A 210,597-nucleotide genomic window follows, 5' to 3' on the forward strand; every position below is an offset into this window, starting at 1 on the left:
CTTCCTTGGAACGAAGATTGGTAAACTCATTGCCAGCAGACACCTCACAGCAGAAATTAAAACAGCTCGAGAAGATGCCATTAAACGGTCGCGAGCCGTACTAAACGGACAACTCTCCGAACAATTTGCGGCGTTCTTCCCCGGCTTTCCTGCCGATCCGACTGAAATTCGGTTTGTTGGAAAACCGGTCGACTTTGTCGCATTTCCGGGGATGTCGACTGGAACAATTAATGAAGTGCTGTTCGTCGAAGTAAAAACCGGCAATGCGGTGCTCTCAAATATTGAGCGTTCATTGCGCGATGCCGTCGAAAAGAAGAATGTCCGCTACACCGAGTACCGTATACCCAGTGTAGCAGAATAACCTCCAAACTTTCGCGGTCTTATGCAACGAAGCTTTCAAGTTCGTGCTGATGACCTATCGACTGCAGCCGTTCAAGCGCCTTTTTTTCGATTTGGCGAATACGCTCTTTGGTTAAATTAAACCGTACACCTACTTCTTTTAACGAAAGCTGCTCATACCCGTTTAAGCCGAAGCGGTAGCGGAGAATCTCTGCCTCCCGTTCTGTCAAGGATGCGAGCAACGCATCGACATTCTCACGGAGATCGATATCAAGTGCATAGCTTTCAGGCTGCATATAGCGGGTATCTTCAACAAAATCGCCGGTACTGGCACCGTTGTTATCATTAAATATCGGTGCATCCAAAGAAACGGGGTCACGGGCAGCATTCATAATTGTCCGTACCATTTCAGGTTCAATGCGAAGATCTTGAGCGATGGCTGTAAGTTCTTTATCTTCCGGTTCACTTCCGCTCTTTCCCATAATCTTGCGGGCTTTTTCAATCTGTACCAACTCGTTTGCTCTGTTTAACGGAAGTCGAATCATGCGAGATTTTTCGCAGATAGCTTTTAAAATTGCTTGGCGAATCCACCATACCGCATACGAAATAAACTTGTACCCCTTATCGGGATCAAAACGGTCGGCAGCATTCATCAGCCCGATATTACCTTCGCTGATTAAATCCATAATCGGGATATTCTTATTTTGATATTTTTTTGCGACATTGACCACGAATCGTAAATTCGATTCAATCAGTATTTTTTTTGCCTTTTCATCTCCGGCGGCAGCTGCTTTTGCGTATTTTACCTCGTCTTCTACCGACAACAGCGGTATCTTGTTTATCTCTCTCAAATAAGTTGCAAAGATATTATTATCCGTACGCGTATTCTGTATTCTTTCCATAAGTCAAAACTCCTTGCAAATGAAGTATACGGTTTTCCGGTGCAATGCAGCGGGAACTCGCCGATCAATAAGGTGCTTTATCAATCACCTTGATTAAACCCTGTATATCAATTATTAAAGCAAACAAGATGCCAAGTTTTTCTCTATACAAATATGGCATAATTAAGGCAAAAACAGCTACAAAGTCGCCTTATTACGGACATTTTAGACATGGAATCATAAAAATAGGAAAAAAACTTGCCTTTTTACATCTTTGTTTGTATATTTAACTCAACCTTATACGGCTCAAATGACACACTCAGTATGAATAAAAGTAAAACTGGGTTAAATTGACACAGTCGTATCCGGTTAAAATGCCCCCGGATGCCAAGCGGGGCATATTTTTTTGCTACCGAAAAGTACATTATGATAGGAGGTTCTTACATGAAAGTACGGCCATTAGCAGACCGTGTTTTAGTAAAAGTCGATAAGGTAGAAACTAAAACCGCAAGCGGAATTATCATTCCCGATACCGCACAGGAAAAAACACAGACGGCAGTTGTCGTTGCCGTCGGCGATGATAAAGAAAAGATTAAGGTATCGGTCGGTCAAAAAGTGATGCATGATAAATATGCAGGGACACAAATTAAGATCGATGGCGAAGAATACTTGATATTAAAGGCTGGCGATATTGTTGCTGTAATTGAATAATTACGCCTACGCTGTTACAGCGCAGAGCCCAGCCGAAAAACGGCAGATATTAACTGCTCCGCGCGAATGAACCGGTATAGCCTAGAGGTATACCGGTTATTTTTTATACGCTGAAACTTAACGACCTTGCTCCAAATAACGCGGAGTAAAAATCTTATCGGGTATATTCATATTATATTGCATTTTTATAATGTTAATGGTTGTCGATGTATTTGTTGCAAGAGTGGTCATTTTAGTAACCCGCGGGGTATCCACACCTTGGGTTGTCTCGTAATTGCTCATTTCCATGATTTTTACCAATACGTTTTTTCGATCATAAAAGGCAATTTTTACCAGATGTTTGGTATTTTTTTCTACCCACACATTGGTTTTAGAATATTCCGATTTTGTATCCTTAGGGATACCTTCAATAACATAACAGAGAGTTCCGCCATACTCTTCTTCGCGCAGCAGTTTATACATATCCAAACTGCTGTCCCGCTGCAAATACGACATGTCATTATATGAAAAATCGGTACCGAGAAAACTTTCGGTTCCTTCCGACTCACCGGTAATACGGCGTACTTTTCCAAGCGAGGGTAGATAAATCCGCTGATCGGTAACTCCGTCTTTTGCAATCATCAAAAAACGTGTCCCCTTTACATTTGCAGGCGCTTTGATTTCCAAAAAGGTGCGGTGATCATTTTCTTTTTGCACGGAATATTGATCGACTAATAGTTCCGCCATCGTCGTGCCGTTTCGTTGGATTTCCATCTTTGCCCGCGTCCCGATTGTTTCAATCGTTATTTTTGACGGAGCTCCCTTCATAATGGATTCAGCGGTTTCTTCGGCAAAAAGCACTGTGATGCTGCAGAGCAATAAAAAACAAAGCATTAGTAATTTTTTCATCGTTATATACCTCCATAAAAATCTTTTAAAAAGATATCAAAGCCTACGGTTCTGTACTATCCCCCGGCAGCGGCTTCGTAATAAACCGCGGCTTTACAATCGAAAGAATGGTCGGTAGTACCGTTAAGCTTGCGAAAGAGCTCGTCGCCATTACCAAGGCAATCAGCAAGCCGAGTTCTGACAGCATATTAAACTTTGAAAGCATTAAAACGGCAAAGCCTGCTCCGACGGATACCGCATTAAACAGGATTGCTTTGCCCGAACCGTAGAATGTATGGATAAGAAAATTCCGGTCGTCGCGCCGTTTGGTATATTCATGATGATAAGCCGCCAAATAGTGGATGGTATAATCGATACCGATACCGATTGCAAAACTCGCGACCATCGCCGTCCCGATATTGAGTTTTATACCGACAATTCCCATAAACCCGAAGTTCAGCGCAACGGATATCATCAGCGGGATAATTCCGATAATACCGGCGATAATAGACCGGTAATAAATCGCTAAAATGAGAAATACGATACCGAACGATACCGCCACGGAAATCAGCTGAGACTGTACCACAAGGGTATTTAACGACTGTTCGATGAACATTGAGCCGTTTGCTTCTACGGATATGTCCTTGGGAAAATTGGCCTTAACATACGCCATTATCGCTTGCAAGGCTTGTTCGCTATCGTGTTGACCGACCGTTCTGAGCTGAATATTTACTTTAAGCGTAGCAGGGGTATGTATGTCATCGATAAAATCCTGTACGTTACCACCCATAAGCAAGAGGTAATTTTGGATAAGCATTGAAAGTTCTTCCTGCGTCTCTTTGCCGTATTTTTGAGGATCCGTAGGAATTTCGTAGTAGGCAGCGCCTTTATAATTGATATCTTTCTTTAACGCATCGACCAATTCGGTCGCGGAAACATATCTGCCGTGGCGGGCTGCTTGAGCAGCTGCAAGTTTTTCGATGACTTCGGGAAAAGTATATACCGGTTCTTTTTGTGTTTCCATAGTAGCATGCCCTGTTTCACTGGATGTCGAAACGGGCGGTTCCGAATCACTCCATGAGCCAATATTATCAAAGCCCCATGAGGTGTCAGCATCTCCGAAGTCGCCAAAATCTCCAAACGTATCTTTTTCTCCCTTTTCGGTAGAGTTTGCACCGGTAGGCGTAAGTCCTGCCGCAGGCGCATCCGCGTTATACACTTGATTGAACCGTTTAATAACATCCGCCAGTGAGGTAACTTTTCCAACTTCGGGAATATTTTCTTCCGCATATACGGCAAGAGAATCGATTGCCTGCAATACGTCAGGGCGGATAACATCCCCTTGTTTCTCTCCCTTTATAATTAAATTCAGCAATTTAGAACCGCCGAAATTTTCGCGGATAAAGGTATCGGATCGAACGACCTGTACATCCGGTTCAAAGTATTCCATTAATACGTTATCGATAACGAGTTTTGAAATTCCCAACCCCGCAAAGATGATACAACCAAGGCTGATCAGCAGCACGCTCCGTTTATGTGCATGGACAATCATCAGTGTATCGGCAATAATCCGATCGATAATACCGGTATGGCTCGGTTGAACGCCGAAACGCCCTCCGATGGTCGGATTACGGGGGCCACGCAAAATAAGAATTGCCGGGATAAGCGTTACCGCAACGATAAAGGCAGAAAGTACACCGAAGCTCGAAAATATACCAAACTCAAAAATGGGGACGACGCTTGTAAAGCAGAACGAGACAAAGCCTGCAAAGGTCGTAAGCGCCGCTAAAAAAACCGGCGGAATAACCCGTGACATAGCTTCAACAATCTGCGCTGAGTGAGTTTCTCGAGAGATTTCCTTACTCTGTGTTACTTCATCAAAATAGTGATTGATAACATGGATGCCATACGCACTGCCGACGGCAATCAGAATAACGGGCAGTACCGTCGAAAGGATGGTCAACGGAATTTGCAGCAACGCCATCGCACCGATTGCCCAAATACATGAAATAATAACGGTGAGCAGCGGCAAGAACACGCCGGTAAATCTTCTAAACGAAAAAAACAAGACCCCCGCCACTACGATGACGACGATAGGCACAAGGAACATTAAATCATGACTTGTTGCTTCGTTGACAATTTCGCTGAATACCGGCGCTCCGGTTACGTAGGCAACGGAATCCGGAAAGTCCCATTCCTCCGCGATACTCATCACTTTACGACACACGGCAATCGTTTCCGGTGAGCCGCTTTCTTCTTGTTTTACATTAAGGAAGATAATAGTCTGTGTTGCTTTTAAATCGTCGGAAACCAAACTGCGGTTATAGGTATCCAACGAGCGAAGTCGTTCGGTAATTGTGTTCAATTCTTCCGGCGAACCGGTTAAATGTTCCGGCACAAGTTTTCCACTTACAATTGAATCGCCTGCAGCTTCGATATGGGTTGTCGTCGTAAGCGAAACGACACTTTTTACAAGTGGCAACGCAAGCAATTGCTTATCCAACTCCTGCATCTTTTCTAAAAATTTATAATCAATTATCGTTGAATAACGCCGTTGAATACCGATGAGGAGCGGTACCGAATCCCCGAATATCTTTGCCATCTCGGCATCTGCTATTCGTGCAGGATCGCTTTCCGGTATAAAACGAAAATTATTATTATCAAATCGGATACGCGGAAGCTGCAACGCAAAAAAAAGCGTAATGCCGAGTATAATACCTAAAATAACACGAGGATGTTTGTATAGTTTTTTAACCAGTGCGTTTTTCAAATTCATAAGCACCTACTTTGACAAGCGAGATACTCTAAAGCTAAGATATTTAAAGAATCCCGAAAATTAATTAAGAGTCCCTATACTATACTCCCATCCGAGTAAAGTCAAGGTTGCGCCTTACCTTGACGGATGGACGAACCAGTTCCGGTTTTTATCACTTCAATTTTTTGTGGAATACGGCTTTGCAGTTCGCCGACATGAGAGATGATGCCGACCATCCGGTTCCCGCGTATTTCGTCTAAGATGCTGACGGCGTTTTCCAGGGCTTTTTCGTCGAGCGATCCGAAGCCTTCGTCGATGAACATCGAATCTATTCTGATGCCGCCTGCCCGTGCCTGAATGGAATCGGCAAGGCCGAGTGCAAGGCTGATGGAGGCCATAAAGGTTTCCCCGCCGGAGAGGGTCGCAGAGGGGCGGCATTTACCGGTGTAGGCGTCGGCGATTTCCAAATCGAGGCCTCGGTATGCGTTCCCTGTGCCGTGCTCTTCGCTGACTGCAAGCCGGTACCGTCCCTCGCTCATCCGCTCAAGCCGTTTATTTGCAAACACGGTTACTTCGTGCAAAAAGGCGGAAAGAATCCACGTGTCGAACTGGAGTTTCCGCGGATTGCTGCCGCAGAGGTCTTTCGCAAGGGTTACCCAATTTTGCGCCTCCGCCGTTTTGACTGTGAGGGCTTTTGTCAGTTCCGTATGCTGGGCGTGCAGTTCCTCCAGCTTTGCTTTCTCCGTATTGAGGACTTCGAGCCGCGCCTGTATTTCATCATACCGTTGGCGCAGGGCTTCGACGGCGGTTTCCAGCTCATCGAGGTCGCGCGGCTCCGTCGCGGTAACGTCTTTTTCCAATCCGGCCGCCGCCTGCTTGTACGCCGCGTACTGCTCATAAAAGGTGTCGATTTCGGTTTTCCACTGCGCAACTTCCGGTTCGCTGCACACGGCTTGCTGTAGATCTTCCAAATCGGCAAAACCTTCCTTTATATACGCGGCTTCGAGTTGTGTTGTTTTTTCGCTGCGCTGCTGTGCGCGTTCCTTTCCGTGCGTTTCCGCTGTGGAAAGTTCTCCGCGGATCCGTTCAAGGTTTTGCGTTGCTTCGGCAACATCGGTATGGTAGGCGTTGATAGTCAGTTTGAGTTCCTGCAGCAGCGCTTCGCATTGCTCCAACGCGGTTTCCGCATCGGGGACTTCGTATTGCTCCGGTGCAGTATTGCCGATAGGGGCATCGGGGGCTTTGGCTTTGCCGCCGGTTCCCTGGTTATCCAAAATTTCCGTATCCGCGCTCAGCTGAACGCTGCGCAGGTTTTCGGGCAGCTGAGAAAAAGCTTGGTCAAACTGGCGGCGTTTTTCTTGCAGCGCGGCAGAAACTCCGCTTAAGCGCTGTTCCGCGCTATGGTGCTGCTGTGTACATTCCTGCCGCTCCCGCTGCAAACGGCGGGTTTCTTCTTCCAGCGTTTTGTGTTCGGCAAAGGCTTTGCGGGATGCGTTGTACGCTTGCACCGCCTCGTTGATCTGCTGAGCGGTTTCCTTAATGCGGCTCTCTGCCGCATCCTTTCCTTCCGGAAAGGGCGCCGCGCTGCATTCTTTATACCGCAGCTGTAAATCAGCCGCCGCTGCCGCCCGTTCATCTATTTGTTTTTGATAATTTGTATACGAAGCCTCCGCACCGGCGAGCGCCGTCTGTGCTTTTTCTTTTTCATGTTGCAGTTTTGCTGCGCTCCGTTTTGCCGCTTCTATCCGCTCGTCAAAGCTGAACGCACTTTGTGCAGCTTCTTGAGCCGGTGCGGGGTGATGTACCGAACCACAGACGGGGCAGGGAGAGATGTTCTGCAAGCGCCGCCGCTGCACGCTGCCGTTCCGCCGCTTTTTTTTCTTCTTCTATTTTATTGATCTGTTCCGTTTGAATATCACAGTCGCGGGCGAGCTCCGCAAGCTGTGTCCGCGCATTATCCGCGGCCTGCGCATAGCTGTGCAAAAAGGTATTGAGCTGTTCCTGTTTGCATAACATATCGTGCAGCTGTTTTTCTATGTCGAGCCGAGTTTGCAGGCTGCGGTAGGCGTGTTCCCGCTCGTCAAGCGCATCGACGGCAGGAGCAAGGGCTGCGGTTTTTTCCGTAACGGCGGCGAGCTGCGCTTCGATGCGTTGCAGTTGCGCTTGGGCGGCGGCGGCGGCGCGTTTCAGGTTATCTTCTTCGGCTTGTTCCGCTCCGATTTCCTGTTCCAACACGGCGGCTTTCCGCAGCGAGTCGATGACGGCATAGAGGTTGTCCCGCTGCTGTTCTTTTGCGGTGATCTCGTTGTGCCGTTCCTGCAAAGCGTTCATACGGGCGGTCAGTTCTTCCATGCGTTCCCGTTTTTCCCGTATCTGTCGTTCGTCCGCCGCACATGCCGCTTCCAACTCAAGGAGCTGATTTACGTGGACGGCGAGCGGGGCCGCCCGCTGCGCTTTTTCGATCTTCGCTTTTAAATTTCGGATATCCTCTTCGCGGATGCGGCATGCTTTCAGCTCTTCGGTAACCCGCTCCAGCTCTTTTCGCTTCTCTGCGAGTATTTTTTCCTGCTCAAGCTCGGTATTCTTTGTCTGTAAGGCGGTCAGGATACCGCCGTGTTCATCCCTGATACGGTCAATTTCGTTCAGCAGCTCTGCGCGGTCGCTCTCGTAACGATGGTAGACAAAGCGGGTATGCAGGGTTTCAAGGTTTGCTTCTATTGTATGCGCTTCCTGCTGCAGTATATCTGCGCGGAGCTTCGCTTCCTGCATCAAATCCGAGTACCGTTTGATAGGAAACAAGTGCATCAACGTCTCTTTTTTATCGCTCGACTGCGCCCGCAAAAACTGCGCAAATTCTCCCTGCGGCAAAAGGACGATGCGGCTGAACTCTTTGTCGGAAAGTTTAATCAGGTTTTGGATTGAAGCATCGGTTTCCCGCTTGTTAGTCGATGAGCGGTTTTCCCAGCTGCCGTTTTCGTAGCATTCGAGGGAGACTTCTTCCGGAGTTTCCAGCTTTCGGCCTTCTTTGGTATACGGCAGCTGCCGTTTGATTCGATACAGCTGCGCTCCGATAAAAAAGGTGAGTATGACATCGGAGATGGCGTAGTCGTCTGCAAAGTGGCTCCGCAAATTCCGCATAACGCCCGATCTTCCGCCGAGCGGTTTTCCGTAGAAAGCGTAGGAAATGGCATCGAAGAGCGTGGTCTTTCCGGCGCCGGTTTGTCCGTAAATTAAAAAGAGGGAGCCGAGGCTGTCAAAGTTGACGGTATGCTCGCCGGTAAAAGGGCCGATGTTGTGCAGTATCAGTTCTTTAGGTCTCATACGTAGTTTCTTTGCAGAGCTGTTCAAAAAGCTCCTGCTTCATTTGGTTTGGTTCACCGTTAATGACGATTTCAAAGCGGCTAAAATTTTCGGCTAACGTGAGCGGGTCTTCCGCCGTCCGTTCGCGGAGTGTCAGCTGTTCTTCCCCGTCCTGCTGTTCCCGATTCATAAAACTCTTTTGCCGGATACTCAGCAAAAACGGAAATTTCTGCCGAAGCAGCTGCATCGGGTGCGCAATAACCTCGGCATCGTTCAGGGTGATTTCCAGATAGCAGCCGCTCCATTCGTCGTAGCGGTTTCCGGTAAAAAACTCTTCAAAATTGCCTTCCAGCCGTTTGAGCGGGCGTTCGGAAATAATGGGTATCCGTTCAATGTTGAGCGGAGCCTTTGTGCCGTCTATAGCAGGCTGTAGGTTCTCCGCATCAAACAGTTCCCCACCGGAGTACGTTATCTCCTTGTCGATGGCGGTATTTTGTTTCGGTGTACAGTCGATATCTATCGAAATAACGCACTTTGCATCCTCCGATTCATCAAAGGAGTAGGGAAGGGGAGAACCCGAATAATACATTCTGTCGGTTATCCGTTGGCAGCGGTGCAAGTGTCCGAGCGCAACATAATCGAAAAGAAAAAGGTCGGGATCGACATATTCAGCCGTACCGATAAAGGTTCGCTCGCTGGAGGAACTCTGCCCGCCGACGGTAAAGAGGTGCGCCGCTAACAGTGCGGGTATATCCGGCCGTACCGCTTGTTTCAGTATGTGCGACGCAACCGCCGCCATTTCCGCTTGCGAATCATCCGCGGCGTGGCACGCTTCTTTTGTTTCTTCCGAAAAGGCACCGAAGTTTAAAAACGGGAGCAGGTATACCGTAAGTTTTTCTTCACCCTTGGTAAGAATCACCGGATCGGTAAGCCTGTTCGTATCCTGCGCAATATAGATACGCTGATTTTGCAATATCTCGCGGGCAAAGGCGAGCCGCTGCGCAGAATCGTGGTTGCCGGGAATGATAAACACCGCCGTATCGGGACAATCCTCCCGTATCCGTGCAAGGAACCGGCTGAAAAGCGAAACCGCTTCCGCCGAAGGAATGGCGCGGTCATACACATCGCCTGCGATAATCAACGCTGCATAGTCGTCCCGTGTAAGGATATCATGAATATCGTTCAACATTTTTTCCTGCAGGCCGAGCAACGGCGTTTCATGCAGCGTCTTTCCCAAATGCAGGTCGGCGGTATGGAGCAGTTTCATCCTTGCTACTGTATGACTAATATCCGGTTCTGTAAAGGGGCGGAAAAATTCCCAAGTATAAAAGGTGTGATATATGGGAACCTCTAAAAACTTTCGTTTTTTTAAAGTGTTTCCTTAGATTTAATTAATTTTTATTCTTATTTGCTACTTGCAAACTTTTTGCATTTATGTATACTTGCAACCGATTTGCAACTAGCATTGCAAGAGGAGTTTTTAATGAAGAAATTGTTTTTTACAGCAGTTTGTATGATGTTTTTCAGCATCGTCACGGTAAGTCTGTTTGCCGGCGGAAAAACCGAGAAAAACATGGAAGGAAAAGTTGCCGTTGCAGCAACCTTTGATGCGATGAAGGAACTCACGGAAATCGTGGGTAAAGATAAGGTGTATGTCCATACGATTATCCCGCCGGGAGTTGAAGCTCATGATTTTGAACCCAAGGCAGGAGATTTAAAGTTCTTAATGCAGGCAAAAGCCGTTGTTTACAACGGTTTGGGTATGGAACCGTGGCTTATGGATGCTCTCCATGCGGTGAAGCAGGATACGATAAAGACTATCTGCGCAAGTAACGGTATTAAACCGATCGAACTCGCAGAAGGGCACCATCATCACCACCACCACCACGAAGATGAGCACGATCATGATCACGACGAGCATGACCATGATCATGACGACGACCATGATGCAGTTGATCCTCATGCGTGGTTGAGCCTTGAGTCTGCTAAAGTGATGGTTAAGAATATCGCCGACGGTTTAAGCGAGGTAGATCCTGCAAATGCAGCTTTCTATAAGGGGAATGCCGCAGCTTTTATTGCGAATGCTGATGCGCTTTTAGCAAAATACCGCGATAACTTTGCAAAGGTAAGTCATCGCCGTTTTGTTACCGGACACGCGGCGTTCGGCTATCTTTGCCGTGACTTCGGGCTTGAACAGAATAGCGTGGAAGATGTATTTTCTGACGGAGAACCGAGTGCACAACAATTAGCAAAATTAGCAGATTATTGTAACCAATATGGAATTAAAGTTGTTTTCTCCGAAAATGCGGCCAGCCCGCAAGTTTCGGCAACCTTAGCAAAAGAAGTCGGGGCTTCGGTGCAAACAATTTATACGATTGAGTCGGCTGAAGACGGTTTATCCTATATGGAACGGATGACCTCTAATATAGAAAAAATTTACAAAAGCCTTGCACAGTAAGCTCAAACCTTATATGTTGGCTTAAGACAAACGACAGCAAGTCCCGGTGATAGTCATTGTATGGCCTTTATATCTCTCCTTTAGCCATACCGTGATTATCACCTTTTTTTTGCCTCGATACAATCACAATCCACCATTATTCTGCGGGGCTGCTAGAAAAATGACCTGATGCGTTTGCACGGCGCCTCATTGACAGATAGATAACTCTGCATAATAATGATGGAAAGGAACGTAGAGGGTTTATGCTCGAATTCTGTATTCTGTTGCTGTTTTCCGTCAGTTTAATTATCTGCGTTATTCTTCACTATTCGATTCTCTATGCGCTAATATTTGGCTATATACTTTTCTTTGCATTCGGCCTTATCAAGGGAGAAACGTGGAAGAAGATGTTCCGTTATTCCTTCCACGGGATCCTAACCGTAAAAAATATCCTGATAATTTTCATACTGATAGGTAGCATCACTGCAATATGGCGTGCGTGCGGCACCATTGCTTTTATCGTATATTATGCGTCTATGTTTGCGGCTCCGCAGATTATGGTATTGATCTGCTTTTTACTATGCTGCTTTGTATCATTTCTGATGGGCACGGCCTTCGGAAGTGCTGCAACTATCGGCATTATCTGTATGACATTGGCAAACAGTATGAATATCCCGGCCGTATACGCAGGCGGAGCCATCCTCTCAGGAATATTTTCGGAGATCGCTGCTCGCCGATGTCGTCGGGGGCGCATTTAATCAGTGAATTAACAGACACCGATATCTTTAATAATATTAAAACGATGGTGAGGACAGCGTTTATCCCCTTTATCGTAACAGCTGTTCTGTATGGCATCATCGGGATTATCATCAATTTCAGTGCAGAAAACAGTGTGCTCAGTAACTCAGGCATGGGAAATGGTATGACCTTTCATATTTTTGCCGATTACTATAACCTTTCGCTTTTTACGACTATCCCCGCCGTCATTATCATCTTTTTTTCGTTACTTAAAATCGATGTAAAAATAACGATGACGATAAGCTGTCTTGCCGGTTTGGTTTGTGCCATATTTTTTCAGCATATACATACGTCGGAGCTGGTGAAAATAATCTTTTTAGGCTTTCATCCTCAAGATACGGAGTTGGCAAAGCTTATGTCCGGCGGCGGTATTATTTCAATGATACGGGCGTCCATAATTATCTGTATTTCGTCCTGCTATTCAGGAATGTTTAAGGGAACTCATTTTTTTGAGGGAATGCAGCGGATTATGCGACGACTGAGTAACCGGATTACCGCATTCGGTAGTGTCCTTACCGCTTCCGTCTTTGCTTCGGCGATTGCCTGCAATCAAACATTGGCAATTATGTTGACTCATCAAGTTTGTGATGATCTTATAGAAGATAAAAACACCTTTGCCTCTTACTTGGAGGATACCGCCGTCGTCGTTGCACCGCTGATGCCGTGGTCGATAGCGGTAAGTATTCCGTTGGCTTCTATTGGCGCTCCAGCCACGGCTCTCTTATCGGCCTTTTTCCTTTATTTAATTCCATTGTGGGATCTTTTGGTGAATATCGTGCGACACCGCACACGTAAATAAGCAATATTTCAGACTCTGGTCTTATCTTGACAGTTATGTCAATAGATAAGATAATACATAAAGTATGTCTGTTGTAATTATCTCTCTTTTTATCATTATCGCAGTTGTTGCAGTTGTAACGGTCGCTATGACAGGCCTCAAAGGCCGCGGATCGTTATCAGTTGGCAAAAAAAATAAGGCCGCAGTGATACGCGAAGCAACAAAGCGGCTCGCACAAAATCCAAATGACAGCACCGCTCTTTTAATGGTCGGAGATATATACTTCCAGGATCAAGATTGGGAAAAGCATGCTTCTTATGCCCCCCTTTTAGATCAGATGAGCGAGCGCATCCCCTCGGAGCAATTTGAAATCAGTTTGCGGTACGGCATCAGCGCAATGAAAACAGACCGGTTTGTAGAAGCAAAAAAGGGGCTGTTACTAGCAAAAAATATCAATCCAAACCATTTTGAAATAAACTATAACCTTGGGTATATTTATTATATCCAGAAAGAATATGAAAAAGCAGTTCCATTTTTACGGAAAGCGCTGCTCACACAACCGGATAACGTGATGGCGTTAAAATATCTTGGCTACACGCTCCAAAGTTTACGGAAATATCAAGAGGCGCTCCCCAGTTTAAAAAAAGTATTGGATGTACAGCCGGATAATAAGGAAGCCCTCTTTGCGATGGGAGAGTGCTTTTATGAAGTCGGCTCAAACGATCAGGCATTAAAGATATTTACGCATTTACGAGTATCGCCGGAAGTAGAGCGCGCGCCTCTATACAGGTTTAATACGAATGCGTGCGGGTCAATTGGAGAAGTCGATCGAAGATTTTGAAATCGGCCTAAAACATGACGGCATTCCGTTGGATATCATGAATGAACTGCGTTATAATTTAGCTGCAGCACGGATCAAAACGCAGGACTTACAAAAGGCACTAATACAGTTAAAGGAAATCCAGACCGTCAGTCCGGGCTATAAAGATGTTGCATCCCTCATTATGCGGTATCAGGAGTTAAATCAGAATAAGAATCTTCATACCTATTTGATGGCGGGGCAGAGCGAGTTTGTCGGATTGTGCCGCAGGATTGTTTCGCGCTTTTTTCCAAACGCTAAAGTAAAGATCCTTGATATCAGCGTCCTCGCGACCTATACCGATATTGTTGCCGAAATCGACACGCCAAAATGGGCAGATCTCGTAATATTCCGATTCTTCCGTTCCCAAGGTTCGGTCGGTGAGCTTGTACTGCGTGATTTCCATGGCAGGATTAAAGAGATGAAGGCCGGTAAGGGGATTTGTATGACTGCCGGTACCTTTACAGAAGAGGCACGCCGCTTTACGGAAGGCCGCCCGCTGGATCTCTTTGATAAGAATCGCTTGAACAAAGTCTTAAACGCAATCGGGTAGTTTTCAAGACAAAAACTGCCGCGCCCCCAGCAACTGCATCAGAAATATTTTAAGTGGGTGTTTTCCTTCTATGCGAAATTTCATAGGTATAAGGTGAGCGTCTACAATGGCGCCGCTCACCTTAACCGTCAAGTTTTCTTTCGAAAACTTGCGCATTGATGTGTGCGCTTTTCGCGCACGAATGCAACAGTTTCCAAAATTCATATTTTGTTCAACCGTTGCATTTTACGGAAATAAAATTTCGCATATTTTTTCTAACAGGTGGTAAACGCATTAGGCCGAGTAGACAAAAATCGCAGAAAAATTGAGGCTAATGGTTAAAAATAAGTTTTGCGTTAGCCTTTTGAAAAGAGGTGAGGCAGATACGAGGCATGAACAAAAATTACCCACAGGCGTGCTTTTTGCACGTCGAGGACTAATTTTTGTGAAATAACGAAGTAGATGCCCGCCTGTTTTCAAAAGGAAAGGTTGAACAGCCCCAATCATTCTGCGGGGAACACGAACATTGTACTTCCTTGTACAATGTTCGTGTCAAGTTTTTCTAGCAAAAAACTTGCTGCTGATTAGTATCACCGCCATCCGTGGCGGATATGAAAAAGAATAAGGCCTAATGCGTTTACCGCTGCCGTATTTTTTGTACGGCAGTCTTTAATAAGGAATCTCCCGTTATCAAAAGCAGCGTCAAAATAATCAGTGCGAAAAGCGCGGCGCTGATAAAGAGCGGAAGTCCTTGTGCGATAATACGGGGGTATGCCGCTAACGGGTCGTAGAGCCGTGCTCCGAAAAAATACAGCGGAGCGGCGGCAATCAGCGAAAAAAGCAGTATCTTAACGGTAAAGCCGGTCGCCGATACAAGCAATGTACGTACATCGATCATCGAATCGCTTTTGGTAAGAAAATACAGCAGAAGGCCGGTGTTGACGGCGCTCGCAGCGGTCAGTGCCAACGCGATACCGCCGCCTTGCATAATGCTCGCCAAAGCCGCCGCAAGCACAATATTGATTCCGAAACACGCAATGCCTGCAATCGTGGGACGTTTGGTATCGCTTTGCGCATAAAAAGCCGAGGTTAAAATCCTGTTTAATGCAATAAAACAACCCTGCGATATGCCACTGAAAGGCCTGCAAGGTGAGCCGGACAGACTCGTCGGTAAAGCGGCGGCTCTTATACACCAAAATGATGACATGTTCACCCGAACAGAGCAGGAAAATCGTTGCAGGGACGGTTACCAGCGCAATAATCTTTGTGGCATTCAGCAAAAGTTTTTGAAATACTTCCCATTGCTTATTAACCGCATGGGCGGAAAGGTCGGGCAAGATAACCGTGCCGACGGAAACGGCGAAGATGCCGAGAATAAGTTCTTGTAACCGGATTGAATACTGCAAACTTGCCGCAACCCCAACTCCGGAATATGTCGCAAGCGCCGTGGAAACGAGGTCGTTGATTTGATACACCGCCGTACCTATCAAGGTCGGCACAATCAGCCGCAGTATTTTCCGCGCTCCGGCATTCTGTACACAGCGCCGGAACGGTATCAGCTTAAACGAAAAGCCTGCGCGCAGCACAAAGGGGAGCTGAAACAGCATTTGGCAGGAGCCACCGATTACCACACCGATTGCCATTGCAAGCGCCGGATTACCGCAGGGCTTTGCGAGTACAAAGGTACATCCGATAACGGACAGGTTAAACAAAATCGGCGTAATTCCCGTCGGTAAGAAGCTGCGGACGCCGTTCAATATCCCCTGAAAGAATGCCGCAATGGAGATAAGCAGCAGGTACGGAAACATGATGCGTGTCAAAAGCACCGTTGCGGAAAAGTCGCCGATTTTCGGAAAGAATACTGCAATAATCAGACCGCTGCACAAAATCCCGATGATGACGGTTCCCGTTACGGCAAAAGACAGCATGGTGAATGTTGCGGAAAGAAACTCCTTCATCGACGCCTTTGCATCCGGCGTATTGCGTTTTTCTTCCTCCAGATAGGTCTGGAAAGTAGGAATAAACGCAACGGTCATGCTGTTTTCGGCAAAGATACGCCTGAGCAGGTTGGGAATCATAAAGGCAACGGTAAAGGCGTCCGCAAGGGGGCCGGTGCCGAGGAAAGCTGATTTGGTCATTTCCCGTATCAACCCCAAAACCCGCGACACAAGGGTGAGTACGGACAGGCTGATACCGCTTTTGAGTAAAGAAGATTTCCGGTTCATAGATTATCGTTTTTGTTTTACGCGCACTTTTTTACCGCATTGCTTCATACCGCTGCTTCGTGCTATCTGCGGAGCCGGACACCTTCGATATCGGTACTGAACAGCTCGCGTAAATCGTTGAGTCCCAATGCCATCAGCGCCATACGGTCAATGCCGATACCCCATGCCAGGACGGGAACGTCGATGCCCATTGCCTTGGTAACTTCGGGGCGGAAGATGCCGGAGCCGCCCAGCTCAAACCAGCCGAGTATCGGATGCTTGATATGCACTTCTATAGAAGGTTCCGTGAAGGGGAAGTACCCGCCGACATATTTCACTTCGGTAGCGCCGGCAATTTCGACGGCAAACATCTTGAGGATACCGAGCAGCGTTCGCAGGTTGACCTGTTCACCGAGGACGATACCTTCCGTCTGGTAAAAGTCGGAGAGGTGCGTTGCGTCTACCTTATCGTAGCGGAAGCAGCGCGCAATACCGAAGTATTTGCCCGGGATTTTTGCCTTTGCCAACTGATGAGCGGACAATACCGTGCCTTGGCTGCGGAGCAAAAGCTGCCGGGTAAAATCGCGGTCAAAGTGATAGTTCCAGCCGCGGCTGCCGCTGTCCCCGCCTGTTTCATGAATTTCCGCAACACGGGAAGAAATGGTTCCTCGATAGCTTTTGCGTGTGTGGGATTTTTTAGGTAATACACATCATGAATGTCGCGGGCTGCGTGGAATTGCGGCATAAAGAGCGCATCGGAGTTCCAGAAATCCGTTTCGACAAGCGGCCCGTCAAATTCCTCGAAGCCGAGCGACGTGAGTTTATCTTTGACACTCTCTAAAAAATCAACGTAGGGGTTTGTCCTGCCGGGGATAACGCGGGCAGGAGGCAGCTGGATATTATAGCTGCGGAATGTTTGTGTTTTCCATGCGCCTGTTTTAAGGCTTTCGGAAGTCAGCTGTCCCGTTTCATCGCCGGTAATGCCCGCCGCATTCAACGCCTTCTGCACTGCGGCAACCATATCCGTGAAGGCGTAAACAATCTCGTCCCGTTCAATAATCTTGAATGCGGCATCCGCAGCGCCGCGTTTTTTCGCAATATCGGCGATGCAGGTCTTTTCGTCCTCCGTTAAAGAGTCCTCAGGCAGACGACATTCGGCAGCCTCCGCGGCACGTTTCAGCAGCGCTTTTTTCAGTAAGAAGTTTTTATCGTCAGGGTCCTTTATATATGCCGCTTTTTTCTCATCATTCATCGCGGCACAGCCCGCTTTGGAAAGCTCCCCGAAGGAAGAGCCGACATCCTTATTCTGCAAACCGAGTTTCTGCGCGATTTCGGGCAGCTTGAGCGGCCCTGCTTCCTTTAACAACAAGATAATCCGCTCGGCAGGCAATCCGTTTTTTGCATAGTCTTTGCCAAGCTCCGTCAATTCGTAGACAACGGTTGTCTTTCTCGTTTTTTCTTTTACTAATTCTTTGAGCTTGAGCCATGAAAAGGCCTGATTTGCATGACCTTCTTTATACTGCAAAACCTCTTGCAGTTTTTTCGCATATAATCCTTCGCCTATCTTAAAGTTCTTTAATACCTTGATTTCAAGCGGGTGTAGATTTTTTAATACCGATTGAATATCCATAACGGATTCCCCCTTTTTTTCATAAAACGGCTAAAATGATACCTCATTTAACGGTTTTAGTGAATAGGATAATCGGCTTTGCTCAGGGTTTTCACATCTGAAATATTTTAAACGATCGTTCTGTGCAAAAGTTGCATTTATTTGTAAAAAGGGTTATTATCCGGTTATGAATAAAGCTTTGCAGACGTTAATAGACCGCGGATTTTTTCAGCAATGCACTGATGCAGAAGCACTATCCGCGTTAATGGATAAGGGGTCGATCACGTTTTACACCGGTACCGACCCAACCGGCGGTAGTTTGCATATCGGGCACCTTGTTCCTCAATTTGCAGTTCGGCATTTACGCGATGCAGGTCATATCGGTATTGCACTGCTTGGTGGCGGCACGGGGCGCATCGGCGACCCTTCGGGGAAATGCGTAAAATGCTGGACTATCAACAACTTGATGAAAATGTTGAAAAGATAAAAGCGCAGCTCGACCGATTTATCGGATTTGACGGAAAGACAGCCTTTGCAGAAAACAACAAAAATTGGCTGGCCGATTTAAACTATATCGATTTCCTTAGAGACATCGGCTCCTGTTTTTCGGTTAACAAAATGCTTTCCTTTGAGGCGTACAAGATACGGATGGAAACAGGGTTGTCCTTCCTTGAGTTCAACTATCAACTGCTGCAAAGCTACGACTTTTTAATGCTGCATCAAAAACATCATTGTTGCCTGCAAATAGGTGGCGACGATCAATGGGGCAATATTGTCGCAGGCGTTGATTTAGTCCGCCGTAAGACCGGCGATGAGGTATTCGGCCTGACCTTCCCGCTCATTACCCGTAGCGACGGTAAAAAAATGGGAAAAAGCGAAAAAGGAGCGCTCTTCTTAAACAAAGAGATGACTCCTGTGTTCGACTTTTTTCAATATTGGCGGAATGTTGACGACGCCGATGTTCGCCGCTTTATGCTGCTGTTCACCTTTTTGCCGATCGAAGAGGTTGACCGTATTTGTGCCGGCAATATTAACGAGGCAAAAGAGCGACTCGCATGGGAAGTTACTAAAGAAATACATGGAAAAGACGAAGCGGACACGGCGCTTGCAGGCGCTAAAGCCGCATTCGGTGGTGGTGGCGATAAAACCGCTATGCCGACGGTGAAAATAAACCGCAGCGTTTTTGAGCAAGGAATTTCGATTGTCGATTTATTTGTTCAAAGCGGTTTATGTGCCACCAAGAGTGATGCCCGTCGTTTAATAGAGCAAGGCGGTGCCCTTGTCACAGGCAAATCGGTTACCGACTTTAAAACCGTCATTACCGCCGCCACCTTGGACGAAGCGGGAGAGCTTATTCTACGCGCCGGTAAAAAACGATTTAGCCGTATCGTTACCCGCTAAGTTTGGTAATATGCAAAAGGCATCCGTAAAAGTTTCCAGCTTTTACAGATGCCTTTTACCGTTTTATTTTTTAAGTGAAAAGTAATAACGTGCCCATGCTTTATCGTCGATTAAGATATGATTAAACAGCCAATCACGTAAAAAGCGGACAAATGAATTTGGAACAAGTTGTTTGCCGTTTGTGTAGGCATTGACGGATTTTAAAATTTCTTTAACAAACAGTTCGTGCTTTGCCGATGTTCTTTCAGCCCTGGATAATTTATTTGTTCCATGATGGCTTCTTCATCTTTAAAGTGGATCATTACATAATCTACCAACTCTTTCATCACATCTCTAAATGTTGCTTCAAGTTCAGCCCTTTCCCCTAAACAAGCATTATATAAGCTATTGATCAAATCTACTAAGTGGCGGTGTTGTTTATCGACACTCGGCACTCCCACATCATAGCTTACATCCCATGAAACGAATTTCTCCATCATTAACTCCTCACATCCGCAACTATTACATATTTCACCGGCGGTGTAAAGCCCGCCTTCTACGGCTATCGTGTCAGGTTGATAAGCCAGATACCGATCGCCTATATCAGTTTTGCAATTTTGCTGTAGAGACTGTTGACCGCTGCGGTTTGCGCTTCATCCAGTTCTGAACCTGCACTGTCGATGAGCTGTTGCAGGAGGCAAGGTTTTCGTGCAGAGCCGTATGGAAACCGCGCGAAGTTTTCAGCCAGAACGTACCGTTATCGTCGTTGAACAGGGTGATAAAGCCAAGCTGTTTGCTCTTCTGCTTTGCCGCAACCGTGCGGAAGATGAGCGGCAGCTGCTCCAGCAGGGCGGTTGTGTCATCAGGCAGCGTGAAGTTTTTAGTCCGCGGGAACGGTGTTTCCGAATCAAGGGGCTGGAGCGGAAAGGCTTCAGCGATGCTTAACACCAAGCCGAACTTTTCTCCGGCTAACAGCTCATAGCTGCCGAAGGTGATTTTTGCCCGCAAGTTTTTCAGCTGCTCCAGCCGTCCGTCATAGACAATACTGCCGTTTTCAAGAGGGGAGACCTCCTGACTGCTGCCGACCGTTTCGGCAGCAGTACCTTTTTGTGTATCCCAATCGGCATCCGTTTTACCGGTTTGTTGCCGCTCCGCCCGCAGCTGCTCTATCGTACGGCTGAACTGCTCCCACGGCAGCAACAGTTGTTTTTTACCTTTCATTTTTTGTACGATATACGGTGTTCCACAAATGGAGACCGTCTGCGGATGTTTTTCACCGATCGCACCTGTGCTGCTGATGCGGCTCCCCTGCCCTACAGCCTTTCCGCTGCTGCCGGAGAGCTTACCGGACACACCGGCGCCCTGTGCATTTTTACCGTTGCCTTTTCCGGTTCCGCTTGCAGCCCTATCAACCTTGCCTTCAGCAGTACCGGCCTTTGCCCGCACTTGCTGCGCCGCTTTTTTGTCGAGGAGCGCAGGGGCGACCAGTGCTACAATGTCTTTGGAAAGAGGCGACACCGACATAGCATACATCCGCGACGTTCGTACAATCTCCCCCGCAACGATAAAGGCTTGATGCTCCTTATACATACAGGAACCCGGATGGATGGAAATCTTTTCGGTGGTAAGGCTGCGGTACACATCCCGCCCCTGCGCAGCGCACACAAATTGGATCATACCGCGGGCAACCGCCGTCAAGTAATCCGCGGGTTTTCCGCCGGAGAGGATCGGCACGCCCATATCGGAGACAATCAGCTCCAGTTGCTCTTTGATGTTGGCAATTTCCGCCATAATCCGCTCGTCGAGGTAAAAGCGGTCGCAAAACTTCTTTTGGTTTTCCGCTTGCATATACTGTCGGTAGACCTTGAGGAAGGACACAAAGTCTCCGAGCGGATCGCGGAATGCTGCGTGGGCTTTTCTCGCTTCAAGCTCATGCCCGTCGGGGAAGAGGAAGGGGCTGCGCGCCGATAAAAAGCCCGCGGCAATCAATACATCCTCAATCGATTCAGGATAATAGAGCACCGCTTCTACGATCATACGGGATTGACGCGGGCTAAGCGGGAAGAGGCACATCATCTGCCCGATTTTACTCAGGCTATTATCGCTCTCCAACGCGCCGAGCATATTGAGCGTATCCACTGCACCGATAATGCCCTTCTTGCCGGGCGGGGAAATAAAATCGAAGTTCGCAAAGTCGTAGATACCCAGCTCCGCCATCCGCATCACCACCTCCGAGAGGTCGGTGCGGTAGATTTCTTCCGTGGTGTACATAACGCGGGTTTCAAAATCCTTGCGGGTGTAGAGGCGGTAGCATACCCCTTCCTGCGTCCGCCCGGCGCGTCCCCGCCGTTGATTACACGATGCCTTCGACACTGGCGCTTCGTCCAAGCTCGATGTGTAGGTAAAGGGGTTGTAAAAATTCAGCTTTGATAAGCCGGAGTCGATGACTGCCGCAATATCGTTGATGGTGATAGAGGTTTCGGCAATATTTGTTGCGATAACAATCTTTTTTTTCCCGAATGGCGGGGACTTAAACACCCGCTCCTGCTCTTCCTTGCTCAAGCGCCCGTACAGCGGCAGCGGATAGAGCTTGCGGAACCACGACTCATGCGAGAGCCGCTCGATACAGTTCTTAATCGCTCGTTCACCGGGGAGGAACACAAGGACTGCTCCGGGGCGACCCTCGCTTAAAATCCGCCCGACAATCACCGCGATTTTATCGAGCAGTGCGGTTTCGGCGGCAAGCGTTTCCGTAGAGGCGGTGATGGCAGGAGGATCAAAGATGAGCGTAACCGGATAGGTCATCGCATCGATTTTAATAACCGGACACTCGTTAAAATACATCGAAAACATATCGGTGTTGATAGTTGCCGACGAGATAATCACCTTAAAATCATGCCGCTCCTGCAAAATCCGCTTGAGCAGCCCAAGGATAAAATCGATATTCAAACTGCGCTCATGCGCCTCATCTACCATAATAACGGAATACTTGCTAAGCCATGGGTCGAGCTTAAGCTCCTGCAAGAGAATCCCGTCGGTCATAATCTTTATCTTAGTGCTCGGCGAGGTATGATCTTCAAACCGCATCTTGTAGCCAACCGTATCGCCGAGCGGAACCTTCAGCTGATGTGCAATAAATTCGCTGACGGAAAGAGCTGCAATCCGCCGCGGCTGGGTAACGCCGATCATACCGGTTTGCGTATAGCCCGCCTCGTGTAAAATCACCGGCAGCTGGGTCGTTTTCCCCGATCCGGTAGGGCTTTCAACGACAATAACCTGATGGCGTTCCAAGCTCTCTAAAATACGTGCCTTTTGTTCATAAACAGGCAGCTGTGTATACTTCATAATCGGGGAAAGTATAGCAAAGGTACCATTTGTATGCAATTGTTATACGCAGACCGGCTTTCGCTCGATGTGTACGCCGAGCGCCCTGAACCGGTCAACGAGGTGTTCATAGCCGCGTTCGATTTGGTACACATTCCGGATGAGGCTTTCGCCGCGGGCACAACAGGCAGCAATGACGAGTGCCATTCCCGCACGCACATCGGGAGAAACCAGCTCCGAACCGTGCAAAGTGCTTGGGCCGGTAACAACAGCACGGTGCGGGTCGCAAAGCGTAATGCGGGCACCCATGCCGATAAGTTTGTCGACGAAAAACATACGAGATTCAAACATCTTTTCGTGGATAAGCACCGTGCCATCCACCTGCGTAGCGATAACAGCCATTATGCTGGTAAGATCTGCAGGAAACCCCGGCCACGGTGCGTCATCGATTTTTGGAATCATGCCGCCGAGGTCACAGTTTACTTTTAAGCTCTGTTGTGCAGGAACGGTAAGACTTGTTCCGTCGATTTCCCAACGGATACCCAGCTTGTTAAATGCAAGCTTTATCGGCCGCATATCAGGCGGGTTGATATCGGTGATGGTAAGCGAGCCGTGTGTTACCGCCGCAAGCCCGATAAACGAGCCAACTTCCATGTAATCGGCACCAATGCGATATTCAGCGCCGTGCAGCTGCCGCACACCATGTATGGTCAGAATATTTGAGCCGATACCGCTAATCTTTGCCCCCATCGCGTTCAACAGCTTGCAGAGGTCTTGAATATGCGGCTCGCTTGCCGCGTTGGTGATAACGGTTTCGCCCTCGGCGGTTACTGCAGCCATCACCGCGTTTTCGGTCGCGGTTACGGATGCTTCATCCAAAAAGATATCCTGCCCGATAAGCTTATTTGCCGTAAATAAAAAGTGCCCATTTATTTTTACCTGCGCGCCTAGTTCAGTTAGCGCTAAAAAGTGTGTATCCAACCGCCGCCGCCCGATAACGTCGCCGCCGGGCGGAGTCATCATAACTTTTCCATAGCGAGCCAGCAGCGGTGGCAAACAAAATGGAAGCTCGTATTTTTTGAGCCAGAGGCACCGGGACTTCATAATCGGTTACGGTTTTTAATTGCAGCGTATATTCATTTTGAGTAAGTTTAACAATTGTCCCACCGAACGATTTAAAGATTTCGAACATCACGGAAACATCCTCAATTTCGGGGATATTCTTTAACGTAACAGGCTGATCAGTAAGAACGGCGGCAGCGATACAGGGGAGCGCGGCATTTTTATTTCCGCTTGCTTTAACGGTACCCTTTACGGGAAAACCGCCTTCGATATAATATTCATCCATGGTCTGCTCCAAACCTAACAAGGCTTTACTAAAAAAAGTCTTTTAGAAATACCCCGATATTACTCACATTCATCGTCCGACAGCAATACCGCTTCCAACAGTAGATCTTAGAAATATGTTGCACTTTCAGCGTTTCTTATCTTTCTAAAGCGGCAGAGCGGCAGAATCAATCAAATGCTGTATTTTTTCTTTTAATGCAAGACGAATAGGCAACACAGGGTAATCCGGTTTATCGATAAGCTGTACGAAGAGTTGTTTTTGACCGATAGGATTAACTTCAATTAAAAAGTCTATTTTCCCTTTTTGTTCTCTTTCCAGAATATTGTAAACAGCGGTAGCCTCAAATTCTTCCCGATAATAGATGAGAGAATTCTTTTTTTCAATATCGATAATATCTTCTACAAGCACTACTTTCCTCTCCATCTAATTTAGGGTTAATGATACCCCATTTATCAAAGTTTTGACAAGAGGAGCCAATTCATATTCTGCTAAATCACCAACTTGAATAATATCTTTTTCTTCAATACTCGATACGATATCGCGCAATAGCGCTGTTATTTCTTTCTGATACTCATGGACTGATTTCCCTTCAATTTGTATATCGAAAGGGAGTTCCGTTACATCAGATAAAAGTAATGACCGGTACAGTTCATTCAATTTTTCTGAAAACACTCCAAGCAATTTAAGTGCCTGCATATCTTTCCCTGTTTGCATATATACAGGAATCTGCTCAAAGTCATCTGCACATTTTGACAACTCTTGCGTCAAGCCTTTCATGTAATTACGAATTTCCACTCCGGAGAATGTTGAAAGTTCAATAGTGATATCTGCATCGACGGGCTGTTTAAATAGCAAATCAAGCTCATGGGAACTCAACTCTTTCCCATCAACCGCTACTTGTACGATTGTCTCATGTTCACGACAACAGGCCTCCTCAATACTGCCTAATACCTCGCCAACGGTCTTTTCGTTCTCCAGTGTGTATGAAAGTTCTTCGCCATTAATTTTTATTATCATTTATAGCCATACTCCTCGAATATCATCTTCCCGGCAACCATATGAATAATTCACTGTATCCTAGTTGTCAGAACTGCCTTTATTTTGTCTACTGAAATTATTGATCATATCCGACTGTTTTTGCAAGTTCCGTAAAGCCCCATCCATATTCCCATATTTTTGCCGTAACTCCAGCTCTTTTTTTTCAAGCGCCTTGTCGTACCGTGCAATTTTATCCTTACTCGTTTTAATTTGAGCTGCCAGTCCATTTGTCCGGGTAGAAAAATTCCACCCGCTGAACGTATGGATCTATCTGTTTAAACACCTGAAACGCAACACCATCATCAATTAGCACATCATTATCGGTATCATATCCGAAAGGGTAACGGACATCTTCCATCGAATCTTTTAGGCTTCATCAAGTTTCTTTTCATCGATTTCCAAATATCCGCGAAGCCGCGCTTCGTTCAGGCCTGAGCTTGCGTCAGACTTTGTCGATATGCCGATCTGAGATAACGTCCTTATCGGGGTATCGGCGTTCTTTCGATAGACATTTGCAACAATCTGGCGTAGATTATTCTTTAAAGAGACAGCGTCGTATCTCCGAAAAGAGCACCAAGGTTTTCTTTCGCCGTTTTGCGTTCGTCATCAGTAAAATATTCGATCTCGTCGATAACGTTCTGCTGATTACTCGTTACGATATTGATTTCCGCCAAAAGCCGATTGTACTTTGCAACAAATTCAATGATGGCGTTCTTTGCTGCTTCCGTGTCGGGTTTAATACTGATACTTTCTTTTTTATCCGTTTTATCCTCAAGCTTTAATGTTACGCCCGGAATAAGATCGTCAATCTTATTTGTACTCCGTTTTACAGGAATACCTTCAAACGTAAGCACTGCTTCTTGCGCCTGTGAAACAGGATTAACCGGTATGTATTCACCGGTCGCTTTAGGGTCATATACTTTGATCTGAGCTATCGATACGGTCTTATCGGTGTTGTTATTGTGCACGGCGATGCCGGTAATATCGCCGTATTCGCTCAGTGGGATACTGAAGGTTTGAAGTTCGGTCGTATCAGCCAATGCAGGTAACGGAATAAGCGTTCCACGCGGTGAAACTAAAGACAGCACACCGTAGTCTTCCACAGGTGCAGTAGGTTTTGTATTAAGTCCGAGCGTTTCAGACGCAATACCTGAATCACTCGGCGCATTGGTTACAGTTACCCCCTTATACGACACGGAACCAACTTGCCCGTAAATAGCTTCTTCGCTTGAGAGAGGAGTGGCCCCGGATGCGGAAAGCGGAGCGGCCGCCTCAGCGTCGCTTTGCAAAGATACAGTGTATTCCAACACATAGTGTTGCGAACTGCGTACCGGGTTTGAAAACGCAATACGTTCCGTTGTTTGGGTGGGGATTACCGCCTCCGTTTTTTCGGCGTCAACGGCAGGACGGTCATTTTTTTTTATCAGCCCGGTTTCAAGCGCAAAGGATAGTGCGTCATCGGAAAATTCCAGTTTATTAGCTTCCCCTGTCAGCTGTGATTCAAAAAGTAGCGAAATGGCACTGGGCGAAGTCTTTATTTCCGAAATCCTGATAATATCTTTCCCTTTTTTATTAACAGCATCGATAAAACTCCGGTATTTTCCACCTTGCCAATTTAGTGAAAATTTTTTTTCACCGACGGTAAAGGTGTATACACCTTTTGGAACTTGAAAGTCTTTCGATACCTCTTGTGATAAAAGAATCCGCTTGTGCAATTTGATTGATGGATATTTTAAAGGTTTGTTCGCGGGCATCTCGCGATGCGGTTGCCGTTATTGCCCGTTCATTAGAAGAAGTAACAGTCTTTTCTATAAAAGGATTATTAAATGAATAGAGCTCCCGCGTTTTTTCACGAATTTCGGTAGAAAACTGGTTTATCTTTCGCCAAATAGCATTTTGCTGTTCGTATTTTTAAATCTTCAGCAGCTGAATCGCGCGGGGCACGCTCTTTTCATCAACGTTTCAATGAGATTATCATATTTACCGGCTCCTATGCCGGGAATATTCATATCGGAAGATGCTGATTCGTTACACTTATAAAACCGATAAAAATATTTGATACAAGACAAAGTGTTCGTAAAACTTACTACCTGCTTGGCTGCAGGGCAGCGGAAAATGCAAACCTCAATTTTTCACAGGGCTGCAAAACGCATTAAAACAAAGGCTGCAAATAGCATTGTAATTTTATTCGTGCGGTTAAACACCCGCCATTTCCTCCACCACGGACGGCGGTGATTCCACGCAGTAGCGATGTTTCGGTAATTTGTAACGTCCATATTACCAATATGCTGAAAAAGGTTTAAAACATCGTTTCTATCCGCCCGCCATCCATGTCGGTACTGGGGGGTAGCGGAGGATCGCCTGCTTGAACACAGAAACAGCGAAGCCGGTTTTGACCGTGAGGGAAAAACACCGGCTCAAGATAGAGCTGCCGAAATGTTTCCGGCAGGTTCAAACAGGAAGCCGGATCGGTGCCCATCATTTTACGTCCGTGTAAAATGATGGGCGCAATTTGCGTTTCGCAAAACATCGCTAATCATTTCTCCTGCGTCCATGGCGCAAGTTTTAATCAGGGAGACTTCCCCACCAAATACCAACTAAAAAGCCCCACTTCTTCCATATCTTTTTCCAACCTTTTATGCTATACTCCTCTCTTATGAATACGGAACAAATCCTGAGCAGGCGAAGGCGGTCAATACGATTAACGGTAGAGTTACTGATTATTGCGGGGGCGGGGTCGAAGACGCGCGTGATTACGTTTAGGATTGCGCACATGCTGGAAAGCGGGATTTCCTCAGTCGCAGATTTTGGCGTTGACTTTGAACAAGGCGGCGCGGAGATGGAGCAGCGGATTAAAGAGCTGACGGGTAAAGAAGTTTAACGATTAGTACTTTTCACGCGCTGGGGGAAAATCCTGCGGGAATATATTGACCGGCTGGGCTGGCGGCAGAACTTTAGCATTTACGACGGGTAGACCGCAATCAGCTGATTAAGTCAGCAAAGGAACTGAAAATACGGAAACGCTCGATATTGTACGGTGTGGGGACGCTGTTTTCTCAGATAAGACGGGGCAGAAAAACTTTACGGCGCAGACGGCGGTCTGCTACAACGAATCGCAGGACTCAAGCTGTTTAATGCGGTGGATTTTGACGATTTGATTATGCTGCCGATTAAACTTTTTTGCAGACATCGATATTGCTTGCGGTGTACAAGAACCGCTACCGGTATGTGATGGTGGATGAGTTCAGGACACGAGTATTCTGCATTTGATTGCGGATGATAATGTCTGCGTGGTAGGCGATGATCAGTCTATTTATTCGTGGCGGGGGCGAATTATAGAAAATATCCGCCTGTTTGAAAGTTTCCCGCATCTGGTGGAGATTAAGCGAGCAGATTACCGTTCCACCGGTACGATTTTGGCGGCTGCGAACGGGGTGATTTCACAATACCAACCGGAAGGAAAAAGCGCTGTGGTCGGGGAACGGCTCCGGTAAGCCGATTGAAATTTTATTCCGGAGAATGAGGCGGCAGGCTGTTTTATTGCGGACACCATCCTTACGGAAGCTGCGCGAGAACCGGATATGCGGACTTCGGTGTTTTGATCCGCACCAACGGCTTAGGGCGCGCGATTGAAAATTCCTCGATGCCAATATTCCGTACCGGATGTCCGGCGGCACGAGCTTTTCAGCGCGAAATTAAAGACATTATCAGCTATCTGCGGGTGATTGCGAATCCCGACGATGATATTAACCTCTTGCGTATTATCAACACCGCGGCGCGGTATTGGAAAAACACTGGTGCTCTCCGCAATCGCAACGGAAAGAATGCTCTATCCGCATGGCGATTCATGCGCTGCTTGAGCGTCCGCCGGATGACTTCCGCGAAAGAGCCTTGCCGATTTGGAGGAATTTGTCGAGCTGATAAGTTCCGAACGGAAACAGCTGCTTTCGGGAAGGGCTTGGCAAACAGGTACGGAAACTCGTAGAGCGCATTCAGTATTTTGATTATTTGACGCAGGAATTTCAGAAAAACGAAAAGCGGCGCGCTTTAAGTTTTGAATATCGAAAGCCTCTTGCAGTCCATCGACACGTGGGAGACAAACTTTGACCCTTCGCTGTATACTTATCTCAATCGCATCACACTGTTGAGCCGCGATGACCAAATGAGGAAGATACCGGCGAGGTGAATATCATGACCATCCACGCAGCGAAGGTTGGAGTTCCCGGTGGTGTTTATCGCTGGCGCCGAGGCATTATTCCCCATGCCCGTAGTATGGAAAATGCGGGAGATGTGGAAGAGCGCCGCCTGTTCTATGTCGCCATTACCCGCGCCCGCGACAAACTCATTATTACAAGCTGCCGGACTCGGCGTAGGCAACAGCGGGCTTGCTGGGTGCAGCCCCTCACCGTTCTTGGAAGAATTCCTGCGGAGCTGGTGCAGTACCATGAGCCGGACACCGAAGCTGAGGAAAGACATCATGTTTTGCCCAGATGAAGAAAGTTTTCTATGTAAGATGTTTATACGTAAAAACCTGTGAACTGATATATAGTAAAGTCCATGTTAGTGGATGATAGAATTATCGCTGAAATAATCGTAAGAATTGGGCGGCATTACAATGAAAATATCGCAACGCGTTTCTTACGTCCTTTGTTTTGCACAAATTCTTTCTAATATTGATTTATCACGACACATAGTTGATTTGACCGAACATTCCGATGATTTTTGTCTTACAAGGGTTTCATCTTGATGACCTCTATTATGACATTATGCGCTTGCCCGTTTTATCTATTTAGTCCGGCGCGATGTCTCCAATATTAATTCGATTGCCGAAGCAAATACTAAAATGGCGACTGCCGATAAAGTGTACCGCAATATGGCATTCAGTAATCTTTGAACCTTAACTATTGTCTTCAATGGTTGCTTGAACTTTACCGCGCAACACTCAATATGATACAAAATGGCTGGACGCAGCAAGACTGTGGCGAGTCGTATTACAAGCTTGCCGACATAGAACGCCTGTTGACGGGTACCGGTATAGATGATTAAAGGAAACTATATGACTGCTGAAGAAAATTGATACAATGTTTTAAAAATATCAAAGATCATTCCGTACCCCCTAAGATCGCACTAGTGCTTGGCTCCGGACTGGGTGATCTGGCGAACGAATTGGAGATTGACGCGGCTATTCCGTATGCTTCCATTCGTAATTTCCCGCTTTCTACAGCACCGGGACACCGCGGCGCATTTGTATTTGCAAAAATAGGAGAAATTCCTATCGTTATGCAGGGAGAATCCACTATTACGAAGGATATCCGATGACCGATGTGGTGCTTCCTATCAGGATTATGAAAATGATGGGGGCGGAAATCCTCTTTTTAACCAATGCGGCAGGCGGGGCGAACAAAAACTTCAGCGCAGGTAATTTTATGCTGATTACCGATCATATCACCTGCCTTGTGCCTTCTCCACTCATCGGGAAAAACTTCGAAACACTCGGTGTGCGCTTCCCCGATATGACTCAAGTTTATGATAGAGATCTCCGAATACATATCAAAGCGGCAGCAGATGCCCATATTCCCCTGAAGAGGGTATATTGTCAATTCACCGGATAGAAGCATGAAACGCCGCAAAGTTCGCCTGGCAGGGATGCTCGGCGCCGATACCGTTGGTATGGTACTGCTGTAGAAGCGGTCGCTGCCCGCCATGCCGGTATGCGTGTTTGCGGCGTCTCGTTCATTTCGAATCTTGCGGCAGGTATGAGCAGTTCCTTATTGAGCGAACGAAGTGCTGGACGCAGGGGAAAAGCAGCTCCGCTATTTAAACAACTGGTATCAGCCGCGGGAAAAGGAATTTATTCTTTCGGAAAACGATGCCGGCAGGCAGCGACCGTGTAATCAGAAAATTTCTGGCGGACCTCCGCTTTCGACGTTGTATGCAGCAATCCGTAAAGTCCATCCGCATCAACGGCAAGCGAACAATTGCTTAACTACCGGACAGCAGTAGGCGATACATTATCGATTTCCGAAACACTCCTCTGCTGAAAAACGACCGGTATGGAAGCAATCAGCACCCAACCATATCTCCGGCAAACGGTGCCGTGTCTCAAACAGGCAAACTCGCATTCATACCGATATCCCGATCTTGTTAAAAACAACCGACTTGCTCATTGTCAATAAGCCGGCGGGATTCCCGCATGGGGAACACTGGCATTGACACGCTACTTTCCGATGCTACGGCACAATTATCCGCCGATATACCGCCTTCTACCAGCTCCGCTAGTCATCCTCTGCGAAGCCTTTCTTTTAAATCAGGGCCGTTGCACCGGCTGGATAAAGATACTACCGGTGTGCTCTGTTTTCGCAGACCTTGCCGGGCGCAATGGTTTTCAATGTCTGCGGAAAAACGGTAGGCAAATTACTATTTAGGCGTTGTACGCGGTAATCTGCAAACACAGCTTATTACCGTCGAGACGAAAGCGCTAAAACTATCCGCAATGTTATTCGCTGAGCTACAATAGGGATTGATGCGTCGCTGATACTGTTTAAAGCTTATTACCGGTAAAAACATCAGATACGAAAGCATAAGCGCGAACGCAGACCATCCGTTGGTTGGGGATCGTAAATACCGCGGTGGGAATCCGCTGCCTACCTGCAAGCACTATTTACTCCATGCGTGGCGGTTGTATTTTCCGCCTCAAGACCGGCGGATATGCCCGCTCTTATTGAAGCTCCGTTTTTCCCGAAATGCAAACTTCTCTCAAACAATATTTTCAGGTTGGAGAAAGCAGCATCCGCCATTCTTACAAATCAAACTCGAGCAGCTGGCAATTTTAATTTCCAATCGCAATGAATTCCTCTGCTGAAAGGCTTAAAATACGTATAAATAGCCGCTGCCATCGCCATGGCAGACAAAGAATATTACCGGCTCCTGTATGTTTATCCTTTACGTCTTCTATAATACTGTATGCACGGTGCGCCACCTGTGCAAAGGATTCACCCGCAGGAAATTTTAAAAAAGGATTTTTATGAATATATAAAAACTCGGGACTATTCCACGGTTTTCCTTCGAAATCACCGAAATTTATCTCTTGTAAGTGGGTATTAGAATAGTAAGCTGTAATGCCTGTTCAATATATACTGCCGTATCCCTCGCTCTTTTGAGCGGAGATACATAAATTGTCGTGATATTATTTTTTTCTTTATCTTCTTTTAACCGAGTGGCTACGGATTGCGCTTGTAGCCGCCCCTTTTCCGTTAGCATAGATTCCGAAACGCCGCATGCCAATTCTTTTACATTCCAGTCTGTTTCGCCGTGCCGCACAACAAAAAGCTTCATACTGTAAAGTATAAGCTGATTCGGCCTTCACGGCAAGGGGATAAAAAGCCTTACAGGCCTTACAGACTGTAGTTGAATGTTTCGGCAATCCCTTCACCCAAATCCAGCACGAGCAAGCGAAATTGCTTGAGTTTTTGTTTTAGCTTTTGCAGTATGGGTAAAGGTAAATCGGTTTATTTTCCGCGCCTGTTTAAAATCCCAAATAGATACATCAAGCCCGTATGGGTACAGGTAAACATGATATTATCTTCTGTATTTACCGTAATATATGTTCTTCCGAAAATAAAACGATCGACAGCAGCGCCGATCTTCGCCTGCGCAACTGGATAACAAGTGTCATCCGCATTAGCAAGTTCACGATATTCATCAAGCCCAACCCTAGTAAAACCGCGTTTCCGCCATTATAAAGTCGTGTCGAGGTTGTATTACTGGAAAAATAGGCGCATTATTTTCATCATAATCAAGAATAGCAATAATAGACGGTATCCGTTTCTCCGTTGTTGCAACTTTATAAGGAAAAACGGATGAATTATCGTCTGCGCCATTAATTAAAGCGGTATCCGCTCTTACCGGGTAAAGACAAAATAAAAGTTTCCCATCACATGCTCGATTGGGGTGGGTGGTGTAAAGTATAAAACCATCGGAATCCGTCCGTACAAACTCTCTTTTAAACTGCTGCCTGTACCGGCGGATGGGTGAGAACGGTGATAGGATAATTATCAAGCGGAACTGTTTTCCGGGTATGGTAATGACAATACGTGCTGTAAATGGCTGTGAACGGAGATCCGGCATTCACAGGTGCGGGTTTATTGATCACCTCTATGGAAATAGACTCAATAACGGTTTTATTCGATTGCGAGGCATCGATAGGGCTCGCATCAACTTCTTGCCCATTGCACGATTCATAAATGAGTACTAAACAATGCAAACCCTTTATGTACATCGTGATTTTCAACAGCCTGTGTAAGCCCTGAAGCAGCCGTACAGCTGTTTGCGTCTCTGACGATGTCTCGGTAATTTTATTACCCAATCCCTCTGTTTGAGAAGATCGTTTCGAGTATTCTTGTTCAGAACCTCCACTTAGATTGGATTACCGGTGATACAGTAATACCTTGCGGCACTGGACGCACAAGAAATGGATAACAATAAAATAGCAGCAACACGGTACAGATACTATACGATACATACACTAACGCCTCAATTTCGTAGAAAAATCAACTCTTATATCGGATATTTTATAGAATCCTTTAGGAATACAACGGACAACCGATACTCACAATAACACGATATATTACGTCGGTAAAGAAATTCTTTGGGGGGAGTCATGCTTGATACGTTAGAGTAAAGTTCTTGCTTATTATTTTAGTAACTACGGAATTCTATTCATTATTGTTTTCTTCCTTGGAACGAAGATTGGTAAACTCATTGCCAGCAGACACCTCACAGCAGAAATTAAAACAGCTCGAGATGCCATTAAACGGTCGCGAGCCGTACTAAACGGACAACTCTCGAACAATTTGCGGCGTTCTTCCCCGGCTTTCCTGCCGATCCGACTGAAATTCGGTTTGTTGGAAAACCGGTCGACTTTATCGCATTTCCGGGGATGTCGGCTGGAACAATTAATGAAGTGCTGTTCGTCAGTAAAACCGGCAATGCGGTGCTCTCAAATATTGAGCGTTCATTGCGCGATGCCGTCGAAAGAAGATATACACCGGAGTACCGTATACCCAGTGTAGCAGAATAACCTCAAACTTTCGCGGTCTTATGCAGCAGAAGCTTTCAAGTTCGTGCTGATGACCTATCGACTGCAAGCCGTTCAAGCGCCTTTTTCGATTTGGCGAATACGCTCTTTGGTTAAATTAAACCGTACACCTACTTCTTTTAACGAAGCTGCTCATACCCGTTTAAGCCGAAGCGGTAGCGGAGAATCTCTGCCTCCCGTTCTGTCAAGGGATGCGAGCAACGCATCGACATTCTCACGGAGATCGATATCAAGTGCATAGCTTTCGGCTGCATATAGCGGGTATCTTCAACAAAATCGCCGGTACTGGCACCGTTGTTATCATTAAATATCAGTGCATCCAAAACAGGGTCACGGGCAGCATTCATAATTGTCCGTACCATTTCAGGTTCAATGCGAAGATCTTGAGCGATGGCTGTAAGTTCTTTATCTTCCGGTTCACTTCCTCTTTCATAATCTTGCGGGCTTTTCAATCTGTACCAACTCGTTTGCTCTGTTTAACGGAAGTCGATCATGCGAGATTTTTCGCAGATAGCTTTTAATGCTTGGCAGATCCACCATACCGCATACAAAATAAACTTGTACCTTATCGGGATCAAAACGGTCGGCAGCATTCATCAACCCGATATTACCTTCGCTGATTAAATCCATAATCGGGATATTCTTATTTTGATATTTTTGCGACATTGACCACGAATCGTAAATTCGATTCAATCAATTTTTGCCTTTTCATCTCCGGCGGCAGCTGCTTTTGCGTATTTTACCTCGTCTTCTACCGACAACAGCGGTATCTTGTTTATCTCTCAAATAAGTTGCAAAGATATTATTATCCGTACGCGTATTCTGTATTCTTTCCATAGTCAAAACTCCTTGCAAATGAAATTATACGGTTTTCCGGTGCAATGCAGCGGGAACTCGCCGATCAGGTGCTTTATCAATCACCTTGATTAAACCCTGTATATCAATTATTAAAGCAAACAAGATGCCAAGTTTTTCTCTATACAAATATGGCATAATTAAGGCAAAAACAGCTACAAAGTCGCCTTATTACGGACATTTTAGACATGGAATCATAAAATGGAAAAAACTTGCCTTTTACATCTTTGTTTGTATATTTAACTCAACCTTATACGGCTCAAATGACACACTCAGTATGAATAAAAGTAAAACTGGGTTAAATTGACACAGTCGTATCCGGTTAAAATGCCCCCGGATGCCAAGCGGGGCATATTTTTTTGCTACCGAAAAGTACATTATGATAGGAGGTTCTTACATGAAAGTACGGCCATTAGCAGACCGTGTTTTAGTAAAGTCGATAAGGTAGAAACTAAAACCGCAAGCGGAATTATCATTCCCGATACCGCACAGGAAAAAACACAGACGGCAGTTGTCGTTGCCGTCGGCGATGATAAAGAAAAGATTAAGGTATCGGTCGGTCAAAAGTGATGCATGATAAATATGCAGGGACACAAATTAAGATCGATGGCGAAAGATACTTGATATTAAAGGCTGGCGATATTGTTGCTGTAATTGAATAATTACGCCTACGCTGTTAGCGCAGGCCCAACCGAAAAACGGCAGATAACTGCTCGCGCGAATGAACCGGTATAGCCTAGAGGTTATACCGGTTATTTTTACGCTGAAACTTAACGACCTTGCTCCAAATAACGCGGAGTAAAATCTTATCGGGTATATTCATATTATATTGCATTTTATAATGTTAATGGTTGTCGATGTATTTGTTGCAAAGGTGGTCATTTTAACCCGCGGGGTATCCACACCTTAGGTTGTCTCGTAATTGCTCATTTCCATGATTTTTACCAATACGTTTTTCGATCATAAAGGCAATTTTACCAGATGTTTGGTATTTTTTCTACCCATTGGTTTTAGAATATTCCGATTTTGTATCCTTAGGGATACCTTCAATAACATAACAGAGTTCCGCCATACTCTTCTTCGCGCAGCAGTTTATACATATCAAACTGCTGTCCCGCTGCAAATACGACATGTCATTATATGAAAAATCGGTACCGAAAAACTTTCGGTTCCTTCCGACTCACCGGTAATACGGCGTACTTTTCCAAGCGAGGGTAGATAAATCCGCTGATCGGTAACTCCGTCTTTTGCAATCATCAAAAAACGTGTCCCCTTTACATTTGCAGGCGCTTTGATTTCCAAAAAGGTGCGGTGATCATTTTCTTTTTGCGGAATATTGATCGACTAATAGTTCCGCCATCGTCGTGCCGTTTCGTTGGATTTCCATCTTTGCCCGCGTCCCGATTGTTTCAATCGTTATTTTTGACGGAGCTCCCTTCATAATGGATTCAGCGGTTTCTTCGGCAAAAAGCACTGTGATGCTGCAGAGCAATAAAAAACAAAGCATTAGTAATTTTTTCATCGTTATATACCTCCATAAAATCTTTTAAAGATATCAAAGCCTACGGTTCTGTACTATCCCCGGCAGCGGCTTCGTAATAAACCGCGGCACAATCGAAAGAATGGTCGGTAGTACCGTTAAGCTTGCGAAAGAGCTCGTCGCCATTACCAAGGCAATCAGCAAGCCGAGTTCTGACAGCATATTAAACTTTGAAAGCATTAAAACGGCAAAGCCTGCTCCGACGGATACCGCATTAAACGGATTGCTTGCCCGAACCGTAGAATGTATGGATAAGAAAATTCCGGTCGTCGCGCCGTTTGGTATATTCATGATGATAAGCCGCCAAATAGTGGATGGTATAATCGATACCGATACCGATTGCAAAACTCGCGACCATCGCCGTCCCGATATTGAGTTTTATACCGACAATTCCCATAAACCCGAAGTTCAGCGCAACGGATATCATCAACGGGATAATTCCGATAATACCGGCGATAATAGACCGGTAATAAATCGCTAAAATGAAATACGATACCGAACGATACCGCCACGGAAATCAGCTGAGACTGTACCACGGGTATTTAACGACTGTTCGATGAACAATGAGCCGTTTGCTTCTACGGATATGTCCTTGGGAAAATTGGCCTTAACATACGCCATTATCGCTTGCAAGGCTTGTTCGCTATCGTGTTGACCGACCGTTCTGAGCTGAATATTTACTTTAAGCGTAGCAGGGGTATGTATGTCATCGATAAAATCCTGTACGTTACCACCCATAAGCAGAAGGTAATTTTGGATAAGCATTGAAAGTTCTTCCTGCGTCTCTTTGCCGTATTTTTGAGGATCCGTAGGAATTTCGTAGTAGGCAGCGCCTTTATAATTGATATCTTTCTTTAACGCATCGACCGGTCGCGGAAACATATCTGCCGTGGCGGGCTGCTTGAGCAGCTGCAAGTTTTCGATGACTTCGGGAAAGTATATACCGGTTCTTTTGTGTTTCCATAGTAGCATGCCCTGTTTCACTGGATGTCAGAAACGGGCGGTTCCGAATATCCTCCATGAGCCAATATTATCAAAGCCCCATGAGGGTGTCAGCATCTCCGAAGTCGCCAAAATCTCCAAACGTATCTTTTCTCCCTTTTCGGTAGAGTTTGCACCGGTAGGCGTAAGTCCTGCCGCAGGCGCATCCGCGTTATACACTGATTGAACCGTTTAATAACATCCGCCAGTGAGGTAACTTTTCCAACTTCAGGGAATATTCTTCCGCATATACGGCAAGAGAATCGATTGCCTGCAATACGTCAGGGCGGATAACATCCCCTTGTTTCTCTCCTTTATAATTAAATTCAGCAATTTAGAACCGCCGAAATTTTCGCGGATAAAGGGGATCGAACGACCTGTACATCCGGTTCAAAGTATTCCATTAATACGTTATCGATAACGAGTTTTGAAATTCCCAACCCCGCAAAGATGATACAACCAAGGCTGATCAGCAGCACGCTCCGTTTATGTGCATGGACAATCATCAGTGTATCGGCAATAATCCGATCGATAATACCGGTATGGCTCGGTTGAACGCCGAAACGCCCTCCGATGGTCGGATTACGGGGGCCACGCAAAATAAGAATTGCCGGGATAAGCGTTACCGCAACGATAAAGGCAGAAAGTACACCGAAGCTCGAAAATATACCAAACTCAAAATGGGGACGACGCTTGTAAAATAAGAACGAGACAAAGCCTGCAAAGGTCGTAAGCGCCGCTAAAAAAACCGGCGGAATAACCCGTGACATAGCTTCAACAATCTGCGCTGAGTGAGTTTCTCGAGAGATTTCCTTACTCTGTGTTACTTCATCAAAATAGTGATTGATAACATGGATGCCATACGCACTGCCGACGGCAATCAGAATAACGGGCAGTACCGTCGAAAGGATGGTCAACGGAATTTGCAGCAACGCCATCGCACCGATTGCCCAAATACATGAAATAATAACGGTGAGCAGCGGCAAGAACGCCGGTAAATCTTCTAAACGAAAAACAAGACCCCCGCCACTACGATGACGACGATAGGCACAAGGAACATTAAATCATGACTTGTTGCTTCGTTGACAATTTCGCTGAATACCGGCGCTCCGGTTACGTAGGCAACGGAATCCGGAAAGTCCCATTCCTCCGCGATACTCATCACTTTACGACACGGCAATCGTTTCCGGTGAGCCGCTTTCTTCTTGTTTTACATTAAGGAAGATAATAGTCTGTGTTGCTTTTAAATCGTCGGAAACCAAACTGCGGTTATAGGTATCCAACGAGCGAAGTCGTTCGGTAATTGTGTTCAATTCTTCCGGCGAACCGGTTAAATGTTCCGGCACAAGTTTTCCACTTACAATTGAATCGCCTGCAGCTTCGATATGGGTTGTCGTCGTAAGCGAAACGACACTTTTTACAAGTGGCAACGCAAGCAATTGCTTATCCAACTCCTGCATCTTTTCTAAAAATTTATAATCAATTATCGTTGAATAACGCCGTTGAATACCGATGAGGAGCGGTACCGAATCCCCGAATATCTTTGCCATCTCGGCATCTGCTATTCGTGCAGGATCGCTTTCCGGTATAAAACGAAAATTATTATTATCAAATCGGATACGCGGAAGCTGCAACGCAAAAAAAAGCGTAATGCCGAGTATAATACCTAAAATAACACGAGGATGTTTGTATAGTTTTTAACCAGTGCGTTTTCAAATTCATAAGCACCTACTTTGACAAGCGAGATACTCTAAAGCTAAGATATTTAAAGAATCCCGAAAATTAATTAAGAGTCCCTATACTATACTCCCATCCGAGTAAAGTCAAGGTTGCGCCTTACCTTGACGGATGGACGAACCAGTTCCGGTTTTTATCACTTCAATTTTTTGTGGAATACGGCTTTGCAGTTCGCCGACATGAGAGATGATGCCGACCATCCGGTTCCCGCGTATTTCGTCTAAGATGCTGACGGCGTTTTCCAGGGCTTTTTCGTCGAGCGATCCGAAGCCTTCGTCGATGAACATCGAATCTATTCTGATGCCGCCTGCCCGTGCCTGAATGGAATCGGCAAGGCCGAGTGCAAGGCTGATGGAGGCCATAAAGGTTTCCCCGCCGGAGAGGGTCGCAGAGGGCGGCATTTACCGGTGTAGGCGTCGGCGATTTCAAATCGAGGCCTCGGTATGCGTTCCTGTGCCGTGCTCTTCGCTGACTGCAAGCCGGTACCGTCCCTCGCTCATCCGCTCAAGCCGTTTATTTGCAAACACGGTTACTTCGTGCAAAAAGGCGGAAAGAATCCACGTGTCGAACTGGAGTTTCCGCGGATTGCTGCCGCAGAGGTCTTTCGCAAGGGTTACCCAATTTTGCGCCTCCGCCGTTTTGACTGTGAGGGCTTTTGTCAGTTCCGTATGCTGGGCGTGCAGTTCCTCCAGCTTTGCTTTCTCCGTATTGAGGACTTCGAGCCGCGCCTGTATTTCATCATACCGTTGGCGCAGGGCTTCGACGGCGGTTTCCAGCTCATCGAGGTCGCGCGGCTCCGTCGCGGTAACGTCTTTTTCCAATCCGGCCGCCGCCTGCTTGTACGCCGCGTACTGCTCATAAAAGGTGTCGATTTCGGTTTTCCACTGCGCAACTTCCGGTTCGCTGCACACGGCTTGCTGTAGATCTTCCAAATCGGCAAAACCTTCCTTTATATACGCGGCTTCGAGTTGTGTTGTTTTTTCGCTGCGCTGCTGTGCGCGTTCCTTTCCGTGCGTTTCCGCTGTGGAAAGTTCTCCGCGGATCCGTTCAAGGTTTTGCGTTGCTTCGGCAACATCGGTATGGTAGGCGTTGATAGTCAGTTTGAGTTCCTGCAGCAGCGCTTCGCATTGCTCCAACGCGGTTTCCGCATCAGGGGACTTCGTATTGCTCCGGTGCAGTATTGCCGATAGGGGCATCGGGGCTTTGGCTTTGCCGCCGGTTCCCTGGTTATCAAAATTTCCGTATCCGCGCTCAGCTGAACGCTGCGCAGGTTTTCGGGCAGCTGAGAAAAGCTTGGTCAAACTGGCGGCGTTTTCTTGCAGCGCGGCAGAAACTCCGCTTAAGCGCTGTTCCGCGCTATGGTGCTGCTGTGTACATTCCTGCCGCTCCGCTGCAAACGGCGGGTTTCTTCTTCCAGCGTTTTGTGTTCGGCAAAGGCTTTGCGGGATGCGTTGTACGCTTGCACCGCCTCGTTGATCTGCTGAGCGGTTTCCTTAATGCGGCTCTCTGCCGCATCCTTTCCTTCCGGAAAGGGCGCCGCGCTGCATTCTTTATACCGCAGCTGTAAATCAGCCGCCGCTGCCGCCCGTTCATCTATTTGTTTTTGATAATTTGTATACGAAGCCTCCGCACCGGCGAGCGCCGTCTGTGCTTTTTCTTTTTCATGTTGCAGTTTTGCTGCGCTCCGTTTTGCCGCTTCTATCCGCTCGTCAAAGCTGAACGCACTTTGTGCAGCTTCTTGAGCCGGTGCGGGGTGATGTACCGAACCACAGACGGGGCAGGGACTTCCTTCTTCGAGATGTTCTGCAAGCGCCGCCGCTGCACGCTGCCGTTCCGCCGCTTTTTTTTCTTCTTCTATTTTATTGATCTGTTCCGTTTGAATATCACAGTCGCGGGCGAGCTCCGCAAGCTGTGTCCGCGCATTATCCGCGGCCTGCGCATAGCTGTGCAAAAAGGTATTGAGCTGTTCCTGTTTGCATAACATATCGTGCAGCTGTTTTTCTATGTCGAGCCGAGTTTGCAGGCTGCGGTAGGCGTGTTCCCGCTCGTCAAGCGCATCGACGGCAGGAGCAAGGGCTGCGGTTTTTTCCGTAACGGCGGCGAGCTGCGCTTCGATGCGTTGCAGTTGCGCTTGGGCGGCGGCGGCGGCGCGTTTCAGGTTATCTTCTTCGGCTTGTTCCGCTCCGATTTCCTGTTCCAACACGGCGGCTTTCCGCAGCGAGTCGATGACGGCATAGAGGTTGTCCCGCTGCTGTTCTTTTGCGGTGATCTCGTTGTGCCGTTCCTGCAAAGCGTTCATACGGGCGGTCAGTTCTTCCATGCGTTCCCGTTTTTCCCGTATCTGTCGTTCGTCCGCCGCACATGCCGCTTCCAACTCAAGGAGCTGATTTACGTGGACGGCGAGCAGTATGCGCTTTTCGATCTTCGCTTTTAAATTTCGGATATCCTCTTCGCGGATGCGGCATGCTTTCAGCTCTTCGGTAACCCGCTCCAGCTCTTTTCGCTTCTCTGCGAGTATTTTTTCCTGCTCAAGCTCGGTATTCTTTGTCTGTAAGGCGGTCAGGATACCGCCGTGTTCATCCCTGATACGGTCAATTTCGTTCAGCAGCTCTGCGCGGTCGCTCTCGTAACGATGGTAGACAAAGCGGGTATGCAGGGTTTCAAGGTTTGCTTCTATTGTATGCGCTTCCTGCTGCAGTATATCTGCGCGGAGCTTCGCTTCCTGCATCAAATCCGAGTACCGTTTGATAGGAAACAAGTGCATCAACGTCTCTTTTTTATCGCTCGACTGCGCCCGCAAAAACTGCGCAAATTCTCCCTGCGGCAAAAGGACGATGCGGCTGAACTCTTTGTCGGAAAGTTTAATCAGGTTTTGGATTGAAGCATCGGTTTCCCGCTTGTTAGTCGATGAGCGGTTTTCCCAGCTGCCGTTTTCGTAGCATTCGGGGAGACTTCTTCCGGGTTTCCAGCTTTCGGCCTTCTTTGGTATACGGCAGCTGCCGTTTGATTCGATACAGCTGCGCTCCGATAAAAAAGGTGAGTATGACATCGGAGATGGCGTAGTCGTCTGCAAAGTGGCTCCGCAAATTCCGCATAACGCCCGATCTTCCGCCGAGCGGTTTTCCGTAGAAAGCGTAGGAAATGGCATCGAAGAGCGTGGTCTTTCCGGCGCCGGTTTGTCCGTAAATTAAAGGGGAGCCGAGGCTGTCAAAGTTGACGGTATGCTCGCCGGTAAAGAGTAGATGTTGTGCAGTATCAGTTCTTTAGGTCTCATACGTAGTTTCTTTGCAGAGCTGTTCAAAAAGCTCCTGCTTCATTTGGTTTGGTTCACCGTTAATGACGATTTCAAAGCGGCTAAAATTTTCGGCTAACGTGAGCGGGTCTTCCGCCGTCCGTTCGCGGAGTGTCAGCTGTTCTTCCCCGTCCTGCTGTTCCCGATTCATAAAACTCTTTGCCGGATACTCAGCAAAACGGAAATTTCTGCCGAAGCAGCTGCATCGGGTGCGCAATAACCTCGGCATCGTTCAGGGTGATTTCCAGATAGCAGCCGCTCCATTCGTCGTAGCGGTTTCCGGTAAAAAACTCTTCAAAATTGCCTTCCAGCCGTTTGAGCGGGCGTTCGGAAATAATGGGTATCCGTTCAATGTTGAGCGGAGCCTTTGTGCCGTCTATAGCAGGCTGTAGGTTCTCCGCATCAAACAGTTCCCCACCGGAGTACGTTATCTCCTTGTCGATGGCGGTATTTTGTTTCGGTGTACAGTCGATATCTATCGAAATAACGCACTTTGCATCCTCCGATTCATCAAAGGAGTAGGGAAGGGGAGAACCCGAATAATACATTCTGTCGGTTATCCGTTGGCAGCGGTGCAAGTGTCCGAGCGCAACATAATCGAAAAAAGAAAAAAGGTCGGGATCGACATATTCAGCCGTACCGATAAAGGTTCGCTCGCTGGAGGAACTCTGCCCGCCGACGGTAAAGAGGTGCGCCGCTAACAGTGCGGGTATATCCGGCCGTACCGCTTGTTTCAGTATGTGCGACGCAACCGCCGCCATTTCCGCTTGCGAATCATCCGCGGCGTGGCACGCTTCTTTTGTTTCTTCCGAAAAGGCACCGAAGTTTAAAAACGGGAGCAGGTATACCGTAAGTTTTTCTTCACCCTTGGTAAGAATCACCGGATCGGTAAGCCTGTTCGTATCCTGCGCAATATAGATACGCTGATTTTGCAATATCTCGCGGGCAAAGGCGAGCCGCTGCGCAGAATCGTGGTTGCCGGAATGATAAACACCGCCGTATCGGGACAATCCTCCCGTATCCGTGCAAGGAACCGGCTGAAAAGCGAAACCGCTTCCGCCGAAGGAATGGCGCGGTCATACACATCGCCTGCGATAATCAACGCTGCATAGTCGTCCCGTGTAAGGATATCATGAATATCGTTCAACATTTTTTCCTGCAGGCCGAGCAACGGCGTTTCATGCAGCGTCTTTCCCAAATGCAGGTCGGCGGTATGGAGCAGTTTCATCCTTGCTACTGTATGACTAATATCCGGTTCTGTAAAGGGGCGGAAAAATTCCCAAGTATAAAAGGTGTGATATATGGGAACCTCTAAAAACTTTCGTTTTTTTAAAGTGTTTCCTTAGATTTAATTAATTTTTATTCTTATTTGCTACTTGCAAACTTTTTGCATTTATGTATACTTGCAACCGATTTGCAACTAGCATTGCAAGAGGAGTTTTAATGAAGAATTGTTTTTACAGCAGTTTGTATGATGTTTTTCAGCATCGTCACGGTAAGTCTGTTTGCCGGCGGAAAAACCGAGAAAAACATGGAAGGAAAAGTTGCCGTTGCAGCAACCTTTGATGCGATGAAGGAACTCACGGAAATCGTGGGTAAAGATAAGGTGTATGTCCATACGATTATCCCGCCGGGAGTTGAAGCTCATGATTTTGAACCCAAGGCAGGAGATTTAAAGTTCTTAATGCAGGCAAAAGCCGTTGTTTACAACGGTTTGGGTATGGAACCGTGGCTTATGGATGCTCTCCATGCGGTGAAGCAGGATACGATAAAGACTATCTGCGCAAGTAACGGTATTAAACCGATCGAACTCGCAGAAGGGCACCATCATCACCACCACCACCACGAAGATGAGCACGATCATGATCACGACGAGCATGACCATGATCATGACGACGACCATGATGCAGTTGATCCTCATGCGTGGTTGAGCCTTGAGTCTGCTAAAGTGATGGTTAAGAATATCGCCGACGGTTTAAGCGAGGTAGATCCTGCAAATGCAGCTTTCTATAAGGGAATGCCGCAGCTTTTATTGCGAATGCTGATGCGCTTTTAGCAAAATACCGCGATAACTTTGCAAAGGTAAGTCATCGCCGTTTTGTTACCGGACACGCGGCGTTCGGCTATCTTTGCCGTGACTTCGGGCTTGAACAGAATAGCGTGGAAGATGTATTTTCTGACGGAGAACCGAGTGCACAACAATTAGCAAAATTAGCAGATTATTGTAACCAATATGGAATTAAAGTTGTTTTCTCCGAAAATGCGGCCAGCCCGCAAGTTTCGGCAACCTTAGCAAAAGAAGTCGGGGCTTCGGTGCAAACAATTTATACGATTGAGTCGGCTGAAGACGGTTTATCCTATATGGAACGGATGACCTCTAATATAGAAAAAATTTACAAAAGCCTTGCACAGTAAGCTCAAACCTTATATGTTGGCTTAAGACAAACGACAGCAAGTCCCGGTGATAGTCATTGTATGGCCTTTATATCTCTCCTTTAGCCATACCGTGATTATCACCTTTTTCCTCGATACAATCACAATCCACCATTATTCTGCGGGGCTGCTAGAAAATGACCTGATGCGTTTGCACGGCGCCTCATTGACAGATAGATAACTCTGCATAATAATGATGGAAAGGAACGTAGAGGGTTTATGCTCGAATTCTGTATTCTGTTGCTGTTTTCCGTCAGTTTAATTATCTGCGTTATTCTTCACTATTCGATTCTCTATGCGCTAATATTTGGCTATATACTTTTCTTTGCATTCGGCCTTATCAAGGGAGAAACGTGGAAGAAGATGTTCCGTTATTCCTTCCACGGGATCCTAACCGTAAAAAATATCCTGATAATTTTCATACTGATAGGTAGCATCACTGCAATATGGCGTGCGTGCGGCACCATTGCTTTTATCGTATATTATGCGTCTATGTTTGCGGCTCCGCAGATTATGGTATTGATCTGCTTTTTACTATGCTGCTTTGTATCATTTCTGATGGGCACGGCCTTCGGAAGTGCTGCAACTATCGGCATTATCTGTATGACATTGGCAAACAGTATGAATATCCCGGCCGTATACGCAGGCGGAGCCATCCTCTCGGGAATATTTTTCGGAGATCGCTGCTCGCCGATGTCGTCGGGGGCGCATTTAATCAGTGAATTAACAGACACCGATATCTTTAATAATATTAAAACGATGGTGAGGACAGCGTTTATCCCCTTTATCGTAACAGCTGTTCTGTATGGCATCATCGGGATTATCATCAATTTCAGTGCAGAAAACAGTGTGCTCAGTAACTCAGGCATGGGAAATGGTATGACCTTTCATATTTTTGCCGATTACTATAACCTTTCGCTTTTTACGACTATCCCCGCCGTCATTATCATCTTTTTTTCGTTACTTAAAATCGATGTAAAAATAACGATGACGATAAGCTGTCTTGCCGGTTTGGTTTGTGCCATATTTTTTCAGCATATACATACGTCGGAGCTGGTGAAAATAATCTTTTTAGGCTTTCATCCTCAAGATACGGAGTTGGCAAAGCTTATGTCCGGCGGCGGTATTATTTCAATGATACGGGCGTCCATAATTATCTGTATTTCGTCCTGCTATTCAGGAATGTTTAAGGGAACTCATTTTTTTTTGAGGGAATGCAGCGGATTATGCGACGACTGAGTAACCGGATTACCGCATTCGGTAGTGTCCTTACCGCTTCCGTCTTTGCTTCGGCGATTGCCTGCAATCAAACATTGGCAATTATGTTGACTCATCAAGTTTGTGATGATCTTATAGAAGATAAAAACACCTTTGCCTCTTACTTGGAGGATACCGCCGTCGTCGTTGCACCGCTGATGCCGTGGTCGATAGCGGTAAGTATTCCGTTGGCTTCTATTGGCGCTCCAGCCACGGCTCTCTTATCGGCCTTTTTCCTTTATTTAATTCCATTGTGGGATCTTTTGGTGAATATCGTGCGACACCGCACGTAAATAAGCAATATTTCAGACTCTGGTCTTATCTTGACAGTTATGTCAATAGATAAGATAATACATAAAGTATGTCTGTTGTAATTATCTCTCTTTTTATCATTATCGCAGTTGTTGCAGTTGTAACGGTCGCTATGACAGGCCTCAAAGGCCGCGGATCGTTATCAGTTGGCAAAAAAAATAAGGCCGCAGTGATACGCGAAGCAACAAAGCGGCTCGCACAAAATCCAAATGACAGCACCGCTCTTTTAATGGTCGGAGATATATACTTCCAGGATCAAGATTGGGAAAAAGCTTATGCTTCTTATGCCCCCCTTTTAGATCAGATGAGCGAGCGCATCCCCTCGGAGCAATTTGAAATCAGTTTGCGGTACGGCATCAGCGCAATGAAAACAGACCGGTTTGTAGAAGCAAAAAAGGGGCTGTTACTAGCAAAAAATATCAATCCAAACCATTTTGAAATAAACTATAACCTTGGGTATATTTATTATATCCAGAAAGAATATGAAAAAGCAGTTCCATTTTTACGGAAAGCGCTGCTCACACAACCGGATAACGTGATGGCGTTAAAATATCTTGGCTACACGCTCCAAAGTTTACGGAAATATCAAGAGGCGCTCCCCAGTTTAAAAAAAGTATTGGATGTACAGCCGGATAATAAGGAAGCCCTCTTTGCGATGGGAGAGTGCTTTTATGAAGTCGGCTCAAACGATCAGGCATTAAAGATATTTACGCATTTACGAGTATCGCCGGAAGTAGGGCCGCGCGCAGCGCTCTATGCAGGTTTAATACGAATGCGTGCGGGTCAATTGGAGAAGTCGATCGAAGATTTTGAAATCGGCCTAAAACATGACGGCATTCCGTTGGATATCATGAATGAACTGCGTTATAATTTAGCTGCAGCACGGATCAAAACGCAGGACTTACAAAAGGCACTAATACAGTTAAAGGAAATCCAGACCGTCAGTCCGGGCTATAAAGATGTTGCATCCCTCATTATGCGGTATCAGGAGTTAAATCAGAATAAGAATCTTCATACCTATTTGATGGCGGGGCAGAGCGAGTTTGTCGGATTGTGCCGCAGGATTGTTCGCGCTTTTCCAAACGCTAAAGTAAAGATCCTTGATATCAGCGTCCTCGCGACCTATACCGATATTGTTGCCGAAATCGACACGCCAAAATGGGCAGATCTCGTAATATTCCGATTCTTCCGTTCCCAAGGTTCGGTCGGTGAGCTTGTACTGCGTGATTTCCATGGCAGGATTAAAGAGATGAAGGCCGGTAAGGGGATTTGTATGACTGCCGGTACCTTTACAGAAGAGGCACGCCGCTTTACGGAAGGCCGCCCGCTGGATCTCTTTGATAAGAATCGCTTGAACAAAGTCTTAAACGCAATCGGGTAGTTTTCAAGACAAAACTGCCGCGCCCAGCAACTGCATCAGAAATATTTTAAGTGGGTGTTTTCCTTCTATGCGAAATTTCATAGGTATAAGGTGAGCGTCTACAATGGCGCCGCTCACCTTAACCGTCAAGTTTTCTTTCGAAAACTTGCGCATTGATGTGCGCTTTTCGCGCACGAATGCAACAGTTTCAAAATTCATATTTTGTTCAACCGTTGCATTTTACGGAAATAAAATTTCGCATATTTTTCTAACAGGTGGTAAACGCATTAGGCCGAGTAGACAAAATCGCAGAAAAATTGAGGCTAATGGTTAAAAATAAGTTTTGCGTTAGCCTTTGAAAGAGGTGAGGCAGATACGAGGCATGAACAAAAATTACCCACAGGCGTGCTTTTTGCACGTCGAGGACTAATTTTTGTGAAATAACGAAGTAGATGCCCGCCTGTTTTCAAAAGGAAAGGTTGAACAGCCCCAATCATTCTGCGGGAACACGAACATTGTACTTCCTTGTACAATGTTCGTGTCAATTTTCTAGCAAAAACTTGCTGCTGATTAGTATCACCGCCATCCGTGGCGGATATGAAAAAGAATAAGGCCTAATGCGTTTACCGCTGCCGTATTTTTTGTACGGCAGTCTTTAATAAGGAATCTCCGTTATCAAAGCAGCGTCAAAATAATCAGTGCGAAAAGCGCGGCGCTGATAAAGAGCGGAAGTCCTTGTGCGATAATACGGGGGTATGCCGCTAACGGGTCGTAGAGCCGTGCTCCGAAAAATACAGCGGGCGGCGGCAATCAGCGAAAAAGCAGTATCTTAACGGTAAAGCCGGTCGCCGATACAAGCAATGTACGTACATCGATCATCGAATCGCTTTTGGTAAGAAAATACAGCAGAAGGCCGGTGTTGACGGCGCTCGCAGCGGTCAGTGCCAACGCGATACCGCCGCCTTGCATAATGCTCGCCAAAGCCGCCGCAAGCACAATATTGATTCCGAAACACGCAATGCCTGCAATCGTGGGACGTTTGGTATCGCTTTGCGCATAAAAAGCCGAGGTTAAAATCCTGTTTAATGCAATAAAAAACAACCCTGCGATATGCCACTGAAAGGCCTGCAAGGTGAGCCGGACAGACTCGTCGGTAAAGCGGCGGCTCTTATACACCAAAATGATGACATGTTCACCCGAACAGAGCAGGAAAATCGTTGCAGGGACGGTTACCAGCGCAATAATCTTTGTGGCATTCAGCAAAAGTTTTTGAAATACTTCCCATTGCTTATTAACCGCATGGGCGGAAAGGTCGGGCAAGATAACCGTGCCGACGGAAACGGCGAAGATGCCGAGAATAAGTTCTTGTAACCGGATTGAATACTGCAAACTTGCCGCAACCCCAACTCCGGAATATGTCGCAAGCGCCGTGGAAACGAGGTCGTTGATTTGATACACCGCCGTACCTATCAAGGTCGGCACAATCAGCCGCAGTATTTTCCGCGCTCCGGCATTCTGTACACAGCGCCGGAACGGTATCAGCAAACGAAAAGCCTGCGCGCAGCACAAAGGGGAGCTGAAACAGCATTTGGCAGGAGCCACCGATTACCACACCGATTGCCATTGCAAGCGCCGGATTACCGCAGGGCTTTGCGAGTACAAAGGTACATCCGATAACGGACAGGTTAAACAAAATCGGCGTAATTCCCGTCGGTAAGAAGCTGCGGACGCCGTTCAATATCCCCTGAAAGAATGCCGCAATGGAGATAAGCAGCAGGTACGGAAACATGATGCGTGTCAAAAGCACCGTTGCGGAAAAGTCGCCGATTTTCGGAAAGAATACTGCAATAATCAGACCGCTGCACAAAATCCCGATGATGACGGTTCCCGTTACGGCAAAAGACAGCATGGTGAATGTTGCGGAAAGAAACTCCTTCATCGACGCCTTTGCATCCGGCGTATTGCGTTTTTCTTCCTCCAGATAGGTCTGGAAAGTAGGAATAAACGCAACGGTCATGCTGTTTTCGGCAAAGATACGCCTGAGCAGGTTGGGAATCATAAAGGCAACGGTAAAGGCGTCCGCAAAGTAGGTGCCGAGGAAAGCTGATTTGGTCATTTCCCGTATCAACCCCAAAACCCGCGACACAAGGGTGAGTACGGACAGGCTGATACCGCTTTTGAGTAAAGAAGATTTCCGGTTCATAGATTATCGTTTTTGTTTTACGCGCACTTTTTTACCGCATTGCTTCATACCGCTGCTTCGTGCTATCTGCGGAGCCGGACACCTTCGATATCGGTACTGAACAGCTCGCGTAAATCGTTGAGTCCCAATGCCATCAGCGCCATACGGTCAATGCCGATACCCCATGCCAGGACGGGAACGTCGATGCCCATTGCCTTGGTAACTTCGGGGCGGAAGATGCCGGAGCCGCCCAGCTCAAACCAGCCGAGTATCGGATGCTTGATATGCACTTCTATAGAAGGTTCCGTGAAGGGGAAGTACCCGCCGACATATTTCACTTCGGTAGCGCCGGCAATTTCGACGGCAAACATCTTGAGGATACCGAGCAGCGTTCGCAGGTTGACCTGTTCACCGAGGACGATACCTTCCGTCTGGTAAAAGTCGGAGAGGTGCGTTGCGTCTACCTTATCGTAGCGGAAGCAGCGCGCAATACCGAAGTATTTGCCCGGGATTTTTGCCTTTGCCAACTGATGAGCGGACAATACCGTGCCTTGGCTGCGGAGCAAAAGCTGCCGGGTAAAATCGCGGTCAAAGTGATAGTTCCAGCCGCGGCTGCCGCTGTCCCCGCCTGTTTCATGAATTTCCGCAACACGGGAAAGAAATGGTTCCTCGATAGCTTTTGCGTGTGTGGGATTTTTTAGGTAATACACATCATGAATGTCGCGGGCTGCGTGGAATTGCGGCATAAAGAGCGCATCGGAGTTCCAGAAATCCGTTTCGACAAGCGGCCCGTCAAATTCCTCGAAGCCGAGCGACGTGAGTTTATCTTTGACACTCTCTAAAAAATCAACGTAGGGGTTTGTCCTGCCGGGGATAACGCGGGCAGGAGGCAGCTGGATATTATAGCTGCGGAATGTTTGTGTTTTCCATGCGCCTGTTTTAAGGCTTTCGGAAGTCAGCTGTCCCGTTTCATCGCCGGTAATGCCCGCCGCATTCAACGCCTTCTGCACTGCGGCAACCATATCCGTGAAGGCGTAAACAATCTCGTCCCGTTCAATAATCTTGAATGCGGCATCCGCAGCGCCGCGTTTTTTCGCAATATCGGCGATGCAGGTCTTTTCGTCCTCCGTTAAAGAGTCCTCAGGCAGACGACATTCGGCAGCCTCCGCGGCACGTTTCAGCAGCGCTTTTTTCAGTAAGAAGTTTTTATCGTCAGGGTCCTTTATATATGCCGCTTTTTTCTCATCATTCATCGCGGCACAGCCCGCTTTGGAAAGCTCCCCGAAGGAAGAGCCGACATCCTTATTCTGCAAACCGAGTTTCTGCGCGATTTCGGGCAGCTTGCGGCTATACTTCCTTTAACAACAAGATAATCCGCTCGGCAGGCAATCCGTTTTTTGCATAGTCTTTGCCAAGCTCCGTCAATTCGTAGACAACGGTTGTCTTTCTCGTTTTTTCTTTTACTAATTCTTTGAGCTTGAGCCATGAAAGGCCTGATTTGCATGACCTTCTTTATACTGCAAAACCTCTTGCAGTTTTTTCGCATATAATCCTTCGCCTATCTTAAAGTTCTTTAATACCTTGATTTCAAGCGGGTGTAGATTTTTTAATACCGATTGAATATCCATAACGGATTCCCCCTTTTTTTCATAAAACGGCTAAAATGATACCTCATTTAACGGTTTTAGTGAATAGGATAATCGGCTTTGCTCAGGGTTTTCACATCTGAAATATTTTAAACGATCGTTCTGTGCAAAAGTTGCATTTATTTGTAAAAAGGGTTATTATCCGGTTATGAATAAAGCTTTGCAGACGTTAATAGACCGCGGATTTTTTCAGCAATGCACTGATGCAGAAGCACTATCCGCGTTAATGGATAAGGGGTCGATCACGTTTTACACCGGTACCGACCCAACCGGCGGTAGTTTGCATATCGGGCACCTTGTTCCTCAATTTGCAGTTCGGCATTTACGCGATGCAGGTCATATCGGTATTGCACTGCTTGGTGGCGGCACGGGGCGCATCGGCGACCCTTCGGGGAAAACGGAAATGCGTAAAATGCTGGACTATCAACAACTTGATGAAAATGTTGAAAAGATAAAAGCGCAGCTCGACCGATTTATCGGATTTGACGGAAAGACAGCCTTTGCAGAAAACAACAAAAATTGGCTGGCCGATTTAAACTATATCGATTTCCTTAGAGACATCGGCTCCTGTTTTTCGGTTAACAAAATGCTTTCCTTTGAGGCGTACAAGATACGGATGGAAACAGGGTTGTCCTTCCTTGAGTTCAACTATCAACTGCTGCAAAGCTACGACTTTTTAATGCTGCATCAAAAACATCATTGTTGCCTGCAAATAGGTGGCGACGATCAATGGGGCAATATTGTCGCAGGCGTTGATTTAGTCCGCCGTAAGACCGGCGATGAGGTATTCGGCCTGACCTTCCCGCTCATTACCCGTAGCGACGGTAAAAAAATGGGAAAAAGCGAAAAAGGAGCGCTCTTCTTAAACAAAGAGATGACTCCTGTGTTCGACTTTTTTCAATATTGGCGGAATGTTGACGACGCCGATGTTCGCCGCTTTATGCTGCTGTTCACCTTTTTGCCGATCGAAGAGGTTGACCGTATTTGTGCCGGCAATATTAACGAGGCAAAGAGCGACTCGCATGGGAAGTTACTAAAGAAATACATGGAAAAGACGAAGCGGACACGGCGCTTGCAGGCGCTAAAGCCGCATTCGGTGGTGGTGGCGATAAAACCGCTATGCCGACGGTGAAAATAAACCGCAGCGTTTTTGAGCAAAGGAATTTCGATTGTCGATTTATTTGTTCAAAGCGGTTTATGTGCCACCAAGAGTGATGCCCGTCGTTTAATAGAGCAAGGCGGTGCCCTTGTCACAGGCAAATCGGTTACCGACTTTAAAACCGTCATTACCGCCGCCACCTTGGACGAAGCGGGAGCTTATTCTACGCGCCGGTAAAAAACGATTTAGCCGTATCGTTACCCGCTAAGTTTGGTAATATGCAAAAGGCATCCGTAAAAGTTTCCAGCTTTTACAGATGCCTTTTACCGTTTTATTTTTTAAGTGAAAAGTAATAACGTGCCCATGCTTTATCGTCGATTAAGATATGATTAAACAGCCAATCACGTAAAAAGCGGACAAATGAATTTGGAACAAGTTGTTTGCCGTTTGTGTAGGCATTGACGGATTTTAAAATTTCTTTAACAAACAGTTCGTGCTTTTGCCGATGTTCTTTCAGCCCTGGATAATTTATTTGTTCCATGATGGCTTCTTCATCTTTAAAGTGGATCATTACATAATCTACCAACTCTTTCATCACATCTCTAAATGTTGCTTCAAGTTCAGCCCTTTCCCCTAAACAAGCATTATATAAGCTATTGATCAAATCTACTAAGTGGCGGTGTTGTTTATCGACACTCGGCACTCCCACATCATAGCTTACATCCCATGAAACGAATTTCTCCATCATTAACTCCTCACATCCGCAACTATTACATATTTCACCGGCGGTGTAAAGCCCGCCTTCTACGGCTATCGTGTCAGGTTGATAAGCCAGATACCGATCGCCTATATCAGTTTTGCAATTTTGCTGTAGAGACTGTTGACCGCTGCGGTTTGCGCTTCATCCAGTTCTGAACCTGCACTGTCGATGAGCTGTTGCAGGGAGGCAAGGTTTTCGTGCAGAGCCGTATGGAAACCGCGCGAAGTTTTCAGCCAGAACGTACCGTTATCGTCGTTGAACAGGGTGATAAAGCCAAGCTGTTTGCTCTTCTGCTTTGCCGCAACCGTGCGGAAGATGAGCGGCAGCTGCTCCAGCAGGGCGGTTGTGTCATCAGGCAGCGTGAAGTTTTTAGTCCGCGGGAACGGTGTTTCCGAATCAAGGGGCTGGAGCGGAAAGGCTTCAGCGATGCTTAACACCAAGCCGAACTTTTCTCCGGCTAACAGCTCATAGCTGCCGAAGGTGATTTTTGCCCGCAAGTTTTTCAGCTGCTCCAGCCGTCCGTCATAGACAATACTGCCGTTTTCAAGAGGGGAGACCTCCTGACTGCTGCCGACCGTTTCGGCAGCAGTACCTTTTTGTGTATCCCAATCGGCATCCGTTTTACCGGTTTGTTGCCGCTCCGCCCGCAGCTGCTCTATCGTACGGCTGAACTGCTCCCACGGCAGCAACAGTTGTTTTTTACCTTTCATTTTTTGTACGATATACGGTGTTCCACAAATGGAGACCGTCTGCGGATGTTTTTCACCGATCGCACCTGTGCTGCTGATGCGGCTCCCCCCTACAGCCTTTCCGCTGCTGCCGGAGAGCTTACCGGACACACCGGCGCCCTGTGCATTTTTACCGTTGCCTTTTCCGGTTCCGCTTGCAGCCCTATCAACCTTGCCTTCAGCAGTACCGGCCTTTGCCCGCACTTGCTGCGCCGCTTTTTTGTCGAGGAGCGCAGGGGCGACCAGTGCTACAATGTCTTTGGAAAGAGGCGACACCGACATAGCATACATCCGCGACGTTCGTACAATCTCCCCCGCAACGATAAAGGCTTGATGCTCCTTATACATACAGGAACCCGGATGGATGGAAATCTTTTCGGTGGTAAGGCTGCGGTACATCCCGCCCTGCGCAGCGCACACAAATTGGATCATACCGCGGGCAACCGCCGTCAAGTAATCCGCGGGTTTTCCGCCGGAGAGGATCGGCACGCCCATATCGGAGACAATCAGCTCCAGTTGCTCTTTGATGTTGGCAATTTCCGCCATAATCCGCTCGTCGAGGTAAAAGCGGTCGCAAAACTTCTTTTGGTTTTCCGCTTGCATATACTGTCGGTAGACCTTGAGGAAGGACACAAAGTCTCCGAGCGGATCGCGGAATGCTGCGTGGGCTTTTCTCGCTTCAAGCTCATGCCCGTCGGGGAAGAGGAAGGGGCTGCGCGCCGATAAAAAGCCCGCGGCAATCAATACATCCTCAATCGATTCAGGATAATAGAGCACCGCTTCTACGATCATACGGGATTGACGCGGGCTAAGCGGGAAGAGGCACATCATCTGCCCGATTTTACTCAGGCTATTATCGCTCTCCAACGCGCCGAGCATATTGAGCGTATCCACTGCACCGATAATGCCCTTCTTGCCGGGCGGGGAATAAAATCGAAGTTCGCAAAGTCGTAGATACCCAGCTCCGCCATCCGCATCACCACCTCCGAGAGGTCGGTGCGGTAGATTTCTTCCGTGGTGTACATAACGCGGGTTTCAAAATCCTTGCGGGTGTAGAGGCGGTAGCATACCCCTTCCTGCGTCCGCCCGGCGCGTCCCCGCCGTTGATTACACGATGCCTTCGACACTGGCGCTTCGTCCAAGCTCGATGTGTAGGTAAAGGGGTTGTAAAAATTCAGCTTTGATAAGCCGGAGTCGATGACTGCCGCAATATCGTTGATGGTGATAGAGGTTTCGGCAATATTTGTTGCGATAACAATCTTTTTTTTCCCGAATGGCGGGGACTTAAACACCCGCTCCTGCTCTTCCTTGCTCAAGCGCCCGTACAGCGGCAGCGGATAGAGCTTGCGGAACCACGACTCATGCGAGAGCCGCTCGATACAGTTCTTAATCGCTCGTTCACCGGGGAGGAACACAAGGACTGCTCCGGGGCGACCCTCGCTTAAAATCCGCCCGACAATCACCGCGATTTTATCGAGCAGTGCGGTTTCGGCGGCAAGCGTTTCCGTAGAGGCGGTGATGGCAGGAGGATCAAAGATGAGCGTAACCGGATAGGTCATCGCATCGATTTTAATAACCGGACACTCGTTAAAATACATCGAAAACATATCGGTGTTGATAGTTGCCGACGAGATAATCACCTTAAAATCATGCCGCTCCTGCAAAATCCGCTTGAGCAGCCCAAGGATAAAATCGATATTCAAACTGCGCTCATGCGCCTCATCTACCATAATAACGGAATACTTGCTAAGCCATGGGTCGAGCTTAAGCTCCTGCAAGAGAATCCCGTCGGTCATAATCTTTATCTTAGTGCTCGGCGAGGTATGATCTTCAAACCGCATCTTGTAGCCAACCGTATCGCCGAGCGGAACCTTCAGCTGATGTGCAATAAATTCGCTGACGGAAAGAGCTGCAATCCGCCGCGGCTGGGTAACGCCGATCATACCGGTTTGCGTATAGCCCGCCTCGTGTAAAATCACCGGCAGCTGGGTCGTTTTCCCCGATCCGGTAGGGCTTTCAACGACAATAACCTGATGGCGTTCCAAGCTCTCTAAAATACGTGCCTTTTGTTCATAAACAGGCAGCTGTGTATACTTCATAATCGGGGAAAGTATAGCAAAGGTACCATTTGTATGCAATTGTTATACGCAGACCGGCTTTCGCTCGATGTGTACGCCGAGCGCCCTGAACCGGTCAACGAGGTGTTCATAGCCGCGTTCGATTTGGTACACATTCCGGATGAGGCTTTCGCCGCGGGCACAACAGGCAGCAATGACGAGTGCCATTCCCGCACGCACATCGGGAGAAACCAGCTCCGAACCGTGCAAAGTGCTTGGGCCGGTAACAACAGCACGGTGCGGGTCGCAAAGCGTAATGCGGGCACCCATGCCGATAAGTTTGTCGACGAAAAACATACGAGATTCAAACATCTTTTCGTGGATAAGCACCGTGCCATCCACCTGCGTAGCGATAACAGCCATTATGCTGGTAAGATCTGCAGGAAACCCCGGCCACGGTGCGTCATCGATTTTTGGAATCATGCCGCCGAGGTCACAGTTTACTTTTAAGCTCTGTTGTGCAGGAACGGTAAGACTTGTTCCGTCGATTTCCCAACGGATACCCAGCTTGTTAAATGCAAGCTTTATCGGCCGCATATCAGGCGGGTTGATATCGGTGATGGTAAGCGAGCCGTGTGTTACCGCCGCAAGCCCGATAAACGAGCCAACTTCCATGTAATCGGCACCAATGCGATATTCAGCGCCGTGCAGCTGCCGCACACCATATGGTCAGAATATTTGAGCCGATACCGCTAATCTTTGCCCCCATCGCGTTCAACAGCTTGCAGAGGTCTTGAATATGCGGCTCGCTTGCCGCGTTGGTGATAACGGTTTCGCCCTCGGCGGTTACTGCAGCCATCACCGCGTTTTCGGTCGCGGTTACGGATGCTTCATCCAAAAAGATATCCTGCCCGATAAGCTTATTTGCCGTAAATAAAAAGTGCCCATTTATTTTTACCTGCGCGCCTAGTTCAGTTAGCGCTAAAAAGTGTGTATCCAACCGCCGCCGCCCGATAACGTCGCCGCCGGGCGGAGTCATCATAACTTTTCCATAGCGAGCCAGCAGCGGGCCGGCAAACAAAATGGAAGCTCGTATTTTTTGAGCCAGAGGCACCGGGACTTCATAATCGGTTACGGTTTTTAATTGCAGCGTATATTCATTTTGAGTAAGTTTAACAATTGTCCCACCGAACGATTTAAAGATTTCGAACATCACGGAAACATCCTCAATTTCGGGGATATTCTTTAACGTAACAGGCTGATCAGTAAGAACGGCGGCAGCGATACAGGGGAGCGCGGCATTTTTATTTCCGCTTGCTTTAACGGTACCCTTTACGGGAAAACCGCCTTCGATATAATATTCATCCATGGTCTGCTCCAAACCTAACAAGGCTTTACTAAAAAAAGTCTTTTAGAAATACCCCGATATTACTCACATTCATCGTCCGACAGCAATACCGCTTCCAACAGTAGATCTTAGAAATATGTTGCACTTTCAGCGTTTCTTATCTTTCTAAAGCGGCAGAGCGGCAGAATCAATCAAATGCTGTATTTTTCTTTAATGCAAGACGAATAGGCAACACAGGGTAATCCGGTTTATCGATAAGCTGTACGAAGAGTTGTTTTTGACCGATAGGATTAACTTCAATTAAAAAGTCTATTTTCCCTTTTTGTTCTCTTTCCAGAATATTGTAAACAGCGGTAGCCTCAAATTCTTCCCGATAATAGATGAGAGAATTCTTTTTTTCAATATCGATAATATCTTCTACAAGCACTACTTTCCTCTCCATCTAATTTAGGGTTAATGATACCCCATTTATCAAAGTTTTGACAAGAGGAGCCAATTCATATTCTGCTAAATCACCAACTTGAATAATATCTTTTTCTTCAATACTCGATACGATATCGCGCAATAGCGCTGTTATTTCTTTCTGATACTCATGGACTGATTTCCCTTCAATTTGTATATCGAAAGGGAGTTCCGTTACATCAGATAAAAGTAATGACCGGTACAGTTCATTCAATTTTTCTGAAAACACTCCAAGCAATTTAAGTGCCTGCATATCTTTCCCTGTTTGCATATATACAGGAATCTGCTCAAAGTCATCTGCACATTTTGACAACTCTTGCGTCAAGCCTTTCATGTAATTACGAATTTCCACTCGGAGAATGTTGAAAGTTCAATAGTGATATCTGCATCGACGGGCTGTTTAAATAGCAAATCAAGCTCATGGGAACTCAACTCTTTCCCATCAACCGCTACTTGTACGATTGTCTCATGTTCACGACAACAGGCCTCCTCAATACTGCCTAATACCTCGCCAACGGTCTTTTCGTTCTCCAGTGTGTATGAAAGTTCTTCGCCATTAATTTTTATTATCATTTATAGCCATACTCCTCGAATATCATCTTCCCGGCAACCATATGAATAATTCACTGTATCCTAGTTGTCAGAACTGCCTTTATTTTGTCTACTGAAATTATTGATCATATCCGACTGTTTTTGCAAGTTCCGTAAAGCCCCATCCATATTCCCATATTTTTGCCGTAACTCCAGCTCTTTTTTTTCAAGCGCCTTGTCGTACCGTGCAATTTTATCCTTACTCGTTTTAATTTGAGCTGCCAGTCCATTTGTCCGGGTAGAAAAAATTCCACCCCGCTGAACGTATGGATCTATCTGTTTAAACACCTGAAACGCAACACCATCATCAATTAGCACATCATTATCGGTATCATATCCGAAAAGGTAACGGACATCTTCCATCGAATCTTTTAAGGCTTCATCAAGTTTCTTTTCATCGATTTCCAAATATCCGCGAAGCCGCGCTTCGTTCAGGCCTGAGCTTGCGTCAGACTTTGTCGATATGCCGATCTGAGATAACGTCCTTATCGGGGTATCGGCGTTCTTTCGATAGACATTTGCAACAATCTGGCGTAGATTATTCTTTAAAGAAGACAGCGTCGTATCTCCGAAAAGAGCACCAAGGTTTTCTTTCGCCGTTTTGCGTTCGTCATCAGTAAAATATTCGATCTCGTCGATAACGTTCTGCTGATTACTCGTTACGATATTGATTTCCGCCAAAAGCCGATTGTACTTTGCAACAAATTCAATGATGGCGTTCTTTGCTGCTTCCGTGTCGGGTTTAATACTGATACTTTCTTTTTTATCCGTTTTATCCTCAAGCTTTAATGTTACGCCCGGAATAAGATCGTCAATCTTATTTGTACTCCGTTTTACAGGAATACCTTCAAACGTAAGCACTGCTTCTTGCGCCTGTGAAACAGGATTAACCGGTATGTATTCACCGGTCGCTTTAGGGTCATATACTTTGATCTGAGCTATCGATACGGTCTTATCGGTGTTGTTATTGTGCACGGCGATGCCGGTAATATCGCCGTATTCGCTCAGTGGGATACTGAAGGTTTGAAGTTCGGTCGTATCAGCCAATGCAGGTAACGGAATAAGCGTTCCACGCGGTGAAACTAAAGACAGCACACCGTAGTCTTCCACAGGTGCAGTAGGTTTTGTATTAAGTCCGAGCGTTTCAGACGCAATACCTGAATCACTCGGCGCATTGGTTACAGTTACCCCCTTATACGACACGGAACCAACTTGCCCGTAAATAGCTTCTTCGCTTGAGAGAGTGGCTGGATGCGGAAAGCGGGCGGCCGCCTCAGCGTCGCTTTGCAAAGATACAGTGTATTCCAACACATAGTGTTGCGAACTGCGTACCGGGTTTGAAAACGCAATACGTTCCGTTGTTTGGGTGGGGATTACCGCCTCCGTTTTTTCGGCGTCAACGGCAGGACGGTCATTTTTTTTTATCAGCCCGGTTTCAAGCGCAAAGGATAGTGCGTCATCGGAAAATTCCAGTTTATTAGCTTCCCCTGTCAGCTGTGATTCAAAAAGTAGCGAAATGGCACTGGGCGAAGTCTTTATTTCCGAAATCCTGATAATATCTTTCCCTTTTTTATTAACAGCATCGATAAAACTCCGGTATTTTCCACCTTGCCAATTTAGTGAAAATTTTTTTTCACCGACGGTAAAGGTGTATACACCTTTTGGAACTTGAAAGTCTTTCGATACCTCTTGTGATAAAAAAGAATCCGCTTGTGCAATTTGATTGATGGATATTTTAAAAGTTTGTTCGCGGGCATCTCGCGATGCGGTTGCCGTTATTGCCCGTTCATTAGAAGAAGTAACAGTCTTTTCTATAAAAGGATTATTAAATGAATAGAGCTCCCGCGTTTTTTCACGAATTTCGGTAGAAAACTGGTTTATCTTTCGCCAAATAGCATTTTGCTGTTCGTATTTTTTTAAATCTTCAGCAGCTGAATCGCGCGGGGCACGCTCTTTTTTCATCAGCGTTTCAATGAGATTATCATATTTACCGGCTCCTATGCCGGGAATATTCATATCGGACACTTCAACCCCTTTACCGTTAAGCCGGATAAACCTTTTCCATTACATTTTCGGCTGTAATAGCTATAATCTTTACGAAGTCAAATTAGTTACGTGATCTGCAAAATAAATTTACGGATTCCAACCGTTTGAAGATTTTTAGATAAAAAAAAGGAAGAAGAAGGGCGCGGCTTCTTCTTCCTTTTAAATCATGGGAAAAAGAGATAACATCCAGAAATCTCTTTTACTCAAACCTTCACTGTTGATTTAGGTTTGCGTATTCTCTCCCAATTCTCCTGAGCGCTATTGAAGGAGGCGGATAACCGATTGGGGTTGTGTGTTCGCCTGTGCAAGCATTGCCGTACCTGACTGCATCAAGATCTGATTCTTGGTGTACTCAACGATCTGCTTTGCCATATCAGCATCGCGGATACGTGATTCAGCAGCCTGCAGGTTTTCAGCAGCAATTGCAACACCATTGTATGCAAGTTCAAAACGGTTCTGGTATGCACCGAGGTCTGCTCTCTGCTTGTTAATCTGCTTCAATGCATTGTCGATAGTACCGATTGCCATATTAGCACCTTCTACAGAGGAGATGGTGATCATATCGCCTTCGCCGCCCTGCATACCGCCGGTAAGACCGAGAGCCAAAGCTGTCATCGTACCAACAAAGAGCTTTTCAGACTGATCCATGTTTGCACCGACATGCAACTGCAACTGATTGTCAGCAGCCTCTCTTGCAAAGCGTCCGGTAAGCAGGTTCATACCATTAAACTGAGCATGGCTTGCAATGCGGTCTACTTCATCCACAAGTTGAGAAACTTCAACCTGAATTTGCATGCGGTCTTCTGCGGAGTAAATACCGTTAGCAGCCTGAACTGCTAACTCGCGTAAGCGCTGCATGATATCGGTGGTTTCAGCTAAATACCCTTCTGTTGCTTGGATAAAGGAAACACCGTTCTGTATGTTCTGGCCTGCTTGATTTAAACCGCGGATCTGGCTTCTCATTTTTTCGGAAACTGCAAGACCGGAAGCATCATCACCTGCGCGGTTAATGCGCATACCGCTGGAAAGCTTTTCTATGTCTTTTACGATTCTGGTTTCGACGATGCCTGTGTTGCGCTGTGAATACATAGCGCTCATGTTGTGGTTAATAATCATATAACCCTCCTTGAAGTCTACATCCGGCATCCATGCCGGGAATGGTCACTGTATAAAAACGTCACGGAAATTGGTTGCGCCTTTCCTCTCTGTTTTTTACACAGTATTATTGGCTTTCGATGTACCAACCGAAGACCAATAATACTGCTATACAGGGCTTCTTAAGGGTGTTTTTCAAAGATCATGTTAACGGGACACCGGAAGTATCCCGCCGGTTCTCGTTATTACGTTAGCTAGTATACTCCCTTGTCGAAAAAAAGACAAGAGAGTTACAGCCAAAATTAACGCAATAATGAGAGTACAAGCTGGGTATTGGAATTCGCCTGCGCCAACATTGCCGTACCGGACTGGTTGAGTATTTGATTTCTCGTATACTCGACCATCTGCTTTGCCATATCGGCATCGCGGATGCGTGATTCGGATGCTTGCAAATTCTCTGCAGCAATGTCTATTCCGACAACGGCCATTTCCAGTCTGTTCTGGTATGCGCCGAGGTCTGCCCGCTGCTTGTTGATTTTCTTTAACGCCTCATCGATTGTACCGATGCTGTGGTTCGCATCCTCCGCAGTTTCGATAGTCATCGTACGGTTATCGCTCAAATCGCGTACGCCAAGGGCATGCGCAGTCATGGTACCGATGTACACGCGGATACGCTGATCCATGTTAGCCCCGATATGGAACCACATCGAGCCTGTTACGGCATTTTCTCCGCCCTCACGCGCAAAGCGTCCGGTCAGCATATTCATGCCGTTAAATTGAGCGGAACTCGCAATGCGATCGACTTCGGCAACAAGCTGAGAAACTTCGACCTGAATTTGCATACGGTCTTCCGCAGAATAGATACCGTTTGATGCCTGTACCGCGAGTTCGCGGATACGCTGCATAATGTCGGTCGTTTCCTGTAGATACGCTTCGGCAACTTGAATAAAGCTGATTCCGTTCGATGCGTTTGCCGAAGCTTGGTTTAAACCTCGGATTTGAGCGCGCATTTTTTCGGAAACCGCAAGTCCGGAAGCATCATCGCCTGCGCGATTGATGCGCATACCGCTGGACAGCTTTTCGATGTCCTTACCGATACGTACATCGGTAACACCCAATGTACGCTGTGCAAACATTGCACTCATGTTGTGGTTGATAACCATAGCATTTCCTCCATGAAATGTGGTGTTGAAAAGCATCCGTGCTTTTCAGGAAAAATAGAGAATCTCTAAAAACCTTACCCGGTTTTTAGGGATTCCGAATAGAATATCTCCATATCTTTTATCGGCGGTATAAGCTGAAAACTTTAGTCTTTGTACAAATTTTTTTTAATTTAGTGAAATCAACAACCCCGACGCAGAGCGTTCGTGGGACAACCGCCATCCGCGGCAGAAAAGATACGTTGATCATTTATTCCAGCGTAGCGACAAGGCAAAGGCATCGCATATTTTCAAAAGTCCTTGTTTATCACCCTATTAGCATATATACTACTATCAAATATATTAAAGAAACGAAGCTTCTGTAGTTTTCTGCACGAGGCTTTAATGTTGGGAGGTTTTATGATTCACAAACGTTTTATGCATCTATCAATTGCATTATTGTTCAGCCTTTCCGTGCTGATGTCATGCGCTACTACGGGCGGCGCACGTGCGCAAGAACCGGTCTATGAGCCGCTGCAAGGAACCGTTTCGTCGGTTGACAAGTACGGCAATCTTACAACGGACATTACCGAAGCTGCATTAAAAGAAAAAGGCTACGAGCTCGGCGATGTATTGCTTGCAAAACTTGGTGACAAGACCGTAACGGCTCCCTTTGTTGCAACTTACAGCGACGTTAACAGAGGAGATTACCTGATTAGGATTTCACATGGATTCACTGCTATCGCAATGAGCTACGATAACTGCAGCGGCAAAACCGGCGCAGTCGAGGGAACTCCGGTAACGCTGGCACTTTCCCAAAAAGGTGCATATTTACAGGAATATGAGATGCGCCACTTGGTTAAATCCGAGAAACGTGAAGATTATGCTTCCGACGCAATATTCGCAAACTTCCGTGCCGTTCAAGCGGGTTCCATTGCAGCCAATCGGCTGTACAGAGGATGCAATCCGGTACTCGGCGATGCCCGCGCTCCGTATGCCGCTAAGCTCGTCGAAGAGGCAAAAATCGTAACCGTTATCAATCTTGCAGACAGTGCCGAAAGTATGGCGCCCCATCTTGCTGCAGCGCCTTACTATGAGCGGTTGGTAAAAAACGGACAGGTTATCACTCTTAATATGGGAATTGACTTTAGCGACCCTGCATTTATCGCGAAGCTAAAGGATGGACTGATCTTTATGGGACAGCACAAGGGGCCGTTCTATGTCCATTGCAATGAAGGAAAAGACCGCGCAGGTATGGTTGCCGCTGTTCTGGAAGCCTTGATGGGCGCCACAGTGCAGCAGGTCGCCGACGACTATATGCTGTCATACATGAATTACTTTAACGTCAAGAAAACCGATGCGCGGTATCCGGTTATTGCGAAGATTATCACCGATATGTTCGTAAAGATGAACGGCGGCAAAGCTGTTACCGATGCTAATTTAAAAGCCGTTGCGGAAACCTATCTGACTAAGACCGTTGGGCTGACTGCCCAGCAAATCAGCGCACTCAAACAAAAACTACAATAATGAATTAAAGAATAAGGAATTCCTATGGATACCGGCGATTTAAATACCAATGAACACATTCACCCAGCAGAAGGACACGATATGCCGCCCGCTCCGGACATCGATATGGAAACAAGTCCGGACGCTACGGTAAGCGGTACTGTCGAAATACCGCCTGATACGCAGACCATTGAAAACGCTGATACGGCAGAGCGGCAGACGGCGGCACAGGACACCGATACGATACATGCCCCTCCGCATCCGCCCACGAAAAAAAAGCGGAAGAAAAGCGGATTTTTCAAAAAAGCCGGTATCTTCCTCCTTGTCCTTATTTTGATTATTCTCATTCCGCTTGCAGGGTTAATCGGATATTCATTGATAAACCGGACGAATCCTGCGCGGCATATTGCCGACGGATATTATGCTGCGGTTACTATTCGCTCTGCAAGCGATACGCTGCAAAAAGGACTGTACCTCAGCGCCGTCGATTCGCTTCTTTCTTCTCCCGAAACGGCAGCTTTACAGGGGAATCTCCGTGCATTGCGGTCTAACACAACGCTCCAATCCGACTGGTTTAAGCGGCTGTTGAACGTTCCTATTAATATCGCTGTTTATGAGGGCGATAATGCAGCACTTATTGCGGATATCGGCGTCCGTTCCGCTGCGGTTCAGCTGCTGCCTCTTATTACCGCCGTAAAACCGGAACTGCTTGACTCAGTGCCAAACCTTTCGAAAACTGAATTTAACATAAACGGCGATACGCAAAAAGGCTTTCTTTTTGAGCTAACTAAAGATCAGACACTATACGTCTGTCTTTATAAAAATCTTATTGTCGCCGCAACCTCGAAAGACTTGCTCTATTCCTGTTTAGCCGAAAACTCCGAAGCAAGCGGTAAACGACTGACTGCACTGCTGCGTGCCCCAAACCGCGGAGCAGTCAGCGTATATGCGGAACCGTCGTATTTTCTTTCCGGTATTGCTGCAAAGCGAGATATCGTCGGGAATATGGTACGCGAACTTGCATTCCCCGAACCGGCGGCACTCGACGTCAACTTTGATGAAAACACAGTTTCTTTTCATAGTATCATCAATTGGATTTCGGAACAAAGCGAAGTAAGTACGATACTGCAACGTCGCTCGACACTACCGGCTATTCTATCCCGCCTGCCGGAGGGAACAGCCTATTTAACACTACTCAATCTCGGCGATCCTCAATTCCTCTACGAAAATACCAAAGCTTTTTTTCCTCCGGAGCTTACAAAGACATTCAATTCAACGAATAAAAATAGTAAGTTCTTTTTTAACAAAGATTTGAACCAGCTTGTTTTTGAATGGGTGGGCAGTGAAATCGGCGTATTCGGTCATCGGGATTCTCAAACACCTGTTTTCTTCCTTTCATTAAAAGATGAGGCAAAGTGCCGCCATCTGCTGGAAGATCTGTTTAATACGATATTCATCGATCGCAGTACCGCTGCAGTGGTTGATGACAACCGTATCCCGCGTATTGTATTCCCCTCGTGGCTGTTGGGACTGCTGCGTGCTTTCCACATCGACTTGCCGGAACCATTTTATATGATACAAGATGGTTATTTATATCTCTCTAATAGTGCAGAAGCACTCGGTATGTGCAAAAAGGAAACCGACACGAGTAAACTCTTGGTAAAAACCGATGAATGGAAGAAAATTGCAAAGGCCGTTTCCGCCGAAACGTCTTTTTTAGTATACTATTCTCTGGATCGGAGTATCCCGTTCTTCTTGGAACAAAATACACTGCTTAAAACCGCCTTTAAGAATTACGGTAAAGGCGTATTATCGCTTCGTTTTGCGGCCGGACGTCAAGTCCATTTGGATTTCTATACGCAAAAAACCGATGCGCGTAAATTGGAAGAAATTCCTTCCTTCCCGCGTTCTCTTTCACAGCGACCGGAAACCGATATTATTTGTGCAAAGACTGCGGACAATATTCCCTACGTCTTTTGGACAAACAGCTCAAATGTGCAGAGTATGAATCTTTTAAATGGCAGCGAATCAACACTTTCACTTGATGGAAAGGCGGGAATTGCCGCCGAAATAAAACACTCAAAGCTTCAATCGCTGTGGGCGGTTTCGGCTCGCGGTTCTATCTATCGGACAAACGAAAACTTGGAACCCTTTGCAGGCTATCCCGTATTGACGGCAGAAAAACTCCTTCCTAACCCGGTTGCTTTTAACGGCGGCATAGCGGTACCGCTTTCTTCCGACTCGGCACTACTCCTTGCCGGTACAACCGATAATTGGTCTACTTCCGACACAATGAATGCAAAACTGCGGGCTGCCCCTGTTATATTTAAAGACGGTATTGCAGCGCTTCCGCGCTCGTTTGAAAGCAGTTTGTACCTGTTCAATAAAGAAGGAAAAATCGTTGAAGGGTATCCCATTGAACTTGAAGGGATCTTTGCTGCAGCGCCGGTATTCTTTGAAGAAACAAAAGGAAACTATGCCGCTGCTTTTGTAAGTGAAGACGGTCGGTTTTCTATCCGCAGTTTGTCGAAGGATTATGCGGAGACCGCTTCGTGTGATCTTAATACCGTGTGTAAGGCGGATTTGGCGTATTCTGCATCGTTGCGAGCGTTCTTTGTCGTTTCGCAAGACGGACATCTGTTTAAATTCAACACTGAAGGCGCGATAACGGACTCGTTACCGTTAAAGACAGGTACTGCGGATGATTACCGTATCACATTGCTTGATGTAACCGGTGACGGAAAAGATGAGATATTTATTTCGGGAGGAGGAAACGCTCTTTACGGATATACCTCCGGATTGGCTCCGCTGGACGGCTTTCCGCTCGCCGGTACGGGAACCCCATATTTACTCGACATTGATGGAGATTCGATTCCTGAACTGATTACGCATGGTATCGATTCAAAAGTCCATGCATATCGAGGCGCGGCACTCAGGTAAAGCCAATTTGCATATAACAAGGCATTCTTAAAATTCAGCGGGCAGCTCTAAAAACTCGGGTAGATTTTTAGAACTGTCCGTTTATTTTATAACTGGTTTCTTAAATCACTTGCCGGTTTATCTTTTTTTTTGTATTTTACTATCATATCTTTTTGAACGTTTACGAGTTTTTTGACACAGTGAGCGTTCTATCGTTAAAAACTACAGTACGTAGCATAATTTCAGTTATAATGATGAAGGAGTTCATAAGATGGCAAAACAACTGCTGTTTAATGAAGAAGCACGGAAAAAGCTGCTTTCCGGTGTTGAACAAATTTCAAGTGCGGTAAAAGTTACATTAGGCCCCAAAGGTCGCAATGTCTTACTCGATAAGAGTTTCGGCGCTCCGACCGTTACCAAAGACGGTGTTTCGGTTGCCCGTGAAGTTGAATTGGAAGATCCGTTTGAGAATATGGGAGCGCAGCTCTTAAAAGAAGTTGCCACAAAAACCAACGATGTTGCCGGTGACGGAACCACAACCGCGACTGTTTTGGCTTATTCTATGGTACGCGAAGGCTTAAAAGCCGTTGCCGCCGGTATGACCCCGCTTGAATTAAAGCGCGGTATGGATAAGGCTGTCGCAATCGCCGTAGACGACATTCAGAAAAACGCAAAAGAAATTAAGGGTTCCGAAGAAGTTGCTCATGTTGCTTCCGTTTCCGCGAACAACGATCAGGAAATCGGTAAAATCCTTGCCGATGCCATTGCCCGCGTAGGAAAAGACGGCGTTATCGATGTTGGTGAAGCGCAGACGATGGAAACCGTTACCGAATATGTTGAAGGTATGCAGTTTGACCGCGGTTATATTTCTTCCTATTTTGTAACCGACCGCGACCGCATGGAAACGGTATACGACAATCCGTATATCTTAATTCACGACAAGACCGTTTCTACGATGAAAGACCTGCTGCCTCTGTTGGAAAAAGTTGCACAGTCCGGCCGCCCGCTTTTGATTATCGCAGAAGATGTTGAAGGCGAAGCATTGGCAACCTTAGTTGTAAACAGCCTCCGCGGCGCCTTAAAGACCTGCGCGGTAAAGGCTCCCGGTTTCGGCGACCGCCGCAAGGAAATGCTCGAAGATATCGCTATTTTGACCGGCGGACAGGTTATCTCCGAAGAATTGGGCTTAAAGCTGGAGACAGCAGATCTCAGCCAGCTCGGTCAGGCCAAGAGCGTCAAAATCGATAAAGAGAACACCACCATTATCGACGGCGCAGGTGAGAAAAAGCACATCAACGATCGCGTTGCCCAGATTAAGAAGCAAATTGAAAATTCTTCTTCCGAATACGACACCGAAAAACTCAAGGAACGCCTTGCAAAACTCGCAGGCGGTGTTGCGGTTATTAAGATCGGCGCCGTTACCGAAGTGGAGATGAAGGAAAAGAAGCACCGCGTAGAGGATGCCTTGAATGCGACCCGTGCCGCTATCGAAGAAGGTATTGTCCCGGGCGGCGGTCTTGCACTCATTCAAGCTGCGGACGCACTCAACAAGGCTGATCTTTCCAAACTGACCGAAGATGAAAAAATCGGCTTTAAGATTGTAAAGCGCGCGCTTGAAGAACCGATCCGCCAGATTGCGGAGAATGCCGGTATTGACGGTGCTGTTGTTGCGGAAAAAGCAAAAGAGAAGCGCGGTATCGGCTTTGACGCTGCAAAAATGGAATGGGTAGATATGATGAAGGTCGGAATTATCGACCCTGCCAAGGTAACCCGCTCTGCATTGCAAAACGCAGCTTCCATTGCGAGCCTCCTGCTGACCACCGAGTGTGCTATCACTAACCTCCCTGAAAAGCACGCTCCGGCGGCTCCCGCTCCCGACATGGGCGGTATGGGCGGAATGTATTAATCAACAACCTCGACGCAGCGTGTAGACGAAGAGCGTAGACGAACATCGTCGGGGGATTAAAATCTCCGCACACATCAATTCTGTGCATAACACAAAGGCTTACGTACGAAAGTGCGTAAGCCTTTTTTTTTATTTCTATAAATTAAAATATCGGCCATCCGTAACCAATGTTACCGATCGGCATGACGCCTTACGATACAATGACTTCAGAGTATGGGATTAAAGTCGAGATTGTTGTAGACGGTCTGTAAAAAGCCGAAATTACAGAAGCTTACCTTTAATCCGTGTCATTCAGAATTTCACACAAGGAGTTATGTATGGATTCGATGTTTTGTTTTCAATGTCAGGAGACGTTTAAGAATACCGGCTGTATAAAAGTCGGTGTTTGCGGAAAGAATCCCGTTGTCGCAGGACTACAGGATTTCCTTATCTGGGCAACAAAGAAACTCTCCATTGTTACCACCTCTATGCGCGAGCATGGGATGAAGGTGACAAAAGAGGTGAACCACCTTGTAACTACTAATCTCTTTGTTACAATTACCAATGCTAACTTTGATCCCGATGCGATTGAGAAAAAGAATACGCTTACCCTCGAAACAATTGCAGCTTTGCGAAAAGAAGCAAAACTTGAAGCGGACGCCGAAATCGATGCTCTTATCGGTGCCGATACCTCTGCACGGCTTGCAAAGGCGTTGACAATCGGCATTTTACAAACCAAGGATGAAGATAAGCGGGCTCTTAAAGAGTTGATTATCTACGGGCTTAAAGGACTTTGTGCGTATATGAAGCACGCCAATATCCTAAAGCATGAGAATGAAGAAGTCGATGTGTTTATCCAAAAAACGCTTTCCGTATTAATCGACGAAGTGCTTTCCGTTGATGAGTTGGTCGCACTCACACTGAAAACGGGAGAATTCGGCGTAAAGGGAATGGCTTTACTGGACGGCGCCAATAGCGGAACCTACGGCAACCCCGAAATGACGGAGGTTTCTATCGGGGTACGGAAGAATCCCGGTATATTGGTTTCCGGTCATGATCTGCGCGATATTGAAATGCTCCTTGAGCAAACCGAAGGCCAGGGCGTAGACGTTTATACACATTCCGAAATGCTTCCCGCGCATTATTATCCCAAGCTCAAAAAGTACAAGCATCTGGCAGGAAACTACGGCGGTTCATGGGCACGCCAAACTTCCGACTTTGCGAGTTTTAACGGCCCCATCCTAATGACAACCAACTGTATCATTCCGACGAAAGCCTCCTACGTAACAAGAATGTACACGACAAATGCGGCAGGACATCCCGGCTGTGTACATATCGAAGCTGATAAAGACGGACACAAGGATTTCTCCGCTATTATTGCACAAGCGAAAACGTGTCCGCCGCCTCAAGAAATAGAAACAGGAAAAATTATCGGCGGTTTTGCTCATGCACAAGTGTTTGCTCTTGCGGATAAAGTGGTCGAAGCGGTAAAGAGCGGCGCTATTAAAAAGTTTGTCGTTATGGGCGGCTGTGACGGGCGGCAGGGTGCGCGGTCATACTATACCGACTTTGCGCAAGCCCTTCCGAAAGATACGGTTATTCTAACGGCAGGCTGTGCCAAGTACCGCTATAACAAGCTTAATCTCGGCGATATAAACGGTATACCGCGCGTATTGGATGCAGGACAGTGTAACGACAGCTACTCACTCGCGCTCATTGCCTTAAAGCTTAAGGAGATTTTCGGATTGAGCGATATCAACGATTTACCGATTATCTTCAATATCGCATGGTATGAACAAAAGGCCGTTATTGTTCTTTTAGCGCTTTTATCCCTCGGGGTAAAAAATATCCACCTCGGTCCGACGCTCCCGGGCTTCCTATCAAAAAATGTAGCGGGAGTCTTGGTTAGCAAGTTTGGCCTTGCGGGAATTACTTCTGTGGACGAAGACCTCAAACGCTTTTTTGCATAATATTAATATTTCCAATAAACGGGCAAACGTATCAAGTAGAGTAGGCCGGAAGCGCAGAATAAAGAGGTTATGAGACTATTTGAACCGCGAAGAGGTTCAACTCTGGTCGAATAATCTCTCTTATTCTGCGGAGATGTTAAAAAAACGGCCTGATGCGTTTGCCCTGCGTTTGGTTAGTTGACCGTTTATCGTAACTGTGTTACAGTAGTTTATCTACGTGATCGTTGTTTCTGTTAATGATAGAGCCGAAAGTTCAGCTTACATAATCAAATAAAGGTCTCATAGAGATTGTTTCCGTATGGATTCAATATTTAGTACCGCAAAAGGTAAAAGGATTTGAGTATGGCTCAAAAAATCTATGTAGGAAATTTAAACTACGCAACCACGGAAGAAGGTTTGACCAACTTATTTGGAACTTACGGTGAAGTCGTTTCAGCAGTTGTAATTAAAGACAAGTTCAGCAACCGCTCAAAAGGTTTCGGATTTGTTGAAATGGCCGACGAAGGTGCCGCACAAAATGCTATTGCAGAATTAAACGAAAAAGAGTTCGAAGGACGCCGCCTTCGCGTTAATGTCGCGCAGGAAAAACCCCGCCGAACTTATCCCTAATTACTTCTATAAAGGATAAGAATCCTCTAATCTTTAATATCCCGCTTATACCGTGACTACGGTGTAGAACACAGCAATACGTTCTATATCGTTACCATTTATGATTTGAGCATCTCTAAAAATCTCAGCTTTTAGAGATGCTCATTTATCACAAAAATATTTTATCGTTCCATACTTAAATAATACAATCTGCCCCCCTGTGTGAAAGTTCATCATTGAATAATTTGACTTTCCTCTGTAAGATAAAGATCAATCAATATTCTCCCGGTACAGCGTCCAGGGATAAAATCTGCTATAAATTGATAGGAGCCGAGCTATGATTAACCATAACGTTCAATTTTTCCGATACAAGATTGTTAAGCATACAGCTGATACACAGCCTTGGATACAATCGATATCGGTCATACCGCTGATTATGGCTGTGATAACCCTTTTCTGCGCCCTATGTAGCATTTCTTGCGCTTCGGTACAAACGGATATCCGCTATTCAGGTGGGGCGGGATCTGCCCGTGAAAAGGTGCTTGAAACACTTGAGGCCACTATTGTTTCGCAGCGTATCCAGTATAATCCCGAACAACTTAAACGGACGCAGGCTGATATCGAAGCCACTCTGCGGGAACCGTCTACCGATTCGTCATATTTGGCGAGGTTGCATGCACTCTCTGCAGACGTATACTTATTACAACGGCAACCTAACGAAGCGCGTAAGCAGTTAGCTGCGGCCAAGCAACAAAATGAATATGATGAATATGTGCAATTGGTTTCAGCTCGTCTTATTTCCGATCCGGAAAAACGGAGAGCATATTTGGAAGAGCGACTCGTACAAAATCCTACCTATTATCGGCTGAAGGCGGAGCTCGGAGGACTTTATTTCGCAGCACAGGATTATCGGAATGCACTCGCAGCCTTTGACGCTTCTCTTTCATTTTTACCCGAAGGGTACCGACAGCTTTACGGCAAACAGCGAGAGCAGAGTTTACAGCTCTATACAATAGACGGAGCTTCCATTCGGAAATCTTCTGAAAAGATATTACAAACTCCTCAACTTTCATTAGTAGAAATGGCAACGCTTACGCAAGATTCTACGAATGCACTGGATTTTATAACCGGTACGGCGGAATGGAAACCACCGCTGCTCGCCGAATATCTGCAAAAAGATGGGTGGTACCATCCGGAGCGTAATGTTTTGAAGGATCTTGCGTCGAAAAAAGATGCCGCACTGTTTTTATGGCATTTGATTGTCGGTAATGATGAAAGTCGGTTGAAGAGATACACGCGCTATTATACCAGTAAACGGCGGCTCCCCATCCCCGATGTGATGATGGACGGGGTTTATTTTGACGCGATAGTCGGTACGGTAGAAGAAGACGTCGTGCCGCTTACAGACGGCAAAAACTTTGAACCCAACAAACCGGTTAGCGGCATGGAGTTTTATCGCTGGCTTTTAAAAGCTGATGCCCTCCGCTGAATACCAGGGCGGTCGAATCAGAAACTTCTTATATCTTTTCTCTTAGAACCATCGCTTTCTGTGACAGTTCTAACTCGACTGCCCGTCTTTCCTAAAAAAGTACAAAATTTCATTTAAAAAAATTGTACACAAAAAGAAGATAGACTGGTTTTTTATTATTTTTTCGGTTATACTGAAAACCATGGAAGCCATGGATATTTTAAAGCCGCTTTTAGAAAAAGGACTGTTAAAGGAAAGCCTTACTTTGGCAGAAAGCGAAGGTAAAGAACTAAGCAAAATTAGCCATGAAGGGCTTAATTTTGTAACAGCCTCTATATTAGCTGATGTCCCATCTGTTGAAAAGACCGAACTGATTAGAAAAACCGGCGCTTTTTTCTCTGCCGAGGATTATTGCAATTTATTAAATGAAAAGGTATTTACCATTCACCCCGTAACTCGCGACCGGTTAAAAGATCAGGGGGTATTATTAACTGATGAAAATATGAAGCAATACTATGCATGGTATAATATTTTTGATATTGCCTTCCCGTGGCTTCCATTATCGGTATTTGAAGACCTGGTAGTTTATCTACGGGATGAAAAGAGGCTTGTTTTAGATAAAGAAACGCGAGAGCTAGTAAAAGAAAATTTTCTAAATTCCAAACGCTACTCCGAACGGGAGCTAGATCGTTTATTCGAATCACCTATCTTTGATAATGAATTTTAATCCGGGTAGCGGTATAAACACATCAGATGCTATTCTACGGTATTGATGTAGTAGCCATCTGATGTGGAAATCCTTCTCCTAAAATCGATATTTCCCGACTCAGAGCGTTGGGGGAGTAAACCATCTGCACGAACGGGCAGCTCAGATTTATTTTTTACCAGCCTGTACGAGTGTTACCACTGCCGTTACAATAATATCTTCGGTTGAACAGCCACGGGATAGATCCGATAAGGGTTTTGCGAATCCCTGCATGAAGGGGCCATAAGCATCGGCTTTTGCAAAGCGCTGAACCAACTTATATCCGATATTTCCGGAATTAAGCTCGGGGAATATCAACGTATTTACCTTATCGCGGATAGGGCTACCGGGCGCTTTTCTATCAGTGACTTCCGGTATGAGTGCGGCATCAAGTTGCAACTCACCGTCATAGCAGAAATTTACCTTTCGCTCATCCAACAACTTAACAGCTTCACGTACTTTAATGAGGCTCTCATCTTTATCGCCGCCTGAACCCTTCGTCGAATATGAAAGAAGCGCAACAACAGGCTCATGCCCGACAAAAGCACGATAACTTTCAGCAGCCGCAGTTGCGATATCCGCTAACTGTTCGGCGGTGGGGTTAGGAATAACTGCGGAATCCGAGAAAATCAATACCCCGTTCGTTCCCCATTCGGTACTTTTGGTATCCACGATAAAGCAAGAGGAGGCGGTCTTAACTCCTTTCTTTACTCCGACAATGGTAAGTCCTGCACGCAGTACATTTGCCGTTGTATTCTCCGCACCGGCAACCATTGCATCGGCTTTATCCTGTGCCAGCATCATTGCCGCAAACCGTAAGGGATCGTGCATCTCCTTTTTTGCTTCTTCAGGGGTCATTCCCTTAGCCTTCCGCTTTTCGTATAACGCTGCAGCAAAATCTTCCGTCCATTCGGAATGCTCCGGATCGATAATAGTAAACCCATTGGTTAACACACCTAACTTTTTACAAGCCCCCTCGACCTCAGCCTTCTTTCCAACTAAAAATAATTCCGCGGGAATTTGCATATCAACCAGCGCACGAGCCGCACGTAGGGTACGAGATTCCGTCGCTTCAGGCAAAACCAAGCGATTGTGATATTCTTTCGCTTTGTCTTTCATTATTTGAACAAACCGCATAATAAACCTCCAAGTCACAAATGTAGGCTCGAGTGTACTATTTTACCGCCTTTTCTGCAAGGCGCGCGTTCAATTGACCAAGAGTTTCTTTTTTCGTACATTATAACAGTGAATACAAATTATGACATTATCGTTATCGGTGCCGGCGCGGCGGGTATGGCTGCGGCGCAATATGCGTGCCGATCAAACTTAAAAGTATTGGTGCTGGAAGAAAAAGCGCCGGGCGGACAGGCTGTTTTAATCGATTCGCTCGAAAATTATCCCGGATACGCGGAACCGGTTAACGGCTTCGACTTTGCTGAAAATATGCGTAAACAAGCGATAGGCTTCGGTGCAGAGTTTGCGTCCGATAAGGCGGAAGCCGTTACAAAAAATGGAGATAAAACTTTTACCGTGCGAACCGCCGGGACAACCTACACGGCGCTTGCCGTCATCCTTGCGACGGGGGCGGAGCATCGCAGCCTCGGTGTAAAGGGAGAAAAAGAACTGCAAGGCAAAGGTGTTTCGTACTGCGCTACCTGCGACGGCCCCTTCTTTCGGAACAAACATATCGTTGTAGTCGGCGGAGGGGATGCCGCTTGCGATGAAGCGCTCTTTCTTGCCAATCTGACGGATACCGTTACGATGGTGCACCGCCGTGACACCTTCCGTGCGCAAAAAGCGCTCGTTACCCGAACATTGAACAATCCTCATATAACCGCGGTATTTGATACGACCGTCACGGAGATTAAAGGAACCGATAAGGTAACGGACGTTGTACTGCGGAACGTAAAAACGCAGGAGGAGCGGGAACTTGCCTGTGATGCAGTCTTCTTTTTTGTCGGCATGAATCCCAGAACGGAATTATTCCCTGACGCAACAAAGGATGCAACAGGATATATCGTTACCGATGAGGATATGCGTACCTCTATCGAAGGGCTTTATACGGCGGGCGATGTGCGCGCAAAGTCTTTCCGGCAGGTAGTTACCGCAGTTGCGGACGGCGCGATTGCCGCTCATACGGCTGCAGCTTACATCGACACCCTGCGCAGTTAACCGCTTTGCACCGTAAACATCTTTTTGCCGCCGCCTTGTTCGGCGTCGCGCTGCCGGTTTTACTACAGCTCAATACTCAACTGAATGCTCAGGCCCAAACTACTGCACTTAAAACCCTGCCCGATTTTTACGACCCCGTCCCCGCCGCGGAACTGGCCGACCGGATTACGGAGGCGATGACCGACGAAGAGCTGCTGTCCCAAACGTTCATGTTCGGATGGGCGGGGCAGGCGCCGACCGACCTTTTAATGAGCTGGATTACCGAGCGGAGTCTCGGCAGTATCAAAATATTCGGCTGGAATACTGAGGACAGCGTTGAACTTGCGAAGGCGATCAGCCTTTTACAAAAAAGAGCCAACAGTACCCGCTTCCGTATCCCGCTCTTTGTTGCAACCGATCAGGAAGGCGGCTGGATACGGCACGTTAAAGGACGCACGTCGGAAACTCCCGGCAATCTCGCCATCGGCGCCTCCGGTTATCCGATAGACGCCTACTACGAAGGTTTTTATATTGCCCGAGAGCTTTCAGCGCTTGGCATCAATCTCAATTTTGCACCGACGGTAGACCTCTATACCAACCATGAATCTTCCATTATAGGGCCGCGCTCCTTCGGACAATCGCCGGAGGCGGCGGGAATTTTAGCACGCGCCTTTGTCCAGGGGAGTAAAAAAGCAGGCGTACTGACAACCGCCAAGCATTTTCCCGGACATGGAGACACCGCGCTTGACAGCCACGGCAAGCTACCGAGTATTGCCATCTCCAAAGAGACCTTTTACAACCGCGAACTGGTTCCGTTTCAGTACCTTATCGAAGCAGAGGTACCGGCAATTATGACCGGACATTTACACTTTCCCGCCGTATCCGAACACGGAGAGCCTGCCTCATTCTCTCAGTATTTACTGCAAACCGTGCTGCGTGGCCAGCTCGGGTTTAAAGGTTTGGTTATCACCGACGATATGATGATGCACGGTGCCATCCGCTATGCCGGTACGGTTGCCAAAGCGGTACAACTTGCGCTTGAGGCCGGAAACGATATTATCGAATCTTCTACCACGCCGCGCCTTTACGATGCATTTTGGACGGAAAATTTACAGCGAATGCAAACCAACGAAGCATTCAGGCTGCGAGTTAAAGATGCGGCGCGCAGAATTATCGAAACCAAACTCCGGTATTTTAAAAACGGCAATGCGGTACCGCTGTACCCCGATGTGTATGCTATTCCCGAAAAACTGCCCGATGCCGAAGGACAGGCATTCTTTCTTTCTCTTGCCGCACGGGCGATTACCGTTGTTCGCGGCAAATACATTCCGTATACAATAAAACCGGGCGAAAAGATATTGCTTGCCGGTTCGTATTCCGCTTTTTTACAGGCAGGCTTAAAACGCTTTCCCGCCGCCAAAACGAGTAATCTGTCGGACGGCATTTTTACCAAGGCGGCTGCAAGTGATACTGTCATCTTCTGCCTTGCAAACGATTCATCGCTCCAAGTATTACAGCAGCTCTATAAAGCCTATCCTAACAAACGATATATTATTTTCTCCTGCCTTTCGCCGGTGTTTCTATCCGGTATCCCGGAGATACCCACGGCGATTGCTCTTTACAGCTACGCGCCGGTCTCGTTTACCGCGGGTTTCGGAGCATTGCTCGGCGATTTTAAACCGCAAGGGCATCTCCCGCTTGACGGTATCAATTAAGTACGCAACAGAAAAATACCGATATATGAGATATGGCTCATTGTATTGTTCCCACAGCGGAAGAAATTCTTGATAAAGAATATAAGGTGTTGGACAAAGGCTTTGTCCGGTTGGTTGATTATCTCGGCGGAGATGCGCGTATTGTACAAGCGGCACGGGTGTCGTATGGAGATGGCACGAAAAGCGTTCGCGAAGATGCGGGGCTGATTGATTACCTGTTACGGCATCAGCATACGTCTCCATTTGAGCAGGTTGTGCTGACCTTCCATATCAAAATGCCGATTTTTGTTGCGCGGCAATGGGTGCGACACCGTACGGCACGGCTCAACGAAATTTCCGGGCGGTATTCGATTATGCGGGATGAATGTTATCTGCCTGCGCCCGAGGATATCGCGTTCCAAAGTACGGATAACCGGCAGGGACGTATGAGCGAACCCGCTCCGCTTGAGGTGAGAACCCAGATACGGGATACCCTGCAGGCACAGCAGGAGACCGCCTATCGTGAATACAGTGCCCTTATCGATACAAAACTGGCGCGGGAACTTGCCCGTATCAATTTACCCCTTTCAGCATACACGGAAATGTATTGGCAAATCGATTTACACAACCTCTTTCACTTCTTAAAGCTCCGTTGTGATAGCCATGCTCAAAAGGAAATCCGTGATTACGCCTTTGTGCTGCTGGAGATTTGCCGAAGCGTGGCTCCACTTGCAACAAAATCTTTTGAAAAGCATATCTTAACCGGTGTGCATCTTTCCGGCTTCGAATTGGAAGCCGTGCGCAATCTGCTGCAAGGCAAAGAAAGTGGGCTTAAAGGCAAAGAGCTCGAGCGCTTTGAAGAGAAAATCCGTTCTGGCGAACAGTTATAAGAGAAACAGGATAATCGCATTAGACTATTTTTTTAATCTTGTAGGATAAACGCCCCCTGCGCAGAGCGCTAGGGTATTAACTCCTCCACACATGAATAAAGAGGCGCTTTTGATATAAAAAGAAAAAGGGAGCCGGTTTTACTTACAAACGCGGCTCCCTTTCCTCACTTACCCTATAGTTGTATTTAATTATTCTTCTTTACCTTCTCTTCCGTAACATAGCTTTTTTCGAAACCTTCAATTTTCTTGATACTATTCAGCCAATAATTTGCTTCGGTGTTATTGGTAAATGGGCCGACTCTTACACGGTGTGTTAATCCGGAAGGTGTCTCTTTAGTAAAGATTTCGACCTTCATGTGCTGCGCAGCAAGTTTATCCCGTGCACGTTCAGCGTTAATCCTGCTTGCAAGTGAAGCGGTCTGAACCCAGTAGAGAGTCTGAACCTGCGGTGCAGCTGGCTTAACTGATGTTTTCGCCTTAGGCTTAATGGTAACTGAAGCACCTGATTTTGTAGATTTTTTTTCTTCTACAGGTTTCGGCTGATTTTGCACTGCTGCTGCTATCTGCGGCTGCGCGGAGGCATCTTCTTTTTTTGCAGGGGCAGGTCGCTCCTCCGACTGTTCCGGAGCGGTATCAATACCGATCTGTTCCGCTAATTCTTTCGGCAAGCCGGAGACATCGGCATCACCCGCCTGTACGGTTAAATCGGAAACGTCAATCCCGTTTGTTTGGGCGCTCTGCCCATCAGTCGAAATGATATTTAGATTATTCAGATTGATAATATTCCCGGCAGCAGCGGGTGCATTTCTATCCAATCCCGCGACCCTATCAGGCTCTCGCGCCCATGCATCAGGATCTACATTAAGAGCATTCCCAGATGCTTCATACGGAATAGTTTCACCTCCGCCCTGCGCCGATGCGCTATTTCGAGACGGTGAATATAAAAACAGTGCAATACCGAAAATAATCAATACGAATAAGCTTACCGAAAGGATAACCCATAAGATTTTCTTTTGTTCCATAGCTGTCCTCAAAAACCCTTTTCGCGCAGCACACGCTCGATTTTTTTCCGTAGAGACTGCACGGAACGAGCGTTTACCACGCTTACAATATCGGCATTTTGCGAAAGGTATTGAGCAAAGAAATCTCTTTGCTGCAAAAAACGGGTAATTAACCGGCAAAGTGGAATAGTATCACGTCTTTTACCCCTTATAAGCCTGATAAAGAACGGTGCTTTAATGTAAAGGATAAACGAACATTCCGGCGTTAGGGAGGTCTTATGCAGCGTCGGTGCGTTAAGGACAATCGGCCTATTCGGCTGCTCGGTTAAAGCAGTATTAATAATATTTCGGATACGTGCTTCAATTTTGGGAAGAATAAAAGCCTCGTGTTCCGCCAGCAAAGGCGGTTCCGAAAAAAGTAGAATACTCAAGGCCTTTCTATCCAATGAACCGTTCTGCCCCCGCAGCTGCAAATCTCGTTTTTCGGCATAAGGAGCAAAACGGGCTATCACAGCCTCGCTTTGTTCCTGCAAAACCTCATGAGTAACTTTATCGGCATCGATAACGATACATCCTTTTTCTTTAAGGAAATCTGCAACAAGGTTTTTCCCCGCGCAGGACTGCCCTGCGAGTCCGATAAGGTTAGCTATCTTTTGTGGCATTCATTCTTACTTAATCAAGATAAATTCGACGCGACGGTTTTTCCACCAATTATCCCGATCCGAAAGCGATGCAATCGGCTTTGTACCACCGATACCGACTGACGACAGTCGACCGCGCGCAACGCCTTTTTCAATTAAGAACCTACGGACAGCATCGGCACGCGCTCCCGAAAGCGGAATAAGATCTTCTCTTTCTTCGCGTTCCGTTCCGCTTGTATTATTTGCATGTCCTTCAACCTGTACCTTATATTCAGGGAATTTGTTCAAAATCTCTGCGATACGGGTTAACACCTTGATATTCCGATCAACAACGTTTTGTTCAAGTTCATTAAAGTCGGCAGCGTTTTTTCTAAAGATAATAGAAGGAACTGCAATCTTCAATTTATCGCCATCACGGATAACCAACACATCAATCGGGATATAGCCTTTCACAACGGAGATCTGCCCGACTTCATCGGTTACGGTAAAGGTATACGGGTAGTCGGTAGCTGATTGTACGGTTTCGCCTTTTAACGAGCGGCCATCCCAAATAATTTGCTCGGTTATCTTATCTTTTCCACCGGTACTCCAGAACAGCTTATTGCCAGTATCTTCCGGTTCACGGATTTCAAATGACCATTGTTTTAATGGTGTATCCGACTTTGCAGACAGGTTAATAAAGAGTTCGTCTTCGTTGCCGTCGTTATCGGGACTAAAATATTTGGGTGCCATTGTAACACCAAGTACAGGAGCTTTTGTCGAAGAAACAAACGGAGCGGTACTGACAACCAGTTCATCGCCTTTCGTATACAAGAGAGAAAGCTCTGCAATAAAAGTACCAGCCGCAACCCTACCTGTATCAGATTTACCGTCCCATTGAAGGGAAGAAGCAAAGGCATTACCTTTTTCCGACGACCATGTCTTTACCGGGGTAGCAATGCTGTTATCTGCCGATTTTATTGCAATCGACCATGCAGCAAGGCCATCTTTAAGCGTCGTATGAACAGTCAAAGTTTGCGTATCTTTTATTCCGTCTCCGTTAGGCGAAAATGCCGGTAATTCCGCAGTGATATATGCCTTAGGCACACGCGAATCAATCACAATATTATCAAGAAACTTGATTGTCCTGTTACCGGCAAGGTCTTGCGCAAAAATAGTATAGCGGTAAGTTCCGTCGGGTACTTTATTTCCGGAAGTATCGGTTCCGTCCCACACAAAATCGGTAGCCTGTCCTTCCCATGCGAAGTTCCGCATCTCCCTATTACCGGATCCGGTAATACTACCCGTCCACAAGTTTTCTACAGAAGCCCTTTGTGTTACGGGTAAATTCGGACGTTTTGCCGTACTATCCGTCGAGAATACCAAATAAGGCGCAGAAATTTCTACTTCGGGATACTTTGTATCAAGCATAATTTCGGGAAGAGTCGATTTTGCCGTCTGCCCGTTGGTGAGTGTTACGTCGATAGCGGCAGAGTATGAACCGTCTGCACAGAGTCGACCTTTTGTATCCCCCGTATCTGCAATACCATCCCAACTGATTGATGCTGGAGGCACGCCATTCCCTGCAAGCGTTTTTACGGCGGCGCCTGTTGTATCGTAGATTCTGAAAGTATAGGATGCGGCAGCGGTATTCGACTTCAGTTTTGGTGAAAATACAATGGTATCCTGCACACCGTCTTTATTCGGTGAGAATGCCAACATATTTGCGGATAAGATAACATTCGCCTTTTCGGTATTCAGCTCGACTGAAACGGGCTCCGAATATCCGGTATTACCGGCATCATTTTTACCTACTAAGCGATAGGCGTACTTTCCATCCGCAAGCAGGGCGCCGGAATTGTCCCGTCCATCCCAAGCAAAATTCGCAGCATTATCTTTTGTAATTGCGAAACTGCGTACCGGCTTACCACTCATATTTCCGGCGGCGTCAAGCGCATAAATTTCTGCTGCCCAAGTATCGCCGGCGCTCATTTGCTGTGTAAAGGTAACCGTATCAAGCTTTCCGTCTCCGTCCGGTGAGAAAATAGCGGTCGAAGCCGTTACCGTTGCCTTAGGAGCGGTAACATTGAGGGCAAAAACAGGCGAGGTTTCGCTCGGTGCATATCCGTTTATATACTGGGCGGAAAGCACTGCTTTATAATTGCCTTCCGGCAACACCTTTCCGCTTTTATTTTTCCCGTCAAAGGTGATGGGAGCGATGCGGGCATCGGTGATCGTATGCACCGTTGTTCCTTTTGCATTTTGAATATCGATTTTCCATTCCTGTAAGCCTGTTTGAACAGGGATTGTCGGTGAGAAGGTGATAGTATCCTTCACACCGTCCCCATTCGGGGAAAAGGCATTAGCGCTGATGGAAATACCGACTGAAGGTTTAATAGTGTCTACGATGATATTGGGGACAGACTGTGATGCGCTGTTTCCTGCGCGGTCGGTAGCGGCAATTTTATAGGTGTAAATACCGTCAGGCACGAACTCACCTGCATTGTTTTTTCCGTCCCAAAGGAAGTCGGAAGGCGCCGCCTTTACGATATCAGCAGTGCGTACAACCTTATTTCCGGCATCGGTAACGGTTACCGTCCACTTATCTTCAACGGAACCACTTTGCTTGATAAGGAACGTATCCTTATTTCCATCTCCGTCAGGGCTGAAAATCAACGCATTTTGTCCGGTAGGAAGCGTAACGGTAATCATCGGTGGCGTATTATCAACCACCACGGCATACCGTTCGGTTTTTGCCGTGTTATTATTATCGTCGGAAGCCGTAAGCGTAAAATAGTAGGTTCCATCTGGCGCTACCGAACCGGAGTCAAGCATACCGTCCCACCGCAGTGTTTTCGGTATTTCAACGCCGGACTTTGGTTCCGTCAGCAGTTTCAAGAATGATTTTCCGCTCAGCTGTGGACGAGCTTCTTTATTTGCGATTGTGCGGACACGCTCTCCTTTTTCATTCTCAAAAACACATTCCCATGACATCACATAGCGTTCATCAGTAATTGATAACGGAATTTCTAGTACATCTTGCACGCCGTCGTTATTGGGAGAAATATATTTAGTCTCAGGATAACTAATACTAATAACAGGTGCAGCCGTATCGGTTTTCCCAACTTTCGCATTTACCCCTGCACCGATTACCCAGATATTATTATATAAAGGTTTAACAGCGACCTGTGGAGTAATATCGCTTTGCTCCCATGCATTCATCTCGTTCGCATCTTTTGATTTAATTTTAATTGTACAAGCAAGACCGAATGAGGGTATATAAGTTTGCCGGTGATTCAGTGTTTCAACCAGATTAAAGTTCCAACCGGTTTTAAAGGTAACCATGTCGGCAAACTTCATATGCAACCCTGCATCAAAAACAACGTTTTGGAATGTCGGAAAAGACAGATCAAAAGCCATACCAAGCTTAAAGTTTTTCACCGAAATAAAAGTGGTTGCGAAACCGACACGTGGCGTAAACATACCGGTAAAACCGCTTGTATTCGCCATCCCCTTAATACCGCCCCTACCGGCGTTGTATGGTTTACCCATTCCGGTAATTGAAGCGCCGACTTTTGAATCCTTCGCAAATCCGAGGTCACCAAACCGATACAGTACACCGATGTCGGCGCCGACACCCCAACCGGTACCGACAATACCATAGAGCCCGATACCAAGCGCCAGCTTATCCGTTAAATCCTTTGAATACGAAAGCCGCATCGAAGCGGCGGTACCCCATTGCAATGAAGCAAACGACGAATTAAAAAAATGAACATCGGCAGCAATCACGCCCCACCGAGCAGGATATAAGAAATCGATATTTGCCAAATGCCCCTTCCATCCAAAATCACCGGCAGTACTTTTATTAAACCCGATAACAGCGGCATAAGAAAGATCAAAAATGACCCGCTGTTCATACGCCGAAAGGGCAGGGTTTGTTGCCAACTCGGCAGGATTCCCATCTCCGAACGGTCCTCCGGTTGCGCTTGTCTGACCACCCAGTAAATCGGGAGAAAAGAACGTATTAGCAGATTCCCCTCCAATAGGCGGGTTATAAGCAAACAAGAATGTATATGTACACAATAATGCACATAAAGAGAACACAATTCGTTTCACAAGAGCCTCCTCAATAGGATACCTTCAAAAACTTCAACTATTAGAGATATCCGCATGTTGTTTAGTAATAATTACCTATTTTAAAACGGAGAAGGGATTGATCAATCTCCCATTTTTATAAATAGACAAATGTAAATGAGGCCCCGTAGAATATCCGGTATTACCGACCGCCCCCACGGCCGCACCTTGTGTAACATACTGCCCTCGCTTTACATAAATCGCAGATAAATGACCGTAAAGAGACTGATAGCCTCTATCATGAGTAATAATGATATAATTACCAAAAATACGATTAAACCCCGTTTCGGCAATCCTTCCGTCGAGTGTTGCCTTAACGGATGTCCCTATCGGTGCTGCCAAATCAACGCCTGAATGAAAACTTCGTACCCCTGTAAAGGGATCGCTCCGGTATCCAAACGGTGAGGTAAGTCTACCGCGTATCGGATAGATAAATAGTTCACCAAGCGCTTTCCGCAGCTCAAAAGACGAAAGCGCCGCACCGGGAATAAAAAGCTTTTGTCCGACGGACAGGGTTTCCTGCGTTAAATCGTTCGCATCGAGCAAAACGGTAACGCTTACGTTATGCGCAGCAGCGATGCCCGCAAGGGTTTCGTTCTTTTTAACCGTGTACAAAAGACCGTCCGTCGAAGGTACCCGTAATACCTGCCCGGCACTGATTCGACGGGCGTTATCGATGTTATTTACCGACAACAGCGTTCCGAAATTCCGTAATCCGGCCCGGGAAGCAATACCGCTGACAGTATCTCCCTTTCTCACCGTATAATCTTTAAACGTTACCGCCGAAACATAACCATCTGAAGCAGGCACAGCTCCTTGATCGGTAAAGGTTTCCTGTTCGGGGAAAATATATGAATGCAGCGCACGCCCAAACGAAGGCTCCTCACCAAAGCTCAATGTACGGATGGAATAAGCACCGGCACCACCGCGCAACAGCGGAAGCGCTAACACTGCATATAGAATACTGAAAACCAGCAAAAAAGGCAAAGGATTAAACCGTATACGCGGTATAGCCCTGTTAGAAGCAGTCCGCGGTTTTGTATACGGCACCTCCCCTCCGCTAAAACCGGAGAAAAAACGCATATCGGCCACAACCGCTGCCTGCTGCGCCGGTCTTCCTATATATTCATTTCTATGCTTTACCTGAACGGCAAATGACATCGGATCGCTTTGCAACAAGTCCATATCGGACGCATGATACGTTATTATATCCATAGTTACACTATCGGCAAAAAACCGGAAGACAAAAGGCCTCTAATTTCTCAACCATTATTCTTTTGGCTGATTATCCGATTGCGGCGTATCGGCAGCTCCCGTCTGTCCGGACACAGCGGATAGTTTTCCGCCCAAAAAACCCGCAAGCAACGATTTTACATTGAAACCGGCAGCCTCGCTCGTACCGTCAAAAATTTGATTTGCAGTCCCGATAATATCCTTCATAAGCTTGGTATTATTTCCATCGCCGTACATTACAATTTTTTCTACCTTTGCAAGCGGTTCGGCAAGATTTTTTGCAACAGCCGGCAACGCATTAAAGTACATTTCCAAAACAGCCGCCTCCCCCATCTTCTTCATGGCTTCGGCTTTTTTATCAATACCTTCGGCTTCACTCAAAACCTTCGCCTTCATACCTTCGGCCTCGGCAAGGGCAGTCAGTTTTATGGCTTCCGCTTCGGCTTCTCCTTTTGCACGGATACCTGCCGCTTCCTGCTCCGCAATATACCGGTCAGCATCTGCCTTTGCCTTAAACGCCTCAGCCTGTTGCTTTTGTTCATACGCTGCGGCTTCCGCTTCTTTTTTACGGGTATAAAGGTTTGCGTCCGCCTTTTGTTCGGCTGCAAATTTATCCGCTTCAGCCTTTTTCTTAATCTGGGCATCAAGAGATTGCTCCATCGCCTCGGCTTCTCTCTGCTTGAGAATTATAACTTGTTCTTGTTTAGCGATCTCGGCCTTTATGGTGTTTTCTTCGATTGTTTTACGTTGCTCCTGCTCTTGGATTTTCCCTGCCGCAGCCGCTTCGGCTTCCTTGGAATCGCTCAGTTTTTTTAATTCTGCTTTTTTAATCGTTAGCTGATTTTCCCGTTCCGCAATTTCCTGATCGGCTCTAACCTTCGCTTCATTCGCCTTGCTGTTTGCATTCGCTTGAGCCATTGCAATATCCCGTTCCGCCTCCGCGCGGGCAATTTGCGCGGTTTTTCTGATTTGTTCGATATTATCAATACCGAGATTAGTGATCACCGATTCGCTATCCGTAAAATTTTGCACATTGAATGAAATAATATCGAGACCCATCGACGCTAAATCAGGTTCCGCATTGTTTTTTACCAATTCAGCAAATTTTTGTCGGTCGTTTACCATTTCCTGTAAACTCATTTTTCCGACAATTTCGCGCATATTACCTTCAAGTACCTCACGGGCAATAGCGCCGATATTTTCAGACGGCAAATTCAGAAAATTCTTTGTTGCGTGCTCAAGCTTTTCCCTCTCTGTTGATATTTTAATATTAACAATAGCATCCACCATAATATTGATATAATCCGCAGTCGGCACCGACGATGAGGTTTTAACATCTATCGGAATAAGCCCCAATGCAAGCGAATCTTTTCGTTCAAAAAACGGAATTCGTATACCCGCTCGACCGATTAAAAAGCGTTTTTGTTTTTTTAATCCTGATATGATAATCGCTTCATCAGGCGCAGCTTTTACATACCCTGTAAGGACGATGATAATAAGAGCCAATACAAAACATCCAAGTGCGATATATATACCGATAGTCATAAACACCCCCTTTTCTATCTTTTACCTTGAGATACTTAAGTATCCGTCTTTTTTTCCGCCAAGCAGTCCGAATAAGAACGCACCGATGATTGCCGGAATAAGCCACGCAATACCGATACTTGAAAGCGGAAGCTTTTGTAACAGCGCAGCCAAACCACCGAAGGAGACGGGCTTTGCGCCGAACAGGCCGAGAAAATCGTTGACAATACCTTCTGTCGAGGCAAATGCCTGCAAACAGCTAACTAAAAGCGTACCGACCGTTCCGCCGACGTAGTAGTACCGATTGGGGATATAGTCATCCAAAAGATTCATAACCGTTAAAAGGATACAAACCGGATACAACGCTTCCAAGAGCGGTACCGAATAGCGGATGATATTTTCTACTCCATAATTAGCAAGCCAGCAGCTGAATACCGACACGACAATGACAATTGCTTCATAAGAGACCTTATTATGGAATAATTTTTTAAAAAAATGTCCTGCGGTGGCGGTTAAACCGATCGCGGTGGTAATACAGGCAAACGCAATCGAAATCGACAAAATAACCGTTCCGACATTACCCCATAAACTCGCACAAATATTGATGAGAAGCGCAGTGCGGCTGATGCTTTTTGGAAATACCATCGAAGCGGAAGCGCCGGCATGCAGTAATCCGCCGTATACCAGCAAGAGCCCTGCCGCAGCGATTAATCCGGCAGAAAGATTGATCTTTAACAGCGATTTTTTGTCAGAGTATCCCCGTTCCTTGATATTATTGATGATAATCGTTGCAAACAGCATAGCCGCAAGCGCGTCCATCGTCTGATATCCTTCCAGAAATCCCTTTAGAAAGAAATTCTGCGGAGGAGGATTTTCCAGCGGCCCGAGCGGAGCGATAAAGGCACGGATAACAATAGCCGCAAGCACAATGATAAGCACCGGCGTTAAATATTTACCGATAGTATCGATTACTTTCGATGGTTTTATCGAAAATATCAACACAATCGTAAAGAATACGATAGAACTGACAACAGGACTTATCGACGCACTAAACGGAAGTACGCCAATCTCATACGTTGTTGCGGCTGTCCGCGGCAGCGCTAATAGCGGCCCGATACCCAGCATAATAACGGTACCGAATACATCGGCAAAAACGGGATGAACCTTACCGGCAAAGTGCTGTACATCGCCGCCTGCCTTTCCCATTGCAAAAATACCCAAAATCGGAATACAAATACCTGTAATAGAGAATGCGATAAACGTAATAAACCATTTGCTGCCGGTCATAAACCCGAGCAGTGGCGGAAAGATAAGATTTCCGGCGCCAAAAAACATTGCAAAGAGTGCAAAGCCGACAATGATACAGTCTCTAAAGCCTTTCTTCATAGCAGGCCCCCTAATATAGTAATTTATGCTAATCCGTCAATATAACCGTTTACAAGATCTATGCGAAGTGCCTGAGGTTCTTTTGGTAGCCCCGGCATCCGCATCATATCGCCCATAACGGCCACAATCATTTCGGCGCCATTGTTTACAATAACTTCGCAGACAGTCATACCGAACTGTTCCGGAACGCCAAGCTTTTTGGGATCGTCGGAAAAAGAATACTGCGTTTTTGCGATACATACCGGATAGGAATCGACGCCCCAGGTACTAATCCGCTTTAGCATTTTTTCCGCATCGGCAGAGTAAGCAACATTTTTGGCGCCGTACACCTGTTTGCATATTTTTTCTATTTTAGTCTTGATATCATCGCTATCCTGATATGTAAACGTAAGCGGCTTCGACGGTTCCGTTTCGATCAACCCTACAACGGTACGGGCAAAATTCGTTGCTCCTCCACCTCCATCGGAAAAGGCGCTGTTTACGGCAAACGGCACTCCGATATTCCGACAGTATGCACGAAGACACTCAATTTCTTCTTCGGTATCGTAATCGTATTTATTCAATACCACCAACACCGTCTGTCCGAACTTACGCAGATTTTCAACATGCTTATCCATATTCTTAAATCCATGGACGAACGCCTCTTTATTGGGCTTGGACAGCTCCGCTTCTTGAACGCCGCCGTGCAGTTTAAGCCCGCCGGTGGTAACGACAAGCACAGTTAAAGCAGGCGAAAGCCCCGCCTTGCGGCATTTAATATCAAAGAATTTTTCAGCGCCTAAATCGGCTCCAAATCCCGCTTCGGTAATAACATAGTCGCCGTAGGTAAGCGCTATTTCGGTCGCAATAACGGAATTGCAGCCGTGTGCGATGTTTGCAAACGGGCCGCCGTGTACAAATGCCGGAGTGTTTTCAGTGGTTTGTACCAAATTTGGATTAATCGCATTTTTAAGCAGTACGGTAATTGCTCCGGCGACACCGAGGTCTTTAACCGTAAACGGCGTATTGTCCGGTCGGTAGCCTAGGATAATCTTTTCTATGCGGCGGCGTAAATCGTCGATGTCGGAAGCGAAGCACAAAATAGCCATAATTTCCGAAGCGGCGGTTATGTCAAATCCCGATTCGGCAGGAACACCGTTTCCTGCACCAAGGCCGGTAACAATTGAACGGAGCGCACGGTCATTGACATCAAGCACCCGTTTCCAAATTACCTTTTTTAAACCCTGCGGCGTATTCTGCGTTCTAAACACATAGTTATCCAGCAGTGCGCTGATCATGTTGTGCGCGGAGGTAATGGCGTGAAAGTCGCCGGTAAAGTGTAAATTGATTTCTTCCATTGGAAGCACTTGTGCATAACCGCCGCCTGCCGCCCCGCCCTTCATCCCGAAGCAGGGGCCGAGCGAAGGTTCACGCAGCGCCAACACCGCATTTTCCCCGATTCTCTGTAAGCCGAGCGCCAAACCGATGGAAACCGTTGTCTTCCCAATTCCCGCCTTTGTCGGCGTCATGGAGGTAACGAGGATAAGCTTATGCTCTTTTACACGGGAAGGCATAATAGCGGTACACGGAACCTTCGCCATATAAATCCCGTACGGAATTACGGCAGAAGAATCTATATGGAGTTCTGATGCAATTTCTTGTATCGGTTTAAGAGGAGTCTCGCGTGCTATCTGGATATCGGTTTTCATTGGCCGAGTGTACAATAATCGTATGAAAAAAACAAGGCAACGTCCTTTTGAAATATACGGTGCATCTACTGCGTTGTCGCATCTGTTTAAACCAGCGTCATCCTTGCCGCTACTGAAAATCCTCAACGTTTCAGAACGGACAGAGATGTCCGGGGTTATAAGCAGCAGCGAGTTTGCCTTCGCAAACTCTCGTAGCCAAAGAATGAACACGGATGTTCATTCTTTGGCTATTCTCCGCTATTTTTTGGGTGAAAATTTCTTTTTCAGCATTGCTTCTACAATCGGCGGCACCATAGTCGATACATCACCGCCGAAAGCCGCAAGCTCTTTAATTGAACTGGATCGCAGCACAAAAAATTTAGGATCAGGCACCAAAAATAGCGTTTCGATCTGCGGGTTCAAGCTCTTGTTCATCATTGCCAAATCGAATTCATATAAAAAATCATTATCATTCCTGACGCCGCGGATCAGAACATCCGCTTTAATTTTTTTTGCATAATCGACAATAAGCGAATCCCACAGATGTACGGAAACATTATTCCACCGAGAAACTAGCTGCTGAATAACATCCAATCGTTCTTCGCCGGAAAAACAATAATTCTTATTTTTATTTACAGCAATAACAACATGAATTTCGGGAAAAAGCTTTTGCGCCCGCTCGATAATATTTAAATGTCCGAAAGTAGGAGGATCAAATGAACCTGCAAAGACAGCTTTTACCATACTGAAGCATATTCCTTTATTTTATAACGATAGAACACCGCAAAAAGCTCAAGGCCAATTTTTAATGGTGCTCGATATTCTATTGTATCGCATAAAAAAGTAAACCGCAAATAGTTTTTGTGTCGTAAATAGCTTTTGGCACTACAAATAGTTTTTGCTTCGGTGCAGTCACCCTGGTATCTGTCAAGAAAATGTTTGGCAGAATCCGGATTTTGTGTTATACTGATTTCGTATGACTTATGCATCTTTGTCTGCAACGCTCTCAATGCCATACACACCCGAAGATGGAAGCAATTCAGCCGATATTGTAGTATTCGATAAAGACGAATACGCCGTAATCGACCAGATCTTAAAAAGCTTACAAGCTTATGCTCCCGGGGTACTGAGCAACATTGCAAACTGTATTACAACATTAGAACAAGTGGCCATGGCTGTCTCCCGTTATCCTTCGATACAACGCAGCACTGTTCTTGCAGGAGAACACCGATCGACAGAAACATTAATAGACACACTCTGCAGCAGCGCCCCTTCCTCACGCTTGCTCACTTTACCGACAAAGGTTATTCTCGGTAAAAGCTTTCTTATTGCAAAATTTCAGACATTTTCCGCACTCACCAAAATAGCGATGAACGCTTTTTTTGAAGAAAAAGATATCCAAGCGCTGCGACGAATTACATTGCGCTCTATGTTTGCACTCATGGTGGAAGATGTGTATACAATGCTCCTTGATAATGCCGATCTCCAACATGAAACACGAAAAGAAATAGCGGAATTGTTGACGGAATTATGGGAGCATCGACTGGACGAACACTCATCATCCTTTGCCCCTGTTTTGCACAAGGTTTGGGCAGCGCGGAATAAACTTGCACCGAACTTCGGTTCCATGCTTGGCGTAAGTGAACTCTTTTTGCTTTCTATGGAGCTGGATGAATCATGGGAACGGTTTATGATTGCAAAGCTGGCTGAACCGGAAATAGGCCAAGCCTTGGAAGAATTTTTATTCGGCATCTCTTATGAAAAGATCAATTTTATCCGCAATGTTTTGAAGGAAAGAAAAGTTTCCGCCCTAAGCAGGGATGAAGCATATAATCTGCTCGGTTTTAAAAGGGCCTTTCCTAAAGATGACCCGCGCGGCTTCTATGCTTCTTTTATTGACCGGAAAAACAACGCCGAATCGCGCCGGAGACTCCAAGTCCCCGGCCCCAAGCGAACACTCGAAGACCTCTACATCCAATTTATTTTTGAAGAAGGCTTAAGCGATACATAATACGGCTGTTACAGCGCAAGTTTTAAATCGCCGTCTTTAATCCATCCGATTTTCCGCAACGGCACGGTAAAAAGAATTGTGAGTACGGCGGGAGCGATAATGTGCAGCAACAAGATAGAAAGGTAGATGCTTGCGGTGCTGTGCCCGGTTCCACTCATCGCTGTCAATGCACCGATTTGGCCGACTAATCCGCAAGTTCCCATACCGGAGCCGATAGGGGTATTTTCCATTTTTAACAGCATCGTCGAAACCGGCCCCAATACGGCGGATGCGGCAATCGGCGGTATCCATATTCGGGGATTCTTAATAATATTCGGCATGTGGAGCATACTGGTACCGATACCGACTGCAAAGCTGCCGCCAAATCCGTTATCACGATAGCTCATCACCGCAAAGCCGATCATCTGAGCGCAGCATCCCGCCGCAGCCGCGCCTCCTGCAAGCCCCGAAAGAGAGAGCATCATACAGAGCGCGGCGCTACTGATCGGCAGCGTAAGAATGATCCCAACCAATACCGCAAGGCAGATACCCATCAGGAACGGACGCAGAGTTGTCGCTGTCATAATAACACCGCCGAGCCAATTCATACATGCAGACATATACGGCCCGAAAAAGACGGCTATTACGCTTCCGGAAAGAATGGTTACCATTGGCGTCACAATGAGGTCGATCTTTGTTTCTTTTGAAACCAGTTTCCCCAGCTCGGTACCGACAATGGCCGAAATAAAAGCGCCGACTGCACCGCCGAACATATTACCGGCATACCCGACAATAGAGGCGGAGAACAAGACAAAGGTGTGTGCTTTAAGCGAGTGCGCAACGGCAATACCGATGGCGGCTCCCGTCATATCGCGGCATATCGGCCAAATGGTGTCGGTCAAAAAGGTAATATGCAGCTGCTGCCCTACGGTTCTCAGGATTGTTCCGACAAGCAAGGATGAAAAAAGTCCCATTGCCATTGCGCTCATTGCATCAATAAAATACCGCTTACCGGAAATCTCTATATCTTTCTTTTTTAAGAAAAACTGTAATTTGTTCATATCAAGACAAATCTCCCTTATTCGTGCGGAGAGTTTAATCCCCTGCACTATTTTTTACAAGAAGGAACCTCTAAAAACTTCCGTTTTTAGAAGTTTCCCTTAGATTTAGATTGCGATGTTTTTTTGATAAGTCATAACAATGTAAAGACTTATCAAAAAAGACTCGTCGGGTATCTCTAAAAATCTAACCGAGTTTTTAGAGATACCCAAAACTCAAAAATGCTGATGCTTCTTACTCTGAAGTGAAAGCATTCAGAATGTATATCCGTTCAATAAATGCGATGTTCACACATCGTGCTATTTGTACGATTTAGAACTCGTAGACCTATTCGGAAACGCAGTTATCGAATAGATCGATTATAACGAAACTTATTACAGAAGAAAAAATTAAGCATAATAATACAAAAATAAAAAAGTTGAGGCAATAGACAAAAAAATTGATTGATTGATTAAGCTAGAAAATTTATAAAAACATGATAAACTGTGTATCGGTACTAAAAGTACATTTGAGAGTTTCCATTGAGATTTGGAAGGATATCCGCAATCCTGCAAACGGACAGTATGGAGGAACCTTTATGGAAAAATATGGGTATGACATTATCCATGATGCGTTTTTGAACAAGGGAACAGCATTTTCTGCCGAAGAAAGAAAAAAATATCATCTGGAAGGGCTGCTTCCGCCGTGTATTGACGATATTGAAACACAGGCAAATAGAATTTACCGGCAGATGGAGCGAAAAAATTCTGGCATAGAAAAAAGAAGATTTCTTATGGATGTCTTCAATCACAACCGGCGACTTTTCTATTATGTATTTCATGAACACATTGTTGAACTAATGCCGATTGTTTATGATCCGGTTATTGCAGAAAGTATTGAGCAGTACAGCGAACAGTTTGTCGATACACAAGGTGCAGCGTTTTTGTCGATTGATGCTCCGGAGCAAATCGAAGAGACGCTTCGGCATGCCGCAGGCGGAAGACACATCAGACTTATCGTTGCGACGGATGCGGAAGGAATTCTCGGTATCGGCGACTGGGGGACAAATGGCGTTGACATCTCCGTGGGTAAACTGATGGTCTATACTGCGGCCGCAGGAATTGATCCGCAAACGGTATTGCCGGTTGTACTGGATTGCGGAACAAACAGGCAAACACTGCTTGATGACCCGCTCTATCTCGGAAATCACCACAAGAGAATATACGGCGACAGATATTATCGCTTCATCGATCAATTTGTAACAGCGGCGGAAAAATTGTTTCCTGATTTATATCTCCACTTTGAAGATTTCGGCAGATCGAACGCCGCAAAGGTTTTGCAAACATACCAGAAGACTTTTCCCGTATTCAATGATGACTGCCAAGGAACCGGTATCATTACGCTTGCGGGAATCCTCGGCGCTATGAAAATCAACGGGCAAAAGCTTACGGATCAGGTATATCTGTGCTTTGGAGCAGGAACTGCCGGAGCCGGAATTACCGATCGTATTTTTAGAGAAATGGTTGCCCAAGGGCTTTCTGAAGACGAAGCTCGCAGTCATTTTTATATGGTTGATAAGCAAGGACTTTTGTTCGATGATATGGACGATCTAACGCCAGAGCAAAAACCGTTTGCGCGAAAACGTCGCGAATTTTCCGATGCGGCAAGTCTCACCTCGCTTACAAAAGCGGTGATGGCAATTCGTCCGACGATTCTAGTAGGAACATCAACAACACCGGGAACCTTTACGGAAGAGATTGTCCGCGCTATGGCATCATGGTGCGAACACCCGATTATTTTCCCGCTCAGTAACCCAACGGAACTGGCGGAAGCTACGGCTTCGGATTTGATTCATTGGTCGGACGGCCGCGCCATGGTGGCAACCGGAATTCCTGCCGATCCGGTAGAATACAAGGGCGTTACATACACAATCGGACAGGCCAACAATGCACTGATTTATCCAGGATTGGGCTTAGGCAGTATCGCGGTAAATTCAAAACTTGTAACCGATGAAATGATTTCTGCAGCCGCCCACTCGCTTGGTGCATTTATCGAAACCGGTAAACCGGGCGCGGCGGTTTTGCCACCGGTAGCACGGCTAACGGAATTTTCCGAAGCGGTTGCCGTCGCGGTTGCTTCGTGTGCCGTTCGTCAAAAATTAAACCGTGTTGCAACGGATAATGTAGAAAAAACGGTCAAAGACTGTATCTGGAAACCGGAATATTAAAATAGGAGAAAGGCAAGGCTGATACAAGTGCGGCTTATACGAGCACACGGGAGCGGTTAATACCCCGACGCTTGCGTCGGGGTATGTTGATCCGTGCGGAGAAGATAATCTCTGACACTCTCCATCGAGGTTCCTTTTTTGGAACAGCTCCGTGTTGATTCATGACCAAGGACTAATCCCCTGCACTCTGGCGTATCGGGATAGGATAGACCGCGTGTGCGGAGGCAGAAAAAGCACCGTCGGATTCCCGTATCAGCTGATAAAATTGCACCTTGCTGAATAACCCCGTCACTGAACTGTCTCCGGTGGCTGTATCTTCAGGGCTTCCCGCTTGCCCTGTGCGGAGCGATAAAAGCGCAAAGCCTCCGTAGGATTTACCGCGGGGACGCAAGGGGCTACCGGGATTGACAGCCGTAACGCCGCCGAAACATTCGATACTTTGAATATGCGTATGCCCGTATACGGCGATTGTACAACCGAGGTTTTCGGCCGTCATGCTCAATTTACGCCCGTCAAGTTCAACATGGTGCAGATGCCCGTGCGCCAATAAAATCTGCTGCCCTGCGATCGTCTTTTGCTGATATACCGGCAGCCCGAATGGCTTCGGGTTTTCGCTGTCGGGAAAAATCGGCGGATAGAGCTGGCTGTCGCAATTTCCTTGTGCCATAATAATAACCGGTGGAACGGTTATCAGGCCGGTGGTAGCTTCGCGCACAACGGTTATGATATCCTGAGCGCCGTCTCCGGCAAAAAGGCAAGCTTGGCATTCCTCGCTAAAATTCGATAGAATCCACTGCACTGCATCCACTGCTCCGTGCGTGTCGGAAAGCAGCAGAATGGAAGCGGTATCCGCTTTCTGCAGCCGGTTACAGAAAGCCCCGTCCGCAATAACGCCATTCTCGCAGCAGGTAAAACGGTTCATTGTTTTTCCCCTACGGCGCTCATTTCCAGTTCTTCGCTATCTGCCCGCCCGCCGGTCGAAGGCGACGTCAAAATAAGATAATTATATGAACGGATATTCAGTTCAGGGTCTTTATAGGGCTGCAGCACATACGGTATACCGCCCCATGCCGCTATTCCCTGCCTTTTTAATACGTCGACCGTTGTTGCAACTGCCCGCGCAAACCGCGGGAACGGCTCCTGTTCCGGCAACTCATCGATTTGTTCTACAGCGGTTACGGCACAGAGCACCAGCGTCTGTACATCATGTGCGGGGATATCCACCGCCCTGTCGGCCTTTGCAAACGAGTCGGGCAGTTCAAAGTCCACAACGACATCGCTGTAGGCTTCGAGCGGCAAAATCTCTTCTACCGGCAACAGGGAAAAAATATGCAAGTCAGGGTATTTTTCTTTAGCGATACGCAGTATGCGGGCGCCGCCTTCGGGAATGCCGATAGAAATGAGCGCTTCAACAGGTTGTGCCGCAAGCCGTTCGGTGATCATCGAAAGCCGCGGCTGTTTTGTCTTAGCGGTCATATCGCTGTAGCTTAAAATATGCAGATTTACCTTTAGGCTCTCCGAATCATAGATTTTCGAAAGATAAGTAAAAAGGTCTGAATATTGATAAAAATCCTTTCCCAGCACAAAGAGAAGTCTGTGGTTCAATTCTTTTTTTTGATGAGATTGCCCGTATGAACCGCTTTTCTCGCCGCAGGAAACAGCAAAGGCGATTATGGCAGCAATTAAAATTATGAAACCGGTACGGATAATAGTTTGCCTCAAGAAGCGGCGCAGTGCCCCCTCGCTCCGCAGATATGCGGGATGCACTGCAACCGGGGAGGATATCTCAGTATTTTTTCTCATAATCAAATCCGCAGCATTTAATTTGAGGCCGCGATTCCTTTTAAAAAATTACGCAAAATAAAAGCAATCAACATTGTCCCTAAAATCATGATAAGGGAAAGCGCGTTGATCACCGGCGAAATACCGTACCGCACCATCGAAAAAACATAAAGCGGCAGCGTTGTAGAACCGGGGCCTGACACAAAAAAAGTAATTACAAAGTCTTCAAGCGACAGGGTAACCGACATAAAAAAACCGGATAAAATGGCCGGGAAAATCGCCGGGATCACCACTTTAAATAAGGTCTGCCGCTCCGTTGCACCGAGGTCGTGTGCGGCTTCGACAATTGAAAAATCGAATTCTTCAAGGCGTGCGAGCACCAGCAAAAACACAAAGGGCAAACAGAAGGTAATATGTGCAATAATAATTGAAAGAAAGCCGAGCGGTATGTTGATTGCCGAAAAGAAAATCAGCGTAGACATACCGATAACAACTTCCGGCAGCACCATCGGGAGAATACTTACCGCTTGCACATACCCTCTACCCCGGAACCGGTACCACTGTACACCGAGCCCTGCAAAGGTACCAATAACAACGGAACAAAATGCGGAAACAAAGGCAATAAGTATGCTGTGCCAAAATGAAGTCCATAGTTTTTCGGATTCCAAGAAAAGTGCGGCATACCATTTGAGCGAAAAGCCCGACCATACAATCGCCTTGCCTTCGTTAAAAGAAAACACTGCGATAATCGCAAGAGGTAAAAACAAAAACAGCAGCACAAAGGTCAATACCGTAGAAGAAAACCAAGAGCTATTAAGATTCTTATAGGCACGACGGGCATGACGCGCCGGTTCGGAATCCCGCTTGCTTTTCCCGAATTTTTGAATCAACCGCCGATACGGGCTTTTTACCGGACTATGACGGTACGGAACCGGTAATTGCTGTTGAATATCTTGCGGTATATCAGACATGCTCACTCCTCGTAATTGCGATTGTGCTACCTCGGAAAGTGGATTATAAGAGATGCAGTGCGTTTTGTCAATTTTTAGTGTTTTTACATCGCTGCATGGACAGCTTGCTCGCAAAAATACAAAGGGAGCCTCGCAAAATTTGGCAGAATTTTAAGAGACTCCCTTCAAGCAGATGATGAATTTTAAGATTCCTTCGGCGCCTTAAAGCCTTTCCCGTCATCGGGAGCCCAAATATAATCGGCGCCTTTTTCCATATCATTGCTAGGGGCACTCCCCATCGCGTTTACGACTAGTTTACAGGAGACTTTACCGTCCGCACCAAGCTTAAACGTTAGGGTATTTCTTATCTTTTCCCGTTTAAAATCCTCTTTACGATATGTTTTACAAATCCATTCGGTTTCGGAAACTTTTTCCCATTGCATGTTTGTATATACTGCGCTCATCGCCTGAGAATAGCTGATCAACTTTTCTTGGTCGTAAACGACACATATATCATAATAGTTATTATCAAAATGAAGCTTACCAGAATACGAGCCGTAAAATTTCTTTATCGCTTCAGCATCAGCAGGATCTACCGCCGGCGTTTCATATTCAACCTTTATATACACTGTATATATTTGTGACGAACCGTCTTCGGCAACAACTTTATACTCTCTATCTTTAATAAACAAGTCTTCCATTACACCGCTTTGTTGTTCTGCCGTACCTTTATACAGTTTTGCCTTTGGGCTTACCGTAAAACTTGCCTTAAATTTTTTCTTTTCTTTTTCGGGATCTATCTGTTTGTAAGCGGATTCTGGCACCATTATGCTGGCCGTGTGCGATGCTTCATCGATAGTGCCATCAATATCCTTACTCAGCCAATTATTAATATCTTTTTTAAATGAAAACGATATAAGATTCTTCTCTGAGGACTTTGTAGCTTTTTCTACTGATTTGTTGTCAGTCAAATTGCCACAGCCGCTCAACATGATGATTGCACATCCTACGCAAACGGCAATACTAATATTCATATATTTTTTTATACTGTTTTTCATTTTATCATTCCTCCTTCAAAAAAGGCATCCGCCTAAAATATTCCCGATGCGGATGCCTTGATTATTATCTTACTTCATCGTTGGTTCAAACAGCTTAGGAGATTTAGGATCGTTTTTATCATAGGTGTAATAGGTTTTACCACTTTCTTCAAACTTATCGGGCTCTTTACCTTTTACATATGGTCCATACGTCCCATCCATCAGCACAATTGTGTCAAACACCTTTAGTGTACCGTTATTGTCTTTTACAAATGTAAAGATAATCCGTTTGTTCTCATAATCCGTGTCGTCCTCAGCATACGAATAACATACCCACATAGAAGACGAAACTCTGCTCCAGCGGAGGTTTGTAAAGCCCATACTCATAAATTCCATGGTTGTATACACGGCAAGTCTTTCAGCATCGATTGCAGGACACTCACCTTTGTTGCCGTCGTCCGCCCAATAATAGCCGTACAAACTTTTAATTTCCGTTTGCTGCTCCGCCGGTAGGGCTGAAAATTCCTTTTCTTCGGCTTCTTTTACCGTCACTGTATAATTTTGCGTCGTTCCGTCTTCCGCTTTAACGGTATAAGTTACGCCGGTAGTAAAATCGTTTTTGGTCTTGCCGCTTTCCTGTACGGCTTCGCCGACAAGAAGTTGCGCTTTATCACTGATTTTAAAGGATGCGTTGAGTTTTGTTATATCTATACCCCCCGTCGGTACTTTTGCCGGTACTTCTATCAATACGGTTTTGTTTCCCTCATCGATTTTGCCGTAGATATCCCCGCGTAAACCGTCAACTTTTGCTTCTGCGAACATAAATTCAATCAGCTTCTTTTCGGAAGATTTTTGCGGATTGCTAGGGTTGCCCCCATTGAGCTGGTTACAACCCGCAAAACAGACGAGCAGCATACCTATGCAAGCAGCTGCAGCAAAAAATTTTTTTGCACTTTTAGACATAGTTTTCATTTTGAAACTCCTTATGATTTTAGTTAGTTTAAGCTAACTAGTAAAGGAAGTATAACATTTTTGCGGTTTTATGCAAGTTCTTTTTTTGATAAAGAGCAAAAAAATTTTTATTCGTGCGGAGGGCATATATGTTAGTAAATACGCGTGAACGAGGTGCACGGTACGACGGAAGAAAGGTCGGCATTGCTGAAGGCAAATCGTTCGGCCTTGTTGAAGGGGAGGCTCACGGCTCCCGCCAAAAAGCGCTTGAAACGGCAAAGACAATGCTTGCTATGGGCTATCCGCTTGGCGATATTTGCAAAATTGTCGGACTCTCGCAAGAAGAAGTAAAAGCAATTAACTAAGAATTGCGCCATTTTTCAAACCATTTTCCTCCAAAAGTCGCATAAGGACTGTAGGAGGTGTGAATGACTAGAAAACCCTTTGAAGAACTTACCTTTGCTGATGACTTTATGTTTTGTAAAGTCATGGAACACGAATCGCTGTGCCGGCCATTTCTTGAAATGCTCTTTAGTGCACAGATCGATAAAATCACGTATCTTTCGTCTCAGAATACGGTTACGACCAATTCAGGCGCAAAAACCGTCCGTCTTGATGTACTGGTAAAAGATGAAGACGGTACATCCTACGACATTGAAATGTGTTTTTCGATAGACGTCCGTGTCTATCGGAAAACACGAGTTTTGCCATTCGGCAAAACATCGCTGCTGCTAGAACCAGCGGCATCCATGCCGCTGCTGAACCAGACTTTTCGAAAAAAGCCTTTCCGTTAGCCTTTTGCAAATAGGCGGAGTAGATGCTAGGAGCGTACAAAAAACACCCGCAGGCGTACTTGCTGTACGCCGAGGACTGTTTTTTGTTAAGCGACAACGCAGATACCCGCATATTTGCAAAAGATACGAAAAAGATTATATTGAGAATGCAAAGGCATTTAAAAGAACAGACAATCAAGAGTTACAAGGTTTTTTACAGTATGTGAAAACAGGTAAAGCAACAACCGATTACACAAGGAGGATCGAGCAGATGATACAGACGGTAAAACACAACGAATTAGCACGGAAAGAATACCACATATTACCCATAGCCCTGATGGATGCCTTTGATGAAGGTAAAAACCTCGGTCTCACCGAAGGCTCCCGTCAAGCAAAGCTTGAAACAGCAAAAACGATGCTTGCTATGGGCTATCCGCTTGGTGATATTTGCAAAATTGTCGGACTCTCGCAAGAAGAAGTAAAAGCTTTATAAATTGGGGTGCCTCCTTTCCGTACGAACGCTTCTTGTGTCGGGGGTATTGATTTATGCTGGGATTTTTTGTAAAAAATCGGCAGGTATAATAAATATATGAAATTGATTGAATTTATTAATTTAGGCGGGCCTCTCAACTGGGTACTTGCTGCTATCTTGTGCTTTTGTTTTTGCCAATGCCTTGAACGCAGCATATATTTTTTTCAAACGCGCAAGGGTTCTAAAAACGATGTGCTTAAACGATTGCAAGCAAAAGCAGCAACACTTTCCGAGCTTCCGAAAACGCAGCAACAAAAAGAACTTATCAAAGAAAGCACGCTTCTCTATTATGAAATGAACCGAGGACTTTGGCTGCTCAATGTTATCAGTGCGGTGTCGCCGTCGATAGGCTTGTTGGGTACTGTTACCGGACTTATCGGTTCGTTCTCAAAGATGGCGGAGGTAGGCGCCGCAGTAAATATTCAAGATTTATCGGGCGGTATTTGGGAAGCAATGCTTACGACTGCATTCGGGATGATCATTTCGATTCCCGCGCTGTTGTGTTACCGTATGTTTAAACGTATTATCGAAAAGCGTATGATGCTCATTGAGCTGTATGGTGAAGAGTACGAAGAAGCAGCGCCGCAAAACAGGGAGCGCAGTGATGCATAAACTCGATTTTTTATCCAGCCGCGAGGAAGAACTGGTTGTAAACATCACATCACTTATCGACGTCATTTTTATTTTGCTCATTTTTTTTATGGTGTCTACTCAATTTAAAAGAAGCTCCTTGCCGCTCGATTTACCGCAGAGTGAAGACACAATGCAAGAACAGAACACTACAAAAGTCCTCGCTGTTACTGCAAATGCAATAGAATTGGACGGGAGTACTATTACACTTGAAACCCTGCAAGCCACACTTGCCGCCCTTTATGAACAGAATCCCGAACTTGCACTCTCGCTGGAATGCGAGCGAACCGTCGATTTTGAACGCATTGTGCAGATACTGACAAAAATACAGGCGGCAGGAATCAGCCGCATTGGAATTGTGCATGACCCGCTGGATTAGCTCCGCGCTGTGTACGATGACGCTTGTTGGCGTATTGTTTTGTTTACCTGTGTGGAACATTCGAAGCGCTGCAGCGCCATCGAATGTTTCCAATACGGCGATGTCGGAAGTGCATATCGTCAAACGACTTTCAAAGAAAGCGCCGCCTGTCGTACAAAAAACCGTACAGCCTAAAAAAGTGCCGACAATTCCGGCATCGTCCGCCGAACCGGTTCCCGTACCGGAGCCGGCTGAGGTTCCGAACGAACCAGCTGAAATACCTACCGAAGAAACGCCCGATGATACTTCGGCGTCCGATATCGGCGAAAGTGAATCAAACAATACCGCTGCTGTTACAGGCGCTGAAGATTCATTTTCCCATACGCAGGATGCGAAAGCGGTTGCAACATATAAATCTTATGCGCTTGGTCGCATCGCTTCAAAAAAAACGTATCCGTATACCGCACGTTCAAACGGTTTTGAAGGAAGAGTACGCGTACGCATTGTCATCAATCCTGACGGTACACTTGCCCAAACAGATATCCTTGAACCGTCCGAATACGAAATTTTAAACAAAGCATGTCTTACCGCCATCAAAAAAGCATCGCCTTTTAAAAAAATGGAAAGCGGTATGAGTGCGATGACCCTTTCTTTTGTCATGGATTTTTCTTTAAACTAAATGCAGGGGGGAGGCTAAACAAGCATGTTGCTCTGCGCGCGTTTTATCTTTTGACCGATTTAATTACACATTATCTATTACCAATTGTAAATGTAAAATGAGAATCACCCCTATTGCATAAAAATAAAATTTCATTTAAACTATAAGTTAGTCAATGTTAACTAAAAATGGGTAGAAATTTGAAAAGATGTATTATTTTCTGCATTGTATGTTTTTCCCTATCTCTTTTGTTTGCACAGGAAACGGAAGACGATGTCATTACGGTGAGTGCAGATAAGATTGAACAACAAATCGACGAGTCTGTCGAACAAAAGCGTACAATTACAAATGAAGACATACGGAAATCCGGCGCCAAGACGGTGGGTGATGCTTTAAAAACGTTGCCTGATGTTACGGTAAGCGCCGCTACGGCGGGCAATGCCAATGAGTCCGTAACCATGCAGGGACTGGGTAGCGGGTATGTAAAAATCATGATAGACGGAGTAAGCATTTCAACCGATATATCCGGCGCGACGCCGATTTTTCAGATTCCCGTTGAAAACATAGAACGCATCGAAGTTATCAAGGGTGCGGATTCTGTTTTATACGGAAGCGAGGCAATGGGCGGGGTTATCAATATCATAACAAAGCGCGAAGAGCCTGATTCCGGAGAAAATAATTCTGAAGAAGAAAATGCGAAAAAACAAAAGAAACCGAAAGTTAAAATCGCCGGCAGCGTTACCGAAGAAATCGGTTTTATGCCGCTAATATTAGGATGGAAAAACTATACAGCAGGTAATCTTTCTATTACAAGCAAACATATTTCAAATATATTGATCGGAAGTTTCGATTATAATCCCGGTAAACAACGGCCTGTACACGATGCGCTTGCCGGAAAAATCACGTATTACGAAAACCCTAAAAAATTACAAGGTTTTGTCCGTAATACATTTACATGGAAAGACACGTGGGGTTCCGTCGGTGTATACGGATTGTACACAGGTTCGAAGCAGGTAAGCAATTTCACAAAAACAGGGTTTGACAAAGGCTCCGAGCTGACCTATGCATCTCAACGTGGAGAGTTAGGCATTACGGGAAAATACATTAACAGTGAAAAGTTTTATCTTGACAGCTTTATTGTCGGAAAATTATACGTTTTGGATACCATCTATAATGTCAAAGCGGGTGTTCATTCATCTTCAAAAAGGACACACTCCAATGCCCTTGATGCCGAGTTTGATATACGTGCGCACTGGTTACCGAATTCTATCAACGATTTGACCTTCGGTGTAAATGCAGCACTTACATCGATGAGCGGAACAGCCTTTGCAAAACGGAAGTATGCATTGGAAACAGCCTTGTTTGTACAGGATGTGATTTCGCTTTTTGACGGAAAACTGACGCTTGTCCCCGGCGCCCGTTTTACCGTTGCTCCGGGTATTCAGGGAAGCAGCACTATCTATATGGGAACGCCGAAATTCAGTGTGAAATACAATCCGGTCGAAACCACCGCACTGAGGTTCAGCTACGGAATGGGGTATAAAATTCCGTCTTTAAAAGAAAAATACTGGATTTTCCGGCATAACTATGCGCCCGGCTTAGGAAATTTTATTCTTTACGGGAATCCGAAACTTGTTCCCGAAAAATCCCACAGCTTTAATATCGGACTTGAGCAGAATGTAAAAAATCTTTTTACCTTTTCCATCGGTGGGTACTTCAACTTCATCCTCGATTTGATTGACAGTGTCGTTATCGACCGCTTATCTTCACCGCAAATCCGTGAGTATCGAAATGTAGATAAAGCGATGACATACGGCGGTGATTTTTCGGCAGGGACGGAATTGGACAGATTTAAAATAAAAATCGGATATGCCTATACGGGGGCAAAGTTCTTTGATGCACCTACTGCCCGCTGGGAAGACCTTGCCCTGCGCGTTAATCATCGGGTAACTGCGTATACGTCATACCGTATTCCCGTTATCGAAACGGAAATCAGTCTCAGTATGCAATGGAATTCACCGCAGCTTTTGACGGCAAAAAGTGCGTACTATACACCGGACTACCTTATGGTCGGCTTGGATATTTCAAAGAAATTTTTAGATGGAAAACTGGAAATTTATACCGCTTTGGACAATATGCTTAACAATATCCACTTTATAAAGGGAACCAACAAAGAGACGCAAAAACAATATTACGGCCTAACCGATGGTATTGTCTTGCGTGTCGGAGGGAAATATACGTTCAGAAACTAAAACAGGGACATCTAAAAACTTCAATTTTTAGGGTTCTCTCTTAGATGCTTTGTATAAAAATTTAAGGAGGTTTTATGAAAAACATGCAGTGTTTTTTTCGATGGAAGGTATCCGCGGCCGTATTGGCAACGCTAACCTTTTTTTTACTTGTTTCCTGCAAGCAAGGCGCTCAAAGCGCTCCGGAGCTTAAAGATTATGATATTTCCGAAATTTACGGTTATACATTCTATGGAAATATCACTGCTTCAAGCGGCAATACTTTAAAGCCGTCTCTTATCCTGTACAATGATAACAGGAGCGCTTGGAACATGAGCGTAAACGGGAAAAATGTCAATCAATTCTACTATTTTGCCGAGAAAAAGTCGACAGCAAATTACACGCTCTATTGGTTCGGCGCCTTAAATTACGATGCAATGATGGCAAGAGACAAATCAAAAGCCTCCATGACCGTCCTACTCGGTATAGATTCACTGAATCGAATAACTATTTTGCTTACCGATGACGGGCTTACCAATATTAAAGAGATGGCGAATAACCGCGTACCTATGCAAAAGCAGACTAATATTCGTCGCAAAACCACTCCTCCGCCGATAAACTTTGATTCAAGTATTCAGGATATAACGATTGATGTACCTCCCGCTGCACCGGAAGCGGACTGGGAAGGAGTTGCTTCATATGCCGGAACATTCGACTATTTGGTCGGAGAAGAAGGAGAATGGGGACGGGGGCACGGAACATGCGGAAAAGATGCCGCGGGTAATGAAATTACTCCGAAAATCGGTATCGAGAAAAATGCAGCCGGTTCGCATAGGGTAAAGGTTAAGATGCACCGTTTTGTTTCTCAACCATCGATGGGTATTAACCCATTTGATATTCCCGGCGTTAAAGTGTTCAAAGAAGGTGCTGTATATTATTTGAAGTACGGGCCGGATTCTGTTGAGGCGATTAAAGAGACAGGAGACCCTATTACATTAAACAATGTAACAGTTCACGGAAAACTTGAAAACGGTAAACTGATACTCCGTGTTTCATTTATGCCGGGTGCTATGGAGATTCCTATTACCGAAATATTTAAAAGTAAATAAGGAGGCTTGCGGAGTACTATGAAACACAACAAACATTATTTAAAGCATTTATGTATTATAGGGTTGCCGGTGCTATTCAGCATGCTGGCGATATTCGGAGTTTTAACCTCCTGTAAAAACGGTATGACGGAACGAGTACCCGTGAGCAATATAAGCTTTGACGGCAAAACATTCGCAAAGACCTCTTTTATAGAAATCGTCCCAAAAGGCACAAAAGCAGAAATCTTCATGGACGATGATTCAAGCTGGAAGACATATTGCAACGGTGGTGAAGACACTTACATACCCGGACTATATCTTTTGAGAGGAGTATTCCTCAAAGGTAGAAAGGTCAAACTCAGTCCGTTTGCACTTTCGCAGTATGAAGTAACACAAGAATTGTACGAAGCGATTATGGGGCATAATCCGAGCAACTTTAAAACCGGCGATAACCAAAAATTGCGCCCTGTAGAAACAGTCAACTGGTACGATGCAATTGTGTTTTGCAATAAACTAAGCTTAAAACTGGGACTTAAACCGTATTACCGCATTGAAAATAAAAATATTGGTTGGGAAACGATTCAATATGATGAAATTCCCGATGTAGATACAACAAAAGAAAAACGCGCGGAATGGGATAAAGTTATTTTTGATAAAACTAGTAACGGTTTCCGGCTTCCGACGGAAGCTGAGTGGGAATTTGCGGCGCGCGGCGGTAATGTAAAAATCGATGCATGGAAGTACGCATTTGCAGGAACGCAATGTACGCCGCTTGATCCATCGGACTTTCATACTAGAAAAACCGATATAAATCTCGACCAATACGGGTGGTATCTCGGCAACAGCGGGCAAAAGACCCATGCCGTCGGTATAAAAAAGCCGAATCGTCTCAGACTTTATGATATGTCGGGGAATGTTTCTGAATGGTGCTATGATTGGGCAGCCGCTTTAAACATAACCGAAACAATAGAAGAAGATCCGCACGGAGAGCCGCGTCCTACTACAGTTGAAGAACCTGCACGGGTTGACCGCGGAGGTGCCTTCCGCAACGAAGCATACAACTGCACGGTTTCCCGCAACGATTGGTACTACCCGTACCGCCGCGCCAATTATCTTGGCATCCGGCTCGCACGTAGTTTAAACTGAACTATTTTGCGGCTTGCTTTTCTTGCTTAAAGCTGGCGTACATCATCCAGAGGACACCGGCAGCGCTAACGACGGTAATAAGCACCGAAAAGGCTGAGGCGAGCGGCCAATTGCGGATCTTTGTTACTTGATCGACAATCAGATTACCGATCATATAAGAATCCTTACCGCCGACAAGGAGCGGTACGGTATAAGAGCCGAATACCGGAATAAAGGTAAAGATAACGGCGGTTAGGATTCCGGCACGGATATTCGGCAGCATGACCTTAAAGATAGCCTCTGTTTTAGTAGCGCCGAGATCGCGTGCCGCTTCCAACAGCGAAAAGTCAAACTTGTCGATTGCCGAAAAAATCGGAAAAATCGCATACGGGATAAACATGTATACCAGCACGAGTATCACCGCCTGCCGGTTATATAAAAACGGAATGCTTTCCGTAATGAGGTGCAGTTTTTTTAAAAGCCCATTGAGGAAGCCTTGAGTACCGAGTATCGAAATCCATGCATTAATTCTAATCAATGAGTTTGTCCAAAAAGGAATGATAATCAAAAACAAAAAGAACAGCTGATGCTTACTCCGTGCAATTGCATATCCGGCGGGAAGCGCCAGTAGGATGCAAATCAGCGTTACCGCAATACTGACACAGAGCGTCCGCACAAATAATAGCCCGTAGCTTGCGGTAAAAAGCTGTATATATGCGCTGAACGTGAAATGCCGTACAACTCCGCCGTATAATCCTTTTTGAAGAAAACTATACACGCCGATGATGAGAAGTGGCAGCACAAAAAAGACGGTAAACCATGCTGCCATCGGAAAGGTATACAAAAAGGCGTACCGCCGCCGAGAATGATCTTGTACCATAGTCTTATATACCTTTATGTTAAATCTTCGACGATGTAGCCGTCATTGGCCGCCCACGAAACATATACCGTATCCTTCCACTCGATTTCCGGCCCGTCTTCAAGATAATTTTGATGCTGCTTAAAAACTTGTACCACCGTACCGCATTCCAACTTTACAAAAAACTTAGACTGAAAACCGGAATACACCGGTTCTTCAACTTCCCCGCGGAAAACATTCAATTCCTTTGTCAAAGAAGACGGCTTTTCCAACGAGATGCGGATTTTTTCCGGCCGCACGGTAAAGCATACCGGCTGCCCCACTTCGGTTTTATCGTAGTCGGTAATTTTAACCGAAGTTCCCAGCGCCGGTGTGTCAAGCGTAACCATAAAGCCGTCCGTATGCGGCTCGCACGCAACCACGGTTGCATCAAAGAGGTTTGTTTCGCCGATAAATTTTGCGACAAAAGCTGTAGCCGGCTGTTCGTAGATTTCATACGGACTACCGATTTGCAGCACCTTCCCTTGATTCATCACTGCAATACGGTCGGAAACGGACAGCGCTTCGCTTTGATCATGCGTTACAAAAATAAAGGTAATGCCGATTTGGTCGTGCAGTTTATCAAGCTCAATTAAAAGATTTGCCCGTAACTTTGCGTCCAATGCGGAAAGCGGTTCATCCAAGAGCAGCACCCGCGGTTCATTAATCAGCGCACGGGCAATGGCAACCCGCTGCTTCTGCCCACCGGAAAGTTGGGATGGCTTTTTGTAGATATGCGCATCAAGCTGCACCAAATGCAGATATTCTTTAACCTGCCGATCAATTTCTTCCTGCGGGCGTTTGCGAATCCTAAGCGGAAAGGCAACGTTTTCATACACTGACAGGTGCGGAAAGAGCGCATAGGTTTGAAAAACGGTATTCGATTGCCGTTTGTGAGCTTCTATGCCGACAATATTTAGCCCATCAAAGGTTATAATCCCCGAATCCGGCTGTTCAAATCCGGCAATAATGCGCAGCAGCGTTGTTTTTCCGCAGCCGGAAGGCCCCAACAGCGAAAAAAACTCCCCGCGCTTAATGTGGATAACCGCATTATCCACTGCATGAAAATCACCAAATGTTTTTGACACATTTTCGATTGAAATTTCGCACCCTTTCACTGACGCATCGCGCCCCCTTCAGCTTGTTATAGGGCACCTCTAAAAAACGTTTAGCCGATAAGCGAACTTTTAGAGATGACCTACTATATTTGAAACATTTAGCGGTTTATGTCAATATATAAATTTGTTCGTTCCTCCAATTGTATAAAGCAAAAAAAATCGATATAGTCCTTTCATGCTTGAATTTTTAGCGCTTTGCGCAGTCGGCGCCGAGCCGATCCTTTCAAATGAATTAAAACTGTTAGACTTTAAACCGGTTAACCGATTGCCGGGACGTGTTTTTTTTACCCCTACGCTGAAGGAGCCGGAAGTTGTAAGCATCATGCGTGCAAACTTTTATCTCCGCACTGCGGACAGGCTCTATCTCGTCCTGAAAGAATTTGCCGCTGATAACTTCGATACGTTGTATGACGCCGTTGCCGCGGTGGATTGGCAGCGGTTTTTTTCCAAAGATTCCAAGATAACGGTAGACAAGGTGAGAACCTTTAAGAGCAAACTCGCCTCCGAACATGCAGTGCAGCGGGCTGTCCATAAGGCAGTATGCACCGCACTCTGTTCCGCATGGAAGATGGATGTATTACCGGAAACGGGGAGAGAGTACAGTATACGCATATATATAGAACATAACCGCGTGTATCTGCTGCTTGACCTTTCGGGAGAACCGCTGCACCGGCGGGGATACCGCTTAAGCGGAGGCGCGGCGCCGATGAGGGAAACGCTGGCGGCTGTTCTGTTGCAGTGTATGCAATGGAAACGGAAGCTGCCGCTGCACGACGCTTTTTGCGGGTCGGGTACCATCCCGATTGAAGCGGTGTGGTATGCCTATAATATTCCGCCCGGAATCGGCCGCAACTTTGCCTTTGAAACCTTTGCCTGTTATTCATCTAAAAAAAACCGGCAGCTTATTGAAGAAGAACGCCGGTGCGGCGCACTCAATATCCGCACGGATTGCTTGGTACGGGTGAGCGGTTCCGACAACGATCCGGAGGCGGTGCGGCTTGCGCAAACCAATGCGGAGCGCGCCTGTATGCTTGCAGGTAAAGCGCTGCAGCGGATTGGAAAAGATAACCGTATCCCGCGCCCCGAATTTATCCAAGCTGATTTTAGCGAACTTGCCGCGCCGTATCCCGAAGGAGTGCTTCTTTCCAATCCGCCTTACGGAGACCGCCTCGGGGATGAACAGGAAGCAACCGCGCTCTACGAAAAAATGACGTCCATTCCGCACGAGTTTCAAAACTGGCGCTTAGGTTTTATTACCGATAAACCGGCTTTCGCGGACATATTCCTGCGTGCAGGCATTACGCTCAAAAAGCGGCCGTTAAAGAGCGGCAACCTCGACACCTGCCTGTATTATTACGGGTTGTAGAAAGGTTTTATATGCAGGCATTTTTTTCTACCATACATACCGTTTTTACCGGCATCGTGTTGCAAGCGGTGCCGTTCATGCTGCTGGGAGCGCTTTTGTCCTCGACGCTATACGCTTTTGTTCCTGACCGGCTGCTGATCAAGCTTTTTCCTAAAAAATACGGGATCGGCTTTTTAACGGCGCTCTTTGCCGGAGCCTTGTTCCCCGTTTGCGAATGTGCTGCCGTTCCGCTGATGCGCAGCCTCATTAAAAAAGGCGTCGCGATGCCTATCGCGGTTACTTTTATGCTTGCGTCCCCCATCGTCAACCCTATTTCGATTGTCTCGACGCTGTACGCTTTCCCGCAACAGCCGTCGGTAGCGTTCTACCGGCTATGCTTCGGCCTGCTGATTGCATGTGCGATTGGGCTTTTACTGCTGTTTTATCCCGAAGAAAAATATTTAAAAGAAGATTTTGATAGAGAACCGTCCATGCAGCCGCATACCTTTGGCGGCGTGGATACCGCGTTTCGCCTTGCAACAGGCAGAACAAGTGTACAGAACAGCCGCAGCGAACCTCAATCGGACAATTTCGGTGCCACCGCTGCAGAAAGCAAAGTGCAATGGCTGCAAGCAAAGGTATACGCCCTATTGATGCACACCTGTTCGGAATTTTTTACCACAGGCCCTTTTTTAATCCTCGGTGCATTTATCACCGCCCTGATACGCGCGGCTGTGCCTCAGGAATTGTTCAGCATAACAAGCGGCAGTGCGGCAGGTTCACTCCTCGTGATGATGCTTTTCGCTTTTGTATTTTCCGCTTGTTCCACCTCCGATGCCTTTATCGCCCGCAGTTTTTTAAACAGATTTCCCTCCGGTTCAATTCTCGGTTTTTTAGTATACGGCCCGATGATGGATATAAAAAATTTGTTTATGCTGTTATCTTTGTTTAAAAAGCGGTTTGTGATAGAACTTACCCTTATTATCACGGCAATCAATTTTATCGGGATTTCATTGTTAATGCGATTGGTTTTATGATTAAAGAAGCTTCGGAGAAAATTTCCCAATATTCCCCTTGACTTTTTATTTAAATGGGTATATTATTACCGCCATTACGGGGGCGTAGCGAAGCTGGTTTATCGCGCTGGCCTGTCACGCCGGAGATCGCGGGTTCGAGCCCCGTCGCTCCCGAAGAAGCTCACCGCGCAAGTGGTGAGCTTTTATTTTTATAATCGTTAAGATATAATCACACAAACGGGCAGTAGCGCAGGGGTAGCGCGCTTGGTTCGGGACCAAGAAGTCGGGGGTTCAAATCCCCCCTGCCCGATGTTTTATTCCTTTCTGTATATAGACTTATCAAACTGATAGCTTTACTTGATTTTTAAGAGCTGAAGTCGATGTCTTATAAGAATTTTTTATAGTTTGTGTTAAATACGGTACCCAATTTTTTTGCCATAGCGACACTGATAGGACGGACGCCTCTTTCCATACCGGAAACATTTTGTACCTTGATACAAAGTTTTTCGGCAAGTTCAGCTTGTGTAAGGTTATCCCGGGTTCTTAAAAGTTTTAAGGTCTTTTGGGGAGTCATATTCTTTTGAATGTTTTTAAACCATTCAGTCTCTGTTACTTCTTCGTATTCATCGTCTTCGTCATATTCAACGGAAATATGTTTGTATTGTGTTTTTACAAATGCCAATAAATCGGGCGGAATGTCGCCTTCAATTTTAATAAGGGGCGTTTTCACGTGAACCAGCATAATATACCTCCATTTCAATACCTTTAATTGTTTCTTCCCAACATGCAATCCAATGATAGGATAAGTGGCAATGATATTTGTTTTTGCCTAAAGAACTAAAATTAGGCCAGCCTATTTGTACGGGACCCGATTCTTTTAAATCAAGGATAAGCTGGGCGTATAGTTCTTGTACTTTTTGGGGCATTTTTTCTACTGCTTTTGTTATCCGCTTTTTTTGAATTATCCTGTACACACATAAATGATAATCATTTTTTGATTACATATCAAGCCGCTTTTATAATTTTTTTCGCCTGCCCTAGGATATTGAGTAGATTACAAATTAAGACTATAGTTCCGCTATGCGGCCGTGTCGCTTGTTTTCAATATTTTTTATCATTTTTTTCCTCTTACCACCAATACTTTTAGCCCAAGGCGCAAAGCCTCTCGATACTGCTGACAAGACAAAAAAATTTCCGGTAAGCGGATTTATCGCATTTTCGTTCAACACCATGATTGCCGAAAGCCGCGAGTATGTGTGCCGTTATGATGCCATTCTAAGTGATCTAAAATGGCCGCTTACACCTTCGGCTTCTTATACGATTCACGGCGGCGTATATTTCCCGAAAGGGATTCATCTTGAAGGGAATATTTCATTTATGCAGCCGATGGCTACCGCACCCATGACCGATTCGGACTTTGAGGGGATTCTGACGACTCCTCCGCAGACGGGAATAACCAAATTTTCCAAACATAACTGTACAATTATTAACGGGCTAAGCTGGATGGCAAAACTCGGTTTACAGTTGCCGATGCCGCAATCAGCAGCAATGAGGAGCGCCGGTATTGCAGTGACAGTAGAACCGATGCTCAGTTTTTACTACTCAACAATCAGCTGGCATTCTTACGGCGGCTATCTGCAATATGCAGAAAAAAAGTTTGACGGAACGTATGAACCGTGGAGTCCGGCATTACCTAGGATGCCGCATATAGGATCGGCAATATCATACCGTCAACAAGTAATGATGCCCGCAATAGGAGTCGGTTTTGAAGCAACGCTCCCTCATAAACTAACGCTTTTATCGGATTTTCACCTTACTGCCGATATTACAGCTTTCGCAGAAGATATCCACCATGCTGCTAATATGCGATATATTGACATTCTGGGCGGCGGATGGGCAATGCACGGTAATCTCCGGTTACATTGGAACTGCTTGCCGTTCCTTTTAGTATTCATTAATCTTTTTTATCAGTATTGTATAACAATGGAAGGTAGTAGTATTATTTATAATGACATCACCTCAACTAAGCCAAGCTCCTATACACCGCCCAATTCCGCAGGCACGTCTTTACGCGGTTGTACTTGCTCGATCGGGTGTGCCTTCCGGATAGGCCGGTAACCATGCAGCAGATGGGGCAAACGCTCGGGCAACGGCTTGAGCAGCGGATGAGTCAAAGTCAAATCCAATCGCTGGATATATTGGCAATGCCGACCGTCGAACTTCGAGAAAGAATTGCGGAAGAGCTTGCCGAAAATCCTGCCTTAGAGCTTGTCCACGGAACACAACAAATACCTCCTACATCAACAGATCAGACAAAACTGCTCGAACGTAAAGAACCGTACTACCGCAACGACCGAACATCGTCAGCCTTTTCGACGGAAGCAAGCGACGTATTCCAGACTTTCTTAGAAAATATTCCGGCGCCTCAGCAGCAGAGCTTACAAAGTCACCTTTTGGAACAACTATTTATCCACAAGCTGGATCCGCTCACTCTCTCTTTTGCCGAACGAATTATTGGAAATTTAACGAATGACGGTTTCCATGTCGTTCCGCTAAACAAACTTTTTAAAGAGGAGCTCTCTAAAAATAAAGGCGAAAAAAGCATTGCTTTTACACGGCATAAAATATGTCATGCATTATCGATTATTCGACAGCTTGACCCTATTGGATGCGCAACGCAGGATTTTAAGCAAGCACTTTTAGTTCAAGCAAAGATATTATTCCACAAGAAGACCAAAATCGACCCTGTTTATGCTTATACTATCGATATTTTAGCAAATCATTTCGCTTATCTGGAAAAAGCTCGTCCATATTCACTCGCCCGTGCCGTCAATGAAGATCCGGCAATTCCTTATAAACTAACCCAAGAGAATGCGGAAGATATTTTGTCTCTAATCGCCTCACTTAATCCTTTCCCGGGAAGGGGTCTCACCACAGATATAACACCTGATGAGTATATTGTTCCGACAGCCACCATCGAACGAGATAACCAAGAGTTCAGTATAAAAATAAATGATTTTGAAGTGCCGCTTCTTACCATCTCGCCTGAATTTCAGAACTTAATAAGCCATACGAAAGATACCACCGATAAAACCTATATAAAGGAGCAAATTCAAAAAGCGAAAGCTTTTATCGGAAGTTTAAACCAGCGAGAAAGAACAATTGTCGATGTACTGCGTAAAATTGTTTCGGCTCAAGAAGCTTTCTTCTTAACCGGTGATAAGAGGCAGCTGCTTCCACTGACTCAGCAACAGATAGCAAGAGAACTAGATATCCACGAATCTACTGTATCAAGGGCTGTCGCGGGGAAATATGTACAGTGCCAGTGGGGTACTTTTGAAATTCGATACTTTTTTACCAATTCGGTAGCGGTACAGCCTCAAATTTCTTCGAAATCCAATACTTTCGTATCAACCGGTATCCCCTCAACACGAGAAGGGGTAAAAGATTGTATTAAAGAGATACTGATCGAACAAAGTGCAAAAGGCTCAAAGATTTCAGATCAACAAATTTCCGCCCTATTGCAGGAGAAATATGGGGTTTCCATTGCTCGCCGTACCGTTGCAAAATACAGGAAAGAACTTGACATCGGTTCGTCATATAATAGAGCCTAATGGTTCAATCCAATTCTTGACAATTTTCTGTTTTTTACGCTCTAATGATGTTTACACAATAGAAAGGCTCTACGAAACAACTTTTTTAGAGGTTTCTCTAATTTGCAAAAACATGTTGCAATCTATCTCTTTCAAGCGAGGCTCATGTATGAAACTAAATCGTATTGTTTTTTTCAGCTATCTTATATTTTTCAGTTCTTTTCTTTTTGGTCAGACGGAAAATACGGCTATACCAGACCCCAACAATCCCGATTGCATTTATGAGAAAGCACAACTGGGAGAATTCTTTATCCACATGGCAAAAATTACGACGCCATCCAAGGGTTCGGCTCCGGCAGTTGAAGTGCTGTTTAATCCCGATTTCCAATGGGAACCCTGTCTTCCTGATGACGGTTGGGGGAAGGCGAATAAAACATATCGTTACCATGAAGACGAAGTTCCCGGCACTGCCGTTTTTTTCAGCATCACTAATAAGCTGAATGATGTAACCTATTACCGCATAGAGGGAGTTCATCCTTTTGAGTTGCCTTTGTATGATGATCCAACTGAAGCGGAGATGCTCAAACGTTTTATCTTCTTTAAATTTACAGCTTATGCAGCAAAAGGCGGATATTTTGAAAATTATCTTAACAATTTAATGTGGGCAGTTGATACCAACACAAAATTACTTTACGCGTATGGAATGCCGAGCAATTATAAAAAAATAATCGGAAACAATTATATTCCGCAAAACTGGCTTCCGTACGAAACGCATCCGAATACTGCCGATTCAAAATTGAAATTTTACGAGTACGATCCCATCGGTTTTATTTCTCTTGAAAAAGATTATGATTTTTTAGGTGTAAAAACGAATGTACATTTATACAATTGGTGGAACGAATCCGTCGGAGCCGGTTCTTCTATGAAAACAGTAAAACAAAAGCGCTTTATGCCGCGCATTTCAGATGAGGCACTCGAAGATTGGGCCATTCGCGATGCAACAAAGCCGGTACGCTCACCGTACAGGCGACCGTCTTAAGGGAGCCATACATATATTACATCCAATTAAAATGAAAACTGATATACTGGCGTTTATATTACTTGATTGGAGAAGCAGTATGACATACGGATATATCAGAGTAAGCACGGATAAGCAGACGATTGAAAATCAGAAATTTGAAATTACCAATTTTTGTAAACAGGAAAAGTTGAGTGTAGATGGCTGGATTGAAGAAACTATTAGTGGAACAAGAAATTATGATAAGCGTAAGCTCGGGGAGCTTTTAAGGATAATCAAAAAAGATGATTTAATCATTTGCGCTGAGCTTTCTCGTCTTGGACGTAATTTGTTTATGATTATGGAAATCCTCAACATTTGTATGAAAAAAGAATGTAGGGTCTGGACGATTAAAGACAACTATCGGCTCGGCGATGACATACAGAGTAAGGTGTTGGCATTTGCGTTTGGTTTGAGTGCAGAAATAGAACGGAATTTGATTAGCCAACGGACGAAAGAGGCGTTAAAACTGCGAAAAGCAGAAGGAGTAATATTAGGAAGAAAAACAGGATCAAGAAATGTTCATCTCAATAAAAAATGTTTGCAAAACCATAACTTTATTTTAAGACAATATAATAACGGTGTAAGTATTCCGATAATTGCCGAAATAATTGGTGTTGCAAAAGGTACGCTATATCGCTATTTAGCTTATACTGAAATTAGATTGCCGGAAAAAAAAGAAAATGATACATGGATACGAGGTATTTATTAGACCTAAAATATCCTCCAATTTTTGAAGACTAATTCAGGCAAAAAAGGTGTCGGAATGCCCGTCGTTAGAAATCCTCAGTTTAATTTTAAGGAGGGATTTTGTTGGACTGACATTAATACAACTTTTTTAAAATGCAGACTGAAAACAAAGAGTATAAATGACGTAAAAAGTATGAGTATGTATGGACTACTTGATACTGTTCCAGAATATTTTATTATCAGTGTTATTAATTCAACTTTTATGAGCAATTATGTAGATGTTTTTATAAATAATACACAAACATTTCAAATCAATGATGCAAGACAAATTCCTCTTATAATTCCAAATAATAAACAGTTATTACAGTTCAAGTATATCTATGAGAAAGCAATTGAAATAAAAAGAAACCAGTTTTTATCCGGGCTATCTGTATACGCTTCTGATAAGATGTTAATTCCTATTCAACAACAACTTGATAAACTAGTTGAAGAATTATATTGCATATAAAGTATTAATGAATGTATTAATCTGCTTTTCAATTTCTTCGAGAGCGTTATTTTCCTCAAAGGATATACCAGATACCACGGACTTCTTTAAGTCTATAGCTTTCTGAAAGGTTTTAGATATTATTTTTAAACTTTCTTTAGTCGGTATAATAATAGGAATCTGCCTGATATCGTTTATTTGAATATTCACAGTGCAATTTATAAATTCTCGATAATAATCGAATATAAAGTCGGAGTTCAAGACACATACAAGATAATAATTCGGAATATTTTCTAATAAAGTACTTAATGACATTGAGCCAACATCATTGACCGACGCAGATTTCATTTTAACTTTGAGTAATCTTGCTTTAGGATTTAGAACATTATTCCAACAAAATCCCTCCTTAAAAAAGAACGTATATCCTTGATATCGTGCTTTAATATCCGTCTTCAAAAATTGGACATTTTCTTTAGACCAAGCAATTGCAAAAGGTGTTTCCAAGTACCAGCGATTTCCATCTTTATCACCTTTGTCGTATAGAACATAGAAGGGCTTTTTTGTATCAATCCCATTTTCTTTTTCATCATCCGTGAGTTTTTCTACATCTGCAATTTCCTCCTCCTCAATGAGTTTATAAATATAACCTTGTCCAAAAATATCACGCCCATATTTTTCTTTTATGGAATCAAATTTTTCTGCTATTTCACTTTCAGAAAGACTTGTTAAATATTCTTTAGGATTTATATTGCCTAATTCTTTTGCCAATAGTGGTTCAGCCTTCATCGCTGCTATTAACTTTTTAGGTCTGCCATCTATAACAGTGTCAGCCCATTTTGAATTTTTTCGTATAGCAATATATTTACCATTGTTTCCAGTAGCAAGCCCTTGACCGCCTTCTGTCAGACATCCAAGAAGCGCGATATCACCAGGTTTTAAACTTTCGCGATATTTTTTCAATTCAACTGCATTTTCTGCAATCTTTTTACTGGTCTCGATTTTATTCCACCATTGATCATAAAGCTCCTTTACTTTGGCTCCATATAATTGCCAGATTTTTAAGTTTTTCTCTGTAGGTTTAAAAATTACCATATTTTGGGTGTTTCTATATATTTCTTGCAGAACGGGTGCAAATATTATTGGCTTGTGTAGATTTTCAGATCCGTCAATAAATTTAATAGTATTTGATTTTTCGAACTGAGTATTCGAAATTTGAATAATACACGTATCAACAAGAACTGTCTCAAATGGATTTGCGGTATCAAAGATATATTGAATATTTTTATCAAGAATTAAATTGCGCATATTTCGCTTTGTTTGAGTTGTCCAGAAAGTTTTTGGAATAATATAGTTCAATGAACCATTGTTTTTGGTAAGCTCTAGCCCTTTAAATGTAAAAAGATTGTATGTGTCATCGTTGAATCCGAATTCTGCCTCATACATTTTTTTTGCTTCTGCGGGAATATCTTTTGTCGATATATACGGAGGATTCCCTATAACGATATCGAAGCCGTCTTTTATATCAAACATCCATTCCTTGTCAAAAAACGGACTAACAGTAGTTTGATCATACGGATTCCATGCCGCAAGTTGCCTGGCTTCTTCTTGATTATATATCCTGTCTTTTGCGAGTAAGTCTGCTAAAGATTTCCGTAATTTTTTATCTTCTTCTCTGCATTCAGCTTTTGCTTTTGCTGTAGCCGCATTAAAATGTGCATGACGTACTTTTTTAATATCTTGTTTTATTTTGTTAATTTCGGGATCTTCAAACAAGGCAGATTGTTCGCTTTGCTTTTTGCTGATTAATGTATTTGCCGCAACGAATTTAGTTTCAAGGTTCGGCAGCGGATCAAAGCCGTAGTTAGCTGCTATGCTATTATTTTTTTCCTGTTCGCAAATAAGACTTATAAAGAATCTGAGCTTACAAATTTGCACGGCAATCGGCTGGATATCAACTCCGTACAGACAGTTTTCAATTAATGAAAGTTTCAGTTGATAAACCGACTTTTCATCGTCTTTTATACCGCCGCACTTTTGAATGATTTGCACCATTCGATGAAGAGCGCCCATAGGAAAGGCTCCGGAACCGCAGGCAGGATCCAATATTTTGACGTTTTTAACTGCTATTATGATCGCTTCTTTATTGCATTCGTTATATGAATCGATATTGTTGTCAAAAAGAATCTTTGTCTGGTCATCTGTCATACCTTTTACATTTTGTAAAAGGTATGTTTTGAGCGATTCATCAACCATAAAATCGACAATTTCGCGAGGCGTATAAAACGAACCGGAACCTTTTCTGGCCGTTTTGCTCGTTTCGGGATTATATGTACCTAAGAGGTTTTCAAATACTTTACCGAGCAATTCAGGATCAAGGGCGATCTGCACATTACTCGGAGTATTTTCTTCTACAGTGAAATTATATCGGTTAAGAATATGGATAAGCCCCTCATGTCCCCCATCATCTTCTTGCCAAAACAGATGATTCGGTATAAACGCCATCCAATACGGCTCACGGCTGAATCCGTCCCTCAATACTTCTATATTCTTTTGTTTATTCTCATCATCTTTAAGCGCATCAAGGCATTCGAATAAACCGCCGTTTAAAAAAGGAACCGATTTAAAATGGTCAATGATTTCTTTATTCGTTTTTTTAAAGAAAGTTTTTTTACAGTTATCGCGGTAATAATTCTTTACTCCGAATTGTTTATTAAAGCTTTTGCTTTTATCATCCGCAAAAGCACGGTCTTCTATCTTTCTATTTAAAGTTGCAAAGAAAAGATTTTGAATAATCGCATTGTAGTAATTGCCCGATTTTTTATTATTCGGATTAAAGTCGGTAAGGATATTTTTCAATTCGTTAATGTCAAAAATCCATGAGGGGATCAGTTCTTTTTGCTTAATAAACCAAACGAACATCAGCCGCGTGATAAGGCGTATAAGATTTATTTCGTTGTTATCCCCTGATTGTTTAACATTAAAACCGCCTTTTGTATTTTTTGTCGTCTCTCCGATTGGGAATGTAACAAGTTTTAAAGCCCATTCATACCAGTTAAAGAGTGCTTTATAAAACTCTTTACTCAGCGCTTCCACACTGAATGCATCTAACATATCTGCTACGGTTATATCGCTATCGTCGGCTTTTTTTGCCAGTTTCTGGAAACGCTCTGCGATAGTTCGGCAAGGATGTTCTGTTCCGCACAGATAAGTATACCGCTTTGCGCTGGTGCTGGTTTTAAGAGTTTCTGCTCGGTGCACAAAACTTACCCGCCACTCATTCAAATTATCAGCAAAATGGAAAAAGATCAGAGCGGATGTATTATCTTCCATAATTTTACGGATACAGTTTTGAATACTCACTCGGCTGCGTTTTAAGTGTACCGAAGACTGCACTGTTACATCGGCAAATGTTATGAAAAAGGTACCTGAAACTTGCGCTATGATTGAAGCTTGTAAAATAGTCTGTTTATCGGATTCTGCTAAGGCAATCGGCGTAGTTTTCCGTAAATCTTTTGCTGTTTTGAAAATAGGAAGGATTATCTCTTCATATATCGTGTCTTTCCCGGGATAAGCTTGTTCAAAAATAGTGCGAAAGTCTGTCATAGTGTGTTCCTCTAAAAATTTTATTTATTTTTTTGCCTTTAGCTGTTTTTCTAAATTTTCCAATGCCGCCAATTCAAGACTATCCGATTTATCTGATTCAGCAGCATAAAAAGTCTTGCGCTTTGCATCAAATTCAAGATATATGGATTCAACTTTCTTTTCCATTTGTTGATGAGAACGACCACCTTTGTCATTTAACAGCGAGAACCCATTATCAAGCAAAATTTTATCGAAATTCTCTTTCCAATAAAGCATTGTCAAATCTTTGCGCATCTTTGCACGCAATTCAGCTGTTTCTAAGAAAATAATGACAATTCGATTTAAGATATCAAGCTCATCCTTTGTAAGATAATTTTTTGAAATATAGATATCTTGTTTTCTCACTATAGATCCTTTCCAGCTCGTTAGTGCCATATTAGGCTTTGAACTATCAGCACGGCTTAAAATAAGTTCAGCAGCAGTTTTATGTGTAACTGCATAAATGAGTTTATTTTGAGTAGCAGCAAAAAAGTTTTGAGTTGCTTTATCCGAGCTATCGTAATCAGAAGAAAGAGCAAACAAATCACGAACTTTTTGATAAAATCGTTTTTCCGATGCTCGTATATCGCGAATACGCTCTAGCAGTTCGTCAAAATAATCAGGTCTTCCATCCGGATTTTTAAGGCGCTCATCATCCATTACAAAACCTTTATGTAAAAATTCAGTCAAATTTTGATTTGCCCACATCCTGAATTGTGTGCCGCGTTTACTGCGAACTCTAAAACCAATAGCTAAAATCATAGGCAGCGCATAATAGGTAATTTCATAGTTTTTGCCGTCAGAGGCAGTTGTCAAGTAATTCTTGACAACTGATTTTTCATCCAGTTCTTTATCATTGAAAATATTTGCAATATGTAAACTGATATTTTGTTTAGAACTCTCAAAAAGTAAAGCAATCTGTTGCTGATTCATCCATATCATACCATCTTGCGCGTATAATTTTACATTGGTTTTACCATCTTCAGTATTATAAATAATTATTTCATCTTTTTGTTTTATCATACTCGTTCTTCCTTCTCGTTATTCCGTGATAAGCGCTATTGAAAGCGCAGCATTTGTGTCAGTTCTTGTATTATTTTGTCGTGCTAATTGATAGAGTTCTCTAATGGCTACGGTATTGTCGTAAAAACCATTATCGAATAATGAGGGGGATTGAAAATTCGTTTTTAATACTTTTTTTGCTAATATCGAATTATGATGCATAAGCGCCTCTGAAATTACATCGAGCATAGTGCGCAATTCAGTGGAGTTAATGCTTGTGTATAATCCTTGGATTTTACTTCGTGCTTGCGTTATCTCTTTATTCTGTTTGCTTTTTCTTTCTCTAATAATCAATGCTGCATTTTGCTTATCTTTTTCATAGCATTCCATAATTGCTTCATGAAGATCCTTTAGTGTATCTCTATTTATATCGGTCTGTGCGGTATCAAATTGTATAAGCGGTTTTAATGCCTCAAAAAACTCCAGTTGACTCACTTGTTTTACTGCTTCATTTTTAGAAGCAAGATACAAGAAAGATTGTGTAGTAGTTTTCCGGTCAGTATGCCCATGTACAGCAGAAAAAGAACCGTGTTCTCCCGCTTTTATGGAAGAAATAGCGAGATCGTTTATGGCTTTTAGCCGAGTGTATTCCTCCGGTTGCTCTTTTTGGAATACTTGTAATTCTGCAATAAACGGCATGATTGGAGATTCTTCATCATCAGTTGTTTCGTATATTACCGGATCAAAATGTCTTACTTCTTCTTTTGTTGAATAAATTTGAGCATCTTCCCCGAATAATTCATGAAATGCTTGCAATTTTATATATGTTCTATTTTTAATATTGATTTGTGCATCGCCTAATGTAGAAGGATAAAAATTATAATTCCATATCGTTTTTGCGTCAGTACCGATACGGTTAATTCGTCCAAGCCGTTGCATAAGACGCGTCGCATTCCACGGAGAATCATAATTGAGAATTGAATTCGCACGGTGCAGGTTTACACCTTCTGAAAGGACATCGGTTGTAATAAGTATCTGGTAGTCGTCGCGTTTTTCTCCTTTGTAATTTGCATCAAAATTTGCAGCAATAACATCTTTCATAACCTCACGATTCGCCGCAGTAATTGAAAGGACATTACACTGTGGTATCGGCATTTCGTCTAATTTTTGAACCAATGCGCTTTGTGTTGCAATACATTCTGTAAAAATAATTAACTTTCGGTTTTTATTTCTGCTTTTTTTTAGAAACTGATTTGCGGTTTCATAAATAAACGTACTCATTTTAGGATCAGAGATTTGGATATCCCACTGTGAACATAACTTTTTGATAAGCAATAAATCATTACGCAACAAGGTAATATAGCTCTCATCAAAATCATCCCTTTTATATTCTCGATTGCTGCCTGTGTCATCATGCCCGGAATATTTTTTGTTTGCTTTTTTTGCTTTATCTGCAAGCATATCAAGACACTGTTCAAATTCATCATCGCTTTTAATAGCATTATTGCCGAGTTCTTTATTCACATCCAAATCGGGACAAATAAAAATACGATTTACTTCCCACATCTTAATCATGTTTTCCGTGTAACGGGAGAGGTTATGGAGTGATTCTTTAAAGGCCGCTTGGCTGCTTTCAAGGCGTTTAACAAGTAACATTTCCATCAGCTGAGCTAATCGTTCTGCCGTATTACTTACCGTTAAATTTTTTACTTCGTATAACACACGATGTTTTTCGTTTTTCAGAAATTCAATTGCTCTGTAACGGTAATAACCGAGCCCGTCTTTTCCTGCTTCAGTACCGAGCGAAAGGATTTGATTTCCCGATTCGTCTGTATCGATACAGCTGACTTGTGGGGCAATAATATTTATCGTACTATTAAAAAGATTTCCCAGTTCACCTTTCATTTCATAAGGGATGGCGATCGGTTTATTTATTTTAGGAAAGGCTAAATTTTGGGTATTCATGTCATCCTGATAATATTTTTCAATGTCCGTTCTTGTTCGTCTGATTATTAACGGTTCAACAATATGTTTACGTATATCTTTATTATCCTCAATAAGTTTTTTTTTATCCTGATTTAATTCATCCGGTGTCTTCTGAATTTTTATCCCATTCACAAGTTTATATCGCTGAATATATTGTTTGTAGCGGTCTTGCTTTTCCTTAAAGTAGCGCTCAAGATCATTTCCGAATCCACCGAGGTTACACAAGGTTGCATTTTTATGTTCGCGCTGGAACAAATAAATCTGATTCCGTAAATCATACGGAGCATTATTTTGCGGAGTCGCCGAAAGAAGCATTACATAAGGCTGAGGCTGTATGCTTCCTATTAAGTCATCAAGTTTTTGGTACATGAGAGTATTGTTGTTCCTAAAGCGATGGCTTTCATCAACGACAATCATGCCGTATTGTTGTTTTTTAAATACTAAATCGAAATCATTTCCATCAACATAGCCATCGCTTTCGTCGCCGTCATCAAGGCGCCCGATTGTAGTAAGATTGATAAGCAGTTTGATTTTTTTACCGGGTATTTCATTTTTATCAAAATAGTTGATTGAATCAGTCCAGCTTTGTTTAATTGCCGGAGGGGTGATAATGAGTACCGGATGAGCAAAGTTTGTTTCTAAAAGATGCCGCTTTACAATCATCAATGCAGTAAATGTTTTTCCAAGTCCGACAACATCGGCAAGGATAAACCCGTGATGCCGTTTCATAATTGCAAAGCCTTGATTAACCGCTTGATTTTGATAGGTAAGCTGTTTGAAGTCTTCATCATGGGGTATATACGCATCGGGGGAGATTTTACCGTCGCCGTTGATTACTTCATCGAACTGATCAATCAAGAATTTAATATAGGTTTGATAGGGAGAAAGCTCGGTATACGGTACTTCATGTTGAGGTTGGGCTTGGCTCTTCGTTTTTTCAGTTTCTATCCCTATCTCCGATTTCTTTAAGACCTCCTCCAAAAACGCTCGTGTCCAATCGGATGCTAATGCCCATTTTTCATTGAACCATGTAGTATGTCCTTTTGAAAGATTTATCCCGTCCGGCTTTGCCGAAATTATTTGGGTGTGTGTTTCAAGGTAATTCAGTTCGGAATTTTCTTGTAAGCCTTTTTGGGTAAAATTGCTGCTGCCGATAATCCCGTATGCGATGCCGGTTCCGTATAAAATATAACACTTGGAATGGAAAAACTGCCGCTTATCATCCTCGCTTACACCGCGAAAAATGCGTATCTCTATTTTCGGGCCATTGAGTCCTGTATGTTGTTCTTTGCAAAAATCCAGTAAAAGCTGTACAGCGGGGATGTATTCAGATTTTACCTTTAAATCGGCAAGATCGGTTTTGATAAAATCCTGCGGATAGTCGGCATCCTTATATTTGACATCGGCACTGTACTGTGCAAAAAGATACGGATCTTTTCCGATAAGAATCCGCACGCGTGTATCTGCCGACCGCTCTAAGAATGCGCGAAGTTCTGCTGCGATCAACTGTGTGCCCGGAATGTCCCAGTACCCTGTTGCAATGTCGATGTGTGTAATGTCGGGGACCTTGATGAGTTCTTTAAGCGTATCAACAAGCTGTAAATGTTCGGAATTATCAATCAGTGTACTGTGTATAGGCATAGTCCTGTTCCTTAAAAACATAACAGACATCTAAAAGCTTCGCTTTTTAAATGCGCCCTTATAGTATACCATAAATTTACCCCATAGGAAAATTTTTCACACTTTTTAAAAAATTTTTCCGTCTTTTCCTCAAAATCCTTAGCCGAAAAGCCGCGCGTGTCGCATATAGAGATTAGTTTACAGATATTTAGGAGGTTAAACGATGAAAAAACTCTTTTTTCTTGTATCAATTATCTGCGCGTTGTGCGGAGCAGGATGTGCGGGTTTTTCCAAACAGCCGATTTTTACCGAGATTATCGGCGAAGAAGCCGAACCCGTCAAAATAGTCAAAACCGCACGGATGGAAAACAATGCCGTGCAGATGTTCTTTTCCGGTACGGCGGAATTTCTTTCGGCGGAAATTTTTATCCCCGAAACGGGCGAAACGCAAACGTGCAGTGTCGAACCTATGGATATCCCCGACGACTTTACCGATTCCGAAGGGCAATCCGGTAAGATAGATACCTACACCGCCTTTGCGCTTACTCCAACTGCTCCGATCGGAATCGGGGCGTCTTTTGTACTGCGCGGTTCCGTGTCGGATACAAAGCACAGCGTTCTCGATTTCGCGCTGCCGTTTGAGGGAGCCAATACGCGCCCTGCAAAACTGCGGATAACCGAAATTCGTCCGCTGTACAGCAGTAAACCGAAAAGCGAATTTATTGAGTTCATCGTAATGGAAAGTGGCAACCTTTCCGGTATCACTATCACGAATGTCGGGGATAAGCAAAACCCGCACTATCGGTTCCCCGCCGCAGAAGTTTCCGCTGGCGAGACCATCGTATACCATTGGCGTTCCGTCGAAGAAGGTATCCGCGATGAACTTACCGCTAAAATTATTTCAGGCGGAACGCAGGCATGTCCGGCTGCACGTGATTTTTGGGGACCGTATACGAGCATTCCCAAACGGAACGCCAATGTGATTCTGATAAAAACCGGAACTGACGGTGATATTCAAGATGCCATTCTCTACTGTACCGAAAAAGAATTTGCCAAGCGAGGCGCAGCTCCTGCATGGAACGATGAAGAACTGGTACAAGCAGCAGAAGCAGCCGTTGCAAGCGGCGTATGGCGAGGCGGCGCTGTCTTAAAGTCAGCCGTTATCGCGCCGATAACCGCCTCAAAATCGTTAGTACGCGATGCGAAGTCCGGCGTCAATAAAGCCGAAAGCTGGACACTCCGCGATTCAAAAAAGGTTACAATGGGAAAACCGTATTAACACACCAAAGATATAGAAACTTCAATACAATTGTTTACAAAGGAGTTATACGTTAAATTTGAAGAACATAATATCCCCATCTTGAACGACGTATTCCTTACCTTCTTGGCGATAGCGGCCGGCTTCTTTGATTTTTTGTTCCGAACCGTATTTCAAGAAGTCTTCAAAACTGTAGACTTCCGCCTTGATAAAGCCTCGTTCAAAGTCGCTGTGGATAACACCGGCTGCTTTGGGGGCGGTATCTCCTGCGTGGATAGTCCATGCGCGGCATTCGTCTTTCCCGGCGGTAAAGAAGGTACGTAGCCCGATTAAATGATATGCTGCATGGGCAAGAACCGATAAGCCTGAAACCTTGAGCCCGATCTCTTCCAAAAAGGCGGCTCGTTCTTCCGCATCGTCGATATCGGCAAGCTCCGCTTCAAACTTTCCGCAGATAACGACGGTTTCAGCTCCTTCTTGTGCGGCGATTTTTTTAACCGTTTCGATATACGCATTCCCGTTTTTTATTCCGTCCTCATCGACGTTGCAAACATACAGCTGAGGCTTCATCGTAATCAGATGTGTGTCGTACATCACGGCTTGCTCTTCATCTGTTAGATCGGCATTACGTGCACCCTTTCCGTCCTGCAGTAACGGCTTGATTTTCGCAATAGCGCTCATCGCAATCGCCGCTTCTTTCTGCATATCTTTACCCATACGGGTTGCTTTCTCCGCTCGTTCTGCTCGTTTTTCCAGCGATGCAAGATCGGCAAGCGCGAGCTCGATATTGATGGTTTCGATATCCGATGCGGGATCAATTTTATTGTTTACGTGAACGATGTCGGGATCGTCAAAGCAGCGTACGACATGTGCGATAACGCCTACCTCGCGAATATGAGAAAGAAACTGGTTGCCGAGCCCTTCGCCTTTTGAAGCACCCTTTACAAGTCCTGCAATATCGACAAACTCAACTGTTGCCGGAACAGTCTTTTTCGGTTCAAAAAATTTTGACAGTTTTGTGAGCCGTTCGTCAGGGAGATCGACGATACCGACATTGGGATTAATAGTGCAGAACGGATAGTTTGCCGCCTCTGCCGGTGCCCGGGTCAATGCAGAAAAGATGGTGGATTTACCGACATTCGGCAGCCCGACAATACCACAGTTTATAGCCATAGGAGAACCCCTTTAATCAATCATGTTCAGTTAAATAGAAAGATAGTTAAATCTTCCTTAAAATTCAACAGCCGAACAAAATATCAATTTTGGAGACTGTTGAATTCGTGCGCGCAACGCGCATACGTCAATAATCGACGTTTGTGTAAGCAAACTCGACGTGTTTTTAAGCGATACCATTTGTACCGCTTAAAATAAACCATCCTTAAACTGAAACAGTTCCAATTCTCTTTTATTGGATTGTATACCGAAGCGCCCGAAAAGTCAAAGGAACCATTGTCTTGCAGATTGATATCAGTTGAATATACTGAATACACGATGATTCATAATCCGGTATTTTTTCATGTTGATTTGGATGCTTTTTTTGCCTCAGTAGAACAGCTCGACAATCCGGCATATCGCGGAAAGCCGGTTATTGTCGGCGGGCTTGGTAAGCGAGGTGTTGTCTCGACGGCTTCGTATGAGGCGCGAAAGTTCGGTGTGCATTCCGCGATGCCGATGGCCCGCGCACGAGCCCTGTGTCCGAATGGTATCTTTATAAAAACACGAATGCAGCGATATTATGAAAAATCGAAAGAGATTATGACGATTTTTAAAAACTTCAGTCCCGATATACAGCAGCTGTCCGTCGATGAAGCGTTTCTGGACATGAGCGGTACGGAAAAAATATTCGGCGATACTGCAACGGCTGCCCGGCTTTTGAAGAACTCTGTCTTTGCGCAAACAGGTTTGCGGGTTTCCGTAGGGGCGGCTTCTAATAAATACATTGCGAAGATCGCTTCGGGGCAATCGAAACCGGACGGTTTATTGGTTGTGCCGCCGGGCGAAGAAGCTCAGTTTATGCAGTCGCTGCGTTTAAGCGATGTATGGGGTATCGGCAGTAAAACACGGACGCGGCTTGCCGAATCCGGACTGACGACTATTGCCGAGATTCTCAAGCAACAGGAATCTGTTTTGCAGCTGATTATCGGGAATGCTGCGGGTACGTTTCTGTATCAAGCAGTTCGCGGAGATATGGCGCATGTTTTTAACGAAGGGCACAAAAGCCATTCCATCAGTACGGAACGTACATTTGAAACCGATCTGCATGAAAGAGATGAAATCTCCGATGTGCTATTCCTGCTGAGCGCGGAGCTGATGTGCCGTATCCTTGATGAACGCATCCAAAGCCGTACTGTGCATATTAAAATACGGTATGCAGATTTTACCACCGTCTCGGCGCAGCAGAGCGGAGCATTGATTAACGATTCTGCGGATTTATACGGACGGGTTCAGAAGCTATTCTTTTCCCGATTCGATACGGCACTGTCCGTCCGGCTCATCGGGATTGGGGTAGACATCGGCAGCGACAACAGCCAACTGGAGCTTTTTGCTTCCGAAAAGGCGGCAAAAAAGCGTAAACTTGAAGAGGCGGTTTTGGATATTTCAAAGAAAAATAAAGACGTCAAAATTGTGCAAGCACGATTACTCCCGCCGGTGGAGTAGACAGATAGTATTATTTTCTCTCTAAATCCTCCACACACTCGGCAACACATATACCATAGCATCGGACATGGGGACAGGCAGTTCAAAACGAATAACGGCAGTACCGCATCGAGCAATAACGAATCAAACTTTCGTTAATATTCTCCGGGATGGATGATCACAGAAAACAGCTCTTTACCGTTTTTATCTGTATAGATGTAAATCAATGTAACCTTATCTTTTCTTATTTGATAGATCATCTGATTTGTTTTTAGCTTTTCCTTTAACATACCTTCGGCTGTTTTCTCCACTATTGCCCAGGTCTGTTTATCCATGTCTTCATATACACCGCCAGAAAAGAGATAGGTATAGGCAAGTGCATGCTGATCTTCCTTGTATTCAAGCTTTGTTAGAGTAGTCGCTTCATCAACCTCTATGGGGCATTGCTTTGTTACCCCTTCCGCCATAGCGTGATATATCCTGGCATTCTTATGTGTGTCTTCAGAAGCTGCATGAGGTTCCTTTTTAGATGCACTGCCCATTGTCTGGCAAGAGAAGAGGCAAACTAAACACGCAGTTACGAGGAATCCTAATGCGATCCGTTTCGCATTTCTAAGTAATTTCATATATAATCCCCCCTATAAAGGATTTCAACATTTCCGCCGCCCTCTATCATGGGGAAAAATGTACCACAGTTTCCTGTTTATGAAAAGATAAGGAGATTTTTTAGGGAGGTGGATAATATTGAGAATTTCCATATTTTTTGTACAATAAGTCTAATCAAATGTATAAAAAAAGAACCATGTAATGCGAAAATGCAGCTTAATACAATGTTGAACGGTACCCACACATAGGCTCTGCATAAAAAAAGCCCTCTGCATAATGACTATACAGAGAGCTTTTTAGTTAGTTTCCGATGCCTCGGTCAATCTTAATTCCGATTGATCGGGAACCCCTTAGTTTGATTTTATGGCAATCTGCCGACGGGGAGCAAGCTCCTTACGAGGTATAGTGACGGTCAACACACCGTTTTTAAAGGACGCTTCAACCTTGTCTTGATCAATATCCTCAGGTAGCGTAAACCGTCTGACAAAGTGCCGCTGTGTGCGTTCGCGGATCAGGAATTGTTCGCCGTTCGGTTTTTCTTCCTTCTCTTTTGTTTCTTCGTGGTTGGAAGCAACAGTCAAAACACGTTCTTTTAAGTGAATGGTAACGTCCTTCTCCGTATAACCGGGAAGATCGATATCCATAATATAGGCGCCGCTTGTTTCGCGCACATCAACAGTCGGATAGCTTGCATTTGCCAACGGACTGAAAACGCCGAAATGAGGGCTGTCGTGATTTAATGAGTCAAGAACAGAGTCCGCAAATAAGGGATTAAAAATGCTTAATGAGTTCATAGTTTTCCTCCAAAAGGCTTACAAGTTAGGGTTTTTAGAAAACCCTCGAAGTTTTTTCAACTTCAGTAATTACATAGCAACAAGCGTGCCAAGTTATACAATATACCTAATAAGAGAATCGGATGAAAAAAGGCTGTTTTGACCGAATAATTCCGCTTATACGGCTTTTTTATAACTTAAAGTGAGCGTTTATCGGCGTTTTTTAAACAGCTTCAATGGCAAAATCCGACTGTGTAAGGTGTTTACGTCCCGTTTACCGGTATGATGTGTCATTTTATATACCATATTGAGTCAATTTTTCCAACACAAAGCAAAATATGTGTCATTATGAAACATATTTTGCTTTTATCATAACTATTACTATTTTTTCTATTTAAAAATCGGGAAATCGGTTATACTATCTTTTATTCAATTATTGACAGATAAAAACGATATGTTTACAGTGATATTCTTTACAGCAAAAAAAGCTGTACGAATATCCCATAGACGCATCCGGAGGCGGACATGAACGTAACCGATTATATGAGTGAAAGCGACTGGAAAAAGCTGGTGCAATTTTCCGAAAAACTCGAAACTCCCTGTGTTGTTATCAATTTGGATCGCATTAAAAAAAATTACCTTGAATTAAAAAAGTTATTTTCCCCCGCAGATATTTACTATGCAGTGAAAGCAAATCCCCATGAAGAAATTTTAAAGCTCCTAATCGATTTAGGAGCCAATTTCGATATCGCCTCACGCTACGAGCTTAATAAAATCCTCGCTTTGGGAATCACTCCGGATCGTCTCAGCTATGGGAATACGATTAAAAAAGCAAAAGACATTGCCTATTTTTATGAAAAAGGTATCCGGCTGTTCGTTACCGACAGTAAAGAAGATTTAAAAAATATTGCAAAATATGCTCCTCAATCGCATATCTATGTCCGCATCTTGGTTGAAAATACCAATAGTGCCGACTGGCCGCTTTCCCGTAAGTTCGGCTGCCACCCCGATATGGCGTATGATCTCTGCATTTTGGCGAAAGAACTCGGCCTTATTCCTTACGGGATTTCATTCCATGTCGGCAGTCAGCAACGGGATATCGGACAATGGGACGATGCTATTGCAAAAACAAAGTATCTGATGAGTTCTCTTGAAGAAGAAGAAGATATCGAGCTCAAGATGATCAATATGGGAGGCGGTTTTCCTGCCCCGTATGTGGTGCCGACTAATGAACTTTCGGAATACGCAAGTGAAATTAACCGCTATCTTGACGACGATTTTGGCCATGAACGGCCGCGCATTATCCTTGAGCCCGGGAGATCTATGGTAGGTAATGCCGGAGTCCTCGTTACTGAGGTTATTACTGTTTCAAGGAAAAACAATACCGCTTTGCAGCGCTGGGTTTATGTAGATGCCGGCGTCTTCAACGGATTAGTGGAAACGCTGAACGAGAGCATCAAATATCCTATCGTTACCTCGAAGGATTCTAATTGCAGCAAGCGCGGGGAGGTTATTCTCGCTGGGCCAACTTGCGACAGCATGGATATTATGTATGAAAAATATAAATACCAACTTCCGATCAATCTAAAACCGGGCGATAGGGTATACTTTCTTAGTGCCGGCGCATATACGGCGACTTATGCATCTGTAGAATTTAACGGCTTTCCACCGCTTAAAACCTATATTATAAAATAAAAAAACGGCACAAAGATGTTATCTTTGTGCCATTCATTACCGTATCTTACGGTTATTTCGCGAACCGTTCGCCGAATTCCTTGCACTTTTTCTGTGCTTCTTCATCGGGATCGTCATAGGCAATGAGGCCTTCTTCAAACACATCGGCTCCGTCTCGCTTTGCGCGTTCTACCCATGTCTGCATCCATTCACCGTCTGCCCATTCGTAAGAACCGAACAGTGCAATTTTGCGACCTGAAAGTTTATTTTCGATAGAAGCAAAGAACGGTTCAAATTCATCCGGTTCAAGTTCCTCAGAACCCATCGCAGGGCACCCGAAGGCGATTTTGTCATAACTATCTAATTTGTCCGCACTGAACTGCGAAACAGTGAATAATTCCGCCTCTGCCCCGCCTGCTTTCAGTCCGTCCATAATACAATGAGCCATTTTTTCGGTATGACCGGTTCCGCTCCAAAATACTACTGCAACTTTTGCCATAGCAAACTCCTTATAAAGTGTGATGAGAATAATATAAGTATTATTCTACTGTTAGGCAACACAAACAATCTCAAAGATAGTCATGCCGCTTTTTATCTGTAAAGCAAAACGCTCTTTACATTCCGTATATTGATGGAACACTTGTAATGCCTGTTGCGGATTGCTGTATACCTTCCAGTACCCACAAAACAGACAATTTTGCCCGCCCGTTTTTACATACTGCATTACATCGTCGGCAGGATACCCTAAAAAAAGTCCGATCTCGTGCGGAAAGCTTTTTCCTTGCTCTCTGCTCCGTGTTCCTATAAAATCAGACATCCGCTCTTTTAACCGCATGATAGTTGCATCAAGCCCACGTTCCGGCAGATACCCGAAATATCGTAGCGCCACTGCTACTTGAGGCTGAAAACAAAGGCAAGTAAGCAAATCCTTCCGATATACTAATACTTGGGTACGATTTTCGCATACGCAAAGCGGCGTAAAATATATCCCTTGCTCATTCAACATTTCATTATAAGTATCGCACCATTGGATATCGGTACTTGGAAACGACACAAGGTTCGCCGGTTTAATTCCCGCCAGGCAGGGAGCCGCATGACGGGCAAGGGCTGCTTCAACGTAAGCGTGCGGTAACATGTTTCTATTATGAGCATAGAACTTGAAAAATGTCAACCGTGAATAACTGGAATTTTCGGGCAAATGCATCAGGCCGTTTTTTTAACAGTCTCCTGATTTTGCGATTTATATTTATCCGTCTGATGTGTTCGCCCTGTATACTTAAATATTATACTTGACAATATATTATATTATAAATAGTATTATAACGTTTAAAGAAACACCGCGGGCAACATTAAAAACGGATTGTTGATCTTAGTTAAAGATAAAAGTAGGAGCAAAAAATGAAAGAGAAATTAGCTCAATATCGCGCATTAATTGAAAGCGAAACCGATGTTATTGCGGTAATGGCAAATACCAGCGCGTTTATCATGGAAAATATTTCCGGCTTAAATTGGGCGGGGTTTTATCAAATGAAAGGTGATGAATTGGTACTGGGGCCATTTCAAGGCCGACCTGCTTGCTATCGAATTGGTTATGGAAAAGGAGTCTGCGGGCATTGTGCGGTCAGTCGAAAAACAATCATGGTACCCGATGTACACGCTTTTCCCGGGCACATTGCCTGCGATGCGGCAAGTAAAAGTGAACTGGTTGTACCGATTATTCACAACAGTATTTTATTCGGTGTAATTGATCTCGATGCTCCCGAATACGATCATTTTACCGATACCGACAAGTGCCTTATCGAGGCTATCGCTGAGATATTTTCCCAAAAATTGTAGAAGGGGACTTCTAAGAGTCTCGTTTTTTTACGTGCTCAAAATAGTCTGCAAGGAGTAATTCACCTCTATGAAAAAGATTGCTTGTATAACGGTATGTTTATCCGCGGCCTTTGTTCTTTTTGCTCAAACGGAAACAGAGGTAGCTCAAGATTCAGTGTATCAAAAGCTCTTACAGTACCGTGTTGAACATGACAGCAATTACCGGCAACTGCAAATGCAGGCGGATATTGCAGCCAACAAAGCAGAAAAAGCAAAAACCGAATCGTTAGTAACAATGGAAGTCGGCAGTGGAAATACGCAGTTTGTTCTTAATACCGATGCAGACAACCGAGGGGTTACAACTGCGCCGTATGCAAATATCGCATTACCTTCGTACAATAACACGGGCATAAAACTCAGTGTGCCGTATAGTAAAGTAGGGCAGCGGCAAGAAACCGGCGCCGAGGTTTCTGTGTCTACCGATATCTATTCCAAAAATGCAGAAGCGAAAAAATATACGCTTAACCTTGCGCAATCCGCGGCAGATCAAGCGCGGCGGGCAAAAGAAGAAGGTTTGGCGCTTGCCGAAAAGCAGTTCCTTCAAGATATTCAGCGGCTTTTGGACGATTATACAACACTCCTTGATAAAGAACTGAGCGAAGTAAAAGCTGAGATTCAATATAATCAAACAAAGGCGCAAGGGTATGCAGACAGTTCTACAAAAATGCGTACGGCCAATTTAGAGCTGCTGGGTGCAAAACGGGAACATCAGAATGCGGATTTTAACTTTTCGGCGTCATACCATGCTTTTGCAGACAGCTGCGGTCTTACAACCGATGAGGCACCTCAAACGTTTTTAACATCGCTATGGAATTCTATCCCCGTACAAAAGGCCGCAGATATTGAACAGTATCCTCAAGCTGCTTATAAAAAACTTGTTGAAGCGGAGCAACAGCATACTCAAAATGCAGCGAAACGGGATATTGAGCTGTCTCCGTTTTCCATCGGGGCAGATGCCGGTTATAAATTGCGTAATACGAAAATCGGCAATGCCTCCGCAAAAAATGAGCATTCCGTCTTAGGCGGATTGAGTATGCAATTCCCCGGAGGGAAGGCGTACACCGGCGTCGAGGTTCCGCTTTCCGATCCTAAAAACACGGCAATTAAACTGTCATTCAGCTGGAATCCTTTTTCGATTCAGTATCGGAAACTCGATAAAAAAAATGCCGAGCTTGAAGATGCGATTGAACGGCTTAAAATTGAAGATGCAAAGGAACAGTATCAAAAACAGCTCCATACCAATAAAACAGCGAAGGAGCAGATGATATGGCAGCAAACGGCGACAGCGGATGAATTAAGCATCTATAAGCAAAACGCCGATGACCATGCCCAATGGTACCGCAACGGTGTTATCAGCAAGGTGGAAAGCCTGCAAGCAGAACTTGAGTATAAAAAAGCGGAAGTCCGCTATGCAAAGGCTAAAATAGCCGTTATGATTTTCAATATCGATACGGCGCTGCTGTTTGAAAAGCGGTAACTAAACTACTAATTTGGAGGACACGATGAGTATCAATAAACAGCCGCTGGCAGCACGGCAGCGGAAATCGAAGAAAACGAGAATTATTGTTATTGTATGCATAGCGGCGTTGGTAGGCGGCTGGTATATTTTTATGAAGCCTAAAAGCACAAAAACAGGTGATTTGCCGCCTTTGACGGTAAAAAAGGAAATCGAACACAATCAAATTGAGGTGTCCGGTTATATCGAAGCGGCACAAACGCAGGTTTTGGAGGCACCCGGCGAGGGGTTTATCGAACAGGTGCTGGTAAAAGAAGGCGACAGAGTAAAAAAAGGCGCATTGCTTTTTGCGCTTGATACCGACAAACAGAGTTATGCTGTTGCAGAACATGCTTTTGCGATAAAGCGAGAGCAAATTAACGGAGCCTCGCAAAAGCTGAGCTTGATGGAGCAAGAACAGCGGCTTTTGGAAAAACAGCTCGCCGACCGTAAGGTGTATGCCAAATTTGACGGCATCGTTGCTGCCTTAAAAATTACGCAGGGGCAATACGCCAAGGCAAAAGATACCTTCGGCACACTGATTGACCGCAGTTTTCTTAAAGCCACGGTCGAAATTGCCGAAAGCGATGCGTCTCGCCTTGCAGTCGGACAAAAAGTTGATATGACATTTCCCGCCGAACCGGATATTAAAGTGCAGGCGGAGGTTATTTCTTATCCGGCAATCGCACGCCTAACCAGCCTTGGGCGGACGGTTGTCGATACGCTGATCCGGCTGGATAATCCGCCGGAGAAAATTCTTCCCGGTTATTCTTTTAATGGAATCATCGTAACGGGTGCCGACTCCGAAGCGCTTATAGTAGAGCAAGACGCCATCCGTTATGTGGAAGGGAAGCCGTTTGTCGATAAAGTTGTTGGCAATACCACGCAGGAAATTGCGGTAACCGTCGAACCGTATATTAAAGGCTTTGTGAAGATTCTCTCCGGCGTGCAAGAAAACGATGTGCTGAAAAATCAAGCAAAACTGAACAACGATAGAGATTTCTAGGAGACGTGTAGTGAAAACAGGGATGATTGTCTCCCTTGATTCGGTGGTAAAAACCTTTTTTATGGGAGAAAACGAAGTACATGCCTTGCGCAGCGTCTCGTTCGATATACCGGAAGGGAGCTTTGTTTCGCTTATGGGGCCGTCCGGTTCAGGTAAAACGACGTGTATGAATATGATCGGCTGCCTTGACCGCCCGACGGCAGGCGCCATCTATGTTGATGGAGAAAACACTGCTGAAATGACGGAAAAAGATTTGGCATTTTTGCGGAATAGAACGATCGGGTTTGTCTTTCAGCAGTATTTTCTTCTGCCCACGCTTACCATTCTTGAAAACGTGATGCTGCCACTCCGGTATCAGGGGCTGCCTGCTTCTGAACGGAAGAGACTTGCTGCCGAAGAGCTGGACAAAGTGGGTTTAAGCAACCGCCTCAAGCACCGTCCGAGCGAGCTGTCGGGCGGACAAAAACAACGTGTCGCTATTGCCCGCGCCCTTGTAACCCGTCCTAAACTGATTCTTGCCGACGAGCCGACCGGAGCGCTCGATTCCGAAACGGGACAGTCCGTACTCGATCTTTTTTTTGACATAAACCGGCAAGGTACGGCGGTCATTATTGTTACCCATGATCCTGACATCGGTGCAATGGCGCCGCGCTCCATTCACCTTAAAGACGGAAAAATCATCTCCGACACGGCGGGCATACCGGATATGGAAGCACGTGCGGCGAATACGGGAACGTATACATCGGACACTACGGACGGCGCCCATGTTTGAAGACATCCTTTCAGCATTGCAGAACTTCCGGCACAATAAGATGCGCACGCTCCTTTCGCTTTTAGGGATTATGATTGGTGTATGCTCGGTTGTTATTACGATGAATTTAAGCCGTTCGCTGGAGGCAAGCGTTGCTTTGGTGTTTAAGGATTTCAGCAGTTCGATAGTAGCCGTGTGGCCTTCGTCGTGGCGGAATTCTGCGATTACTTTTAACGACCGCTATGCTGATATGCTGAAAAAAAAGATACCGCAGATAAAACGCGTTTTTTGGTTTGATTCGTTTAATGCCGCGGTCATGCGCGGCCGCCTGAACGCCGGCACGAAGGAATGTTTCGGTGTAGAATACGGGTACATGGAAGCACAGAAATGGCATCTTGAATACGGCACAGGGTTTACCGCTTCGGATTTTATGAGCGGTGCGCAGAAGGTTATTATTGGGGAAGATATTGCCAAAGGCCTATTTCCGGAAGGAAGCGCCGTAGGTAAAACGCTGACACTGTCGGTAGACAATGGGAATGATGCGCCGCTCCTTTTTACGTGTACGGTTATCGGCGTGCTTAAAACAAAACAGACGACGGTAGGGCAGATGCAGCGGTTTGTATTGATACCGCATTCATTTATAAGGCTGCAGTTCGGCCGAAAGGAAGCTGACTCGGTTGATGTTGAATTGTACGACACCGTAATGGATATCGAAGCTGTTGAAGAGGCGATTAAAGCAGCCTCCGACGAATATGCAAACAGTAAAAATACGGTACGGATATGGTCGGCGCAGTCGATGCAAAAACAGGTTCAGAGCAGTCTTGCGATGATTGCCGCCGTGCTGTCCGGTATTGCAGGGCTTTCGCTGTTGATAGGCGGTGTCGGCATTATGAATATCATGCTCGTAACGGTTGCGGAGCGGCGGCAGGAAATCGGCATCCGTAAAGCAATCGGCGCTACGACGGGAGCAATCCTTTCGCAGTTCTTGACGGAATCGGCAGCCATCAGCATTGTCGGCGGAGGCATCGGTCTTGCAGCAGGTTTTTTAATCAGCCTTGTTGCCGTTACGCCGATTTTATCTCAGTTTTCAGACGGAAGTGACGTTGTATTATCGTTCAATATGCGGGGAGCATTGCTGGCGTTTTTAATTTCCGCAGGAGCAGGTATTTTCTTCGGGCTGTACCCTGCATGGCAGGCCGGCAAACTCGACCCCGTCAAGGCGCTGGAAGAAACGTAAACACGGTACTTCCATGTACCGTGTTTACGTCCTGTTTTGCGCTTATGCAAAACAGGTTACTGCTGTATATCACCGACATCCATGTCGGTACTGATTAAGGAATAAGTATGCTGGAAGATTTTATCAATGCGTTCGGCAATTTCCGCAGTAAAAAATTGCGGACGGTACTATCTCTTTTAGGTATTGCAATCGGCGTTACCGTTGTGACGGTTATCAGCAATATCGGAAGCTCTATGAAGGTAAGCATGGCGAAGTTATTCAATCTTGATACGATGAATATGATTCAAATTGAGCCTCGCTGGGATTTTGATAAACAAAAGTATCATATCAAGCTGACTGAAAAATACCGTAACGCATTAGAGAAAAATGTACCGCTCGTAAAAGACGTATTTTATTCAGGCCTTTTCAACGCAACGGTTTCACATAATTCGTTTTATCTGAAAAATCAACGGATAGTCGGTATTGAATACGGTGCGCTTGAAGCAAACGGGTACGAATGGTCTTATGGGAAAAGCTTTAGTCTTGATGATTTTGCAAATCGCCGGCATAAAATTATTCTGGTTGAAGATGAAGCAAAGGTGCTATTCCCCGAAGGAAACGCTATCGGGAAAAGAGTTACGCTTACCGTTCCGTATAATCAGGGGCGCCAGTTTATTCCATTTTCGTTTGAGGTATGCGGTGTTGTAAAGCCGCGCAATCGGTTTTCCAGTATCGGTTCTTTTATGGTGCCACGTTCATTTGTTACAGAGGATATGGGTATCGGTAAAAATGATTCCGATCTCGCTTCGGTGCAGATTTACGATCCGGCATATATTGACAAAGCAACGGCGCAGATAAAGGCGTTTTCCGATTCGTTTGCAAAAGCTGAAAACACCTTATGGACGTTTTCGGAAAAAGATATACTGAATCAAATCAATTCGCAAATCGCTCTTATCAGCGTGGTGCTTACCGTGATTGCGGTTATGTCGCTTCTGGTCGGCGGCATTAACATTATGAATATTATGCTGGTTACCGTAACGGAACGAAAAAAGGAAATCGGAATCCGCAAGGCGCTCGGCGCAAGTGAAGCAGTAATACGCAATCAGTTTTTAGTTGAGTCCGCGACGTTGAGTTTGACGGGCGGGATATTCGGTATGTTGCTTGGCGGAGGGCTTAGCATGCTTTTGGTACAAACGGTTTTTCAGTCTGACAACTTCAAGATGGTCTTTAGCCCGAATATTAGCGGTTCGGTTATTGCATTTGCCGTGTCGATAACCATCGGTATTTTCTTCGGTCTCCGCCCTGCAGTTAAAGCCGCGCGGCTCGATCCGGTTAAAGCCTTGGCGGATTGATTGATGATTCGGGTGGATTTGTGACAAGCGCAAATCTCGTGCCTGTATGAAACCACCGCCATCCATGGCGGTACTGATACGTGTTATCGTGAAAATCATAACTGCCTGGCTTTTATCTTAGAACCATCCTTGGAAATAAAGCGGGTTCTTAGGGCAGAGCCCTAAGTCGCCGTTTTTCTTTAGATGGGGTCATAGGGGAAGACTTTTCTTTTTATCGAAAAAAAAGAAAAGTCTTCCCCTAATTGATTTTGAATTTTCCCACCTCTTGCGCAAGATGATCAATACTGGTTTTATTTTGCTCTGTAATAGAAACAACCTCTTCTACAGCATCGGTTATTTGCTCTGCGCCGGAGGCTATTTCGGTCATACTGTCGGTTGTTTCCCGTGTAATTTCCGCCAATTTTTGCATCTCTTCGGCAATTTGCTTACCGCCTTCAAGCATTTCTATGGAAGCGGTGCTTACATCTTTCGTCACCTTATTGATAGTCTCGATAGCCGATAAAACTTGCGTACCGTTTTCTTCCTGTTCCCGCATAAGGTCTACAATCGAATCTTCTTTCTCCGAAATGTTACTGATAAGTCCATAAACATCGGTAAAAGTTTTCTCCGCTTGTATACCCGCCTCTGAAACTTGCGCGATAATTTCGGTTGATTCTTTTATAACCGCGCCGATCTGTTTTCCCTGCATATTGGATTCTTCGGCTAGTTTTCTAATTTCGTCGGCAACGACGGCAAATCCTTTGCCCGATTCTCCGGCATGGGCAGCTTCAATTGCGGCGTTCATCGCTAAAAGATTTGTTTGGCTGGCGATATTTTGAATGACCTGACTCGCTTCCAGCAGCGCTTCCGATCGTTCCGCAATTTTCTTGACAAACTCATTTGCTGCCCGTGCCCCGTCTGTTCCCGCTTTCATTTGACCGTATACGGTTTTAATCAATTCATCATTTTGTGAAAGTATTTTATTAATACGAAGCATATTTTCCGCAGTGCGTGTTATTAACGCCGAAGACTGCGTAATACTTTCCGACTGCCTTGTAATCCCTTCAACAAGCAGGTTTAATTTTCCTTGAATCTGCTCACCGGCTGCAGCTGTTTCCGTTACACCGGCTGCTTGCATTAACGCTTTTTCCTTTACCGTTGTGGCATTGCTACTTATTTGTTTTACCGCGGCAGCCGTTTCTTCCATATTGCTTGATAAGTCGGAACCGATCGCCGTCATTTTATCGGCTTCTTCTTTTAAAACGGTCAACATAGTGTGGGTATGTTCTATCGCCATATTCAAATTTGTCATAAGCCGCCCGATTTCGTTATTACGTTTTACCGCTACGCGATCGGTAAGATCTCCCGCCGCAATTTTTTCAAACATAGATTCAAGTCTCGCAAAATACCGCTTTAGTGCACGGGCAGCGATAATCGCCAATGTGAAATATACAACAAACATCAACAGCCCGATGAGAATCATAATTCTGACTAGCGCATAAAACAACGAAAGGATTTCCCTTTGTTCCACAATGACAATAAGCTTCCATCTTAATTCGGGAAACGGAAAGATATAAGCTTTTCTCTGTTTTCCGTCCAATGTAATAAAAACGGAACCTTCCTTTTTTTGAGTGATTTTCGCGAAAGCGGCATCGACATCACTTAGGTTCTTAGAAATGAATGCACTATGGGCTGCATCCGCTAAAATCATCCCGTCATCTTGCACGAGCATACAGTATCCCGTATTCCCTATTTTGACACTGCTGATAAATGATGTTAAATCAGACAAATTAATATCAACACCGACACATCCTAATAATGTACCGTTACCGTCTTTTATAGCCTTTGCGACCGCTACGACAGGAGTACCATCTGTAGCAATATATACCGGTGTGATAACTATAGCTCCATTTGCTTCGGCGGCTTGTTTATACCATGATCTTTGGCGAGGATCATACCCTAGCTCGTCTTCCCCAGACCATGAAGTTGCAATCCCTCCCCATCGAGTCCCCATATAGACATCTTGGAATTCGGAGAAGCTTTCCTCTATAGCTTTAAACAACGTTACAAGCTCCTGTTCCGTTTTTCCAGTATGCGTATATATTCTTCCCGATTTTTGTGCTTCTATCGTATAATTATAAATAGTATCATCGGCTCCTCGTACAGCAGGATGCGAAGCAAGCATGGTAACAACATTCTCACCCTTTTGCATGAGGAGGTTGATCGATTTCTCAACGTTGAAAAATTGCTGAGCGGTAAACTCGTTAAACAATGCAGTATTTCTTTTGTAAAGTTCATAACCGACAACTGCACTAATAAAACCGATAATCGAAATGATCGTTATAGTGATCGCACGTAAAAGTCTAAAACGAATTGAAAGTGCTTTTTTCATTATGGTGTCTCCAATTGCTAATTGGTAATGGTAACTAATACATTTATTAATATGATCTCTGAATAATTCTTTATATTATATACTATAGTTAACAAATCCGTCAACTTGCTCAGGCAACGTTGCTGGCAGAACCATACACTTGCTCAAAAAGATAAAACTTTCTATAATAGTGAACTATCATTTTCTTAAAAAGTGATTAGGAGAAAAATATGGAAACTCGAAGCCGTTATGCCCCGTCTCCGACAGGATTTCAGCACATTGGCGGAGTACGTACCGCGTTATTTAATTATCTTTTTTCCCGCGCGACCGGCGGAAAATTCATCTTGCGTATAGAAGATACCGACCAAACCCGCTATGCCGCCGAATATGAAACAAATCTTTACGATACCCTTGACTGGCTTGGAATTGACTGGGATGAAGGCGGCCCCCGCGGCGGTCCGTATGCCCCCTATATTCAGTCTCAACGTTCCGAATTATACCGCGAGTATGCGGATAAACTCGTCAAAAGCGGTCATGCCTATTATTGTTTTTGCGATGAAGAACGGCTCGAACGCATCAGAAAAATTCAAACCATGAATAAAATGCCTCCGGGATATGACCGGCACTGCCGCAATTTAACGCAGGAAGAAATCGATGCGAATATCGCAGCGGGAAAGCCCTATGTTATCCGCCTCAAGGTGCCGCTTGAAGGAACAACGGTATTCCACGATGTCCTTCTCGGTACAATCGAGTGGAAAAACGAAGACATCAACCCCGATCCCATCTTGCTGAAAAGCGACGGCTTCCCCACCTATCATTTGGCGAACGTTGTCGATGATCACTTAATGAAGATTACGCATGTTATGCGTGCGCAGGAATGGGTACCCTCAACGCCGATGCATGTTATTATGTATAAAGCGTTCGGATGGGAACATCCCGATTTTTGCCATTTGCCGATGGTTATGGGGAATGACGGGCATAAGCTTTCTAAACGGCATGGTGCGACCAGCTGTAACGAATTCCGCAACAACGGCTATTTAAAAGAAGCAATTATCAACTATGTTGCGATGCTCGGTTGCTCTTATGAGGAAGGGCGAGATATGTTCTCTCTTAAAGAACTGGGAGAACGCTTTAATCCCGAACACATCAACAAGGCTCCGGCGATTTTCGACTATAAAAAGTTGGAATGGTTTAACGGGCAGTATATGCGGCTTAAAACCGATGAAGAACTCTTTGAGTTGACATGGCCGTTTATTGCAAACTCCGGAATCTTCGGTGAGCAGGATCAAAAAGCTCGTGAAGCAGCCGGATTACGTTTTGCCGACCAGACGCTGCTTAAACCTACCGATGAACAAAAGGCAATGCTGATGAAGGTGATGCCGTTGATTAAAGAACGCCTCCACTTTTTAACGGAAGCCCCGCAAATGGTGCGCTTCCTCTTCGAAGAGCCGGCAGTTCCGCCTGCAGAAGAGATTATCCCCAAAAAGTTGGATGCAGAAAAGACGCGGGCTGTGCTGGAGAAAGCAAAAACCGTATTACCCTCAATTGCAAACCTTGATGAACACGCTGCAAGCGAGGTGTTCCGCGCGGAAGCGGAAGCGACGGGCGTTAAATTGGGCGACTTTATGATGCCGATGCGTATGGCAATTACCGGCAGCCGCGTAAGTCCGCCGCTAGTCGGTTCGATACAAATCTTAGGTATAGATCGTTCTATTGCCCGCATCGAAAAAACTTTGAAAGAACGGTTTAACTTCGGCTGCTGATATGGCGCAGCCTCGTTAACCGCGAGTTCCGGCAGATGCCTTTAATAACCAAACGAGGAGTTTACAGTATGGAAGATCACGCAATTTCAATGGAAAAAATCGTCAGCCTATGCAAAAGGCGCGGCTTTGTGTTTCAGTCTTCTGAAATTTACGGAGGACAGAACGGGGCATGGGATTACGGTCCGCTCGGTGTTGAATTAAAAAACAATATCGCCCACGCATGGTGGAAGGAAATGACCCAGCTGCACAACTCAATTGTCGGTATCGACGCAGCTATTTTGATGCACCCGCGCGTGTGGGAAGCATCGGGACATGTGGAAAACTTTACCGATCCGCTGGTTGACTGTAAGAAGTGTAAAGCACGTTTCCGTGCCGACCAGATTGATCAGAACAAGTTAGCAAAAAAAGAATGTCCCGACTGCGGCGGCGAGCTTACCGATGTACGAAAGTTCAACCTGATGTTTAAAACCCATATCGGGCCGACGGACGATAACAGCAACCTCATCTACTTACGCCCCGAAACCGCACAGGGTATCTACGTGAACTATAAAAACGTTGCGCAAGCCAACCGTATGAAAATCCCTTTCGGTATTGCGCAGATCGGTAAGGCATTCAGAAACGAAATTGTAACGAAAAACTTTATATTCCGCACCTGCGAGTTTGAACAGATGGAAATGCAGTTTTTTGTAAAACCCGGTACCGACGACGAATGGTTTAACTACTGGCGTGAACAGCGGTGGGCGTTCTACAAAAAACACGGTGTCCGCATGGATAAGTTGCGCTGGCATCAGCATGGCCCGGATGAGCTTGCTCACTATGCAAAAGACGCCTACGATATTGAATATGAATTCCCGATGGGCTTTAAAGAGCTTGAAGGCGTACACAACCGCACCAATTTTGACCTGACCCGCCATACCGAATATTCCGGTAAGGATATGCAGTATATTGATCAGGATAACGGCAACGAACGGTATATTCCGTACATCATCGAAACCTCAGCCGGTTTAACCCGCAACCTCTTAATGTTCCTCTGCGATGCGTACGAAGAGCAAAAAGTTGCCGACAAAGGCAATGATGACGATTGGCGAACCGTGTTGCATTTCCATCCGGTTATTGCGCCGATTACCGTAGCAGTGTTACCTTTGATGAAAAAAGACGGCCTTGCGGAGCTTGCACAGGATATTCAAGCGGAATTACGTGAAGACTTCCGTACCGACTATGACCAATCAGGAGCAATCGGTAAGCGATATCGCCGTCAGGATGAGGCGGGCACTCCATTCTGCGTTACCGTCGATTATGACAGCAAAGAAGACGGAACCGTTACCTTACGCTTCCGCGATTCTATGGAACAGGTGCGTATTCCCCGTACCGAACTTGCAAACCGAATTAGAACAGAAATAAAAAATTATACAAGAGCGTAGGCAATATTTTCCCGTATAATGCAGACGTACAGCATAACCAGCAGCACGAGTGTTATACGGGAAGCAACACTCTCTTACGCGGAGTTTTCTATGGCTAAAAAATATTCATATAGTGCAGAAGATCAATCTATTCTGTCGCCGATATTATATAAGTTTTTCGTTAATCCATTGGTAGCAATTTTACCTTATCGTGTACCGGCAAATTTTATTACATTTTCATCCTTTCTTTGTATTATTACTGCTTTTTGTGTTGCAGTACATGGGTACTATGTCGGAAGGTACGAGCACTGGTGGCTTATTCCAGTACTTGCACTGATTTATCTGACCGGCGATTGTGCCGATGGAAAGCAAGCCCGAAAAACAGGCACCGGTTCACCGCTTGGTGAATATTTTGACCATTTTTTAGACTGTTTTGTGACCGGTCTTTTAATGGGTATTCTGATGATATCTTTCAAGGTAACAAAACCGGCTCTCATTACAATAGGTTTCTTTAATCTATATGCCGGGCAAATCGGAAGTTTCTGGGAACGCTATAAGCGGCGGGTAATGTGCTTTGGAAAACTCGGATCCAATGAAGGAATCATTGCAATCGGTTTGACATCGTGGCTTATGTCAATACCGTCGATCCACGCGGCAGCAGACACAGTTCTCCTTTTCAATATAACAGGTGGAGAAGCTCTGATTATTACTATTATGACGGGAACAGCAATCTCCGCAATTCATTCAATTGTCCGATCTCGCGCAATTTCTGCCCGCCTCATTGCACATTTAATACTATCGTTCGCCGTTACCTACACAGCTGCCTATCTCTTTGGGAATAAGAATATAGTATATATCACGGGTGTGGTAAGTTTCTATAATGTATTTTTCCTTTCTTCGCTTTTAGCAGCAACCAACCTTGATAGCCGAGAATGCTTGCCGGATGTTATCATCCCTCTTTCATTCATATTATTCTTTTTGATCCCGAATTATACTTCACTTATTCAGCATATACAAATTGTATATTTGGTAGTGCGGGTTGCGATAAAATTTATCTCGTTTGTCAGAATAAACCGGCAGTATTGGTATTGGATTAATCCGCCGCCGCCGGATGAAGATCTTTCAGCAACGCGGTAATCCGATCGGGGTAGTCAGTAATAAGACTGTCTACCTCCATTTCAATCAGCTGCCGGTAATCGCACTGAATGCTGCCGAACCATGGATTGATGCGGATACCAGCCCGGTGCAAAGCCCCAACCAGTTCAGGCGTTACACAATAAGCTGATGGGTGATAACATTCGATACCGAGGTTCTGCACATACTGCTCAGGATGAATTTGCCAACTGTCTACCAATAATCCGCACGTTACCGCCGAATCGATCTTCTTCATCCGCAGTACGCTTTCGTGATTAAAAGACGACACAATACAGCGATTAATCAGTTTGTACTCCTTCATCAGCCGATACACAACTTCTTCAATTCCTTCATAGACAAAGACACCTGTCTTTAATTCGATATTCGAAATGATGTGTGGCTGTTCCGCAATATATTCAAAATATTCTCGCAATGAAGGGATCGGAGCAAAATCTATCGTTCCGGGATGCGGCTTCGCGGCATTCAACGCTCTTAACTCACGATATGTTTTCTGCCCGACCAAACCCGTACCATCAGTCGTGCGGTCAACTGTTTCATCGTGAATAATAACCGCTTCTCCATCTTTTGAAAGATGCACATCAAACTCTATCCCGTCGCACCCGGCTTCTATCGCTTTCCGAAAGGCAAGCATGGTGTTTTCAGGGTACCGGCTGCGGAATCCCCTGTGTGCAATATTAAGCATTGTTTTTTCCATCATGACGGGATTATAGCACAGAGGGGGCAATGATGTACACTTTTTAAGGTGAGCATGACTATAGGTTGTTCTATTTTTCCTATTTCAGCCTACCGGTAGCTTGTGCAAGTGCACTCGCCGTTAAACCGTAGTCGGAAGTATACAATAGTTTTGCAGCCTCGGCATGAGCAAGACTCGCAGTATACGCAGCCTCCAGCGGCGGATAGCCTTGTGCTGTCAATGCGGTAATCAACCCGCTCAACACATCACCCGCCCCCGCTTTGGCAAGCGCATTGGTTCCGAGCGGATTCACAAATACTTGGTGTCCGCAACCGATCAGCGGATATGCCCCTTTCAGTATTGTTACTGCATGGGGGAAAGCACCGCAAAACAGCCTCAGATATTCAAACCGACGCTCCTGTATTTCAGCAATACTTACTTGCGCAAGTCCGGTATTTGCAAGCAAGCTTTGAAACTCCTTTGGATGCGGCGTCAGAATAGGTGTTTTTAAAAGCGGCAGCAGTTCAGGCAGTTTGGTGTTATGCAGTATATCGGCGTCGAGAATGAGCGGACGTTCCCGAACTTGTTCCTGCGAAAGAAACTCCAGCGCTTGAGCCTGTGCATCGGGAGTTCTGCCTAACCCCGAACCGACCATTGCTGCAGAAAAATTTTCGGGCAGCTCTGACGTATACATAAAATCGAAGGGAGCAGCAGACACAGGCGCACCGAATACGGTAACCAATCCAATCCCGAAATGAAGCGCAGCGGAGGCAGCCAGCATACAAGCGCCGGGTTTTTCGCCGCAGAAGAAAAGGCCGTGTCCGTAGCTCATCTTGTGGGTATTTTGCACGCTGCGGTGAGGCAGCTTCATATCCTCTACCGATAAGAGAAAGGTGCCGGTCTCACCTTCGTAGCAGCGTCGCGGCAGGCCGAGATTACAAACATAAATAGCCCCGGTATAATCCTTCGCAGCGTCGGCATAGAGTGCTGTTTTTAGCGCGCCCATCGTACAGGTTTCGTCGGCGCGGAACGCAACAGGCGATGGGATGCCGAACTCATTTAAACCGCTCGGAATATCACAGGCAATTTTATAGCCCTGTACCGCATTCATCCGCTCAATCAAAGCGCTCATTTCGCTATCGAGGCTGCCGCGGATTCCCGTACCGAACACCGCATCAACAAGTACATCGCAATGCTCCTGTAACATGTCCGTTATCGGTATGCCAAGCAGACTAAGCCGATCTTGCTGTAATTTGCACAAGGGGGATTTCGGCTCTTTTACTAAGACAACGCGAACAAGACAAAAATCGGCGAGAATCCGTGCAAGAGCATACCCGTCACCGCCGTTATCACCCGAACCGCAGACAATCTGTACAAGCGGTAATTCTGCCTGTGGCAGTTTTATGTGCGAAGACGGTAAATCCAAAGCATTGTTCTGCCTCGAACGTCCCTGTATATTTTGTGGGTACAATAAACGTGATGAAAGAAGATTTCGAATACGTTCAACCATGCCGCAGGCAGCATGCTCCATCAGTACACCGTTTTTTAGATTAAAGGCATCTTCCGCCCGCTTATCCAGCTCTCGTACCGAGTCAAATATCTTTTCCATCAAAAAAGCCTCTCAAAAAGACGTTAGGTTATTCATCACATGAGAACTGCGGAATTAAAGCGGCAGATGAGGATTGTATTTCTGAGTCGTTTCTAATCTTCTTTCTTTAAGACCACTTGTTCCAACATGATAAAGTTATAAATTTTTGTATAGACAGCGGTCATCCATTCCCGTATCGGCTTGTCGGAATGCTGTTCAATTTCCTTCCAATTTTGCAGTAAATCTCGATGGGGTTTATCATAGTCGGCAATACAATTCTTTATAGCATTTCCAAGCGTCATAATATTTTTAATAGCAACTTTAAGCAGTTTAAGAGCAGCTTCGTTAACGGTATCCAAGTGTTTTTGCACTTGACGACCGGCTTCTTTTTCCCGCTCCATTCGCGACAACAGCGTGCGGAATTTAACCCCCATTTCGGAAACCTCTGACAGTTTTTCGTCAAACTCCAAAAGCTTAGTCGAAATATGCATCAAATTGTGGTAGCTTTCGGAATATTCGGCAGAAAGCACCTGCTGTGTCCATTGCCCACGTACTAAAATTAAATCGGATAGAGCCCGGATATCACTTTTAAAGTACTCGACTAAAAACGATTTAAGGTAGTTCATTGCATCAGCATAGATATAACCTTCAAGTCCCCGTTTTTCAAATGCTGCATTGGAACGCGGATTATAGTTTTTAGTACCTGACGAAATCACATTTCCGAATACACGCTGCACGAGCATTGCTACCTGAGAATTCTTTTGCTCCATAACAATGTCTCTTAACGTATTATCAATCGACCGTTCTATTTGCTTAAGATAATCATCGGTTACCTTTTCGGTGAAGGGACTGATTTCGACCGTGTAGGCAGTATCTTTTGTAATATGCTGAATAATTTTTTCTAAGATATGGGAACGACGGACATCGTTTAAAAGGCTCAGATGCTTTTTCCACAGAGGAGCATTAACCGGCTGTACATTCTTGTATGCGGTAATAATTGCGAAAAGCTTCTCCCAATTTGCATCAAGCGAAAGTCCGTTTAGCACAACGATAAAATCTTTTAATTCATCTTTAAGGTACTCGCCATTAACAGTAGCAAAGTTTGGCGTATAAGAAAATTTGTCTTCCGGCAAAGCGGGATCGAATTTTTTTAAAAAGAAATAATAATCAAACAGCACAAAGTGGATAAATTCATTGAGCTGCCGATACTGTGTATCAATCTCGTCTATCTTCTTGCCGTCAAACTCACGCATAAAGGCATCAAATTCTTTCTGTACCTGAATACTCAATTCTTTTTGATTGGTCGTTTTTGCACGTTCCTTGATGACTTCAGGCGTCAGTTTTTCCCGTATTTGATGCTGTCGTTTTGACAAATTTTGCTCTACGGTGATACTCTTGAGAACCTTTGACGAGGCGGCACTTGCAAGGAGAGCCCGTGCAGGACCGACAATTTTATACAGCTCAAAAAAGAAACGCGCCATCTGCGGTTGGAGTTCTTCCGAAGAAGGTTTATACCACTTACTGAATTTATTTTTTGAAATTTCCTTTGCCAACGCTTTTAAATGTCGTTTTTTTATCGCCTCTGCATCATCCCGTGGAAAAAAAAGCTGTAATATACGTGTAAGAAAAGATTCTTTTTTCTGTGCCATAGATATACCTATAATGAATAAAATCCGCAAATCTGTCAATCAAAAAAAATTTTTTATCCCTTTCAAACCCTGCAAATTTATGATAGTGTAGGAGAGGTTATCATCGATAATTACAGAAAGATAAAACTACGGCTCCCTTGCCTTGGAGTTTGATACTGTCGATATAACGGAGGTACAGCATGCGCTATAATGAAGAATTTAATTTTACCATTGATACACTCGGTCCCTGTAAAATACCTTCTCCTATTCACCTTTCAAACGTAATCGGCGACAGTATTGCAAATTACGTTACCAATGACGATTTTATTCGCTTCCGGTTGGAATCTAAGGTCGGAGAGCAGTACGGGCCATTCAAACGCGAACAGCTTATCGAGAAAGCAGGTCCGCGGGAAAAAATATTCTTTAATCCGAGTCATGTCCATGCAGGCATTATCACATGTGGAGGATTATGCCCCGGCCTTAATGATGTGATCCGATCGGTCGTACGCTGTTTGTGGGGACGTTACGGCGTTAAGCGAATCAGCGGCATTCGCTTCGGATTTAAAGGCCTTTTACCGGACTACCATTTCGATGTTATGCCCTTAAACCCGACGGTTGTCGATGCATGTCATAAAACAGGAGGAACAATCCTCGGCACTTCACGAGGCGGAGGTACCCGCGTTGTCGAAATCGTAGACGGAATCGAGCGGCTCAATTTGAATATCCTTTTTGTCATCGGAGGCGATGGAACACAAAAAGGCGCTTTAGAAATTGCAAAGGAAATTGAACGACGCGACCTGTGTATCTCCGTTGTCGGCATCCCGAAAACCGTTGATAACGACCTGTCGTTTATTCAAAAGTCCTTCGGCTTCGACACGGCAGTTGTAAAAGCCTCTGAAGCAGTTGCTGCCGCCCGTATGGAAGCACAGTCCCAAATCAACGGTATCGGATTAGTCAAGCTGATGGGACGAGAATCGGGATTTATTGCGACGCACACGGCTATTGCAAGCCATGAGGTCGACTTTGTACTTATCCCCGAAATTCCTTTCGATATGCGAGGTGAAAACGGTTTTTTAAAGCATTTGGAAGACCGCTTAGCCCAAAGTCATTACACAGTTATTGTTGTTGCAGAAGGAGCCGGTCAAGACTTAATGCAAAGCAAAAATGAAACCGACGATTCAGGCAATAAGCGTCTTTCCGATATTGGCGTATTCTTAAAAGAGCAAATCGATGCTTATTTTAAGTCAAAATCCATTCATATCAACTTGAAGTATATCGATCCGAGCTATCAAATCCGGTCAGCGCCGGCAGCGCCGGTTGACTCTATTTACTGTGAACGGCTTGGGAATAATGCGGTACATGCCGCTATGGCGGGAAAGACAAAGTTGATTGTCGGTCTTATGTATAATAAGTTTGTTCATTTGCCGATCAATGTCGTCGTCCGTTCTCGCAACTATGTCGAACCGGACGGCTCGCTCTGGCGCGACACCCTCGATGCGACAGGTCAGCCGCCTCTAATGAAAAACAAGACTCACGATGACCACAATAAACATACATCTGCTCATTAGTCGAACAAGCATAAACGCGGTAGCGTAGTTAAATTTAAGGGAACCATCCAGAGACTGTTTTGCAATCCTCCTCAGCGGATATAATGCATCTTTACCCTTACAGAAAAGATCGATAGGATTTCAGTCTTTGGACTATCCATCGCTTTTATTTAGTGTATAGAGGAACGAACATCCTTCAATACAACATCGTGAGAACCGCCTTCGATAATACTGGAAGGAGAGACCAATGTTATTTTGGCATTCTGTTGCAGCTCAGGAATGGTGAGGACACCACAATTACACATCGTAGAACGTACCTTATAGAGTGTTGTTTTAACACCGTCATGCAATGAGCCCGCATAGGGAACATAGGAATCCACGCCCTCTTCAAATGCGAGTTTACTGTCTCCGCCGGAATCGTAACGCTGCCAGTTTCGTGCCCGCGATGAGCCTTCGCCCCAATATTCTTTCATATAACTGCCGTTTACCAGTATTTTATTTGTCGGACTTTCATCAAAACGAGCAAAGTAGCGCCCTAACATACAGAAATCGCTGCCCATTGCAAGCGCCATTGTAATATGATGATCATACACAATACCGCCGTCAGAACAGATAGGAATATAGACACCTGTTTTCTTAAAATAGTTATCGCGAGCTTTGGCAACCTCGATAAGTGCCGTCGCCTGCCCTCGGCCTATGCCCTTGGTTTCGCGGGTAATGCAGATGGAGCCTCCACCAATCCCCACTTTGACAAAATCGGCACCGGCCTCCGCCAAAAAAATAAATCCATCTTCGTCAACGACATTGCCGGCTCCGATGGGAATTTTATCTCCGTATTGTTTTTTTACAAAGTTAATAGTACGCTTTTGCCATTCCGAAAAGCCGTCGGAAGAGTCTATACATAAAACGTCAGCGCCTGCAGCCACCAACGCAGGAACACGCTGCTCATAATCACGAGTATTAAGCCCCGCCCCAACCAAATAACGCTTTTTTTCGTCGAGTAGCTCATTCGGGTGCTCTTTTTTACTTTCATAGTCCTTACGGAACACAAAAGCCACAAGTTTTCCTTCTGAATCAAGGACGGGAAGGGAATTGAGCTTATACTCCCAAATAATATCATTTGCTTCTTTTAAGGTAACACCTTCACCGGCATAATGGATCTTTTCAATCGGCGTCATAAATTTCGCAACGATTAAATCCCGTGCCATCCTACTTGGGCGATAATCACGGCCGGTAATAACACCAAGCAACTTCCCATGTGCAGTACCGTCATCAGTAACAGCAACTGTCGTATGCCCCGTTTTCTCCTTTAAACGCAACACGTCTTCCAAAGTATTTTCAGGCTTTAAGTTTGAATCGCTTTCTACAAAGCCCGCTTTATAGTCCTTAACAGCAGCAACCATTGCAGCCTGTTTTTCTATACTCTGTGAACAGAAAATAAAGGATAACCCACCCTCTTTTGCAAGAGAAATTGCCATACCATCATTGGAAACCGACTGCATAATTGCCGAAACTAACGGAATATTGAGCGTATACAACGGTTTTTTCCCTGTAGAAAATCGGGTAAGCGGCGTGTGCAGATTGATATTCTGTGGATTATGCTCAATACCGGTATAGCGAGGAATTAACAGATATTCATTAAACGTATGCGACGGTTCTTCATAATAGTATGCCATAATTTCTCCTTACGGTTACATCATATTTTAGGAATCTTTTTTTATCAAGTATTAATTCGGCACCGATTATTCACAACTTACTCACCAACATAACAGATTATCCACAAGTTATTAGCAATATCATTCTATTATTTTCTCTTTTTTTTAACCGATATAAACAGATACCCTTTTACATTAAAAGGGCATAAACCTTTTACACATAAAACTTTATACAGCAAAAACAATATAAATGATATAATAAAGGGCAAGAAATGCAGATATATAGTTTACAAGATATCCACAACTTCTACACAAGTAATAATATTATCGAATATCAACCAAGCGAAACCTGTGCGTTATTATCAATCGCCAAAATAGTCTTACATTCGGAGCAGCGGAAGCGACCTGGACGAGGCGCCTTTAATTTCTTTGCACAGATAGGACACGAAAAAATTTTGGGGAAGAGATTAACCTGAGAAGTAATATTTGCTCCTTTATTTTTAAAGAATTCAATAGCTGTTTCTAAGGAATCATGGATAGTAAAGAAAGTTGCAAAACCGAGCAGTTGAAACACTTCATATACTTTCGGCTGAAGACTTAACAATACAATATCACCGCCCTTCCCTTTTACAGCCTTTAGGAAAGCAGTAAAAGAGCCTATCCCCGTAGAAGAAACATAATCCAAATGGGCACAGTTAAAAATAATCTGAATATATCCTGCATCAATAAGGGTTGTAACTCTTTTTTGAAAGAAGGTTGAATTATACGTATCGACATATCCTGACAGAATGATCACGATACATTTTTCAAGCCCTTCTACCTTTTGTAGTTGTATTTTAAGGCTTTTGTCTTTTTCGTTATCGAAACTCTGAATTATTTCTGCGTCATTCATATGCCAATCCTTTGTCAAATCTATCCTTGTTATGAAGTAAAAATTATATCTATATTCATATCCCTATTCAAGGGACTCAGCCCTAAAACGACGACCACCCTTTATCAACCGGTAGTATAACCCCATTATAAGCGCACTCTTTTAATAAAAAGAGCGCAGCATCCGTAATTGTAGTCGGATTAATCAATTCACCATCAGGATTTTTTTTCGCCCATATCGCCCGAGTATTCTCCGACAATAAACCGCTATCGGTAAAACCCGGGCAAACGGCATTTGCTGTAATACCATATTGAGCATATTCCATACTCACGGATTTTACAAGTGATATAAGGCCTGTTTTTGCCGCCCCATATACGGCATTTGTTCTAAAACCTCGTAAAACTTGAGTTTCCGTACCGCCAAACAGCAAAATACGCCCCCAAAGCCGTTCTTTCATACCAGCTAAAGCCGATGAAACCAGTATACCAGGCAGTGTAAGGTTTGCATATACTGTTGCACTCCATTCCTGAGCAGAAGTCATATCAAGCGGTTTTTGCAAAAACGGACCGTAAGCGACGCACAGAATATCGGCAGCATTGGCATATTTGCACAGCTCCCCCACATAGGAGGCTTTTTGCAAATCACAGATAAAACAGGCTACATTTCCTTGGCAGCAAAGACTTGCAACACGTTTTGAATTGCTCTGTCCCTGCATCACAACAGAAACAGATTCTTGTAAAAGCGATTGCGCTAAGCAGTATCCAATTCCACTTGTCCCGCCGACGACCAATGCGCTTTTACCTTGCAGCACATTATCCATAGCGTATTCCTTCCATACGGTTTATTAGGCAGTCCCCACGCTTACTTTTTTCATTATACTCCGAAGTACTTGACATAGCAAGCGTTCTCTACACAAAATAATTACCATGAGTACTCCAACCTCACAAGAACGGCTTCCGATTGCAGTTATTCTCTGCCGCCCTGAAATAAGCCGTAACATCGGCGCTGTTTGCAGATCAATGGCCAACAATAATTGTTCCGATTTACGTATTATAGGAAACAAAAAAGATTATGATGAAGAAGAGATCCTCCGGTTAGCCATCCATGCCGGAACAATATGGCAGCAAGCCCGTTTTTTTGAATCTTCAATTATGGGATTAAAAGCATCAGTTGCCGATTGCTGCATTGTCGCCGGAACAACACGGCGCATAGGAGAAAAGCGCAAATCATGGGGCATGACACCGGAGGATTTCGCTTCGTTTTCTTTCAATACGGCAGAAGGACTTACCGGCCTTGTATTCGGCAATGAACGAACCGGGCTTACCGATGAGGAATTAAATGTTTGCTCGGTTGCCATCAATATCCCTTCAGCCCCCGATTTTCCATCGCTTAACCTTTCGCATGCCGTGCAAATCGTCTGCTATACGCTATTCCGCGCCTATAGTCCCCGAAAATACGGCTATGAGCGTATCCCTTATACGCGGGTTACCTCAACCTCAGAACATATCAACGACTGTTTATGTAAAATGGGTCTTTTTAAACATGCAGGGAAAGAAGATAATATTCGTTTTTTTCAGGAGATAATTGCAAGAGCGGGATTATCCGCCCGGGAAGCGCGGTATTTGGAAGAACTTTTTCAAAAGCTATGCTATGTTAAATGTCGAAATGCTGAGGGAACAGTACAGGAGATGCCTTTGCTGCAAACACCGCCCGTTCCAAACAATTAAAAAGTTCACGGACATTCCCCGGCCAATTATACTTACACAGCAGAGACAGAGCCTCCCGTGATAAGTGTTTTCTCGTTTGTTTTAAATAATTATATGCCAGCACTCCGATATCTTCTTTATGCTGACGCAGCGGGGGAACGATAAGATGGGCAACATCAAGACGATAAAAAAGATCTAATCGGAAGAGTCCCTGATCTACCATTTCTTGCAGATCACAATTTGTCGCACAAATCAATCTAAAATCAGAAGAGTACTTTTGAGTGCCTCCCAGTTTATAATATTCGTGTGTTTCAAGAACCCGTAAGAGTTTTGCTTGCAAATTCAGTGTAAGATTTTCTATTTCATCAAAAAATAATGTCCCTTGATCTGCCTCTGAAAAGAGACCTTCCTTATCGATTGCTCCGGTATAAGCTCCTTTACACGAACCAAACAATAAACTCTCTGCGAGATCTTCCGCAATGCAAGTAGTATTTATCGGTAAATATCTACCGGGACGATTTTTAGAATAGTAATGAATGAGCGAAGCAACGACTTCTTTACCTGAACCGCTTTCTCCGTACAGCAATACATGAGAATTTTGCTGTGCTGTCTGTAAAATAAAGTTCCGTATCATTTGAATTTCGATACTCTGCCCCTGCAATTTCGTATAGAGCGGAGCCGTTACCGGATCTATATCGTACATATCGATTATTCGGATAATTTTTCCTTCAAGCGTATTTTGAATAGTATTGTGTAATATATTGAATTCATAAGGAATAGAAAAACATCCTAATATCATATTTGTTGCAAAAGCGGCCTTTTCTACAAAATTACAATGCTGATGTGATAATAAAAAGATAGGTAAAATGGGATATTGCCCGTAAATTTCTTTGAGTATATTCGGCGGATACTCGCCCCCTGCTTCAAAATCAAATAACAGAAAATCGTAGGCTTTTTCTTCTAAGCAAGGTAGGACAGCCCGATTGTCCAATATATAGTCTATAGACCAAACTTTTTTAGACACACAAGCGAGTTTTTCGGCATCTGTCGAAAATGCTGCAACAAACAAAACACTTAGCACAGCCACACCTACAACAGAAAACCGGAAGAGGCAGGAATCGAACCTGCCGTTGCGAATTATGCAACCAACGGTTTTGAAGACCGCGAAGACCACCAGATCCCATCAGCTTCCATTAATAAGAGAAATTATGATTTAGTATAAAGTGAAAGTTTCTTTTAAGCAACCCTACTGCTTTTAATTTTAACGCTATCAAGAGGAAAATTTTCCGGTTTTTTATCTTTTTAGGATTATTATGCTTTACTTATTTGATCTCTAGTGTTCCGTCTTAAACATGACAAATATTTCACTCCCCGCAAAGGGATATTAGAATCGCCGCATGAATAAACTTGAGTGATGAACGGCCAAATATAATCAAATTTAAGCATACAAAGATTGTTTATATATTGCCGATACTATGTTAAAATAGTACCAATGAGCAAGATAACATACCTATCCGTTAAAGAAACTGCAAAACGCTGGCACATGAGTGAACGGAGTGTAAGGAATTACTGTTTGAGGTGCGCATACGAAGCTTTCGGAAAGTTTCATAAAACAGCTTCATTATATCCTAAAATCCGAAACAACCGACAGTCAAAAAACATGGTTTAAGGTTGGGGACTACAAAACGCTGGAAAATGAAGTGGGTGGAGATGCAACGACAAAACCTGCGGATGTTGCAGCAGCGATGAAATCATTATTAATGGAATACAATGCAAAATCGGAAATCACTCTTGATGATGTGTTGGATTTTCATGTCCGATTTGAAGCGATTCATCCGTTCCAAGATGGTAATGGCCGTATCGGAAGATTGATACTGTTCAAGGAATGTCTTAAACATACCATTGTCCCGTTTATCATTACTGAAGAACTAAAGCTTTACTACTACAGAGGAATTAAAAATTGGAAAAATGAACGCGGGTTTTTAAGAGATACGTGTCTTACCGCACAGGATGTAATGAAGCAATGGTTGGATTATTTCGGTATTATGTATTGAAAAACCGCTCCGGAAATGATCACCTAAGATTCATTACCAAAAACCGGCGTATTAGAGTTCTTTTATCCGGCCGGTTCTTTCACACCCGCCAGATACCGAAGCATTTTATCTACTAGGATAAAAGCTTGCGGCGTCAGTGTTTCGAGGCTGTCCTGTGGGGTGTGCATCCGCTGCCATGTCTGCGGAATGACGGCGGCAAACGGCGAATCAGGCGGAACGTGTGCATTGGTGATGATGCACCGTTGGAGCGCTTGAGCGGCGCTTTCGTTGGCGGATATTTCCGCAGCGGCCGACCTATGACATCCGGCGGAATGCACGTTACCCGATAGGGGCGTTCCAGCCGAGTGCGGCATATACCGCATTAACAGCTCCGCTTCCGCCCTCGGCAATACAGTGATGACCTGCGCGGTTAATCCGGCGGAAATGAGTCCCGCGTTGTCGCTGTAGGCGGTCGGCAGCGAAAGCCAGCGCCCCCTGCACGCGGCGTCGGCATAGATGCGGCAGCGCCGATGCAGAGCGGAAAGCACCGCCGTTTTCCGTGTATCCCTGCCGTATATCCCCGACTCTGAAAGGATGAGCGTATCCCCGCTGCCGCACATATCAAACACAAAGATGTCATCCTGCTGCATTGAAAGCGCACGTAGGCCTTGCCCCAAACGGTACGCCCCTTGGTTTTTAATGCCATCCGTACCCGCTTCCTCACCGTCGGTAAAGATGATGCGGATGTTATGCGCATCCCGTTTCTGCAACAGCGTTTGAGCAAACAGCAGCAGCTGTATGCAGGCGGCGGAATTATCGTTTGCGCCCTGTGTACCGGCGGCGCGGTCATAGTGCGCTATCAGCGTTTTCATCTTAAAGCGGGGATTGTACGCGGATTGCCGGTAGGTAATAACAATGTGAGTTTTATCTTGAAGGGTAACGGTACGGTAGGGAATTCCTTGCGCCGCCAACCGTTCCGTTATAAAGGCGCGCCGGTCTGCCGCCGGTTCTAAAAAAGCGTTGAAAAGAGGCGAAGCGATAATCGCTTGAGCTTGTTCAAGAGTCACGGCGGCAGAGCAATCGGGTTATAGAGCGGCTAAGGCTTTTTCAAGCTCGCTTACTAAGTGCGCAAAGTGCTTACAGGCTGCCTCAACCGGTTCGGGAGAAGCCATATCGACACCGGCAATCCGCAGCGACTCGATGGGATAGCGGGAACCGCCGGAGATTAAAAACTTAAAGTAATCCTCCCGCTCCGTTTTTCCGCCCGAGCATACCCGTTCGGCAAGGGCAAGCGATGCGGAAATACCGGTTGCATATTTGTACACATAGAACGAATTGTAAAAATGCGGGATACGCAAGCCTTCAAGATCGCTGCATTCCTCAAAGTGCATCGCAGGGCCGAAGTAAGCGGTCAACAGTTTGCGGTACTCGCTGCGGAGATTCTCGATGGTAAGCGGCGTTCCCTCTTCAACAAGCTTATGCGTGATATGTTCGTATTCGGCAAACATCGTCTGGCGATACAGCGTTGCAAGAATATCACTTACACGAATACTCAGGAGGTACGCACGCATTTTGGGATCGCTCGTGTTTTTCAGCATGGAGCGGAACAACAGCTCTTCGTTAAAGGTTGACGCTACCTCCGCCTCAAAAATCGTGTAGTTGTAGCTTAAAAACGGATTGTTCCGCACTGAATACCACGAGTGCATGGAATGCCCGCCTTCGTGCACAAGGGTGAACACATCCCGGATAACGTCTTCTTTATAGTTGACCATGATATACGGATCGCCTTCAAAGCAGCCCCACGAAAAAGCGCCTGAACGCTTGCCCTTATTTTCGTACCGGTCAACCCAACCGCCGAGCAGCCCGTTCCGCAACGTGGTAACATATTCATCACCGAGCGGCTGTAACGCTTCGGTAATCATATCGACGGCTTCGTTGTACGGAGTGTGCCGCCGCACTTCGCCTACCAACGGAACATACACATCGTAGTGCCGCAGCTCATCAAGTTTGAGTGATTTTTGCATAAGCGCATAAAAATGATGCAGCGGCTCCAAGTTTTTCCGGATTGTGCTGATAAGGTTGTCGTATACTTCCGTCGGCACCTTATCGGGATAGAGCGCCTGTTCACGGGCGGAACCGTATCCGCGGATACGGGCAAGCGCGATATTTTGCTGCACTTGACCGGTGTACAAAGATGCTATCGTATTTTTGTACGTGTCGAACGTGCCGTAAAATTGCATATATGCTTGCTTACGGATATTCCGGTCGGGATTGATTAAGAACTGTGAATATGAAGATTGAGTAAGCTCTTTCGCGCCGTCGGGAGTTTCAATCGAACCGAAACGGAAGTCTACATTCGTAAGCGTCGAGAAGCTGCGGCGTTCGACATCCTGCGATTCGGCTAAAAGCGACAGCAGCTTTTCTTCTTTCTCGCTCAATGTATGAGCCTTTAATCTGATCAGCTTTTCGATAAAGACTTTGTACGGAGCAAAGGCGACACCGGTCTTTCCAGCAGGATCGAGCCAGCCGCGGATGTTCTGTTCGGGAATATCCAGTAAAGCGGGGATAAACCAGCTTATTTCGGAAGAAAGTTCCGTGTCCGCCATCATCGCAAGGGAAACCCGTTCGATGTTTTTAGGATCGCTTTCATCCACCGACTTCATCAAAAAGGCATAATGGCTTGTCTTTTCCGAAATACGGGACGCCGCTTCCACCGCCTGTAAACAGCCGAGTACTGTTTCGGCAGTCAGCGTATCAGGTGCGGCAAAGGCGGTTTTGTAGGTTAATACGCGGTCTTTTGCGGCGGTAATGTCTTTCAGAGAGGCATTCCAGTCCGTATCATTTGTAAAAAGTTTGCTTAAATCCCATTGGTCGCTTTTTGCGACCTCCGAGCGCAGGGGTACCGTTGAGTTTTTCATACGTTCACTATACAATATGGCCGATGAATGAGCAACTGTCGGCCTATAAAATTAAACAAGGGCGGCGAATCTACGACATTTACAATATCTTCAATTCTTTTTCTTTTGCGCTTGTTACCGGCAATACGGTTACCCTTTATGCGCTGTTTTTAAAAGCCAACACAACGGTAGTCGGTTTACTGACTGCGTTTATGTACCTTTCGTTTTTTGCCATTCCGCTTGGTAAATTGATGGTGATGCGTTTCAGCATTATGCAGACATTCGGTAGTACATGGCTTTTGCGTACCGCCTCGCTCTTGCCGCTGCTTGCCATCCCTTTTCTTGTATCTGCGGGACACGATCAGTATGCGCTTTATTGCCTACTGCTTGCGGTAGGGCTGTTCAATTTTTTCCGCGGCGCCGGAATGATTGCCAATAATCCCGTTATCAGAATCCTTGCGCCCGGGAAAGACCGCAGCTCGTATATCGTGCGTCTTTCCTTAATCAACAATCTTGCGGCATTACTCGCCACTGTTTTGCTCGCATGGCTTTTACGGAGGGATCCTTCGGTACATAGCTATAACCTTGCCAGCATGATCGGCATACTACTCGGCTTTATCGCCTCCGTGTTACTGTTTAGAATACCGGAACCGGAGTCCGCAAAGCCGAACCGTCAAAAGCGGAAAGACCGCACAACCCCGCGCCAAGGCTCCACTTTTTTGAGGCACATTCGAGATGCCTTTAAAGATGCAAACTTTAGACGGTTCGTGTTGGCCTTCTTTATTATCAGTCTCGGTATTGCGATGATCCGTCCGTTTATCATTGTGTATGCAAAAGAGGTTTACAGTAGACGAGACAGCGCGGCGACCATCTTATCCGTGTACTCACTTGTAGGTGCTCTCAGCGTCGGGCTTTTAATGCATCTGATTATCGACCGCATCGGCGCAAAACCGATCTTTATTATTTTCAGCGCAATCAGCGCCCTTTCGTTAATACCGGCTTTCTTTGCGCCGGGACTTGCAAGTGCCGGTATACTCAGTACCGTTTTTCTCATCTTATTTACGATAATCAGCAATGTCGGTTTTGTCGGGCAAGATAATTCGTCGCAAGCATATTTCTTCGCAATGGTGCCGGAAGAGGCGCTGATGGATTTAAGTATGCTCTATTACTTTATCCTTGCGATTACCGGCGGTGCAGGTTCCATCCTCGGCGGAACAATACTCGACCTTTTGCGGGTGCAAGGGTTTTCCTACTTGCAATCGTATCAAATATTTTTCTTGATAGTTATCGCCATTATCGCAATCGGTATCGTATTCCAGCGCAAGCTCTTGAACCTCGGCAGTTACCGCGTGTTTGAAACGCTTGCCGTGCTCTTTTCTCCCCGCGATATGAAGGCGCTCAACCTTCTGCACAAACTAGACCGGAGCGAAACCATCGAAACCGAGGAGAAAATCCTCAACGAACTCGGTGAAATTGCTTCATCGGTATCCTGCGATCAGCTGCTGCACTACCTTGAATCTCCGCGGTTTACGATTCGAATGAATGCATTACGGGCGCTCTATTCGATGAATACCATCAATGCAAAAGTGCGTGATGTGGTCTTAAAAGAGCTTGAACAGGGAGCCTTTACCACAGCGCCGCTCGCCGCGCGGATACTCGCCAAATTCAATGTGCAGCAGGCGGTTACCCCCTTACGGGCAGCGCTCGATAGCGACGACTACTATCTTGCCGGAGAAGCGATGGTCGCCCTTGCCCGGCTGAACGACAGCTACAGCCAGCCTAAAATCGGCACCATTCTTTCCCAAGCGGAAAACCCCGCGCTGATACTGAAAGGAATACGCGCGCTGGAGCTTTTTAATGCAGATAATTCCCCTATGTTTATTCTGGATATCCTCCGCAGGGACACTGTTCCGCCCTATATCGAAAACGAAGCGCTGCTTGCACTCGCATCTTTAATGGGTATCCAAAACGACTTTTATTATATGTTTGAAAAATACCGGAACGAAAAACAATCGCCGTCTATTCTTTTCATCGATATACTCGATGAAATTTTTGAAACGAAAAAAACGAGCGATCCCGTGCTGAAAAAGACCGTCATCGATTTTATTCAAGACTACCAATACGACGAAGCCTTTGTACGCTGGCTGATCGGATTCGGTAAAAACAAATTGGGCATACGGTCGGCTCTTCTGGTCGCCGTCGCCCTTGATATCGGCTTAATTCATCGGGAAGCATTCCGGTTCTTCTTGTCATTTTGGGCTATCTCCTTATTCAAAAAACCGGAACTTGCGGAACGGTAGGAGAAAACAATTATGACATTCAAAGAAAGAATGAGCGAAATTACGCAGAGTATACGGGCAGCAGCCGTCAGTTCTCCGTCCGCATTCTTTTTTGTATTAGCAGCGGGTATATCGCAGCTCTTTTATAAATATATTCCGAATGCGATACACTTGAATTTTCTGTTTTCGTTTTCGGTCGTTTTGCTATGCAATGACAAAATAAAAGCAGCGACAGCCCGTACAAAACTGACGATCTTCTGCGGTCAAATTGCTGTCCTCACCGCAATGTATCTTACCGGTCTTTTAACCCTCAATAAAAACATTGATTTGGTGTATCTATCGTTAATATACCTATATTGTATCTGTGCTTTTATCTTCTTTTTCCCTGCGGAAGACTTTCTGAAAGAATTTAAATTGCGATTTATTCATTTTCTTGTTTCGTTGCTGTTTTTTGGAGCTATCTACTGCATACTGTTTATCACCATCTTTTTGATTAATGCTATTTTTGATCTTGATATCGTCTTTACCGAAAGTATTATTTTCCGCATCACTAATGCAACAGCCACAATCATCGCCCTTACTGTGTTTGCCGTATACCGGTCAAAGCCACTCATACACTCAAAGTTTTTTACCCTAATGTTTCAAAAACTGCTACCGGTTTTGCTCGTGCCGCTCAGTATTCTCGGTCTTATATATCTGATAAAGTATGCGCGTTTCCCGTATTCTACCGAGGGAATACCTTTCCCATTATACTATCTTGTACTCGGCAGTATCGTGATCTGTCTTTTGATGATTCAGCATTTTAAAGACCGGCAAGGTATTGTGCGGCTGATGCTCGGTCTCCTTGGTATCGCATCACTTTTGTTTATTGTCGCTTTGCTGCGCGATCGAGCAATCAATGCTTGGAAGTATGGAGGAATCGGCTTTAGCGTATCCGATAAACCGCCGCTGCACGAAATCGAAATCAACAGCCTTTTAGCGGTGTATTTTTTTTATGCAACATTAAGCGGGAAAAATATAACATCACAGCTCCGCACCGTAACGGCGCTTATCACGATTATCCTCTTTTTGCCGGTAGTAGGCTTTTACAATTTTGCTTATTTTGGACAAAAAGATATCATAAAAATCCACAGCGCTTTAGAGGAATTTATACTGGAGCGAAACCGTCAGACTACTAATGATAGTGATAACACACCGCGTTTTGAATATTTTTCTCAACATTATCCTTTAGAAAATGAACCGCCGGAAAATGTTGATCGAATTATCGATACCGGCGAATACGATGCAGTTCTTGTAAAAGTTCAACTGAAGTTAGATACGATCCCCGCTTCTTCTATTCCTCGTCATGCGCAATGCCGGTATAAACAATTCTTATTTTCGATCGAACCGGACGGAAAATCGGTAAAAATAAGCGATGAATCTGACGGACAGATCGTAATGCTTGATTTTTATACACGGATAAAAACCAACAGCACAAAAGCCGAAAAGGTATCGGACAAGACACCTTTCATCTACGAAGATCAAAAGATGAAGATTATCGTTCGCCATGCTTTCTATTCCGAAAACCAATCCGCGCGCATTACCTTCGATGCTTATATCAAAAAGACACCGGCCATGCCGCAACGGTAAGTAACAACTCAATCAGATACGGCAATCCGTATGTTTGTAATTATTCTAAAGTACATAAAAAAAATGCCGATTATAGGAATAGTGGAGGGATCGGTATGGTATCGAATTATGTACCGTTGTCATCATTGTCTTATGCGGCAATGACGAGTATTTCGGCCGGAGGGCGTGCATATCTTCCGGTCGATACAAAACAAGTTGTTTATTCTCATTTTCAATATGTTTCCGGGGTACCGCGTACAAAGAATCAAAACGGTGTCAGTATCGGGAAGCTGAAGATTTTAAATACGCTCATCGATCAGCTGGTTAGAATGCGCGAGAATGAACGGGAAAACAAGCTGTTAACGGCTAATCCCGATGAAAAAACGCTGGATGCGATGATTGAATATGTCAACACTAAAATCCATACAGAGATAACGCTTTCAAAGAACACCGGATATACTTCTGCATTGCCGGAATCGGCTTATTTATTGGATCTGACAGCTTAGATACAGAGACGTTTTCTCACAAATAGCGTTAAACGTCTCATCTGTATGTTTTATCTTTTCTAAAGAACTTGCGATTTTTTTCATAAAAGAGTAACATAGCGGATATGGACGTCATCGCGCGGTATCCTGAATTTTCTCCGCTATCCCTTGAAGCTGTACAAGCAATTAAAAACGATTTACGGTTGCTAAAGGACGGTATTTCGGAGTTAACCTTCGGAAGTTTGTATTTTTTTAGGAATTTTTATAAATATAAGATAAGCAGATTTAATGAGCATACCCTGCTCTTTTTGGGGGAAGAGAAGCAAAAACAGTTTTTTTTCACAATTGGGGCACCTCTTCCTATTTCTACGATTAAAGAACTGTACAGCGATTGTGCTTACTGGAAATTAATCTCGGAAGCCTATTTAAGTAACAATGAGTCGCTTTTCCAAAATTTTAAAGTCTCCCCTGCAGAAGACAGGGACAATTTCGATTACCTGTACACCCGCCTCTCGTTGAGTACGCTTTCCGGCAAGCAATTACATAAAAAAAAGAACCACATAAACGGATTTTTACACAACTATCCGGACTTTACTTTAAAAAAATTGGATTCCGATACAAAAAAAGACGCATATAAAATCTTAGATATCTGGGCAACGGAACAAACCGATCTCCAAGATACCGATTACGAGGCTGCGCAACAGGCTTTAGCATTACCGTCGATAGAGGATTTTCTTAGTCTTATCCTCTATGTACAAGGTGTGCCGGTGGCATGGTGTTTAGCGGAATTAGCCGGTCAAGGGTCTATCGCCGTTGTCCATTTTGAAAAAGCACGAACCGATTTTCGAGGCAGCTATCAATACATCAACTATGCCTTTGCACAATCGCTTTCCGAACAAGTCGTGTACATCAACCGCGAGCAAGATTTGGGAGACGAGGGGCTGCGCCATGCAAAAATGAGCTACAAGCCGGAAGGTTTTGTTAAAAAATACCGGCTTGATAAAGGAGCGCTTTGAAACTATGAAGTTAGTCAGCACTCGAAACAGCAACATCACTGTTTCTTTTAAACATGCAATCTTTGATTGTATGCCTGCCGACGGCGGTTTATATGTTCCGTACTCCGAACACGATTTACGATCGTGGATATTACACATGAATGAGCAAACGACCTTTTCGACCATAGCGGGTTCGTTAACAGCCGCATTGCTCAAAGAAGAGATTAGTCCGGTTATCTCCGAGCGGATTGCGGCGGCGGCGTTTCAGGGATACAGCCCACGGCTCCGCCAGCTTGATGACCGCCTGTTTTTGCTGGAGCTGTTCCACGGCCCAACCGGCAATCATCGAGACTTCGGCTTTCTATGGCTCGCCTCTGCATTGGAACATCTGCTGACAATAGATGAAAAAAACGCCATCGTAATTGCCTCCAGTACCGGAGCAGGCGGTAGGAGCATGGCGGCGGCATTCGGAAACAAAAAGCATCTTAAATTGATTATCCTATACCCAAAGGGCTATGCAAAGGGGCTAAAGCCCGAGCATTTATTCCAAAACGGCGGATCCGTCTACCCCGTAGAGGTTGAAGGTGACACTGCCGCAGTCGAAAACCTTATCCGCTCTATTTACCAAGAGCGGCAGCTCATAGAAGAGTATAACTTAACACTGGCAAATACCGTCAACATCGGGCGTATTCTGCCGCAGGTGTTTTTCTATATGTTTGCGTTTACCCGTATAAAGGCACGGACTGCGGGGGAAATATTCTATGCGGTTCCGTCAGGCAACTACGGTAATCTTGCAGCCGGCTTATATGCGTGGAAATTTTGTTTACCGGTAAAAGGTTTTATTACCGATGCGACGGAAGCGCTGAATTGCGACGAAACCGGAAGCTGCCGCTGTGTTGCTTCTTCAATCCCGCTTGCGGAACGTGGCCCTGCCGACCCTGCTGTTCCTTCCAGTATCGAACGACTTGAACAAGTTTTTACGCTCAGCCCCGCTATTATGAAATCGATTATTTTCCCGGCGCAGGTTTCGGATGCGGAAGCACAAACGCTTATCAGTGATTCCTATCGGCGCTATGGCATCATGTTCGATACGGCAACCGCCCATGCATACTCAGCGGCACAAAACCGAAACATATTCCGGCAGCGAAGCGGGGAATCTCTCGTGTTGGTCTCGAAAGATCATCCCGCCTTTGAAAGTGAAATTCTTACCCGGATATGCGGCGAATCCCCGATAATACCCGAATATCTGCACGGTATTGATACGCCTATTCCAAATGTGCCGCTCATTAAAGGAACAAAAGAAGAGCTCATCAAAATTCTCAATACAATAAGTGAGGTGCAATAATGCCATACAAATTAGACGGTGCAAAATTCCCTACGTTGGAAGACTTAGTCGAAGCGCTCTATCCGCTCTATGCCGACAAAATGAGCGAAGAAGAATTTAAGAAATATGCGGAAGAAAACGCCGAAAAGAGTTAAGACAGAGTTGTTGTAATCGGTCATTTTTTAGAAATGTTTGGAGATTATAATGAATTACTATCACGATTCCCCCAAGAGAAGCGCCGCATGGTTCATCTTATGCTGCATTACGGCGTTTATTCCGGCTTTCCTCTTTGCAGCGCAAAAGCCTGCAACCGAATCGGCACAGGGAACTCTTTCCGGCGATTACGTTATTTACCGCGATTATTCTTGGAAAGCCCCTACATGGATAGGTTTTTTGTACTATAATGATGAAACCTACGGCGCTTTTATTCGTACCGACGATCCCGAAAATCCCCGTACCGTATCTATCTTGTTTAGCGGAAAAATCGAAAAGGGGAAATTATCGTTAACCGGTCAACAGATTATTTCTTCCATTACACCTGATGATACGTTAAGTGTTAATTATTTGATGGAACTTTTGCCTAAACTCTATGAACTTAAAACCTTTCCCCGCGCCGGGAAAGCGCCGTTCGGCACGGCAACGGTACGTAAACAAATGGAAGAATTCGGCGGCGCAGTTACACTGGACTTTCAGTCTTTTGTTCCGCTCTTTCATCTTAAAACAATAACCGGCGCAAAAAAAGAACCGGTTTTGGAATTAACCGAAATCGGCTCTATTAACGGCAACGGAGAATCCGTGTTTTATGGTTACAGCCCTGCAGAGCCTAAACAGGGAACAAATACATTTACCCTTAATAAAACGGCGAAAAAAGAAACGGTAACCGTTTCGGGCATATCGCTCCATTTAGATAGTCAGTGGAAAAAAATCGCTGACAATTCATTCCTGTGCGGAAATACGGCGTTTTTAACCGTTAGCATGGTCAATCTGCCTGCAGACAAAACTGGAAATACATTATCGGTACCGGAACAGCTGCTTCGGTTGTTAAGCTCATCAAGCCCCTTTGCAAAAGCGTTGCTGCCATATACGACTATCCAAGGAACGCAGACGGCCTTCACCCTTACACAGTCTATATACGATGTCGAATCGAAACAAGTTTCAAAAGATATAAAGCGGTGTATTAAAAACAAAGACGGCAGCTTTATGATTATCAGCCTAACGGTGAACAGCCATGCTTATAGCGCCGAACAAGCCTATTTTAATGGACTTTTTTAGTTTTTGTGCTATACTGCAACAGAGATGATAGGTCATTTACTTTTTGATATTGATAATACGCTCTATTCTGCATCGAACCTGATGGAACGGAGAATCTCCGAGCGGATGTTTCAATTTATTGCCGATTTTCTGTCAGTACCGCTGAAAGAGGCCATAAAACTGCAACATACACGGCGGCACAACTACGGCACTACGCTTGAATGGCTTGAGTGTGAATATCATTTCAACGATAGAGATACTTATTTTGAGGCCATACACCCCGCTTCGGAGATTTCCGAATTACAGCCTGATCCCAAATTACGGAGTTTTTTAATTTCGTTACAACTGCCGATGACGGTTTTGACCAATGCGCCGATGGCACACGCGGAGCGGGTTTTGGACTTCTTTAATATCAGGGACTTATTTCTCGGCGTTTTTGACATTTCTTATAACCAAGGCAAGGGAAAACCGCAGCCGGATGCCTTTATCAAACCGCTTACTGCGGTACATAAAACAGTTGCAGAAACATTATTTTTGGATGATTGCCCCGCTTACGTTCAAGGCTTTGTTCAAATCGGCGGGCAGAGCGTACTAATCGACGAAAAGGAACGATGTACGGATTTTACCAAGACGTCCGGCATTCCTTCGATTAAGTCGATTTACGAACTGCCACCTCTCTTGGAGCGACTTTCCGTATAGCGAGGCAGTAACAACCGGTAAATTCCGGTAATAGGCTCTATAATATTTGTGATTATATAAAGTGCGCCCTAAAAATCCGGTTGGATTTTTAGAGGTTTCTACAATTTTTAGGAGGAAAAAATGGACGGTTTGGTACTAAAAAACATGCTTGAAGAGCTGCGACCGCTATTTGAACGGTATGCAAGTAAGGATAATATTATCACTGAAGAAAATGTACACAAACTGGAAAATCCTCATATCCGTTCAATCTTGGAATCTGCCGTACAGAAGCTCTTATTGGACGGCTCAAAACTATACCCCGAAGCACATATCATCGAATTTTTAAATGCAATCAAAGCCGGAAAGAAGGGAATTATCCTTTCCGAACACTACAGCAACCTCGATTTACCGATCTTCTTATATTTAATGGAACAAACAGGGGATGCGGGAAAAGAACTTGCCCATCGCTCTATCGCAATGGCAGGGATGAAGCTTACCGAAGAAGATCCGCTGATAGCAGCTCTTACCGAAGGGTATGAGCGCATTGTCATTTATCCGAGTAGAACGCTTGCCGGCATTACCGATCCCGTACAACTGGAAGAAGAGAAAAAACGGAGCCGCACTATCAATATTGCCTCAATGCGGACATTAGAAGAAGTGCGGAAAGAAGGAAAAGCCGTTATCGTATATCCGGCAGGCACCCGCTACCGCCCGGGAAAGCCCGAAACAAAACGGGGTGTCCGCGAAATCGACTCATACATCCGAACCTCCGATGTGATGATGTTGGTTTCTATTAATGGTAACTGTCTACGCATTTCGGATGATCCCGCCAATATGCTAGGCGATATTGTTTGCCAAGACAAGGTTGTCATAGAGGTCAGTCCCGTTATCGACTGTAATGAATTCCGTGAGCGTGCCAAGCAACGCTGCCATGAAGGAGACGACAAAAAACAGGCTGTCGTCGATCTTGTTATGGAAGAGCTTGAAATTATGCACAACCGAAACGCATAGTGTAGCCGAATTTCTCCTTACTTGACAGGAAACCGGAAAATCATTATCGTACAAGAAGATACTAAGGATATAATCCATTGGAGGTGATTCTGTAAGTGGCAAGTATCGTTATCGATGATTCCGAAAACCTTGAAAAAGCGATTAAGCGTTTTAAGCGCCAAGTTGAAAAAGAGGGAATTATCCGCGAGTGGAAAAAGCGCGAATACTATGAAAAGCCGTCTACTATTTTAAATAGAAAGAAGAAAGCTCTTCAGCGCAAATTAATGAAAAAAAACCGCAAGTCATATGATTCAAAATCATACTAATTTTTAACAATCATCAACAAAGCCGGTTTATCGATTCTAATTTTTATTTATAATGAATTGATAATCGGCTTTGTAATCTTTCTACAAAAAAGCCATCCATATATTTTCAAACACAGTCGGATGTGTTTGCTTGTTGTGATTGTTTTAATCCATAAAATCGCCTATACTATTCTCAACCATCCTCCAAGCTTGTAAAAGGACTTTATTATGGAATATTCAATAGAAAAGTTTGAAACCGGCTACCTTATGGTTAACACATGGGTGTTCCCGTTGAGCGAAAAGAGTGTTGCCGTCATCGATCCCGGCGGATTGAGTCCCGAATTATCCCAGTATTTAGATAAACTTCATCCTACTCACCTTGAAATTATGTTGACACACGGACATTTTGACCATGTCGGCGGCTTACCGGCCTTAGTAAGAAAATATTCCGATTACCGCTTGTGGATTCACGAAAAAGATGCCGCATATCTTGGAGCGGCCGGTACGGAAACCCATTTTAAAAGCTTTGCTCCGCTCCATGTTCAAAAACTGATTGAACCGTTGGAAAAGCATCCGCTCCCCGACCCGACAGATTTTTATAAAGAGGGCGATAATGTAAACGGCTTTACCGTGCTGTACACCCCCGGGCATACGCAAGGCTCTATTTGCTTGTGGAGCAAAGAAGCCGGTATTCTTTTCAGCGGTGACACTCTTTTTTACGGTTCCCGCGGCAGAACCGACCTACTCGGCGGTAATGAGATGCAGATATGCCAATCACTCAAGCGACTTTTTACTGAATTACCGGGAAGCACGCAGGTGTATCCGGGACACGGCTCCAATACGACAATCGAATTTGAAAAGAAATATCAAGGGGCGTACATATAAACGCATCGTCCCCCTTTTGAAAACAGGCGGGCATCTACTTCGTTATTTCACAAAAATTAGTCCTCGACGTGCAAAAAGCACGCCTGCGGGTAATTTTTGCTCATGCCTCGTATCTGCCTCACCTCTTTTCAAAAGGCTAACGCAAAAATTATTTTTAACCATTGGTCTCCATTATTCTGCGCTTTTTATCTATTCTGTCTGATGCGTTTACCCTTCTCGTGAAAAAATTGTACGAAATTTTTGACAAAATTTCGTACAAAGGCAAGCAATCGCTTAAAACGTTTCCGATACGATTGCTCTCGATACAAGCCCTGCATCCCGTTTCTATATTCGGCCGTCAACAACTTTCAGAATCTGTGCCGCGGTTTCAGTCTTGAGAAATTTTCGCAATCCGGCAGACTTTTGAGCGCGTTGTTTAACGATTTTCATAATTGCTGCGAGGTCATTGATATAGCCTTGGTTGTTAAAGGCTGAAATTTGTTGCAGCATTTCATATTTCTTTTCGGCAAGTTCGATGAGCATACTCTCCAGCTGGGCTTGCGTCGGCTGACGAAAAGCCTCGTAAATAAGTGCCGTGATCGCCCCATACTGCTTTGCCAAATAATAATCGCCTTCGAATCGGCTGTTACGGGTGTTATGCGCCGGAACCGTATTTTTTGCATTGGTTAATAAAATAATGATAAGATGTTCGACAGGATCGATAATGGTAAGTGTTCCCGTCCAGCCGGTATGCCCGAAGGTTCCGGCAGAGGCAAGGGGAGAAAAAGCCCAAGTATATTCCTGCGCTCCCTGCCGCCGCCACCCGAACCCGATGCTTGAAACAAGCGCCTGTTGCGCCGTAAAATATCCTGCAACGGACGGATCAAAAAAACGCTTGACACCATATCCGCCCTTATTCAGCATTACTTGAGCAAGTACTGCAATACTTTCCGCATTTGCAAACAGCCCTGCATGCCCGCTAATCTCTTCCATCGCCGTATATGCTTCCGAATCGTGAACAGTTCCATGAATGAGTTCCGTTGTCTGCGCGCCATCAATAGCAGCTTGAGTGCGCGGTTTTGCACGGATTTCCGTTGCAGCAATCTCATCGAGTGTAAAACCCTGCCGGAGTGGTGTAAAGCAAATCCTATCCAAACCAAGCGGGCGATAAAAATTGTCGGCAACATATTCCGCAACGCCTATTCCTGTTACCTTTTCGATAATATAGGTGAGCAGCATATAATTGATATCGGAATAGAGCACCGTTTGCCGCGGCAGATACACCAACGGAGTTTCCATAATCAAGTCAAAGGTATGTTCGCGGTAGCTTTTTTCTGAAACATTTTTAAGTTTCTTAATTTTCTGCGAATACGCCCTTCCGACGGGAAGCCCCGATTGATGAGTAAGAAGATCAAAGATTGTAATATCGGCTTTGCCTTTTATTTTACTTTTCTTAGCATCAACAAATTGCGGAAAAAAATGGTGAACGGTATCGGTGAGCGCAAGGCGTCGTTCGGAAATCAGTTTTTGAATGGCAAAATTAACCGCATACATCTTTGTATTGCTTGCAAGGTCAAATAAAGTCTTTTCCGTTACAGGAATCACTTCGTCAAGCGTATTGCCTGCGCTATCAACCCTGCTGATGGCGCCGTAAGCGCTGTTCTTAATCATCTTGCCATCTTTAATAATGACAAGCTGAGCGCCGGGAAACCCCGCTTCCGTTTCAGCAGTCAGGAGTTGATCAACTATTTCGAGCGTTTCGGCTGAATACGGTGCATCTTTCTGTTGTTTTTTTAAAGCCTCCTGCGAATTGGAAAGCGGCAAAATAACAGGGTAGGGTATCTTTACCTGTAATGAAGGTTGTTCTTGTGCCATACCGTTTCCGGCAGGAGTAAGCGCCGCAATATAGAGCATATTTCTACCATTTTGAATATATGGTGATGCATCAAAGCACATCGGTTTACCCGTACAGATGGATTGTGTCGGAACTTTTTGATTATTGATGTACAAATCGAAAGAAGCAAGCCCCTGTGCCCAAAAATAAATATAAGCCTGCCCTTTATACGCGGTAAACGCAAGATAGTTATTCGGTAAAATAGAATCGTCGTATTCCTTCATCGGAATCGGAAACGTCTGTTCCGCTTGCATTTGTGTATCTGCAGAAAATACTGCTTCAATCATTCCGGCATCATCGGTAGGCAATACGCTGTCGTGTTTACGGGCAGAGGCAGAAGCGCATCCCAAAAGGCTCAACAGAAAATATGAAATAACAACCGATACAGCAAACGGCCAAAGGAACAATCTAAGGGAAAATCGGGAAGGCTTCATATCCGGCATCCTTTAACCGGAGCCCCATATCTCCGGCAGCGTTCTCTTTAACAAGTACGGCAAAATAAACAGTGCCGCTGGGACGCATTTCTTCTTTTATAATGGGAGTAAAATGTTTTTTTTGCAAATCAGTGGCAAGCGCTTCCGCATATTTTTTTGTCTTATAAAATCCAAGCTGATAATAGGAAGGCTTAGCCTGTGTTTCGGAACCCGCTGCCGGTTTTGAGGGTTGAGCAGAAGCAGCCTCAGTTTTTGATGCAGCGCTCGATTGCGGTGAAGCTTTTATCGCTTCCGATGACGTGCCTGTTTTAGAAGCGGTGCTTCCGGCGGCCGGTTTTTGCGCAAGTCCGCTCCTTGGCATTAAGTACCAAAAAGTTGACGGCTGTACGGTAACGGTTCCATTCACCGCCGCCGCTTCCATACCGGCAGGGTACTCTTTCAGCAGCCGCTGCTTTGCATCCTCATCACCATTGACCCACCAGAGTGTAAACAGCAATGCAGGATGATATTCCGAAAAAGCCTTTTTCTTAGTATAGGCGGTAATGAGGGGTACAGCTCGATCAGCCCGGTCTTCGGCGAGCAGTCTCCACGTATCATACACGGCGGCTCTCCGGTAATATGGATCTTCATCGCTCACCGGTAGCGCGGCGGCGATTTCACTTAACAGGCTTCGGGCAGAATCCATACTGCCGCCGCAAAGCAACACACGAACCGCATCCAATAAAAGCGCAGTTTTTTTATCGGTAGTATCGAACCCCGCCGCCTGCCGGTAACAGTCCGCCGCATTGGAATAATTCCCGTTATGTTGTTCATACTCTGCCAACAGCGTCAGCGCTTGAACTTGCGCCTGTGCATTCGGAAGCGTTGCTAAATTCTTTTCAAAAAATTGCCGGACAGCCGCATCTGTCTTTTGTGCAAAGGCTTTTTGCGCCAAAGTTTGCACAGCGGGCTGCAATGCCGGTTCCGAAGATTCCGCAAAGGCTCCGGTACCGGCATTTATCATCATCATTACTCCGGAGATAATGATAAAAAAAAGATATGGTTTTCTAAATCCTAAACAGCAGCTACGCATCCTGCTTTGCCGTCCCGTTCTCTTCGGAATGCTTCTTTTTCCCGAACCAACGGCGTTTTTCAGGTTTTAATTCAACTTTTTCAACATCATGGTACAAAGCCGCTTGCTTTTCAGCCTTCTTCATTTTATGACGGCTGCTGATAAGAAAGGGCAAAACCGCAATATTCCCAAGCAAAAATGCAAACAGCATACTTAAAAAAATCGGCACATCTTTAAATACGTAAAAAATGACGGAAATATCGCAACGGTTCGATAGATTAAAGCCCATAAACAGCACAAGCATCAGCATTACAATAATAAAATACACTAACTTTCCCGGCATTATATCCTCCCATGGAATTCCTTATACGACAGGGACAGCCCTAAACGTTTTCCCTTTTACGGATTGTAATTGAACTTTCATAAAATGTCCAATATGTTTCGGATCACACTTTTCCGCAAGCACAGTCATCTCCCCCTGTTCGGTATGTCCGAACAATTCATCGGGATTATTTCTCGACTGCGATTCAACCAACATCATAACCGTTGAACCAACCCGTTGCTGCATTTTAAGATCGGTAATATGTTGCTGTAAATCGATAACCTGTTGCAGCCGGTTAATCCGCTCGACATCGGGAATCCGGTCGGGAAAATCGTACGCTTTGGTTCCTTCACGCGGGTTATAATGATACATAAAAGCCGAATCAAACTGCACCGTCCTCATCAAGTTGAGCGTTTTTTCAAACTCTGCCTGTGTTTCTCCCGGAAACCCGATTAAAATATCGGTTGTCAGTACAATATCCGGTATCCGTTTACGGAGCTTTTCAACAATAGTAAGGTATTGCTCAACAGTATAGCAGCGATTCATTCGCGCAAGAATTTCGTTGGAGCCGTTTTGTACCGGCAAATGGAGCGATTTACATATCCGCGGATCCGCCGCCATCACCTCAATCAGCTCATCCGATAAATCTTTCGGATGACTTGAGATAAAGCGTATCCATTTAATAACGTCCTGTTCGGCACACGTCGCTGAAACGGCACGAAGCAAAGACGGAAAACTCACCGCTGCTCCCGTGGCAGGGTCAACTCCGTGATACGAATTGACGTTCTGCCCCAACAGCGTAATTTCCCGAACATTCTTTCCGCTTAAAAACCGAATCTCATCCAAAATGCTTTCAACCGGACGGGAAATTTCCCTCCCACGGATATACGGCACAATGCAGTACGTACAAAAATTATTACAGCCGTTCATAATCGGGACAAAGCTTTGAAAAGCCCCTTCGGTATACGAACATTTGGAAAAATGATAGCGCTGTTCATTGCTGGACTGCGGACTAAGCGCCGTCAGCTCAGCGATACCTTCCTTCGTGCCTGCCCAAAGCGTTTCCCTTTCAACTGCATCGAAGATTGCTGTAAATTGATCCCGTTCAAACATCCCGACGACATAATCAAGCAGCGGGAATTTTTCCTTTATCTGATCATGCAGCCGCTGTGCCATACAGCCCATTAAGACAATCGTAAAATTCTGCTTCTTTTTCATCGCAGAAAAAAGACCGAGCCGCCCGAATACGCGGGTTTCGGCGGTTATCCGTACTGAACAGGTATTCACAATCAGCAAATTGCAGTGCTGTATATCTTCGGCAGCCTCCCAGCCGCGTTCTCGCAAGAGCTGTTCCAATGCCGCAGACTCGGCAAAGTTCATTTGACATCCATACGTTTCAATAAAGTATTTCAAAATATGTATTCCTAAAATTATCTATAAAATAAATAAGGCAGCTCTCAACACTGAGTTTTTTAGCGATGCCTAATATAAAAAGTTTTCCACCTTACCGACGATTTAAAAAGCGATGCAATTTTAATGCAAGATTATCATATTTCCAACGGAGGACGCTCCCTTTTTCAAGGGTTTTGTTTGCAATAAGCGGAAATTCGGCAAGCACCAGCGGTTTCCCCTCATCTTCCGTAAAGAATTGCACCTTTCCGATTTTTTCTCCTGCTGTAATGGGAGCGGCGAGCGCACCGGGCACGAGTATACGCAAATGAATTTCAGCGGTATTCTCTGCTGTACCGTTTAATTCAGTACCGGAAAGAGGAACGGTAAAAGCTCCGCCATTTCCGCCCGGATCATCCGGCAGCGGCAGCAGCGCCGTTCTGTTAGCCTGTTCTTTTGCCCCGACAACGGGAATAGCCGGAATATCCAATGGAAAATTCTGTGCATATCTTGTGGAAAAGTGAGAAAACGCCCATTCCATCAATATTGAGCAGTTCTCTTCCCGTAGTGCCTTCCCTTCCGCCATATTTTTACCGGCGCCGCCTAAAATAACCGCAATGAACCGGATACCGTTCCGCTGTGCGGTAAGCGCAATATTAAAACCGGACTCATAAATAAATCCCGTCTTAATGCCGTCGCATCCGTCCAGTTTACCCAATAGCGTATTCGTCGCCGGCTGGCGGATAATTGTTTGCGCTTTAAGCATATTATGCGGCTGCGGATAGCTGAATTCCCGCAGCGAGTGAAACTGTGCAAGGTGGTCGGGGTATTTCCGCACATACACTGCACAAAAACGGGCAAAATCACGGGCAGTTGTGCGGTTATATTCACTCAAGCCGTTTGCATCCTCAAAGTGCGTATTTTGCAAGCCGAGCGCTGCGACGGCTTCATTCATCTGCCGAACAAAGGCCTCCACAGAGCCTGCCGTATAAATTGCAAGCGCCACCGCCGCGTCATTACCGGAAACGACCGCCATACCCCTCATCAGCTCCTCAACGGTTACCCGCTGATTTTTTCCCAAAAACATTAGCGATGACCCCGATGGAATATTTACCGCCCACGATTCTGCAGGCGGCGTGATAGTATCGGTCAAGCTGATTTCTCCCCGCTCAACAGCCTGCATCACCGTGTACATCGCAACCAATTTTGTTAATGAAGCAGGAGGAATACTGTGATCGGGATTTTTTTCGAATAAAAGAGCTCCACTCGCAGCGTCCATCACAACAGCGGAACGAGCGCTTATTGCAGCCGGTTGCGGAATACCTTGCGTACAAGGTGCAGGATGTAATAAAGGAGGTGTATAAAAAGATCTGCGAGCTTCGTTTCCAAGGGAATCGCGAGCAGCGGTTATATCTGCGCCGAAAGCCGCGTCCTGTCGAGCTTGTTCTTCCGGCAGGATAGTCAGTAATTGCGTACCGCGAACATACAGCGCAATGCCCGAAGCGACAATCCAACCGGCCGCTACGGCAACGGCTATGAGAATATAAAAACCGATTCTATGGGATTTTGTATTAGTCATGTACAATTATTATAGAAGCTGCAATCTTTCAACAGCGCAGCGTTAATTTAATAGACCGGCAGGGTTAAGCGTTGCTCCGTTCCGATAGACGGTAAAATGAAGGTGCGGGCCGGTGCTCATTCCGGTATTTCCGACCGTTCCAATCTTTGAAGACACGGAAACAAAGCTGCCTTTGGAAGTAAGAATTGTATTAAGGTGTCCGTATAAAGTTTGATATCCTGAATGATGGCGGATCATAATGTAATTTCCATACACGGTACTGTATCCGGTCGCAATAACCTGCCCGTTTAATGCCGCATAAACAGCGGTTCCTTTAGGAGCTGCCATATCCATACCGTTATGAAAGCTTCGCTGACCGCTGAGGAATGGATTATCCCGCCAGCCGTAACGAGAAGTGATATAATAACTGCTATGCAACGGCCTTCGGAAAAGATCACCGTTGATTTCCTGCAAGGTAGCCCAATCAAGTTTGGCATCGGGCAAAAAGATAATAGAGGCCGTTTCTATCGTGTTATCGGTAAGCGTATTGATTGTTGCAAGTTTTTCCAAGGAAATTTTATATTTGTCGGCAATAGATTCAGGCGTATCGCCTTTTTTTACCGTATAGGAAATACCATCAATAGATGGTATCTTTAATATTTGACCGATTTGAAGTGTCCGCGTATTTTTGAGTTTATTAAGGCTGATAATCGCATCCTGACTTACCCCGTATTCGGCAGCGATGGTGCCGACTATATCACCTTGTTTAACCGAATATGCCCGATAATACAAGGACTGAGGAGCAGGAGACACCTCATGTTCTTCCGGTAATTCAGCAGGCAGAGAGGTGCCGCCGCCTACACCATGGTCAAAAGCGTCATTTTTGCCGCTATCGGACAACCATAAAACGAGGAATACTGAAGCGAAACATATAATACCAAAAATAAAAATACGCGTTACTTTCATTTTAATAATCACTTAGGCCTATTAGTATAATTATACCATGTATTGGGAAAAAATCAAGCGAGCTTTTGCAAATAGGCAGGGCATCTACTGCGTTACTGCGCAAAATTAACCCTCAACGTATCAAAGATACGCCTGCGGTTAATTTTTGCTCGCGCCTTGTATCTGCCTCGCCTATTTGCAAAAGCGCTGGATATGCAGAACCGCCACGTACGGCGTAACAATGAGGTCAATTTTTGGACTTGCCACGGATACTCTTCCTATATGATACAAGGTAGTCGATAAACGAGCCGACCGACAATAAGGCGGCAATCCAGTAAATACCTTTGTTGATAATAATCATCGTATCGGTAACGGATTTTTCTGCAAGCGAAAATGCAATCAGCAGTTCAATCAGCAGCGTAAAACCTTCGGCAAGAATATAGCATACCGTTTTAGTCTTGCCACCTTTTTTCGCACCGATGGTAATACCATTCCCTCGTGCAAGCATCCGTAAAAATAAAATATTTAATTCGCGGTATAAAATAATGATAAAAACCACAAATATGTCCCGATGAGGTAGGACGATATGTCATTATGCCGGGAGACCCCAAACGGTGTAAGAAAATTGCTGCATATTTTGAAGATGCACAACTGATTGCAGACAACCGTGAATATATTACCTACACTGGTATGTTAGGCGGATCAAAGGTGAGTGTTACTTCGACAGGGATCGGTGGTCCATCCGCATCGATTGCAATAGAAGAACTGTTACGATGCAGCCTGCGAGCATTAACCCTGCACGAATAAAGAAATATTGATGGTGTTCAGTAATTGTGATACATTGATGGACATCTGAAAAAACTCAGGTATAGATTTGCTTTGCATCCTTCGAAATAGAAGATGCCCTAAAGTTTATAACATTAAATCAAAAAGGTGATAAATATGTTAAAAAAGGATAAGAAAAGTAATACGAGCGGCATAATTTCAAAAATCGTAGCGGATTCCAATTATAAAATTGAGCAGTTTAATCAAACAGAGATAGATAGTGTAGAAAACTTAATCACTACTAAAACGGATAAAAAAGGAAATGATGTCTATTATGTAAAATGCCAGATAAGAGATAAAGATATTAAGCTTACTGATGAGGAACTTGTCCGTCAGCTTTATATCAATAAACTTATCAATGAATACAACTATCCAAAAGAAAAAATGGAACTCGAATACAGTGTTTCTTTTGGGAGGGAGAAGAAAAGAGCGGATATTGTTATCTTTGATAAACTTGCAACAACAAGCCCTTACATTATTGTTGAACTTAAAAAGCCAAAGCTGAAGGACGGAAAGGAACAGTTAAAGAGCTACTGCAATGCAACAGGAGCTCCTATTGGCGTATGGACAAACGGCGGACAGATTTCTTTTTATCACAGGAAAGATCCTAATTTTTTTGAAGATTTACCGAATATCCCGGCCTTTAATGAGAAACTGTCAGATATTTTAAGTGAGCGTTGGACGATAGATGACCTTATCTTAAAAGATAAGTTGCTTACAGAAAAGAAGAGCCTAAAAGACCTTATTTTGGAAATGGAAGACGAGGTGCTTGCTAACGCAGGTGTCGATGTATTTGAAGAAGTTTTCAAACTGATTTTTACAAAGCTTTATGATGAAATGGAAAGCGGAAGAAATCAGGTACGCCATCTTGAATTTAGAAATTACGGAGATACGGAAACGGAACTGAAAGACAAGATACAAAAGCTGTTTGACAAGGCAAAGAATAAGTGGGACGGTGTATTTTCACAAGACGCTAAAATTTTACTTAGTCCCTCTCATTTGTCTGTGTGTGTATCTTCTCTTCAAGATGTAAAGCTTTTTAATTCCAATCTCGATGTTGTCGACGACGCTTTTGAATATTTGATGAGCAAATCTTCTAAGGGAGAAAAAGGGCAATACTTTACTCCAAGATATGTAATAGATATGTGCGTTAAAATGCTCAATCCAAAGGCAGATGAAACGATGATAGACCCGGCAAGCGGGTCTTGCGGATTTCCTGTTCACACAATATTTTATGTATGGAAACAAATACTCAAAGAAAAGGGAATAGAGCAAAGTCATTTGTTCACCAGTCAGGAAAAGCCTGCTGAATGTACCGATTATGTTAATGATAACGTATTTGCAATTGACTTTGATGAAAAAGCTGTGCGGGTAGCAAGAACACTTAATTTAATTGCAGGAGACGGACAGACAAATGTGCTCCATCTTAATACCCTTGATTATGAACGCTGGGAGGATACGACTAAGACCGAAGATTGGACAGATACGTATAATGAGGGATGGAAAAAGTTTAAAAAACTAAGAACAACTAAAAATAGCAACTATTCTTTTGAGTTTGATATTCTAATGGCTAATCCGCCTTTTGCGGGTGATATTAAAGAGCAAAGAATTATCGCTAAATATGAACTTGCTAAAAATGCAAAAGGCAAATATCAATCAAATGTTGGTAGGGATATCCTTTTTATTGAACGGAATCTTAACTTTCTAAAGTCCGGCGGAAGAATGGCAATCGTGCTTCCGCAGGGAAGGTTTAACAATTCATCTGATAAATATATCAGAGATTTTATAACGGAGCGTTGCAGAATACTTGCTGTTGTCGGCTTACACGGAAATGTTTTTAAACCTCATACGGGAACGAAAACATCAGTCCTTTTTGTTCAAAAGTGGGACGATGAACTTTGCCCTAAAAAAGAGGATTACCCGATCTTTTTTGCTACCATGCAAGAGCCGAGCAAGGATAATTCAGGCGATAAAATCTTTGTCAAAGATAAAGACGGATTGCCAATCCTTGATACGCACGGACACTTAATTGTAAAACACGATTTATATAACCACGATGGAATGACTGAGGACGGCATAGCCGAAGCCTTTGCAGAATTTGCAAAAAAAGAGCATTTAAGTTTTTTCTGACAAGCCCGTTTGATAGTGCAAAGTATACAAAGCTATTAAACGGGCTGGAGATAAGCGAGATAAAACTAACTAAGTTAGAGAGAACACATAGGATAGATAGCGAATTTTACAGTAAAGAAAACTTAAAATTCGACAAATGGATTTCAAGTGTTAATCATTTGCCACTTACAAAGATATCTAACGTTTCAGATGGCAATCATATGGCAATTAGTGAAAAGTTTATAGAAAAGGGAATCCCGTATTATAGAGGGCAAAATATACATTCGTTTTTTATAGAGGATACAGATCCAATATGTATTGATGAAAAGACCTATTCATTATCTACTATGAAAAGATCCCATCTTAAAAAAGGTGATGTCTTATTATCTATTGTTGGAACTATAGGGGGAATTTCTCTCGTTACAACGGACAATAAAGCGACATGCAATTGCAAGTTGGCGATATTAAGAAAGAATGGAGAAGTAAACGAAAAATATCTTGCGATTTATCTTAGTTGTAGATATGGGCAAAGTCAGATTGAAAGATATATTAGAGGAGCAGTACAAAAAGGACTTATATTGGAAGATATGGATCAATTAAGTGTTCCTATTATGTCTTTTGATTTCCAAAATAAGATAGCAAGTTTAGTCATAGAAGCTAAAACAAAAAACGGATGTTCAAAAGAAAAATACAACCAAGCTGAAAATCTCCTTATTTCCGAACTGGGACTTGAGAATTTCAATCCGTCAAATGAAAAAGTATCCATTAAAACTTTGAAAGAAAGTTTTCTTAAAACAGGCAGGCTCGACAGTGAGTATTACCAACCTAAATATGAGATATTTGACGAAAAAATAAACAACATAGGCGTTGAAAAATTAGAAAATATTTGTAGCTTAATTAACTATGGAACTGTTCCGACAAGCCCATATATTAAAAATAACAAAAGTATTCCCTACATTAAGGGAATGAATTTGAAAAATTGTTTTATTGTAGGAGAGTTAGATGAAATAGAAAACACAGAAGAATTGCAGGATAAATTCTTTACAAAAGAAAATGATATTATCATTTCTCAGATGGGAACTGTTGGTGATATTGGATTGGTAACAAAAGAGCAAGAAAATTATTTATTCGCTTCATTTACAATTAGAGCAAGGTTAAATGATGAAAGATTTAATCCATATTTTGTAGGAGCATATATTCAAAATGTAGCAAAGGATTTTTACTTGTACAGAAATATTGCCCAAGCAAGTGTTAGACAAAATACAGATTTACCAACTATAAAAAATATGCCAATCCCACTTGTGAAAAAAGAAGTCCAAGACGAAATCGCAAGCTATATCAAGCAGAGTATGGAGTACTCAAAAAAAGCAAAAGAATTACTTGAAATTTCTACAAAAAGTGTTGAAATAGCTATTGACAAAAATGAACAGGCAGCACATAATTTCCTAGCCAGCAGCCAGCAGCCAGCAGCCAGCAGCCAGCAGCCAGCAGCCACTAATTGCCTACTATAACGAGCAAGCGAGCTACTATATCAACCTTGCAATCTTCAGACTTTATGAAGAAATCGGCTTGTTTGATAATCAAAAATCTGTAAATTATACTGTTAAAAATCTTAGAGATACATTCGCCGTGAGCGGAAGATTGGATAGCGAATACTATCAAGAAAAATATGACAGGCTATTTGAAAAACTGTCGGACAACAACTGTGATAAATTATCTAATCTTGTTACAATCAAAAAGTCGATTGAGCCGGGAAGCGAAAGCTATCAGACAAAAGGAACACCATTTATAAGAGTACAGGATTTAACTAAATTCGGTTTGACAGATACGAGTATTTACCTGTCAGAGAATGAATTCAAAGATTGTATTAGACCGAAGAAAGACACGATACTTTTATCTAAAGATGGAACTGTCGGCATAGCCTACAAGATGAATAAAAGCGAAGATATTATTACATCATCTGCCATACTACACATGGATATTAAAGATAAGAGAGTGCTACCTGATTATCTGGCATTGGTGCTAAATTCCGTAGCGGTAAAAATGCAAGCGGAAAAGGACGCAGGCGGTTCAATTATTAATCATTGGAAAAAGAGCGAAATAGAAAATGTAATAATTCCGATTATCGCAAAAGAAAAACAGGAGCAAATAAGCAAGCTGCTAATTGAAAGCGAGACTTTACGGAATGAAAGCAAGTCTATTTTAGAAAAGGCTGTTAAGTCGGTAGAAGCGGCAATTGGATAAACAAGCCTATTCTGCTATTCAAACAGTAGAGCCGATTGTAAGGTGTTTTCTCCACGCCGATTTTTTAATTTGCTCATGATAGAAATAATTGACAACAACAGGCGGCGCATCAAAGGGACGGTTCATACTATCATCATTTGTTGCATAGTCAAGCCCGATGTCTGCGGTAAAGGCTTGTAGTTTCGCCTCAAGCAGTTCCCAATAACTGCGGTCTCCGTCAGCGTATATACTTTGATAAAGCGGCAGCAAGTCAGGATAATTTTTTTCGATATAGTCCATGATCACCGGTTTATAGCTGCCGCGTAAATTGAGATTCTCAAGCCAGATTAAATGACACTGATTTTGGGCCCGTTTGATAATTGCTTCAACATCGGTAATACCGGGGAATATCGGAGAGATAAAACAGGTGGTGCGCACTCCCGCGCGGTAAAAAGTTTCCATTGCGGTAAGACGCCGGTCAATTGAAACGGCTTTATCCATATCTTGTTGAAAGCGGTTATCAAGTGTGTTAATTGACCATGAAACGCGAGCATTGGGGAAGCTCCGAATGATATCCAGATCGCGCAGCACTAAATCACTTTTTGTTGCAATACTGATTTTTGCCGCGCATCCTTTCAACTGTAAAAGCAAAGAGCGGGTGCGCTCATAGACTGCCTCTTCCGGATTATACGGATCGGTAACGGAACCGAAGAATAATTCTTTCCCTGCATATTTTTCAGGATGCTTTATCTCCGGCCAATCTTTAATATCTAAGAACGTTCCCCACGGTTCGGTATGTCTGGTAAAGCGCTTCATAAAAGAAGCATAACAATATTTGCACGCATGGGTACATCCGGTGTATGGATTAACAGAATAATCCGCTACAGGTAAATTTGATTTCGTTATAGCGCTGCGCACCGCAATGTGTTTGATAACAGGGGCAGCGTTCATCTCATCAAATTCCATCTTTGTGTTTTGCATATCGCCCATCGGTTACTCCGTTACTTGTCCATAGCCACTAGACCGCCTTACGCTTTATCTACACTTACCAGCTTCCGTACTCCGTCTTTAACACTAAGAGCTTGTGCATTATTGATAGCGCATAGTTCGATATTTGAGAATGACTGCATAATGTCTGTGGTAACTTTTTTGAATGGTGCGGTAAGATAGTACGGCCTGCTTTGGTCAGGGGTTATCCTTAGCACCGAACATACCCGTAAGTGAAGCCGCTCCGATTGCGTGCCCTTTAATCGCGGCCTTAAGCTCTTTTACGCTGCTGCCCGCCGGAAGAGTCAGATTCATATCGAGCGCATAGAGATAAAAAATATAGCGGTGCGCCCCGAACGGCGGTTGAGGTCCGTTGTAGCCGCTCGTACCCCAGCTTGTTTCGCCTTCGACGGCATCCGATGGCACATTACCTTCTCCGATCGACGTTGTTTGCGGCGGAATGTTCCACAGCGTCCAATGATAAAATCCGCCGGGAAGCGGCGCATCCGGATCGTGCACGATAATCGCAAGGCTCTTTGTACCCTCCGGTACACCGTCGATTTCGAGCAGAGGAATGTGATTCGCTCCGAGTTTTGCAAATTCTCGGGACATTTTTTCGCCGTCGGCAAAAGCCGTGCTTGTCAACTTCATAGAACCTCCTTCAGTAAGCGGCTTGATTTCGTCTTTACTTGAGCAGCTTCCACAGGAAATAACAATCAGCGCCGCCATAAACGGCAGCATTTTTGGATAGATATGTTTCATATCGATATTTTATAGCAAAGCCGTTTTAAGTCAATAAGTCCGATGGCTGCTTCGGGTACACGCATCAGGCTGTTTTTAATAGTCTTACACATTGATCAGTGTTGGGCAAAAACTGAGTTCCGCAAAGAAGAGCACGCCGTACAGGAAGGCAGCGCAGCGTGGGAAACGTACCCTGTGCAGTATTTAGATTTTAATACGGGACAGTATGATAAAGCTCGAGGGCTCATAAGCCGGCTTCGTGCGTAACCTTGTAGGGTGAATGCGTTTCTATCCAGCTTTTATTCCGTTCCGCAACAGCGCGTGGTCATCGCAAAGAATGATATTGTGAATCATGCAGACATTCTACCAAAAAAGAATGGTGAGTTATAGGGAGTTTAGTTCCGAAAAAGTTAGGAAAGTATCCCGCCAACGCTTTCTTATATTCTTTATTTCTCCTTCTGCAAGGCACGGATACTCTTCCTATATGATACAAGGTAGTCGATAAACGAGCAAACCGACAATAAGGCAGCGACCCAGTAAATACCTTTGTTAATAATAATCATCATATCGGTAACGGATTTTTCCGCAAGCGAAAATACAATCAGCAGTTCAATCAGCAGCGTAAAACCTTCAGCAAGAATATAGCATACCGTTTTAGTCTTGCCACCTTTTTTCGCACCGATGGTAATACCATTCCCTCGTGCAAGCATCCGTAAAAATAAAATATTTAATTCGCGATATAAAATAATGATAAAAACAGGCAGCGGCACATAACCTGACAGCATAAACGCCAACAACACCGTCAGATTTGCAAATACATCCGCAAAAGGGTCGAATAACTTACCGAAATCGCTCACTTGCTTCAACTTACGGGCGTAGTATCCATCTAAAAAATCGGTAAACTCCATGTAAATAAACAGCGGTATAAGAATAAGCATTACTGTTTGTTCCGATATTCCTACATAACGCGGAAGATAATAGATACAAATAAAAAGAGGAGCTGCGACCATTCTCGTTGCAGTAAAAAAATTTGCGATGTTCATAGTTTAAGTATCCAACATTAATTCGGTTTTATCAACTTGTATTCTTCTTATACCAAGTTTTTCTATTATTGATTATCGGCAGCAATACTGAAAAAAAAAGCCGCTCGATACCAAGTAATACCTTTGATATCGGGCGGCTCTTTTCGTAATTTTTTACGCTTACTTTGCCGGTTTTTCAGCTGCAGGGGGTAGGATTTCCAATAATTCAACTTCAAAAACTAACGTTGAATTAGGCGGAATAACCTGCGAAACACCGCGTTCTCCATAAGCAATTTTAGAGGGGATATAAAGCTTATATTTTGAACCGACTTTCATCAGCTGTAAACCTTCCGTCCAACCCGGAATAACGGCATTTAACGGAAATTCAACGGGATTCCCACGGTCGTAGGAGCTGTCGAAAACCGTACCGTCAAGTAATGTTCCTTTATAATGTACTTTTACCGTGTCGGTTGGCAAAGGTAAGGGTCCGGTTCCTTCGGTAATAACTTCGTATTGCAGGCCGCTTTCGGTTGTCTTTACACCGTCATTTTTTGCATTTTTTTCAAGAAATTCTGTTTCTTTTGCCAAGTTTTCCGCTGCCTCTTTTTTATGAGCAGCTTCGCTTGCCCGCTGTAATACCTTCTGTGCAGCAGCAACATCTACTTCTTTGTTCTTTTCGACATCCTTTAAACCTTTCACCAATTCACCGTAATCGACATCCAGTTTAAAGTCTTTAAGCGATGTTCCCATCATAACACCAAACGCATACCCGACTTCTTTTTTCGTCGGAGGAGGAAGCTCTTTTCCTTCCTCTGTTTTTGTTTCTTCCGCGTTAGTGCCTGCTGCCGGAGCAGCAGTCTCGGCTGTCGATTGCTTTTTACAGCTTACTGTAAAAGAAAATACAAGAAGTGCCGCAGCAATAGCCGCAGCAATAATCGATAGAATCTTTTTGTTCATTTTTCACATCCATAAATAATAAAATTAGGTTTTATGACGATACTAACAATAACTAAAAAAGTCAATGTTTTATGGTAGAAATGGAGAAAAAATGCGGCTACTTATTGTTTGTATTATATATGCTATCGCAGTCACGGTTCTCGGTTCAATTGCCGTCAAAACCTTTTTAAATATAAAAACGAAAAATGACCCGCTGCAGCGGCAGTACTTTTTTACCGCACTTATCTTCTTATTTCTCTTCATCATTTCTTTTATTGCAATCCTTTTAAAGCTGAAAGGCGATATACTTATCGGCAACGGCTCAGGTTCAGATATCTTTATAGGGTATTCCGATAAAACCGGCTATGGTCTTATTGGTTTTATCATCTTAATTATCCTTGGAATAGCAGCAATCGTCTTATTTGATCGGTTCTTCCTCAAACGGAGATCAAAAACCGAGCAAGAATACCGCACACGTCGAAAATTAGCAATCGCTATCGTCATAATTCTGATAGGAACGGTCGCAGCACTGAAATTGATTTGGTAATAAGCACGGTTTTATTCGTACGGAGGATTTTATACCGCCGTTTTTCTACCGCCACGGATGGCGGTGGCTCCATACAGTAGCGATGTTTTGGTATATCCACAACATCGCAATCAAAACTATACACGGATGTATGGTTTTGACAAAGGCTCCGCGCCGAGGATGTTGATTGAAATTTTATCTATGAAACTGGAACGGCTTCTTGAAATAATTATCTATTTATTAAATCATGAAAAAGTCTCTGCAAAATACTTAGCCGAGTATTTTAAGGTATCGGTGAGGACTATTCAGCGCGATATGGCGAGTATCGCTGAAGCCGGTATACCGGTGTATACATTAGGCGGAAGGTACGGCGGTTATGCCGTTTTAGAACATTATAAAATAAAAAACCTCACCATCAAAAACAGCGAACAGCAAATCATTGTCAATGCGTTGGAAAGCCTTGCAACGTCATACACAAACGAGAGCTTAAACTCTTTAATCAAAAAATACAATGCAATTATCGAAAAAGGAGACGGGCAAAAAGTCTTTTGGGATTTTAGTGTTACAAAAGAAAATAAAAAAGTACAAGATTTCAATCTGCTGTTGGAAAAAGCTATAAGCGATAAAAAATATATCGTATTCGATTACCGTAATTCAGAAGGAAAAAGTTCGCATATTTGTGCGGAACCGCTTGCCATTCATTACAAATGGTATGCGTGGTATTTGTTTACATACCTTAAAGAAACAAAAGAGTATCGAACTTTTAAAGTTGCACGGATTCAAACGCTTGCCATCTCAAAAGAAACTGCCGCTGCAAATCACGGCGATATACAGCAGAGGATGAGAGAAGCCGAACTTGCGTATTACAAGACCTGCATTGATATAGAAATCGTTTTTTCCAAAACGGAAATTCCACTCATCGAAGAGTATTTTCCCGACTCCGTTATCGAAACGCTGCCGTCTCAAAAATATAAAACCCATATCCGTGTTCCTGCAAAAGAACGGTTGTGGAAGGCCTTACTCCTCAGCTTCGGGAATGCAGTTACCGTCGTATCTCCAAAAGATTATCAAGCGGAACTTGTAAAAACAGCAAAAAGTTTTTTAGCTAATTACGATAATACTCAATTTTGCTTATGAAATGAATAAACACGCTAACGTGCTCGGAGGTGCTTTATGTTATATATTATTTTACTATTAATGTTCCTTTCATTCGCCGGCGGCGGTATTATAATTAGAGAATTAAAAGCATACGACTTAATAGCGGGGTACAATACTATGCCGGATGAAGAAAAGGCACAATATGATATTGAATCGGTCGCAAATCAGTTAGGTATACTATTATATTTTTTTGCGTTATTAGCTGCGATTGTAATGATATTGTTTTATTTTGCTCACCTTTCTTTACCAATGAAAGAGCTAATAATGTTTTGCTATGTAGCAATTATTTTGTTTATACTAGGTATAGCTATGTTGGTATTTAATAAAAAAAATATTCGTAAAATTCTTCCGGTTTTCATTATTTACAATGTTGTTATGATAGCATCATTAATACCGGCTTTCTTGAAGCTGGTAAAAAAACTTTTGTAAAAAAATGTAATTTTTTTATCCAATTACGACAGATAGCTGTCGCTGTTCCGTGATAGTGTCCGTTATAACTTATTTTAGGCGGATAGGATACACTGTTTGATGAAAAGATATCTTCCACTATTAAAAACCTATTTTAAAGGTTCCCTTATGAATCTACTGGAATATAAGTTTGATTTTATAAGCGGCGGCACCTTTGAGCTTGTATGGCTTTTTATGTATATCATTTTTATAGACACGATTTTTATTCATACCAACACGATAAACGGGTGGGATAAGTATCAAATGCTGATGTTGACTTTTCAGGGCGGATTGACGGATTCTGTGTTTACTTTTGCGATAGTACCGGGATTAAAAAGACTGCCCGAAATGATCAATACCGGCACCTTTGATTTTATATTATTAAAACCGTTAAATCCGCGCTTTAATATTTCATGCCATGCATTCGACATTCCGCAAATAAAAAACATCGCCATCAACACTATTGGTTTGATATATTGCCTTATACAATTGAATATTCCTATCACACCGTTAAAAGGAGTGATGTATATTCTGCTTTCAATGAATGGCCTTTTTTTAATTTATTCGATTATGTTTATATTGATGAATCTTGCCTTTTGGTTTATGCGGATGGATATTGTTATGGGGATAGGCTCGGAATTAATTACTATTGGAAATAAACCGATGCAGATATATCCGAAAGTGATTCAAAAAATTCTAACCTTTGTTATTCCCTTGTTTGTTTGCTTTAATTTCCCTGTTCTGTTCATCGTTAAACAATTATCTGTATGCGCTATTTTCTATGCTTTTATCTTAAATGTACTATTTTTGTTATTATCAAATTTTATTTTTAAAAAAGGAGTAAAGCGTTATGTCGAATCAGGCAGTTAGAAGCGAAAAGATTATTGTTGCAGAAAATATTTGCAAAAGTTATACGTATTACAAAAAAGAGGCAGGGCTGAAAGGCAGTATTAAAAACTTGTTTAAACGTGAAAAATTGTATAAGCCTGCGGTAAAAAATCTTTCTTTTCAAATTAATCAGGGCTCGATAACGGGGTTAATCGGTTTAAACGGCGCAGGAAAAACGACGACCCTGAAAATGCTATCCGGTTTAATACTTCCGACGACAGGAAATCTGAGTGTCTTGCAGCATAATCCCTTTGAAAAGAAAAAAGAGTATCTGCGGCAAATTTCGATGGTGATGGGGAATAAAAGTCAACTTTGGTGGGATCTGCCCGCCATCGATTCTTTTGAACTTAATAAAACAATTTATGAAATTGAAGAGGCCGAGTATCAAAAAACGCTGCACACAATGATTGAAATACTCAGTGTAGAAAAACAGGTAAATGTTCAGGTGAGGCGGCTGTCGTTGGGGGAGCGGATGAAGATGGAATTGATAGCGGCTTTAATTCATAAACCGAAACTCATTTTCCTTGATGAACCCACAATAGGCCTTGATGTCATTACGCAATACAACATACGGGATTTTTTAAAGCACTATTGCAGTACGTATCATGCGACGCTTATATTAACAAGTCATAATTTTAACGATATTGTTTCCCTTTGCAGCGAATTGATTTTGATAAATAACGGAGAAAAGATATACTCGGATTCTTTTATTAATTTTAAAAACACCTTTCTCAATCAAAAATATTTTATCCTCAAATTAAAATTTCCGGCAGCTGAAAAAATAATAACCATGCTTCAACAAAAAGGAGTCGGCACTGCAGAAAAAACAGCTGACGATACGGTAAAAATTTCTGCGGATTCAACTGAAAGTTTAGATATACTAAAAAATATTTCCAATGAGTTTATTGAAGATTTAAGCGATATTACCATTGAAAATATATCCATGGAAGACGTTATCAGAAAATTGTACAAAGCAGACGAGTGATTTTTATGCCACTATTTTTAATTCACTATAGGAAAAAATTATGAATATCTATTATAAAATTTTTAAGATAAGCTTAGCAAATCAATTGGAATACAGAGCTAATTTTATTTCAGGATTTTTGTTTTCGCTCGTTCCTTTTACCGTTAATGTCTTATTGTGGCTTGCCGTTACTGCTCAGAGCAACACCATTCCTCTTGAAGCAAGCGGAATAGTGTCGTATTACTTTTTAACATTAATTACATACAATATTACTTCGACGACTTCCGTATTCAAAATTTCAGATGATATAAGACTCGGTTCTCTCAATCAATATCTGATAAAACCGTATAACTATGCATTGTATCAACTTGCCGTCGATTTACCGTATCGTTTTGTTTTTATTGTTATGAATGCCCTTCCAATTACGGTTTTATATTTTGTGCTGCACAGGTATTTTATATTTATGTTGTCCGTATGGAAGATTGTCTTTTTTGCAGCTTTTTTAGTTACAGGGTATCTTATCAACTTTTTAATTGATTTTTTGATAGCGCTCTATAGTTTTTATTTTTCTCGAGTTTCTTCACTGTATACCTCAATACGGGTACTTAAAAATATTTCCGCCGGCATTATTTTCCCGCTCGTTCTTTTACCAAAATCCGTATTTACCTTTTTAAAAAACCTCCCCTTTGCCTTTATTTCGCATATTCCGGTAAGTCTTTTACTTGATGATATGCCGATACATACTGCTCTCTTTTCTTTATGCAAAGCATTCGGCTGGATAACAATCCTTGGTATATCGTGTAGAACGGTGTGGAAAAGAGGGATGAAAGTCTATTCTGCCTATGGAGGATAGCGGATTTCAGGAACAATTTATCATATATCTCTTCAATATTGATACTCTAATCTTGACATTGTAAAGATTTTTAGCTATCATCTTAACAATGTCAAGATTAGAGAGGAAGGTGTTTATGTGTGAATCGAATCTGCCGTATCATCGCAAGGATCTAAAAAATCTATTAATTGAAAAGGGTATCGAGATCGTCAATACCGAAGGCTTGCAATCTTTTTCGCTAAGAAAAGCTGCCGCAGCTTGCAAAGTCAGCCATACTGCTCCCTACAGTCATTTTCACAACAAAGAAGAATTACTTAATGCGATGCAGCTGCATATCACCAAGCGTTTTTCAAAAGCACTCAAAACGGCTATCAGTGAAAATAAAGATACTGCCGGATTGTTAAAAAATCTAGGTATAGCCTATGTTTCTTTTTTTATTGAAAATCCCGCCTATTTTCAGTTTTTATATTCCAAATCCGATATAAAGGTGGATTTAACGTTATCTATACCAGATGAGGAAAATTATAGCCCTTATATTCTGTATAAAAATAACGTTCTGTCATTACTCAAGCAAAATAAATATCCGAAGGAAAAACAAAATGATATTTTAATAACAATATGGGCTTTTATACACGGGCTTACAGCGTTGGCGACAATGAAAAATGTCTACTACGACAAAAACTGGAAAGAAAAAATCATCGATTTTATGGATTTACTTGAACCGTCTTTTTTAAAATAACGGCGCATGGAATAGTATATGAACGGAATTTATTTCAGTGGAACGGGCAATACAAAATATTGCATGGAAGTATTGACAAAAACGACAAATGGCAAAGCTGTCAGTATAGAAGCACCCGAAGCGCTCGAAGTCTTACGCATATCGAATGAAATTGCACTGGGTTACCCCATTTATTTTAGCGATATTCCGCGTATTGTAAAAACATTTATTTTTGAACATGCCGATATGTTTTGCGGAAAGCACGTTTTTGTTATTGCGACGATGGGACTTTTCAGCGGCGATGGAGCGGGCATTGCAGCACGGCTGCTTCAAAAATACGGAGCCGTCATTATAGGAGGTCTACACATACGTATGCCGGACTGTATTGCCGATGTAAAACTATTGAAAAAAAAGCCGGATGAAAATACCGCACTCATATCGGCAGCGCAAAAAAAGATTATACAAACGGCGGAATGTATAAAACACGGAATATACCCAAAAAACGGTTTATCTTTTTTACACAGAATTGTAGGTCTGTTCGGACAACGCCTATGGTTTAAACGACATGCAAAAAAACTGAGCGAACGGCTCAAAGTCCGAATGGAGCGCTGCATCGGCTGCGGAATATGCGCGGCAAATTGCCCTTCAAAATCATTATATATCGAAAACAATAAAGCTGTATTTTATCCCGGAAACTGCACAATATGTTACCGGTGCATAAACAACTGCCCTGCAAAGGCGATCACACTTATAGGTACGGATGTATTCGAACAATGCCGTTTTGAAAATTATATAAAGGAAGATATACTATGAAAAAAATATTTACTATATTTTTCTGTATGACGTTTCTCGGTTTGGTGTATTCCCAAACAACACAGAACGAAGCGCTTTATGACGTAGAAATCGTCATCACCGATATAACAGAAGATTCGGGAACGTTAGTTATAAGTATTCATAATTCGGCTGAAAGTTTCAACAAACGGCTTCCATATCAAACCGTTAAGCTAACGGCATATAAAGAAAAAGCGGTTTATCACATACAACTAAAAAGCGGTGATTACGCTTTTTGTGTTTACCATGATATCAACAACGATGGAAAATTAAACACAAATGCAATAGGTATACCAAAAGAGCCGTTCGGATTCAGTAATTATAACGGAAAAGGCTTCCCTGGAAATTTCAAAAAACATAAAGTTTTTATAGGAGATGCAATGACAATAAAGATCCCTTTGGTTAAACTGAATTAAATATCGCTTTTTATTCAATACGAAGTTGATATACGAATCTTGTATAAGTTAAAAAAAACTGATATGATTTTTCATTCGGTATATTCAAAAAGATTATTTGTGAAACAAGTCTGTTTATTAAATAAATCATTATACAATAACGATTTATAAAATTTCAGACAGTTCAGAAAAGAAAACCCTTTTAAATTATCACTTTTTGAACTTTCGTTCACGCAGTTTTTGAAATACTAATTTATTTTATATGAGGTGAAATATGATTAGAGGCGGAGATATTGCAAAAGGCACGGTGTTATTACACAAAGGTAGTCCGTATTTAGTGGTCGAACGGGAATTTGTAAATCCCGGAAAGGGAGCTGCGTTTGCACGTGTTAAGATGAAGAATTTAAAAGATGGAGCTGTTTTAACTCAAACAATAAAAACAGCCGATACGGTAGAAGACGCAACAGTAGATACACACAAAGGACAGTATCAATATGAAGACGGGGAAAGCTACCTCTTTATGGACACTGAAAGCTATGACCAAATTTCGGTTCCTTCAGACATCATAAATGATAAAAAATATTATCTGCGGGAAGGTGATGAATACGAAATCCTTATTTGGGAAGGCAACCCTATCGATGTAAAAATTCCAGCAAAAATGGTGTTTGAAGTTGCAGAAAGCGAAAACTATGTAAAGGGCGATACCGTTTCAGGAGCAACAAAGCCCATCACAACAGAAACAGGTCTTGTAGTTCGTGTTCCGCTCTTTATTAAACAGGGCGAAAAAATATTGGTCAACACTGAATCAAATGAATATCAAGAACGTATCAACTCATAACTACTTTCAAAATCAGCAGTTTTAATCAACACTTTAACGAAAAGCCCTTCACATATTTGAGGGGCTTTTTTATTCGTGCGGAGAGTTTAATATTCTATTGCTGTACAATATATGCTCTGTATCAAGGTTATTTATTTTTACAAGTTTCACAAATAGCATCCTAGAATGTTTCACGTGAAACATTTTATACGGGATTGGAAGAAAATACGAACAGATACATTAATCAAAATCATTTTTCTGTCCGTATTCCCTTTTTGTATACCTTGCGTAGATAATACGAGCAACAGTTACTATACGTTTTTCCTCATTCACCCAATAAAAGACAAAATAATTTTTTACGAGTAATTTACGATATTCATGAAAAAGAGCTTTTACTGATCTGTAATACCGTGAAGAATAAGGAATTTTAGCCAACAAATTAATTTTTTTAATAATTTCTTGTCCAAGATTTTCAGCTGCGGCAGGATTCTTTAAGTTACATGTAATATAATAAACGATTTCTTTTAAATCTTCTAATGCTAACGGTAAATATTCAATAGCATACATTATTCTTTCATTATCTTTTGAAATTCTCTAAGAACTTCTTTGGAAGAAAAACGTTGCCCTGTTAAAGCGGCTTGTTTTTCAGCCTCCTGCAATTTATAGTATACTTCACTTTCGAATTGCATAGTTTCAAATGCTTCCATACTCATAACCACCATATCACCATACCCGTTTTTTGTAAGAAATATCGGCTGTTGAGTCTGGTGTACTATTTTTGAAATATCGGCAAAATTATTACGCAAATCGGAAACAGGACGTATCGTTTTCATAAAACCTCAAGTATGTTATTTAGCATAATTATGATAATTATTCAAGTGTCCGGAACATTTTAAACTATCCACATAAATAAAATATTTCCCTTGACTTTTAAAAGAATAAAAATTATTATCAAAGAAGTTTCATATTAGGAGGATATATGAAAAAAATATTTTTTGTAGTAATGTTTGCACTTTTAGCAAGCTCACTGACCTTTGCAGCAGCAAAGGGTACCGGTAAAAAAAGTGCCGGCGGCGGTAACGGAAATGGAGGAATTGATAAAATAGGCGGATATGTAGGTTCCCCGTTTGGTTTATCCTATTCACATGAATTTAACGATTTAGTTGAATTGGATTTAGTTGCCGGTTACAGTGGTCTATGGCGTTATCACAGTTTAGATGTTCAGATTGGTGCACTTTTTACCGTATTTGATCCGGTAATTTCCGGACTTGGAGATCAACATTGTCCGTTATCGTTAGGACCGGTATTAGGCGGTAGTGTTGATTTTGTAAAGTATCCTGTTTTAAAAAAAACAGGCTCTGGTTATTTTCCATATAGCTATGTAAATGAAACTCTCGTAGGAGGTTCTGTATCTCTGTTACTGCCGGTTCGGTGGGAAATAAATTTCGGTAATATTCCTGATTTTAACCTTTTTATCGAATGGGCGCCTGTAGGTATTACCATGAGATTAGTACCATATAAAACTTTTGATTCATACACAGCATCAGAAGATATTGTCTATAAAAAAGGGGTTACAACAGCCTGGCATTATGATACACGCTTCGGTGTTGGCTTAAGATACCGTATTCCGAATAAAAAGTAAAAAGCTTAAATCACCATACCCTGATGTAAAGTATCGGGGTATTAAACCGTTCGCATGAATAGACCAGCAGTTTTTTTCTTAATAAAATTAACTGCTGGCTACCTAATATTCTTCATTAAAACTATAAAATCTTACATCTTGACGTACCACACCAATAAATGATATTCTTTAAAAGTTCTGCGGATGTCGTATAACGGCTATTACCCGAGCTTCCCAAGCTCGTGACGGGGGTCCGACTCCCCTCATCCGCTGTTATTTATTCTAATCTCTTTCGCTAATAGATATTCTCAATCTTTCAAAGGCTTTTTGTACTTCTTGCGGTAATTCTGTTTTGACAACATCATCAGTTTTTATAGACGTTTCCTGCTGTAGTGATAGTACGGCAGCTTTTTCAGTCACTCTTTGCTTATCGGGAACCGCTCTACCACTATTTTCAGTATTTCCAAACTGATGAGAAGTCTCATAATGCGATGAAACAATAACGGAAATGTTCTTAACATCCAGTTGAGGATATCTTTTTTGAAAATTTCGCAAAATATATTTCTTGTTTAATAAAACCTGCTGACTCCAACCGGGATGATCAACTTCAATAACCGCCGTTTGATGTTTAATATCAAGCAGCTTAGAATGAGCAGCTTGCTTTTCCCCGACAATAGACGCCCATGATGAATATACTTCCAATACCTTCGACTGCTCAAAAAGCCCTACCTTATCAAGATAGTTCATAATCAACTCGGAAAGCTTTTTTACGTCATTCTGCACGGAAGCTGCCCTCCGAGACAATATAGACACGGCTTTTTTCGCGTATGTAATTTTGATACGGTTCACCCGGAAGAAAAGTACAGATAAGCTGATCATAGCGAGGTAAATGCTCGGTAAAATTTTTTCGTTTTTCAGGATCAAGTTCCAAAAGAACATCATCCATCAGCAATACCGGCAACCGTTTCGTCTTTTCCGTATAAAAATATGCCTGAGCTGCTCTCAAGACAAGAGAGAGCAAGCGTTGTTGCCCCATCGAAGCGGTTTGTACAAATGGCTTTTTATTACGGATAAAGCGTATCTTATCGCGATGAGGCCCCGACATACTGGTATTCATGGTAAAATCAAGCTGCCGTTTTTCTATTAATGATATTAACACTTCATCAAAATTCGTTGATTTCCATGAAGGGCTGTAATCGATCATCACGGAATCTATCCCACCGATATTTTCATATAACGAAGAAAATATATTATTAAACGATTCAATAAGTGCACGACGTTTTTCTATAATTTGTATGCCTATAGGAATGAGCTGCGCATCAATAACGTCCAGTATTTCACTTTTTTTTTCTTTTAATACGAGGTTGCGTGATTTTAATAATTTTGTAAAGTTACGTAGAATATCAATATATGACGGATCATATAGAGAAAGAGATTGATCGATAAAAAAACGACGGCGTTCCGGCGCTCCTGTCGCAAAATCCAAATCATCATGGCAAAAGAGAATGCAAGGAATAGTTGAGATGAAATCTTTTCTGTCGTGAATTTTCTTTAAGTTTTTTTCTATGATTTTTTTTTTATCTTTTGAAATAATCGATATGCTATGGCTTCGCTCTTCGTTTTCTTTAAATAAGACACGGATACTATATTCATTCGTATTTTTTTTATATATTTCCGCTTCGTTTCTGGTTCTAAAGGAATTTCCATAAGCGGCAAGGTATAACGCTTCCAGTAGGTTTGTTTTACCTTGCCCATTTTGACCGACTAAAAAAACTTCAGGAGCGGAGAGGTCAATTGCCTTGTCCTCAAGGTTCCTGAAGTTGTAAAAAGAGATCGACAAAAACGGCACAAATACTACTCCATTTGCATCGGCATAATGATATGGAAGAAATGAGTATCTGTTTCCGGCCGTAACGTGATTGCACGCATCGGATCGGTAAATTCTATGCGGATATTTTCCGAACCGAGTACCTTGAGCGGTTCTTCAAGGTACATATAATTTAAGGCGATGGTTATTTCTTCACCTTCATATTTACAGGGAATTTCTTCGTTTGCCGTTCCAAGTTCATTTTCATTTGACGTGATGGAGAGCGTACCGGCAGAAATTTTTAAGAATATCCGTTTGGATTTTTGCTCTACAAGCAAGGCAACTCGTTTTAAGGCTTGTAGGAAATCATCGCAGTTAGTTTCAAAACAATGTGCTTGAGATTCGGGAATAACTCGTTCATAGTTCGGAAATTGACCGTCTATTAAAACTGAGGAAAAGTTATAAGCATTGAAGCGGAAGAATATGTTTTTTTCGCTTATTCCGATGGAAATCATGCCTTCTTCCGACGATCGTCGTTGTACAATAGAAAGAATTTTAGGAGGAATGATACTTCCTTTAAAATCAGGTAAAGCAATCCCAAAATCATGTTGAATAAATGCTAATCTTCTGCCGTCGGTAGCTGCAAAAATCAGATTGTTTTCTTTCTTTTCCATGTAGACACCGTTCATAAAGTAACGAGTTTCATCATCGGAAACAGCGAAAATCGTTTGAGTTATCATTTCTTTAAATTCTTTTGCAGGAACTTCGAAGAATTGAACATTTGAAGAATCCGTAAAAGGAGGAAAGTCGTTATCTGATATGGTTTTAAGGGAGAATTTCGCTTTTTTGCTGATGGATCGGATAATAAGTTTTTGATCTTTTTGTTCCGCTTCTATTTCGCCTGAAGGCATTGAAGCGATAATACTGGTGAATTTATCACAGAATACGGTTGTTGCGCCTTCTTCGGCAATATCGACGGGAATTTTTGTTTCAAAGGCTACTTTTATATCGGTTGCACGAATTGTTAAGCTGCCTTCTTTTGCTATAAGCAGGACATTTGATAATATGGATATTGCTGTCTTGTTTGAAATGATTTCTTGAGCAATAGCCATTTCTTTCAGTAAAACTTCTTTAGTAAATGTAAATTTCATGATTTCTCCTAAAAAGAGGTTATCTTTATTATAATATAAATTTAGTAATAGTAATAGTAGGCACTGTGAATTTCTTGATATTTAGGTTAAAGCATTGATTAACCGTTAGTTAGCGCTTGAATAATGATGTTTGAATTGTTCACAATTTGTATCATTATACACAGCTGAAAAAGATATACACAGTAGAATAGGTCTTATAAACAAGTTTTGCATCGATTATGCAGAGGTTATGAACAGTGGAGAAAATGAAGAATTGACTACCGGAATAGCTTGACTGAAAAGCTCTGCTACTGAAAATTTTTTGAGATATACAGAATTGTCGGTTTTTACTATACTAAGCTCAGTATGGTAAAAGCGTTTACGGTAGGAAAACACATATTTTCATCGCAAGAGCACGTGTTGATTATTGCGGAGATTGGAACAGGGCATAACGGCAGCTTGCAGAAGGCGAAAGAATTAGTAGCAGCTGCTAAAGAAAGCGGAGCAGATGCGGTTAAATTTCAGATTGTGTATGCAGATGAAATTTTGCATCCCGATACCGGCTTTGTGAATTTACCGACCGGAAGGATTCCCCTCTATGAACGCTTTAGAGAGCTGGAGTGCAGTATTGATTTTTACGGTGAATTGGCACAATACGCGCATAAACTTGGAATGCTTTTTTCCGCTTCGGCATTCGGACTTCGTTCCGCCGATGAATTGCGGCAGCTTAATCCGGCTTTTATAAAAATTGCGTCGCCGGAACTCAATCATTTTCCGCTGCTTGAGTGTGTTGCTTCATTCGGACTGCCGGTTATTCTTTCGACCGGTGTTTCTCGGCTTGGCGATATTGAACGTGCCATAAGCTGTTTGGAAAGTAACGGGTTACCTGCCGATATGCGGGCGTTGCTTCATTGCGTGACGGCGTATCCTGCGCCGGAAACGGATTATAATACGGCTGTGCTGCAATCCTTGTCGATGTTGTTTAATAGTCCTGTCGGTATCAGTGATCATTCTCTTGGTCCTGCTGCAGTTCCGATAGCGGGGTTATTGAGCGGCGCCTGTATTCTTGAAAAGCATATTTGTCTTTCCCGCAGCGATGTCGGTCTTGATGATCCTGTTGCGTTGGAACCCGCACAGTTTTTGCAAATGTCAAAAACTATAAGGGAATTAACCGGTAAGTCCGATGAAGATATTTTTAACGCAGCGCAGGCTTACGGTTATTCTAAGGATTTTCTACAGCGCATTATCGGTGACGGTGAAAAAAAACTTGCTGCTGCGGAAAAAGAGAATTACGGCAAAACAAATCGTTCGCTGCATTATATAAAAGATTTACAGAAAGGCACCGTGCTGAAAAATAGCGATATTGCCGTTTTACGAACTGAAAAGAATTTAACGGCCGGAGAGTCTCCTGAGTATTTACATTATTTTATCGGATCGGTTTTGCAGAAAGATGTTACCGGAGGTTCCGGCGCCGTATTTGATGATATTATAGAAAGGAAAATACGATAATGTCGGATTATTATGAAACCCTCGGCAGTTTGCTGCGTGATCGGCTCGGCACGGATGAGGATCCCTTTGAACAAGCGGTAGAAGGTCGACAAGGTAAATACCGAAGCGCCGGAAATAAAATCGAGCGGCGTGTTCCTAAAAAAAGGACATACAAAGAACCTGAACGAAAGGTTGAACCGATACGTGTGCCCGTTCCCGATGCTTTAACGGAAGATTTTGCCATTCTGCAAGTACTTCCGGGTGTTCCGCTTGACTATTGCAAAAAAGCATGGAAACACTTATTGAAAAAATATCATCCCGATGTCATTGCCGAGGAATCTGCACGGCAACAAGCTGCGTCCATTGTCCGAAGAATAAATCGTTCCTATAAGCGTATCGAAATATGGTTTTCAACCGGTAAGGTACAGGATTATGACAGTTTATGAGTTGCGTGCATAACTATTTATTTCAGAGAGTATTGTTACCGGCAGTACGTTTGTGTTGGGTATTCTTTTTTCTTCTTTTACCGGTGCAAGGTCTGATTGCAGAAAATATTTTTTATGAATTTGGGCCTAAAACGGATAAGGTCATTGTCTTTACCGCATCGGTAGGTAGTGATAATCAAGCTACTGCTATAACCCTGCAACTGCAAAAATATGCACAAAAATTATCCGCTGAGGCGCCGGATACCCATATCATTGTTGCTATTACGAAAAATGATATTTCCGAATTACCGGTTGACATTCCCGTAAAGCGGTACGAGGGGACTAAGGCGTTAATTCAGACTTTGATCACATATCCGAATGCCGCTGTATGTCTTGTTGCCCCCGATAAATCTGATAGCGCGCGGATTATTACGGGAACATCGAAAGGGACAACCCCTGCATGGTTTCTAAAAGCGGTATACGCTTCTTTGGAACAAAAAAATATTCCTATTGACTTTTATACTAACGCAGTTGTGTTTCACCGTCTCGGGTGGCTGCCTGATGACCCTGCTTTACGGCTCTATAATGAAGCGAATATTCCAGCAATAAAAATAGAAACCGGTGCGGATTTATCGGATTTTTTTTCTTCGGTTGCGCCTGCAGTTATTCAGAGTATGAGTAATGAATGGGATACTCATTATTTTGTTTTTAAACTGCATAAAAAGCTTGTTATCATCAACGAGCAGCATATAGTTATAACGCTTATCGTATCGTCAATACTCTTTTTATTATGGTTGATGTTTTTTAGCTTTTTATTCGGAAAAAAACGGGATCAACATGTAAAAGATTTATTTAAACTGTGGTGGATGCCGATCTATTTTTTCTTGGTCAATTGGCTCGGTTTTTTCTTAGGCTCCAAGATAACGGAAGCACTTTTTTATCTGCGTTTTTCGTCTGTGAGCGAACTGAGTTCATTTCCGTTGACGGCGCTATTGATTAAATATGTGTTTGCACTGTTTTTTATGTTTACCGTTACCGCATTTAATAAATTTATTCCGCTTCCGGCAAATCGTTTTATTTACGGATTTATTGCTCATGTCGTTTGTTTATTAAATATTTTTATTTTTTCTTTTTTTTACCTTTCGTTTTCAATCATCTTTATGGTCATTTATTTTGTTTCGGTGGCTGCCTATCATTTTAAAAATATCGTACTGCAAATTATATTTATTATGTGTCTTTTTTTACCACTTCTGCCGTTTGTGACGCATATTATTCTTTATCGTGAGTATATGTTTCATATCATATTTTTTATCAACCTTGCATCAGCCTGTATTTTTGTTCCGTTTGATCTGTTTTTAATCAGGCTTGGTCTTAGTATTGATAAGAAAAGAAAAATTACTAAGCCGTTTTTTAGGATACCGATTCAATGTAAGGTTATGGGCGGGCTGTTTCTCGTATTAATGCTTTGGGTATTCGTTATGCCGGCAACGAGGAACACCGTTCATAATCGCTGGATGTTAATTCAACACCTTAACGGTGATGAAAGCAGTGTTGTAAAAAAATATATCGATTCTCCGACGGAAGAAAAGATAATGGATTACACCCGCGGCAATACACAGGGTTCAGCGGAAACCGCGGATAGTTTTTTAACTGTTCGTACCTCATTTGAAAATTACTTTGAGCGTAGCATCGGGACTATTACCATTGATTCGCCGTTAAAAATTGAAGCTTTTTCCGTAACATTGAGCGCACTGAATGATATTGCAATTTTTGAATCCGATGTTCGATTTGAACAAAATGCTTCCGGGGATACGGCAACGTTTGTGTCTTCTCCTCGTCCGGGTTTTCCTGTTATTATTCATTTTTCCGGTAAAAAGGATGCTGCGCTTACACTTTCGGTTGTGGTGTGGTCAAATGATAATCCGTTTGAAATAAAGTTGCCTGTCGATAATTCCAAAGATGCTGCCGGTAAAACGGAAGCGATACCGTTCCTCTTAAAGATAGAGAAAACGCTGCATATTACGGCACAAGATAAGGGGTAAATAGCGTTGCAAAACTGCATTATCAGTCTTCTGATGCGATGCCGCTGCATTTTGTTCACTTTTGGCTACTGTTGCTATTGACAGTGAACAAAACCTAAAATATACTCCGTTACATGAAAAGACGGTACTTTCAGATTATCGAATTGATGAAAAAAAATCCGGCGATTACGCAACGAGATATTGCCGGAACGTTAAAAATATCGCTCGCGTATGTCAATCAAATTCTCTTTGCTATGGAACAGGACGGCCTTCTTAAAACGAACGGATTACCCGCCATCGGTAAAAGAGTTCTGACGATTAAAGCGCATACCGAATACGATTCATGTAAGGTTGATAATGCTATTATCATGGCGGCGGGTTTCGGTTCGCGGTTTATTCCACTCACCTATGCCATCCCTAAGGGGCTGCTGGAAGTGTTCGGCGAGCGGATGATTGAACGCCAGATCAAACAGCTGCAAGAAGTAGGCATTACCGATATTACCGTAGTCGTCGGCTACCTGAAAGACACCTTCGAGTATCTTATCGATAAATATAATGTAAAACTTGTGTATAATCCCGATTTTGAAAGCAAAAACAATCTTTCAACACTGTATCATGTCCGCGATAGGCTCAAAAATACGTATATTCTTTCCAGCGACAACTGGCTGCGGAAAAATATGTATCACGCGCATGAATACGATTCATGGTATTCGTCGGTCAAAATGAACGAGAAAACCAACGAATGGGTGCTGCAGCTCGGTTTACACGACAAGATAATGAAGGTAAAGGTCGGCGGCAGAAACGCATGGGTGATGTACGGGCCGGTCTATTTTTCGCACGCCTTTTCCGATGCTATTCGCCCGCTGATTGAAGATGCATATCACCGCGATGACACCGACGACTGGTACTGGGAAGACGTGTTGCGTCGTCACTTAAATACGCTGACGATGTTTGCTAATAAGCAGCCTGCTAATCAAGTATATGAATTTGAGTCACTGGAAGAGCTGCGCCAATTCGACACCTCATACATGGTTTCCACACAGAATAAATGGATGGAATTGATTTCCCGTGTGTTCGGAAAGCCTGAAATGCAGATTAAAAATTTGCGTCCGTTGCGGCTTGGGATGACCAATAAATCTTTTATATTCGAATTGAATAACAACAAATATATTTTCCGCATTCCGGGCGCCGGTACTGATATTCTTATCAATCGGAAACAGGAACATGCAGTGTATAAGGCGATTGAACCACTCGGTATCTCCGATAAGGTTATTTATTTTGACCAAACGACCGGCGTAAAAATCAGTCAGTTTGAAGAAAATATGCACATAGCGGATCCTCGCAATCCGAACGATTTGGAAGCGTGTATGTGGATAGCCCGTAAACTGCATACTTCCGGTATTACGGTGCGGCACCGTTTCGATTTTAGAGAGCGGATTAATTTTTATGAAAAACAGGCAGAAGCAAAGCATGGCATTCTGTTTTACGATTATGCCGAAGTCCGGGAAAAGATGAATGCCTTGCTTAATTTGCTCGACACGCTGAAAAAACCGGAAGCGCTGACTCATATCGATTTAATCTGCGATAATTTTATTATCAGCGACAGTGAGGTAAAACTGATCGACTGGGAATACGCCGCGATGTGCGATCCGCTAGCTGACCTTGCAATGTTTTCCATTTACTCTTACTTTTCCGAAGCTCAAATAAACGATCTCATGCATCGCTATTTCCGCCGCGATCCGGAAGGAGAAGAAAAACTGCGAGTCTATATCTATGTTGCGCTTGCAGGATTCTTATGGGCGCTGTGGACATGTTATAAACAAGCGCTGGGAGAAAATTTCGGTGAGTACGGGCTAAAGATGTACCGGTACGCAAAAGATTATTATAAACACGTTATGCAGCTACACGGTATACAAACAACAGAATTTTCAGATGAACAAAATAACGAGACAGCAAATGAACAAACACAATATGAGCACTCGGAAGCTCGATAAAAAGCACGGTTTCGGAGAAATCGATTGGGTTATTACGCTTTTACCGCTTGTCATTGTAAGCGGTATTGCGGCGTTATTGCTTACTTTTCCGCAGCAATCGATAAAGGTCATCGATACTTTATGGAACATTTTTGTCAATAAGCTTGGATTTTTCTATATACTTCTTGGCTTCGGCCTAGTGTGTACAGCGTTTTATCTTGCTTTTTCAAAATACGGAGCAATACGGTTAGGCAGCCTCGATAAACCACGCTATAGTAATTTTACATGGGGTTCCATGATCTTTACCTCTACGATGGCGGCCGATATTTTATACTGGTCGCTCATTGAGTGGGGATATTACTACACAGCATCACCGTTCGGGCAAACGGCGCTTACGGCAGCTGAACGGCAAGACTGGGCTGCGACGTATCCACTGTTCCACTGGGGCATTACTCCGTGGAGTTTCCATATCGTATGTGCTGTTGCGTTCGGTTATATGCTCCATGTACGGCAGCGGAAAAAGCAAAAACTTTCCGAAGCGTGCCGCCCCTTGTTCGGCAATAAAATCGACGGTATGCTCGGTACCGTCATCGATGTGTTTTCGGTCGTCGGTCTTTTAGCGGGAACCGCGACGACATTTTCGCTTGCAACGCCGCTTCTTTCGCTGGCAATTTCTACCATCTCCGGCATTCCGGAATCGCGGGAATTGACCTTAGTCGTACTTTGCATTATTGCAGCGGTATACACCGCGGCTGTACTGCTGGGGATAAAAGGGATTTCTCATCTGGCAAAGATTGCCGTGGTGTGTTTTTCAAGCCTCATTGTATTTGTGTTTTTGTTTAGCCCTAAGCTCTATATTATCGAAACAAGCATAACCGGCATCGGGAAGATGCTGCAAAACTTTATCTCGCTTTCTACATGGATGGATCCCTTGCGAATTTCAGGCGCAGACGGTGCAGGGTTCCCACAGCAGTGGACGATTTTTTATTGGGCATATTGGATTGCATGGTTTGTCGCAACGCCGTTTTTTATCGGGACAATCTCGGAAGGGCGGACGGTACGGAATACCGTACTAGGCGGACTTATATGCGGCATTGCGGGAACCTATTGCTCGTTCATCGTATTGGGGAATTACGGACTCCATTTGGAAACGCATGGATTGTTACCGGCAGCGGAACGACTCGCTGTGGGTATTGCACCTGCCGAGATTATTTTAAGCATTTTGGAAACGCTGCCGTTTGCGAAAGTCGGACTGGTGCTGCTCATCATCACGATGATTGCTCTTTATGCGAGCACTTTCGACGCGATTACGATGGTTATCGCTTCTTATTCGCAGCAGGAACTGGAAGGCCGTGAACCTAAAAAGAGCCTGCGGGCATTTTGGTCGGTTGTCTTTATCTTACTGCCGGCTGCACTCATCCTTACCGGTAGCAATCTCAGCCAGCTGCAAAGCTTATCGATTATCGCCGCCTTCCCGCTCGGTATCATTATGATCTGTATTATTGTAAGCTTTTTTAAAGATGCAAAGAACGGGAAGGCAGGGTAAACGCATCAGACTGTTTTTTTAATATCCCCGCGGAAAAATTGATTCTATTCGACCAGAGTTGTCCTGAACGGTAAGGCTGATTGACTTACATGCAGCCCATGCGTGATATAATTATTTTTACCGCTTCAAGTTCCGCAATGCGCGGCTCAGCCGTTCGAGGGTCTCGGTAATAATCGATGCAGGAGCTGCAAGGTTAATCCGTTCAAAACCGCGGCCTTCGTCACCGAAGATATATCCTTCATCTAAGAACACTTGCGCCGTTTGCGTCATAAAGGCTTCCAAAGCCTTATGTTCCATTCCCAGCGCCCTAAAATCGAGCCATTGCAGATACGTGCCTTCGATGAGCGGCGCTTTAATTTCGGGATGGTGCGTTTGGAAAAACTGCTGCACAATACGCTGATTGGCATCGATTACGGATAAAAATTCGTCGAGCCACGCCGCGCACTGTGTATAGCAAATTTCGCAGGCCTTATAGCTCAATGTCGTGAACAATGCTCCCGACCCAAGCTCTTGGGCATTTACAAAAGTTTTCCGCATATTCTCATTTTTAATGATGATATTGCTGATTCCCAAACCAGCGATGTTGAACGTCTTTGAAGGCGCGGTAAAAGTGATTGTCCGCTCTGCAAGATCGTCCCCTAACGATTGAAACACGGTGTGCGTATACCCCGGCATCACAATATCAAAATGAATTTCGTCCGAAAACAACAAAAGATCATTTTTTAACAGGATTTCTTCTATTTTGTGCAGCTCTTCTTTTGTCCACACTCTGCCGATAGGATTATGAGGAGAACAAAAGAGCAGGGCTTTATTCCGCGGATCCGCAGCGAGCCGTTCCAATGCTTCAAAATCAATCGTATAACGGCCGCCGTTTTCCTGCAACGAGCACGCGGCAACATTCCGTCCCTGCAAGCGTATTGCCCTAAAAAAAGGATAATACACCGGCGACAGCAGAATAACGCCGTCTCCCGGTTCGGTAAAAGCTCTGACTGCATTAAAAATCGCAGGTACGATACCCGCAGTCGGGACAATCCAATCAGGATTAATCGTCCAATTGTGCCGTGTCTTCATCCAATTTTGCACCGCCTCTTTATATGCAGCAGTCGGCCCTGTATAGCCCAACACGGCATTATCAAGATAGTGCTTGAGCCCTTCCGTTAATTCCGGCGGCATTTTAAATTCCATATCGGCAACCGAAAGCGGTACAACGGACGAATCGACGTGCGGGTTGACCTGATACATCGCATCCCATTTACGTGAACCTGAACCGGCTCTGTTTACCCTTGTTGTAAAATCATATTTCATAGAAAAGCCTCCTCTATAGGGCTGCCCAAAAACTTCAGTTTTGGATAGTTTCCCCTAAACCTATACTGGGAGCGCTTTTTATACAAGCCCTGCTTTCAGTGCGAAATTTCATAGGTATAAGGTGAGCGTCTACAATGGCGTCACTCACCTTAAAAATGCCAGATGTGTTTAGCCTAAAATTTCATATTGTCAAAAAAAGGAAAGTAGTAGTATAATAATCGTC

Annotated in this window: 181 protein-coding genes, 4 tRNA genes and 17 pseudogenes (1 of these 202 running past the window's edge); 99 read left to right on the forward strand and 103 right to left on the reverse strand. The window is 44.2% G+C overall.

The window, feature by feature from the left end; genetic code table 11:
• Positions 1 to 361, forward strand: partial view of a Holliday junction resolvase-like protein gene (locus tag ABH09_RS11855; protein ID WP_253714568.1) — the 3' portion only. 77 nt of this gene lie to the left of the window's left edge; the window shows 361 of its 438 coding nt (coding positions 78–438); the start codon falls outside the window, past its left edge; the stop codon is at positions 359 to 361.
• 19 nt (positions 362 to 380) lie between these two features.
• On the opposite strand, the gene ABH09_RS11860 is transcribed toward ABH09_RS11855, so the two are convergent.
• A complete protein-coding gene (locus tag ABH09_RS11860) occupies positions 381 to 1,241 on the reverse strand; it encodes a sigma-70 family RNA polymerase sigma factor (protein WP_253714569.1) in 861 nt (286 codons plus the stop codon).
• A gap of 423 nt (positions 1,242 to 1,664) precedes the next feature.
• Here ABH09_RS11860 and ABH09_RS11865 point away from each other — a divergent pair, with 423 nt between their 5' ends.
• On the forward strand, positions 1,665 to 1,931 hold the full coding sequence (locus tag ABH09_RS11865) for a co-chaperone GroES (RefSeq protein WP_006188806.1): 267 nt from the start codon (positions 1,665 to 1,667) through the stop codon (positions 1,929 to 1,931).
• Between the two features lie 117 nt (positions 1,932 to 2,048).
• Here the strand turns inward: ABH09_RS11865 and ABH09_RS11870 are convergent, their stop codons facing one another.
• The 5 genes from ABH09_RS11870 to ABH09_RS11890 form a co-directional block, all read right to left on the reverse strand.
• Positions 2,049 to 2,819, reverse strand: coding sequence for an outer membrane lipoprotein-sorting protein (locus ABH09_RS11870; RefSeq protein WP_253714570.1), 771 nt, complete (start codon positions 2,817 to 2,819; stop codon positions 2,049 to 2,051).
• Between the two features lie 43 nt (positions 2,820 to 2,862).
• The gene (locus ABH09_RS11875; RefSeq protein ID WP_253714571.1) at positions 2,863 to 5,574 is read right to left on the reverse strand and encodes an efflux RND transporter permease subunit; all 2,712 of its coding nucleotides are present in this window, start codon (positions 5,572 to 5,574) and stop codon (positions 2,863 to 2,865) included.
• Between the two features lie 101 nt (positions 5,575 to 5,675).
• Positions 5,676 to 7,394: an SbcC/MukB-like Walker B domain-containing protein gene (locus tag ABH09_RS11880; protein ID WP_253714572.1), complete on the reverse strand. Its 1,719-nt coding sequence runs from the start codon at positions 7,392 to 7,394 to the stop codon at positions 5,676 to 5,678.
• The gene (locus ABH09_RS11885; protein ID WP_253714573.1) at positions 7,306 to 8,874 is read right to left on the reverse strand and encodes an AAA family ATPase; all 1,569 of its coding nucleotides are present in this window, start codon (positions 8,872 to 8,874) and stop codon (positions 7,306 to 7,308) included. The genes ABH09_RS11880 and ABH09_RS11885 overlap by 89 nt, the downstream gene beginning before the upstream one ends.
• The gene (locus tag ABH09_RS11890) at positions 8,864 to 10,120 is read right to left on the reverse strand and encodes an exonuclease SbcCD subunit D (protein ID WP_253714574.1); all 1,257 of its coding nucleotides are present in this window, start codon (positions 10,118 to 10,120) and stop codon (positions 8,864 to 8,866) included. Before ABH09_RS11890 ends, ABH09_RS11885 begins: the two co-directional genes overlap by 11 nt.
• Before the next feature lie 216 nt (positions 10,121 to 10,336).
• Here ABH09_RS11890 and ABH09_RS11895 point away from each other — a divergent pair, with 216 nt between their 5' ends.
• The 5 genes from ABH09_RS11895 (at position 10,337) to ABH09_RS11915 (ending at position 14,278) form a co-directional block, all read left to right on the forward strand.
• The gene (locus ABH09_RS11895) at positions 10,337 to 11,311 is read left to right on the forward strand and encodes a metal ABC transporter solute-binding protein, Zn/Mn family (RefSeq protein WP_253714575.1); all 975 of its coding nucleotides are present in this window, start codon (positions 10,337 to 10,339) and stop codon (positions 11,309 to 11,311) included.
• Positions 11,312 to 11,553: 242 nt separating this feature from the next.
• Positions 11,554 to 12,048 carry a Na+/H+ antiporter NhaC family protein gene (locus ABH09_RS11900; protein ID WP_253714576.1) on the forward strand — a complete coding sequence of 165 codons (495 nt, stop codon included), beginning with the start codon at positions 11,554 to 11,556 and terminating at the stop codon, positions 12,046 to 12,048.
• Entirely contained in the window at positions 12,027 to 12,887 is an 861-nt protein-coding gene (locus ABH09_RS11905) for a Na+/H+ antiporter NhaC family protein (RefSeq protein WP_253714577.1), read from the forward strand. Before ABH09_RS11900 ends, ABH09_RS11905 begins: the two co-directional genes overlap by 22 nt.
• 64 nt (positions 12,888 to 12,951) lie before the next feature.
• Positions 12,952 to 13,707 carry a tetratricopeptide repeat protein gene (locus ABH09_RS11910; RefSeq protein WP_253714578.1) on the forward strand — a complete coding sequence of 252 codons (756 nt, stop codon included), beginning with the start codon at positions 12,952 to 12,954 and terminating at the stop codon, positions 13,705 to 13,707.
• Positions 13,682 to 14,278, forward strand: coding sequence for a restriction endonuclease (locus ABH09_RS11915; protein WP_253714579.1), 597 nt, complete (start codon positions 13,682 to 13,684; stop codon positions 14,276 to 14,278). The genes ABH09_RS11910 and ABH09_RS11915 overlap by 26 nt, the downstream gene beginning before the upstream one ends.
• A gap of 616 nt (positions 14,279 to 14,894) precedes the next feature.
• On the opposite strand, the pseudogene murJ reads toward ABH09_RS11915, so the two are convergent.
• A pseudogene (gene murJ / locus ABH09_RS11920) lies at positions 14,895 to 16,482 on the reverse strand (murein biosynthesis integral membrane protein MurJ).
• A gap of 62 nt (positions 16,483 to 16,544) precedes the next feature.
• Positions 16,545 to 18,091: pseudogene (locus ABH09_RS11925) on the reverse strand (phenylalanine--tRNA ligase subunit alpha).
• 166 nt (positions 18,092 to 18,257) lie between these two features.
• On the opposite strand from ABH09_RS11925, the pseudogene tyrS (ABH09_RS11930) reads away from it, so the two are divergent.
• A pseudogene (tyrS, locus tag ABH09_RS11930) lies at positions 18,258 to 19,471 on the forward strand (tyrosine--tRNA ligase).
• A gap of 63 nt (positions 19,472 to 19,534) precedes the next feature.
• On the opposite strand, the pseudogene ABH09_RS11935 reads toward tyrS (ABH09_RS11930), so the two are convergent.
• The 10 genes and pseudogenes from ABH09_RS11935 to ABH09_RS11980 all read right to left on the reverse strand — a co-directional run bounded on the left by ABH09_RS11935 (position 19,535) and on the right by ABH09_RS11980 (position 27,690).
• Positions 19,535 to 19,947 (reverse strand): annotated as a pseudogene (locus ABH09_RS11935) (bacteriohemerythrin).
• 106 nt (positions 19,948 to 20,053) lie between these two features.
• Positions 20,054 to 22,795, reverse strand: a complete 2,742-nt coding sequence (locus tag ABH09_RS11940) for a helicase-related protein (protein WP_253714581.1) — start codon at positions 22,793 to 22,795, stop codon at positions 20,054 to 20,056.
• 42 nt (positions 22,796 to 22,837) lie between these two features.
• Positions 22,838 to 24,122: pseudogene (gene murA / locus ABH09_RS11945) on the reverse strand (UDP-N-acetylglucosamine 1-carboxyvinyltransferase).
• A 144-nt stretch (positions 24,123 to 24,266) separates the two neighbouring features.
• Positions 24,267 to 24,530: a hypothetical protein gene (locus tag ABH09_RS11950; RefSeq protein WP_044013914.1), complete on the reverse strand. Its 264-nt coding sequence runs from the start codon at positions 24,528 to 24,530 to the stop codon at positions 24,267 to 24,269.
• Between the two features lie 15 nt (positions 24,531 to 24,545).
• Entirely contained in the window at positions 24,546 to 25,139 is a 594-nt protein-coding gene (locus ABH09_RS11955) for a hypothetical protein (RefSeq protein WP_162664539.1), read from the reverse strand.
• Between the two features lie 387 nt (positions 25,140 to 25,526).
• Positions 25,527 to 25,682, reverse strand: coding sequence for a flagellar filament capping protein FliD (fliD, locus tag ABH09_RS11960; RefSeq protein ID WP_371922158.1), 156 nt, complete (start codon positions 25,680 to 25,682; stop codon positions 25,527 to 25,529).
• 17 nt (positions 25,683 to 25,699) lie between these two features.
• Complete coding sequence (gene fliD, locus ABH09_RS11965) at positions 25,700 to 26,875, reverse strand: flagellar filament capping protein FliD (protein WP_253714582.1); 1,176 nt, start codon at positions 26,873 to 26,875, stop codon at positions 25,700 to 25,702.
• Entirely contained in the window at positions 26,793 to 27,050 is a 258-nt protein-coding gene (locus ABH09_RS11970) for a flagellar cap protein FliD N-terminal domain-containing protein (RefSeq protein ID WP_371922159.1), read from the reverse strand. Before ABH09_RS11970 ends, fliD (ABH09_RS11965) begins: the two co-directional genes overlap by 83 nt.
• A 242-nt stretch (positions 27,051 to 27,292) precedes the next feature.
• Positions 27,293 to 27,436, reverse strand: coding sequence for a hypothetical protein (locus ABH09_RS11975; protein ID WP_253714583.1), 144 nt, complete (start codon positions 27,434 to 27,436; stop codon positions 27,293 to 27,295).
• A gap of 23 nt (positions 27,437 to 27,459) precedes the next feature.
• Entirely contained in the window at positions 27,460 to 27,690 is a 231-nt protein-coding gene (locus tag ABH09_RS11980; RefSeq protein ID WP_253714584.1) for a hypothetical protein, read from the reverse strand.
• A gap of 126 nt (positions 27,691 to 27,816) precedes the next feature.
• Here ABH09_RS11980 and ABH09_RS11985 point away from each other — a divergent pair, with 126 nt between their 5' ends.
• The 7 genes from ABH09_RS11985 to ABH09_RS12015 all read left to right on the forward strand — a co-directional run bounded on the left by ABH09_RS11985 (position 27,817) and on the right by ABH09_RS12015 (position 31,163).
• The gene (locus tag ABH09_RS11985) at positions 27,817 to 28,041 is read left to right on the forward strand and encodes a UvrD-helicase domain-containing protein (protein ID WP_253714585.1); all 225 of its coding nucleotides are present in this window, start codon (positions 27,817 to 27,819) and stop codon (positions 28,039 to 28,041) included.
• Positions 28,042 to 28,426: 385 nt separating this feature from the next.
• A complete protein-coding gene (locus tag ABH09_RS11990; protein ID WP_253714586.1) occupies positions 28,427 to 28,654 on the forward strand; it encodes a UvrD-helicase domain-containing protein in 228 nt (75 codons plus the stop codon).
• A 149-nt stretch (positions 28,655 to 28,803) separates the two neighbouring features.
• Complete coding sequence (locus ABH09_RS11995) at positions 28,804 to 29,145, forward strand: 3'-5' exonuclease (protein WP_253714587.1); 342 nt, start codon at positions 28,804 to 28,806, stop codon at positions 29,143 to 29,145.
• A gap of 206 nt (positions 29,146 to 29,351) precedes the next feature.
• Positions 29,352 to 29,654, forward strand: a complete 303-nt coding sequence (locus ABH09_RS12000) for a 3'-5' exonuclease (protein ID WP_371922160.1) — start codon at positions 29,352 to 29,354, stop codon at positions 29,652 to 29,654.
• A gap of 579 nt (positions 29,655 to 30,233) precedes the next feature.
• The gene (locus ABH09_RS12005; RefSeq protein ID WP_253714589.1) at positions 30,234 to 30,479 is read left to right on the forward strand and encodes a nucleoside phosphorylase-I family protein; all 246 of its coding nucleotides are present in this window, start codon (positions 30,234 to 30,236) and stop codon (positions 30,477 to 30,479) included.
• Positions 30,476 to 30,772 carry a phosphorylase family protein gene (locus tag ABH09_RS12010; RefSeq protein ID WP_371922115.1) on the forward strand — a complete coding sequence of 99 codons (297 nt, stop codon included), beginning with the start codon at positions 30,476 to 30,478 and terminating at the stop codon, positions 30,770 to 30,772. The genes ABH09_RS12005 and ABH09_RS12010 overlap by 4 nt, the downstream gene beginning before the upstream one ends.
• Before the next feature lie 172 nt (positions 30,773 to 30,944).
• Positions 30,945 to 31,163 carry a hypothetical protein gene (locus ABH09_RS12015; protein ID WP_253714590.1) on the forward strand — a complete coding sequence of 73 codons (219 nt, stop codon included), beginning with the start codon at positions 30,945 to 30,947 and terminating at the stop codon, positions 31,161 to 31,163.
• An 826-nt stretch (positions 31,164 to 31,989) separates the two neighbouring features.
• On the opposite strand, the gene ABH09_RS12020 is transcribed toward ABH09_RS12015, so the two are convergent.
• The 3 genes from ABH09_RS12020 to ABH09_RS12030 form a co-directional block, all read right to left on the reverse strand.
• The gene (locus tag ABH09_RS12020; protein ID WP_371922161.1) at positions 31,990 to 32,280 is read right to left on the reverse strand and encodes a histidine phosphatase family protein; all 291 of its coding nucleotides are present in this window, start codon (positions 32,278 to 32,280) and stop codon (positions 31,990 to 31,992) included.
• Positions 32,241 to 32,495: a histidine phosphatase family protein gene (locus ABH09_RS12025; RefSeq protein WP_253714591.1), complete on the reverse strand. Its 255-nt coding sequence runs from the start codon at positions 32,493 to 32,495 to the stop codon at positions 32,241 to 32,243. The genes ABH09_RS12020 and ABH09_RS12025 overlap by 40 nt, the downstream gene beginning before the upstream one ends.
• Before the next feature lie 667 nt (positions 32,496 to 33,162).
• A complete protein-coding gene (locus tag ABH09_RS12030; protein ID WP_253714592.1) occupies positions 33,163 to 33,423 on the reverse strand; it encodes a hypothetical protein in 261 nt (86 codons plus the stop codon).
• A gap of 428 nt (positions 33,424 to 33,851) precedes the next feature.
• On the opposite strand from ABH09_RS12030, the pseudogene ABH09_RS13075 reads away from it, so the two are divergent.
• Positions 33,852 to 34,239: pseudogene (locus ABH09_RS13075) on the forward strand (Holliday junction resolvase-like protein).
• A 72-nt stretch (positions 34,240 to 34,311) separates the two neighbouring features.
• Here the strand turns inward: ABH09_RS13075 and ABH09_RS13080 are convergent.
• Positions 34,312 to 35,094 (reverse strand): annotated as a pseudogene (locus ABH09_RS13080) (RNA polymerase sigma factor RpoD/SigA).
• A gap of 415 nt (positions 35,095 to 35,509) precedes the next feature.
• Between ABH09_RS13080 and ABH09_RS12045 the strand changes: the two are divergent.
• Positions 35,510 to 35,774 (forward strand): annotated as a pseudogene (locus ABH09_RS12045) (co-chaperone GroES).
• A gap of 335 nt (positions 35,775 to 36,109) precedes the next feature.
• Here ABH09_RS12045 and ABH09_RS13085 read toward each other — a convergent pair.
• The 14 genes and pseudogenes from ABH09_RS13085 to sbcD form a co-directional block, all read right to left on the reverse strand.
• A pseudogene (locus tag ABH09_RS13085) lies at positions 36,110 to 36,369 on the reverse strand (outer membrane lipoprotein-sorting protein).
• Between the two features lie 58 nt (positions 36,370 to 36,427).
• Positions 36,428 to 36,634, reverse strand: a complete 207-nt coding sequence (locus ABH09_RS12055) for a hypothetical protein (RefSeq protein WP_253714594.1) — start codon at positions 36,632 to 36,634, stop codon at positions 36,428 to 36,430.
• 33 nt (positions 36,635 to 36,667) lie between these two features.
• On the reverse strand, positions 36,668 to 36,832 hold the full coding sequence (locus tag ABH09_RS12060; RefSeq protein ID WP_253714595.1) for an MMPL family transporter: 165 nt from the start codon (positions 36,830 to 36,832) through the stop codon (positions 36,668 to 36,670).
• 34 nt (positions 36,833 to 36,866) lie between these two features.
• Positions 36,867 to 37,079 (reverse strand): hypothetical protein, encoded by a 213-nt coding sequence (locus ABH09_RS12065; RefSeq protein WP_253715780.1) that lies wholly within the window; start codon positions 37,077 to 37,079, stop codon positions 36,867 to 36,869.
• 50 nt (positions 37,080 to 37,129) lie between these two features.
• Entirely contained in the window at positions 37,130 to 37,624 is a 495-nt protein-coding gene (locus ABH09_RS12070) for a hypothetical protein (protein WP_253714596.1), read from the reverse strand.
• 335 nt (positions 37,625 to 37,959) lie between these two features.
• Positions 37,960 to 38,619 carry an MMPL family transporter gene (locus tag ABH09_RS12075; protein ID WP_253714597.1) on the reverse strand — a complete coding sequence of 220 codons (660 nt, stop codon included), beginning with the start codon at positions 38,617 to 38,619 and terminating at the stop codon, positions 37,960 to 37,962.
• A gap of 17 nt (positions 38,620 to 38,636) precedes the next feature.
• Entirely contained in the window at positions 38,637 to 38,795 is a 159-nt protein-coding gene (locus ABH09_RS12080) for a hypothetical protein (RefSeq protein WP_253714598.1), read from the reverse strand.
• A 4-nt stretch (positions 38,796 to 38,799) separates the two neighbouring features.
• Positions 38,800 to 39,183, reverse strand: coding sequence for a hypothetical protein (locus ABH09_RS12085; protein WP_253714599.1), 384 nt, complete (start codon positions 39,181 to 39,183; stop codon positions 38,800 to 38,802).
• A 273-nt stretch (positions 39,184 to 39,456) separates the two neighbouring features.
• Complete coding sequence (locus tag ABH09_RS12090) at positions 39,457 to 39,732, reverse strand: P-loop NTPase family protein (RefSeq protein WP_253714600.1); 276 nt, start codon at positions 39,730 to 39,732, stop codon at positions 39,457 to 39,459.
• A 63-nt stretch (positions 39,733 to 39,795) separates the two neighbouring features.
• Positions 39,796 to 40,671: a sbcc family protein gene (locus ABH09_RS12095; protein WP_253714601.1), complete on the reverse strand. Its 876-nt coding sequence runs from the start codon at positions 40,669 to 40,671 to the stop codon at positions 39,796 to 39,798.
• 1,599 nt (positions 40,672 to 42,270) lie between these two features.
• Positions 42,271 to 42,558 (reverse strand): AAA family ATPase, encoded by a 288-nt coding sequence (locus ABH09_RS12100; RefSeq protein WP_253715781.1) that lies wholly within the window; start codon positions 42,556 to 42,558, stop codon positions 42,271 to 42,273.
• A 75-nt stretch (positions 42,559 to 42,633) separates the two neighbouring features.
• Positions 42,634 to 42,813: a hypothetical protein gene (locus ABH09_RS12105; protein ID WP_253714602.1), complete on the reverse strand. Its 180-nt coding sequence runs from the start codon at positions 42,811 to 42,813 to the stop codon at positions 42,634 to 42,636.
• A 19-nt stretch (positions 42,814 to 42,832) separates the two neighbouring features.
• Positions 42,833 to 43,597, reverse strand: a complete 765-nt coding sequence (locus tag ABH09_RS12110) for an exonuclease SbcCD subunit D (RefSeq protein ID WP_253715783.1) — start codon at positions 43,595 to 43,597, stop codon at positions 42,833 to 42,835.
• Positions 43,540 to 43,890: an exonuclease subunit SbcD gene (sbcD, locus tag ABH09_RS12115; RefSeq protein WP_253714603.1), complete on the reverse strand. Its 351-nt coding sequence runs from the start codon at positions 43,888 to 43,890 to the stop codon at positions 43,540 to 43,542. The genes ABH09_RS12110 and sbcD overlap by 58 nt, the downstream gene beginning before the upstream one ends.
• 243 nt (positions 43,891 to 44,133) lie before the next feature.
• Between sbcD and ABH09_RS12120 the strand changes: the two genes are divergently transcribed.
• From ABH09_RS12120 to ABH09_RS12140, 5 genes are all read left to right on the forward strand, one after another.
• The gene (locus ABH09_RS12120; RefSeq protein WP_253714604.1) at positions 44,134 to 44,718 is read left to right on the forward strand and encodes a metal ABC transporter substrate-binding protein; all 585 of its coding nucleotides are present in this window, start codon (positions 44,134 to 44,136) and stop codon (positions 44,716 to 44,718) included.
• Positions 44,694 to 45,077 (forward strand): metal ABC transporter solute-binding protein, Zn/Mn family, encoded by a 384-nt coding sequence (locus ABH09_RS12125; RefSeq protein ID WP_253715785.1) that lies wholly within the window; start codon positions 44,694 to 44,696, stop codon positions 45,075 to 45,077. The genes ABH09_RS12120 and ABH09_RS12125 overlap by 25 nt, the downstream gene beginning before the upstream one ends.
• A 237-nt stretch (positions 45,078 to 45,314) precedes the next feature.
• On the forward strand, positions 45,315 to 46,334 hold the full coding sequence (locus tag ABH09_RS12130) for a Na+/H+ antiporter NhaC family protein (RefSeq protein ID WP_253714605.1): 1,020 nt from the start codon (positions 45,315 to 45,317) through the stop codon (positions 46,332 to 46,334).
• Entirely contained in the window at positions 46,322 to 46,645 is a 324-nt protein-coding gene (locus tag ABH09_RS12135) for a hypothetical protein (RefSeq protein ID WP_253714606.1), read from the forward strand. The genes ABH09_RS12130 and ABH09_RS12135 overlap by 13 nt, the downstream gene beginning before the upstream one ends.
• A 68-nt stretch (positions 46,646 to 46,713) precedes the next feature.
• Entirely contained in the window at positions 46,714 to 48,045 is a 1,332-nt protein-coding gene (locus ABH09_RS12140; RefSeq protein ID WP_253714607.1) for a tetratricopeptide repeat protein, read from the forward strand.
• Between the two features lie 789 nt (positions 48,046 to 48,834).
• Here the strand turns inward: ABH09_RS12140 and ABH09_RS13090 are convergent.
• From ABH09_RS13090 to ABH09_RS12150, 3 genes and pseudogenes are all read right to left on the reverse strand, one after another.
• Entirely contained in the window at positions 48,835 to 49,626 is a 792-nt protein-coding gene (locus ABH09_RS13090; RefSeq protein WP_371922116.1) for a lipid II flippase MurJ, read from the reverse strand.
• A 1-nt stretch (position 49,627) separates the two neighbouring features.
• Positions 49,628 to 50,227: pseudogene (locus tag ABH09_RS13095) on the reverse strand (lipid II flippase MurJ); the annotation flags it as partial.
• A gap of 62 nt (positions 50,228 to 50,289) precedes the next feature.
• Positions 50,290 to 51,834: pseudogene (locus ABH09_RS12150) on the reverse strand (phenylalanine--tRNA ligase subunit alpha).
• A gap of 166 nt (positions 51,835 to 52,000) precedes the next feature.
• Between ABH09_RS12150 and tyrS (ABH09_RS12155) the strand changes: the two are divergent.
• Positions 52,001 to 53,219: pseudogene (gene tyrS, locus ABH09_RS12155) on the forward strand (tyrosine--tRNA ligase).
• A 63-nt stretch (positions 53,220 to 53,282) separates the two neighbouring features.
• Here the strand turns inward: tyrS (ABH09_RS12155) and ABH09_RS12160 are convergent.
• From ABH09_RS12160 to ABH09_RS12200, 9 genes and pseudogenes are all read right to left on the reverse strand, one after another.
• Positions 53,283 to 53,696 carry a bacteriohemerythrin gene (locus ABH09_RS12160; RefSeq protein ID WP_162664862.1) on the reverse strand — a complete coding sequence of 138 codons (414 nt, stop codon included), beginning with the start codon at positions 53,694 to 53,696 and terminating at the stop codon, positions 53,283 to 53,285.
• Positions 53,697 to 53,797: 101 nt separating this feature from the next.
• Positions 53,798 to 56,538 (reverse strand): annotated as a pseudogene (locus ABH09_RS12165) (helicase-related protein).
• 42 nt (positions 56,539 to 56,580) lie between these two features.
• Positions 56,581 to 57,865, reverse strand: a pseudogene (gene murA, locus ABH09_RS12170) (UDP-N-acetylglucosamine 1-carboxyvinyltransferase).
• A 166-nt stretch (positions 57,866 to 58,031) separates the two neighbouring features.
• On the reverse strand, positions 58,032 to 58,271 hold the full coding sequence (locus ABH09_RS12175) for a hypothetical protein (protein ID WP_253714608.1): 240 nt from the start codon (positions 58,269 to 58,271) through the stop codon (positions 58,032 to 58,034).
• 15 nt (positions 58,272 to 58,286) lie between these two features.
• Positions 58,287 to 58,640, reverse strand: a complete 354-nt coding sequence (locus ABH09_RS12180; RefSeq protein WP_253714609.1) for a hypothetical protein — start codon at positions 58,638 to 58,640, stop codon at positions 58,287 to 58,289.
• The gene (locus tag ABH09_RS12185; RefSeq protein ID WP_253714610.1) at positions 58,637 to 58,879 is read right to left on the reverse strand and encodes a hypothetical protein; all 243 of its coding nucleotides are present in this window, start codon (positions 58,877 to 58,879) and stop codon (positions 58,637 to 58,639) included. Before ABH09_RS12185 ends, ABH09_RS12180 begins: the two co-directional genes overlap by 4 nt.
• A gap of 60 nt (positions 58,880 to 58,939) precedes the next feature.
• Entirely contained in the window at positions 58,940 to 60,913 is a 1,974-nt protein-coding gene (gene fliD, locus ABH09_RS12190) for a flagellar filament capping protein FliD (RefSeq protein ID WP_253714611.1), read from the reverse strand.
• 288 nt (positions 60,914 to 61,201) lie between these two features.
• Complete coding sequence (locus ABH09_RS12195; protein ID WP_162664541.1) at positions 61,202 to 62,059, reverse strand: flagellin N-terminal helical domain-containing protein; 858 nt, start codon at positions 62,057 to 62,059, stop codon at positions 61,202 to 61,204.
• 281 nt (positions 62,060 to 62,340) lie between these two features.
• Positions 62,341 to 63,201 (reverse strand): flagellin N-terminal helical domain-containing protein, encoded by an 861-nt coding sequence (locus tag ABH09_RS12200; RefSeq protein ID WP_162664542.1) that lies wholly within the window; start codon positions 63,199 to 63,201, stop codon positions 62,341 to 62,343.
• A gap of 396 nt (positions 63,202 to 63,597) precedes the next feature.
• Here ABH09_RS12200 and ABH09_RS12205 point away from each other — a divergent pair, with 396 nt between their 5' ends.
• The 7 genes from ABH09_RS12205 (at position 63,598) to ABH09_RS12235 (ending at position 74,240) form a co-directional block, all read left to right on the forward strand.
• Positions 63,598 to 64,704, forward strand: a complete 1,107-nt coding sequence (locus ABH09_RS12205) for a tyrosine-protein phosphatase (protein ID WP_253714612.1) — start codon at positions 63,598 to 63,600, stop codon at positions 64,702 to 64,704.
• Positions 64,705 to 64,728: 24 nt separating this feature from the next.
• Positions 64,729 to 67,623: a VCBS repeat-containing protein gene (locus tag ABH09_RS12210; protein ID WP_253714613.1), complete on the forward strand. Its 2,895-nt coding sequence runs from the start codon at positions 64,729 to 64,731 to the stop codon at positions 67,621 to 67,623.
• Positions 67,624 to 67,873: 250 nt separating this feature from the next.
• Positions 67,874 to 69,508 carry a chaperonin GroEL gene (gene groL, locus ABH09_RS12215; RefSeq protein ID WP_253714614.1) on the forward strand — a complete coding sequence of 545 codons (1,635 nt, stop codon included), beginning with the start codon at positions 67,874 to 67,876 and terminating at the stop codon, positions 69,506 to 69,508.
• A 317-nt stretch (positions 69,509 to 69,825) separates the two neighbouring features.
• A complete protein-coding gene (gene hcp, locus ABH09_RS12220) occupies positions 69,826 to 71,457 on the forward strand; it encodes a hydroxylamine reductase (protein ID WP_253714615.1) in 1,632 nt (543 codons plus the stop codon).
• 342 nt (positions 71,458 to 71,799) lie between these two features.
• Positions 71,800 to 72,066, forward strand: a complete 267-nt coding sequence (locus tag ABH09_RS12225) for an RNA-binding regulator (RefSeq protein ID WP_162664595.1) — start codon at positions 71,800 to 71,802, stop codon at positions 72,064 to 72,066.
• 316 nt (positions 72,067 to 72,382) lie between these two features.
• A complete protein-coding gene (locus tag ABH09_RS12230) occupies positions 72,383 to 73,534 on the forward strand; it encodes a tetratricopeptide repeat protein (protein ID WP_253714616.1) in 1,152 nt (383 codons plus the stop codon).
• 181 nt (positions 73,535 to 73,715) lie between these two features.
• The gene (locus ABH09_RS12235) at positions 73,716 to 74,240 is read left to right on the forward strand and encodes a hypothetical protein (RefSeq protein ID WP_162664597.1); all 525 of its coding nucleotides are present in this window, start codon (positions 73,716 to 73,718) and stop codon (positions 74,238 to 74,240) included.
• 147 nt (positions 74,241 to 74,387) lie between these two features.
• Here the strand turns inward: ABH09_RS12235 and pta are convergent, their stop codons facing one another.
• Positions 74,388 to 75,395, reverse strand: a complete 1,008-nt coding sequence (gene pta, locus ABH09_RS12240) for a phosphate acetyltransferase (protein WP_253714617.1) — start codon at positions 75,393 to 75,395, stop codon at positions 74,388 to 74,390.
• A gap of 108 nt (positions 75,396 to 75,503) precedes the next feature.
• On the opposite strand from pta, the gene trxB reads away from it, so the two are divergent.
• From trxB to thyX, 3 genes are read left to right on the forward strand one after another with little or no spacing between them, the layout of a single operon-like run.
• Complete coding sequence (gene trxB / locus ABH09_RS12245) at positions 75,504 to 76,430, forward strand: thioredoxin-disulfide reductase (protein WP_253714618.1); 927 nt, start codon at positions 75,504 to 75,506, stop codon at positions 76,428 to 76,430.
• Between the two features lie 5 nt (positions 76,431 to 76,435).
• Positions 76,436 to 78,124, forward strand: a complete 1,689-nt coding sequence (locus ABH09_RS12250) for a glycoside hydrolase family 3 protein (protein ID WP_253714619.1) — start codon at positions 76,436 to 76,438, stop codon at positions 78,122 to 78,124.
• A 32-nt stretch (positions 78,125 to 78,156) separates the two neighbouring features.
• Entirely contained in the window at positions 78,157 to 78,993 is an 837-nt protein-coding gene (thyX, locus tag ABH09_RS12255) for an FAD-dependent thymidylate synthase (RefSeq protein ID WP_253714620.1), read from the forward strand.
• A 185-nt stretch (positions 78,994 to 79,178) separates the two neighbouring features.
• Here thyX and ABH09_RS12260 read toward each other — a convergent pair whose 3' ends face one another.
• From ABH09_RS12260 to coaD, 8 genes are all read right to left on the reverse strand, one after another.
• A complete protein-coding gene (locus ABH09_RS12260; RefSeq protein ID WP_253714621.1) occupies positions 79,179 to 80,015 on the reverse strand; it encodes an SPOR domain-containing protein in 837 nt (278 codons plus the stop codon).
• An 8-nt stretch (positions 80,016 to 80,023) separates the two neighbouring features.
• On the reverse strand, positions 80,024 to 80,656 hold the full coding sequence (gene coaE, locus ABH09_RS12265; RefSeq protein ID WP_253714622.1) for a dephospho-CoA kinase: 633 nt from the start codon (positions 80,654 to 80,656) through the stop codon (positions 80,024 to 80,026).
• Positions 80,657 to 80,662: 6 nt separating this feature from the next.
• Positions 80,663 to 84,730 carry a FlgD immunoglobulin-like domain containing protein gene (locus tag ABH09_RS12270; RefSeq protein ID WP_253714623.1) on the reverse strand — a complete coding sequence of 1,356 codons (4,068 nt, stop codon included), beginning with the start codon at positions 84,728 to 84,730 and terminating at the stop codon, positions 80,663 to 80,665.
• Between the two features lie 75 nt (positions 84,731 to 84,805).
• Positions 84,806 to 85,963 (reverse strand): peptidoglycan DD-metalloendopeptidase family protein, encoded by a 1,158-nt coding sequence (locus ABH09_RS12275; RefSeq protein WP_162664603.1) that lies wholly within the window; start codon positions 85,961 to 85,963, stop codon positions 84,806 to 84,808.
• A gap of 54 nt (positions 85,964 to 86,017) precedes the next feature.
• Positions 86,018 to 87,526, reverse strand: a complete 1,509-nt coding sequence (locus tag ABH09_RS12280; RefSeq protein WP_253714624.1) for a flotillin family protein — start codon at positions 87,524 to 87,526, stop codon at positions 86,018 to 86,020.
• A 21-nt stretch (positions 87,527 to 87,547) separates the two neighbouring features.
• Positions 87,548 to 88,891: a branched-chain amino acid transport system II carrier protein gene (gene brnQ / locus ABH09_RS12285; RefSeq protein ID WP_253714625.1), complete on the reverse strand. Its 1,344-nt coding sequence runs from the start codon at positions 88,889 to 88,891 to the stop codon at positions 87,548 to 87,550.
• Positions 88,892 to 88,914: 23 nt separating this feature from the next.
• Positions 88,915 to 90,579: a formate--tetrahydrofolate ligase gene (locus tag ABH09_RS12290; RefSeq protein ID WP_253714626.1), complete on the reverse strand. Its 1,665-nt coding sequence runs from the start codon at positions 90,577 to 90,579 to the stop codon at positions 88,915 to 88,917.
• A gap of 237 nt (positions 90,580 to 90,816) precedes the next feature.
• Positions 90,817 to 91,302, reverse strand: a complete 486-nt coding sequence (coaD, locus tag ABH09_RS12295; protein WP_162664606.1) for a pantetheine-phosphate adenylyltransferase — start codon at positions 91,300 to 91,302, stop codon at positions 90,817 to 90,819.
• Positions 91,303 to 91,534: 232 nt separating this feature from the next.
• On the opposite strand from coaD, the gene ABH09_RS12300 reads away from it, so the two are divergent.
• Positions 91,535 to 92,569 (forward strand): hypothetical protein, encoded by a 1,035-nt coding sequence (locus ABH09_RS12300; RefSeq protein WP_253714627.1) that lies wholly within the window; start codon positions 91,535 to 91,537, stop codon positions 92,567 to 92,569.
• An 8-nt stretch (positions 92,570 to 92,577) separates the two neighbouring features.
• Here ABH09_RS12300 and ABH09_RS12305 read toward each other — a convergent pair whose 3' ends face one another.
• On the reverse strand, positions 92,578 to 93,609 hold the full coding sequence (locus ABH09_RS12305) for a PTS sugar transporter subunit IIC (protein ID WP_253714628.1): 1,032 nt from the start codon (positions 93,607 to 93,609) through the stop codon (positions 92,578 to 92,580).
• Positions 93,610 to 94,184: 575 nt separating this feature from the next.
• On the opposite strand from ABH09_RS12305, the gene ABH09_RS12310 reads away from it, so the two are divergent.
• On the forward strand, positions 94,185 to 95,813 hold the full coding sequence (locus ABH09_RS12310; protein ID WP_253714629.1) for a malolactic enzyme: 1,629 nt from the start codon (positions 94,185 to 94,187) through the stop codon (positions 95,811 to 95,813).
• Positions 95,814 to 95,985: 172 nt separating this feature from the next.
• Here the strand turns inward: ABH09_RS12310 and ABH09_RS12315 are convergent, their stop codons facing one another.
• From ABH09_RS12315 to ABH09_RS12335, 5 genes are all read right to left on the reverse strand, one after another.
• Positions 95,986 to 96,735, reverse strand: a complete 750-nt coding sequence (locus ABH09_RS12315) for a YfcE family phosphodiesterase (RefSeq protein WP_253714630.1) — start codon at positions 96,733 to 96,735, stop codon at positions 95,986 to 95,988.
• A complete protein-coding gene (locus ABH09_RS12320; protein WP_162664608.1) occupies positions 96,732 to 97,616 on the reverse strand; it encodes a hypothetical protein in 885 nt (294 codons plus the stop codon). The genes ABH09_RS12315 and ABH09_RS12320 overlap by 4 nt, the downstream gene beginning before the upstream one ends.
• 17 nt (positions 97,617 to 97,633) lie before the next feature.
• Positions 97,634 to 98,566, reverse strand: a complete 933-nt coding sequence (locus ABH09_RS12325; RefSeq protein ID WP_253714631.1) for an ABC transporter permease — start codon at positions 98,564 to 98,566, stop codon at positions 97,634 to 97,636.
• A 182-nt stretch (positions 98,567 to 98,748) separates the two neighbouring features.
• A complete protein-coding gene (locus ABH09_RS12330) occupies positions 98,749 to 99,603 on the reverse strand; it encodes a DUF5018 domain-containing protein (protein ID WP_253714632.1) in 855 nt (284 codons plus the stop codon).
• A 69-nt stretch (positions 99,604 to 99,672) separates the two neighbouring features.
• On the reverse strand, positions 99,673 to 100,554 hold the full coding sequence (locus ABH09_RS12335) for a DUF5018 domain-containing protein (protein ID WP_253714633.1): 882 nt from the start codon (positions 100,552 to 100,554) through the stop codon (positions 99,673 to 99,675).
• Between the two features lie 128 nt (positions 100,555 to 100,682).
• On the opposite strand from ABH09_RS12335, the gene ABH09_RS12340 reads away from it, so the two are divergent.
• The 8 genes and pseudogenes from ABH09_RS12340 to ABH09_RS12380 all read left to right on the forward strand — a co-directional run bounded on the left by ABH09_RS12340 (position 100,683) and on the right by ABH09_RS12380 (position 107,946).
• Complete coding sequence (locus ABH09_RS12340) at positions 100,683 to 100,898, forward strand: hypothetical protein (protein ID WP_253714634.1); 216 nt, start codon at positions 100,683 to 100,685, stop codon at positions 100,896 to 100,898.
• A 63-nt stretch (positions 100,899 to 100,961) separates the two neighbouring features.
• Positions 100,962 to 101,799 (forward strand): annotated as a pseudogene (locus ABH09_RS13100) (hypothetical protein).
• 96 nt (positions 101,800 to 101,895) lie between these two features.
• Positions 101,896 to 102,450 (forward strand): MotA/TolQ/ExbB proton channel family protein, encoded by a 555-nt coding sequence (locus ABH09_RS12355; RefSeq protein ID WP_253714636.1) that lies wholly within the window; start codon positions 101,896 to 101,898, stop codon positions 102,448 to 102,450.
• On the forward strand, positions 102,443 to 102,847 hold the full coding sequence (locus ABH09_RS12360) for an ExbD/TolR family protein (RefSeq protein WP_253714637.1): 405 nt from the start codon (positions 102,443 to 102,445) through the stop codon (positions 102,845 to 102,847). The genes ABH09_RS12355 and ABH09_RS12360 overlap by 8 nt, the downstream gene beginning before the upstream one ends.
• Positions 102,831 to 103,505 carry an energy transducer TonB gene (locus ABH09_RS12365; protein ID WP_253714638.1) on the forward strand — a complete coding sequence of 225 codons (675 nt, stop codon included), beginning with the start codon at positions 102,831 to 102,833 and terminating at the stop codon, positions 103,503 to 103,505. Before ABH09_RS12360 ends, ABH09_RS12365 begins: the two co-directional genes overlap by 17 nt.
• Positions 103,506 to 103,684: 179 nt before the next feature.
• On the forward strand, positions 103,685 to 105,736 hold the full coding sequence (locus tag ABH09_RS12370) for a TonB-dependent receptor plug domain-containing protein (RefSeq protein WP_253714639.1): 2,052 nt from the start codon (positions 103,685 to 103,687) through the stop codon (positions 105,734 to 105,736).
• A 74-nt stretch (positions 105,737 to 105,810) separates the two neighbouring features.
• The gene (locus ABH09_RS12375; RefSeq protein WP_253714640.1) at positions 105,811 to 106,821 is read left to right on the forward strand and encodes a hypothetical protein; all 1,011 of its coding nucleotides are present in this window, start codon (positions 105,811 to 105,813) and stop codon (positions 106,819 to 106,821) included.
• 18 nt (positions 106,822 to 106,839) lie between these two features.
• Positions 106,840 to 107,946: a formylglycine-generating enzyme family protein gene (locus ABH09_RS12380; RefSeq protein ID WP_253714641.1), complete on the forward strand. Its 1,107-nt coding sequence runs from the start codon at positions 106,840 to 106,842 to the stop codon at positions 107,944 to 107,946.
• A gap of 1 nt (position 107,947) precedes the next feature.
• Here the strand turns inward: ABH09_RS12380 and ABH09_RS12385 are convergent, their stop codons facing one another.
• Together ABH09_RS12385 and ABH09_RS12390 are read right to left on the reverse strand one after the other, a co-directional pair.
• Complete coding sequence (locus ABH09_RS12385; protein WP_253714642.1) at positions 107,948 to 108,805, reverse strand: ABC transporter permease; 858 nt, start codon at positions 108,803 to 108,805, stop codon at positions 107,948 to 107,950.
• A 14-nt stretch (positions 108,806 to 108,819) separates the two neighbouring features.
• Positions 108,820 to 109,941, reverse strand: coding sequence for an ABC transporter ATP-binding protein (locus ABH09_RS12390; protein WP_253714643.1), 1,122 nt, complete (start codon positions 109,939 to 109,941; stop codon positions 108,820 to 108,822).
• Positions 109,942 to 110,116: 175 nt separating this feature from the next.
• Here ABH09_RS12390 and ABH09_RS12395 point away from each other — a divergent pair, with 175 nt between their 5' ends.
• The 4 genes from ABH09_RS12395 to ABH09_RS12410 all read left to right on the forward strand — a co-directional run bounded on the left by ABH09_RS12395 (position 110,117) and on the right by ABH09_RS12410 (position 112,612).
• Positions 110,117 to 111,307 (forward strand): THUMP domain-containing class I SAM-dependent RNA methyltransferase, encoded by a 1,191-nt coding sequence (locus tag ABH09_RS12395; protein ID WP_253714644.1) that lies wholly within the window; start codon positions 110,117 to 110,119, stop codon positions 111,305 to 111,307.
• An 11-nt stretch (positions 111,308 to 111,318) separates the two neighbouring features.
• On the forward strand, positions 111,319 to 112,323 hold the full coding sequence (locus ABH09_RS12400) for a permease (RefSeq protein WP_253714645.1): 1,005 nt from the start codon (positions 111,319 to 111,321) through the stop codon (positions 112,321 to 112,323).
• 78 nt (positions 112,324 to 112,401) lie between these two features.
• Positions 112,402 to 112,476: transfer RNA gene (locus ABH09_RS12405), tRNA-Asp, on the forward strand.
• A gap of 64 nt (positions 112,477 to 112,540) precedes the next feature.
• Positions 112,541 to 112,612 (forward strand) — tRNA-Pro (locus ABH09_RS12410).
• A gap of 75 nt (positions 112,613 to 112,687) precedes the next feature.
• Here ABH09_RS12410 and ABH09_RS12415 read toward each other — a convergent pair.
• Both ABH09_RS12415 and ABH09_RS12420 read right to left on the reverse strand, forming a co-directional pair.
• Positions 112,688 to 113,044, reverse strand: a complete 357-nt coding sequence (locus ABH09_RS12415) for a helix-turn-helix domain-containing protein (protein ID WP_253714646.1) — start codon at positions 113,042 to 113,044, stop codon at positions 112,688 to 112,690.
• Complete coding sequence (locus tag ABH09_RS12420) at positions 113,013 to 113,228, reverse strand: hypothetical protein (protein WP_253714647.1); 216 nt, start codon at positions 113,226 to 113,228, stop codon at positions 113,013 to 113,015. The genes ABH09_RS12415 and ABH09_RS12420 overlap by 32 nt, the downstream gene beginning before the upstream one ends.
• Positions 113,229 to 113,397: 169 nt before the next feature.
• Here ABH09_RS12420 and ABH09_RS12425 point away from each other — a divergent pair, with 169 nt between their 5' ends.
• The 5 genes from ABH09_RS12425 (at position 113,398) to ABH09_RS12445 (ending at position 118,150) form a co-directional block, all read left to right on the forward strand.
• Positions 113,398 to 114,420: an omptin family outer membrane protease gene (locus tag ABH09_RS12425; RefSeq protein WP_253714648.1), complete on the forward strand. Its 1,023-nt coding sequence runs from the start codon at positions 113,398 to 113,400 to the stop codon at positions 114,418 to 114,420.
• The gene (rpoN, locus tag ABH09_RS12430; protein WP_253714649.1) at positions 114,384 to 115,916 is read left to right on the forward strand and encodes an RNA polymerase factor sigma-54; all 1,533 of its coding nucleotides are present in this window, start codon (positions 114,384 to 114,386) and stop codon (positions 115,914 to 115,916) included. Before ABH09_RS12425 ends, rpoN begins: the two co-directional genes overlap by 37 nt.
• Positions 115,917 to 116,064: 148 nt before the next feature.
• Complete coding sequence (locus ABH09_RS12435) at positions 116,065 to 116,934, forward strand: hypothetical protein (RefSeq protein WP_253714650.1); 870 nt, start codon at positions 116,065 to 116,067, stop codon at positions 116,932 to 116,934.
• A gap of 79 nt (positions 116,935 to 117,013) precedes the next feature.
• Complete coding sequence (locus ABH09_RS12440) at positions 117,014 to 117,664, forward strand: master DNA invertase Mpi family serine-type recombinase (protein WP_162664616.1); 651 nt, start codon at positions 117,014 to 117,016, stop codon at positions 117,662 to 117,664.
• Between the two features lie 171 nt (positions 117,665 to 117,835).
• Entirely contained in the window at positions 117,836 to 118,150 is a 315-nt protein-coding gene (locus ABH09_RS12445; protein WP_253714651.1) for a hypothetical protein, read from the forward strand.
• On the opposite strand, the gene ABH09_RS12450 is transcribed toward ABH09_RS12445, so the two are convergent.
• From ABH09_RS12450 to ABH09_RS12460, 3 genes are read right to left on the reverse strand one after another with little or no spacing between them, the layout of a single operon-like run.
• The gene (locus ABH09_RS12450; RefSeq protein WP_253714652.1) at positions 118,136 to 121,732 is read right to left on the reverse strand and encodes an Eco57I restriction-modification methylase domain-containing protein; all 3,597 of its coding nucleotides are present in this window, start codon (positions 121,730 to 121,732) and stop codon (positions 118,136 to 118,138) included. The genes ABH09_RS12445 and ABH09_RS12450 overlap by 15 nt on opposite strands.
• Before the next feature lie 24 nt (positions 121,733 to 121,756).
• Positions 121,757 to 122,773 (reverse strand): RhuM family protein, encoded by a 1,017-nt coding sequence (gene rhuM, locus ABH09_RS12455; RefSeq protein WP_253714653.1) that lies wholly within the window; start codon positions 122,771 to 122,773, stop codon positions 121,757 to 121,759.
• 18 nt (positions 122,774 to 122,791) lie between these two features.
• The gene (locus ABH09_RS12460; protein WP_253714654.1) at positions 122,792 to 126,379 is read right to left on the reverse strand and encodes a helicase-related protein; all 3,588 of its coding nucleotides are present in this window, start codon (positions 126,377 to 126,379) and stop codon (positions 122,792 to 122,794) included.
• A gap of 202 nt (positions 126,380 to 126,581) precedes the next feature.
• On the opposite strand from ABH09_RS12460, the gene ABH09_RS12465 reads away from it, so the two are divergent.
• Positions 126,582 to 127,637, forward strand: a complete 1,056-nt coding sequence (locus ABH09_RS12465; protein WP_253714655.1) for a lipoprotein TP_1001-related protein — start codon at positions 126,582 to 126,584, stop codon at positions 127,635 to 127,637.
• A 45-nt stretch (positions 127,638 to 127,682) separates the two neighbouring features.
• Here ABH09_RS12465 and ychF read toward each other — a convergent pair whose 3' ends face one another.
• Positions 127,683 to 128,789: a redox-regulated ATPase YchF gene (ychF, locus tag ABH09_RS12470; RefSeq protein WP_162664620.1), complete on the reverse strand. Its 1,107-nt coding sequence runs from the start codon at positions 128,787 to 128,789 to the stop codon at positions 127,683 to 127,685.
• 318 nt (positions 128,790 to 129,107) lie between these two features.
• Here ychF and dinB point away from each other — a divergent pair, with 318 nt between their 5' ends.
• Positions 129,108 to 130,274 (forward strand): DNA polymerase IV, encoded by a 1,167-nt coding sequence (gene dinB, locus ABH09_RS12475; RefSeq protein WP_253715787.1) that lies wholly within the window; start codon positions 129,108 to 129,110, stop codon positions 130,272 to 130,274.
• 134 nt (positions 130,275 to 130,408) lie between these two features.
• On the opposite strand, the gene ABH09_RS12480 is transcribed toward dinB, so the two are convergent.
• Together ABH09_RS12480 and ABH09_RS12485 are read right to left on the reverse strand one after the other, a co-directional pair.
• Positions 130,409 to 130,879: a hypothetical protein gene (locus ABH09_RS12480; protein WP_253714656.1), complete on the reverse strand. Its 471-nt coding sequence runs from the start codon at positions 130,877 to 130,879 to the stop codon at positions 130,409 to 130,411.
• Between the two features lie 330 nt (positions 130,880 to 131,209).
• Positions 131,210 to 131,653, reverse strand: a complete 444-nt coding sequence (locus ABH09_RS12485) for an Hsp20/alpha crystallin family protein (RefSeq protein WP_162664622.1) — start codon at positions 131,651 to 131,653, stop codon at positions 131,210 to 131,212.
• Between the two features lie 504 nt (positions 131,654 to 132,157).
• Between ABH09_RS12485 and ABH09_RS12490 the strand changes: the two genes are divergently transcribed.
• The gene (locus ABH09_RS12490; RefSeq protein WP_253714657.1) at positions 132,158 to 133,327 is read left to right on the forward strand and encodes a type III PLP-dependent enzyme; all 1,170 of its coding nucleotides are present in this window, start codon (positions 132,158 to 132,160) and stop codon (positions 133,325 to 133,327) included.
• 52 nt (positions 133,328 to 133,379) lie between these two features.
• Here the strand turns inward: ABH09_RS12490 and ABH09_RS12495 are convergent, their stop codons facing one another.
• Both ABH09_RS12495 and ABH09_RS12500 read right to left on the reverse strand, forming a co-directional pair.
• Positions 133,380 to 133,805, reverse strand: a complete 426-nt coding sequence (locus tag ABH09_RS12495; RefSeq protein ID WP_044014283.1) for a flavodoxin — start codon at positions 133,803 to 133,805, stop codon at positions 133,380 to 133,382.
• A 51-nt stretch (positions 133,806 to 133,856) separates the two neighbouring features.
• Complete coding sequence (locus ABH09_RS12500) at positions 133,857 to 134,441, reverse strand: DUF3793 family protein (RefSeq protein WP_253714658.1); 585 nt, start codon at positions 134,439 to 134,441, stop codon at positions 133,857 to 133,859.
• 263 nt (positions 134,442 to 134,704) lie between these two features.
• Between ABH09_RS12500 and ABH09_RS12505 the strand changes: the two genes are divergently transcribed.
• The 6 genes from ABH09_RS12505 (at position 134,705) to ABH09_RS12530 (ending at position 141,001) form a co-directional block, all read left to right on the forward strand.
• On the forward strand, positions 134,705 to 135,142 hold the full coding sequence (locus ABH09_RS12505; RefSeq protein ID WP_162664626.1) for a GAF domain-containing protein: 438 nt from the start codon (positions 134,705 to 134,707) through the stop codon (positions 135,140 to 135,142).
• A gap of 67 nt (positions 135,143 to 135,209) precedes the next feature.
• On the forward strand, positions 135,210 to 136,658 hold the full coding sequence (locus ABH09_RS12510) for a TolC family protein (protein WP_253714659.1): 1,449 nt from the start codon (positions 135,210 to 135,212) through the stop codon (positions 136,656 to 136,658).
• A 25-nt stretch (positions 136,659 to 136,683) separates the two neighbouring features.
• Positions 136,684 to 137,682, forward strand: coding sequence for an efflux RND transporter periplasmic adaptor subunit (locus tag ABH09_RS12515; protein ID WP_253714660.1), 999 nt, complete (start codon positions 136,684 to 136,686; stop codon positions 137,680 to 137,682).
• 22 nt (positions 137,683 to 137,704) lie between these two features.
• Positions 137,705 to 138,454: an ABC transporter ATP-binding protein gene (locus ABH09_RS12520; RefSeq protein WP_253715789.1), complete on the forward strand. Its 750-nt coding sequence runs from the start codon at positions 137,705 to 137,707 to the stop codon at positions 138,452 to 138,454.
• Positions 138,447 to 139,670 (forward strand): ABC transporter permease, encoded by a 1,224-nt coding sequence (locus ABH09_RS12525; protein ID WP_253714661.1) that lies wholly within the window; start codon positions 138,447 to 138,449, stop codon positions 139,668 to 139,670. The genes ABH09_RS12520 and ABH09_RS12525 overlap by 8 nt, the downstream gene beginning before the upstream one ends.
• A 107-nt stretch (positions 139,671 to 139,777) precedes the next feature.
• Positions 139,778 to 141,001: an ABC transporter permease gene (locus ABH09_RS12530; protein ID WP_162664634.1), complete on the forward strand. Its 1,224-nt coding sequence runs from the start codon at positions 139,778 to 139,780 to the stop codon at positions 140,999 to 141,001.
• Positions 141,002 to 141,239: 238 nt separating this feature from the next.
• Here the strand turns inward: ABH09_RS12530 and ABH09_RS12535 are convergent, their stop codons facing one another.
• Entirely contained in the window at positions 141,240 to 143,372 is a 2,133-nt protein-coding gene (locus ABH09_RS12535; protein WP_253714662.1) for a methyl-accepting chemotaxis protein, read from the reverse strand.
• A gap of 209 nt (positions 143,373 to 143,581) precedes the next feature.
• Here ABH09_RS12535 and gltX point away from each other — a divergent pair, with 209 nt between their 5' ends.
• The 3 genes from gltX (at position 143,582) to ABH09_RS12550 (ending at position 147,651) form a co-directional block, all read left to right on the forward strand.
• Entirely contained in the window at positions 143,582 to 145,114 is a 1,533-nt protein-coding gene (gene gltX / locus ABH09_RS12540; protein WP_253714663.1) for a glutamate--tRNA ligase, read from the forward strand.
• Between the two features lie 68 nt (positions 145,115 to 145,182).
• Positions 145,183 to 146,535 (forward strand): glycine--tRNA ligase, encoded by a 1,353-nt coding sequence (locus tag ABH09_RS12545; RefSeq protein ID WP_253714664.1) that lies wholly within the window; start codon positions 145,183 to 145,185, stop codon positions 146,533 to 146,535.
• 90 nt (positions 146,536 to 146,625) lie between these two features.
• Entirely contained in the window at positions 146,626 to 147,651 is a 1,026-nt protein-coding gene (locus tag ABH09_RS12550) for a CDP-alcohol phosphatidyltransferase family protein (RefSeq protein WP_162664638.1), read from the forward strand.
• Here ABH09_RS12550 and ABH09_RS12555 read toward each other — a convergent pair.
• From ABH09_RS12555 to ABH09_RS12565, 3 genes are all read right to left on the reverse strand, one after another.
• The gene (locus ABH09_RS12555; protein WP_253714665.1) at positions 147,608 to 148,366 is read right to left on the reverse strand and encodes a glycerophosphodiester phosphodiesterase; all 759 of its coding nucleotides are present in this window, start codon (positions 148,364 to 148,366) and stop codon (positions 147,608 to 147,610) included. The genes ABH09_RS12550 and ABH09_RS12555 overlap by 44 nt on opposite strands.
• 76 nt (positions 148,367 to 148,442) lie before the next feature.
• On the reverse strand, positions 148,443 to 149,951 hold the full coding sequence (locus ABH09_RS12560) for an NAD(P)H-hydrate dehydratase (RefSeq protein ID WP_253714666.1): 1,509 nt from the start codon (positions 149,949 to 149,951) through the stop codon (positions 148,443 to 148,445).
• A gap of 92 nt (positions 149,952 to 150,043) precedes the next feature.
• On the reverse strand, positions 150,044 to 151,579 hold the full coding sequence (locus ABH09_RS12565; protein ID WP_253714667.1) for a DUF5312 family protein: 1,536 nt from the start codon (positions 151,577 to 151,579) through the stop codon (positions 150,044 to 150,046).
• Positions 151,580 to 151,758: 179 nt separating this feature from the next.
• On the opposite strand from ABH09_RS12565, the gene ABH09_RS12570 reads away from it, so the two are divergent.
• A complete protein-coding gene (locus ABH09_RS12570; RefSeq protein WP_253714668.1) occupies positions 151,759 to 153,126 on the forward strand; it encodes an ATP-dependent 6-phosphofructokinase in 1,368 nt (455 codons plus the stop codon).
• 149 nt (positions 153,127 to 153,275) lie between these two features.
• On the opposite strand, the gene ABH09_RS12575 is transcribed toward ABH09_RS12570, so the two are convergent.
• The 3 genes from ABH09_RS12575 to ABH09_RS12585 all read right to left on the reverse strand — a co-directional run bounded on the left by ABH09_RS12575 (position 153,276) and on the right by ABH09_RS12585 (position 156,451).
• The gene (locus tag ABH09_RS12575; RefSeq protein WP_162664643.1) at positions 153,276 to 154,781 is read right to left on the reverse strand and encodes an IMP dehydrogenase; all 1,506 of its coding nucleotides are present in this window, start codon (positions 154,779 to 154,781) and stop codon (positions 153,276 to 153,278) included.
• A 313-nt stretch (positions 154,782 to 155,094) separates the two neighbouring features.
• Positions 155,095 to 155,652, reverse strand: coding sequence for an STAS domain-containing protein (locus ABH09_RS12580; protein WP_162664644.1), 558 nt, complete (start codon positions 155,650 to 155,652; stop codon positions 155,095 to 155,097).
• 82 nt (positions 155,653 to 155,734) lie between these two features.
• A complete protein-coding gene (locus tag ABH09_RS12585; protein WP_162664645.1) occupies positions 155,735 to 156,451 on the reverse strand; it encodes an SDR family NAD(P)-dependent oxidoreductase in 717 nt (238 codons plus the stop codon).
• Between the two features lie 106 nt (positions 156,452 to 156,557).
• Between ABH09_RS12585 and ABH09_RS12590 the strand changes: the two genes are divergently transcribed.
• Complete coding sequence (locus tag ABH09_RS12590) at positions 156,558 to 157,358, forward strand: RNA methyltransferase (protein WP_253714669.1); 801 nt, start codon at positions 156,558 to 156,560, stop codon at positions 157,356 to 157,358.
• Here the strand turns inward: ABH09_RS12590 and ABH09_RS12595 are convergent.
• Positions 157,285 to 158,418, reverse strand: a complete 1,134-nt coding sequence (locus tag ABH09_RS12595) for a sigma 54-interacting transcriptional regulator (protein WP_212565719.1) — start codon at positions 158,416 to 158,418, stop codon at positions 157,285 to 157,287. The two genes, ABH09_RS12590 and ABH09_RS12595, sit on opposite strands and share 74 nt — an antisense overlap.
• A gap of 22 nt (positions 158,419 to 158,440) precedes the next feature.
• A tRNA-Sec gene (locus tag ABH09_RS12600) sits at positions 158,441 to 158,529 on the reverse strand.
• 412 nt (positions 158,530 to 158,941) lie between these two features.
• On the opposite strand from ABH09_RS12600, the pseudogene ABH09_RS12605 reads away from it, so the two are divergent.
• Positions 158,942 to 159,391 (forward strand): annotated as a pseudogene (locus ABH09_RS12605) (Fic family protein); the annotation flags it as partial.
• A 62-nt stretch (positions 159,392 to 159,453) separates the two neighbouring features.
• On the opposite strand, the gene ABH09_RS12610 reads toward ABH09_RS12605, so the two are convergent.
• Both ABH09_RS12610 and pepF read right to left on the reverse strand, forming a co-directional pair.
• Positions 159,454 to 160,437, reverse strand: a complete 984-nt coding sequence (locus tag ABH09_RS12610; protein WP_253714670.1) for a M28 family peptidase — start codon at positions 160,435 to 160,437, stop codon at positions 159,454 to 159,456.
• An 18-nt stretch (positions 160,438 to 160,455) separates the two neighbouring features.
• Entirely contained in the window at positions 160,456 to 162,288 is a 1,833-nt protein-coding gene (gene pepF / locus ABH09_RS12615; protein ID WP_253714671.1) for an oligoendopeptidase F, read from the reverse strand.
• Between the two features lie 23 nt (positions 162,289 to 162,311).
• On the opposite strand from pepF, the gene ABH09_RS12620 reads away from it, so the two are divergent.
• The 11 genes from ABH09_RS12620 (at position 162,312) to ABH09_RS12665 (ending at position 173,067) form a co-directional block, all read left to right on the forward strand.
• Complete coding sequence (locus ABH09_RS12620) at positions 162,312 to 164,567, forward strand: MFS transporter (protein WP_253714672.1); 2,256 nt, start codon at positions 162,312 to 162,314, stop codon at positions 164,565 to 164,567.
• 12 nt (positions 164,568 to 164,579) lie between these two features.
• Complete coding sequence (locus ABH09_RS12625) at positions 164,580 to 166,175, forward strand: hypothetical protein (protein WP_253714673.1); 1,596 nt, start codon at positions 164,580 to 164,582, stop codon at positions 166,173 to 166,175.
• 95 nt (positions 166,176 to 166,270) lie between these two features.
• Positions 166,271 to 166,660: a hypothetical protein gene (locus tag ABH09_RS12630; RefSeq protein WP_253714674.1), complete on the forward strand. Its 390-nt coding sequence runs from the start codon at positions 166,271 to 166,273 to the stop codon at positions 166,658 to 166,660.
• Positions 166,661 to 166,764: 104 nt separating this feature from the next.
• On the forward strand, positions 166,765 to 167,655 hold the full coding sequence (locus ABH09_RS12635) for a DUF2156 domain-containing protein (RefSeq protein WP_253714675.1): 891 nt from the start codon (positions 166,765 to 166,767) through the stop codon (positions 167,653 to 167,655).
• Positions 167,656 to 167,659: 4 nt separating this feature from the next.
• Complete coding sequence (locus tag ABH09_RS12640; protein ID WP_253714676.1) at positions 167,660 to 168,979, forward strand: pyridoxal-phosphate dependent enzyme; 1,320 nt, start codon at positions 167,660 to 167,662, stop codon at positions 168,977 to 168,979.
• Positions 168,979 to 169,113: a hypothetical protein gene (locus ABH09_RS12885; protein WP_256478592.1), complete on the forward strand. Its 135-nt coding sequence runs from the start codon at positions 168,979 to 168,981 to the stop codon at positions 169,111 to 169,113. The genes ABH09_RS12640 and ABH09_RS12885 overlap by 1 nt, the downstream gene beginning before the upstream one ends.
• A gap of 49 nt (positions 169,114 to 169,162) precedes the next feature.
• Complete coding sequence (locus ABH09_RS12645) at positions 169,163 to 170,230, forward strand: DUF7954 domain-containing protein (RefSeq protein WP_253714677.1); 1,068 nt, start codon at positions 169,163 to 169,165, stop codon at positions 170,228 to 170,230.
• Positions 170,231 to 170,254: 24 nt separating this feature from the next.
• Positions 170,255 to 170,908 (forward strand): HAD-IA family hydrolase, encoded by a 654-nt coding sequence (locus tag ABH09_RS12650; RefSeq protein WP_253714678.1) that lies wholly within the window; start codon positions 170,255 to 170,257, stop codon positions 170,906 to 170,908.
• A gap of 120 nt (positions 170,909 to 171,028) precedes the next feature.
• Complete coding sequence (locus ABH09_RS12655; protein WP_253714679.1) at positions 171,029 to 171,898, forward strand: 1-acyl-sn-glycerol-3-phosphate acyltransferase; 870 nt, start codon at positions 171,029 to 171,031, stop codon at positions 171,896 to 171,898.
• 95 nt (positions 171,899 to 171,993) lie between these two features.
• Positions 171,994 to 172,203 (forward strand): 30S ribosomal protein S21, encoded by a 210-nt coding sequence (gene rpsU / locus ABH09_RS12660; RefSeq protein ID WP_006188264.1) that lies wholly within the window; start codon positions 171,994 to 171,996, stop codon positions 172,201 to 172,203.
• Between the two features lie 207 nt (positions 172,204 to 172,410).
• A complete protein-coding gene (locus ABH09_RS12665) occupies positions 172,411 to 173,067 on the forward strand; it encodes an MBL fold metallo-hydrolase (protein WP_253714680.1) in 657 nt (218 codons plus the stop codon).
• A 324-nt stretch (positions 173,068 to 173,391) separates the two neighbouring features.
• On the opposite strand, the gene pbp4b is transcribed toward ABH09_RS12665, so the two are convergent.
• The 7 genes from pbp4b to ABH09_RS12700 all read right to left on the reverse strand — a co-directional run bounded on the left by pbp4b (position 173,392) and on the right by ABH09_RS12700 (position 181,198).
• The gene (gene pbp4b, locus ABH09_RS12670) at positions 173,392 to 175,374 is read right to left on the reverse strand and encodes a penicillin binding protein PBP4B (RefSeq protein WP_253714681.1); all 1,983 of its coding nucleotides are present in this window, start codon (positions 175,372 to 175,374) and stop codon (positions 173,392 to 173,394) included.
• Positions 175,349 to 176,383, reverse strand: a complete 1,035-nt coding sequence (locus ABH09_RS12675; RefSeq protein WP_253714682.1) for a hypothetical protein — start codon at positions 176,381 to 176,383, stop codon at positions 175,349 to 175,351. The genes pbp4b and ABH09_RS12675 overlap by 26 nt, the downstream gene beginning before the upstream one ends.
• A gap of 55 nt (positions 176,384 to 176,438) precedes the next feature.
• Positions 176,439 to 176,768 (reverse strand): hypothetical protein, encoded by a 330-nt coding sequence (locus ABH09_RS12680; protein ID WP_162664659.1) that lies wholly within the window; start codon positions 176,766 to 176,768, stop codon positions 176,439 to 176,441.
• 21 nt (positions 176,769 to 176,789) lie between these two features.
• Positions 176,790 to 178,160 (reverse strand): tRNA (N6-isopentenyl adenosine(37)-C2)-methylthiotransferase MiaB, encoded by a 1,371-nt coding sequence (gene miaB / locus ABH09_RS12685; protein WP_253714683.1) that lies wholly within the window; start codon positions 178,158 to 178,160, stop codon positions 176,790 to 176,792.
• Positions 178,161 to 178,251: 91 nt separating this feature from the next.
• Positions 178,252 to 179,715, reverse strand: coding sequence for a D-alanyl-D-alanine carboxypeptidase family protein (locus ABH09_RS12690; RefSeq protein ID WP_253714684.1), 1,464 nt, complete (start codon positions 179,713 to 179,715; stop codon positions 178,252 to 178,254).
• 42 nt (positions 179,716 to 179,757) lie between these two features.
• Positions 179,758 to 180,660 carry a M23 family metallopeptidase gene (locus tag ABH09_RS12695; protein WP_162664661.1) on the reverse strand — a complete coding sequence of 301 codons (903 nt, stop codon included), beginning with the start codon at positions 180,658 to 180,660 and terminating at the stop codon, positions 179,758 to 179,760.
• Positions 180,661 to 180,886: 226 nt separating this feature from the next.
• Positions 180,887 to 181,198 (reverse strand): CDP-alcohol phosphatidyltransferase family protein, encoded by a 312-nt coding sequence (locus ABH09_RS12700; RefSeq protein ID WP_253714685.1) that lies wholly within the window; start codon positions 181,196 to 181,198, stop codon positions 180,887 to 180,889.
• Positions 181,199 to 181,233: 35 nt separating this feature from the next.
• On the opposite strand from ABH09_RS12700, the pseudogene ABH09_RS12705 reads away from it, so the two are divergent.
• From ABH09_RS12705 to ABH09_RS12720, 4 genes and pseudogenes are all read left to right on the forward strand, one after another.
• A pseudogene (locus ABH09_RS12705) lies at positions 181,234 to 181,416 on the forward strand (uridine phosphorylase); the annotation flags it as partial.
• Positions 181,417 to 181,581: 165 nt separating this feature from the next.
• Positions 181,582 to 183,594: a type I restriction-modification system subunit M gene (locus tag ABH09_RS12710; RefSeq protein WP_253714686.1), complete on the forward strand. Its 2,013-nt coding sequence runs from the start codon at positions 181,582 to 181,584 to the stop codon at positions 183,592 to 183,594.
• A 200-nt stretch (positions 183,595 to 183,794) separates the two neighbouring features.
• Entirely contained in the window at positions 183,795 to 185,084 is a 1,290-nt protein-coding gene (locus ABH09_RS12715) for a restriction endonuclease subunit S (RefSeq protein ID WP_253714687.1), read from the forward strand.
• Positions 185,085 to 185,142: 58 nt separating this feature from the next.
• A complete protein-coding gene (locus ABH09_RS12720) occupies positions 185,143 to 185,817 on the forward strand; it encodes a restriction endonuclease subunit S (RefSeq protein ID WP_253714688.1) in 675 nt (224 codons plus the stop codon).
• A gap of 18 nt (positions 185,818 to 185,835) precedes the next feature.
• Here ABH09_RS12720 and ABH09_RS12725 read toward each other — a convergent pair whose 3' ends face one another.
• The 4 genes from ABH09_RS12725 to ABH09_RS12740 all read right to left on the reverse strand — a co-directional run bounded on the left by ABH09_RS12725 (position 185,836) and on the right by ABH09_RS12740 (position 189,503).
• On the reverse strand, positions 185,836 to 186,747 hold the full coding sequence (locus tag ABH09_RS12725) for a radical SAM mobile pair protein B (RefSeq protein ID WP_371922162.1): 912 nt from the start codon (positions 186,745 to 186,747) through the stop codon (positions 185,836 to 185,838).
• Positions 186,748 to 186,981: 234 nt separating this feature from the next.
• Entirely contained in the window at positions 186,982 to 187,545 is a 564-nt protein-coding gene (locus ABH09_RS12730) for a YbhB/YbcL family Raf kinase inhibitor-like protein (protein WP_253714690.1), read from the reverse strand.
• Positions 187,546 to 187,970: 425 nt separating this feature from the next.
• Positions 187,971 to 188,567 (reverse strand): CDP-diacylglycerol--glycerol-3-phosphate 3-phosphatidyltransferase, encoded by a 597-nt coding sequence (gene pgsA / locus ABH09_RS12735; protein WP_253714691.1) that lies wholly within the window; start codon positions 188,565 to 188,567, stop codon positions 187,971 to 187,973.
• 159 nt (positions 188,568 to 188,726) lie between these two features.
• Positions 188,727 to 189,503, reverse strand: coding sequence for a BamJ family beta-barrel-assembly machinery protein (locus ABH09_RS12740; protein WP_253714692.1), 777 nt, complete (start codon positions 189,501 to 189,503; stop codon positions 188,727 to 188,729).
• A 91-nt stretch (positions 189,504 to 189,594) separates the two neighbouring features.
• On the opposite strand from ABH09_RS12740, the gene ABH09_RS12745 reads away from it, so the two are divergent.
• The 10 genes from ABH09_RS12745 (at position 189,595) to efp (ending at position 197,079) form a co-directional block, all read left to right on the forward strand.
• A complete protein-coding gene (locus tag ABH09_RS12745; RefSeq protein WP_253714693.1) occupies positions 189,595 to 190,029 on the forward strand; it encodes a hypothetical protein in 435 nt (144 codons plus the stop codon).
• Between the two features lie 180 nt (positions 190,030 to 190,209).
• Positions 190,210 to 191,145, forward strand: a complete 936-nt coding sequence (locus ABH09_RS12750) for a helix-turn-helix transcriptional regulator (RefSeq protein ID WP_253714694.1) — start codon at positions 190,210 to 190,212, stop codon at positions 191,143 to 191,145.
• Between the two features lie 36 nt (positions 191,146 to 191,181).
• Complete coding sequence (locus ABH09_RS12755; protein ID WP_253714695.1) at positions 191,182 to 191,595, forward strand: DUF3784 domain-containing protein; 414 nt, start codon at positions 191,182 to 191,184, stop codon at positions 191,593 to 191,595.
• 99 nt (positions 191,596 to 191,694) lie between these two features.
• The gene (locus ABH09_RS12760) at positions 191,695 to 192,483 is read left to right on the forward strand and encodes an ABC transporter permease (RefSeq protein ID WP_253715792.1); all 789 of its coding nucleotides are present in this window, start codon (positions 191,695 to 191,697) and stop codon (positions 192,481 to 192,483) included.
• On the forward strand, positions 192,464 to 193,486 hold the full coding sequence (locus ABH09_RS12765) for an ABC transporter ATP-binding protein (protein WP_253714696.1): 1,023 nt from the start codon (positions 192,464 to 192,466) through the stop codon (positions 193,484 to 193,486). The genes ABH09_RS12760 and ABH09_RS12765 overlap by 20 nt, the downstream gene beginning before the upstream one ends.
• A gap of 40 nt (positions 193,487 to 193,526) precedes the next feature.
• Positions 193,527 to 194,318: an ABC transporter permease gene (locus ABH09_RS12770; RefSeq protein WP_253714697.1), complete on the forward strand. Its 792-nt coding sequence runs from the start codon at positions 193,527 to 193,529 to the stop codon at positions 194,316 to 194,318.
• Between the two features lie 115 nt (positions 194,319 to 194,433).
• Entirely contained in the window at positions 194,434 to 195,036 is a 603-nt protein-coding gene (locus ABH09_RS12775; RefSeq protein ID WP_253714698.1) for a TetR/AcrR family transcriptional regulator, read from the forward strand.
• Between the two features lie 18 nt (positions 195,037 to 195,054).
• A complete protein-coding gene (locus ABH09_RS12780) occupies positions 195,055 to 195,828 on the forward strand; it encodes an EFR1 family ferrodoxin (protein WP_253714699.1) in 774 nt (257 codons plus the stop codon).
• The gene (locus tag ABH09_RS12785) at positions 195,825 to 196,262 is read left to right on the forward strand and encodes a DUF2141 domain-containing protein (protein WP_253714700.1); all 438 of its coding nucleotides are present in this window, start codon (positions 195,825 to 195,827) and stop codon (positions 196,260 to 196,262) included. Before ABH09_RS12780 ends, ABH09_RS12785 begins: the two co-directional genes overlap by 4 nt.
• 253 nt (positions 196,263 to 196,515) lie before the next feature.
• Complete coding sequence (gene efp / locus ABH09_RS12790; protein ID WP_162664678.1) at positions 196,516 to 197,079, forward strand: elongation factor P; 564 nt, start codon at positions 196,516 to 196,518, stop codon at positions 197,077 to 197,079.
• Between the two features lie 219 nt (positions 197,080 to 197,298).
• Here efp and ABH09_RS12795 read toward each other — a convergent pair whose 3' ends face one another.
• Positions 197,299 to 197,625 (reverse strand): type II toxin-antitoxin system RelE/ParE family toxin, encoded by a 327-nt coding sequence (locus tag ABH09_RS12795; protein ID WP_162664679.1) that lies wholly within the window; start codon positions 197,623 to 197,625, stop codon positions 197,299 to 197,301.
• Positions 197,625 to 197,891, reverse strand: a complete 267-nt coding sequence (locus ABH09_RS12800; protein WP_162664680.1) for a type II toxin-antitoxin system Phd/YefM family antitoxin — start codon at positions 197,889 to 197,891, stop codon at positions 197,625 to 197,627. Before ABH09_RS12800 ends, ABH09_RS12795 begins: the two co-directional genes overlap by 1 nt.
• Before the next feature lie 146 nt (positions 197,892 to 198,037).
• Between ABH09_RS12800 and ABH09_RS12805 the strand changes: the two genes are divergently transcribed.
• Both ABH09_RS12805 and ABH09_RS12810 read left to right on the forward strand, forming a co-directional pair.
• A complete protein-coding gene (locus tag ABH09_RS12805; protein WP_253714701.1) occupies positions 198,038 to 198,700 on the forward strand; it encodes a hypothetical protein in 663 nt (220 codons plus the stop codon).
• Between the two features lie 179 nt (positions 198,701 to 198,879).
• Positions 198,880 to 198,951: transfer RNA gene (locus ABH09_RS12810), tRNA-Gly, on the forward strand.
• Positions 198,952 to 198,961: 10 nt separating this feature from the next.
• On the opposite strand, the gene ABH09_RS12815 is transcribed toward ABH09_RS12810, so the two are convergent.
• The 3 genes from ABH09_RS12815 to dnaN are packed head-to-tail and all read right to left on the reverse strand — an operon-like array spanning position 198,962 to position 201,637.
• Positions 198,962 to 199,426 (reverse strand): DciA family protein, encoded by a 465-nt coding sequence (locus ABH09_RS12815; protein ID WP_253714702.1) that lies wholly within the window; start codon positions 199,424 to 199,426, stop codon positions 198,962 to 198,964.
• Positions 199,427 to 199,451: 25 nt separating this feature from the next.
• On the reverse strand, positions 199,452 to 200,528 hold the full coding sequence (locus ABH09_RS12820) for a DNA replication/repair protein RecF (RefSeq protein ID WP_253714703.1): 1,077 nt from the start codon (positions 200,526 to 200,528) through the stop codon (positions 199,452 to 199,454).
• 5 nt (positions 200,529 to 200,533) lie between these two features.
• Positions 200,534 to 201,637: a DNA polymerase III subunit beta gene (gene dnaN, locus ABH09_RS12825; protein ID WP_253714704.1), complete on the reverse strand. Its 1,104-nt coding sequence runs from the start codon at positions 201,635 to 201,637 to the stop codon at positions 200,534 to 200,536.
• 345 nt (positions 201,638 to 201,982) lie between these two features.
• On the opposite strand from dnaN, the gene ABH09_RS12830 reads away from it, so the two are divergent.
• From ABH09_RS12830 to ABH09_RS12850, 5 genes are all read left to right on the forward strand, one after another.
• A complete protein-coding gene (locus ABH09_RS12830; protein WP_253714705.1) occupies positions 201,983 to 203,125 on the forward strand; it encodes an N-acetylneuraminate synthase family protein in 1,143 nt (380 codons plus the stop codon).
• Positions 203,125 to 203,550, forward strand: coding sequence for a J domain-containing protein (locus ABH09_RS12835; RefSeq protein WP_253714706.1), 426 nt, complete (start codon positions 203,125 to 203,127; stop codon positions 203,548 to 203,550). Before ABH09_RS12830 ends, ABH09_RS12835 begins: the two co-directional genes overlap by 1 nt.
• Entirely contained in the window at positions 203,547 to 205,571 is a 2,025-nt protein-coding gene (locus tag ABH09_RS12840) for a hypothetical protein (RefSeq protein ID WP_253714707.1), read from the forward strand. The genes ABH09_RS12835 and ABH09_RS12840 overlap by 4 nt, the downstream gene beginning before the upstream one ends.
• Positions 205,572 to 205,684: 113 nt before the next feature.
• On the forward strand, positions 205,685 to 207,544 hold the full coding sequence (locus ABH09_RS12845; protein ID WP_253714708.1) for a phosphotransferase: 1,860 nt from the start codon (positions 205,685 to 205,687) through the stop codon (positions 207,542 to 207,544).
• Positions 207,507 to 209,069, forward strand: coding sequence for a BCCT family transporter (locus ABH09_RS12850; RefSeq protein ID WP_253714709.1), 1,563 nt, complete (start codon positions 207,507 to 207,509; stop codon positions 209,067 to 209,069). Before ABH09_RS12845 ends, ABH09_RS12850 begins: the two co-directional genes overlap by 38 nt.
• 117 nt (positions 209,070 to 209,186) lie before the next feature.
• Here the strand turns inward: ABH09_RS12850 and ABH09_RS12855 are convergent, their stop codons facing one another.
• Positions 209,187 to 210,374 carry a MalY/PatB family protein gene (locus tag ABH09_RS12855; RefSeq protein WP_253714710.1) on the reverse strand — a complete coding sequence of 396 codons (1,188 nt, stop codon included), beginning with the start codon at positions 210,372 to 210,374 and terminating at the stop codon, positions 209,187 to 209,189.
• Positions 210,375 to 210,597 lie beyond the last annotated feature (223 nt).

The organism is Treponema sp. OMZ 803 (assembly GCF_024181165.1).
Lineage (GTDB): Bacteria > Spirochaetota > Spirochaetia > Treponematales > Treponemataceae > Treponema.

Bases quoted from the DNA above. Each gene is read 5' to 3' on its own strand.
- ABH09_RS12070 (WP_253714596.1), bottom strand. From the start codon at position 37,624: ATGCTACTATGGAAACACAAAAGAACCGGTATATACTTTCCCGAAGTC.
- ABH09_RS12590 (WP_253714669.1), top strand. From the start codon at position 156,558: ATGAGTACTCCAACCTCACAAGAACGGCTTCCGATTGCAGTTATTCTC.
- ABH09_RS12340 (WP_253714634.1), top strand. From the start codon at position 100,683: ATGTTAGTAAATACGCGTGAACGAGGTGCACGGTACGACGGAAGAAAG.
- ABH09_RS11875 (WP_253714571.1), bottom strand. From the start codon at position 5,574: ATGAATTTGAAAAACGCACTGGTTAAAAAACTATACAAACATCCTCGT.
- pta (WP_253714617.1), bottom strand. From the start codon at position 75,395: ATGCGGTTTGTTCAAATAATGAAAGACAAAGCGAAAGAATATCACAAT.
- ABH09_RS12105 (WP_253714602.1), bottom strand. From the start codon at position 42,813: ATGAATCGGGAACAGCAGGACGGGGAAGAACAGCTGACACTCCGCGAA.
- ABH09_RS12815 (WP_253714702.1), bottom strand. From the start codon at position 199,426: ATGAACTATCTTGATAAGGTAGGGCTTTTTGAGCAGTCGAAGGTATTG.
- ABH09_RS12465 (WP_253714655.1), top strand. From the start codon at position 126,582: ATGAAAAAACTCTTTTTTCTTGTATCAATTATCTGCGCGTTGTGCGGA.
- ABH09_RS12830 (WP_253714705.1), top strand. From the start codon at position 201,983: ATGGTAAAAGCGTTTACGGTAGGAAAACACATATTTTCATCGCAAGAG.
- ABH09_RS12185 (WP_253714610.1), bottom strand. From the start codon at position 58,879: ATGATAATAAAAATTAATGGCGAAGAACTTTCATACACACTGGAGAAC.
- ABH09_RS11995 (WP_253714587.1), top strand. From the start codon at position 28,804: ATGCCAATATTCCGTACCGGATGTCCGGCGGCACGAGCTTTTCAGCGC.
- ABH09_RS11940 (WP_253714581.1), bottom strand. From the start codon at position 22,795: ATGAAGTATACACAGCTGCCTGTTTATGAACAAAAGGCACGTATTTTA.
- ABH09_RS12260 (WP_253714621.1), bottom strand. From the start codon at position 80,015: ATGGAACAAAAGAAAATCTTATGGGTTATCCTTTCGGTAAGCTTATTC.
- sbcD (WP_253714603.1), bottom strand. From the start codon at position 43,890: ATGAAACTGCTCCATACCGCCGACCTGCATTTGGGAAAGACGCTGCAT.
- ABH09_RS12225 (WP_162664595.1), top strand. From the start codon at position 71,800: ATGGCTCAAAAAATCTATGTAGGAAATTTAAACTACGCAACCACGGAA.
- coaD (WP_162664606.1), bottom strand. From the start codon at position 91,302: ATGGTAAAAGCTGTCTTTGCAGGTTCATTTGATCCTCCTACTTTCGGA.
- ABH09_RS12800 (WP_162664680.1), bottom strand. From the start codon at position 197,891: ATGAAAACGATACGTCCTGTTTCCGATTTGCGTAATAATTTTGCCGAT.
- ABH09_RS12855 (WP_253714710.1), bottom strand. From the start codon at position 210,374: ATGAAATATGATTTTACAACAAGGGTAAACAGAGCCGGTTCAGGTTCA.
- pbp4b (WP_253714681.1), bottom strand. From the start codon at position 175,374: ATGAAGCCTTCCCGATTTTCCCTTAGATTGTTCCTTTGGCCGTTTGCT.
- ABH09_RS12625 (WP_253714673.1), top strand. From the start codon at position 164,580: ATGACATTCAAAGAAAGAATGAGCGAAATTACGCAGAGTATACGGGCA.
- ABH09_RS11900 (WP_253714576.1), top strand. From the start codon at position 11,554: ATGCTCGAATTCTGTATTCTGTTGCTGTTTTCCGTCAGTTTAATTATC.
- ABH09_RS12280 (WP_253714624.1), bottom strand. From the start codon at position 87,526: ATGACTATCGGTATATATATCGCACTTGGATGTTTTGTATTGGCTCTT.
- ABH09_RS11910 (WP_253714578.1), top strand. From the start codon at position 12,952: ATGTCTGTTGTAATTATCTCTCTTTTTATCATTATCGCAGTTGTTGCA.
- ABH09_RS12655 (WP_253714679.1), top strand. From the start codon at position 171,029: ATGGACGGTTTGGTACTAAAAAACATGCTTGAAGAGCTGCGACCGCTA.
- ABH09_RS11955 (WP_162664539.1), bottom strand. From the start codon at position 25,139: ATGATAATAAAAATTAATGGCGAAGAACTTTCATACACACTGGAGAAC.
- ABH09_RS12535 (WP_253714662.1), bottom strand. From the start codon at position 143,372: ATGAAAAAAGCACTTTCAATTCGTTTTAGACTTTTACGTGCGATCACT.
- ABH09_RS12520 (WP_253715789.1), top strand. From the start codon at position 137,705: ATGATTGTCTCCCTTGATTCGGTGGTAAAAACCTTTTTTATGGGAGAA.
- ABH09_RS12460 (WP_253714654.1), bottom strand. From the start codon at position 126,379: ATGCCTATACACAGTACACTGATTGATAATTCCGAACATTTACAGCTT.
- ABH09_RS12840 (WP_253714707.1), top strand. From the start codon at position 203,547: ATGAGTTGCGTGCATAACTATTTATTTCAGAGAGTATTGTTACCGGCA.
- ABH09_RS12740 (WP_253714692.1), bottom strand. From the start codon at position 189,503: ATGAACAAAAAGATTCTATCGATTATTGCTGCGGCTATTGCTGCGGCA.
- ABH09_RS12760 (WP_253715792.1), top strand. From the start codon at position 191,695: ATGAAAAGATATCTTCCACTATTAAAAACCTATTTTAAAGGTTCCCTT.
- ABH09_RS12515 (WP_253714660.1), top strand. From the start codon at position 136,684: ATGAGTATCAATAAACAGCCGCTGGCAGCACGGCAGCGGAAATCGAAG.
- ABH09_RS12550 (WP_162664638.1), top strand. From the start codon at position 146,626: ATGGCTAAAAAATATTCATATAGTGCAGAAGATCAATCTATTCTGTCG.
- ABH09_RS12565 (WP_253714667.1), bottom strand. From the start codon at position 151,579: ATGGCACAGAAAAAAGAATCTTTTCTTACACGTATATTACAGCTTTTT.
- ABH09_RS12380 (WP_253714641.1), top strand. From the start codon at position 106,840: ATGAAACACAACAAACATTATTTAAAGCATTTATGTATTATAGGGTTG.
- ABH09_RS12275 (WP_162664603.1), bottom strand. From the start codon at position 85,963: ATGGATATAATAACGTATCATGCGTCCGATATGGACTTGTTGCAAAGC.
- ABH09_RS12060 (WP_253714595.1), bottom strand. From the start codon at position 36,832: ATGCTTTCAAAGTTTAATATGCTGTCAGAACTCGGCTTGCTGATTGCC.
- coaE (WP_253714622.1), bottom strand. From the start codon at position 80,656: ATGCCACAAAAGATAGCTAACCTTATCGGACTCGCAGGGCAGTCCTGC.
- ABH09_RS12645 (WP_253714677.1), top strand. From the start codon at position 169,163: ATGAATTACTATCACGATTCCCCCAAGAGAAGCGCCGCATGGTTCATC.
- ABH09_RS12120 (WP_253714604.1), top strand. From the start codon at position 44,134: ATGATGTTTTTCAGCATCGTCACGGTAAGTCTGTTTGCCGGCGGAAAA.
- ABH09_RS12795 (WP_162664679.1), bottom strand. From the start codon at position 197,625: ATGTATGCTATTGAATATTTACCGTTAGCATTAGAAGATTTAAAAGAA.
- ABH09_RS12400 (WP_253714645.1), top strand. From the start codon at position 111,319: ATGCAGGCATTTTTTTCTACCATACATACCGTTTTTACCGGCATCGTG.
- ABH09_RS12330 (WP_253714632.1), bottom strand. From the start codon at position 99,603: ATGAAAAACAGTATAAAAAAATATATGAATATTAGTATTGCCGTTTGC.
- ABH09_RS12530 (WP_162664634.1), top strand. From the start codon at position 139,778: ATGCTGGAAGATTTTATCAATGCGTTCGGCAATTTCCGCAGTAAAAAA.
- ABH09_RS12485 (WP_162664622.1), bottom strand. From the start codon at position 131,653: ATGAACTCATTAAGCATTTTTAATCCCTTATTTGCGGACTCTGTTCTT.
- pepF (WP_253714671.1), bottom strand. From the start codon at position 162,288: ATGAAAAACTCAACGGTACCCCTGCGCTCGGAGGTCGCAAAAAGCGAC.
- ABH09_RS12440 (WP_162664616.1), top strand. From the start codon at position 117,014: ATGACATACGGATATATCAGAGTAAGCACGGATAAGCAGACGATTGAA.
- ABH09_RS12495 (WP_044014283.1), bottom strand. From the start codon at position 133,805: ATGGCAAAAGTTGCAGTAGTATTTTGGAGCGGAACCGGTCATACCGAA.
- ABH09_RS12180 (WP_253714609.1), bottom strand. From the start codon at position 58,640: ATGAAAGGCTTGACGCAAGAGTTGTCAAAATGTGCAGATGACTTTGAG.
- ABH09_RS12585 (WP_162664645.1), bottom strand. From the start codon at position 156,451: ATGGATAATGTGCTGCAAGGTAAAAGCGCATTGGTCGTCGGCGGGACA.
- ABH09_RS12415 (WP_253714646.1), bottom strand. From the start codon at position 113,044: ATGCTGGTTCACGTGAAAACGCCCCTTATTAAAATTGAAGGCGACATT.
- ABH09_RS12130 (WP_253714605.1), top strand. From the start codon at position 45,315: ATGCTCGAATTCTGTATTCTGTTGCTGTTTTCCGTCAGTTTAATTATC.
- ABH09_RS12160 (WP_162664862.1), bottom strand. From the start codon at position 53,696: ATGGAGAAATTCGTTTCATGGGATGTAAGCTATGATGTGGGAGTGCCG.
- ABH09_RS12525 (WP_253714661.1), top strand. From the start codon at position 138,447: ATGTTTGAAGACATCCTTTCAGCATTGCAGAACTTCCGGCACAATAAG.
- ABH09_RS12850 (WP_253714709.1), top strand. From the start codon at position 207,507: ATGAACAAACACAATATGAGCACTCGGAAGCTCGATAAAAAGCACGGT.
- ABH09_RS12360 (WP_253714637.1), top strand. From the start codon at position 102,443: ATGCATAAACTCGATTTTTTATCCAGCCGCGAGGAAGAACTGGTTGTA.
- ABH09_RS12445 (WP_253714651.1), top strand. From the start codon at position 117,836: ATGAGTATGTATGGACTACTTGATACTGTTCCAGAATATTTTATTATC.
- ABH09_RS12505 (WP_162664626.1), top strand. From the start codon at position 134,705: ATGAAAGAGAAATTAGCTCAATATCGCGCATTAATTGAAAGCGAAACC.
- ABH09_RS12090 (WP_253714600.1), bottom strand. From the start codon at position 39,732: ATGGCCTCCATCAGCCTTGCACTCGGCCTTGCCGATTCCATTCAGGCA.
- ABH09_RS11895 (WP_253714575.1), top strand. From the start codon at position 10,337: ATGAAGAAATTGTTTTTTACAGCAGTTTGTATGATGTTTTTCAGCATC.
- ABH09_RS11860 (WP_253714569.1), bottom strand. From the start codon at position 1,241: ATGGAAAGAATACAGAATACGCGTACGGATAATAATATCTTTGCAACT.
- ABH09_RS11985 (WP_253714585.1), top strand. From the start codon at position 27,817: ATGAATACGGAACAAATCCTGAGCAGGCGAAGGCGGTCAATACGATTA.
- fliD (WP_253714611.1), bottom strand. From the start codon at position 60,913: ATGAATATTCCCGGCATAGGAGCCGGTAAATATGATAATCTCATTGAA.
- ychF (WP_162664620.1), bottom strand. From the start codon at position 128,789: ATGGCTATAAACTGTGGTATTGTCGGGCTGCCGAATGTCGGTAAATCC.
- ABH09_RS12300 (WP_253714627.1), top strand. From the start codon at position 91,535: ATGACTTATGCATCTTTGTCTGCAACGCTCTCAATGCCATACACACCC.
- ABH09_RS11885 (WP_253714573.1), bottom strand. From the start codon at position 8,874: ATGAGACCTAAAGAACTGATACTGCACAACATCGGCCCTTTTACCGGC.
- ABH09_RS11865 (WP_006188806.1), top strand. From the start codon at position 1,665: ATGAAAGTACGGCCATTAGCAGACCGTGTTTTAGTAAAAGTCGATAAG.
- ABH09_RS12335 (WP_253714633.1), bottom strand. From the start codon at position 100,554: ATGAAAACTATGTCTAAAAGTGCAAAAAAATTTTTTGCTGCAGCTGCT.
- ABH09_RS12355 (WP_253714636.1), top strand. From the start codon at position 101,896: ATGAAATTGATTGAATTTATTAATTTAGGCGGGCCTCTCAACTGGGTA.
- ABH09_RS12135 (WP_253714606.1), top strand. From the start codon at position 46,322: ATGCGACGACTGAGTAACCGGATTACCGCATTCGGTAGTGTCCTTACC.
- ABH09_RS12695 (WP_162664661.1), bottom strand. From the start codon at position 180,660: ATGAAAGTAACGCGTATTTTTATTTTTGGTATTATATGTTTCGCTTCA.
- ABH09_RS12725 (WP_371922162.1), bottom strand. From the start codon at position 186,747: ATGAACGCTGCCCCTGTTATCAAACACATTGCGGTGCGCAGCGCTATA.
- gltX (WP_253714663.1), top strand. From the start codon at position 143,582: ATGGAAACTCGAAGCCGTTATGCCCCGTCTCCGACAGGATTTCAGCAC.
- ABH09_RS12770 (WP_253714697.1), top strand. From the start codon at position 193,527: ATGAATATCTATTATAAAATTTTTAAGATAAGCTTAGCAAATCAATTG.
- ABH09_RS12640 (WP_253714676.1), top strand. From the start codon at position 167,660: ATGAAGTTAGTCAGCACTCGAAACAGCAACATCACTGTTTCTTTTAAA.
- pgsA (WP_253714691.1), bottom strand. From the start codon at position 188,567: ATGAACATCGCAAATTTTTTTACTGCAACGAGAATGGTCGCAGCTCCT.
- ABH09_RS12490 (WP_253714657.1), top strand. From the start codon at position 132,158: ATGAACGTAACCGATTATATGAGTGAAAGCGACTGGAAAAAGCTGGTG.
- ABH09_RS12080 (WP_253714598.1), bottom strand. From the start codon at position 38,795: ATGAGTATCGCGGAGGAATGGGACTTTCCGGATTCCGTTGCCTACGTA.
- ABH09_RS12000 (WP_371922160.1), top strand. From the start codon at position 29,352: ATGACCATCCACGCAGCGAAGGTTGGAGTTCCCGGTGGTGTTTATCGC.
- ABH09_RS12715 (WP_253714687.1), top strand. From the start codon at position 183,795: ATGGCAATTAGTGAAAAGTTTATAGAAAAGGGAATCCCGTATTATAGA.
- ABH09_RS12395 (WP_253714644.1), top strand. From the start codon at position 110,117: ATGCTTGAATTTTTAGCGCTTTGCGCAGTCGGCGCCGAGCCGATCCTT.
- ABH09_RS12665 (WP_253714680.1), top strand. From the start codon at position 172,411: ATGGAATATTCAATAGAAAAGTTTGAAACCGGCTACCTTATGGTTAAC.
- ABH09_RS12845 (WP_253714708.1), top strand. From the start codon at position 205,685: ATGAAAAGACGGTACTTTCAGATTATCGAATTGATGAAAAAAAATCCG.
- ABH09_RS12780 (WP_253714699.1), top strand. From the start codon at position 195,055: ATGAACGGAATTTATTTCAGTGGAACGGGCAATACAAAATATTGCATG.
- ABH09_RS12755 (WP_253714695.1), top strand. From the start codon at position 191,182: ATGTTATATATTATTTTACTATTAATGTTCCTTTCATTCGCCGGCGGC.
- dnaN (WP_253714704.1), bottom strand. From the start codon at position 201,637: ATGAAATTTACATTTACTAAAGAAGTTTTACTGAAAGAAATGGCTATT.
- ABH09_RS12680 (WP_162664659.1), bottom strand. From the start codon at position 176,768: ATGCCGGGAAAGTTAGTGTATTTTATTATTGTAATGCTGATGCTTGTG.
- ABH09_RS12805 (WP_253714701.1), top strand. From the start codon at position 198,038: ATGAAAAAAATATTTTTTGTAGTAATGTTTGCACTTTTAGCAAGCTCA.
- ABH09_RS11905 (WP_253714577.1), top strand. From the start codon at position 12,027: ATGTCGTCGGGGGCGCATTTAATCAGTGAATTAACAGACACCGATATC.
- ABH09_RS12310 (WP_253714629.1), top strand. From the start codon at position 94,185: ATGGAAAAATATGGGTATGACATTATCCATGATGCGTTTTTGAACAAG.
- ABH09_RS12230 (WP_253714616.1), top strand. From the start codon at position 72,383: ATGATTAACCATAACGTTCAATTTTTCCGATACAAGATTGTTAAGCAT.
- ABH09_RS12325 (WP_253714631.1), bottom strand. From the start codon at position 98,566: ATGTCTGATATACCGCAAGATATTCAACAGCAATTACCGGTTCCGTAC.
- ABH09_RS12365 (WP_253714638.1), top strand. From the start codon at position 102,831: ATGACCCGCTGGATTAGCTCCGCGCTGTGTACGATGACGCTTGTTGGC.
- ABH09_RS12320 (WP_162664608.1), bottom strand. From the start codon at position 97,616: ATGAGAAAAAATACTGAGATATCCTCCCCGGTTGCAGTGCATCCCGCA.
- ABH09_RS12205 (WP_253714612.1), top strand. From the start codon at position 63,598: ATGATTCACAAACGTTTTATGCATCTATCAATTGCATTATTGTTCAGC.
- ABH09_RS12775 (WP_253714698.1), top strand. From the start codon at position 194,434: ATGTGTGAATCGAATCTGCCGTATCATCGCAAGGATCTAAAAAATCTA.
- ABH09_RS12435 (WP_253714650.1), top strand. From the start codon at position 116,065: ATGAAACTAAATCGTATTGTTTTTTTCAGCTATCTTATATTTTTCAGT.
- ABH09_RS11980 (WP_253714584.1), bottom strand. From the start codon at position 27,690: ATGTTTTGCGAAACGCAAATTGCGCCCATCATTTTACACGGACGTAAA.
- ABH09_RS12675 (WP_253714682.1), bottom strand. From the start codon at position 176,383: ATGATGATGATAAATGCCGGTACCGGAGCCTTTGCGGAATCTTCGGAA.
- ABH09_RS12750 (WP_253714694.1), top strand. From the start codon at position 190,210: ATGAAACTGGAACGGCTTCTTGAAATAATTATCTATTTATTAAATCAT.
- ABH09_RS12235 (WP_162664597.1), top strand. From the start codon at position 73,716: ATGGAAGCCATGGATATTTTAAAGCCGCTTTTAGAAAAAGGACTGTTA.
- rhuM (WP_253714653.1), bottom strand. From the start codon at position 122,773: ATGATAAAACAAAAAGATGAAATAATTATTTATAATACTGAAGATGGT.
- ABH09_RS12140 (WP_253714607.1), top strand. From the start codon at position 46,714: ATGTCTGTTGTAATTATCTCTCTTTTTATCATTATCGCAGTTGTTGCA.
- ABH09_RS12785 (WP_253714700.1), top strand. From the start codon at position 195,825: ATGAAAAAAATATTTACTATATTTTTCTGTATGACGTTTCTCGGTTTG.
- ABH09_RS11870 (WP_253714570.1), bottom strand. From the start codon at position 2,819: ATGAAAAAATTACTAATGCTTTGTTTTTTATTGCTCTGCAGCATCACA.
- ABH09_RS12500 (WP_253714658.1), bottom strand. From the start codon at position 134,441: ATGTTACCGCACGCTTACGTTGAAGCAGCCCTTGCCCGTCATGCGGCT.
- ABH09_RS12055 (WP_253714594.1), bottom strand. From the start codon at position 36,634: ATGAAAAAATTACTAATGCTTTGTTTTTTATTGCTCTGCAGCATCACA.
- ABH09_RS12555 (WP_253714665.1), bottom strand. From the start codon at position 148,366: ATGATGGAAAAAACAATGCTTAATATTGCACACAGGGGATTCCGCAGC.
- ABH09_RS11890 (WP_253714574.1), bottom strand. From the start codon at position 10,120: ATGAAACTGCTCCATACCGCCGACCTGCATTTGGGAAAGACGCTGCAT.
- ABH09_RS12885 (WP_256478592.1), top strand. From the start codon at position 168,979: ATGCCATACAAATTAGACGGTGCAAAATTCCCTACGTTGGAAGACTTA.
- ABH09_RS12315 (WP_253714630.1), bottom strand. From the start codon at position 96,735: ATGAACCGTTTTACCTGCTGCGAGAATGGCGTTATTGCGGACGGGGCT.
- ABH09_RS12690 (WP_253714684.1), bottom strand. From the start codon at position 179,715: ATGACTAATACAAAATCCCATAGAATCGGTTTTTATATTCTCATAGCC.
- ABH09_RS12765 (WP_253714696.1), top strand. From the start codon at position 192,464: ATGTCGAATCAGGCAGTTAGAAGCGAAAAGATTATTGTTGCAGAAAAT.
- ABH09_RS12545 (WP_253714664.1), top strand. From the start codon at position 145,183: ATGGAAGATCACGCAATTTCAATGGAAAAAATCGTCAGCCTATGCAAA.
- ABH09_RS12195 (WP_162664541.1), bottom strand. From the start codon at position 62,059: ATGATTATTAACCACAACATGAGCGCTATGTATTCACAGCGCAACACA.
- ABH09_RS12510 (WP_253714659.1), top strand. From the start codon at position 135,210: ATGAAAAAGATTGCTTGTATAACGGTATGTTTATCCGCGGCCTTTGTT.
- ABH09_RS11975 (WP_253714583.1), bottom strand. From the start codon at position 27,436: ATGGACGTTACAAATTACCGAAACATCGCTACTGCGTGGAATCACCGC.
- ABH09_RS12200 (WP_162664542.1), bottom strand. From the start codon at position 63,201: ATGGTTATCAACCACAACATGAGTGCAATGTTTGCACAGCGTACATTG.
- ABH09_RS12835 (WP_253714706.1), top strand. From the start codon at position 203,125: ATGTCGGATTATTATGAAACCCTCGGCAGTTTGCTGCGTGATCGGCTC.
- ABH09_RS12065 (WP_253715780.1), bottom strand. From the start codon at position 37,079: ATGATATCCGTTGCGCTGAACTTCGGGTTTATGGGAATTGTCGGTATA.
- ABH09_RS12570 (WP_253714668.1), top strand. From the start codon at position 151,759: ATGCGCTATAATGAAGAATTTAATTTTACCATTGATACACTCGGTCCC.
- ABH09_RS12560 (WP_253714666.1), bottom strand. From the start codon at position 149,951: ATGGAAAAGATATTTGACTCGGTACGAGAGCTGGATAAGCGGGCGGAA.
- ABH09_RS12635 (WP_253714675.1), top strand. From the start codon at position 166,765: ATGGACGTCATCGCGCGGTATCCTGAATTTTCTCCGCTATCCCTTGAA.
- ABH09_RS12290 (WP_253714626.1), bottom strand. From the start codon at position 90,579: ATGAAAACCGATATCCAGATAGCACGCGAGACTCCTCTTAAACCGATA.
- ABH09_RS12385 (WP_253714642.1), bottom strand. From the start codon at position 108,805: ATGGTACAAGATCATTCTCGGCGGCGGTACGCCTTTTTGTATACCTTT.
- ABH09_RS12420 (WP_253714647.1), bottom strand. From the start codon at position 113,228: ATGCCCCAAAAAGTACAAGAACTATACGCCCAGCTTATCCTTGATTTA.
- ABH09_RS12210 (WP_253714613.1), top strand. From the start codon at position 64,729: ATGGATACCGGCGATTTAAATACCAATGAACACATTCACCCAGCAGAA.
- ABH09_RS12620 (WP_253714672.1), top strand. From the start codon at position 162,312: ATGAATGAGCAACTGTCGGCCTATAAAATTAAACAAGGGCGGCGAATC.
- ABH09_RS12375 (WP_253714640.1), top strand. From the start codon at position 105,811: ATGAAAAACATGCAGTGTTTTTTTCGATGGAAGGTATCCGCGGCCGTA.
- ABH09_RS12730 (WP_253714690.1), bottom strand. From the start codon at position 187,545: ATGAAACATATCTATCCAAAAATGCTGCCGTTTATGGCGGCGCTGATT.
- ABH09_RS12745 (WP_253714693.1), top strand. From the start codon at position 189,595: ATGCGGCTACTTATTGTTTGTATTATATATGCTATCGCAGTCACGGTT.
- groL (WP_253714614.1), top strand. From the start codon at position 67,874: ATGGCAAAACAACTGCTGTTTAATGAAGAAGCACGGAAAAAGCTGCTT.
- dinB (WP_253715787.1), top strand. From the start codon at position 129,108: ATGATTCATAATCCGGTATTTTTTCATGTTGATTTGGATGCTTTTTTT.
- ABH09_RS12710 (WP_253714686.1), top strand. From the start codon at position 181,582: ATGTTAAAAAAGGATAAGAAAAGTAATACGAGCGGCATAATTTCAAAA.
- ABH09_RS12650 (WP_253714678.1), top strand. From the start codon at position 170,255: ATGATAGGTCATTTACTTTTTGATATTGATAATACGCTCTATTCTGCA.
- ABH09_RS12025 (WP_253714591.1), bottom strand. From the start codon at position 32,495: ATGAAGCTTTTTGTTGTGCGGCACGGCGAAACAGACTGGAATGTAAAA.
- ABH09_RS12085 (WP_253714599.1), bottom strand. From the start codon at position 39,183: ATGGCAAAGATATTCGGGGATTCGGTACCGCTCCTCATCGGTATTCAA.
- ABH09_RS12575 (WP_162664643.1), bottom strand. From the start codon at position 154,781: ATGGCATACTATTATGAAGAACCGTCGCATACGTTTAATGAATATCTG.
- ABH09_RS12010 (WP_371922115.1), top strand. From the start codon at position 30,476: ATGACCGATGTGGTGCTTCCTATCAGGATTATGAAAATGATGGGGGCG.
- ABH09_RS12480 (WP_253714656.1), bottom strand. From the start codon at position 130,879: ATGAAATTACTTAGAAATGCGAAACGGATCGCATTAGGATTCCTCGTA.
- ABH09_RS12580 (WP_162664644.1), bottom strand. From the start codon at position 155,652: ATGAATGACGCAGAAATAATTCAGAGTTTCGATAACGAAAAAGACAAA.
- ABH09_RS12630 (WP_253714674.1), top strand. From the start codon at position 166,271: ATGGTATCGAATTATGTACCGTTGTCATCATTGTCTTATGCGGCAATG.
- efp (WP_162664678.1), top strand. From the start codon at position 196,516: ATGATTAGAGGCGGAGATATTGCAAAAGGCACGGTGTTATTACACAAA.
- ABH09_RS12305 (WP_253714628.1), bottom strand. From the start codon at position 93,609: ATGAACAAATTACAGTTTTTCTTAAAAAAGAAAGATATAGAGATTTCC.
- thyX (WP_253714620.1), top strand. From the start codon at position 78,157: ATGGCTCATTGTATTGTTCCCACAGCGGAAGAAATTCTTGATAAAGAA.
- ABH09_RS12450 (WP_253714652.1), bottom strand. From the start codon at position 121,732: ATGACAGACTTTCGCACTATTTTTGAACAAGCTTATCCCGGGAAAGAC.
- hcp (WP_253714615.1), top strand. From the start codon at position 69,826: ATGGATTCGATGTTTTGTTTTCAATGTCAGGAGACGTTTAAGAATACC.
- brnQ (WP_253714625.1), bottom strand. From the start codon at position 88,891: ATGAAGAAAGGCTTTAGAGACTGTATCATTGTCGGCTTTGCACTCTTT.